General features: G+C 70.1%; 192 protein-coding genes, 5 tRNA genes and 3 pseudogenes (1 of these 200 cut by a window edge). 121 read left to right on the forward strand and 79 right to left on the reverse strand.

Annotated elements, in window-relative coordinates:
• From ACIBK4_RS32415 to ACIBK4_RS32445, 7 genes are all read right to left on the reverse strand, one after another.
• Nucleotides 1–358, reverse strand: partial view of a glycosyltransferase gene (locus ACIBK4_RS32415; RefSeq protein ID WP_399000456.1) — the beginning only. It extends 797 nt beyond the left edge of the window; only the first 358 of its 1,155 coding nucleotides appear in the window; its start codon is at nucleotides 356–358; its stop codon lies off the left edge, out of view.
• Nucleotides 355–1,113 (reverse strand): polysaccharide deacetylase family protein, encoded by a 759-nt coding sequence (locus ACIBK4_RS32420; RefSeq protein ID WP_399000457.1) that lies wholly within the window; start codon nucleotides 1,111–1,113, stop codon nucleotides 355–357. Before ACIBK4_RS32420 ends, ACIBK4_RS32415 begins: the two co-directional genes overlap by 4 nt.
• Complete coding sequence (gene murJ / locus ACIBK4_RS32425) at nucleotides 1,097–2,887, reverse strand: murein biosynthesis integral membrane protein MurJ (protein ID WP_399000459.1); 1,791 nt, start codon at nucleotides 2,885–2,887, stop codon at nucleotides 1,097–1,099. The genes ACIBK4_RS32420 and murJ overlap by 17 nt, the downstream gene beginning before the upstream one ends.
• Nucleotides 2,884–4,218: an O-antigen ligase family protein gene (locus ACIBK4_RS32430; RefSeq protein WP_399000461.1), complete on the reverse strand. Its 1,335-nt coding sequence runs from the start codon at nucleotides 4,216–4,218 to the stop codon at nucleotides 2,884–2,886. The genes murJ and ACIBK4_RS32430 overlap by 4 nt, the downstream gene beginning before the upstream one ends.
• A gap of 65 nt (nucleotides 4,219–4,283) precedes the next feature.
• The gene (locus ACIBK4_RS32435) at nucleotides 4,284–5,705 is read right to left on the reverse strand and encodes a sugar transferase (RefSeq protein ID WP_399000463.1); all 1,422 of its coding nucleotides are present in this window, start codon (nucleotides 5,703–5,705) and stop codon (nucleotides 4,284–4,286) included.
• Nucleotides 5,702–6,877 carry a glycosyltransferase gene (locus tag ACIBK4_RS32440; RefSeq protein ID WP_399000465.1) on the reverse strand — a complete coding sequence of 392 codons (1,176 nt, stop codon included), beginning with the start codon at nucleotides 6,875–6,877 and terminating at the stop codon, nucleotides 5,702–5,704. The genes ACIBK4_RS32435 and ACIBK4_RS32440 overlap by 4 nt, the downstream gene beginning before the upstream one ends.
• Nucleotides 6,878–6,931: 54 nt before the next feature.
• Entirely contained in the window at nucleotides 6,932–8,011 is a 1,080-nt protein-coding gene (locus ACIBK4_RS32445) for a DUF3344 domain-containing protein (protein WP_399000467.1), read from the reverse strand.
• A 254-nt stretch (nucleotides 8,012–8,265) separates the two neighbouring features.
• Between ACIBK4_RS32445 and chpG the strand changes: the two genes are divergently transcribed.
• The 7 genes from chpG (at nucleotide 8,266) to ACIBK4_RS32480 (ending at nucleotide 12,759) form a co-directional block, all read left to right on the forward strand.
• Nucleotides 8,266–8,505 carry a chaplin ChpG gene (gene chpG / locus ACIBK4_RS32450; protein WP_019065678.1) on the forward strand — a complete coding sequence of 80 codons (240 nt, stop codon included), beginning with the start codon at nucleotides 8,266–8,268 and terminating at the stop codon, nucleotides 8,503–8,505.
• 260 nt (nucleotides 8,506–8,765) lie between these two features.
• Nucleotides 8,766–9,464 (forward strand): hypothetical protein, encoded by a 699-nt coding sequence (locus ACIBK4_RS32455; protein ID WP_399000469.1) that lies wholly within the window; start codon nucleotides 8,766–8,768, stop codon nucleotides 9,462–9,464.
• Between the two features lie 257 nt (nucleotides 9,465–9,721).
• Entirely contained in the window at nucleotides 9,722–10,012 is a 291-nt protein-coding gene (locus ACIBK4_RS32460) for a hypothetical protein (RefSeq protein WP_360078174.1), read from the forward strand.
• 127 nt (nucleotides 10,013–10,139) lie between these two features.
• Nucleotides 10,140–10,637 carry a DUF5949 family protein gene (locus ACIBK4_RS32465; RefSeq protein WP_033284545.1) on the forward strand — a complete coding sequence of 166 codons (498 nt, stop codon included), beginning with the start codon at nucleotides 10,140–10,142 and terminating at the stop codon, nucleotides 10,635–10,637.
• Nucleotides 10,638–10,823: 186 nt separating this feature from the next.
• Nucleotides 10,824–11,333, forward strand: a complete 510-nt coding sequence (locus tag ACIBK4_RS32470) for a hypothetical protein (RefSeq protein ID WP_399000472.1) — start codon at nucleotides 10,824–10,826, stop codon at nucleotides 11,331–11,333.
• Nucleotides 11,334–11,474: 141 nt separating this feature from the next.
• Entirely contained in the window at nucleotides 11,475–11,909 is a 435-nt protein-coding gene (locus ACIBK4_RS32475; RefSeq protein WP_399000474.1) for a tyrosinase family oxidase copper chaperone, read from the forward strand.
• Nucleotides 11,893–12,759, forward strand: coding sequence for a tyrosinase family protein (locus tag ACIBK4_RS32480; protein ID WP_399000476.1), 867 nt, complete (start codon nucleotides 11,893–11,895; stop codon nucleotides 12,757–12,759). The genes ACIBK4_RS32475 and ACIBK4_RS32480 overlap by 17 nt, the downstream gene beginning before the upstream one ends.
• Nucleotides 12,760–12,861: 102 nt before the next feature.
• Here ACIBK4_RS32480 and ACIBK4_RS32485 read toward each other — a convergent pair whose 3' ends face one another.
• Nucleotides 12,862–13,161 carry a chaplin gene (locus ACIBK4_RS32485; protein ID WP_327403990.1) on the reverse strand — a complete coding sequence of 100 codons (300 nt, stop codon included), beginning with the start codon at nucleotides 13,159–13,161 and terminating at the stop codon, nucleotides 12,862–12,864.
• A gap of 196 nt (nucleotides 13,162–13,357) precedes the next feature.
• Here ACIBK4_RS32485 and ACIBK4_RS32490 point away from each other — a divergent pair, with 196 nt between their 5' ends.
• The gene (locus tag ACIBK4_RS32490; protein ID WP_399000478.1) at nucleotides 13,358–13,903 is read left to right on the forward strand and encodes a DUF2087 domain-containing protein; all 546 of its coding nucleotides are present in this window, start codon (nucleotides 13,358–13,360) and stop codon (nucleotides 13,901–13,903) included.
• Between the two features lie 40 nt (nucleotides 13,904–13,943).
• Here the strand turns inward: ACIBK4_RS32490 and ACIBK4_RS32495 are convergent, their stop codons facing one another.
• From ACIBK4_RS32495 to ACIBK4_RS32510, 4 genes are all read right to left on the reverse strand, one after another.
• The gene (locus ACIBK4_RS32495) at nucleotides 13,944–14,903 is read right to left on the reverse strand and encodes a D-2-hydroxyacid dehydrogenase family protein (protein WP_399000480.1); all 960 of its coding nucleotides are present in this window, start codon (nucleotides 14,901–14,903) and stop codon (nucleotides 13,944–13,946) included.
• A 40-nt stretch (nucleotides 14,904–14,943) separates the two neighbouring features.
• Nucleotides 14,944–16,482 (reverse strand): APC family permease, encoded by a 1,539-nt coding sequence (locus tag ACIBK4_RS32500; protein WP_399000482.1) that lies wholly within the window; start codon nucleotides 16,480–16,482, stop codon nucleotides 14,944–14,946.
• Nucleotides 16,483–16,665: 183 nt separating this feature from the next.
• Nucleotides 16,666–17,637, reverse strand: coding sequence for an MBL fold metallo-hydrolase (locus ACIBK4_RS32505; protein WP_399000484.1), 972 nt, complete (start codon nucleotides 17,635–17,637; stop codon nucleotides 16,666–16,668).
• A 146-nt stretch (nucleotides 17,638–17,783) separates the two neighbouring features.
• Nucleotides 17,784–18,680 carry a helix-turn-helix domain-containing protein gene (locus tag ACIBK4_RS32510; RefSeq protein ID WP_399000486.1) on the reverse strand — a complete coding sequence of 299 codons (897 nt, stop codon included), beginning with the start codon at nucleotides 18,678–18,680 and terminating at the stop codon, nucleotides 17,784–17,786.
• Nucleotides 18,681–19,111: 431 nt separating this feature from the next.
• Here ACIBK4_RS32510 and ACIBK4_RS32515 point away from each other — a divergent pair, with 431 nt between their 5' ends.
• From ACIBK4_RS32515 to ACIBK4_RS32540, 6 genes are all read left to right on the forward strand, one after another.
• Complete coding sequence (locus ACIBK4_RS32515; protein ID WP_399000488.1) at nucleotides 19,112–19,816, forward strand: beta-ketoacyl-ACP reductase; 705 nt, start codon at nucleotides 19,112–19,114, stop codon at nucleotides 19,814–19,816.
• Between the two features lie 68 nt (nucleotides 19,817–19,884).
• Complete coding sequence (locus tag ACIBK4_RS32520) at nucleotides 19,885–20,265, forward strand: hypothetical protein (RefSeq protein ID WP_399000490.1); 381 nt, start codon at nucleotides 19,885–19,887, stop codon at nucleotides 20,263–20,265.
• 266 nt (nucleotides 20,266–20,531) lie between these two features.
• Nucleotides 20,532–21,290, forward strand: a complete 759-nt coding sequence (locus ACIBK4_RS32525; RefSeq protein WP_399000492.1) for a hypothetical protein — start codon at nucleotides 20,532–20,534, stop codon at nucleotides 21,288–21,290.
• Nucleotides 21,287–21,937: a hypothetical protein gene (locus ACIBK4_RS32530; protein WP_399000494.1), complete on the forward strand. Its 651-nt coding sequence runs from the start codon at nucleotides 21,287–21,289 to the stop codon at nucleotides 21,935–21,937. Before ACIBK4_RS32525 ends, ACIBK4_RS32530 begins: the two co-directional genes overlap by 4 nt.
• Complete coding sequence (locus ACIBK4_RS32535; RefSeq protein ID WP_399000496.1) at nucleotides 21,937–26,640, forward strand: putative T7SS-secreted protein; 4,704 nt, start codon at nucleotides 21,937–21,939, stop codon at nucleotides 26,638–26,640. The genes ACIBK4_RS32530 and ACIBK4_RS32535 overlap by 1 nt, the downstream gene beginning before the upstream one ends.
• Nucleotides 26,637–26,921, forward strand: a complete 285-nt coding sequence (locus tag ACIBK4_RS32540; protein ID WP_399000497.1) for a hypothetical protein — start codon at nucleotides 26,637–26,639, stop codon at nucleotides 26,919–26,921. The genes ACIBK4_RS32535 and ACIBK4_RS32540 overlap by 4 nt, the downstream gene beginning before the upstream one ends.
• Nucleotides 26,922–27,136: 215 nt before the next feature.
• Here the strand turns inward: ACIBK4_RS32540 and ACIBK4_RS32545 are convergent.
• Nucleotides 27,137–27,209: transfer RNA gene (locus tag ACIBK4_RS32545), tRNA-Arg, on the reverse strand.
• A 322-nt stretch (nucleotides 27,210–27,531) separates the two neighbouring features.
• Between ACIBK4_RS32545 and ACIBK4_RS32550 the strand changes: the two genes are divergently transcribed.
• The 7 genes from ACIBK4_RS32550 (at nucleotide 27,532) to ACIBK4_RS32580 (ending at nucleotide 36,698) form a co-directional block, all read left to right on the forward strand.
• Nucleotides 27,532–29,139, forward strand: coding sequence for a dynamin family protein (locus ACIBK4_RS32550; RefSeq protein ID WP_366436650.1), 1,608 nt, complete (start codon nucleotides 27,532–27,534; stop codon nucleotides 29,137–29,139).
• A gap of 3 nt (nucleotides 29,140–29,142) precedes the next feature.
• Complete coding sequence (locus ACIBK4_RS32555; RefSeq protein WP_399000500.1) at nucleotides 29,143–31,209, forward strand: GTPase; 2,067 nt, start codon at nucleotides 29,143–29,145, stop codon at nucleotides 31,207–31,209.
• 177 nt (nucleotides 31,210–31,386) lie between these two features.
• Nucleotides 31,387–31,899: a single-stranded DNA-binding protein gene (locus tag ACIBK4_RS32560; protein ID WP_399000502.1), complete on the forward strand. Its 513-nt coding sequence runs from the start codon at nucleotides 31,387–31,389 to the stop codon at nucleotides 31,897–31,899.
• A gap of 270 nt (nucleotides 31,900–32,169) precedes the next feature.
• Nucleotides 32,170–33,585, forward strand: coding sequence for a Cys-Gln thioester bond-forming surface protein (locus ACIBK4_RS32565; protein ID WP_399000504.1), 1,416 nt, complete (start codon nucleotides 32,170–32,172; stop codon nucleotides 33,583–33,585).
• Nucleotides 33,586–33,949: 364 nt separating this feature from the next.
• On the forward strand, nucleotides 33,950–35,614 hold the full coding sequence (ettA, locus tag ACIBK4_RS32570; RefSeq protein ID WP_362970055.1) for an energy-dependent translational throttle protein EttA: 1,665 nt from the start codon (nucleotides 33,950–33,952) through the stop codon (nucleotides 35,612–35,614).
• Nucleotides 35,615–35,619: 5 nt separating this feature from the next.
• Nucleotides 35,620–36,033 (forward strand): acyl-CoA thioesterase, encoded by a 414-nt coding sequence (locus ACIBK4_RS32575; protein ID WP_399000506.1) that lies wholly within the window; start codon nucleotides 35,620–35,622, stop codon nucleotides 36,031–36,033.
• Entirely contained in the window at nucleotides 36,030–36,698 is a 669-nt protein-coding gene (locus tag ACIBK4_RS32580) for a hypothetical protein (RefSeq protein WP_399000508.1), read from the forward strand. Before ACIBK4_RS32575 ends, ACIBK4_RS32580 begins: the two co-directional genes overlap by 4 nt.
• Before the next feature lie 33 nt (nucleotides 36,699–36,731).
• Here ACIBK4_RS32580 and ACIBK4_RS32585 read toward each other — a convergent pair whose 3' ends face one another.
• Complete coding sequence (locus tag ACIBK4_RS32585) at nucleotides 36,732–37,145, reverse strand: globin (protein ID WP_399000510.1); 414 nt, start codon at nucleotides 37,143–37,145, stop codon at nucleotides 36,732–36,734.
• Between the two features lie 77 nt (nucleotides 37,146–37,222).
• On the opposite strand from ACIBK4_RS32585, the gene ACIBK4_RS32590 reads away from it, so the two are divergent.
• The gene (locus ACIBK4_RS32590; RefSeq protein ID WP_399000512.1) at nucleotides 37,223–38,188 is read left to right on the forward strand and encodes a methyltransferase domain-containing protein; all 966 of its coding nucleotides are present in this window, start codon (nucleotides 37,223–37,225) and stop codon (nucleotides 38,186–38,188) included.
• A 100-nt stretch (nucleotides 38,189–38,288) separates the two neighbouring features.
• Here the strand turns inward: ACIBK4_RS32590 and ACIBK4_RS32595 are convergent, their stop codons facing one another.
• The 14 genes from ACIBK4_RS32595 to ACIBK4_RS32660 all read right to left on the reverse strand — a co-directional run bounded on the left by ACIBK4_RS32595 (nucleotide 38,289) and on the right by ACIBK4_RS32660 (nucleotide 57,676).
• Nucleotides 38,289–40,325, reverse strand: coding sequence for an FHA domain-containing protein (locus tag ACIBK4_RS32595; RefSeq protein WP_399000514.1), 2,037 nt, complete (start codon nucleotides 40,323–40,325; stop codon nucleotides 38,289–38,291).
• Between the two features lie 61 nt (nucleotides 40,326–40,386).
• Nucleotides 40,387–41,733, reverse strand: a complete 1,347-nt coding sequence (locus ACIBK4_RS32600) for a VWA domain-containing protein (protein WP_399000516.1) — start codon at nucleotides 41,731–41,733, stop codon at nucleotides 40,387–40,389.
• Nucleotides 41,734–41,831: 98 nt separating this feature from the next.
• Complete coding sequence (locus ACIBK4_RS32605; protein ID WP_399000518.1) at nucleotides 41,832–43,175, reverse strand: protein phosphatase 2C domain-containing protein; 1,344 nt, start codon at nucleotides 43,173–43,175, stop codon at nucleotides 41,832–41,834.
• Nucleotides 43,176–45,710 carry a tetratricopeptide repeat protein gene (locus ACIBK4_RS32610; protein WP_399000520.1) on the reverse strand — a complete coding sequence of 845 codons (2,535 nt, stop codon included), beginning with the start codon at nucleotides 45,708–45,710 and terminating at the stop codon, nucleotides 43,176–43,178.
• A 26-nt stretch (nucleotides 45,711–45,736) separates the two neighbouring features.
• Nucleotides 45,737–47,038 carry a hypothetical protein gene (locus ACIBK4_RS32615; RefSeq protein WP_399000522.1) on the reverse strand — a complete coding sequence of 434 codons (1,302 nt, stop codon included), beginning with the start codon at nucleotides 47,036–47,038 and terminating at the stop codon, nucleotides 45,737–45,739.
• A gap of 98 nt (nucleotides 47,039–47,136) precedes the next feature.
• Entirely contained in the window at nucleotides 47,137–48,201 is a 1,065-nt protein-coding gene (locus tag ACIBK4_RS32620; RefSeq protein ID WP_399000524.1) for a glutamate ABC transporter substrate-binding protein, read from the reverse strand.
• A gap of 14 nt (nucleotides 48,202–48,215) precedes the next feature.
• Nucleotides 48,216–49,673 carry a hypothetical protein gene (locus tag ACIBK4_RS32625; protein ID WP_399000526.1) on the reverse strand — a complete coding sequence of 486 codons (1,458 nt, stop codon included), beginning with the start codon at nucleotides 49,671–49,673 and terminating at the stop codon, nucleotides 48,216–48,218.
• A 185-nt stretch (nucleotides 49,674–49,858) separates the two neighbouring features.
• Entirely contained in the window at nucleotides 49,859–50,830 is a 972-nt protein-coding gene (locus tag ACIBK4_RS32630) for an N-acetylglucosamine kinase (RefSeq protein WP_399000528.1), read from the reverse strand.
• The gene (locus ACIBK4_RS32635; protein WP_399000530.1) at nucleotides 50,821–52,086 is read right to left on the reverse strand and encodes a 6-phospho-beta-glucosidase; all 1,266 of its coding nucleotides are present in this window, start codon (nucleotides 52,084–52,086) and stop codon (nucleotides 50,821–50,823) included. The genes ACIBK4_RS32630 and ACIBK4_RS32635 overlap by 10 nt, the downstream gene beginning before the upstream one ends.
• A gap of 6 nt (nucleotides 52,087–52,092) precedes the next feature.
• A complete protein-coding gene (locus tag ACIBK4_RS32640) occupies nucleotides 52,093–52,986 on the reverse strand; it encodes a carbohydrate ABC transporter permease (RefSeq protein ID WP_200689161.1) in 894 nt (297 codons plus the stop codon).
• Nucleotides 52,987–52,988: 2 nt separating this feature from the next.
• The gene (locus ACIBK4_RS32645; protein WP_033284578.1) at nucleotides 52,989–53,930 is read right to left on the reverse strand and encodes a carbohydrate ABC transporter permease; all 942 of its coding nucleotides are present in this window, start codon (nucleotides 53,928–53,930) and stop codon (nucleotides 52,989–52,991) included.
• A gap of 7 nt (nucleotides 53,931–53,937) precedes the next feature.
• Complete coding sequence (locus ACIBK4_RS32650) at nucleotides 53,938–55,275, reverse strand: ABC transporter substrate-binding protein (RefSeq protein ID WP_399000534.1); 1,338 nt, start codon at nucleotides 55,273–55,275, stop codon at nucleotides 53,938–53,940.
• A gap of 132 nt (nucleotides 55,276–55,407) precedes the next feature.
• Nucleotides 55,408–56,634, reverse strand: coding sequence for an ROK family protein (locus ACIBK4_RS32655; RefSeq protein ID WP_399000536.1), 1,227 nt, complete (start codon nucleotides 56,632–56,634; stop codon nucleotides 55,408–55,410).
• A 208-nt stretch (nucleotides 56,635–56,842) separates the two neighbouring features.
• Nucleotides 56,843–57,676 carry a hypothetical protein gene (locus ACIBK4_RS32660; protein WP_399000538.1) on the reverse strand — a complete coding sequence of 278 codons (834 nt, stop codon included), beginning with the start codon at nucleotides 57,674–57,676 and terminating at the stop codon, nucleotides 56,843–56,845.
• 353 nt (nucleotides 57,677–58,029) lie between these two features.
• Here ACIBK4_RS32660 and ACIBK4_RS32665 point away from each other — a divergent pair, with 353 nt between their 5' ends.
• Together ACIBK4_RS32665 and ACIBK4_RS32670 are read left to right on the forward strand one after the other, a co-directional pair.
• Entirely contained in the window at nucleotides 58,030–58,605 is a 576-nt protein-coding gene (locus ACIBK4_RS32665) for a hypothetical protein (protein ID WP_399000539.1), read from the forward strand.
• The gene (locus ACIBK4_RS32670; RefSeq protein ID WP_399000541.1) at nucleotides 58,602–58,886 is read left to right on the forward strand and encodes a hypothetical protein; all 285 of its coding nucleotides are present in this window, start codon (nucleotides 58,602–58,604) and stop codon (nucleotides 58,884–58,886) included. The genes ACIBK4_RS32665 and ACIBK4_RS32670 overlap by 4 nt, the downstream gene beginning before the upstream one ends.
• 18 nt (nucleotides 58,887–58,904) lie before the next feature.
• Here the strand turns inward: ACIBK4_RS32670 and ACIBK4_RS32675 are convergent, their stop codons facing one another.
• Together ACIBK4_RS32675 and ACIBK4_RS32680 are read right to left on the reverse strand one after the other, a co-directional pair.
• Nucleotides 58,905–59,081, reverse strand: a complete 177-nt coding sequence (locus ACIBK4_RS32675) for a DUF397 domain-containing protein (protein WP_399000543.1) — start codon at nucleotides 59,079–59,081, stop codon at nucleotides 58,905–58,907.
• On the reverse strand, nucleotides 59,078–59,959 hold the full coding sequence (locus ACIBK4_RS32680; RefSeq protein WP_399000545.1) for a helix-turn-helix domain-containing protein: 882 nt from the start codon (nucleotides 59,957–59,959) through the stop codon (nucleotides 59,078–59,080). The genes ACIBK4_RS32675 and ACIBK4_RS32680 overlap by 4 nt, the downstream gene beginning before the upstream one ends.
• A 165-nt stretch (nucleotides 59,960–60,124) precedes the next feature.
• Here ACIBK4_RS32680 and ACIBK4_RS32685 point away from each other — a divergent pair, with 165 nt between their 5' ends.
• A complete protein-coding gene (locus ACIBK4_RS32685) occupies nucleotides 60,125–60,589 on the forward strand; it encodes an ATP-binding protein (RefSeq protein WP_399000547.1) in 465 nt (154 codons plus the stop codon).
• A gap of 121 nt (nucleotides 60,590–60,710) precedes the next feature.
• On the opposite strand, the gene ACIBK4_RS32690 is transcribed toward ACIBK4_RS32685, so the two are convergent.
• Nucleotides 60,711–61,505, reverse strand: a complete 795-nt coding sequence (locus ACIBK4_RS32690; RefSeq protein ID WP_399000549.1) for an SDR family oxidoreductase — start codon at nucleotides 61,503–61,505, stop codon at nucleotides 60,711–60,713.
• 275 nt (nucleotides 61,506–61,780) lie between these two features.
• Here ACIBK4_RS32690 and ACIBK4_RS32695 point away from each other — a divergent pair, with 275 nt between their 5' ends.
• Both ACIBK4_RS32695 and ACIBK4_RS32700 read left to right on the forward strand, forming a co-directional pair.
• Nucleotides 61,781–62,653, forward strand: coding sequence for an alpha/beta fold hydrolase (locus ACIBK4_RS32695; protein WP_399000792.1), 873 nt, complete (start codon nucleotides 61,781–61,783; stop codon nucleotides 62,651–62,653).
• A gap of 393 nt (nucleotides 62,654–63,046) precedes the next feature.
• Nucleotides 63,047–63,541: pseudogene (locus ACIBK4_RS32700) on the forward strand (GNAT family N-acetyltransferase); the annotation flags it as partial.
• A 345-nt stretch (nucleotides 63,542–63,886) separates the two neighbouring features.
• Here ACIBK4_RS32700 and ACIBK4_RS32705 read toward each other — a convergent pair.
• Together ACIBK4_RS32705 and ACIBK4_RS32710 are read right to left on the reverse strand one after the other, a co-directional pair.
• Nucleotides 63,887–64,507 (reverse strand): Uma2 family endonuclease, encoded by a 621-nt coding sequence (locus ACIBK4_RS32705; protein ID WP_399000551.1) that lies wholly within the window; start codon nucleotides 64,505–64,507, stop codon nucleotides 63,887–63,889.
• 193 nt (nucleotides 64,508–64,700) lie between these two features.
• Nucleotides 64,701–65,798, reverse strand: coding sequence for a mechanosensitive ion channel family protein (locus ACIBK4_RS32710; RefSeq protein WP_399000553.1), 1,098 nt, complete (start codon nucleotides 65,796–65,798; stop codon nucleotides 64,701–64,703).
• A gap of 324 nt (nucleotides 65,799–66,122) precedes the next feature.
• Here ACIBK4_RS32710 and ACIBK4_RS32715 point away from each other — a divergent pair, with 324 nt between their 5' ends.
• The gene (locus ACIBK4_RS32715) at nucleotides 66,123–66,659 is read left to right on the forward strand and encodes an HNH endonuclease (protein WP_020116449.1); all 537 of its coding nucleotides are present in this window, start codon (nucleotides 66,123–66,125) and stop codon (nucleotides 66,657–66,659) included.
• Nucleotides 66,660–66,742: 83 nt separating this feature from the next.
• Here the strand turns inward: ACIBK4_RS32715 and ACIBK4_RS32720 are convergent, their stop codons facing one another.
• Genes ACIBK4_RS32720 through ACIBK4_RS32730 form a run of 3 tightly spaced genes read right to left on the reverse strand, consistent with a single transcriptional unit; the run spans nucleotide 66,743 to nucleotide 69,317 of the window.
• The gene (locus ACIBK4_RS32720) at nucleotides 66,743–68,092 is read right to left on the reverse strand and encodes an ABC transporter permease (RefSeq protein WP_399000555.1); all 1,350 of its coding nucleotides are present in this window, start codon (nucleotides 68,090–68,092) and stop codon (nucleotides 66,743–66,745) included.
• Nucleotides 68,089–68,787, reverse strand: coding sequence for an ABC transporter ATP-binding protein (locus ACIBK4_RS32725; protein ID WP_399000557.1), 699 nt, complete (start codon nucleotides 68,785–68,787; stop codon nucleotides 68,089–68,091). Before ACIBK4_RS32725 ends, ACIBK4_RS32720 begins: the two co-directional genes overlap by 4 nt.
• Nucleotides 68,784–69,317: a PadR family transcriptional regulator gene (locus tag ACIBK4_RS32730; protein WP_329350855.1), complete on the reverse strand. Its 534-nt coding sequence runs from the start codon at nucleotides 69,315–69,317 to the stop codon at nucleotides 68,784–68,786. Before ACIBK4_RS32730 ends, ACIBK4_RS32725 begins: the two co-directional genes overlap by 4 nt.
• Nucleotides 69,318–69,504: 187 nt before the next feature.
• On the opposite strand from ACIBK4_RS32730, the gene ACIBK4_RS32735 reads away from it, so the two are divergent.
• The 3 genes from ACIBK4_RS32735 (at nucleotide 69,505) to ACIBK4_RS32745 (ending at nucleotide 72,339) form a co-directional block, all read left to right on the forward strand.
• Nucleotides 69,505–69,828, forward strand: coding sequence for a hypothetical protein (locus ACIBK4_RS32735; protein WP_399000559.1), 324 nt, complete (start codon nucleotides 69,505–69,507; stop codon nucleotides 69,826–69,828).
• Entirely contained in the window at nucleotides 69,829–71,991 is a 2,163-nt protein-coding gene (malQ, locus tag ACIBK4_RS32740; protein WP_399000561.1) for a 4-alpha-glucanotransferase, read from the forward strand. It begins immediately after the preceding gene.
• 66 nt (nucleotides 71,992–72,057) lie between these two features.
• Nucleotides 72,058–72,339 (forward strand): hypothetical protein, encoded by a 282-nt coding sequence (locus ACIBK4_RS32745; protein ID WP_399000563.1) that lies wholly within the window; start codon nucleotides 72,058–72,060, stop codon nucleotides 72,337–72,339.
• Nucleotides 72,340–72,436: 97 nt separating this feature from the next.
• Here ACIBK4_RS32745 and ACIBK4_RS32750 read toward each other — a convergent pair whose 3' ends face one another.
• Nucleotides 72,437–72,931 carry a MarR family winged helix-turn-helix transcriptional regulator gene (locus ACIBK4_RS32750; RefSeq protein ID WP_399000565.1) on the reverse strand — a complete coding sequence of 165 codons (495 nt, stop codon included), beginning with the start codon at nucleotides 72,929–72,931 and terminating at the stop codon, nucleotides 72,437–72,439.
• 151 nt (nucleotides 72,932–73,082) lie between these two features.
• Here ACIBK4_RS32750 and ACIBK4_RS32755 point away from each other — a divergent pair, with 151 nt between their 5' ends.
• The 3 genes from ACIBK4_RS32755 to ACIBK4_RS32765 all read left to right on the forward strand — a co-directional run bounded on the left by ACIBK4_RS32755 (nucleotide 73,083) and on the right by ACIBK4_RS32765 (nucleotide 76,189).
• The gene (locus tag ACIBK4_RS32755) at nucleotides 73,083–74,165 is read left to right on the forward strand and encodes an EamA family transporter (protein ID WP_399000567.1); all 1,083 of its coding nucleotides are present in this window, start codon (nucleotides 73,083–73,085) and stop codon (nucleotides 74,163–74,165) included.
• The gene (locus tag ACIBK4_RS32760; protein WP_399000794.1) at nucleotides 74,084–75,358 is read left to right on the forward strand and encodes a sigma-70 family RNA polymerase sigma factor; all 1,275 of its coding nucleotides are present in this window, start codon (nucleotides 74,084–74,086) and stop codon (nucleotides 75,356–75,358) included. The genes ACIBK4_RS32755 and ACIBK4_RS32760 overlap by 82 nt, the downstream gene beginning before the upstream one ends.
• A gap of 72 nt (nucleotides 75,359–75,430) precedes the next feature.
• Complete coding sequence (locus ACIBK4_RS32765; protein WP_399000569.1) at nucleotides 75,431–76,189, forward strand: SDR family NAD(P)-dependent oxidoreductase; 759 nt, start codon at nucleotides 75,431–75,433, stop codon at nucleotides 76,187–76,189.
• A 59-nt stretch (nucleotides 76,190–76,248) separates the two neighbouring features.
• Here the strand turns inward: ACIBK4_RS32765 and pepN (ACIBK4_RS32770) are convergent, their stop codons facing one another.
• A complete protein-coding gene (pepN, locus tag ACIBK4_RS32770) occupies nucleotides 76,249–78,822 on the reverse strand; it encodes an aminopeptidase N (RefSeq protein WP_399000571.1) in 2,574 nt (857 codons plus the stop codon).
• A gap of 112 nt (nucleotides 78,823–78,934) precedes the next feature.
• Here pepN (ACIBK4_RS32770) and ACIBK4_RS32775 point away from each other — a divergent pair, with 112 nt between their 5' ends.
• From ACIBK4_RS32775 to ACIBK4_RS32785, 3 genes are all read left to right on the forward strand, one after another.
• Nucleotides 78,935–79,408: a DUF1203 domain-containing protein gene (locus tag ACIBK4_RS32775; protein ID WP_399000573.1), complete on the forward strand. Its 474-nt coding sequence runs from the start codon at nucleotides 78,935–78,937 to the stop codon at nucleotides 79,406–79,408.
• Nucleotides 79,409–79,706: 298 nt separating this feature from the next.
• Complete coding sequence (locus tag ACIBK4_RS32780) at nucleotides 79,707–79,937, forward strand: ribbon-helix-helix domain-containing protein (protein ID WP_399000576.1); 231 nt, start codon at nucleotides 79,707–79,709, stop codon at nucleotides 79,935–79,937.
• Nucleotides 79,924–80,271: a type II toxin-antitoxin system PemK/MazF family toxin gene (locus ACIBK4_RS32785; protein ID WP_399000578.1), complete on the forward strand. Its 348-nt coding sequence runs from the start codon at nucleotides 79,924–79,926 to the stop codon at nucleotides 80,269–80,271. The genes ACIBK4_RS32780 and ACIBK4_RS32785 overlap by 14 nt, the downstream gene beginning before the upstream one ends.
• Nucleotides 80,272–80,339: 68 nt before the next feature.
• Here ACIBK4_RS32785 and ACIBK4_RS32790 read toward each other — a convergent pair whose 3' ends face one another.
• On the reverse strand, nucleotides 80,340–81,359 hold the full coding sequence (locus tag ACIBK4_RS32790; protein ID WP_399000581.1) for an aspartate-semialdehyde dehydrogenase: 1,020 nt from the start codon (nucleotides 81,357–81,359) through the stop codon (nucleotides 80,340–80,342).
• A 314-nt stretch (nucleotides 81,360–81,673) separates the two neighbouring features.
• Here ACIBK4_RS32790 and ACIBK4_RS32795 point away from each other — a divergent pair, with 314 nt between their 5' ends.
• Nucleotides 81,674–82,195 (forward strand): sigma-70 family RNA polymerase sigma factor, encoded by a 522-nt coding sequence (locus ACIBK4_RS32795; protein ID WP_033284596.1) that lies wholly within the window; start codon nucleotides 81,674–81,676, stop codon nucleotides 82,193–82,195.
• A gap of 1 nt (nucleotide 82,196) precedes the next feature.
• Complete coding sequence (locus ACIBK4_RS32800; RefSeq protein ID WP_399000583.1) at nucleotides 82,197–82,943, forward strand: hypothetical protein; 747 nt, start codon at nucleotides 82,197–82,199, stop codon at nucleotides 82,941–82,943.
• Between the two features lie 56 nt (nucleotides 82,944–82,999).
• On the opposite strand, the gene ACIBK4_RS32805 is transcribed toward ACIBK4_RS32800, so the two are convergent.
• Together ACIBK4_RS32805 and ACIBK4_RS32810 are read right to left on the reverse strand one after the other, a co-directional pair.
• Nucleotides 83,000–86,293 carry a S8 family serine peptidase gene (locus ACIBK4_RS32805; protein ID WP_399000585.1) on the reverse strand — a complete coding sequence of 1,098 codons (3,294 nt, stop codon included), beginning with the start codon at nucleotides 86,291–86,293 and terminating at the stop codon, nucleotides 83,000–83,002.
• Between the two features lie 113 nt (nucleotides 86,294–86,406).
• Nucleotides 86,407–86,976: a CGNR zinc finger domain-containing protein gene (locus ACIBK4_RS32810; protein ID WP_399000587.1), complete on the reverse strand. Its 570-nt coding sequence runs from the start codon at nucleotides 86,974–86,976 to the stop codon at nucleotides 86,407–86,409.
• 111 nt (nucleotides 86,977–87,087) lie between these two features.
• On the opposite strand from ACIBK4_RS32810, the gene ACIBK4_RS32815 reads away from it, so the two are divergent.
• The 4 genes from ACIBK4_RS32815 to ACIBK4_RS32830 all read left to right on the forward strand — a co-directional run bounded on the left by ACIBK4_RS32815 (nucleotide 87,088) and on the right by ACIBK4_RS32830 (nucleotide 91,044).
• Nucleotides 87,088–87,540, forward strand: a complete 453-nt coding sequence (locus tag ACIBK4_RS32815; RefSeq protein WP_399000589.1) for a VOC family protein — start codon at nucleotides 87,088–87,090, stop codon at nucleotides 87,538–87,540.
• Nucleotides 87,541–87,563: 23 nt separating this feature from the next.
• The gene (locus tag ACIBK4_RS32820; RefSeq protein WP_399000591.1) at nucleotides 87,564–88,454 is read left to right on the forward strand and encodes a pyridoxamine 5'-phosphate oxidase family protein; all 891 of its coding nucleotides are present in this window, start codon (nucleotides 87,564–87,566) and stop codon (nucleotides 88,452–88,454) included.
• A gap of 104 nt (nucleotides 88,455–88,558) precedes the next feature.
• Entirely contained in the window at nucleotides 88,559–89,017 is a 459-nt protein-coding gene (locus ACIBK4_RS32825; RefSeq protein WP_399000593.1) for an NUDIX hydrolase, read from the forward strand.
• Between the two features lie 263 nt (nucleotides 89,018–89,280).
• Nucleotides 89,281–91,044, forward strand: a complete 1,764-nt coding sequence (locus ACIBK4_RS32830) for a TIGR03767 family metallophosphoesterase (protein ID WP_399000595.1) — start codon at nucleotides 89,281–89,283, stop codon at nucleotides 91,042–91,044.
• 28 nt (nucleotides 91,045–91,072) lie between these two features.
• On the opposite strand, the gene ACIBK4_RS32835 is transcribed toward ACIBK4_RS32830, so the two are convergent.
• Nucleotides 91,073–91,498, reverse strand: a complete 426-nt coding sequence (locus ACIBK4_RS32835; protein WP_399000597.1) for a hypothetical protein — start codon at nucleotides 91,496–91,498, stop codon at nucleotides 91,073–91,075.
• Between the two features lie 260 nt (nucleotides 91,499–91,758).
• Here ACIBK4_RS32835 and ACIBK4_RS32840 point away from each other — a divergent pair, with 260 nt between their 5' ends.
• Nucleotides 91,759–92,127, forward strand: coding sequence for a helix-turn-helix domain-containing protein (locus tag ACIBK4_RS32840; RefSeq protein WP_399000599.1), 369 nt, complete (start codon nucleotides 91,759–91,761; stop codon nucleotides 92,125–92,127).
• A 346-nt stretch (nucleotides 92,128–92,473) separates the two neighbouring features.
• Nucleotides 92,474–93,682, forward strand: coding sequence for a glycosyltransferase (locus tag ACIBK4_RS32845; protein WP_399000796.1), 1,209 nt, complete (start codon nucleotides 92,474–92,476; stop codon nucleotides 93,680–93,682).
• 81 nt (nucleotides 93,683–93,763) lie between these two features.
• Here ACIBK4_RS32845 and ACIBK4_RS32850 read toward each other — a convergent pair whose 3' ends face one another.
• Nucleotides 93,764–94,801, reverse strand: coding sequence for a hypothetical protein (locus ACIBK4_RS32850; RefSeq protein WP_399000601.1), 1,038 nt, complete (start codon nucleotides 94,799–94,801; stop codon nucleotides 93,764–93,766).
• Between the two features lie 206 nt (nucleotides 94,802–95,007).
• Nucleotides 95,008–97,614, reverse strand: coding sequence for an aminopeptidase N (gene pepN / locus ACIBK4_RS32855; RefSeq protein WP_399000603.1), 2,607 nt, complete (start codon nucleotides 97,612–97,614; stop codon nucleotides 95,008–95,010).
• A 149-nt stretch (nucleotides 97,615–97,763) separates the two neighbouring features.
• On the opposite strand from pepN (ACIBK4_RS32855), the gene ACIBK4_RS32860 reads away from it, so the two are divergent.
• Nucleotides 97,764–98,417: a DsbA family protein gene (locus ACIBK4_RS32860; RefSeq protein WP_399000605.1), complete on the forward strand. Its 654-nt coding sequence runs from the start codon at nucleotides 97,764–97,766 to the stop codon at nucleotides 98,415–98,417.
• Here ACIBK4_RS32860 and ACIBK4_RS32865 read toward each other — a convergent pair.
• The 4 genes from ACIBK4_RS32865 to ACIBK4_RS32880 form a co-directional block, all read right to left on the reverse strand.
• Nucleotides 98,410–98,634 carry a hypothetical protein gene (locus ACIBK4_RS32865; RefSeq protein ID WP_399000607.1) on the reverse strand — a complete coding sequence of 75 codons (225 nt, stop codon included), beginning with the start codon at nucleotides 98,632–98,634 and terminating at the stop codon, nucleotides 98,410–98,412. The two genes, ACIBK4_RS32860 and ACIBK4_RS32865, sit on opposite strands and share 8 nt — an antisense overlap.
• Nucleotides 98,635–98,716: 82 nt before the next feature.
• On the reverse strand, nucleotides 98,717–98,944 hold the full coding sequence (locus ACIBK4_RS32870; RefSeq protein ID WP_399000609.1) for a hypothetical protein: 228 nt from the start codon (nucleotides 98,942–98,944) through the stop codon (nucleotides 98,717–98,719).
• Nucleotides 98,945–98,989: 45 nt separating this feature from the next.
• Nucleotides 98,990–100,408 carry an FGGY family carbohydrate kinase gene (locus ACIBK4_RS32875; RefSeq protein WP_399000611.1) on the reverse strand — a complete coding sequence of 473 codons (1,419 nt, stop codon included), beginning with the start codon at nucleotides 100,406–100,408 and terminating at the stop codon, nucleotides 98,990–98,992.
• A 298-nt stretch (nucleotides 100,409–100,706) separates the two neighbouring features.
• On the reverse strand, nucleotides 100,707–101,747 hold the full coding sequence (locus ACIBK4_RS32880; RefSeq protein WP_399000613.1) for a 2-hydroxyacid dehydrogenase: 1,041 nt from the start codon (nucleotides 101,745–101,747) through the stop codon (nucleotides 100,707–100,709).
• 71 nt (nucleotides 101,748–101,818) lie between these two features.
• On the opposite strand from ACIBK4_RS32880, the gene ACIBK4_RS32885 reads away from it, so the two are divergent.
• Genes ACIBK4_RS32885 through ACIBK4_RS32895 form a run of 3 tightly spaced genes read left to right on the forward strand, consistent with a single transcriptional unit; the run spans nucleotide 101,819 to nucleotide 104,365 of the window.
• Nucleotides 101,819–103,294 (forward strand): FGGY-family carbohydrate kinase, encoded by a 1,476-nt coding sequence (locus ACIBK4_RS32885; RefSeq protein ID WP_399000615.1) that lies wholly within the window; start codon nucleotides 101,819–101,821, stop codon nucleotides 103,292–103,294.
• Complete coding sequence (locus ACIBK4_RS32890; RefSeq protein WP_399000617.1) at nucleotides 103,291–103,896, forward strand: histidine phosphatase family protein; 606 nt, start codon at nucleotides 103,291–103,293, stop codon at nucleotides 103,894–103,896. The genes ACIBK4_RS32885 and ACIBK4_RS32890 overlap by 4 nt, the downstream gene beginning before the upstream one ends.
• 25 nt (nucleotides 103,897–103,921) lie before the next feature.
• On the forward strand, nucleotides 103,922–104,365 hold the full coding sequence (locus ACIBK4_RS32895; protein ID WP_399000619.1) for a hypothetical protein: 444 nt from the start codon (nucleotides 103,922–103,924) through the stop codon (nucleotides 104,363–104,365).
• A 147-nt stretch (nucleotides 104,366–104,512) separates the two neighbouring features.
• Here ACIBK4_RS32895 and ACIBK4_RS32900 read toward each other — a convergent pair whose 3' ends face one another.
• The 7 genes from ACIBK4_RS32900 to ACIBK4_RS32930 all read right to left on the reverse strand — a co-directional run bounded on the left by ACIBK4_RS32900 (nucleotide 104,513) and on the right by ACIBK4_RS32930 (nucleotide 112,031).
• On the reverse strand, nucleotides 104,513–105,148 hold the full coding sequence (locus ACIBK4_RS32900; protein ID WP_399000621.1) for a superoxide dismutase: 636 nt from the start codon (nucleotides 105,146–105,148) through the stop codon (nucleotides 104,513–104,515).
• Between the two features lie 77 nt (nucleotides 105,149–105,225).
• Entirely contained in the window at nucleotides 105,226–106,116 is an 891-nt protein-coding gene (locus tag ACIBK4_RS32905; protein ID WP_399000623.1) for a TauD/TfdA dioxygenase family protein, read from the reverse strand.
• Nucleotides 106,117–106,129: 13 nt separating this feature from the next.
• The gene (locus tag ACIBK4_RS32910) at nucleotides 106,130–107,485 is read right to left on the reverse strand and encodes an LLM class flavin-dependent oxidoreductase (RefSeq protein ID WP_399000625.1); all 1,356 of its coding nucleotides are present in this window, start codon (nucleotides 107,483–107,485) and stop codon (nucleotides 106,130–106,132) included.
• Nucleotides 107,486–107,936: 451 nt separating this feature from the next.
• Nucleotides 107,937–108,680, reverse strand: coding sequence for an ABC transporter ATP-binding protein (locus ACIBK4_RS32915; RefSeq protein ID WP_399000627.1), 744 nt, complete (start codon nucleotides 108,678–108,680; stop codon nucleotides 107,937–107,939).
• A complete protein-coding gene (locus tag ACIBK4_RS32920; RefSeq protein ID WP_399000629.1) occupies nucleotides 108,656–109,501 on the reverse strand; it encodes an ABC transporter permease in 846 nt (281 codons plus the stop codon). The genes ACIBK4_RS32915 and ACIBK4_RS32920 overlap by 25 nt, the downstream gene beginning before the upstream one ends.
• A gap of 5 nt (nucleotides 109,502–109,506) precedes the next feature.
• The gene (locus tag ACIBK4_RS32925) at nucleotides 109,507–110,577 is read right to left on the reverse strand and encodes an ABC transporter substrate-binding protein (RefSeq protein ID WP_399000631.1); all 1,071 of its coding nucleotides are present in this window, start codon (nucleotides 110,575–110,577) and stop codon (nucleotides 109,507–109,509) included.
• A gap of 242 nt (nucleotides 110,578–110,819) precedes the next feature.
• Complete coding sequence (locus ACIBK4_RS32930) at nucleotides 110,820–112,031, reverse strand: ROK family protein (RefSeq protein WP_399000634.1); 1,212 nt, start codon at nucleotides 112,029–112,031, stop codon at nucleotides 110,820–110,822.
• 416 nt (nucleotides 112,032–112,447) lie between these two features.
• Here ACIBK4_RS32930 and ACIBK4_RS32935 point away from each other — a divergent pair, with 416 nt between their 5' ends.
• Nucleotides 112,448–113,029 (forward strand): biotin transporter BioY, encoded by a 582-nt coding sequence (locus tag ACIBK4_RS32935; RefSeq protein ID WP_366437202.1) that lies wholly within the window; start codon nucleotides 112,448–112,450, stop codon nucleotides 113,027–113,029.
• Here ACIBK4_RS32935 and ACIBK4_RS32940 read toward each other — a convergent pair.
• Entirely contained in the window at nucleotides 113,013–114,341 is a 1,329-nt protein-coding gene (locus ACIBK4_RS32940; RefSeq protein ID WP_399000636.1) for an FAD-binding oxidoreductase, read from the reverse strand. The genes ACIBK4_RS32935 and ACIBK4_RS32940 overlap by 17 nt on opposite strands.
• Before the next feature lie 145 nt (nucleotides 114,342–114,486).
• Nucleotides 114,487–115,221 (reverse strand): LPXTG cell wall anchor domain-containing protein, encoded by a 735-nt coding sequence (locus ACIBK4_RS32945; protein ID WP_399000638.1) that lies wholly within the window; start codon nucleotides 115,219–115,221, stop codon nucleotides 114,487–114,489.
• A 239-nt stretch (nucleotides 115,222–115,460) separates the two neighbouring features.
• Between ACIBK4_RS32945 and ACIBK4_RS32950 the strand changes: the two genes are divergently transcribed.
• Nucleotides 115,461–118,286 (forward strand): protein kinase, encoded by a 2,826-nt coding sequence (locus ACIBK4_RS32950; protein WP_399000798.1) that lies wholly within the window; start codon nucleotides 115,461–115,463, stop codon nucleotides 118,284–118,286.
• Between the two features lie 27 nt (nucleotides 118,287–118,313).
• Here the strand turns inward: ACIBK4_RS32950 and ACIBK4_RS32955 are convergent, their stop codons facing one another.
• A complete protein-coding gene (locus ACIBK4_RS32955; protein WP_399000640.1) occupies nucleotides 118,314–119,750 on the reverse strand; it encodes an amino acid permease in 1,437 nt (478 codons plus the stop codon).
• A 215-nt stretch (nucleotides 119,751–119,965) separates the two neighbouring features.
• On the opposite strand from ACIBK4_RS32955, the gene ACIBK4_RS32960 reads away from it, so the two are divergent.
• Entirely contained in the window at nucleotides 119,966–120,451 is a 486-nt protein-coding gene (locus tag ACIBK4_RS32960) for a ribose-5-phosphate isomerase (protein WP_366437200.1), read from the forward strand.
• A 131-nt stretch (nucleotides 120,452–120,582) separates the two neighbouring features.
• Nucleotides 120,583–121,398 carry an Fpg/Nei family DNA glycosylase gene (locus tag ACIBK4_RS32965; RefSeq protein WP_399000642.1) on the forward strand — a complete coding sequence of 272 codons (816 nt, stop codon included), beginning with the start codon at nucleotides 120,583–120,585 and terminating at the stop codon, nucleotides 121,396–121,398.
• A 16-nt stretch (nucleotides 121,399–121,414) separates the two neighbouring features.
• Here the strand turns inward: ACIBK4_RS32965 and ACIBK4_RS32970 are convergent, their stop codons facing one another.
• Complete coding sequence (locus ACIBK4_RS32970; protein WP_399000644.1) at nucleotides 121,415–122,677, reverse strand: GNAT family N-acetyltransferase; 1,263 nt, start codon at nucleotides 122,675–122,677, stop codon at nucleotides 121,415–121,417.
• A 162-nt stretch (nucleotides 122,678–122,839) separates the two neighbouring features.
• Here ACIBK4_RS32970 and ACIBK4_RS32975 point away from each other — a divergent pair, with 162 nt between their 5' ends.
• Nucleotides 122,840–124,027, forward strand: a complete 1,188-nt coding sequence (locus tag ACIBK4_RS32975; protein WP_399000646.1) for a PP2C family protein-serine/threonine phosphatase — start codon at nucleotides 122,840–122,842, stop codon at nucleotides 124,025–124,027.
• Complete coding sequence (locus ACIBK4_RS32980) at nucleotides 124,024–124,485, forward strand: HD domain-containing protein (protein ID WP_399000648.1); 462 nt, start codon at nucleotides 124,024–124,026, stop codon at nucleotides 124,483–124,485. The genes ACIBK4_RS32975 and ACIBK4_RS32980 overlap by 4 nt, the downstream gene beginning before the upstream one ends.
• A 10-nt stretch (nucleotides 124,486–124,495) precedes the next feature.
• Here the strand turns inward: ACIBK4_RS32980 and ACIBK4_RS32985 are convergent, their stop codons facing one another.
• The gene (locus tag ACIBK4_RS32985; protein WP_399000650.1) at nucleotides 124,496–125,626 is read right to left on the reverse strand and encodes an acyltransferase family protein; all 1,131 of its coding nucleotides are present in this window, start codon (nucleotides 125,624–125,626) and stop codon (nucleotides 124,496–124,498) included.
• A 304-nt stretch (nucleotides 125,627–125,930) separates the two neighbouring features.
• On the opposite strand from ACIBK4_RS32985, the gene ACIBK4_RS32990 reads away from it, so the two are divergent.
• Both ACIBK4_RS32990 and ACIBK4_RS32995 read left to right on the forward strand, forming a co-directional pair.
• The gene (locus tag ACIBK4_RS32990) at nucleotides 125,931–126,125 is read left to right on the forward strand and encodes a hypothetical protein (protein ID WP_026151384.1); all 195 of its coding nucleotides are present in this window, start codon (nucleotides 125,931–125,933) and stop codon (nucleotides 126,123–126,125) included.
• Between the two features lie 46 nt (nucleotides 126,126–126,171).
• Nucleotides 126,172–126,405: a hypothetical protein gene (locus tag ACIBK4_RS32995; protein ID WP_399000653.1), complete on the forward strand. Its 234-nt coding sequence runs from the start codon at nucleotides 126,172–126,174 to the stop codon at nucleotides 126,403–126,405.
• Between the two features lie 114 nt (nucleotides 126,406–126,519).
• Here ACIBK4_RS32995 and ACIBK4_RS33000 read toward each other — a convergent pair.
• A tRNA-Gly gene (locus ACIBK4_RS33000) sits at nucleotides 126,520–126,593 on the reverse strand.
• A gap of 164 nt (nucleotides 126,594–126,757) precedes the next feature.
• Between ACIBK4_RS33000 and ACIBK4_RS33005 the strand changes: the two genes are divergently transcribed.
• The 5 genes from ACIBK4_RS33005 to clpX all read left to right on the forward strand — a co-directional run bounded on the left by ACIBK4_RS33005 (nucleotide 126,758) and on the right by clpX (nucleotide 131,531).
• Nucleotides 126,758–126,834: transfer RNA gene (locus ACIBK4_RS33005), tRNA-Pro, on the forward strand.
• Nucleotides 126,835–127,028: 194 nt separating this feature from the next.
• Nucleotides 127,029–128,405, forward strand: coding sequence for a trigger factor (gene tig / locus ACIBK4_RS33010; RefSeq protein ID WP_399000655.1), 1,377 nt, complete (start codon nucleotides 127,029–127,031; stop codon nucleotides 128,403–128,405).
• A 345-nt stretch (nucleotides 128,406–128,750) separates the two neighbouring features.
• Nucleotides 128,751–129,353 carry an ATP-dependent Clp protease proteolytic subunit gene (locus tag ACIBK4_RS33015; protein WP_362971111.1) on the forward strand — a complete coding sequence of 201 codons (603 nt, stop codon included), beginning with the start codon at nucleotides 128,751–128,753 and terminating at the stop codon, nucleotides 129,351–129,353.
• 50 nt (nucleotides 129,354–129,403) lie between these two features.
• On the forward strand, nucleotides 129,404–130,084 hold the full coding sequence (locus ACIBK4_RS33020; RefSeq protein ID WP_399000657.1) for an ATP-dependent Clp protease proteolytic subunit: 681 nt from the start codon (nucleotides 129,404–129,406) through the stop codon (nucleotides 130,082–130,084).
• 160 nt (nucleotides 130,085–130,244) lie between these two features.
• Nucleotides 130,245–131,531 carry an ATP-dependent Clp protease ATP-binding subunit ClpX gene (gene clpX, locus ACIBK4_RS33025; RefSeq protein ID WP_266768669.1) on the forward strand — a complete coding sequence of 429 codons (1,287 nt, stop codon included), beginning with the start codon at nucleotides 130,245–130,247 and terminating at the stop codon, nucleotides 131,529–131,531.
• Nucleotides 131,532–131,618: 87 nt separating this feature from the next.
• Here clpX and ACIBK4_RS33030 read toward each other — a convergent pair whose 3' ends face one another.
• Nucleotides 131,619–132,623: a hypothetical protein gene (locus ACIBK4_RS33030; protein ID WP_399000660.1), complete on the reverse strand. Its 1,005-nt coding sequence runs from the start codon at nucleotides 132,621–132,623 to the stop codon at nucleotides 131,619–131,621.
• Nucleotides 132,624–132,759: 136 nt separating this feature from the next.
• Between ACIBK4_RS33030 and ACIBK4_RS33035 the strand changes: the two genes are divergently transcribed.
• The 11 genes from ACIBK4_RS33035 (at nucleotide 132,760) to ACIBK4_RS33085 (ending at nucleotide 148,306) form a co-directional block, all read left to right on the forward strand.
• Nucleotides 132,760–135,384, forward strand: a complete 2,625-nt coding sequence (locus tag ACIBK4_RS33035; RefSeq protein WP_399000662.1) for a valine--tRNA ligase — start codon at nucleotides 132,760–132,762, stop codon at nucleotides 135,382–135,384.
• 185 nt (nucleotides 135,385–135,569) lie between these two features.
• The gene (locus ACIBK4_RS33040) at nucleotides 135,570–137,057 is read left to right on the forward strand and encodes a bifunctional folylpolyglutamate synthase/dihydrofolate synthase (protein WP_399000664.1); all 1,488 of its coding nucleotides are present in this window, start codon (nucleotides 135,570–135,572) and stop codon (nucleotides 137,055–137,057) included.
• A gap of 6 nt (nucleotides 137,058–137,063) precedes the next feature.
• Nucleotides 137,064–137,429, forward strand: a complete 366-nt coding sequence (locus ACIBK4_RS33045; protein WP_399000666.1) for a DUF4233 domain-containing protein — start codon at nucleotides 137,064–137,066, stop codon at nucleotides 137,427–137,429.
• Nucleotides 137,430–137,529: 100 nt separating this feature from the next.
• On the forward strand, nucleotides 137,530–137,943 hold the full coding sequence (gene ndk / locus ACIBK4_RS33050) for a nucleoside-diphosphate kinase (protein WP_033285892.1): 414 nt from the start codon (nucleotides 137,530–137,532) through the stop codon (nucleotides 137,941–137,943).
• A 276-nt stretch (nucleotides 137,944–138,219) separates the two neighbouring features.
• Nucleotides 138,220–139,239: a rod shape-determining protein gene (locus ACIBK4_RS33055; RefSeq protein ID WP_019065566.1), complete on the forward strand. Its 1,020-nt coding sequence runs from the start codon at nucleotides 138,220–138,222 to the stop codon at nucleotides 139,237–139,239.
• A gap of 178 nt (nucleotides 139,240–139,417) precedes the next feature.
• Nucleotides 139,418–140,359, forward strand: a complete 942-nt coding sequence (gene mreC / locus ACIBK4_RS33060; RefSeq protein ID WP_033285893.1) for a rod shape-determining protein MreC — start codon at nucleotides 139,418–139,420, stop codon at nucleotides 140,357–140,359.
• 12 nt (nucleotides 140,360–140,371) lie between these two features.
• On the forward strand, nucleotides 140,372–141,040 hold the full coding sequence (gene mreD, locus ACIBK4_RS33065) for a rod shape-determining protein MreD (protein ID WP_033285894.1): 669 nt from the start codon (nucleotides 140,372–140,374) through the stop codon (nucleotides 141,038–141,040).
• A gap of 93 nt (nucleotides 141,041–141,133) precedes the next feature.
• Nucleotides 141,134–143,395, forward strand: a complete 2,262-nt coding sequence (mrdA, locus tag ACIBK4_RS33070) for a penicillin-binding protein 2 (protein WP_399000669.1) — start codon at nucleotides 141,134–141,136, stop codon at nucleotides 143,393–143,395.
• Nucleotides 143,392–144,588 carry a rod shape-determining protein RodA gene (gene rodA, locus ACIBK4_RS33075; protein WP_390159559.1) on the forward strand — a complete coding sequence of 399 codons (1,197 nt, stop codon included), beginning with the start codon at nucleotides 143,392–143,394 and terminating at the stop codon, nucleotides 144,586–144,588. The genes mrdA and rodA overlap by 4 nt, the downstream gene beginning before the upstream one ends.
• Before the next feature lie 105 nt (nucleotides 144,589–144,693).
• The gene (locus ACIBK4_RS33080) at nucleotides 144,694–146,217 is read left to right on the forward strand and encodes a CHAD domain-containing protein (RefSeq protein ID WP_399000671.1); all 1,524 of its coding nucleotides are present in this window, start codon (nucleotides 144,694–144,696) and stop codon (nucleotides 146,215–146,217) included.
• Nucleotides 146,218–146,335: 118 nt separating this feature from the next.
• Entirely contained in the window at nucleotides 146,336–148,306 is a 1,971-nt protein-coding gene (locus tag ACIBK4_RS33085) for a TIGR03960 family B12-binding radical SAM protein (protein WP_399000673.1), read from the forward strand.
• A 12-nt stretch (nucleotides 148,307–148,318) separates the two neighbouring features.
• Here ACIBK4_RS33085 and ACIBK4_RS33090 read toward each other — a convergent pair whose 3' ends face one another.
• Together ACIBK4_RS33090 and ACIBK4_RS33095 are read right to left on the reverse strand one after the other, a co-directional pair.
• Nucleotides 148,319–149,014, reverse strand: a complete 696-nt coding sequence (locus ACIBK4_RS33090; RefSeq protein WP_399000675.1) for a DUF899 domain-containing protein — start codon at nucleotides 149,012–149,014, stop codon at nucleotides 148,319–148,321.
• 162 nt (nucleotides 149,015–149,176) lie between these two features.
• Nucleotides 149,177–150,136, reverse strand: a complete 960-nt coding sequence (locus ACIBK4_RS33095; protein ID WP_399000677.1) for a hypothetical protein — start codon at nucleotides 150,134–150,136, stop codon at nucleotides 149,177–149,179.
• Nucleotides 150,137–150,400: 264 nt separating this feature from the next.
• Between ACIBK4_RS33095 and ACIBK4_RS33100 the strand changes: the two genes are divergently transcribed.
• Nucleotides 150,401–151,594: a glycosyltransferase gene (locus ACIBK4_RS33100; protein WP_399000679.1), complete on the forward strand. Its 1,194-nt coding sequence runs from the start codon at nucleotides 150,401–150,403 to the stop codon at nucleotides 151,592–151,594.
• A 76-nt stretch (nucleotides 151,595–151,670) separates the two neighbouring features.
• Here the strand turns inward: ACIBK4_RS33100 and ACIBK4_RS33105 are convergent.
• Both ACIBK4_RS33105 and ACIBK4_RS33110 read right to left on the reverse strand, forming a co-directional pair.
• Nucleotides 151,671–152,111, reverse strand: a pseudogene (locus ACIBK4_RS33105) (methyltransferase domain-containing protein); the annotation flags it as partial.
• Between the two features lie 248 nt (nucleotides 152,112–152,359).
• Nucleotides 152,360–152,845 (reverse strand): RrF2 family transcriptional regulator, encoded by a 486-nt coding sequence (locus ACIBK4_RS33110; RefSeq protein ID WP_399000800.1) that lies wholly within the window; start codon nucleotides 152,843–152,845, stop codon nucleotides 152,360–152,362.
• A 156-nt stretch (nucleotides 152,846–153,001) separates the two neighbouring features.
• Between ACIBK4_RS33110 and ACIBK4_RS33115 the strand changes: the two genes are divergently transcribed.
• Nucleotides 153,002–153,739: an SDR family oxidoreductase gene (locus ACIBK4_RS33115; RefSeq protein ID WP_399000680.1), complete on the forward strand. Its 738-nt coding sequence runs from the start codon at nucleotides 153,002–153,004 to the stop codon at nucleotides 153,737–153,739.
• 5 nt (nucleotides 153,740–153,744) lie between these two features.
• On the opposite strand, the gene ACIBK4_RS33120 is transcribed toward ACIBK4_RS33115, so the two are convergent.
• Nucleotides 153,745–154,593 (reverse strand): helix-turn-helix domain-containing protein, encoded by an 849-nt coding sequence (locus ACIBK4_RS33120; protein ID WP_399000802.1) that lies wholly within the window; start codon nucleotides 154,591–154,593, stop codon nucleotides 153,745–153,747.
• Nucleotides 154,594–154,767: 174 nt separating this feature from the next.
• Between ACIBK4_RS33120 and ACIBK4_RS33125 the strand changes: the two genes are divergently transcribed.
• Nucleotides 154,768–155,502, forward strand: a complete 735-nt coding sequence (locus ACIBK4_RS33125; RefSeq protein WP_399000682.1) for an SDR family oxidoreductase — start codon at nucleotides 154,768–154,770, stop codon at nucleotides 155,500–155,502.
• Between the two features lie 26 nt (nucleotides 155,503–155,528).
• On the opposite strand, the gene ACIBK4_RS33130 is transcribed toward ACIBK4_RS33125, so the two are convergent.
• The gene (locus tag ACIBK4_RS33130; protein ID WP_399000684.1) at nucleotides 155,529–156,389 is read right to left on the reverse strand and encodes a hypothetical protein; all 861 of its coding nucleotides are present in this window, start codon (nucleotides 156,387–156,389) and stop codon (nucleotides 155,529–155,531) included.
• A 98-nt stretch (nucleotides 156,390–156,487) separates the two neighbouring features.
• On the reverse strand, nucleotides 156,488–157,036 hold the full coding sequence (locus tag ACIBK4_RS33135) for a cysteine hydrolase family protein (protein ID WP_399000686.1): 549 nt from the start codon (nucleotides 157,034–157,036) through the stop codon (nucleotides 156,488–156,490).
• Between the two features lie 124 nt (nucleotides 157,037–157,160).
• Here ACIBK4_RS33135 and ACIBK4_RS33140 point away from each other — a divergent pair, with 124 nt between their 5' ends.
• The 19 genes from ACIBK4_RS33140 (at nucleotide 157,161) to ACIBK4_RS33230 (ending at nucleotide 180,964) form a co-directional block, all read left to right on the forward strand.
• Nucleotides 157,161–157,781 (forward strand): TetR/AcrR family transcriptional regulator, encoded by a 621-nt coding sequence (locus ACIBK4_RS33140; RefSeq protein WP_399000688.1) that lies wholly within the window; start codon nucleotides 157,161–157,163, stop codon nucleotides 157,779–157,781.
• Between the two features lie 19 nt (nucleotides 157,782–157,800).
• Nucleotides 157,801–158,286, forward strand: a complete 486-nt coding sequence (locus ACIBK4_RS33145) for a GNAT family N-acetyltransferase (RefSeq protein ID WP_399000690.1) — start codon at nucleotides 157,801–157,803, stop codon at nucleotides 158,284–158,286.
• A gap of 3 nt (nucleotides 158,287–158,289) precedes the next feature.
• Nucleotides 158,290–158,823 carry a GNAT family N-acetyltransferase gene (locus tag ACIBK4_RS33150; RefSeq protein WP_366437176.1) on the forward strand — a complete coding sequence of 178 codons (534 nt, stop codon included), beginning with the start codon at nucleotides 158,290–158,292 and terminating at the stop codon, nucleotides 158,821–158,823.
• Nucleotides 158,824–158,838: 15 nt separating this feature from the next.
• Entirely contained in the window at nucleotides 158,839–159,948 is a 1,110-nt protein-coding gene (locus ACIBK4_RS33155; RefSeq protein ID WP_399000804.1) for a hypothetical protein, read from the forward strand.
• Nucleotides 159,949–159,994: 46 nt separating this feature from the next.
• Nucleotides 159,995–160,762, forward strand: coding sequence for a TIGR03936 family radical SAM-associated protein (locus ACIBK4_RS33160; RefSeq protein ID WP_399000693.1), 768 nt, complete (start codon nucleotides 159,995–159,997; stop codon nucleotides 160,760–160,762).
• Nucleotides 160,763–161,024: 262 nt separating this feature from the next.
• Nucleotides 161,025–165,047 carry an Rne/Rng family ribonuclease gene (locus tag ACIBK4_RS33165; protein ID WP_399000695.1) on the forward strand — a complete coding sequence of 1,341 codons (4,023 nt, stop codon included), beginning with the start codon at nucleotides 161,025–161,027 and terminating at the stop codon, nucleotides 165,045–165,047.
• 230 nt (nucleotides 165,048–165,277) lie between these two features.
• Nucleotides 165,278–165,598 (forward strand): 50S ribosomal protein L21, encoded by a 321-nt coding sequence (gene rplU, locus ACIBK4_RS33170; protein WP_006374708.1) that lies wholly within the window; start codon nucleotides 165,278–165,280, stop codon nucleotides 165,596–165,598.
• Nucleotides 165,599–165,612: 14 nt separating this feature from the next.
• Nucleotides 165,613–165,867 (forward strand): 50S ribosomal protein L27, encoded by a 255-nt coding sequence (gene rpmA / locus ACIBK4_RS33175; RefSeq protein WP_019063244.1) that lies wholly within the window; start codon nucleotides 165,613–165,615, stop codon nucleotides 165,865–165,867.
• 145 nt (nucleotides 165,868–166,012) lie between these two features.
• Complete coding sequence (gene obgE, locus ACIBK4_RS33180) at nucleotides 166,013–167,449, forward strand: GTPase ObgE (RefSeq protein WP_399000697.1); 1,437 nt, start codon at nucleotides 166,013–166,015, stop codon at nucleotides 167,447–167,449.
• A gap of 225 nt (nucleotides 167,450–167,674) precedes the next feature.
• Complete coding sequence (locus ACIBK4_RS33185) at nucleotides 167,675–169,225, forward strand: alkaline phosphatase D family protein (protein ID WP_399000699.1); 1,551 nt, start codon at nucleotides 167,675–167,677, stop codon at nucleotides 169,223–169,225.
• Between the two features lie 111 nt (nucleotides 169,226–169,336).
• Nucleotides 169,337–170,512 carry a hypothetical protein gene (locus ACIBK4_RS33190; protein WP_399000701.1) on the forward strand — a complete coding sequence of 392 codons (1,176 nt, stop codon included), beginning with the start codon at nucleotides 169,337–169,339 and terminating at the stop codon, nucleotides 170,510–170,512.
• 148 nt (nucleotides 170,513–170,660) lie between these two features.
• Nucleotides 170,661–172,154, forward strand: coding sequence for an SDR family NAD(P)-dependent oxidoreductase (locus tag ACIBK4_RS33195; protein WP_399000703.1), 1,494 nt, complete (start codon nucleotides 170,661–170,663; stop codon nucleotides 172,152–172,154).
• A gap of 59 nt (nucleotides 172,155–172,213) precedes the next feature.
• A complete protein-coding gene (locus tag ACIBK4_RS33200) occupies nucleotides 172,214–174,298 on the forward strand; it encodes a hypothetical protein (protein WP_399000705.1) in 2,085 nt (694 codons plus the stop codon).
• A 187-nt stretch (nucleotides 174,299–174,485) separates the two neighbouring features.
• On the forward strand, nucleotides 174,486–175,670 hold the full coding sequence (locus tag ACIBK4_RS33205) for a glycosyltransferase family 2 protein (protein WP_399000707.1): 1,185 nt from the start codon (nucleotides 174,486–174,488) through the stop codon (nucleotides 175,668–175,670).
• Nucleotides 175,671–175,988: 318 nt separating this feature from the next.
• Nucleotides 175,989–177,095, forward strand: a complete 1,107-nt coding sequence (proB, locus tag ACIBK4_RS33210; protein ID WP_399000806.1) for a glutamate 5-kinase — start codon at nucleotides 175,989–175,991, stop codon at nucleotides 177,093–177,095.
• A gap of 146 nt (nucleotides 177,096–177,241) precedes the next feature.
• Nucleotides 177,242–177,700, forward strand: a complete 459-nt coding sequence (locus ACIBK4_RS33215) for a hypothetical protein (RefSeq protein ID WP_019063252.1) — start codon at nucleotides 177,242–177,244, stop codon at nucleotides 177,698–177,700.
• 94 nt (nucleotides 177,701–177,794) lie between these two features.
• Nucleotides 177,795–179,081 (forward strand): glutamate-5-semialdehyde dehydrogenase, encoded by a 1,287-nt coding sequence (locus tag ACIBK4_RS33220; protein ID WP_399000709.1) that lies wholly within the window; start codon nucleotides 177,795–177,797, stop codon nucleotides 179,079–179,081.
• Between the two features lie 93 nt (nucleotides 179,082–179,174).
• Nucleotides 179,175–179,783 carry a hypothetical protein gene (locus ACIBK4_RS33225; protein ID WP_393755495.1) on the forward strand — a complete coding sequence of 203 codons (609 nt, stop codon included), beginning with the start codon at nucleotides 179,175–179,177 and terminating at the stop codon, nucleotides 179,781–179,783.
• 89 nt (nucleotides 179,784–179,872) lie between these two features.
• Nucleotides 179,873–180,964 (forward strand): hypothetical protein, encoded by a 1,092-nt coding sequence (locus tag ACIBK4_RS33230; RefSeq protein WP_399000712.1) that lies wholly within the window; start codon nucleotides 179,873–179,875, stop codon nucleotides 180,962–180,964.
• 171 nt (nucleotides 180,965–181,135) lie between these two features.
• On the opposite strand, the gene ACIBK4_RS33235 is transcribed toward ACIBK4_RS33230, so the two are convergent.
• Complete coding sequence (locus ACIBK4_RS33235) at nucleotides 181,136–182,266, reverse strand: M48 family metallopeptidase (RefSeq protein ID WP_399000714.1); 1,131 nt, start codon at nucleotides 182,264–182,266, stop codon at nucleotides 181,136–181,138.
• A gap of 101 nt (nucleotides 182,267–182,367) precedes the next feature.
• Between ACIBK4_RS33235 and ACIBK4_RS33240 the strand changes: the two genes are divergently transcribed.
• The 7 genes from ACIBK4_RS33240 to ACIBK4_RS33270 all read left to right on the forward strand — a co-directional run bounded on the left by ACIBK4_RS33240 (nucleotide 182,368) and on the right by ACIBK4_RS33270 (nucleotide 186,773).
• Nucleotides 182,368–182,529, forward strand: coding sequence for a hypothetical protein (locus tag ACIBK4_RS33240; RefSeq protein ID WP_033285921.1), 162 nt, complete (start codon nucleotides 182,368–182,370; stop codon nucleotides 182,527–182,529).
• A 164-nt stretch (nucleotides 182,530–182,693) separates the two neighbouring features.
• Nucleotides 182,694–182,855: a hypothetical protein gene (locus ACIBK4_RS33245; protein WP_033285922.1), complete on the forward strand. Its 162-nt coding sequence runs from the start codon at nucleotides 182,694–182,696 to the stop codon at nucleotides 182,853–182,855.
• A gap of 68 nt (nucleotides 182,856–182,923) precedes the next feature.
• Entirely contained in the window at nucleotides 182,924–183,613 is a 690-nt protein-coding gene (gene nadD / locus ACIBK4_RS33250) for a nicotinate-nucleotide adenylyltransferase (RefSeq protein WP_078652786.1), read from the forward strand.
• A 16-nt stretch (nucleotides 183,614–183,629) separates the two neighbouring features.
• Nucleotides 183,630–185,336, forward strand: coding sequence for an LCP family protein (locus tag ACIBK4_RS33255; RefSeq protein WP_399000716.1), 1,707 nt, complete (start codon nucleotides 183,630–183,632; stop codon nucleotides 185,334–185,336).
• Nucleotides 185,337–185,500: 164 nt separating this feature from the next.
• Nucleotides 185,501–185,944 (forward strand): ribosome silencing factor, encoded by a 444-nt coding sequence (rsfS, locus tag ACIBK4_RS33260; protein WP_266768610.1) that lies wholly within the window; start codon nucleotides 185,501–185,503, stop codon nucleotides 185,942–185,944.
• Nucleotides 185,941–186,606 (forward strand): histidine phosphatase family protein, encoded by a 666-nt coding sequence (locus tag ACIBK4_RS33265; RefSeq protein ID WP_033285926.1) that lies wholly within the window; start codon nucleotides 185,941–185,943, stop codon nucleotides 186,604–186,606. The genes rsfS and ACIBK4_RS33265 overlap by 4 nt, the downstream gene beginning before the upstream one ends.
• Nucleotides 186,607–186,700: 94 nt before the next feature.
• Nucleotides 186,701–186,773: transfer RNA gene (locus ACIBK4_RS33270), tRNA-Ala, on the forward strand.
• Between the two features lie 70 nt (nucleotides 186,774–186,843).
• On the opposite strand, the gene ACIBK4_RS33275 is transcribed toward ACIBK4_RS33270, so the two are convergent.
• Nucleotides 186,844–187,689, reverse strand: coding sequence for a helix-turn-helix transcriptional regulator (locus ACIBK4_RS33275; RefSeq protein ID WP_399000719.1), 846 nt, complete (start codon nucleotides 187,687–187,689; stop codon nucleotides 186,844–186,846).
• Nucleotides 187,690–187,903: 214 nt separating this feature from the next.
• On the opposite strand from ACIBK4_RS33275, the gene ACIBK4_RS33280 reads away from it, so the two are divergent.
• The 4 genes from ACIBK4_RS33280 to ACIBK4_RS33295 all read left to right on the forward strand — a co-directional run bounded on the left by ACIBK4_RS33280 (nucleotide 187,904) and on the right by ACIBK4_RS33295 (nucleotide 189,966).
• The gene (locus ACIBK4_RS33280; RefSeq protein ID WP_399000721.1) at nucleotides 187,904–189,280 is read left to right on the forward strand and encodes an MFS transporter; all 1,377 of its coding nucleotides are present in this window, start codon (nucleotides 187,904–187,906) and stop codon (nucleotides 189,278–189,280) included.
• A 69-nt stretch (nucleotides 189,281–189,349) separates the two neighbouring features.
• The gene (locus ACIBK4_RS33285) at nucleotides 189,350–189,523 is read left to right on the forward strand and encodes a hypothetical protein (RefSeq protein WP_019063265.1); all 174 of its coding nucleotides are present in this window, start codon (nucleotides 189,350–189,352) and stop codon (nucleotides 189,521–189,523) included.
• 3 nt (nucleotides 189,524–189,526) lie between these two features.
• Nucleotides 189,527–189,760 (forward strand): hypothetical protein, encoded by a 234-nt coding sequence (locus ACIBK4_RS33290; protein WP_003976229.1) that lies wholly within the window; start codon nucleotides 189,527–189,529, stop codon nucleotides 189,758–189,760.
• Between the two features lie 133 nt (nucleotides 189,761–189,893).
• A tRNA-Ala gene (locus tag ACIBK4_RS33295) sits at nucleotides 189,894–189,966 on the forward strand.
• 126 nt (nucleotides 189,967–190,092) lie between these two features.
• Here the strand turns inward: ACIBK4_RS33295 and ACIBK4_RS33300 are convergent.
• On the reverse strand, nucleotides 190,093–191,706 hold the full coding sequence (locus ACIBK4_RS33300; protein ID WP_043676445.1) for an NADH-quinone oxidoreductase subunit NuoF family protein: 1,614 nt from the start codon (nucleotides 191,704–191,706) through the stop codon (nucleotides 190,093–190,095).
• Complete coding sequence (locus ACIBK4_RS33305) at nucleotides 191,703–193,037, reverse strand: cytochrome b/b6 domain-containing protein (RefSeq protein WP_399000724.1); 1,335 nt, start codon at nucleotides 193,035–193,037, stop codon at nucleotides 191,703–191,705. The genes ACIBK4_RS33300 and ACIBK4_RS33305 overlap by 4 nt, the downstream gene beginning before the upstream one ends.
• Before the next feature lie 447 nt (nucleotides 193,038–193,484).
• Here ACIBK4_RS33305 and leuS point away from each other — a divergent pair, with 447 nt between their 5' ends.
• From leuS to ACIBK4_RS33330, 5 genes are all read left to right on the forward strand, one after another.
• The gene (gene leuS / locus ACIBK4_RS33310) at nucleotides 193,485–196,364 is read left to right on the forward strand and encodes a leucine--tRNA ligase (RefSeq protein WP_399000726.1); all 2,880 of its coding nucleotides are present in this window, start codon (nucleotides 193,485–193,487) and stop codon (nucleotides 196,362–196,364) included.
• A 176-nt stretch (nucleotides 196,365–196,540) separates the two neighbouring features.
• Nucleotides 196,541–197,272, forward strand: a complete 732-nt coding sequence (locus ACIBK4_RS33315; protein ID WP_399000728.1) for a hypothetical protein — start codon at nucleotides 196,541–196,543, stop codon at nucleotides 197,270–197,272.
• A 108-nt stretch (nucleotides 197,273–197,380) separates the two neighbouring features.
• A complete protein-coding gene (locus ACIBK4_RS33320) occupies nucleotides 197,381–198,226 on the forward strand; it encodes a DegV family protein (protein WP_399000730.1) in 846 nt (281 codons plus the stop codon).
• A 698-nt stretch (nucleotides 198,227–198,924) separates the two neighbouring features.
• The gene (locus ACIBK4_RS33325) at nucleotides 198,925–199,773 is read left to right on the forward strand and encodes a helix-hairpin-helix domain-containing protein (protein ID WP_399000732.1); all 849 of its coding nucleotides are present in this window, start codon (nucleotides 198,925–198,927) and stop codon (nucleotides 199,771–199,773) included.
• On the forward strand, nucleotides 199,770–202,436 hold the full coding sequence (locus ACIBK4_RS33330; RefSeq protein WP_399000734.1) for a ComEC/Rec2 family competence protein: 2,667 nt from the start codon (nucleotides 199,770–199,772) through the stop codon (nucleotides 202,434–202,436). The genes ACIBK4_RS33325 and ACIBK4_RS33330 overlap by 4 nt, the downstream gene beginning before the upstream one ends.
• 131 nt (nucleotides 202,437–202,567) lie before the next feature.
• Here the strand turns inward: ACIBK4_RS33330 and ACIBK4_RS33335 are convergent.
• A pseudogene (locus ACIBK4_RS33335) lies at nucleotides 202,568–202,810 on the reverse strand (TetR family transcriptional regulator C-terminal domain-containing protein); the annotation flags it as partial.
• 186 nt (nucleotides 202,811–202,996) lie between these two features.
• On the opposite strand from ACIBK4_RS33335, the gene ACIBK4_RS33340 reads away from it, so the two are divergent.
• From ACIBK4_RS33340 to holA, 3 genes are all read left to right on the forward strand, one after another.
• Nucleotides 202,997–203,782: an arylamine N-acetyltransferase gene (locus ACIBK4_RS33340; protein ID WP_399000736.1), complete on the forward strand. Its 786-nt coding sequence runs from the start codon at nucleotides 202,997–202,999 to the stop codon at nucleotides 203,780–203,782.
• A gap of 12 nt (nucleotides 203,783–203,794) precedes the next feature.
• Nucleotides 203,795–204,040, forward strand: coding sequence for a hypothetical protein (locus ACIBK4_RS33345; RefSeq protein ID WP_355924880.1), 246 nt, complete (start codon nucleotides 203,795–203,797; stop codon nucleotides 204,038–204,040).
• A gap of 270 nt (nucleotides 204,041–204,310) precedes the next feature.
• Nucleotides 204,311–205,300, forward strand: coding sequence for a DNA polymerase III subunit delta (gene holA / locus ACIBK4_RS33350; RefSeq protein ID WP_399000739.1), 990 nt, complete (start codon nucleotides 204,311–204,313; stop codon nucleotides 205,298–205,300).
• A gap of 408 nt (nucleotides 205,301–205,708) precedes the next feature.
• Here the strand turns inward: holA and rpsT are convergent, their stop codons facing one another.
• Nucleotides 205,709–205,975 carry a 30S ribosomal protein S20 gene (gene rpsT, locus ACIBK4_RS33355; protein ID WP_019064182.1) on the reverse strand — a complete coding sequence of 89 codons (267 nt, stop codon included), beginning with the start codon at nucleotides 205,973–205,975 and terminating at the stop codon, nucleotides 205,709–205,711.
• A gap of 333 nt (nucleotides 205,976–206,308) precedes the next feature.
• On the opposite strand from rpsT, the gene lepA reads away from it, so the two are divergent.
• Nucleotides 206,309–208,183: a translation elongation factor 4 gene (gene lepA / locus ACIBK4_RS33360; protein ID WP_399000741.1), complete on the forward strand. Its 1,875-nt coding sequence runs from the start codon at nucleotides 206,309–206,311 to the stop codon at nucleotides 208,181–208,183.
• A gap of 307 nt (nucleotides 208,184–208,490) precedes the next feature.
• Nucleotides 208,491–210,377 carry an AMP-dependent synthetase/ligase gene (locus ACIBK4_RS33365; protein WP_399000744.1) on the forward strand — a complete coding sequence of 629 codons (1,887 nt, stop codon included), beginning with the start codon at nucleotides 208,491–208,493 and terminating at the stop codon, nucleotides 210,375–210,377.
• 134 nt (nucleotides 210,378–210,511) lie between these two features.
• On the opposite strand, the gene ACIBK4_RS33370 is transcribed toward ACIBK4_RS33365, so the two are convergent.
• On the reverse strand, nucleotides 210,512–211,087 hold the full coding sequence (locus ACIBK4_RS33370) for a two-component system response regulator (RefSeq protein ID WP_399000746.1): 576 nt from the start codon (nucleotides 211,085–211,087) through the stop codon (nucleotides 210,512–210,514).
• 12 nt (nucleotides 211,088–211,099) lie between these two features.
• Nucleotides 211,100–215,251, reverse strand: coding sequence for a HAMP domain-containing protein (locus ACIBK4_RS33375; RefSeq protein WP_399000749.1), 4,152 nt, complete (start codon nucleotides 215,249–215,251; stop codon nucleotides 211,100–211,102).
• Nucleotides 215,252–215,353: 102 nt separating this feature from the next.
• On the opposite strand from ACIBK4_RS33375, the gene ACIBK4_RS33380 reads away from it, so the two are divergent.
• From ACIBK4_RS33380 to ACIBK4_RS33390, 3 genes are read left to right on the forward strand one after another with little or no spacing between them, the layout of a single operon-like run.
• Nucleotides 215,354–217,246, forward strand: a complete 1,893-nt coding sequence (locus ACIBK4_RS33380; RefSeq protein WP_399000751.1) for a SpoIIE family protein phosphatase — start codon at nucleotides 215,354–215,356, stop codon at nucleotides 217,244–217,246.
• A 28-nt stretch (nucleotides 217,247–217,274) separates the two neighbouring features.
• Nucleotides 217,275–218,507, forward strand: a complete 1,233-nt coding sequence (gene hemW / locus ACIBK4_RS33385; protein WP_399000753.1) for a radical SAM family heme chaperone HemW — start codon at nucleotides 217,275–217,277, stop codon at nucleotides 218,505–218,507.
• A gap of 27 nt (nucleotides 218,508–218,534) precedes the next feature.
• Nucleotides 218,535–219,107 (forward strand): hypothetical protein, encoded by a 573-nt coding sequence (locus tag ACIBK4_RS33390; RefSeq protein WP_399000755.1) that lies wholly within the window; start codon nucleotides 218,535–218,537, stop codon nucleotides 219,105–219,107.
• A 60-nt stretch (nucleotides 219,108–219,167) separates the two neighbouring features.
• Here ACIBK4_RS33390 and ACIBK4_RS33395 read toward each other — a convergent pair whose 3' ends face one another.
• Together ACIBK4_RS33395 and ACIBK4_RS33400 are read right to left on the reverse strand one after the other, a co-directional pair.
• Nucleotides 219,168–219,977: a DUF3097 domain-containing protein gene (locus ACIBK4_RS33395; RefSeq protein WP_399000757.1), complete on the reverse strand. Its 810-nt coding sequence runs from the start codon at nucleotides 219,975–219,977 to the stop codon at nucleotides 219,168–219,170.
• 34 nt (nucleotides 219,978–220,011) lie between these two features.
• Nucleotides 220,012–220,734: an MBL fold metallo-hydrolase gene (locus tag ACIBK4_RS33400; protein WP_399000759.1), complete on the reverse strand. Its 723-nt coding sequence runs from the start codon at nucleotides 220,732–220,734 to the stop codon at nucleotides 220,012–220,014.
• Nucleotides 220,735–220,914: 180 nt separating this feature from the next.
• Here ACIBK4_RS33400 and hrcA point away from each other — a divergent pair, with 180 nt between their 5' ends.
• The gene (gene hrcA, locus ACIBK4_RS33405) at nucleotides 220,915–221,931 is read left to right on the forward strand and encodes a heat-inducible transcriptional repressor HrcA (RefSeq protein WP_327404159.1); all 1,017 of its coding nucleotides are present in this window, start codon (nucleotides 220,915–220,917) and stop codon (nucleotides 221,929–221,931) included.
• Nucleotides 221,932–223,065: a molecular chaperone DnaJ gene (gene dnaJ, locus ACIBK4_RS33410; RefSeq protein ID WP_019064192.1), complete on the forward strand. Its 1,134-nt coding sequence runs from the start codon at nucleotides 221,932–221,934 to the stop codon at nucleotides 223,063–223,065. It begins immediately after the preceding gene.
• Nucleotides 223,066–223,199 lie beyond the last annotated feature (134 nt).

A 223,199-nucleotide genomic window follows, 5' to 3' on the forward strand; every position in this document is an offset into this window, starting at 1 on the left:
CGCGGCCCTCCATCTGCGAGTCGCCCAGGGAGTGTTCGGTGGCGACGACCGCCTTCACGCCCGCGATCCTGGCGGCGAGCCGGCCGTAGACGCAGGCGCGGTAGAGGTGGGTGTGGACGAGGTCGTAGCGGCCGGTGCGGATGAGGCGGACCAGGCGGGGGAGGGCGGCGAGGTCGCGGTTGCCGGTCATGCCGAGGTGGAAGACGCGCACCCCGTCGGCGGTCAGACCGTCGGCGACCGCGCCCGGGTTGGTGAGCGTCACGACGTCGCAGTCGACCGGCAAGTGGCGGATGAGCAGGCGCAGTTGCTGCTCCGCGCCGCCGACGCCGAGGCCGGTGATGATGTGCAGGGCCTTCATGCGAGCCCCTCCACCGGGCGGCGGCGCAGGCGGTGCAGCCGGTACTTGAGGAAGAGGCGTACGGCGGTGTCGTTCTGGCCGATGTGGACGCGGGGGAGCGCGTGCGGGCCGTTGAGGTCGCCGGGATCGATGGCGCAGGCGTAGGCGTAACCGGCCTCGCGCACGGCGTCCATCGTGCGCGCGTCGATCGTGCCGTAGGGGTAACAGAAGCCGTCGACGGGGGAGTTGAGCAACTCCTGGAGCCGGGAACGGCTTTCGGTGACCTCGGCGTGCAGGGTGTCGTAGTCGGCCTTGGTGAGGTCGACGTGGGTGAGGCCGTGCGAGCCGATCTCCACGCCCTCGGCGGCCGCTTGGCGGATGCCGTCGGCGGTGAGGAGGGGCTTGCGGGGGCCCTGCGGGTCCCAGGCGTTGTCGCCGCCGAGGCGGCCGGGGAGGACGAAGAGGGTGGCGCCGCAGTCCCAACGGGCCAGCAGGGGAAGGGCGTTGGTGACGAAGTCGGCGTAGCCGTCGTCGAAGGTGAGACCGACCAGCCCCTGGCCCTCGCCCCGGGCGCGGGCGGCGAGCAGGTCGGCCATGGACACGCCCCGCAGACCGCGCCTGCGCAGCCAACTCAGCTGCTGGTCAAGGCGGTCGGGGGTGACCGTGATGCGGTAGGGGTCGTCGGAGCAGTCGCCCACGGAGTGGTACATCGCCACCCACGGGACCGGGCCCGTGGCGCGTCTGCCGGTGGTCGGGGAATCAACGGGAGCGGCCATGGATGAGCCTTCGTGTGACGGAGCGTACGGTTTCCAGTGCGGGTGCGAAGCCCTGGGCGCCCAGGGCCCAGCCGAGCAGGACGAAGACGACGGTGACGGTCGTGCAGCCGACGGCCAGACCGAGCAGCGGCGACGGCAGCGCGCGGGCCACGAACGCGCCCGCGATCGTCGCGACCACGGCCGCACGCACCGGCCGGCTCAGCTCGATCAGGACCTGCCGGGTGCGGAGCGGGACACTGCGCGGGCCCGATCCGTAGAGCAGGAGTACGGCGGTGACGGTGATGCCGGTGGCGTTGGCGACGGCGATGCCGATGACGCCCCAGGGGCCGACCGTCCAGGCGCCGATCCAGGTGGTCACGACGATGCCGGCGGCCATCGCGCCGACCGGGTACCAGGTGGGGCGGCCGGCCGAGAAGTAGGAGCGGACCAGGACGCCGACCAGGGTCTGGCCGAGCAGTCCGAGGGCGTACACGCGCATCACGCCGGCCGTGGCGGCGGTGTCGTGGGCGGTGAACGCGCCGCGCTGGAACAGGAGTTGGATGATCTGCGGGGCGCAGGCGATCACCGTGGCGGCGCCGAGCAGGACGAGGCAGGCGGCGAGGGCGAGGTCCCGCTCGACGCGGTTGCGGGCCTTCTCGGTGTCGCCCTCGGCCAGTGCCCGCGCGACCACCGGGAAGGTGACCGTGCAGAGCATCAGCGAGAGCACCATCGGCATCTGGGCGACCTTCTGCGCGTAGTTCAGGTGCGAGATGGCGCCGGCGGGGAGGTGCGAGGCGAGGAAACGCTCGATGAGGACCTGGGACTGGCGGCAGAGCGCGAAGAGCAGCACCGTGGCCATCAGGGCGAGGTTCATCGGGCGGGGTTCGGCGGGGCCGGTGTCCGCGTCCGGGGCGGTGGGCTTGTGGCTCCTCAACTGGCGCCACAGTGCGGGGAGTTGGGTCAGGACCATCAGGACACCGCCCGCTGCGACGCCGAGGGCCGCCGAGCGGACGCCCCAGTGGGCGCCGAAGGCGTACATCCCGGCGATGATGCCGATGTTGTACGCCACGTAGATCGCGGCCGGGGCGACGAAGCGGCGGTGCGCGCGGAGCGCCGCGCTGCAGTAGCCGGCCAGGCCGAAGCTGAGGACGCAGGTGGCGGTGAGGCGGGTGCAGCTGATGGCCAGGGCGGGGTTCGGTAGGCCGGGGGCCAGGGCTTCGACCAGGTAGGGGGCTGTGCCGATGAGGAGGGCCGAGACCGCGATGAACGCCAGCGTCAGGCGGGGGAGGGTGCTTGCCACCAGGGTGCGGACCGGGTCGCCTCGGGTGCCTTGGGCTCTGCGGGCGAGGGCCATGCTGAACGCGGGGATCAGGGCGAAGGCGAGGCCGTCTTCGATCAGGAGGGTGGCGGCGAATTCTGGGATGGTCCAGGCGACGAGGAAGGCGTCTGTTTCGCTGCCTGCGCCGAAGAGGCGGGCGAGGGATTGGTCTCTGGCCAGGCCTAGGAGGGAGCCGGTGATGGAGAGGACGGCGGTGATCAGTGCGGCTTTGGCCAGGAAGCCGCGGGAGTCTGGGGTGGGGGTGTGTTCGGGGGTGCGGGCCGGTGGCAGTAGGGGGGTGGTGTCGGTTGTTGTTCGGGTGCTGCGCCGTGGGGGCTGGTCGCGCAGTTCCCCGCGCCCCTTAAGGGGGTTGGTGTTGGGCTGTGTGTCGCGCTCCGCGGCGGAGCCGCTGATCGGTACAGCCCCGCGCCCCTTGAGGGGGTTGGTGTTGGCCTGTGTTGGAGGCTTCACCGTCATTGGGTCAGGGCCCCTTCGGCAGGTGCGCGTACCGGAGTCGCCACGCGCGGCTGCTCCTCCGCGTTTGCGCCTACCAGTGACCACCACGCCACTACCCCGAAGATCACCGCCGTCAGGACCGTTGACGGGCCGCCGATGTCTGCGTAGGCGAAGTCGATCAGTTGCCAGATCAGGAGGCCTGTGGAGATCAAGGCGCAGTCCAGGGACGGGAGTTGGGCGCGGTGCACCCGGAACAGGCCTCGCAGCGCGCACACCAGCAAGGCCAGCCAGCTGCCTGCCAGGGTGAGGAGGCCGAGCAGGCCCTGTTCGCTGAGGACCAGGAGGTACATGTTGTGGGGGGAGAGGAGGGGTTGCTTGAGGAAGGCCGCGCCTGCTCCCTCCGTGTCGCTGCCTGAGGACAAGGCCAACGAGGCGTTGCCGTCCCGGTGTTCGGGGAAGCCCTTCAAACCGACGCCGGTCAGCGGGTGTTCGCGCCACATCGCTGTTGCCGCCGCCCACATCGTGTAGCGATCGATCACCGACTGGTCGGGGGTGTCGGTGACTTGGGTGATGCTGTCGATGCGCTCCTGGAGCATCGCCGTACCTACTCCGAAGCCGCCTACCAGCACCACGGCCGCCGCCGTCACCGCCGCCGCCACCTTCAGGGCTCGGCGCAGGCCCGCCAGGGCCAGTTGCAGTGCGCAGGTCGCCGCCGTCGCGATCCACGCGCCCCGGCTGAAGGAGAGGGCCAGGGGGAGGAGGAGGGCGAGGGCGCAACACGCCGCAACTGCCCGCTGTCGTGCGTCATTTCGGCCCAAGGCCAGAGCCAGCGCGCAGATCAGGCCGAAGGACACCACCGTCGCCATGCCCATCACGTCGGTCGGGCCGAAGGTGCCCACCGCGCGGATGTCCTCGCCCTGGTACGAGGCGCCGGTCGCGGTGACGTACTGCTTGACGCCGATCGCCCCCTGCCACAGCGCGAGGGACACGAACGACCAGGCCAGGAGGCGGAAGTCGCGGCGGTCGCGGATCAGCAGTACCACCGCCGCCGGTACCAGTACGAAGATCTGCAGGTAGCGGCCCAGGCCGCTGAGGCCCGCGCCCGGTGAGGACGCGCCCATCGCGGCGATCGACAGGCCCAGGACCGGAAGTCCCATGACCGCTGCGGCAGTTGGGGTCAGGGGGCGGCTGCGGTCGCGGAGGAGCCGGATCGCGCAGTACAGCACCACGAGGCCGGAGACCGCGTCGGCCGGACCCGCGCCGCCCGCGCCCGGGGTGAGCGGCAGGCCGAGGAGGGCGATCACGGCGATGACCGGGAGGACGGGGGCGAACGTGTGGACTCGGCGCAGCACGGTCAGCTCCCCGTCGGACGTACGGGCAGGACAGGGGCGTTCAGGCGGGCTCGGTGGTTCACGGCTCAGCTCCCCGTCGGACGTACGAGCGCGGTCACCGTGCGGGCCAGGATGCAGATGTCCTGCCACAGCGACCAGTTGTCGATGTACGCGTTGTCGAACCGGCAGCGGTCCTCGATCGAGGTGTCGCCGCGCAGCCCGTGGATCTGGGCGAGGCCGGTGATGCCGGTCTGCATCCGGTGGCGGGCCGCGTAGCCGGGGTAGGTCTGGCTGAACTGGGCTACGAAGTAAGGGCGTTCGGGGCGTGGGCCGACCAGGCTCATGTCGCCGCGGAACACGTTCCAGAGCTGGAGCAGTTCGTCCAGCGAGGTCTGGCGCAGAAAGCGGCAGAAGCGGCTCATCTGCGGCTCGCGCGCGATGTTCCAGCGGGTCGCCGCCTCGTGCTCGTCGACCGGGCGGTGCGTGCGGAACTTCAGCAGAGTGAAGGGGCGGCCGTCCTTGCCGATGCGCTCCTGGCGGAAGACGACACCGCGTCCGTCGGTGAGACGCAGCACCACCGCGCACACCAGCAGCAGCGGGCTGACCAGGAGGAGCAGGGTGCCGGACGCCAGTACGTCCAGTGCCCGTTTGCCGAAGCTGCCCCGTCGGCGCGATCCCAACTCCAGCCGCCTGCAAGCGAATCCGGCGAGCTGGTCGCGCATCTCGTACGACGGGGAGTCCGCGTCGACCTCCCAGACCACGCAGCCCGATTCCGCCAACGCCCTCAGCAGCGGCCCGCGTTCGGACCGTACGGAGGGATGCACGGTGAGGACGGCCCGGACGCCGTTCTGGATGAGGGCGCGCTCGACCTCCTCGCCGGTGGTCAGGACGGGCAACCCCTCGGCGCCGTCCGGGTGTTCGGCCACGATGCCGATGGGTTCCACTCCGCACTTCGGGTGCCGTAGCACCGCCGCCGCCACGCGTTGCGCGGTCGTCGCCGGGCCGATCACCAGGGCGGTGCGGGGGCGGTTGAGGAGGGCCTTGCGGCGGCGTCGGTGCACCGCGCCTCGGGTCACGCAACTCGCCGCCGATTGAAGGGCGAAGCCCAGGAGCAGGGTGCGCGGGGAGAGGGCGCGGTCCGGGGCGTAGGCCGCCGTGAGGGTGCCGAGCGCGAGCCAGGCGACGGCGATCCGGCCGCAGACGGCGGGGAGTTCGTCGAGGACGCGGGGTACGGCCCGGGGCAGGTGCGGGCGCAGCAGTATCGAACCGGCGATCAACAGGGCGACCAGCAGGGGTCTGCGTTGGGTGCCGGTGAGGGCGAGGGCGCCCGCCACGGCGGCGGCGAGGTCCGCGGCGAGCAGTGGCAGCGGTGAGACCGGTCGCGCGGGCGGGCGGCGGACCGGGAACCGGAAACCGCCGCCGGTGCGGCGGGGGATGACCGAGACGTTCGAGAATCCGTGGTCCCGTGGCTGTCCGCCGGGGGAGGGGACGGTGCTTTCCGCAGTCACGAGTGGATGGACTCCCTGCACTCGGTGGGCACGACGGGTTTGCCGCCGAGGAGTTCGCGATACAGGCCCGCGATCGCCTCGGCGGTGTGCCGCACGTCGTGCGTGGACTGGACGTACCGGCGTCCCTGGTGGCCGAGGGACTCGCGCAGCAGCGGGTCGAGCAGCAGCTCGGCGATCGCCCCGGACAGCACCGCCGGGTTCTCGGCCGGGACCAGGCAGTGGGGTGCGAGAGCGGGCGGCAGGCTCTCGCGGGCGCCCGCGACATCGGTGACCACGACCGGTCGGGCGCAGGCCATCGCCTCCAGCGGGGCCAGCGCCATGCCCTCCCAGCGCGAGGGCAGGACCACCAGGTCGGCGGCCTGGTACCAGGGCACGGCATCGGCGACCGACCCCGCGAACAGGACGGAATCCGGGGCGAGTTGGCGCAGTGCGGCACGGTCGGGGCCGTCGCCGACGAGCACCAGACGGGCCTTCGGTACGCGCCGGACCACCTCGTCCCACGCCGTCAGCAGGACGTCCTGGCCCTTCTGCCGGCACAGCCGTCCGACGCAGACGACCAGGGGAGCCGCCGGGTCGACCCCGGCGAGCTGCTCGATGCCGGCCCGTACGGTGTCCACGGCCGCCGGGTGGAAGCGCTCGGTGTCGATGCCGTTGGGGATCACGCTCCAGCGGCCCCGGACCCCGGCCCGCACCCCGGTCGTACGCTCCGCCTCGCTCACGCACACCGTCCGGGTGGCCCAGCGCGTACCCCACCGCTCCCAGCCGGTCGCGAGCGTGGCAGTGACCCCGCCGACCGCCTCGAACGACCAGGCGTGCGGCTGGAACACGGTCGGGATCCGCCCCCGCACCGCGAGCCGCCCGGCGAGTCCGGCCTTCGCGCTGTGCGCGTGCACCAGATCGGGCCGCACCTCCGCGACCACCCGGGCGAGCCGCCGTACCTCGGAGACGAGCGTCGGACCCGGGGAGCGGGTCGCCTCCCACCGGCGTACGTCGGCGCCGAGCGCCCCGACCCCGTCCGCGAGGCTGCCGCCGGCGGGGCAGGCGACCGTGACGTGCAGGCCGGACGCGAGCTGGGCCCGCGTCAGATCCGTGACGACACGGGCGACCCCGGCGTCCACGGGCTGCGCGAGGTGCAGGACCCGTGGTCGAGCGTCGGTTGCTGGCTGGTGCATTGCGCGGTTTCCTCGCTCACGGGTGGCGCTCGGGACTGCGGGCGGGAACGCGCCTCACTGCTGGGCGTCGACGGCGACGAAGAGCGCCCCGAACCACGCCGCGTCCCGCTGGGAAACGAGCCGGAAGGCCAGCTGGTCACCGCCGGGACGCAGCGCCTTGCCGAGATCGAACACATCGGAGTCGTAGCCGAGGGTGTTCGCATACGCGGGCGCACGCTCCGAAGGCGCCGCCGCCGGGTCGCTGATCGTGGAATTCAGCACGTCGTCACGGGGGTTGGCGCCGTCACCGAGCGCGGTGGCGTTCGTACGACCGGTCGAGAGCGTGAGCGAATCCCCGGTGCGGCCGCGATCCCCGTTGTACGCCACCACGCCCGCGCGTCCCCCGGCGTGCGCGGGCACACGCACCCCGCGCACGCGGATCTCCGCGCCGGTACGGGAGTCCAGTGCGCCGAAGCCGTCCCACAACTCCAGCCGGCGCAGCGGCTCCTGTGGCTTCTCGTACGCGACGACGAGGGTCCAGCCGCCCCACGCGCCGGCCGCGGACTTGCCCATCGCGGTGTTGACCTGGGCCACGGTGTAGAGGCCCGAACCGCTCTCCCGGACCAGCTTGGTGACGTCCGCCGAGGCCTGGAACGCGTCCGCGCCGCCCGCCACCCGGTGCCCTACGACGCTGTCCGCGAGCACCGCCTTGTACTCGCCGCCGGGCTCCGCGATCAGCACCCGGCCGTTGTCCTTGGGCGGCTTCTGCTCGCCGACGCGGAGGTTGCCGCCCCAGTACAGGCGGGCGTACGTGGCCCGGGCGCCCTCGGGCAACCGGACCTCCGCGCGGGAGGAGTTGTAGGTGTTGGGGTCGCGGTCGACGTCCACGTAGAACATGTCGAAGTCGCCGTTGACCGCCGCCTGTCCCTCGCGTACGGCCGGGCAGGCGGCCGAGTCCTGGCGGCAGCTGATCGAGGTGTTGGCCGCGCGGACGATGCCGCCGTGCTGGAGCGCGTGGTAGCGCTGGGCGAAGGGGACGCGCTCCGCCTCGGCGGGCGGGGCGGATGCTCCGGAGGCGGCCGGGGCCCAGATCGTGACGAGGGCCAGAGCGCCCGTCGACGCCCGGCGCAGCAGCGGACCCAGGGAATTGCGCATGACCGGAGGTGCCCTTTCGGGAAGTACGGCCCCTATATGCGATTTGCTGGCTATAGGGGTACTTCGGGAGGTGCGCAACTCTAGTGGCTATCCGTATTAATCCGGCGAAACATGGCAAGTGTGTCGGAATGGTGAAGTTAGGCCCTCTGGGAGATCACCCCATTGGCGGCACAACCCCTGTGGGCGCCGCGCGTTGACACAGCGCCGGGCATCCCCGCCCGTCTGTTTGTTTCAACCCCAAGGAGCACCTCTCCATGTCGCGTATCGCGAAGGGCCTGGTCCTGACCTCCGTTGCCGCCGCCGCCATGGCGGGCACCGCCGGCATCGCCGCCGCCGACAGCGACGCGCACGGCGCGGCCGCCCACTCCCCGGGCGTGCTGTCCGGCAACGTCGTCCAGGTTCCGGTCCACATCCCGGTCAACGTCTGCGGCAACACCGTCAACGTCATCGGCCTGCTGAACCCGGCCTTCGGCAACACCTGCGTCAACGACTGACGTCCGCGCGCATCACTTCGTCCGGCCGTTCTCCCGTGGGGTCTCCACGGGGGGACGGCCGGTCGGCGTTCGGGGGTGTTGCCCCGAATGGGCGGTAGCGGTCCCGGCCCGGCGCTTCGGTCTTGACATGGCCCTCACCAGGCACGACGTCGACCGTACGGCTGACGGACGGTCACCCGGCGCGTCCGCCCGGTTGCAGGTGGTGGTGAGCGCTTTCACGGTGGGCTCAAGATCCGAAGCACCACCGAAAGGAATCACCCATGCGTGGTCTGCCCGCACGGCGCGTCGCGTCCTCCGTGCTCTGTGCCACTGTCCTGATCGGAATCGCCGGCCCCGCGGCCGTCGCGGCCGACAACGACTCGGCGCGGAAGCACGTCCACGCCGCGTCGAGCGCGCCGGTCCCCAACGCTGACGCACTGCTCGCCCCGGTCAAGAGCCTCGGCGACCTCGGCAGCGTGCTCACCCCCGTCACCGACCTGCTGACCCAGGCGCTCAAGGCCGACAACGGCCAGCTCTCCGCCGACCAGGCGAAGACGCTGGGCGACGCGGTCACCGCGGCCGTCGCCAAGATCACCGCGGCGGCACCGGCCGCTCCGGCGGTCCCCGCGGTTCCGGCAGCCCCTGCCGTGCCCGCGGTTCCGGCCGTGCCCGCGCTGCCCTCGCTCAAGAGCGCCGACGACTCCAAGGCCAAGGCGCCCGCCGACCTCGCCGGTGACGCGCTCGCCTCTCTGCAGAAGGCGGTCGCCACGCTGCTCGCGGCGGTCACCTCCGGCAATGTCGCCGGCGTCGTCCCGGCGGTCACCGGTGTGGTGACGGGCCTCGTCAACGTGGTCGCGGCCACGCTGCTCGGCGGCGGTCTGCCCGCACCGAGCCTGCCCGGTCTGCCCGCGCTGCCGGCGCTGCCGTCGACGTCCTCGCTCCCGGCGGTGCCCGCGGTTCCGGCGGTTCCGGGCGTCTGACGCGAGCAGCCGCAGAGGAGTCGTAGAGCAGTCGTAGAACGGTCGTCGGGTCGGTCCCTTTTCCGGGGGTCGGCCCGGCGGCCTTTTCGGTTGCACGGCCTTTTCATATGAGGATGGGAAACGCGGATGAGACACACGCTGCATTCGGGTGGGCAGCAGAAACTTTCTGCGCACGGGGTTTCCGCCCCGGCCGGAACTCGTTACACACGGCGACAGAATTCGCTCTGGTGACATGAGTTGCCGAAGAAAGGAACACGATGAAGTCCCTGAAGGCTGCCGCTGTCGTTGCCGGGTCCCTCGCCATCGCCGGTGCCGCCGCGCCCGCGTTCGCCTACAGCCCCGCCGACGTGACGCCCACCAGCCTCACCGGCGCCGTCAACACCCTCACCAGTGGTCAGCTCCAGCCCGCCGACGTGATGCCGCTGCAGCACCAGTCGGACGCGCTCGACACCGAGAACAAGGGCTCCGCGCTCAACACCGTCAAGGGTGCGACCGCCGCGCTGAACCAGCACAACCCGCTGCTCGGCGGTCTGCCGCTGCAGGGCTGAGTTTCTCCGGTGGTGTTCGAGGGGCGTCGCGAGGCGTCCCTCGTTCGTGTGGCGGGGCGCCCGCGCCATCGGCCGGACGGGTGAGAACGCGGCCGGTGGTCTTCCGGCCCGTCGATAAGGTCGCGCGGTGACCTCAACCTCAAGCGAAACGCGCCCCTTCCGCGTCGCCGACCTCGGCACCCTCGTCGTCCTGGCGTGGAGCGGCGAGGCCCCCGACGGGGACATGCCCTACCTCCTCGCCTACACCCTGGGCGACGCCGCGGACGGCCCCGAGGCCGCCACCGCCGCCGTGGAACGGCTGCTGACCGACAACGGGCTCCCGGTCGGCGGCAATGTCGTCGACGGCGCCTCCAAGCCCAGCCTGCCGATCACCATGCTCGTCGAGTCAGGGCAGGCCGTCCTCAACATGCCGCAGCTCAACGCCCAGTGCGTGCCGCCGCCCGAGTGGCTCGCGGCGGTCGGCGAACGCGGCTTCGCCTACCTGGTGTTCACCACCCGCCCCTGGCCCGAGGCCGAGCCGGGCAAGCCCGTCACCCCCGAGGCGCTGGCCGAGTTCGCCGGCTCCGAGGACACCCTGAACGCCGCCGCGCACATCATCCTGCCCGCCCGCAGCCTGCGCGGCTGACGACCCGACAGCGGGCGGGAATTGCCGGTTCCGGCCCGCTGACGGGGAGCAACTTCCGGCCCGCCGACGGGAATTCCGGAAAGCTGACTACTACGGCACTCGGGGGAATCTTGAACTGATGCCCTGCCCGGCCTCGTTACCCGGTCAGCACGCAGAGCCTCCGAATTCCGAAAGGGACCGCACTCCATGAAGTCGACCACCCGAGGAACCATCGCCGCCGTCCTCACGGCCGTGGCGGCCGCGGCCGGTGCCGCCGCCGCGACCCCCGCCGCCGCGGTTCCCGTGCCCGTGCCGCTGGAGGGTGCGGAGAGCGCCCTCGGCATGGAACTCCCCAAGCTGGGCGGGGAGATCCCGGTGCCCATGCCGGGCTCGCCCGAGGGCCCGCGGTACGTCGAGGGTCGGCTCATCCCGGAGCGGGCCGTGCCCCAACTCCCCGTCCACGGCGGCCTGCCCGGCCTCGGCCTGCGCGCACCGCTGCCGCACGTCCTCGGCGACGGCTTCGACCACGTCGGCGTCAGCGCCCCCGCCTCCGACCTGCGCACGATGGCCCCGGGCCTGGCCCTGGACGTCCCGCTGACCCCGCCCAACCCCGACAACTTCGGCCTCCCGGACCTGAAGGCGCCCCAACTGGGCGTCCTCGCCCCGGTGTTGCAGACCGTGCCCGGCGCCGACCTGGTCACGGGAGCGGGCCTGTAAGGCTGTAGCGCAGGAGCGGACACGGGCCCGGGTGGTGCGACCCGGGCCCTTCCGTGTGCCCGAGCCTTTCGGACGGTGACCGCAGGGGGCGCCGGACGGTTAGCCCCTCGAACGAGCCGTACCGGACGAGGGAGTTGGGCCATGAGCGTGAGCGTCGGTGGAGTACCCGTGGGCCGGGAGTCGGTCAGACCCGGGCCGGTGCGCAGGACGCGACGGGAGGCGCTGCGCGGGGTGTTCGGCGCCGCCCTCGCCGTCGCCCTGGTGCCCGTCGTCGCGGCCTCGCGGCCCACGCGCTCCGGCGAGGACCCCGGGGACACCGCCTTCGACGAGACGTACCGGGGCCGTCGTATCCACGGTGTGCTGAAGGACGGCTGGCAGGTCACGGTGGACGGCCGACCGCTGCATCTGATGCGGCGGGCCGACGGCACCTGGCTGAGCATGGTCGACCACTACCGCTCGTACCCGACGGCTCTGGAGGCGACCCGCGCTGCGGTCGACGAGCTGAGCCCCGGGCGGGAGTTGAGCGAGGCGAACGGTCCGATGCACATGGGGGGAGACCATGGCGTACACGCGTAAGGACGTCAGCACACTCACCGCCGCCGAGAAGCGGCGGTTCGTGGCGGCGCTGCTGGAGATCAAACGGCGGGGCGAGTACGACGAGTTCGTGCGCACCCACATCGAGTTCTTCGTGCCCGACGGGGAGTACGGACTGCGCTCGGCGCACATGGCGCCCTCCTTCCTGCCCTGGCACCGGCAGTTCCTGCTGGACCTGGAGCGGGCCCTGCGCCGGGTCGACTCCTCGGTGACGGTGCCCTACTGGGACTGGACGCGCGAACGCTCGGCGACCTCCACGCCCTGGACCAAGGACCTGCTCGGCGGTACCGGGCGGCGCTCCGACCACCAGGTGACGACCGGGCCGTTCGCCTACGCGGCGGGCAAGTGGAAGATCACCGAGAACATCACCGACGAGCCGTACCTCACAAGGGACTTGGGCCGGGCCGGCGCCCCGATCGCGCTGCCGACGAAGAGCGACCTGGACGGGGCGCTCGCCGACCCCGTCTACGACATCTCGCCCTGGGACTCGACCTGCCGCACGGGGTTCCGCAACCGGCTCGAAGGGTGGGGCACCGGGTCCGGCAGCGCGTCCTGGCGCAATCACAACCGCGTCCACAAGTGGGTCGGGGGCGTGATGCTCGGCGGCGCCTCCGTCAACGACCCGGTCTTCTGGCTGCACCACGCCTTCATCGACCTGCAGTGGACGCGCTGGCAGAACAAGCACCGCGGCGCCCGCTATCTGCCCGCGAAGCCGCCGGGGGCGGGTGACGACCAGGAGGGCCGGGTCGTGGCACGGCAGGAGAGGCTGCCGCCGTGGGACGTGACGCCGGAGCAGCTGGAGGACGTCAGCGCGATCTACCGGTACGCCTGACCGGTCGTGGATGTGCGGACATGGGGAGAGCCCCGGCGCCTGAGGTGCCGGGGCTCTTCGCGTACGTCCGTCCGCGGGTGCGGTCGAAAGCGCGCGGTCGGATCAGTGGCCGTAGCCGTTGCCGCCGTAGCCCGGGCCGGGGTGGCCGGGGTGGCCGTGGCCGCTCACGTTGGCGCAGGTGTTGCCGAAGGCCGGGTTCAGCAGGCCGATCACGCTGATGGTGTTGCCGCAGACGTTGACCGGGATGTGGACCGGCACCTGCACGACGTTGCCCGACAGGACGCCGGGCGAACCGACGGCCGCACCCTGCGCGCCCGCGTCCGCCATGGCCAGGCCGGCGCCGCCGAGCGCCACAGCACCCGTGCCGAGGGCGACAACGGCCGCCTTCGCGATGCGAGACATCACGTTCTCCTTTGGTTCGATGAGTACGACGGCACGACTCGCCACCGCACTTGGAGTTCAACGCGGCGGCGCATGGCTGGTAACGGCGACAGCGCGGGGATCACCTTTTTGAACAGGACTTCGAGCGCCGGGAGCGGGTGTTCGGCGCCCGGAAATTCGGTGCCCGTGAGGGGTGGCCGCCCATTAGCCTCCGGTCATGGCAACCGACCAACTGTTCCGTCTGTTCGCCGAGCAGAACCGTGTGCGCGCCTTCGCGGCCGTGGCCCTGGGGGCCGAGACCTCCGAGCAGGTCGCCGAGGTGGCCGGCCTGACCCCGAAGGGCACGGCCGTCGCCCTGCTGCGGCTGCGCGAACAGGGCGTGGTGAAGACCATGGACGACGGCGAACTCCGCGTCGACTACGACCTGTTCAAGAAGCTGGCCCGCGAGAGCGCCGAGCCGGTCGAGGACGGCCCGGTCACCGGCGACGAGCACACCGACATGATCCTGCGGACCTTCGTCCGGGACGGCCGGCTGGTCCGGCTCCCCGCCCAGTGGACCCGCAAGCAGGTGGTGCTCCAGCACATCGCCGAGCAGACCTTCACGCCCGGCGTCGAGTACCCCGAGCGCACCGTCAACGAGAAGCTGCGCGCCTGGTGCGACGAGGGCGAGGTCGACCATGTGACGCTCCGGCGCTACCTGGTGGACCTCCACCACTTGCGCCGGAGCGAGGGAATCTACCGGCTGTCCACGACAGCGGCCTGACACGCGCCTTCGGCGTCAACTGCCGTACGGTGCGCGGTTTCTACGGCAGCTGTCGTACGGGCGAGCCCGCCAGGTAGGCCCGGATGTTCTCGACGGCCTGGCCGTAGTACGTCGTGTAGTTGGCCCGCGAGACGTAGCCGAGGTGTGGTGTCGCGAGCAGGCGGGGGGCCGTGCGGAGCGGGTGGCCGGCGGGGAGGGGCTCGGTGTCGAAGACGTCGAGGCCGGCGCCGGCGATGCGGCCCTCGTGCAGCGCGGTGAGCAGGGCGTCCTGGTCGACGATCGCCGCGCGCGAGGTGTTGATCAGATACGCCGTCGGCTTGAGGAGGGCGAGTTCGGCGGGGCCGAGGAGGCCGCGGGTGCGGTCGCCGAGGGCCAGGTGGACCGAGACGAAGTCGCTGTCCGTGAGCAACTCCTCCTTGGACGCGGCGAGTTGGACGCCCACCTCGTCCGCGCGCTCCTTGGTGAGATTCTGGCTCCACGCCGTGACGCGCATGCCGAAGGCCAGGCCCACCTGTGCGACCCGGCCGCCGATCTTGCCGAGGCCGAGCAGTCCGAGGGTACGGCCGTGCAGGTCGGCGCCGACCGTCCGCTGCCAAGGGCCGCCGTCGCGCAGGGAGTTGGCCTCCTCGACGATGCCGCGGGCGAGGCCGAGCAGCAGGGCCCAGGTGAGTTCGACGGGCGGGGTCGAGGAGCTGGCCGTGCCGCACACGGTGACGCCGTGCGCCTGCGCGGCGGCGTAGTCGATGACCGAGTTGCGCATCCCGGACGCGATCAGCAGCTTCAGGCGGGGGAGTTGAGCGAACAGCGAGGCGGGGAAGGGGACGCGTTCGCGCAGGGTGACGATGATGTCGGCGGTGGCGAGGGCGGCGGCCAACTCGCCCTCGTCGTCCAGGTGTTCACGCAGGCTCACGACCTCCACCGTGTCCTCGACCGGCGACCAGTCGGCGAGTTCGGTCGCCACGTTCTGATAGTCGTCGAGGACAACACAGCGCAGGGGCACGGCAGTTCCTTGGGTAGGTTCCCGGTGATCGTCCGGAACGCTACTCCTTGGCGAGCGAGAGCGAGTTGGCCGTCCGGGTCGGCTTCCCCAGGGCCCAGAAGAGGACGCCGAGGAGCATGAAGCCGATGAGCGGGACGAGTTCCGTCAGCAGGTACTGCCCGCGTTCGCCCTTGGTCCAGCCGTCTGGGGCGTAGTCGGCGCCGAACCAGTGGTCGCCCGCACCGGGTGCGACCAGCTGCACACTCGCGAACACGATGAGCGCGGTGAGCACCACGCTGAGCAGGATGGGGACGGGCGCCTTGTAGGGGCGGGGGACGTCCGGGGCCTTGTAGCGCAGGACCGCGAGGGCCGGGAAGATGCCCAAGTAGCTGACCAGCGTGGTCGATACGGCGAGACCGAGGACGGCGCCGAAGAGCTTGGCCGCGCTGCCGTTGGTGAGTTGGTGGGCCAGGACCAGGACCAGGGTGGAGACCAGGCCGCTGAGGATGTTGACCCGGACCGGCGTGCCGAAGCGGCTGGAGATGACGCCGAGGAAGCGGGGCGCGGCGCCGTCGTAGCCGGAGACGGCGAGGGCGCGGTCGGAGCCCATGACCCAGGTGACGCCGGAGGACAGCACCGTGAGGATGAACAGGACCGCGGCGATGTCCCCGAGCACCGTGCCGGCGCCGCTGCTGGTGACGCTGCCGTCGGCGGCCACGTCACCGCCGTAGACGGTGAAGACCTGGCGGATCGCGTCGAGGAAGCCGCCGAGGCCGGTGATGGCCTTGACCGGGAGGACGAGGAGGATGCCGAGGATGGGGAGGGCGTAGAGGAGTACGGCCAGGCCGGCGCTGCGGAAGATCGCGAAGGGGACGTCCTTCTGGGCGTCGGTCATCTCGTCGCCCGCGGTGTTGGGCAGTTCGAAGCCGACGTAGTTGAACATCAGGACGGGCACCAGGCCGACGAAGCCCGCGTACGTCGGGGAGAAGTCGCCGAGGCCGAAACCGTGCAGGCCGTGCTGGATGCCGTAGATGACGACCGTGATCGTGAACAGGCCGAGGAGGGCGAAGCGGCTCCAGGCGCCGATGGTGGGGATCCACTTGCCGACGTCGAAGGAGAGGATCGCGGCGAGGACGCCCACCCAGATGAAGACGAGGGCGAAGACGTAGAAGGCGGGGGTGCTCAGGTCCTTGCCGTCGTTGAAGAAGGTCGTGAACGCCGTGACGGCCGAGACGGCGAGGGTGCCGCCGAGCCAGACCGGGTTGGTGATCCAGTACAGGAAGTTGTTGACGGCGCCCGCGAGGCGGCCGAAGGCGCGGCTGGTCCAGATGTAGGGGCCGCCCTCCTCGGGGAACGCGGCGCCGAGTTCGGCGATCAGCAGCGCCGAGGGGATGAAGAACACCGCGGCCAGCACGATGAGCCAGGTGAACGCCTCGGCGCCGGAGGAGGCCACCGTGCCGATCGTGTCCACGCCGACGATCGTGCACAGGAGGAAGAACAGGATGTCGAAACGGCCGAAGTGCTTGCGCAGCTTCTCCCGTTCCGTCTGAGCGGCGGTCGGCGGGCCGGCCGGCCCGGAGTCGATCTGACCAGCGGCCACCGGGGCTCCTGCGGGGTAGTGGGGAGGGGACGGGGGTGGGGAAGGGGTGGGGAACGGCGGGATTCGGCCAATGATGGGTCGGGCTTGCCGAATCCCACAAGCGTTCGGGGCTAATTCTTGACCATTGCGTATCCATTCGGACGTAACGGAAACCGGGCCGAAACACGTCGGTCTACGCCTGTGTCACGCGGACGTCGCCGTCTCCGATGTGCGCTGCCAGGCGATGCGGGCGGAGAGTTCGAAGAGCTCGACGAGTTTTGGACGGGAACCGTCCTGGTTGAGGTGGCGGAACTCCGCGGAGAGGGTGATGGCGAGGCGTTCCGGCAGGCCGAGGCCCGGGTAGCGGTTCTCCGCTATGAGGAGCTGGGCCGCGTCGAGCGCGGTCCTGCCCTGGCCGTGGAGGAGGAGGGCCTGGTCGGCCAGGTCGTCGAGGTAGGCGATGTACGTGCGCAGGTCGTCGGGTGTCATCAGCGGGCCGTGGCCCGGGACGATCCACTCGGGGTCGAGCGCCAGGATGCGTTCGGCCGCCGCCGAGACGTGGTCGAGCGGGCCGGCCCAGTGGCAGGGATGGTCGCCGGAGAAGACGATGTCGCCCGCGAACACGACCCGTTGGTCGGGGAGATGGACGATCAGGTCGCCCTCGGTGTGGGCGGGGCCGACCTCGTGCAGTTCGACGGGGATCCGGCCGAGCGTCAGGTCGTGGCGGCCGCTGAAGGTTCTGGTGGGCGGTAAGACCTGTATCCCGGAGAAGTCGAACTTCCCGAAGTGGTGGCGGAAGTACCAGCCCAGCGGCCGGCCCGGATCACTGTCCCGCAGCAGGGTGTTCAGTTCCTGAGGTGTCGGTTCGACGCACTGGTGCCTGAGGGCCGCGTCGGTGGCGATGATCTCGGTCCCGGTGAGGCACTGGTTGCCCCAGGTGTGGTCACCGTTGGCGTGCGTCGCTACGACGATGCTCGGCGCGGTGTCTCCCGTCACGCGGTGGGCCGCGGCGAGGAAGGTCTCCGTGAGGGCGGGTGTGTACGGGGTGTCCACGAGGAGGGCCTCGCCGTCCGAGTGGACCAGGCCGCAGTTGGCCAGACCCCAGGTGTCCACGCCGTCGGGGGCCCACATGTGTACGCCGGGCGCTATCTGGCGGAGTTGGGCTGTGTCAGTCACGAGGCGGGATTCTCCCTGGAGGGATGTCTGGGCGGCAACGGGCTCTGCGCGGCGACGGGGCTCTGGGCGGCGACGGGGCTCTGCGCGGGCGCAGGAGTCTGCGTGGGCTCGGAGATCCTGGGCAGGCTCAGAAATTCTGCGCAGGCTCAGAGATTCCGCACGGGCTCGGCGACTTGTGTGGGCTCGAAGACGAGGAACAGGAATCGGGCACCCGGTGAGCCGAAGGGTTGTGCCGCGCACATCGTCACCGTCCCGAGCTGCGACGGTGTGTGCTGCTCGCAGCAGCGGTCCCTGCGGTCCTCTTCTCCCGCCGCGGGGACGTAGCCCGCGTGGCGCATCAGGCGCGTGTCGCCGTCGGGGTGGACGTAGGCGAGGTTGTGGTCGCGGTAGATGGGGCCCGCGACCGGGTCGTCGTTGACCTCCTGGTCCAGTTGCCGGAGGTCCTTGTTGTCGGGGTGCGAGGCCACGGCCGTGCGCAGTTGGGCCGCGACCGGCTCCGCCCACCGCTTCTCCCAGTGCACCAGGTGGTGCTCGCGGGCGTCTTCGCGCAGCAGCATCCAGCGGATCAGGTTCTGTTCCGGAAGGCGGGCGGGTTGGCCCGGGGCCTGCGGGAACATCCGTATGAAGTCGTCGTTGGCCGCCAGGACGTTCCAGGCCACGTCATTGGCGTAGCAGGGCTGGCCGGAGACCCGCTCGATCGCCTTCTGCCAGGCCGGGGCGACGCTGCTGCCCGCCAACGGGTCCATGGGGAAAGGGGGTTCGTAGCCCAGGGCGTAGACGTACAGGGCGGTGCGCTCGCGCTCCTCCATCTTCAGGGCCTGGGCGACGTTGTCCAGGAACTCCGCGGTGGGCGACGGCATTTCACCGCGCTCAAGGTCGGCGTAGGTGCGCTCGGAGACATATAAGAGCTGTGCCACCTGGGCCTGGGACAGACCTGTGGAACGGCGCCCCCGTCCGCTGCGCTGCGGCCACCCGAGTTCGGTCGGGTCGATCTGGCCCCGCTTCCAGCGCAGCAGTCTCTGCAGGGCTTCCTTGTTGTCCAACTCAGAACCTCTCTGGTGCTGACGGATGGGTGGCCAACTCAATTACCGGAGAAGCTCGTTCCTGAAAATCCCGAACCGGAAAAAACAGGTCCTGGTGCCCCGGGACGTCGACCCACGACAATCGCTCACCGGACCAGCCGCGTTGTGGGAGACGCGAGGTCCCCGACCGCGAGGGAGTTCGCGTGTTTCACCGGGCGACGGCCGAACTGCCGTACCGGCAGGGCGCCTTGGTGGTGCGCGTCCGTGTGCATGTCGCGTGCCGCACTGGTCCCTCTCGGCCTCGATGCCCACGAATTTTGTCATGTTCCATCATTCATCACCCACAGTGACGGCTCAACCGATCACGTCACAGTGGCGTATTGGCCAGTTTTCCCTCACCTACCGGCCCCTCACCTACCGGCCCCTCGGCATGGGCACCAGAAAGGCATCCTGTGTCCCGTTCAGTCCTGATCACCGGTGGCAGTCGCGGCATCGGCCTCGCCATCGCGCGTCGCCTCGCGGCCAACGGCGACCGTGTCGCCGTAACGCACCGGACGGGCGATCCGCCCGAGGGGCTGTTCGCGGTTCGGTGCGACATCACCGACACCGATCAGGTCGACGCGGCCTTCAAGGAGGTCGAGGCGGAGCACGGTCCGGTCGAGGTCCTGATCGCCAACGCGGGGATCGTCAAGGACCAACTCCTGCTGCGCATGTCCGAAGAGGACTTCACCTCGGTGATCGACACCAACCTGACCGGCGCCTTCCGCGTCGTCAAACGAGCCAGCCGGGGCATGCTGCGGGCCAAGAAGGGCCGCGTCGTGTTCATCTCCTCCGCCGTCGCCCTCCGGGGTGAGAGCGGACAGGCCAACTACGCGGCTTCCAAAGCGGGGTTGATCGGCCTGGCCCGCTCCATGGCCAGGGAACTCGGCGTCCGCGGGATCACGTTCAACGTGGTCGCGCCGGGGCTCACCGAGACCGCGATGAGCGAGAACCTCACGGAGGAGCAGCGCACGCACCTGGCGGGCCAGATACCCCTGGGGCGGCTCGCGAGCCCCGACGAGGTCGCCGCGGCCGTCGCCTTCCTGGCCTCCGAGGACGCCAGTTACATCACCGGTGCCGTGCTGCCCGTAGACGGGGGTGCCGGGATGGGGCATTAGCAGGTGGCGGTGCACCCAGCGCGTTCAGCCGTCCGTTGCCCTTCACTCACCGCCAAGGAGATTTGCGTATGCGCGCGCCAACTGAGCCGAACGTGCATCAGTTGACCGTCGAGGACTTCACCGATGAGGACGTGGCCGAATTCCACCGTCTGATGGGCGAGTTGCTGACCAAGTGCACGGCGGTGGGCCGGCAGCACGCGCCTGAAGGAACGTGGGTTCCGTCCGCCTCCGGCCTCTTCGACCAGATGGCCGAGTCCATGCAGCTGTTCGCCGACATCTCCCGCACCCTCAACCACACACGCGCCGGAATCCGCCGCATCGGGGGCAGGGCCCGCCTTCGGCTCTACGACCGGACGAGCGCCGGCGGCAGCGGCAGCGGCAGCGGCAGCGGCAGCGCCGGTACGGGGACGGGCGCCGGTACGCACAAGGGCTCCACCGGACCGGCCTGACAGAGGGCCCCAGTTGTTCTCGGATGCGCTTCGGCCTGCCGTCTCGGTGGCCGGGGCGTCGCCGGGAGCCCCGGCGGGGTCGGCCGATACGAGGGAGGTCGGCCGGCCCCGCGGTAATCCCCGAGCTTCCTCGGGGGACTCCTTCTTGGGGATTCCTTTGTTCACGCTTGGCCCGCGTCTGGTTGCTGATGGCAATCGCAACGTGTGACTCTTCCAAAGTTTGATCACTGAACTAGGGTGAACAGTCGCTCTGCGACGGGGACTTGATGGTGGATGAGCCAGGCGGAGCAGCGGGTACGCGCGACGGCACGGAGACGGCGGTAGGCGGGGACGCGCCTGCGTTGCCGCGGTCGCGGTTGGCGGACATCGCCGATCAGACGGTGATCCGTACGGGGGAGACGGAGACGGCGGAGCGGGCGGAGCCGGTGAGGACGGTGGGGGCGGGCATCGTCGTCCCGGGTTCGCCGGACGGCGGCGCGACTGCAAATCCCCCGGCTGATGGCGCCGTTGATGGCGATGGCGCCGTACACACCGATGGCGCCGTGGACACCGATGGCGCCGTGGACAACGATGACGCCGATGCCGAGGAAGCCGCGCGCGTGCAGGGCCGCCGGCGTCAATTCCTCGCCCAGCTGGGCGAGTTCCGGCGGTCCCAAGTCCTCGTGCCGATGGGCGTGTTGCCCGGTGCGGACCCCGTGGCCGAAGCGCCGTTGACGGTCGACATGGGCGGAGTGCGGTGGATCCTCGCGTTCACCGGGGAGGCCGCGCTGGCGCGGTACGCGCAGGCCCGCGGAGAAGGCGACCGGGAGTGGCGCTACCGGGGCGTCTGGGGTGCCGCTCTCCTGGATGCCGCCGTGCCGACGGTGGCCCAATCGGGCGTGCCCTGCGGGGTGTTGGTGGACGCGGCGGACGGCGAGCGGGGGCTCGTACTGCCGCCGGTCGTGGGCGTCGTACCGGAGGACGTGGCGGTGGACGAACCCGTGGACGGACCGGTGGACGGACCGGACGGGGAGACGAGGCGATGACGGACGCGATGTCGGACGGCGGCGGTACGAGTGCGGGCGGGGCGCCCGATCTGCAGGTCGTCGGGCTGGCGCTGATCGCCGACGGGATCAACAAGGCCCTTGGCGAGCTGGGGAAGTTGGGGTTCGCGGACAAGGTGGGCTGGTCGGGTGCGGGGCGTGGGTTCGACGACCTGGAGATGGACGGGCTGACGATCGGCGACGACGCCGTAGGAGCCGTCTTCCACTCGTTCTGCGAGCGCTGGCAGTGGGGTGTGCGATCGCTCGTCGCCGAGGGGAACCTCTTCGCGGAGTCGGTCGGTCTCGCCGCGGGGACGGAGTACCAGGCGGACCAGACCGTGAAGAACTCGCTCAAGGTCGGCCTGAACTCCCTGGAGGGCAACCCGTACGCCACCGAGGATCAGATCGAGAAGCAGAGCTGGGGTCAACTGGCCACGCCCGCCTGGCTGGACCCGGACTACAGCGCGAAGTCGTTCGAGGACGGTGCCACCGCCTCGGAGCAGACCCTCAAGGGCATGGTCCGTGACGTGGCGACGACGGACGTGGTCCCGGGTGTGGAGGCGGTGCCGACCGCGCTCGGCGTGGACCGGGACGACTACGACGCGGCGGTGAGCAAGGGGCTCGGCCTCAAGCCGGAGGGGCAGGGCTGATGTCGATCTGGAGCAAGTACGGCGGCAAGGCGCTGAGCGAGGGCAAGGGGCTCTTCGACGAGGCCAAGCGCGATGTGGGACAGGTCGTCGACAAGGGCGCCGACCTCACCGGCGACGTGCTCGACACGGTCGGTGCGCACGGGGCGGCGCAGACGGTGCGGGAGGGCGGGGACCAAATCGCCTCGTATCTCGGGGCGCCTGTCGCCGAGCGGCAACTGGGGCCGGACGCCCGGCCGGGCGACCTGATCCACGGCAAGCCGGCGACGATCCGGGAGAAGGCCAAGCACCTCCAGACGTTCGCCGTGGCCTTCGACGAGGTCGGCGTCGGCATGAAGACCGTGGACTCGGCGGGCTGGAAGGGCGAGGCGGCCGACACCTTCCGCGAGAAGTTCGCCCTGCACCCGACCAAGTGGCTGCAGGCGGGAGCGGCCTGCCAGGAGGCGGCCACGGCGCTCGACAGCCTTGCCGACACGGTCGAATGGGCGCAGAAGCAGGCGGAGGAGGCCATCCGCCTGTACAAGAAGGGCAAGTCCGCCTCGGACGCGTACAAGAAGCAGGTCGACGACTACAACCGCAAGGCGGAGGGCGGCACCGAGGACCCCGGCCCGCTGCCGCCCGACCAGGATCCCGGCGGGGCCGCGCTGCGGGAGGCGCAGGACGTCCTCGACGCGGCGCGCCGCCAGCGGAACTCGGTCGCCACCGCGACGGAGACCGCGCTGCGGGCCGCGCTCGCGCACGCCCCCAACGAGCCTTCCGTCGTAGACCAGTTGAAGCTGGACGGCGCGGATTTCCTGGAGGCCGGCTACGTCGACTCGACCCATGTCGTCGCCGGCGCGGTCAAGGGCACGGCCGGGATCCTGGACTTCGCCCGCAGCCTCAACCCGATGGACCCGTACAACCTCACGCATCCGGCCGCCTTCCTGCAGAACAAGGTGCAGTTGCTCGGCGGAGTGGTCAGCATGGCCACGCATCCCGAACGCGCCCTGAAATCGGGCTGGAACTCCTTCACCTCGGACCCGTTCAACTTCGCCGGGGAGCTGATTCCGCAGGCCGTCCTGGCCGTGGCCTCGGACGGCGCGGGCACCGCCGCGGAGGAGGGCATGCTCGCCGCCGACAGCACGCTCGCCGAGGAGGGCGCGCTCGCCGAGACCCCGGGCGCGGCCGAGAGCCAGTCCGCGGCGGAGGTGGAGTCGGGAGGCACGGACCCGGTCAACCTGGCCACCGGCCGGATGTACCTGTCCCAGACGGACGTGACGTTCCCCGGTTCGCTCCCGTTCGCGTTCAAGCGCCGGGTCGAGTCGGGCCGGCCGTACGGCCGTTGGTTCGGCCCCGCGTGGACGAGCACCGTGGACCAGCGGCTGGACGTCACCCCGGCCGGCGTCACGTTCGTCCACGAGGACGGGATGCGCCTGTTCTACCCGCATCCGGCACCCGGCCTGCCCGTCCTGCCCGAGCACGGCGCCCGCTGGCCGCTGAACCGGGAGGCGGACGGCTACACCGTCACCGATCCGGGGACCCGGCAGGTCTGGCACTTCGCGGACCGCGACGAAACGCTGGCCGAACTCGTCCAACTCGACGACGGCAACGGCAACTTCATCACCTTCGAGTACGACGGCGAGGGCGTCCCCTCGGCGATCGTCCACAGCGGCGGCTACCACCTGCGGATCGAGAGCGCCGACGGCCTGGTCACCGGCCTGCACCTGCTCGGCGCAGCCGAGGACGGCTCCGAACTCCCCCTGATCCGCTACGGATACACGGAAGGCAACCTCAGCGAGGTCGTCAACTCCTCGGGCCTGCCGCTGAGTTTCGCCTACGACATGTCCCACCGCGTCACGTCCTGGACTGACACGAACGGCCACGCGTACGCCTACGCGTACGACGACGCCCACCGCTGCACGGCGCAGGGCGGCTCCGAAGGCCATATGAGCCTCCGGCTGTCCTACGGCGCACGGGACCCGGAAACCGGCCTGCGCACCACGACGGCGACGAACGGGGACGGCGGCGTACGCCGGTACTTCGTCGACGACCTGCACCACATCGTCGCCGTCACGGACCCCGCCGGACACACCACGCGCTACACCCGGGACCGGTTCAACCGCCTGCTGTCCCGCACCGACGCCGTGGGACGCACGACGTCGTTCCGTTACGACGACGCCGGCAACCCGACCGAGATCAGCCGCCCGGACGGCCGCCGCACCGTCCTCTCCTATGACGACCGCGGACTCCTCACCCGCATCGTGGGCCCCGACGGAAGCATCGTCCGCCAGGAGTTCGACGAGCGCGGGAACCGCACGCTGGTCGCCGACTCGGCGGGCGGATCAACGCAGTTCACGTACGACGACTCCGGCCACCTGACGGCGCTGCGCGACCATCGCGGCCGCGAGACCCGCATCCGCTCCGACGCGGCCGGCCTGCCCGTCGAGGTGCGCGACCACGCGGGCAACGTCATGCGGTACGAGCGGGACGCGTTCGGCCGTATCAGCTCCGCCACCGACCCGTTGGGCCAGACCGGCGCCCTCGCCTGGTCCGTCGAGGGCAAGGTCACCCACCGCCGGCACCCGGACGGCACCGAGGAGAGCTGGACGTACGACGGCGAGGGAAACTGCCTCACCCACACCAACACCCTTGGCGCGACAACCCACTTCGAGTACTCCGCCTTCGACCTGCTGACCGCGCGCACCGAACCCGACGGCTCCCGCTACGAGTTCGCGTACGACAAGGACCTGCGGCTGACGAAAGTCACCAACCCCGATGGCCTGCGGTGGACTTACGCCTACGACGAGGTCGGACGACTGACCACCGAGACGGACTTCGGCGGCCGCGTCAGCCACTACTCCTACAACGCCGTCGGCGAGTTGACGTCCCGGACGAACGCACTCGGCCAGACCGTCTCCTTCGAGCACAACGCACTCGGGCAGGTCGTCCGCAAGAACGTCGACGGCGAAGTGATGACGTACGCCTACGACTTCACCGACGGGATGGCCCGGGCCGTCACCGCGCACACGGACCTGAGCCTTCTGCGCGACCGCCACGGACGCCTGCTCTCCGAGCGGCTCGACGGCCGCGAAGTCGCCTACCGCTACGACGAGTTCGGACAACTGACGGGCCGTACGACACCGTCGGGCGTCGAGAGTTCCTGGGAGTACGACGCCCTGGGCCAACTCCACCGGTTCACGGCGGACGGACGGGTCGTCGCCCTGGAGTACGACCGGGTCGGCCGCGAGGTCGGCCGCAGGTTCGACGGCTCCCTGAGCATCTCCCGGTCCTTCGACGCGATGAACCGGCTGACCTCGCAGGCGGTGGACCACCCGCTGGGCCGGCTCCAGTCGAGGTCCTACGAATACCGCGCGGACGGCAGCGTCACCAAGGTCCTCGACCAGCTGAACGGCGTCCGGGAGTACGAACTGGACCCGGTGGGCCGGGCGACCCGGGTCGGCGGGGACGGCTGGGCCGAGTCCTACGCGTACGACAGGACCGGCAACCAGATCGAAGCGCACTGGCCGACACGGCAGTTCGGCGACGACGGCTGCGGCGATCGCACGTACCAGGGCGCCGACCTCACCCACGCCGGCCGCATCCGCTACGAGCACGACGCGGCCGGCCGGGTCGTCCTCCGCCAGAAGACCCGGCTCTCCCGCAAGCCGGACACCTGGCGCTACACCTGGGACGCGGAGGACTGCCTCACCCAGGTCGTCACTCCCGACGGCACGACCTGGCGCTACCGCTACGACGCCCTGGGCAGACGCACCGCCAAACAGCGCCTCGCGGACAACGGCGTCGACGTCCTGGAACAGGTCGACTTCACCTGGGACGGCACCTGGCTGTGCGAACAGACGACCAGCTGGGGGAGTTCGAGCGACGCGGTCACCCTGACGTGGCATCTGCACGGCCCGGAGGCGGTCGCCCAGAGCGAACGCAGGATCACGGCCTCGACCTCCCAGGAGGAGATCGACGCCCGGTTCTTCGCCATCGTCTCCGATGTCTCGGGAGCACCCAGCGAACTGGTCGGGGAATCGGGCGACATCGCCTGGAGATCCCGGTCCACGCACTGGGGAAAACTGTCCTGGGCCGCGGAAAGCCGTGCGTATACGCCGCTGCGTTTTCCGGGACAGTACTTCGACACCGAGACCGGCCTGAACTACAACTACCTCCGGTACTACGACCCCGAGGTCGGCCGCTACGTCAGCCAGGACCCCCTCGGCCTGGCCCCGGCGGCGAATCCGGTCACTTATGTGGACCGGCCCCAGGTGTCCTGCGACCCGCTCGGCCTGGCCCCGCAGAAGTCACCGATTCCGCCCAAGCCGTATGAGACGCCGAATCTTTCGGAATTGGCGAAGCAGATCAATCCTGAGGGCGGGATGATGAACTGCACCTACGTCGGTGAATCGATGGATCGATATCTCGCGGGTGAGGGAATCAAGGCCGTGCCCGGGGATGTGGGAGGCTTGCAGTCCCTCGACCGGCTGCAGAGTGTGTACGGACGGAGTTTCGAGGACACCAAGTTCTGGGACATGGTGGATCATATTCGCAATTCAGGTGACGGTGCTCGCGGAATTGTGGCAGGAGACTCTCCCGTGCCAGGCCAGGGGGGTCACGTGTTCAATGTGGTGAACAGCCAGGGCAGGGTTCTTTTCGTCGACGGTCAGACGGGGTTCGTCGACCCGACCTACTTCAAGTCATTCAAGCTGATGAGGACGAATTGACGTATTCGATGGAAGAGGCGGAGCGGTTCGCCGCGGAATTCCTCCGGCGGTCGACCGCGAACTGGGACAACGAGGTCGCCTTGTTCGACGAGGACGAACTCAAGGCCCAGAAGGGCGATTTCTTCTACTTCGCTTTTCAGGGCGTGAAATATCTTGCCACCAGGGACGACAAGTACCGTCTCTACGGCCCGACGTATATTTCCGTCCACGGGGTGACCGGTGAATGCCGGTTCCTCAGCATCCAGGAATGCCTGTCGGTCGATCCGTTCAGCGGGCGGTAGTGCCCCGGCGGCGCCCCGAGCGTGCGGCGGGTGGCGAGGGGGTTTCGGGGCGGCGTCGCGGCTGGCGGGGCCGCCCGGGGTGTTCCGTGGTGACCCGTGAACGGCGGATTTGGTGCATCCGGATGAATCTCGCCCGGGGTGCGGGGGGCCCTGGAGGGTGAGGTGGGGCCGGGGCGGAGGCCGAGGGCCTCGTTGCCGAGCAGTGAAACGCTGAGCGCCCCCGGCAGGACTCGAACCTGCGGCCAAGCGCTTAGAAGGCGCCTGCTCTATCCACTGAGCTACGGGGGCCGGGTGTGTGGCCTCGGTCGTGGTGTGCCCGGGTGTGGGCCGGTCCGTGACGTTGCCGGGGACAAGGATAGGGCTCCCGGGTCCTTGTCCCTGTTGCTTCACCTGCGTGGCTCGATGTGGAGGTTCAGTGAAGCGGTCCTGATAATCGCAGGCAGGTACGAATCGTGCATCGCTTTTGGTGTCCGGCGCCACGGGTGTTGTGCACTCGTTATGCCTGGACTGTGCCCATGCCCCAGTCATCCCTTCCGTCCGTTGTGTTCTGTCGGCGCGCAGACATGCTCATATGCTTCAGAATTCCCCCAAAATTGGGCATTCTTCACATGTGGTGACCTTGGACGTACGGCCTCAGCTGCTCGACGCACTCTCCGCCCTGCGCGACCGTGTCGCCGCCGCACGCTTCCCGCTGCCCCTGGCGGGGGCTCCACGCGCGCGTGCCAATCGCGACGAACTGCTCGCCCAGCTCGACGACTATCTGGTGCCCCGCCTGAAAGAACCTGAAGCGCCCCTGCTGGCCGTGGTCGGCGGCTCCACGGGCGCGGGGAAGTCGACGCTCGTCAACTCCCTTGTCGGGCGCCGGGTCAGCGAGGCCGGCGTGCTGCGGCCGACGACCCGCACACCGGTGCTCGTCTGCCACCCGGAGGACCATCACTGGTTCAGCGGCATGCGGGTGCTGCCCGACCTCACGCGCGTGTGGGTGCCCCATCAGGACCCGGGGGACGAGTTGCTCCTCCCCGGTGAGGACGGCATGCGTGTGCTGCGGATCGAGACCGCCGACACGCTCCCGCGCGGGGTCGCCCTCCTGGACGCGCCCGACATCGACTCCCTCGTGGCCGACAACCGGGTGCTGGCCGCCGAACTCATCTGCGCCGCCGACATCTGGGTCATGGTCACCACCGCCGCCCGCTACGCCGACGCCGTGCCCTGGCATCTGCTGCGCACGGCCAAGGAGCACAACGCGACCCTGGTGACCGTCCTCGACCGGGTGCCCCACCAGGTGGTCTCCGAGGTCTCGCGACAGTACGGCGCCCTCCTGGCCAAGGCCGGCCTCGGCGACGTACCGCGCTTCACGGTGCCCGAACTGCCCGAATCCGCCTGGGGTGGGGGACTACTTCCGGCCAGTGCCGTGGCGACACTGCGGAGTTGGCTCGTCCAGCAGGCCCAGGACCCGGCCGCCCGGCACCAGTCCATGGCGCGCACGGCCTACGGCGTCCTCGACTCCCTCAAGTCACGGATGCCCGAACTGGCCAGCGCCGCCGCCGCCCAGTACGCCGCCGCGCTCCGGCTCACGGCCGCCGTCGACGGGGCGTACGACAGCGAGCACGCGCGTGTGCGGGGGCGGTTGCAGGCCGGGGCCGTGCTCGCCGGGGACGCGTTGAAGCGCTGGCGCGCCTTCCCGCTCGACTGCTCCGCCGGCGAACTGCTCGACGCCCTCGCGGAGAGCCTCGCCGCCCTCCTGCTGTGCGCCGTCACGGCCGCCGACGAGCGCGTCGACGACGCCTGGCGCCGCGAACCGGCCGCGGGCGCCCCCGAACTCACCGACCGCGACCCCTCGTTGGAGAGCGCCGAGCACCGCATCGGGATGGCCGTACGGCGGTGGCGGCGCGAGCTGGAGGAGTACGCGGAGGAGGAGGTGAGCGACCTCGACCGGAGCATCGCGCCCGATCCCGAGGTGGTCGCCGCCCTGGTCGCCACCGCGCTGCTCGGCGGCCGCAGGGCACGGTCCGCGGGCGAGGGGCTCGCCGAGCGGATCGGTGCCCACGGCGCGCTGCGGCTGCGCGACCGCGCCGGGCGGCTGCTCAACGAACATCTGGACCGGGTCGTGCACACCGAGCGCGAACGGCGGCTGGCCCCGCTCGACGCCCTCGACGTGCACCCCGAACCCCAGGCCGAACTCATCGCCGCGCTGTCCGTACTGCAGAAGGAGAGGTGACCGGTGACTGCCGTCACTGACCAGGACCACACGGACGAACACACGGACGAGACGGATCACGCCGATCACGCCGGGGACGCGGTCGCCGCCGACGACGAGCACCGCGAAATCGCCTCCTCCGTAGAGGGCGATTCAGGGGCAACTGCCGGTAACCGTCCCCCCGTAGACGACGCGGAGGAGGCGAGCACCCTGAGCGCCCTGAAGGACAACGACGACCACACGCGTGTGCCGGCCGACGCCGGCACCTCCAGGCGTACGGACAGCCGCATGGACAGCCGTACGGACTCACCGGCGTCCACGGACCCGACCGGCCCGGCGGATCCGGCCGACCCTGAGGACGGGGCGGGCTCCTGGGACGACGGGCTGATCGCGCGGCGGGTCAACGAGACCACCGCCGCGCAGCAGGCCGCCGCCATGGAGATCAGGGCCTCCCGCGCGCAGGCGCACAGCTCCCATGTCGCGCACGTCCCGGCCCCGTTGGCGTACGACGGGCCGCTACGGTCCCGTCTCGACGCGCTGCGGGAACTCGTGGGGCTCTCCCGCACCCGGCTCGACAGCGGGACCCTCGCGGAGGCGGGCCGGGTGCTCGACGAGGCGGCCGCGCGGCGCAGGCTCTCCGGGCAGCACACCGTGGTCGCCATCGCGGGCGCCACCGGCAGCGGCAAGTCGCAGCTCTTCAACGCCCTTGCCGGAGTGGCCATTTCGGAGACGGGCGTACGCCGGCCCACCACCGCCGCGCCCATCGCGTGCAGCTGGAGCGACGGCGCGGCCACCCTCATCGACCGGCTCGGCATCCCGGGACGGCTGCGCCGACGCCCGCTGCAGAGCGCCGAGATGGAGGCCCAGTTGCGCGGGCTCGTCCTGGTGGACCTGCCCGACCACGACTCGGCGGCCGTCGCGCACCGCGAGCAGGTGGACCGGGTGCTGGCACTCGTCGACGCGGTCATCTGGGTCGTCGACCCGGAGAAGTACGCCGACGCGATCCTCCATGAGCGCTATCTGCGGCCGATGGCGGGCCACGCCGAGGTCATGTTCGTCGTCCTCAACCAGATCGACCGCCTCCCCGGAGAGGCCGCCGACCAGGTCCTCGACGACCTGCGGCGACTGCTCGACGAGGACGGGATCGCCCTGGGGGAGTACGGCGAACCCGGCGCGACCGTGCTCTCCCTGTCCGCGCTCACCGGGGACGGCATCCCGGAACTGCGCGAGGTTCTGGGCCAGTTCGTGGGGGATCGTGGAGCCGCCGCACGGCGAATTTCGGCCGATGTCGACGCCGCCGCGTGGCGACTGCGGCCCGTCTACGCCACGGGGCGGCGCACCGGGCTCAGCGAGGAGGCGCGGGACGAGTTCGCCGCGCGGCTCGCGGACTCGGTCGGTGCCACCGCTGCGGGCGAGGCCGCCGAACGCGCCTGGCTGCGCAACGCCAACCGCGCCTGCGGCACACCCTGGCTGCGGCTGTGGCGCTGGTACAACGACCGCCGCGAACCCGTCACCGGCCGACTGCCGGTCCGCGCACAGGCGGACGAGGAGGCCACGGCACGCCAGCGCGTCGAGCAGGCGGTCCGCACGGTCGCCGACCGGGCCTCCGGCGGGCTCCCGGCGCCGTGGGCGTTGGCGGTGCGCGAGGCGGCCGTACGCGGGGCGCAGGGGTTGCCCGAGGCGCTGGACGAGTTGGCGGCGCGGGCCGGGCTGCCCGTGGGGCGGCCGCCGCGGCCGGGCTGGTGGCCCGCCGCCGTGCTGGCGCAGGCGTCCATGACGATCCTCCAAGTCGTCGGCGGGCTCTGGCTGGTGGGCCAGATCATCGGTTTCATGGCCCCGAACCTGGGCGTGCCGGTGCTGCTGATGGTGGCGGGCATCATCGGCGGCCCGCTCGTCGAGTGGAGCTGCCGGCTGGCGGCCCGAGGCCCCGCTCGGCGCTACGGCCTCGACGCCGAGCGGCGATTGCGGGAAGCCGCGGCCGGGTGTGGACGGGCGCGGGTACTCGATCCGTTGGCCGCGGAGCTGCTGCGGTACCGGGAGGTGCGGGAGCAGTACGGGCGGGTCACGGGGGCGGGCATCGGCGCCGGGTGAACCGAGGTCCGGACGTCGTTCGCTCGTCCGGGTGACGAGATTTTCCACAGGTGGGCGGGTGGTCCACAGGGCTCAGCGGGCCCGGCTCGGCGGAGGCAGTCTGACTGCAGCCGTACGGGACGGGCCCGTACGCGTTTCCGCTCGGCCCCGCGGGGCCGGGTCAGGGAGGGACACGCGATGAACGAGACGATGGTGTGCGCGGTCGGCAATGTGGCGACCCAGCCGATGTACCGGGACCTGGCGGCGGGACCGTCGGCGCGGTTCCGACTGGCGGTGACCGCGCGGTACTTCGACCGCGAGAAGAACGTGTGGACGGACGGCCACACCAACTTCTTCACGGTGTGGGCCAACCGCCAACTGGCCACGAACGTGGCGGCGTCGCTGTCGGTCGGCGACCCCGTCGTCGTCCAGGGCCGGCTGAAGGTGCGCACGGAAGTACGCGAGGGACAGCCGAGCTGGTCCTCGGCGGACATCGACGCGGTGGCGATCGGCCACGACCTGGCGCGCGGCACCTCGGCCTTCCGCCGGGCCAACAGGCAGGAGACGGCGGCCTCTCCGCCCCGGCCCGAGCCCAACTGGGAGACACCGGCCGGGGATTCGGCCGCCGACTCCGCGACCGACGCCGTCGCCGTTGCCGCGGACCAAGAGGTCTCCGACCAACAGCACGCGGAGCCCCTCGTGCTGACGTGATGTCAGTGAATGCCCCCGGCTGATCGAACTGCGGCTTATCGATGAATGCGCTCCGAATGACCCGGTGGATTTGTCGATAAGCCCTGCTCGCAGGCGATCTTGGGGATAACGATTCCGAGTCGGATCGGTTATCGGATCACCCGACTGGAGAAGGCGGTGCGCCCGCGTCCCTAGGATGCCGGGCATAGCTCGGGCACAGTTCCCGGCGCTTTGATTCTGCTGGTAGGACCGCACCCCCACGTCGACGGGTCCTGCTCGAAGGGGAATTCCGTGTCATCTGCGTTGTCTGTGTTTTCCGCGCTGTCCCTGCGCGGCCGAGGCGCCGTGCGCCTCGTCGCCGCGACCTGGGCGTGCGGACTCGTCGCCGCCGGAGTGCTGGCCGGTGCCGGCCCGGCCGTCGCCGACGAGACACCGCAGACCCAGGGCGGGGCGACGGCGACGATAGGCGGCCTCAAGACGTACGGCGCCGCCGTGCTCCACGAGGACGGTGCCGCCGATGTGCAGGTCTCCGCAGGCCTGTTCGAGATGTCCGTGGACGGCGGCGGCACCCTGCAGACGTACTGCGTCGACCTCCGCAACCCCACCCAGCGCGACGCCAAGTACCACGAGACCGCGTGGAGCGGCACCTCGCTGGGCGCCAACAAGAGTGCGGGCAAGATCAGTTGGATCCTGCAGCACTCCTACCCGCAGGTGAACGACCTCGCGGCGCTCTCCGCGAAGGCCGGCACCAAGGGCCTGACCGAGAGCGACGCGGCGGCCGGTACGCAGGTGGCCATCTGGCGTTACTCGGACGGCGCCGACGTCGACGCGGTCGACCCGCAGGCGGAGAAGCTCGCGGACTACCTGGAGAAGAGCGCGCGGAACGTGGCGGAGCCGGAGGCCTCGCTCACCCTCACCCCGCCCGCCGTCTCCGGTCACCCCGGTGAGCGGCTCGGCCCGGTGACCGTGCACACGAACGCGAGCGGGGTGACGGTGACGCCGCCCGCCGACGCCGCCACGAGCGGGGTGCGGATCGTCGACAAGGACGGCAAGGTCGTCACCTCCGCGGTGGACGGCAGCCAGGTGTTCTTCGACGTGCCCAAGGACGCGGCGGCCGGGTCGGGCGAGCTGACCGTGCAGGCCTCCACCACCGTGCCCGTCGGCCGGGCCTTCACCTCCGAGAGCAGAAGCCAGACACAGATCCTCGCCGGTTCCAGCGAGTCGACGGTCGCCGCGGTCGCGAGCGCGGACTGGGCCAAGACCGGTGCCATACCGGCACTGTCGGCACAGAAGAACTGCGCCGAGGGCGGCGTGGACGTCACCGCGGCCAACCAGGGCGACGCGACGTTCACCTTCGAGCTGCTGGGCGTCGAGCACGCCATCGACGCCGGGAAGTCCTCGACGGTGACGATCCCGCTCCAGGAGGACCAGGCGTACGACTTCACGATCACGGCGCCGAACGGCTACGAGAAGCGGTTCACCGGGGTCCTCGACTGCCGGACGCAGAGCGACGCGGGCGGTGACGTGACGCAAACGCTCAGCGAGCCCAGCCCGGCGACGGTGGGCGGCACCACCGTCGACACCAACCTCGCCGAGACGGGCGGCTCCGGCATCACCCCGATGATCACGGTCGTCGCCCTCGGCCTGGTAGGCATCGGCGCCACGACCCTGGTCCTACTGCGCGACCGCAAGCCCGGGCAGGGCTGAGAACACGGGCAGGGCTGAGAACACGGGCAGGGCTGAGAACACGGGCAGGGCTGAGAACACGGGCTCGGGTCGGCTGCGGCGCCGGTAACCGGCTGCGCCTCTCGGACTCGCCGCGGCTGTCGAAGCGCGGCGACCTCTCGCCCCCCTCGGCCACGCACGCCGAGCAGCCGCACCGCCCCCACTCGCCCTCCCGCGCACCCACCACCCGACCCACCCCGTCGGCTCACCGCACCCCCGCCCGGAACCCGTCCCCGAACCCCCAGCTCACAGCCCCCCGACCAAACGAGTTACCACCCAAGCCTGGTCCTCAGGCAAGATGGATACGTCTGCCCACTCCAGATTTCAAGCTGCCGGACGGTTTCTCTTGGCTGAGTACATCTACACCATGCGCAAGACGCGCAAGGCGCACGGCGACAAGGTCATCCTTGACGACGTGACGCTGAGCTTCCTGCCCGGCGCGAAGATCGGTGTGGTCGGGCCGAACGGTGCCGGTAAGTCCACCGTTCTCAAGATCATGGCGGGGCTTGAGCAGCCCTCGAACGGCGACGCCTTCCTGTCGCCCGGCTACAGCGTCGGCATGCTGCTCCAGGAGCCCCCGCTCGACGAGTCGAAGACGGTCCTGGAGAACGTGCAGGACGGCGCCGCCGAGATCATGGGCAAGCTCAAGCGCTTCAACGAGGTCGCCGAGCTGATGGCGACCGACTACTCGGACGCCCTGCTCGACGAGATGGGCAAGCTCCAGGAGGACCTGGACCACGCCAACGCGTGGGACCTCGACACCCAGCTGGAGCAGGCCATGGACGCCCTGGGCTGCCCGCCCGGCGACTGGCCCGTCACCAACCTCTCCGGTGGTGAGCGTCGCCGCGTAGCGCTCTGCAAGCTGCTGCTCGAAGCCCCCGACCTGCTGCTTCTCGACGAGCCCACCAACCACCTGGACGCCGAGTCCGTCCAGTGGCTGGAGCAGCACCTCGCGAAGTACCCCGGCACCGTCGTCGCCGTCACCCACGACCGGTACTTCCTGGACAACGTCGCCGAGTGGATCCTCGAACTCGACCGCGGCCGCGCCCACCCCTACGAGGGCAACTACTCCACCTACCTCGACAAGAAGGCCTCCCGCCTCAAGGTCGAGGGCCAGAAGGACGCCAAGCGCGCCAAGCGGCTGAAGGAGGAGCTGGACTGGGTCCGCTCCAACGCCAAGGGGCGCCAGGCCAAGTCCAAGGCGCGTCTGTCGCGCTACGAGGAGATGGCCGCCGAGGCGGACAAGATGCGGAAGCTGGACTTCGAGGAGATCCAGATCCCGCCGGGCCCGCGCCTGGGCTCCATCGTCGTCGAGGTCAGCAACCTCTCCAAGGCCTTCGGCGACAAGGTCCTCATCGACGACCTCTCCTTCACGCTCCCGCGCAACGGCATCGTCGGCGTCATCGGCCCGAACGGCGCCGGCAAGACGACCCTCTTCAAGATGATCCAGGGCCTGGAGACGCCGGACTCCGGTTCGATCAAGGTCGGCGACACCGTCAAGATCTCCTACGTCGACCAGAGCCGCGAGAACATCGACCCCAAGAAGTCGCTGTGGGCCGTCGTCTCGGACGAGCTGGACTACATCAACGTCGGCCAGGTCGAGATGCCGTCCCGCGCCTACGTCTCCGCGTTCGGCTTCAAGGGCCCCGACCAGCAGAAGCCGGCCGGCGTCCTCTCCGGCGGTGAGCGCAACCGCCTCAACCTCGCGCTCACCCTCAAGCAGGGCGGCAACCTGCTCCTCCTCGACGAACCGACGAACGACCTCGACGTCGAGACCCTCGGCTCGCTGGAGAACGCGCTGCTGGAGTTCCCCGGTGCGGCCGTGGTCGTCTCCCACGACCGGTGGTTCCTGGACCGGGTCGCGACGCACATCCTCGCCTACGAGGGTGACTCCAAGTGGTTCTGGTTCGAGGGCAACTTCGAGTCCTACGAGAAGAACAAGGTCGAGCGGCTCGGCCCGGACGCGGCCCGTCCGCACCGCGCCACCTACAAGAAGCTGACCCGGGGCTGATCTTCTTGCGCCACATCTACCGCTGCCCGCTGCGCTGGGCGGACATGGACGCGTACGGCCACGTGAACAACGTGGTCTTCCTCCGCTACCTGGAGGAAGCCCGTATCGACTTCCTGTTCCGCCCGGAGAAGGACTTCCAGCAGGGGTCGGTGGTGTCGCGCCACGAGATCGACTACAAACGCCAGCTCGTCCACCGCCACACCCCCGTGGACATCGAGCTGTGGATCACGGAGATCAGGGCGGCGTCCTTCACCATCGCCTACGAGGTGAAGGACGGCGACCTGGTCTACGTCCGCGCGTCGACGGTCGTCGTACCGTTCGACTTCGCGGCCCAGCGCCCGCGCCGGATCACCGACGCGGAACGGGAGTTCCTGGAGGAATACCGGGACGACGCCGAGGACGAGGCCGTCGCCGCATGACGGTCCTCCACCTCGCCGACGAAGGGGAGGCGGCGGACTTCGCGGCCTTCCTCTCCCGGCTGATCCACTACGACCGCGCCGCCGCCGTCCGCCTCCAGGCCGCCGGCACGGCACTCGCCGTCTTCGGCCGCCCCCCGTCCTTCGAGGTCCTCGCCATCCGCGCGGTACGCCTCGCCAAGCCCTACGAGAACGGTCTCGACGTCACGCTCGACGTGACCGTCTCCGCCGGTGAACTCCTGGAATCCCTCGACGAGTTGGCGGCTACGGCCACAGTCCCGGCCGCGGTGACCGGCCCCCCGTGGGCCGGGGTGTTGCCGCCCCGCGGCGGCTGGACCCCCGAGTCCGGCCTCCCGGGACCGCAGGCGCTGAGCGGGATGATCGCGGCCGGAGTCGCCGAATTCCGGTCCCGTGCACAGGAGTTGACCCCCGAGGGCCGTACGCGCACCGAACTCGACCGCATAGGGCGGGAGATCTGGTCCCGCACGGTCGGCGAGACCTCGCTTCCGGTGCGCGCCGTCCACGCGGCGCAATCACTCGGATTCCTGCGCCCCGGCGGGGAGTCGGGCCTCTTCTCGTCGGGCGCGTGGCTGCGCTTCCGCACCCCCTACGGCTCGATCGCCGTACGCAGGGCGGGACTTGGGGCGCTGGGCGTCAGCGTGCGCTGAGCGGCACGCCAACTCCCGTACCCCGTAAGGCGATCAGCCCGCCGTGTTCACCATCGAGGCGGCCGCGTACGTCAGGTAGTTCCACAGCGTGTGCTCGTGCTCCTCGGACAGCCCGAGTTCGTCGACGGCGACCCGCATGTGCTTCAGCCAGGCGTCGTGCGCGGCCTGGTCCACCTGGAACGGCGCGTGGCGCATGCGCAGGCGCGGGTGGCCGCGGTTGTCGCTGTACGTCGTCGGGCCGCCCCAGTACTGCATCAGGAAGAGGGCGAAGCGCTCCTCGGCCGGCCCCAGGTCCTCCTCCGGGTACATCGCCCTCAGCAGCGGGTCCTCGGCCACACCCTCGTAGAAACGGTGGACGAGCCGGCGGAAGGTCTCCTCCCCGCCGACCTGCTCGTAGAAGGTCTGCTCCTGAAGCGTGCCGCGCCGAATCTCTTTCACGCTCCCCATGGTCTCAGACCGGGCGACGGAGGACTTCGGACTTAGGACCGCTCGCCTCCCGGCCGCCACGGCAGGACAGTGGACGTATGGGCGCACACGCTCTCGACAAGGACCTGGACGCCGTCGCCGTCTCCGCGCGGGCGGAACTGGTGCGGGAGATCGGACTGAGCGGCGCCTGGGACACGGACCCCGGCTGGCGGGCGGTATTCGAGGCGGTGCCGCGGCACCTGTTCGTGCCCTACTACTACGCGGCCGCCGGCGACGGGAACGAGCGCCTCTGGAGGGACAGCCCCGACCCGCACACCCGGGAGCGCTGGCTGCGCGGGGTCTACGCCGACGTACCGCTCGCCACCCGGCTGCGCGACGGCGAACTGGTGTCGTCCAGCAGCCAGCCCTCCCTCATGGCACGGATGCTGACCGAGCTACGGGTGACGGACGGCGACCGGGTCCTGGAGATCGGCGCGGGCACGGGCTACAACGCGGCGTTGCTCGCGGAGCGGCTCGGCGACGACCAGGTAACGACCGTAGACCTGGAACCGGAGATCACCGACTCCGCCCGCACCCACCTGGCCGCCGCCGGTCACCACCCGACCGTCATCACCGCCGACGGCACCCGCGGAGCCCCCGAACACGCCCCCTACGACCGCATCATCGCCACCTGCGCCCTGACGACGATCCCACCGGCCTGGCTCGCCCAGTGCAACCCCGGCGCCCGCATTCTGGCCCCCCTGGCCACGGGCCTGATCACCCTCACCGTCCGGGACACGACCCACGCCGAGGGCACCTTCTTGAACACGGCCGCGTACTTCGTCCCCCTGCGCGGCACCGAGCCGTCCGTACAGGACGAGATCCCACACCGCCCCGGCGACCACGAACTACTCCGCTTCCTGCTCACCCTCACCCACGGCACGCTGGCTCCGCAGGACGCCCGTGATTTGTGGGAGCAAGAGGGCAGACCAGCCAGAGAGCGCTACGGAGTAACGGTCACGGGTGAGGAAGCGCGGGCATGGCTGGACGATCCGGAGAGCCCGTACACGTGGCCCCTCCGGTAACGACAACGCCCCTTTCAGGGGCGCGGGGCTGTGACATTAGCGGCTCCGCCGCGGGGCGCGACCAGCCACGACGGCGCAGCAGACGACGAACGACACATCTTTAGCCGCGTCGAACCGTGATCGTCGTCCACGCCCCCACATGCACCCGATCCCCATCCTGCAACGGCACCGGCACAAACGGCTGAATAGGCTCCTCGCCCCCATTGACCGTCGTACCGTTCGTCGAATTCTGATCGACAACGGCCCAACTGCCGTCCGGCTGCTGCACCAGCACCGCATGCTGATGCGAAACACCGGGATCCTCGGGCGGCACCGACAGATCGATGTCGGGAGACTCACCGGTGGAGTGCCGACGCCGGCCGATCGTGATCTGGTTACCGGTGAGCTGCCGCTGCTGCTCGGGCGAGTACGCGGGCAGGTTGAGCCCCGCCGCCTCCGGCCCCGACCGCTGCATCATCGCCATGAAGTACTCACGGTCCGGCCCGATCGTCGCCATCCACGTCGTCGGCTGCTGCTGATACGCCTGACGCGGCGGAGGCGGCGCCTGCGTCGAACCTGGCTGCGGATAGCCGTAGCCACCGCCACCCTGACCGGGACCACCAGGTCCACCGGGACCACCCGGAGAGCCGGGGGTCGGCGGGGAGATCACCCAGTCGTCGTCACCGCCGCCGAAGGGCGAGCCGCCCTGCTGCGGACGGGTCTCCTGCGGGAACCCGGGCGGGGCCGGCGGAGCGGACTGCTGGAAGGCCTGCGGGGCGCCGCTCGTCCCACCGGGACCACCGGGACCACCGGGACCCGCGGGCGGGGTCGGTCCGGGCGGCGGCGGAACCGGCCGCGACGGGTCGGGACCGAAGCCCGAGGGACCCTGCGGGTTCGACGGCTCGTTGCCGAACGGCCCGGGCGGGGCCTGCCGCTCGCCGCCGAAGGTGCCGGGGCGGCCGCCGCCGAACTCGTTCTGGCCGGGGCGCTCGTTGCCGAACTGGCCGCCGGGACCCGGGGGTTGCTCGTTGCCGAACGGACCGGGCTGGCCGGACGCCTCGTTGCCGAAGGGCGGGGGTGGGGGCGGACCGGAGGGATCGTTGCCGAACGGCCGCGGTGGGCCGGACGGGTCGTTGTTCCCGAAGGGCGCGGGACCGCCGCCCTGGCGCTCCCCACCGAAGCCCTGAGAGCCGCCGGGACCGCCGGGTCCACCTTGCCGCTCGTTCCCGAAACCTTGCGAGCCGGGGCCACCAGGGCCACCCTGCCGCTCGTTGCCGAAGCCCTGCGCGCCCTGTCCACCGGGTCCACCGGGACGCTCACTGCCAAAGCCCTGCGAACCCTGACCGCCGGGACCACCGGGACCGCCCGGACGCTCACCGCCGAAGCCCTGCGCACCGGGACCACCAGAACCGCCGGGCCCACCCTGCCGGTCATTGCCGAAGCCCTGCGACCCCGGACCCCCGGGTCCACCCGGACCACCCTGACCGCCGGGCCCACCTTGGCGTTCGCCACCGAAGCCCTGCTGACCGGGGCCGCCAGGACCCCCGGGTCCACCTTGCCGCTCGTTGCCGAAGCCCTGCGCGCCGGGACCACCTGGTCCACCGGGCCCGCCCTGCCGCTCGCCACCGAACGCACCGGGACCGTTCTGAGCCCCAGGTCCTCCAGGCCCACCGGGACCCCCAGGCGCACCGGACCGCCCCGTCGGTTCACTCCCGAACGGGGGTATGGGCTCCGCGGGCCGGTTCATCTGCGAGGGCCGCGAGCCCTGGTACTCGTAGGGGTCACCGCCGTACGACTGACCGGGACCGGGACCGGGCGGCGGGGGCTGCTGCTGGAAGCGGGCCGCCGGGCTCGGGCCGGGGCCGGGGCCCGAGGGGCGCGGCGCGGCCGGGGTGTACGAGGTCGCCGTATTCGTGAGGAAGTTCCACCGGCACTCCTCGCAGAACGGCGCACCGCCCTCGCGGGGCGTGCGGCACTGCGGGCAGAGCTCCGCCTCGGCGGACGCGTTCGGCCGGCCGCCGGGCGCGGGCGGCGGGAAGCCGTAGCCGCCGCCGGGGGGCGGGGGAGGGGGCGGGGGTACGGCACCGGCCATGCGGTGACCGCAGACCTCGCACCAGTCGTCGGAACCCGACTGGTGTCCGTTCGGGCAGGTCGGCATGTCGGCGCGTCCCCCTTTCGCACAGGGTCGTTCTGGGTCTCACGGAGTCGTGCTGGCTAGGTCACTTCTTTACACGAACAGTCTTTGTGGACCGTGTTTCGAGAGTCATCTCGTCGGCCTCCGCGACCTTCGCCTTCAGTCGCACAGTACCCGCCGCGGCATCGACCACGTCCACCACCTTCGCAAGCAGTTTCGCAGTATCCGCGTTTCCGGAGACGCTGGCGAGCTGAACGGCCCGTCCCAGTTTGGCCGTTGCTCCGTCGACATCTCCCGATTTGCGGAGATCGAGCCCTTGTTGGATGACTTGTGCCAGTTCCGCCTGGCCGGTGTAGTGCGCGACCTGGGGGTTGATCGACGTGGATGCGACCATGTCGTCGGTCCATACGGCCTTCACCAGGCCCTGGGCGCCCAGGTTTTGGGTGCTGCCGTCGGCCTGCGGGACGACCAGTGAGACCCGGGCCGCGAGCATCTCCTGGCCGATGCCTGCCTCGGGGACCTCGACGCACACGTGGTAGTCACGGGACTCGTCTCCCCAGGACCCCGTGGGGTAGTCCCCTGCGCGGGGCCCCGCCTCGGTGCGGCGGTCGGTCAACTCCTCGACCCGGGGCGCGACTTGCTTGACGAACTTGATGGCCGTGCCCACCGGCGTCCACAGCCGCAGCGCGACGTCCGCGACCTCCTTGCCCATCGCCGTCTCCATCATCTTCGTGAAGTCGGCGGCGAGATGGGCCGGGTCCGCGACGATGTCGGCGGTGCCGAGCAGCGCGGAGGCGATCCCTGTGACTTCTTTCACTTCCCAGTCGGTGCCGACGCCCCGCGCGTCACAGGTGAACCGTCCGGCGCAGGAGTCGAGCGCGGCCTTCAGGTCCTCCGGCGCCTCGTGCTCGTTGCGGCCGTCGGTCAGCACGATGCCGTGGCGTATGGAGACGTCCGCCGACGACAGCAGCCGGTCGGCCAGCCGCAGCCAGGTGCCGATCGCCGTACCGCCGCCCGCGCTCAGCTTGCGCAGCGCCTGCTTGGCCTGGTCGCGGGTGCGCGAGTCGGCGACCGCGAGCTTGCCGCCGCCCGGATAGACCTCCTTGGCGACATGCGTGCCGCCGATCACCGCGAAGTGCACGCCGTCGCGCAGGGTGTCGATCGCGGCGGCCGTGGCGTCGCGGGCGTTGCGCATCTTGGTCGGCGGGTAGTCCATCGACCCCGAACAGTCGACCATGATCGCCACGGCCGCGTCCGGGCCCTGACCGGCCGAGTAGAGATGGGGCGCCGCGACCGGGCTCCCGATGGTGCCGCCGCCGGTCGAGGTCACCGTGACGATCGCGTTGACCTCACGCCCGCCCTCCGGCAGGTACTCGTTCTGGTACACGTCGACCGAGAACTGTGGCACGTTCGACTTCGAGAAATTGGCCATGCCTGCTCTGATCCCCCTCAAGTACCCCACCTGGATGGGGCGATGACTATATGCGGACCGGTCCCCACCGGTCCGAGGCCGTCCCCGTTTGCGCGGCCTCAGCCGATTACTGCCCCCTGCGGCGGGGCCGGGAACGGCACGACGGCCACTGTTACGTTGTCGTGGCCCCCGCCGTCGAGCGCGTGGCCCACCAACACCTGGGCGCTGTGCAGCGGACGGAGAGCCGCGTCGACGGGAACGACCTCGGCCATCTCCTCGGCGGACTCCGCGTAGTTCCACAGTCCGTCGGTGCACACGATCACCACACCCGGCCGGTCCGGCTTGAACGAGGCGGTGTGCGGCTCCAGTTCGTACGCGTCCGCGCCGAGCCAGCCGGTGATCGCGTGGGCGCGCTCGTCGGCGTAGGCCTCCGCCTCGCTCATCAGGCCCGCGGCGACCATCTGCGCCGCCCACGAGTCGTCCTCGGTGAGCCGGGCCGGCGGTGAACTGCGGTCCACCGGGATCCAGTAGGCGCGGCTGTCGCCGACCCAGCCGACGACGAGGAGGGTCGGGGTGACGATCGAGCCGACCAGCGTGCAGGCCGGCGCGTTCTGGTGCGGGGCGTGCTCGCGGGCCGTGGCGGGTTCCTCCGCAAGGGAGTTGACCGCGTGCGAGGCCGCGATGATCGCCTCGTGCATCGCCGCCTGCGGATGCGTCCCCTGCGGCAGCGCGGCCAGCAACGCCTCGCCCGCCTGCCGCGAGGCCGCGAGCGAGGCCGCGTCGGGCCGCGTCGCCGACGACACCCCGTCACACACGACCGCGACCAGCGCGGGCGCCCCGTCGGGCAGCAGGCACTGTCCTACGGCGAAGGCGTCCTCGTTGCGATGGTGCCGCAGCCCGCGGTCGCTGACCGCCGCGAGCGGGCCCAACTCCTGTTCCATGTGGTCGCGTTCGCGGGGCTGGGCGTGCCCGCAGTTCTCGCAGTAGCCGTCCGGGTCCACCCGGCCCGAGCGGCAGGCCACGCACACCTTGACGCCCTCGCCCGCGGTCGGCGGATCGGCGGCGACCCGCGGGTCCGGCGCCTGCAAGGGGTACTCGTCGGGCTCCGGCGGCCGGTCGAACCGTACGCCCGTGGCCGGGGAGACCGGTGAACCGGTCGGCGGCAGCGGGGCGTTGGACGGCAGGGGGGTGCCGCCCGAGTCCGTGCCGGCCAGATCGGTGGGGAGGTGGACCGTCGGCGGGGTCTCGGCGCTCTCCGGCTGGGGCACCACGGGCCAGTCCACGTCCGCGGCCTCCTCGGGGGGGAGCGGCACCGCGCCGTTCATGGTCAGCGTCGGGTGGTCGTCCGGCGGCGCGGGCACGGCCGACAGGTCGTATCCGCACGCACCGCAGAAGCGGTCACCCGATTCGAGCGGCTCTTCGCAGCTCGGGCAGGCGGCGAGCTGGGGCATCTGCGACATCAACTACACCCACGTCCGGGGGCGGTAACGGTTGGCTCGTTCCACCAGGTCGATCCTCTCCTCGCCGTCCCGTGCCAGCCGGGCCAGCGTGCGGTACGAACGCTCCAGGCCGAAGCGGAGTCCCCGCTCGTCCAGCTCGCTGCCGAGCAGCTCCCGCCGCGTGAGCGGTACGGAACCCTGGCCTCCGGAGAGTATCCAGTCGAGGGCGCGGCCGAGGACCTCGGCCGACAACCGCTCGCGCCGGACGGCATCCAGACCGTATCCCTCCAGCGCTTCCACCTGTCCCGCGGCCGCGGTCAGCTCGTCCAGGAACGGCGTGTCGTCCGCCGTCGCGGCCCGCTCCCGAAGCCGCGCCCGTACGGCGGCCACGCGCGCGGCCGTGTAGTGGATCGACGCCTCGGGCACCGACTCCAACGTCCGTACGGCGCCCTGCCGGTCGCCGGTCGCGAACTGGACGCGGGCCAGGCCGAAGGCCGCGCTCACATAGCTCGGGTCGGTCGACCACACCAGCCGGTAGTACTCGGCCGCGTTGTCCAGCTGCCCCAGCACCTCGGCGCACAGGCCCAGCGCCAGCTTCGGCGCGGGCTCGCCCGGGAAGGCGTCGTAGATCGCGTCGAAGGACAGCGCTGCGGCTTCGTAGTCCCGGGTCGCCAGCGCGGCCACGCCCGTGTACCAGACCACCCGCCAGTCGTCGGGCCGCTCGTCCTCCAGCTTCGCCAGGGCGTCCAGCGCGGTGTACGAGTCGCCGTTCTCCAGCCAGGCCCTGATCTGCCGCAGCCGGGTCTCCACGGACGGCGACGGCGCCGAGGCGAGCGCCCCGAGCAGTTCGGTCGCCGCGGTCGCCATCAGGCCCGCCAGGAAGCCCGCGTTGGGGTCGCTCGCGTCCACGTGCGGGACGGGCAGCGCGAGGGCCACAGCGGGGGAGTCGACCTGCTTGACGGTGCTCGGCGCGCTGCCGTTGAGCGCGGTCAACACCGGGGTGCCGTTGGGGCGTTCGGCAAGTGCCGTGCCGGAGCGGGCACTTGGGATCCGCTTCGACGGCTGCACCGCTCTCGCGCCCAGCAGGGACACGTCCCCGTCCAGCTTCGGGAACAACTCCGTGTCCGTGACCTTCAGTTCGGGCCCGAACAGGGTGGACAGGGAGGGGCGGGCCCGCCCGGTCTGGAGCGAGACGACCTCGCGCAGGACGCCCGTCAGCTGCTCGGCCATCTCCTGCGCGGAGGCGAACCGGCGGGCCGGGTCGGGGTCGGTGGCACGGACCAGGAGCCGGTAGAACGACTCGTAGCGGCGGAAGACCTCGATGTTGTCCGGGTCGGGCAGGGAGTCCACGAAGATGTTCGTGTAGCCCTGGAAGTCGAAGGTCATCACCGCGAGCGTGCGGGCCACCGTGTACAGGTCGCTCGCCACCGACGGGCCGACCTCCGCGACCTCCGGCGCCTGGTAGCCGACCGTGCCGTAGATGGCCGACTCGTCGTCGTCCATCCTGCGCACCGCGCCCATGTCGATCAGCTTGAGCTGGTCCTCGGTCTGGATCGCGTTGTCGACCTTGAAGTCGCAGTACAGGAGGTTGCGGCTGTGCAGGTGGCCGAGCGCCTCCAGGGCCTCGATGCCGTACGCGCAGGCCTGCTCCACCGGCAGCGGATCGCGCTTTCCGTCCGGTGTGCGGCGGTCGTTGGCGATCTCCTTGAGGGACTTGCCGCCGACGTACTCCATGACGATGTACCCGTCCAGCGAACCCGTCCGCTGGTCCAGGTGCTCGACGAAGTTGTAGATCCGCACGATGTTGGCGTGCTCGATCTCGGCGAGGAAGCGCCGCTCGGAGATCGCGGCCTCCATCGCGTCCTGGTCGCCGGTGTCGAGGAGGCCCTTGAGGACCACCCAGCGGTCGGAGACCGCGCGGTCCACGGCGAGGTAGACCCAGCCGAGGCCGCCGTGCGCGAGACAGCCCACGACCTCGTACTGGCCGTGCACGATGTCGCCGGCCTCCAGCTTGGGCGTGAACGAGTACGGGTTGCCGCACTTGGTGCAGAAACCCTCCGTACGCCCCGGGCTGTCGCCGCGCGCCCGGCCCACCGGAGCGCCGCAGTCCGAGCGCGAGCAGAACCGCTTGCGCTCGGGGACCTCCGGGTTCTCCAGGACCATCTCGCGCGGGTCCGGCCGCGGCACCCCCGGCACCTGCACCAGACCGACGCCGAGCCGGCCGCGGCTGGAGGTCCCCGACGACGAACCGGAGCTGCGCACCGACACCGAACGGCTGGAGGCGCGGCCCGACTCCGAGCGGGAGAGCCGCCCCGACACCGAGCGGCGCGACTTCGACGACTGCGACGACGTACGCGAACTGCGGCTGCTGGTACGGGAACTGGCACTGCCCCGCGAGCCCTTGCCGCTGGCCATCCCGGTGGGCGGTGAACTGATCGCGCCCTTCGCCGACACCACCGGCGCCAGACCACAGGTGTCGCAGTACAGCTCACCGCCGCCGACGTCCTCGTACGACCCCTCGCAGCCCGGCCGTTGACACTTCCGCTGTGTCTCGCTCATGACCGACCCCGCTTCTTTCTCGTCACTCACGCGCCCGGCCCCCTCTGGTCCTCGGGACCGCCCTGCGGCTGGGGCCGCGGAGCGTTGAACTGCTCGGCGGCGGCGTGCTGGTAGCGCAGCACCGCCTGTTCGGCGACGCGCAGGTCGCAGGGCGCGCTCCACAGCATGCGGCGGGCCGCGTCGTACCGCTCGATCAGCAGCGGGTCCTCCGCGAGGCCGTGCCGGGCGACCTTCGCCTTGTACGCGTCGAGGCGGCCGCGCAGCTCCGCGCGGACCGCCAGCGGCTGGGTGACCGCGGTCAACGACTCGCGGGCGCGCAGCAGTTCGTCCTCCGCCTTCTGCTCCAGGGACTCCAGGAGCGGGGACAGACGGTGCCACTGGGCGTGTCTGCGGTACTCGGCGGCCGTCGACAGCTGCTCCTGGAGCACGGTCGGCGGGCCGCTGACGACCGGCACCTCCGTGGCCGCGATCTTCGCGAGGACCTCACCGCGCGCGGTGCGTGCCTCGGCGAGGGTGCGGTCCGCGCGGGAGAGCACGTCCCGCAGCTTCACCAGCCGCGCCTCCGCGTCCTGCCGGACGGTGAGCACGGCGTCGATCTCGCGGCGTACGTCCTCCAGGGCGCGCGCCTCCCGGTCGTAGACCGTGGTGTCCGGGCGGCCGCCGCCGGGGGCCGAACTCCCCTGCGCCCGTACCCAGAAGGCCAGCGGGTCGGAGACCACGCGCTCGCGCAGATCGGTCAGGACGCGCGTGATGCGCTCCAGGTCGTCGCCCGCCGGGTGTTCGCCCGGGCGGACCCCCACGGAGTGGGCGAGCTGGCGGGTGCGCTGCAACTCCGCGGCCAGTAAATCGATCCGGGCGGGCAGCGCCGACCACACCGCGTCGGACGTGACAACCATGTCGAGGGAGTTCGCGTACAGGTCGTTCATCTCGTCGACGAGCGCGCTCAGCGAGAACTGGTGGCTCAGCTTGCTCGAACTGCCGGTCAGCGTCGGCATGTTGGCCGTCGCCGTGGTCGAACCGGCGACCGTGACGGACTCGCCGCGCAGCAGCTCGGTCAGCTCGACCAGGTCCTCACGGCTGGACCAGCGGCGCCGGGAGCGGATGCTCTGGGCGGCGTGGAACGCGTCCGTGTACGCGTCGAAGTACGCCCACAGCAGCGTGATCGCCGCGTCCGTGGACGCCCAGCGCTCCTTGGTCGTGCCGGTCAGCTCGGCGCCTTCGAGGAGTCTGCGGCCCGCGTGGTCCTGGAGGGCGAGGAGCGAGGTCTCGATGGCCTCGTGCTCCGCGCCGAGCCGCGCCAGCGCACGGTCCACCTCGTCCCGGTCCATTACCGGCCCGGGGGGTCCCGTGACGCCGCCCATCGATCACCTCTCGTTGCGTTGTCGTTCCGTCAGTGGTCCGTGTGGTTCCGGTAGTTGATGATCCGTCACTTGTAGTGCGGTGTGGGCGGGTTGGCCGACGTCGAATCCTTACCCAGGGTCGGCAGCAGCCATTTCGTGTAGGACGCGTGCCAGCCGTCGGGGCCGGTGCTGGTGCGGTAGGTCTCCAGTATTCGGTTGACCCGCTGGACCAGGTCGGTGGCGCCCTTGTTCATGGCCACGCCGTAGTACTCGGTGGTGAAGGGGGAGCCCTTCAGCTCCACCGTCGGATCCTGCGCCGCCTGGCTCGCCGCGAGTGCGCCGTCGGTCACCACCGCGTCCGCCTCGCCGAGTTGGAGCTTCACCAGGCAGTCCAGCTGGTTGGGGACGGCGGGCAGGACGTCGACGCTGGCCGGGATCTTCTTGCCCTTGTCCAAGGCCAGACGGGTGTTCGCCGTGGAGGTCGCCGCCGAGCAGACCCTCTGGTGGGCGAGCGAGTCGTTGTAGCCCGAGATCTTCGACGACTTCGGGGCGAGGACCTGCTGGCCGGTGACGAAGTACGGGGCGGAGAAGGCGACGTCATCGGCACGCAGGCAGGTGATCGTCATCGTGCGGACCACCATGTCGACGCGCTTGCCCTGGATCGCCGGGATGCGCTGGTCGGTCGGGATGGCCAGCATCTGGACCTTGTCGGGGGTGTAGGAGCTGCCGAAGATGTTCTTGGCGATGGCGGTGACCAGGTCGATGTCGAAGCCCTCCAGGTCACTGGAGGAGCTGTTGGGGTTGCGGTAGCCCCAGCGGTAGCTGTTCTGGTCGACGCCCACCTTCAGAACGCCATGCTCCTTGATGGCCTTGATCGCGGCGCCCTCGTCGTCCGACGGGGGCGGGCTCTGGTCCTGGATGGTGTCGTCGTTGCACTTGGGCGCCTTGGCCTGGACGCCCTGGACCGTCCGCTGTCCGCCGAGCTCCGCACCGCCCTCGCCGCGCGACTGGGTGAGCGGCAGCAGCAGGACGAAGGCGATCGCGAGGGCGCAGACGATCGCCATCGCGCCCACCCCGCCCCAGCCCCGCAGGCCGGACCGCAGCCGCCGCACCGCGCTCAGGCGGCGAGAGAAGTCACTCCGTACCCGCATCGTCACGCCCCCTTTCACCGGTACTCCGACAGCCTGCGCCCGATGCCCAGTACGGCGCCGGCCGCGCCGAGCACCGCGAGCACCGCGGCCCCGACGGTGAGGCCGGTCATCGCGTCCAGGCCGTCACCCGCGGACCGCTTGAACTCGTCCGTCTCGTGCGTCAGCGCCTTGTCCAGCGAGGCGTCCACGGCTGCGAAGCACTCGGCCGTCGACTCCTTCGTCGAATCGGCCGTGCCGATGACACCGGCACGGGCATCGTCGTACTTGCCCAACTCGTTGTCCCGCTGGACCTGTGTGTGGCGGGATATCCACGTGTTCATCGACTTGTTGGCGACCGCGACGGGCTCGCGGCCCGCGGAGTCGTCGGCGAGCGAGTCGGCCACTTTCAGGCCCTTGCCCAGCGCGGCGATCTCGTTTTTGTACCCCCAGGCGTAGGTGTCCACGACCTGTTTGTTCGCGAGTTTCTTCGTCTCCGAGCCGCGGCTGACGAGGGTGAGGTTCTCGTCGCTGCGCGCCTTGAGGGAGGCGATACGGGCGTCGTGCAGCACGTTGATCGACTCGACCCCGTGGTCGTACGAGTCGTTGAGGCCCGCGCGGGCGACGGTGTGGCCGACGACCACCCACAGCAGGACGACCGCGGTGGCGGCCGAGGCGGCGACCAGGCCGCTGTTCAACACCCGGTTCGTGCGCTGGTAGTTGCGCCGCTGGGCCCAGGCCAGGCCGCCGAGGGCGAGGAGACCGAGGGCGATCGCGAACCACGGATACGGCGTCGCGTTCCCGTAGTCGGCGCTCAGCCGCTCGTTCTCGTTCTTGTAGAGGTCCTGGGCCTTCGGAAGCATCTGGTTCTGCATCATGTCGTTCGCGGCACGCAGATAGGCGCCGCCCACCGGGAAGCCCTGCCGGTTGTTGGCGCGGGCCGATTCGACCAGGCCCTTGTACTCCGGCAGCCGTTCGTTCAGCTGCTTGATGTAGGTCGCGGACGACGAGCCGGGGTCGGTGTTGGCGGCGGCGGTGACGAGCTTCGCGGCGGCGTCGCGCACGTCCTTCTCGTACTGGTCGCGGGTGGTTCGGGTCTCGTCCGGGCCCGCCAGATAACCGGTGGCCGCCATCGTGTTGGCGTCCGCGAGCGAGCGGAAGATGTCCGCCGCGTCGGAGCTGAGCGGCTGGCTGTGGTGGAGCACGTCGTCGGCCGCCGTGGCCCGGCTGTCGGTCTGCCAGGCGGCGACCGCGCCGAACGCGATCACCAGCACGGCCAGCAGCGCGCCGAGGGCCCGCAGCCGGCCCGGCTCGGTGGTGGCCGCCGCGCGCAGCCGGTCGACGCCCTCGGCGAACGCCGTACGGCGCGCGGGTGCGGCATCCGGCGTGCGCCGGGGCGCGGGCGCCCCCGAGCGGCCCGGCTGCGGCGGCAGCGCCGGCATCGTGGGCACGGCGGTGCCCGGTGGCGCCGTGCTGTTCTTCGGCGGTTGTGTCACTGCTGACCTCCCCCAGGGTCATCCCGTCGCCGCAAGTATCGCCGCCAGGACTGACATTCCGCACGGGCCTTCACTGGATCTTGATCGGATCGCAGCGCGGTCACCGGATTTCCGGCACCACACAACGCCCCGCACCGCCCCCCTGTCCATGAATACGCCGTGGGAATCTGTTCGGTTCCCGGGTGTCAGTGCTCGTAGTACGCCCTGGCCCGAACATGCGCCTCGGCAACGGCGCCCACATGGTCCAGGCCGAGCAGGACGGCACCGAGGACCGGCCGCGCGGTGACGACAGTGGCCACCGCCTTGGGCGCCTTGGCCGCCAGCAACTCCCTTATGCGGTCGTCCAGTTGAGGGTGCCGGGCGGCGAGGACGCTGCCGCCGAGCAGCACCGGCGCCTCCTCGTCGAGCAGGTCGAGGCGGGTCAGCGCGACCGTCGCCATCGCCACGACCTCCTCCGCCATCCGGTCCACGATCGAGCGGGCCACCGGGTCGCCGTCCACCGCCGTCGCGAATAGCACCGGCGTCAACTCGTGCCGACGGCGGTGTTCGACGTGTTCGAAATGCAGGGCCTCGATCAGGTCATACATCGAGTCCAGGCCGAAGTAGGCGGGAAGCGTGCGCGCCAGGGCCGTAGGACCGCCCCGTCCGTCCTCCGCGCGGGCCGCGTGCCACAGGGCCTCCTCCGCCAGGCCCCAACCGCCGCCCCAGTCACCGGAGATACGGCCGATCGCCGGGAAGCGGGCGGTGCGGCCGTCGGGCCGCATGCCGACGCAGTTGATGCCGGCCCCGCACACCACGGCGACCCCGCGCGGTTCGGGGATGCCCGCGCGCAGCACCGCGAACGTGTCGTTGCGGACCTCCGCACTCGCGCCCCACCCGCGCGCGTGCAGCGCGGCGGCCAACTGCTCCTCCTCCACGGGGAAGTCGGCGTTGGCGAGGCAGGCCGACACATGGTCGACCGCGCTCACCCCCGCCTCCGCGAAGGCGCGGGCGACGGCCTCGGCGACGTTGTCGACGGCCGTCTCGATGCCCACGACCGGCGGCCGGAACCCGCCGCCGCGGGCCGTGGCGAGGATCTCCCCGTCGGCCGCCACGACCGCGACGTCGGTCTTGCTGTTGCCCGCGTCGACGGCGAGGACACTTGCGGTCAGGCCCACGCGAGGTGCTCCCGGTTGTGCGCGATCAGTTGGTCGGTCAGGGCTTCGGCGTACTCGTACTGGCCGATCAGGGGATGCGAGAGCAGCGCCCGGAACACCCGCTCCCGGCCCCCGCGCAACGCGGCCTCCAGAGCGAGGTCCTCGTACGCGGTCACGTTGGCCATCAGCCCCGCGTACAGCGGATCAACATCCGCTACGCCAAGGGGAGTTGCCCCCTTCGCCCCGACGGCGGCCTGCACCTCGATCACCGCGTCGTCCGGCAGGAACGGCAGCGTGCCCTTGTTGTACGTGTTGACGACCTGGTACGGACTCCCGCCCCCGCCGAGCAGCGAGGCGGCGAGGTCGACGGCGGCCTCGGAGTAGTAGGCCCCGCCGCGCTTGGCGAGCAGCGCGGGCTTCTCGTCCAGGGCCGGATCGGCGTACATCTTCAGCAACTCGCGTTCCATCTCCGCCACTTGGGAGGCCCGGGACGGCTTCGTCCGCAGTTCCCGTACGACCTCGTCGTGCGCGTAGAAGTACCGCAGGTAGTACGACGGGACGACGCCGAGCCGGTCGAGGAGGACCCGGGGCAGGCTCAGGTCGGCGGCGATGGCGTCGCCGTGTTCGCCGAGCAGCTTGGGCAGCACGTTCTCGCCCTCGGGACCGCCGAGCCGTACGCCGGTCTCCCAGGTGAGGTGGTTGAGGCCCACGTGGTCGAGGTGCACATCGGTCGGAGTGACGCCGAGCAGCCCGGCGAACTTCCGCTGGAACCCGATCGCCACGTTGCACAGGCCAACTGCCTTGTGTCCGGCCTGGAGCAGCGCGCGGGTGACGATCCCGACCGGGTTGGTGAAGTCGATGATCCAGGCGTCCGGGTTCGTACGGCGGACCCGTTCCGCGATGTCGAGAACGACCGGTACGGTCCGCAGCGCCTTGGCGAGGCCGCCGGCGCCGGTCGTCTCCTGGCCGACGCAGCCGCACTCCAGCGGCCAGGTCTCGTCCTGCTCGCGGGCCGCCTGCCCGCCGACGCGGAGCTGCAACAGCACCGCGTCGGCGCCCTCGACACCGGCGTCCAGGTCGTCCGTCGTGACGATCCGCCCGGGGTGCCCCTGCTTGGCGAAGATCCGGCGGGCCAACCCGCCCACCAGTTCCAGGCGTTCGGGCGCCGGGTCGACAAGGACGAGTTCCTCGACGGGCAGGGTGTCCCTCAACCGGGCGAAGCCGTCGATGAGTTCGGGTGTGTAGGTCGAGCCTCCGCCGACCACGGCCAGTTTCATAGGTGGTTAACCCTTCACTCCGGTGAGCGTGACGCCCTCGACGAACGCCTTCTGTGCGAAGAAGAACACGAGGATCACGGGGGCCATGACCAGCACGGTCGCGGCCATGGTGAGATTCCAGTCGGTGTGGTGCGCGCCCTTGAACGACTCCAGGCCGTAACTCAGCGTCCAGGCACCGGGGTTCTCGGACGCGTAGATCTGCGGTCCGAAGTAGTCGTTCCAGGCGTAGAAGAACTGGAAGAGCGCCACGGCGGCGATACCGGGCTTGGCCATCGGCAGGACGACCCGCAGCAGCGTCTTGAACTCGCCGCAGCCGTCGACCTTCGCCGCGTCCAGGTACTCGTTCGGGATGGTCATCAGGAACTGACGCAGCAGGAAGATCGAGAAGGCGTCTCCGAACGCCATCGGGATGATCAGCGGCCACAGCGTGCCCGAGAGGTCCAACTGCTTGGCCCAGAACAGGTACATGGGGATGATCACGACCTGCGGCGGCAGCATCATCATCGAGATGACGAGCATCAGCGACAGATTCCGGCCCCGGAAGCGGAACTTGGCGAGCGCGTACGCCACCGGGATCGACGACACGACGGTCAGGACGGTGCCGAGACCGGCGTAGATCAGCGTGTTCTTCCACCAGGTGAGGAAGCCCGGAGTGTCGAAGACCTTGCGGTAGTTGCCCCACTCCCAGGTGTGCGGGATGAGGTCGCGGCTCAGGGCCTGGCTGTCGCTCATCAGCGAGGTCAGGAACACGAACACGAAGGGCAGCGTGAAGAAGAGCGCGGCGGCGACGCCGAGCGAGTGGACCGCGATCCACTCCATGAGCGCCTTGCGGCGGGCGGTGCGCTCGGCGGGGGTCACCGGCGCCCTCAACTCCACGGGCTTGTCGAGTACTTGGGCCATGGTCAGTCACCTGCCAGGTTGAGGCCGCCCCGGCGCCGCATCAGGAACGCGGTGAACACCATCGACAGGGCGAACAGGACGAGTGCCACCACGCAGGCCGAGCCGTAGTCGAAGCGCTGGAAGCCGAGGTTGTAGACGAGCTGGGGAAGGGTGAGCGTGGACTTCTCCGGGTAGCCGGGCTCGAACTGCGTGCCGGCGCCCTGGATGACGCCGGACGCGACCTTCCCGGCGATGAGGGGCTGTGTGTAGTACTGCATGGTCTGGATCACGCCGGTGACGACGGCGAACATCACGATCGGCGAGATGTTCGGCAGCGTGACGAACCGGAACCGCTGCCAGGCCGAGGCGCCGTCCAACTCGGCTGCCTCGTACTGCTCTTGGGGTACGTCGAGCAGCGCGGCCATGAAGATGACCATGAGGTCGCCGATGCCCCAGAGGGCGAGCAGGGTGAGCGCCGGCTTGGACCAGGTGGGGTCGTTGAACCAGCCCGGGGCCGGGATGCCGACCTTCTCCAGGATCGAATTGACGGGCCCGGTACCGGGGTTGAGGAGGAACGCGAACGCCATCGTCGCGGCGACTGGAGGGGCGAGGTACGGCAGGTAGAAGAGGGTCCGGAAGACACCGGTAGCCGTCTTGATCTTGGTGATCAACAGCCCGACGCCCAGGCCGAATACAACCCGGAGGCTGACCATCACCACGACCAGCCACAGGGTGTTGCGCATCGCGGGCCAGAAGTACGGATAGTTCTTGAAGACGTACGTCCAGTTCTTCGTTCCCACCCACGTCGGCGGCTTGAAGCCGTCGTAGTGCATGAACGAGAAATAGACCGTCGAGATCAGCGGATACGCGAAGAAGACCGCGAAGCCGATCAGCCAGGGCGACATGAAGGCGAGTGTCCGAAGCGCCGACTTGCGGCGCTTCGACGCCAGAGTGACTGTGCTCATTCTGCGGCTACTTCGCCTGCGCGATGTCGGTGTCGATCTGCTTGGCCGTGCTCTTCAGGGCGGAGTCGAGGTTGGTGACCTTGCCGCTCTCGTAGTCGTAGCCGAGGTTCTGAATCGTCGTCAGGTACACACCGCCGTTGATGGAGGCGGGACTTGTGGTCGAGTACTGGTTCGACGCGATGTCCAGGAAGGTCTTGAAGCGCGGGTCGTACTTCAGCTTCGGGGACTTGAGGGCGGCGAGGGTGGAGGGCACGTTGTGGATGGCGTTGGAGAAGCCGACCACCGCGTCCGTGTCCGTGGTGATGTACTTGACGAACTCCCAGGCGGCGTTCTGCTTCTTGCTGTTGGCGGCGATTCCGGTGATCGTGCCGGTGATGTAGCCCTTGCCGTACTGGGCGACCTGGTCGTCCGGCACGGGCAGCGGGGCAACTCCGATGTCCAGCTTGGGATTTGCGGCCGTGGCCATCCCGAGCCGCCACTCGCCGTCGAGCTGCATCGCGACCTGGCCGGTGTGGAAGGGGTGCTTGTCGCCCCACTCGTCACCGAGCGTCGAGCGGTAGCTCTCCAGCTTCTTGAATCCGCCGAGTTCGTCGACGAGCTTCTTCTGGAGCGTGAAACCGGCCTTGAACGCGGGGTCGGTGGCGAGCGCCGACTTGCCGCTCTTGTCGAAGTACGTCGGCGAGAACTGGGCGAAGATGTGCTCGGTGGTGGTCTCCCAGCCGTGGTAGTCCGGCATGAACCCGAGCTGCGAGTACGTGTCGCCCTTGCTGATCGTCAACTTCTTGGCGTCGGCCTCGAATTCGGACCAGGTCTTGGGCGGGCTGGTGATGCCGGCCTTCTTGAACTCCGTCTTGTTGTAGTAGAGCCCGTACGCGTCGCCCAACAGGGGTGCGGTGCAACGGTTTCCGTCGAACTGGGTGTACTCGTTCATCGCCTTCGGGAACGTCGTCTCCGGGTCGATGCCGTCCTTCTTGAAGAAGGGGTTGAGATCGACGAGGGCGCCCGACGAGCAGAACTTGCCGACGTTGTTCGTGGTGAAGGACGAGATCACGTCGGGCGACTTGCCGCCGCCGGTGCGCAGCGCCTGGTTGATCTTGTCGTCGGTCATGTTGCCGACCACGTTCACATGGATGTTGGGGTGCGCCTTCTCGAACCCGGCGACCAGCGACTTCACGGCGCTCAGCTCGGAGGCCGCGCTCCAGGCGTGCCAGAAGTTGATGGTCACGTCCTTCGAGGCGTCGTCGGAGGCACCGGACGAGGACTGGCCGGTACAGGCGGTGGCGAGGAGGGCGAAGGAGGCGGTGGCGGCGAGCGCGACAGCCGCTTTCCGGGATGTTATGGACATCTTCCGGGACGTTCCGGGCATGGCAAGGTCTCCCAAGGGCGGGGCGGGGCAAGGTGGTTGGGGAAGCCGGGTGGTGCGAGGTGAGCCGAAGTCGGTCTGGGGGAACCGGAGTCGGCCGTGCGGGAAGTGGGATCAGCGCGAGGTGTCGAAGACCTCGTCGCGAGTCGTTGCCAGCGCGCTTTCCAACGCGCCGCGCAGCACGGGGTGTTCATGGACGTCGCCGACGACGAGCCGGGGCCGCGATGCCGCCAGCTCCTCCAACTCGGCCTGGACGAGGGCGCGTAGAGGTTCGCCGCCGGCGGCCAGTGACGCACCGCTGAGGACGACGAGTTCGGGGTCGAGTACGGAGACGAGGGAGGCGAGACCGGTCGCGAGGTGGGTCGCGTAGATCTCCAGGAGTCGCCGCTGGGGGCCGGTGGTGTGGTCGGCGGCGGTCGCGACGAGGGCGGCGGCGACCTCGGCGTAGGGACCCGTCGGGATCTCGGTGATGCCGAGTTCGCGGGCGAGTTGGGGCAGGGCCTGGGAGCCCGCCAGTGCCTGGTAACCACCGCTGTTGGCCTTGGTCACCTGGCGGACCAGGGGTGCGCCCGGCACCGGCAGGAAGCCGACCTCGCCCGCACCGCCGGTCCAGCCGCGGTGCAGCCGGCCGCCGAGGACCAGGGCGGCGCCGAGCCCGCCCTCGTTCCACAGCAGCACGAAGTCGCCGTGCCCGCGGGCCGCGCCGAGCCGCTGCTCCGCTATGGCGACGAGGTTCACGTCGTTCTCGTACTCCACCGGCATCGGCAGCGCGGCGGCGAGTTCGTCGAGCAGCGCGGGGGAGTGCCAGCCCGGCAGGTGCGAGGCGTACCGCAGCCGGCCGGTGTTCGGGTCGAAGGCGCCCGGGGTGCCGATGACGAGGCGGTGGACGTCGTCCCGGGCGAGCCCGGCGGCCTTCACCGCACCGTCGAGCGCGTCCGTCACCTGCCGTACGACGGGCTGGGCGGGCCGCCGCCCGGGGGTGGCGAGTTCGAACTCCCCCACCGTGCGGCCGGTGACGTCGGCGACGGCGGCGCGGATGCGCTCCGGCGTGACGTCGAGCCCCGCGGCGTGTGCGGCGCTCGGATTGACCACGTACAGCTGGGCGTTGGGGCCCGGCCGCCCCTCGCTCGTCCCCGTGGCGAGGACGAGCCCGGCCGCTTCGAGCCGGGCCAGCAGCTGCGAGGCGGTCGGCTTGGAGAGCCCGGTGAGCTTGCCGATCCGGGTACGGGACAGCGGGCCGTGCTCCAGGAGAAGGTCCAGGGCGGCACGGTCGTTCATGGCGCGCAGGACGCGGGGGGTGCCCGGGGTGCCGGTGCCCGGGGTACCGGAGGTTCCTGCCATGTCTACGCCACCTGCCTTTCGAACTCCCGAACCACACAGCGTGTCACGTGATCACTGTTAGGAAAGTTTCCTATTGGGTGGGAGGAACGTAAGCCCGGGGCGAAGGGGGCGTCAATAGAGACCGCCCCCGAGGCAACAGACTCGTTACCTGCGGGGGCGGTGGGGAGGGCTGGTGCCCGGTGTCCTGGTCGGTGCCTTGCCCGGCGTCCTACTTGACGTCGATGAAGTCACCGGCGGCGGTGGCCGCGCCGGTGGTGGCGGTGCCGGCGAAGACGTAGCGGAAGTAACCGTCCTGCGCGGCCTTCACGGTCGTCGTCAGGGCGCCGCCCTTGCCGGTGGTGACCGTCTTGACGGTGGTGTAGGTGCTCGAACTCTTCGCCCGGAACTGCAACTTGGCGGGCTGGGACACATAACCGGTGTACGTACCGCGCTCCCAGTCGGCCCGGGTCAGCTTGCCGGTGACCGTGATGGTCCTGCCCTTCTTCACCGGCTCCGGGGAGGCGTTGGCGGTGAGCCTGGCGGCGCGCTGGATCTTGACCTTGCCCTTGTTGCCCCAGGCGGCGAAGTCGGAGGACGCGCTGATCTTGTCGTCCGAGTCGTCGAGGTCGTAGGTGGAATGGGCGTAGAAACCGGCGACGTTCCAGGTGGTCGCGTCGGCGGTCTCGTACAGGTTGTCCTCCGGGTCGACCGTGATCGTGTCGGAGCAGGACTCGGTGACGGTGGTGTCCGTCGTCGCCGTCGTCCTGCAGGTCGGCGCGAGGGTGCCGTCGATGTCGTTCTCCATGTCGGCGAGCTTGCCGCGGTAGAGCATGATCCCCGCGAACGTCGTCTTGCCGTCGACGACCAGGTCCGCGGGCCGCGTCAGCGTGTACGTCACGGGCACCTTCACGGCGGCGGTCGTACCGACCACGATCGCCTTCCCCTTGTTGACCGTCACGCCGGAGAAGACCAGTTCCGGCGTGGCGGCCTGCGCGAGCGGCGCGGCCAGACCGGTCAGGGCCAGGGCACCGGTCAGGGCGGCGCCGATGGCGAGTTTCCTCATTCTTGTCCCCACATTTCAAAACGGACCCCTGGGCATTGCGCTCCAGAACAAGGGCCCGTCGTGGGCCGACCTTAGGCATGGGGGCTCTGCGATGGAAATGAGTTGAGGCTGTGAAGGCGATCGCATCACGGGTTCGTCACGATGAACAAAGTCGCAGGTGGGAGCGGGTGGCGGAGATTCCCCCGATCTGCCGGAATTGCGAGGCCTGTTGGACACTTTTCGGCCGCTACGGCTCCGCGCCCGAGGCCGATTCGTGATGTGGACGAACCTGTCCTGCCAGCCGCCTCACAGGCTTTTGACTTTTGATCAGCGGCGTTTGCGGGGCAGGGGGATCCAGAGAACGGGTGTGGGGCGTGAAGGTGTTGGCGGGGTGCTGGTGGGACGCGGCGTGCGCGCTCGCCGTACCCGTGGTGATCCAGGCCGGTTTCGAACTCTGGGACCGGGGCGGCCTCGCCTGGAGTGCGGCGGGCGAACTGGCGGCGACCTGGGCCGCCGCCGGCGTCGTAGTGGGCGCCGTGGCATGGCTGTTGCTACGACACCGGGCGCGCAGGTCGGGCATCACCCTCACCCCGGACGCCCTCGCCGGCCACCAGACCCGCCAACTCCGCGTGCTACGGCCCTCGGTGGGCTGGTCGGACCGGATGTGCACGGAGCTGAAGGCGTCGTACCGCGCGTCCGTCACCGCGGAGAAGGGGCGCGAGGAGATCTGGTTCCACTGGCGGCCGGGTCGCGGCAAGCGCACTGTCTGGGGCTCGATCGCCTTCGATGAACCCTCGGGGACGGTCGTCCTTGATCTTCGGGCGAGTGGGGCGTACACGGGGTCTTCGGGGTTGGGGCGGGGGGCGTCTTTTGTAGCGTTGTGTCAGGTGGCTGGGGAGTTGGGGCTGGTGGAGGCCGAGAGCTGGCGGACGGTTGGCGACCAGGTATGACATTCGTCGAGGACGTTCTGAGCGGGCGGGCGTCGCTCGATGACGTCGACGCGTATCGGGGCAGGTGGGACGAGGTCGATGCCGACGGTGTGGAGTACCACGTCTTCCTCGGACTCCGCTGGCCCGAGTACGCGATGTACGTGGAGGACGACGACGTTCTGGGGTACGTCATCGAAGCGCGCCGACAGGCCGGCCAAGACCTGCGTACCTACCTCGCGGCGCGCAGCGAGCGGTATGCGGAGGAATGGGCTTGCTGTGGGGGCGACTTGGGCGGGGAGTAGGGGAAGGGTGCGTGTTGGTCAGCGCAGTGTTTCGGTGAACTTCGTCCAGGTGGTGGGGGTCAGGCGGAGGAGCGGACCGTCGGGGGTCTTGGAGTCGCGGACGGCTATGGTGCCGGGGATGTTGCGGGCGACTTCGAGGCACTCGCCGCTTCCACTGCTGTAGCTGGACTTCACGAAGTCGAAGCCGTTCGTCACTGCATGTCCTCGCTGATGCTCTCGATCAGGCTGAGCGAGTCCTTGGGAGCCAGACTCAGCCGTGCCGTGCGTTCGAAGAACGAACTGTACGTCGAGCTTTCGGCGTCGTTCTCGACCCACACGGTAGCTGCGATGCTGTCGACGTGAACCACGTCCACGGCCTCGGTCTCGGCGAAGGAGATGATGTTGAACGAGCCTGCCATGCAGGCGTGGCCGCCGGCTCGGAAGGGCAGCACCTGGAGGCGGACATTGGGCAGTTGAGCCGTCTTTAGCAGGTTCTGCAACTGCGCGCGCATCACCTCGGGGCCGCCGACCTGCTGCCGTAGGGCGCCTTCTCCGATTACCGCGTAGACCTGGAGGGGTTCGGGTGCCGACAGGCGAGCCTGACGCCTCACGCGGACGTCGACGAAACCCTCGATCTCGTCGGGGTCCTGCCACAACCCCTCACTGACGACCACCGCTCGTGCGTACTCGGGTGTCTGCAACAGGCCGGGGACGAAGGCCTGTTGCCAGGTCCGTACGCGGGTCGCCACATCCTCCATCGCGATGTACTCGGCCATGGCCTCCGCCTGCGGCGAGTGCTGCCACCACCCCTTGGCCTTCCGGCGCTCGCGGTCGAGTTTCGCCAACTCCAGTAGTCGGGCTACGGATTTCGACTCGTCCAGCCCGTAGAACTCGCACAGCACCCGGATGTCGGGGTCCCGCATGGGCACCCAACCCCGTTCCATCTTCACGATCTTCGAGTTGGTCGCGCTGATGGTCCCGGCTGCCTGTTGCTGGGTCTTTCCAGCGGCGTCACGTAGGCGCAGCAGCTCGCTACCGAGCTTGCGTCCCAGCACAGTTGACGCCCTGTTTCCCAGTTCAGCTGATCGGTTCACGGCCCAAGTGTCGCTCCGTCGCCGTCGTGCGTCGACGACTTTCGAACGGTGGAGACAATTGTCTCCGAACGACTTGTGCCCGAGTCAAGTGGATCGCTACGGTCGGTACTCGTCAGCTAACTCTGCGGCGCTCATTTCTGAGCCAACCGCACACGGAGGTGTGCCATGACCGAACCCCCCACCGCCCGCGACGCCACCCCCGTCCCTCACGAGGACCGCCTCGACTACACCCCCCTCGCCCGCAGCGTCACCCTCGCCCGCCGCCGCACCGCAAGGCTCGTCACCGAGTGGGGACACCCCGCCCTCGCCGGTGATGTCGCCCTCGTCGTATCCGAGTTGATGACCAACGCCCTGCTGCACGGGAGCCTGAGGGACCGCTTGATCCGGGTCCGGATCACCGTCACCGGGGTCACCCTTCGCGTCGAGGTCAGTGATCCGCGTGGCGAACGGTTGCCGAGCCCGTGCTCAGTGGAGGCCACGGATCAGTTCGGCCGGGGATTACTTCTGGTCGGAGCCCTGGCTCACCGCTGGGGATGGGAGCCCCGTTCCGTCGGCAAGACCGTGTACGCGGAGTGGGTGCTCGGGGTCGACCCGGCTTTGGTGAGTCCGCTCGTGGGCGCGAGTGAGTGAGTGTTTTCCGGCTCTTCGCGGTTGAGGGGGTAGCCGTGGTCCACCTCGACAAGAGCGGCTGGGACGCCCTTGCCGTGGACGCCGTGGACGCCGTGGACTTCTGGAACAGCCCGCGCGCGGCCTACGCGGTGGTGGCGATGCCGCCGTCGACGGGGATCACGGTGCCCGTCAGGTACGCGCCTGCCCGGCCGGCGAGGAACACGGCGACGCCCGCCATGTCGTCGTCGCGGCCGATCCGGCCCAGTGGGGCCGATGCCGCGATCGCCTCGCCGAACTCGTCGAGGATCGCAGTCATCATCGTCGACGGGAACGGTCCCGGCGCCACGGCGTTCACGGTGATGTGCTGCGGTCCCAGTTCCTTGGCGAGCACTCTGGTGAGTTGATGCAGCGCGGCCTTGCTGCTGGAGTACGAGTAGTTGGGCCGCTGGGGGATGTGGATGGCGGCGATGCTGCCGATGTTGATGATCCGCGCGGGATCGTCGGCGGTGCCCGCCTTGCGGAGTGCGGGCAGCAGCGCTTGGACCAGCCAGAACGGCGACTTCAGGTTGAGGTCGACGACCGTGTCCCAGGCCGCGTCCGGGAACGTCGCCAGCGGCTCGTCCCAGATGGCGCCCGCGTTGTTGACGAGGATGTCGAGACGCTCCGAGTCGGCGGTGACGAGGTCGGACAGTCGCCGGCACTCGTCGTGGCTGGACAGGTCGGCGGGGATGGCCCGCACCTCACCGAATGCGGACAACTGCTCCTGCGCCTGAGCGCACGCTTCCGCGTTGCGTGAGCTGATGACCACGCGGGCGCCCGCCTGGAGAAGGCCACGCGCGATCATCATCCCGATGCCTCTGGTGCCACCGGTGACGAGTGCGCGCTTTCCCCGCAGATCGAAGAGTTCCGCATGCGTGGTGAATTGATGGTCTACCACTTGCTGCCTTTCTCGTTGGTCGTGCGGACTGATGCGCCGATGCCTCGACGCGTTGATGCGTCGATGCGTCGATGCGTCGGGTGTTCGGTTCCGCTGTCTCGACGCTAGGGCTCTGAAGTGCACTCCAAGCAAGCGGATCGGCCCCTGCTTTTGAGGGCGGGGCGATGGCGAGTCAGCGGTCCTTGGCCCTCGGCGGGGCGCGCCCCCGCACCCAGCTCGCTCTTCGACCTTTGGGGAGCCTCGGTGACACCGGTAAGTTCTCCGCGGTGACCTTGATGGAGACGCAGGGCCTCACGTCGATGACCGACGAGGCGCGGTTACGTTGGACGGCGCTGGGGGACACGACTCGGCGGCCGGCCGTGGTCATGCTCCATGGCGGTCCGGGGCTGCCGGATTACTTGGGCGATGTCGCCCCCATGGTCGCGGACCTCGCGCCTGTGTACCGGTACGACCAGCGGGGCACGGGTCGATCCCCGTGGCGGGGGCGCCATTCCTTCGCCCGGCATGTCGACGATCTGGTCGAGTTGCTCGACGCATGGGACGTGCCCAGAGCTGTGCTGATCGGGCACTCCTACGGTACGGACCTGGCGAGCCGGTTCTGCCTGACGCATCCTGACCGGGTTGCCGCGATGCTGCTGATGTGCGGGCCGTTCGTCGGTGATTGGCGTACCGGCTACCGAGCGGAGCGAGGCCGCCGCATGTCCGCGGCGCAGCTGGAGCGGCTGCACGCATTGGAGGAGTTGCCGCACCGCACGGAGGAGCAGGAAGTCGAGCTGCTCACACTGGCCTGGTTCACCGACCACGCCGATCCCGAACGGGGGTTGCACTGGGCCGCGCAGGGTGCCCGGCGGCGTCGCCCCGTCAACTGGGCCATGAACAGCGAGCTTGGCAAGGCAGGGCGCGCCGACCCGCTCGATGAGCATCTTGCCGAGCTGCGCGCATGCCTGCCCCCGCGGGCGGAGCTTCTCGGCGGGGCCGACGATCCCCGCCCGGTGTCGGCTCTTGCGTCACTCGCGATCAGGCTCGATCTTCCGCTGACGCGCGTCGAAGACGCCGGGCACGAGCCCTGGTTGGAGCAGCCCGACACCGTACGTGCGCACCTTCGGCGATTCGTGCAAGGCGCGGTGGGCTCAACGGTGGGCTCATAGGACTTCGGCCGGATCGCCGGCCGGCCTCCTCCCACGCTGCCTGCACCGTGGCGGGTCCGGGTCCGGGTCCGGGTCCGGATCCGGTGCCGAAATGGTCCTCGAACCAGACCGCTCACCTGGGTGTTCGCCGGACGCTGAGGCGGCGGCCGTCTGGCCCTCGCGGTCGACGTGAGCAACTGGCTCCACTCTGACGCGCCAACCAGCGCGGATCGTCCGTTCTGTCACGTCTACGGCCGCAGCGGACGGTCCTGGGACCAGTTCGTGCCCGGCGGCCGACTCGCCCAACTCCACGACCTGACACCCCACTTGGAGAACACCGTGCGCCTTGATCGGTGCGGCGTCGCGGACAATCCCCATGCGATCCGACCGCCCCGCGTGATACTCCTCCCTCCCATGACTGATCTTGTGACAGCACGGCTCGTGCTGCACCCGATGACCGTCGGCGAAGCCGAGCGAGTGGTCGCGGGTGAGCCGGGCGGCGGTGACCGATGGGCACCCGGATACCCCACCGACGGGGACACGTTCGCCGCCCGGCGCTTCCTGGGCACGTGTGCGAACACCGGTGATCCCCAGCCGTTCGGCAACTACGAGATCCGGCGCCGAGAGGACGGTCGGGCGATCGGCGGCGTCGGTTTCCATGGCCCGGTGGACGCGAACGGCAGCGTCACCATCGGCTACGGCATCGTCCCGTCGGCCCAGGGCCAGGGCTACGCCTCCGAAGCCCTCCGCGAACTGCTGCGGTTCGCGCGGGCACAAGGAGCCGTATGCGTGAAGGGTGACGCCGACCACGACAACACCGCATCCCACCACGTCATGCTGGCGGCGGGCATGCGGCCGGCCGGACAGGACGAACGCGTCCGGTACTTCGAGATCACCTGGACCGGCACGACCCCCGACCCGGTGAGTGAACTCTCCTGGTACGGCGTCCGATGCGTCTTCCGGCATCGCGAACTCGGCGTCTACGAAGAGCGGTTGACCCTGTGGCGGGCCACCTCGCTCGACGAGGCCATCAGCCGTGGGGAGTTGGAGGCACACGAGTACTGCGCCGACCTCGACGGCGTCGAGTACACCGACTTCGCCGAGGCGTACCGGATGTCCGGCGAGCCGGGGGAGGGCGCCGAGGTCTTTTCGCTCATGCGGGAGAGCGGGTTGCCTGCCGGCGAGTATGTGGGGCGGTTCTTCGATACGGGGGCTGAGCGCGCCGGGGCCTGAGGCGTGCCCGTGGCCTCGGCCTCAGTTCTCCAGGAAGGGTGCCGTGTCCAGGGTGGGGTACGGGGCCGGGAGGACGAGGGGATTTCCCAGGCTGACCTTGGACTCGGCGTCGTAGTACGCCTCTTTGGGGTCGTCGCCGGGGAGAACGGGGGCGGTGTAACAGTGGGCCGTCTTCGTGTTGCGGTTGATCAGGACGTAGATCGGCACTCCGGCAGCGGCGTAAGTACGGAGCTTCGGGCCGGTGTCCGTCTCGTGGTTGGTGGACGTGACCTCGCCGACCAGGGCGATCATGTCGATGGGGTACCAGCCCCTGTAGGCCTTCAGATATGAGTCGTCGAGCTCGCTCGGCCTACGGCGACGGACGTAGAAGTCCGGGATGAGCAGGGCCATCGTGCTGCCGTCCTTGTGGGCTGCTCGATAGCCGTTGCCCATGCCCACGAGACGGTGCCCGGCGACACGGAACTGGAAGAACAGTTCCCCCGCGCCGTCATTGTGATTGTCGTTCGGTGCCGGTGGCACGATGGCCATCCCCTCGACGTACTCGGGTCGAATCGGCGTCGTCGACGCCTCCTCGATCGCGATCAGCAGATCGATGGGGTCCTGCTGCGTCATGACCGGCTCCATGATGGGTTCGGCGCTCATCGATGCTTCTCCCTCGTCACGCTGCTGCCAGGCTACGCCCGTGCTGGGTGCCCCGGCAGAACCATGAGCCGCCGGAAGGGCCTGCGACCTGGGTTTCCACATGCGTTCACTCGAACGGGTGTGCTGAACCGTTCCGCCCGACCTTGGCCCCGCCCCGGACCCCGTAGACCCCCGGAACGCCCGCCCCCTGCGACTACCGAGTCCCCGAACCCCGTTGCGAAGAGAGCGGCGAAGTATTGGCCACCTGAGGCGATTCCGAGTTCGAGTACACCGAAGGCGCAGCCACCGCCTCCGTAGGATCCGCCGTGTCCTCCACCGGATCAGCCGTAGCCCCGCCCACGATGCGAATGTTCGCCTCGTCGAAGGCCCGCTTCACCCGCCACCGCAGTTCCCGCTCCACGCTCACCGACTTGCCGGGCATCGTCCTCGCGGACAGCCGGACGACCATCGAGTCGATCAACACGCTGTCCAGGCCGAGGACTTCGATCGGGCCCCACAACAACTCGTTCCAGGGCTCCTCCTTGCTCATCCGCTCCGTGACCGAGTCGAGCGTGGCCTTCACCCGGTCCAGGTTTTCGGACGCCCTGACCGTCACGTCGACCCCCGCCGTCGCCCACCCCTGCGACAGGTTCCCGATGCGCTTGACCTCGCCGTTGCGGACGTACCAGATCTCGCCGTTGTCGCCGCGGAGTTTCGTCACGCGGAGGCCGACCTCGATGACCTCGCCGGAGGCGACCCCCGCGTCGATCTGGTCGCCGACGCCGTACTGGTCCTCAAGGATCATGAAGACGCCGGAGAGGAAGTCCGTGACCAGGTTGCGGGCGCCGAAACCGATCGCCACGCCCGCGACGCCGGCGGAGGCGAGCAGCGGGGCGAGGTTGATCTCGAAGGTGCCCAGGATCATCAGCGCGGCCGTGCCCAGGATCACGAACGAGGCCACCGAGCGGAGGACCGAGCCGATCGCCTGCGAGCGTTGGCGGCGGCGTTCCGCGTTCACCAGGAGACCGCCGAGCGCCGTGCCGTCCACCGATTCGACCGTGCGGTTCATCCGGTCTATCAGCTTGGTGATCGCCCGCCGTACCGTCATTCTCAGGACCGCCGCGATCACCACGATCAGCAGCACCCGCAGACCTATCGCCAGCCAGGTGGACCAGTTCTGCTCGACCCAGCTCGCGGCGTTGGTCGCGCTCTCCTGGGCGTCCTGGAGCGAGGGCACGGTCACCGCGGTCTCCGATGGCGACGGAGACGGCGACGGCGTAGCGGCGGCCAGTAGGACGGCGGACAAGGACACGGCAGGTACCTCCAGGTGCTGCGTCCGCCCTCCGGCACGGTCCGACAGGGGCAAGGTCACGAATAGGTCACCAAGAGGGCGGGTCCACCACACTATCGGGGCATCGTGTGTGGATCGTTGCCGTGTTCAGGGGAGAGGCTGTGCTCAGCCGGGAATGAACAGGTGGGACCGACCCACACCCGTCCCGGCCCCGCATCACATGTGGTCGAAAACACTCCCAGCCCGTTACCGGGACATGGTGGCGCTTCCACCAGGCATGAGGGGAGACTGACTACAGATCGTCCCGGCGCGAGCCACGCGCCGCCGACGCACAAGGAGGCATCCGTGCCGCATGTCCTGGTCCTCAACGCGTCGTACGAGCCACTCGGCGTCGTACCGCTCCGCCGCGCGCTCGTCCTCGTCCTGGAGAACAAGGCAGTCTCCCTTGAGGAATCCGGCGCCTTTATGCACAGCGCAACCGTCACAGTCCCCGCACCCAGCGTGGTCCGGCTCAAGCGATTCGTACGGGTTCCCTATCGGGGGCCCGTTCCTCTGACCCGCCGGGCGCTCTTCGCGCGCGACGGGGGCCGGTGCATGTACTGCGGTGGCGTCGCAACCAGCGTCGACCATGTCATTCCGCGCAGCCGCGGGGGCAAGCACGTCTGGGACAACGTGGTGGCGTCCTGCCGCCGCTGCAACCACGTGAAGGCCGACCGACACCTCTTCGAGATCGGCTGGCGGCTGCGCCACAAACCCGCCCCACCCACCGGCCTGGCCTGGCGCATCATCGGGACAGGTCATAGGGACCCGCGCTGGCTGCCGTACTTGCAGCCGTACGGCGCGGAGGACGCGATGGCCCGGATCGACGGCATCTCCGCCTGACGATCCGGGCTTTTGTGTACGCCCACGCATGGCGGTACGGAGTCGTCCGCCCCGGCAGTCCCCAGTGCTGCCGGGGCGGACGGTCATGCGTACCGCAACTCGCCCGGCCGCACCGACCGCCGTAGCAACGGCAGTGACGTGGCCGCCGCCAGCACGCAGGCCGCGTACACGCCGACCGGTACCAGCAGCGCCGCGTACGGCACCGGCACGTCCGTGTGCCGGGAGACCGCGGCGCCGTACCAGAAGCTGATCGCCGTGCCGCCGAGGCCCGCGACCGCGATCGCCGGGAACAGCGGGAGCGCGGTCTCCAGGAGGAGCGCGCGGGCCAGTACGGCGTGCGGTACCCCGGCCGCCGCCTGTGCGGCCAGGCCCCGGCGCCGGACGGCGAGGGACTCGGCGGTGCTCACGGCCAGGGCGGTCAGCACGAGCGTGAAGGCGACGAGGATCGCGGCGGCGGTGAGGTCGATGCCCGTCGTGTAGTAAGACATGCGCGTGCCGAGGTGGCCCCTGCGGCGCATGTCCTCCAGGCCCGCGAGCAGGATCTGCCGTACGCCCGCGAAGCCCGACCCGACGACCGTCACCAGCAGCAGCGCCGCATGGGTCCGGGCGGTCGACCAGGGGTCCTCGCGCAGCCGTTCCGCCGCGATCAGCAGGGCGGGGCGCGAGGTGCCGGCCGCGAAGCCCTCACCCAGTTGGCGGGACGAGGCCCCGGAGAGCCAGATCGCGATCAGGCTGATCAGGACCGCCAGGACCAGCACCGTCACGGGACCGAGGTCGAAGGACACAGGGCTGCCGAAGACCGGGGTCAGCGCGAGGGCCGCCAGTGTCACCGCCAGCAGCCGGGTCGCCGTACCGAACAGCCTGCCCGGGCCGCGCAGGGGTCGTACCCGCCGCACCCGGCCCAGCGGGTCCGCCACCACCCGGCGCAACGCCACCGCGCTCACGACCGCCCCCAGTACCGGCACGCCCACGGCGACCAGGACGACCCCGGCCCAGTCCGTCGCGTACGGCAGCAGCGGTACCACGACCGCCGTCGCCACCAGCGCCCCGGACAGGCACGCGAGCCCCGACTCCAGCGCCGCGATCCGCCGCACCTGCCACGGCCCGGCCCCCGCCAGCCGCAGCGCGGCCAGCCGCCGGTCCCGATGCACCGCCCCGATCCGCGCACACTGCCCGAGAAACCCGAGCACCGGAATCAGCAGCAGCCCGAGCGCCAGGCTCACGTTCTGCCGGTCACTGGGGGAGTCGAACAGCCCCGACCCGAAGGACACGGCGTAGAACCCGTCCAACGACCGCAGCGCTACGACCCCCAGGCCGATCCCCGTCGCCAGCGCGGCCCCGACCGCCGTGAGCCCGACCCGCCACCACTCCCGCCGGTCCGAACCCCGCGTCAGCAGCCAGGCCAGCCGCAGGTCCGCGGGCAGCGCGCTCATACCGTCACCCCCGCCGTCGCCACGGTCCCGTCCGCGAGCCGGATCTCGCGGTCCGCGTAGGCCGCGACCTGCGCGTCATGGGTGATCAGCAGCACCGCCGTACCGGACTCGCGGGCCGTCGTGACCAGGGCCGTCATCACCTGCTCGCTCGCCAGGGAGTCCAGCGCGCCGGTCGGTTCGTCCGCGAAGACGACCTTCGGGGAGGTGACCAACGCCCTTGCCAGCGCGACCCGTTGGGCCTGGCCGCCGCTCATCTCGCCCGGCCGCAGCTCGCCCTGCCCGCGCACCCCGAACCGCTCCAGCCACTCACCGGCCGCCGCCCGGGCGTCCGTACGCGAGGTGCCCGCGAGCAGCAGCGGCAGCGCGACGTTGTCGAGCGCCGTCAGCTCGGGTATCAGCTGGCCGAACTGGAAGACCACCCCGAACTCGGTGCGCCGCAGCTCACTGAGCCGCTTCTCCGGCAGCTCGTCCAGCCGTTCCCCCGCGTACGTCACGCTTCCCTCGTCGGGGCGGACGATCCCCGCCAGGCAGTGCAGCAGCGTGGATTTTCCGCTGCCGCTGGTTCCCGTCACGGCGAGGATCTCGCCGGCGCCCAGCTCGGCCGAGGCGCCGGTCAGTGCCCTCGTCCTGCCGTGCGTCTTGGCGAGGTCACGGGCCGCGAGGAGCGGCGCCGACGTGTCCCCCTGGTTGTTCATGCTGTGTCGACCTCCGCGGTCAGAGTGGTCAGCCGGGCCGCCGTCGTCGCCATCCAACGGAGGTCCGCGTCAAGGTGGTTGAGGGCGTAGTCCGCCGAGAGCACGGTCGCCAGGTCGGAGCCCTTGGCGGTCTTGACCGCCGTGAGTTCCCGCATCCGCTCCATGTGGGCGGCGCGTTGGGCCCGCAGATACGCCTCCGGGTCGCCGTCGGCCAGGATCGAGACGACGACCTTGGCGAAGATCTCGTTCGTCACGAAGGGCGCGGGCGGCGCGATCTCCCCCGCCCAGCGGGCGAGTTCACGCGAACCCTCCGCCGTCGAGCGGTACGCCGTGCGCTCCGGGCCGCCGTCCGAACCGGTGCCGTCGACCTCCGCGAGACCGTCCCGGACCAGGCGTTGCAGGGTCGTGTAGACCTGCCCGTACGCCAGCGGGCGGGCCTGCGGAAAACGTTCGTCGTGGCGTCGCTTGAGGTCGTAGCCGTGGCTCGGTCCTCCCGCGAGCAGGCCCAGCAGGATGTGGCGGGTGCTCATGGCGCTCAGTATGCACCGGATACATGTACTGAGTGAATAGTGATCAGCGGGAAAAGTACGGGGAGTGGGGGACGGGAGTGGCCGCAGTGCCACCCGTACCCCAACCTGGAGGTCTGCCGTCGCGTCCACTGGGTAGGGCTTGCGGTGACCACATCCCACGCTCGCCCGACACGACAAGGAGGCCCCCGTGGCCGCAGCATCGGCATCACTTCCGCGCCCGGCCCGCTCCAAACGCACCGCGGAGCCGGCCGCCGACCCCGACCTGTTCTTCGTCGACTCCGAGGGCGCCTGGGCCGAGACCCCGCTCACCAGCGAACCGCCGCTCGCCGACGCCGAACCCCTCACCAGCGAGCCCCCGCTCGCCGACACCGCCCCGCTCACCAGCGAGTCCGCCACGATGGACGCACCGCTGACCAGCGAGGCCGGCCTGATCGACGACCCGATGACGACGAGCGGTGAACTCGCCGCCCTGGCCGACCCGTTCGCCGACCCGGACTCGACGAGGCCCTAGATGACCGCACCCCGGCCGGCCGACACCCTCGGCGAGGAGCTGGCGCACCTCGCCGAACTGCACGGCGTCGCCACCGCCTACAGCCCCTCACCGGACCGCGCGGTCCCCGCCTCGCCCGTCGCGGTCGTCGCCGCGCTGGCCGCCCTCGGCGTCGACGCGAGCACCCCGCAGGCCACGGCCGCCGCGCTCGCCGTCCGCCAGCAGGAGCTGGCCGCACGGCTGTTGCCGCCCACCGTCGTCGGCCGCCACGGCTCCACGCCCGCCGCGCTCGACGCGCTGCCCGAGGGCACCGTGCTGCACATCGAGACCGAGCAGGGGGAGTTGAGGGCGAGCGCCGAGGAACTCCCGCCCGGCGTCCACCACTTGACCGCCACCGCACCGGACGGCCGTAGCGCCGAGGCCCATCTCGTCATCGCCCCGGACCGGTTGCCCACGCCCACCGCGCGGTCGTACGGACTGATGGTGCAGGTCTACTCGCTCCTCTCGCGGCACTCCTGGGGTATGGGCGACCTCGGCGATCTGGGGGAGCTGACCGCCTGGGCCGGGCGCTCGCTCGGGGCCGGATTCGTGCAGGTCAACCCGCTGCACGCGGCCGTACCCGGCGCCCCCACCGACCCCTCCCCGTACCGGCCGTCCTCGCGCCGCTTCCCCGACCCGGTGTATCTGCGGGTCGAGGACGTCCCCGAGTTCGCCTACGTCGAGGAGGGCGAGCGCGAGCAGCTGCGCGGGCTCCTCGAACGGGCCGCGCGACTGCGCGAATCCGTCCTGGACAAGGGCGCGTTGATCGACCGCGACGCCGTCTGGGAGCTGAAGCGCGAGGCGCTGGAACGCGTCCGCGAGGTCCCCCTCGGCCCCGGACGACGGGCCGCCTACGTCGACTTCCTCGCCCGCGAGGGCGAGGCGCTGGAGGACCACGCCACCTGGTACGCGCTCGCCGAGGTGCACGGCTCGAACTGGCGCGCGTGGCCGGCCGGCCTGCGCGACCCGCGCTCACCCGAAACCGCCCGCGCCCGGGGCGAGTTGATGGACCGCGTCGACTTCCACTGCCGTCTCGCCTGGCTCACCGACGACCAACTCACCGCCGCCCAAAGGGCAGCGCGGGACGCGGGCATGCCGATCGGCGTCGTGCACGACCTCGCGGTCGGGGTGCATCCCGATGGCGCCGACGCCTGGGCGCAACAGGAGTATTTCGCCGCCGGCATGTCCGTCGGCGCACCCCCGGACGCCTTCAACTCCCTCGGCCAGGACTGGGGTCTGCCCCCCTGGCGCCCCGACCGCCTCGCCGCCTCCGGCTACGCCCCGTACCGCCGCCTGCTCCGCGCGCTCTTCCGTTACGCGGGCGCCCTGCGCATCGACCACGTCATGGGCCTGTTCCGCCTCTGGTGGGTTCCCCAGGGTCACCCGCCCACCGAGGGCACCTACGTCCGCTACGACGCCGAGGCCATGCTCGCCGTCCTCGCGCTGGAGGCCTCGCGCGCCGGGTCCGTGGTGATCGGCGAGGACCTGGGGACCGTAGAGCCGGGTGTGCGTGAGACCTTGCAGGAGCGCGGGGTGCTCGGGACGTCGGTGCTGTGGTTCGAGCGGGACTGGGAGGGCGACGGGCGGCCGCTCGCGCCGGAGAAGTGGCGGGCCGACTGCCTCGCCACCGCCACCACCCACGACCTCCCGCCCACCGCGGCCCGCCTCACCGGCGAACACGTCGAACTCCGCGACCGGCTCGGCCTGTTGACCCGGCCCGTGGAGGAGGAGCGGATCGAGTCCGCGACCGATGTGGGGGAGTGGCTGGCGCTGCTGGCCCGGCTCGGCCTCTACGAACACCCCGGGGGCGGCGGGCGCCCCGCGTCCGAGGAGGAGGCGGAGATCCACGCCGTCCACCGTTTCCTGCTGCGCACCCCGGCCCGCATGATCGGCGTCTGGCTCCCGGACACCATCGGCGACCGGCGCCCGCAGAACCTGCCCGGCACGTGGGACCAGTATGCGAACTGGCGCCTGCCGATCGCCGACGCGGAGGGCCGTCCGGTGACGCTGGAGGAGCTGGCCGCGTCGCCGCGGCTGCACGCGCTGGTGGATGTGTTGCGGGTGGGGCTGGGGGAGGGGGCGGGTTCGGGCCCGGAAACCGGCTCGGAGACGGGGGCGGAGGTCGGTGGGGACGGGGGTCTGTGAGGCCCGTACGCCCCATACGGCACCCCCGGGCGCGCGGCTCGTTCGGGCGTTCGCTACTTTTGCACCGTGGACAAGAAGAACGCCCTGCGCGCCGGCGCCCTGGCTGCCGGTACGACGCTGATGATGCTGCTCATGACGTCCCCCGCGCTCGCGCTCACCCGCGACGACGGTGACGACCCGGGCAAGGGCCTGAGCGTCGCCGAGACGCTGGGGCTCTTCGTCCTGTGCCCGCTCGCCCTGTTCGCGATCATCGCGGGCCTCGTGCTCGTGCTGGACAAGTCCAAGGACCGCGAGCCGAAGGCCAAGCCCGGCACGAAGGCCGGCACGGCCGTCGACGCGAAGGTCTGACCTCACGCTTCTGTAGGGCGTCCGGATCACCCGTCGTGGTGAGACGGGCGCCCTTGGCATGTCTTCCGCCGGGTCGTCCGGTTCCGCCGCCGGGCCCTCAGCGCTCGGTGGTCGTCAGCAACTTCCGCAACAGGTCGGCCAGTTGGCCGGCCTGTTCCGCGTCCAGGCCGGACAGGGCCGCCGTCTGGGTGGCGAGGCCCGAGCCGACCGCCTCGTCGATCAACGCCAACCCCTTCTCCGTCAGCGTGACTTGGAGACCCCGGCGGTCGTGCGGGTCGGGGGAGCGGCGGAGCAGACCCGCCCGTTCCAGTTTGTCGAGGCGGCCCGTCATGCCGCCCGTGGTGAGCATCAGCGTCGCCGACAGCTCGCGCGGCGACAGCGTGTACGGCTCGCCGGCCCGGCGCAGGGTCGCGAGGACGTCGAACTCGCCGCGCGAGATGCCGTGCGGGACGTACGCCTTCTCCATGCGGTCGCCCATGGCCCGGGCGAGCCGGAAGATCCGCCCGAAGACCTCCATCGCCGCGGTGTCGAGGTCGGGCCGCACCGTCGCCCACTGCTCGACGATCGCGTCGACCGGGTCCTTGTCGCTCATGGGGTGAGTATCCGCCGGTCAGTGGGTCGGTCGCAAGAAAGTGGATCACTGGTCAGTGGATCGGCGGTCAGTCGGTCACGGGTTAGTGGCTTGACGCTAACTAGCTTACGGCTAAGCTAGTTAGCAGCGACCTACTTGAAGGGTGCGTCCCATGCCCACCACGAGCCGCCGCTCGACCCTCATAGCCCTCACCGCGCTCGCCCCCGTCTCCTGGGGCACCACCTACGCCGTCACCACCCAGTTCCTCCCGCCCGACCGCCCGCTCTTCACCGGCCTGATGCGCGCCCTCCCCGCCGGTCTCGTGCTGCTCGCGATCGCCCGGGTGCTGCCGCGCGGCGCCTGGTGGTGGAAGGCGACGGTGCTCGGGGCGCTGAACATCGGCGCGTTCTTCCCGCTGCTGTTCCTGTCCGCGTACCGGCTCCCGGGCGGCATGGCGGCGGTCGTCGGCTCGATCGGGCCGCTCTTCGTGGTCGGCCTCTCGGCGGTCCTGCTGGGGCAGCGGCCCACGGCCCGAAGCGTGCTCACCGGCGCGGTCGCGGCCTTCGGCGTCAGTCTCGTCGTCCTGAAGGCGGCCGGAGCGCTCGACCCGGTCGGGGTGCTCGCGGCCCTGGCCTCCACCGCGTCGATGTCCACCGGCACCGTGCTGACCAAGCGCTGGGGCCGCCCCGCCGGTGTCGGCCCGCTCGCCCTCACCGGCTGGCAGCTCACCGTCGGCGGGCTGCTGATCGCGCCGGTCGCCTTCCTGGTCGAGGGGGCGCCGCCCGCGCTGGACGGGCGGGCGATCGGCGGTTACCTGTACCTCGCACTGGCGAACACGGCGATCGCGTACTGGCTCTGGTTCCGGGGTATCGGCCGGCTCTCCGCCACCCAGGTCACCTTCCTCGGCCCGCTCTCCCCGCTGACCGCCGCCGTCGTCGGCTGGGCGGCGCTCGGGCAGGCGCTCACGGCGGTGCAGGTGGCGGGGATGGCGCTGGCGTTCGGCGCGACGGTGTTCGGGCAGATCGGTTCGCGCACCCCTCGCGTTCCCGTCCGCGGGGTAGCGTCACGCGGGAACACCGTGACGCAACGCCGGAGGCGCTCGTGGCCGCAGACTCCTGCCCCAGTTGTGGCAAGCCGCTCACCGCACGGGCGGGCCGTACCGGCCGGCGTTCCGTGTACTGCTCCGCCGCCTGCCGGCAGAAGGCCTACCGGGAGCGGCAGGGCGGTGGCGGCGGGGTCGGAGTCGACGGGCTGATCAAGGAGATCGGGCGGCAGGTGGAGGAGTTGGTGCCGCAGCCGCCTTCCGTCTTCTACTCCGGTGTGACGGAACTGTCGTCGTCCGTCGCGCGGCTGCGGCGGGTGGCGCGCACGGCACGGGACACCGCCCAGGAGCCGGCCCGGGAATCCGTCACGCACGTACCCGTTACGGAAGTCACCGCCGCTTCCGAATCCCCTGTCCTTCCCCAAGTCCCCGTCGACGAAGGGGACTTCGCTGCCCTCGTCGAGTCCCACCGGCGGGAGATCCAGGTCCACTGCTACCGCATGACCGGCTCGTACGACGACGCCGAGGACCTGGTGCAGGAGACGTTCCTGCGGGCCTGGCGGGCCCGGGACACCTTCCAGGGGCGGGCCGGTGCCCGTACCTGGCTGTACCGCATCGCCACCAACGCCTGCCTGGACTTCCAGCGCCGTACGGCCCGTCGCCCCCGGCGCTACGAACCGTTGCCCGGCATGAACCACGGCGGCGGGGAGCCGCCCGCCCGTATCACCTGGCTACAGCCTTACCCCGACGACGAGTTGCCCTCCGCCGAGGAGCAGCCGGAGGCCGCCGCGGTCTCCCGCGAGACCCTCGAACTGGTCTTCCTGGCCGCCGTGCAGCATCTCCCGCCTCGCCAGCGCGCGGTGTTGGTGCTGCGGGACGTGCTCGGGCTGACCGCCGTGGAGACCGGCGAGGCGCTCGACATGACCGTGGCCTCGGTCAACAGCGCGCTGCAACGGGCCCGCCCCACCCTGCGCGACCGCTTGCCCGGCCGCCGTGCGGACTGGACGACCGCCGAACCCACCGAGCGTCAACGCACCCTGCTCAAGCGGTACATGGCCGCCGCCGAACGCCTCGACCTGTCCGAGGTCGCCGCCCTGCTCAGCGAGGACGTCACCCTCACCATGCCGCCGAACCCGTTCTGGTTCACCGGCCGCGACGCGCTCGTGGAGTTCCTGAGCGTGAGCCTCGACGCCAACTCGCCCATGTTCCTCGGCCATTGGCGCCATCTGCCCGCTCGCGCCAACGGGCAGTTGGCGGCCGGGGGTTACGTCCGCCGCCCCGGTACGACCGTCTACCGCGCCCAAGTTCTCGACGTGCTGCGCTTCGACGCCGACGACCGGATCGCCGAGATCACGTCCTTCGAACCGCACCTGTTCCCGGCCTTCGGGCTGCCGCTGCGCCTGTGAGCGATGAGTGGTGGGCTCCCTGTGCGTCTGTACTGCCGACTCGAACGACCCACGACCCACAAGGAGTTCACCATGCTGCTCACCGACAAGACCGCGGTCATTTACGGCGCCGGCGGCTCGATCGGCGGTGCGGTCGCCCGCGCCTTCGCCGCCGAGGGGGCCCGCGTCCACCTCGTGGGGCGCACCCGGGAGACGCTGGAGGCCGTGGCCAGTGACATCAAGGACGCCGAGGTGGCCGTCGTGGACGCCCTCGACGAGTCGGCCGTCACGGAGCACCTCGCCCGCGTCGGCGACATCGACATCTCCTTCAACCTCGTCTCGCGCGGCGACGTCCAGGGACTGCCGATCACCGAGATGCCCGTCGACGCCTTCCTCGCGCCGGTGATCAACGGCACCCGCGCCAACTTCATCACCGCCCGCGCCGCCGCCCGCCGCATGGCCGAACGCGGTTCCGGTGTCGTCCTGACCCTCAACAGCGGTTCCGCGCACGGCAGTCCGATGATGGGAGGCACCGGTCCCGCCGACGCGGCGACCGACAGCCTGGTGCGCAACCTGGCGATGGAGTTGGGCTCGCGCGGGGTGCGTGCCGTAGGACTGTGGGCCGCCGGGATCCCCGAGACCCTGACCGTCGAGAAGCTCGGCAAGGTCAACCCCGACCTCAACGAGGCGGCGATCCAGGGCATCCTGGACCATCTGTCGAGCCTGCGGATGACCCGCCGCAACCCGACCCTCGCGGAGATCACCGCCACCGCCGTGTTCCTCGCCTCGGACCACGCGGCGAGCATCACCGGCACGTTCGTCAATGTCACCGGCGGGATGTTCCCGGGCTGAGGAGACGACGAAGGGCGCCCGGTGCATGCACCGGGCGCCCTTCGTCGTCGTAGAACCGGCTAGGAAGCGGCCGCGTCCGCGGCCTGGGCCTTGAGTGCGCGCTCGACGCCCGAGCGGGACTCCGAGACCAGGCGGCGGAGGGCCGCGTTGGGCTCGGCGCTGGTCAGCCAGGTGTCCGTGCGGTCCAGGGTGTCCTGGGAGACCTGGATCGACGGGTAGAGGCCGATCGCGATCTGCTGGGCGATCTCGTGCGAGCGGGTGTCCCAGACCTCCTTGACGGCGGCGAAGTACTTCTCCGTGTACGGCGCCAGGAGTTCGCGCTGGTCGGTCTGGACGAAGCCCGAAATCACCGCTTCCTGAAGGGCGTTGGGAAGCTTGTCGGACTCGACGACCTGTGCCCAGGCCTCCGCCTTCGCCTCCGCGGTCGGGCGGGCGGCACGGGCGGTCGCCGCGTGGCGCTCACCGGCGGCTGTCTTGTCCCGCTCGTGCTCGGAGGCGATGTCCTCCTCGTCGAAGTGCCCGACCGCCACGAGCCGTTCGACGAACGCCCAGCGCAGCTCGGTGTCGACGGCCAGACCCTCGATCGTCGTCGCGCCGTCCAGCAGGGAGTCCAGCAGGTCCACCTGCTCCGGGGTGCGCGCGGTCGCCGCGAACGCCCGTGCCCAGGCCAGCTGGTGGTCGCTGCCGGGCTCGGCCGAGCGCAGGTGCGCCAGGGTGGCGTCCGTCCAGCGGGTGAGCAGGGCGTCGCGGGCGGCCGGGTCGGCGTACAGCTCGATCGCGAGCTTCACCTGGCGGTGCAGCGACTGCACGACGCCGATGTCGGACTCCTTGCCGATGCCCGAGAGGACGAGGGAGAGGTAGTCACGGGTGGCGAGTTCGGCGTCCCGCGTCATGTCCCAGGCCGAGGCCCAGCACAGGGCGCGGGGGAGCGAGGACTCGAAGTCGCCGAGGTGCTCGGTGACGAACGCGAGGGACTGCTCGTCGAGGCGGACCTTCGCGTACGACAGGTCGTCGTCGTTGAGCAGGACGACGTCCGGGCGGCGCTTGCCCACCAGCTGCGGTACGGCGGTGAGTTCGCCGTCCACGTCCAGCTCGACGCGCTCGTCGCGGACCAACTTGCCGGTGTCCTCGTCGAGTTCGTAGAGGCCGACCGCGATGCGGTGCGGGCGGAGGGTCGGCTCGCCCTTCGCGCCCTCAGGGAGTGCCGGGGCCTGCTGCCTGATCGCGAAGGCGGTGATGACGCCGTCGGCGTCGGTCTCGATCTCCGGGCTCAGGATGTTGATGCCGGCCGTCTCCAGCCACAGCTTCGACCAGCTCTTCAGGTCACGCCCGGAGGTCTCCTCCAGGGCGCCGAGCAGGTCGGACAGGCGGGTGTTGCCGTACGCGTGACGCTTGAAGTACGCCTGCACGCCCGCGAAGAACTCGTCCATGCCGACGTACGCGACGAGCTGCTTGAGCACGCTCGCGCCCTTGGCGTACGTGATGCCGTCGAAGTTGACGAGGACGTCGTCGAGGTCGTTGATCTCGGCCATGATCGGGTGGGTGGAGGGCAGTTGGTCCTGCCGGTAGGCCCACGTCTTCATGGAGTTGGCGAACGTCGTCCAGGAGTGCGGCCAGCGCGACTGCGGGGCGTAGGCCTGGCAGGCGGCCTCGGCGTAGGTGGCGAACGACTCGTTCAGCCACAGGTCGTTCCACCACTCCATGGTGACCAGGTCGCCGAACCACATGTGGGCCAGCTCGTGCAGGATCGTGGCGGCCCGCACCTCGTACGCGGCGTCCGTGACCTTCGAGCGGAACACGTACTGGTCCCGGATGGTGACGGCACCGGCGTTCTCCATCGCGCCCGCGTTGAACTCCGGGACGAACAGCTGGTCGTACTTCTTGAAGGGGTACGCGTAGTCGAACTTCTCCTGGAACCAGTCGAATCCCTGCCGCGTGACCTCGAAGATGGCGTCCGAGTCGAGGAATTCGGCGAGCGAGGGCCGGCAGTAGATGCCGAGCGGGACGCTCTGCCCGTCCTTCTCGTACACGCTGTGGACGGAGTGATAAGGCCCGACGATCAGCGCGGTGATGTACGTCGAGATGCGCGGCGTCGGCTCGAACACCCAGGTGTCGTCCCGGGGTTCGGGCGTCGGGGAGTTGGAGATGACGGTCCAGCCGGAGGGCGCCTTCACGGTGAACTGGAAGGTGGCCTTGAGGTCGGGCTGCTCGAAGGAGGCGAAGACGCGCCGCGCGTCCGGGACCTCGAACTGGGTGTAGAGGTAGGCCTGTTGGTCGACGGGGTCGACGAACCGGTGCAGCCCCTCACCGGTGTTGGTGTAAGCGCAGTCGGCGACAACGCGCAGAACGTTCGGCCCCTCCAACAACCCGGCCAGGGCGATCCGCGAGTCCTTGAAGACCTCGTCCGGGTCGAGCGGGTCGCCGTTCAGCGTCACCTCGTGGACGGCCGGGGCGATCAGGTCGATGAAGGACTCGGCGCCGCCCTCCGTCACATCGAAGCGCACCGTCGTCGCGGACCTGTAGGTCCCGCCCTCCTGCGCGCCGGAGAGGTCGAGATCGATCTCGTACGAGTCAACGGTGAGCAGCGTTGCCCGCTGCCGCGCCTCTTCGCGAGTCAGGTTTGTGCCAGGCACGCGGTCATCTCCTCGTTATGTGTGGGTTGCGCCATCCTTCCATGGGAGCTGCGGGAAGCGCGATGTCCGTATCCCGCCGGTGAGCGGGGCGGACGAGCGCGAGTCTGGGTTCATGACGACGTACACGGCACGACCCGTAGACCCCACGGTCCTGAAGGGGCTGCGCACTGCTGACGATGCGGGACGCCGAATGGTTCCCGTCCTCGATGAGGAGGGCGGTGCTCCGCTCCGCTGCTGCCTGCGCCGCAGTGAGCCCGGCGAGCGGATCGCCCTGGTCTCGTACGCCCCGCTGCGGCGCTGGGCTGCGGAAACGGGCGCGGAGCTGGGGGCTTACGACGAACAGGGCCCGGTGTTCGTCCACGCGGAGGAGTGCGGGGGGCCTGCGGCCGGCTCCGGGTATCCCTTCGCGGGGGCCCACCGGGTGCTGCGGCGGTACTCGGCCGAGGGGCACATCCTGGGCGGCGAGCTGGTCGACGCCCTCGACGACGACGCCTTCGCCCGGGCCTTCGCGGATCCGGCCGTGGTTCTCGTCCACGTCCGGGCGGTGGAGTACGGGTGCTTCTTCTTCGAGGTACGCCGGGCGTGACCCCCTGGGGGCTCCGCCCCCAGACCCCCATCGGCCCTGAAGGGGCCTCGTCCTCAAACGCCGGACGGGCTGACATTGCGGGCCTGTGCCGAAGAGGTGCCGGACGGGCTGAAGTTGCGGGTCTGTGCTGAACAGGTGCCGCCACTCCGAGCACCGCCCCCAGCGGGTGGGTGGGGGCTCGGGATGGCGCAGCCTCGTCCTCAAACGCCGGACGGGCTGGGTGTAGTCGGCCGGCGTTGCGAGAAGGTGGTAGGGCTGGCGGTAGGCAAGGTAGTCATACCTCGGGTATCCTCAGGGTATGAAGATCAGTGTGAGCCTGCCGGAGGACGATGTCGCGTTCGTCGACGAGTACGCGGCCAAGAAGGCGGCCGACTCGCGGTCCGCCGTGATACACGCCGCCATCGAGCTGCTGCGGCAGTCGCAGCTGGAGCAGGAGTACACGGAGGCGTTCGCGGAGTGGGACGGCAGTGAGGACGCCGCGTTCTGGGACCAGTTCTCGGCGGACGGGTTGACCGATGAAGCGCGGTGACATCTACCTGGTCGACTACGAGCCCGCGCGCGGGAGCGAGGCCAACAAGGCGCGTCCCGCCGTGATCGTGTCCAACGACGGCGCCAACGCATCGGTGGAGCGGACGGGACGGGGTGTCGTGACGCTGGTGCCGCTCACCTCGAACACGGCTCGGGTGTATCCGTTCCAGGTGCTGCTGCCCGCGGAGGAGTCCGGTCTGCCGAAGGACTCCAAGGTCCAGTGCGAGCAGATCCGGGCGCTCGCGGCGGACCGGCTGCTGCGCTCGATCGGCTCGGTTCCGCGGCAGCGCATGGCCGAGATCGACATCGCGCTGCGGCGGCACCTCGCGCTCTGACACACATCAAGGGGCGCCCACCGGCCATCGGTGGGCGCCCCTTCGTCGTACCGCTTACTCGGTACCGCCTACTTGGTGTTCAGCTCCGCCGCCACCAGCTCCGCGATCTGCACCGCGTTCAGCGCGGCGCCCTTGCGGAGGTTGTCGTTGGAGATGAACATCGCCAGCCCGTGCTCGACCGTCTCGTCCGCGCGGATGCGGCCGACGTAGGACGGGTCCTGGCCGGCCGCCTGGAGGGGGGTCGGGATGTCGCTCAGGGCCACACCCGGGGCGCCGCCGAGCAGCTCGGTGGCGCGCTCGACCGAGAGGGGCCGGGCGAAACGGGCGTTGACCTGGAGGGAGTGCCCCGAGAAGACCGGCACGCGGACGCAGGTGCCGGAGACCTTCAGCTCCGGGATCTCCAGGATCTTGCGAGACTCGCTGCGGAGCTTCTGCTCCTCGTCGGTCTCGTGGCGGCCGTCGTCGACGATCGAGCCCGCGAGGGGGAGGACGTTGAAGGCGATGGGCCGCTTGTAGACCTGCGGCTCGGGGAAGTCGACCGCCGAACCGTCGTGCGTGAGCTTGTCCGCGTCGGCCACGACCTTCAGCGCCTGCCCGTGCAGCTCCGCCACACCGGACAGACCCGAACCGGACACCGCCTGGTACGTGGCGACGACCAGCGCCTCGAGCCCCGCCTCCGCGTGCAACGGCTTCAGCACCGGCATCGCGGCCATCGTCGTGCAGTTCGGGTTGGCGATGATGCCCTTGGGGCGGTCGATGATCGCGTGCGGGTTCACTTCCGAGACGACCAGCGGGACCTGCGGGTCCTTGCGCCACGCGGAGGAGTTGTCGATGACGACGGCGCCCTGCGCGGCGACCTTTTCGGCCAGCGCCTTCGACGTCGCGCCGCCCGCCGAGAACAGCACGATGTCGAGCCCGGAGTAGTCCGCGGTCGACGCGTCCTCCACCGTCACGCCGTCCAGGATCGTCCCCGCCGAACGGGCCGAGGCGAACAGGCGCAGCTCGGTGACCGGGAAGTCCCGCTCCACGAGGATCCTGCGCATGACCGTGCCGACCTGACCGGTGGCTCCGACGATTCCGACCTTCACGGCGACTCCCTTTGCGTGCGTTCTACGTGGTCCAGCGCTTCCATGATGCGTCTCACCCGTGCCCGCGTGTCCAATCCTTTCGCGGTCCGGCCCGAGGAGTGGGACGCGCCACCCGACCGCCCCCGGACCGATCCTGCGGCGGCGGCTCCGCGCGCTGCGAGAAATCCGTCCCGCACCGGCCCCGCACCGCAAGCCGTCCCGCCCGCCGGTGTGATCCACGCCTCCGCCCGCCGCCGCGGAAAACTCGTCCCCCCTCGGCCGAACGTTTCCGCCCCCTCCCGCGTCGTAGAGGAAACGCGGTGAGGGGGTGGCTTGTGCTGCGCAGAAAGGCCCGCCGGGTCCAGGAGGACGCCGATCCTCTGGACGCGGCCCAGGAACGCCGGGTACGGGCGGTGCTCGCGCTCGGCGGGGTGCCGCAGGCGGATCTGCCGGACGGCGTCCAGCAGGTACGGCTGCGGTTGCTGGAGCGCGCGGCGAAGGGCGACGAGGCGCCGCGCGACGTCTCGGCGTGGGCGGCGGTCGTCGCCTCCAACCTCGCCATGGACTGGCACCGCGCCAAACGCCGCCAGGAACGGGTGGGGGAGCGCCTCGCCTCCCTGCGCCAGCTGGAGCACCCCTCCGGCGAGGACACGAGCGTCCTGTCCCTGGCGGTGGCCCAGGGCCTGGACGAACTGCCCGACCAGCACCGCCAGGTCCTCGTCCTGCGCTTCTTCGCCGACCTCCCCGTGCGCGGGATCGCCGAGGAACTCGGCATCCCGGAAGGCACGGTCAAGAGCCGGCTGCACTCCGCGGTCCGCGCCCTGCGCGACCGCCTGCACGAGGACGAGGTGGTGTGACGTGGCTCCCGAGTACGACGGCGTGGACGCGCTGATGGCCGCGATCACGGACGAGCCGCTGCCGGAAGCGGCCCGCGCGGACGCCGGGTTCATGGCCGAACACGCGGTCGCTACGGCCGAAGTGGCGCTGTTGCGCGAGCAGTTGGGCCTCATCGGACACGCCCTCTCCGAACCCGAACCCGAACCTGAACCCGCGCCGAAGCCGTCCCGTCCGACCCGCCGCCGCCGTCCCGCCCTGCGCGTCCTCGCCTACGGCACCCTCGCGACGGCCGTGGTCGCCACGATGATCACCGGGCTCGCCTGGCTGACCGCGCACAACGGGATCTCGGGCGGCGCGGCGAGCAACAGCGCGGACCAGGGGGCGAAGACCGCCTCCGGCCCGGCGCAGGACAAGGCGCCGGAGGCCTCGGGCGCCCTGTCCGACCCGGAGCTGTACGTGGCCTGCTCCCGCCTCATCGTCGAGGGGACGGTGACCGAGGTGCGGCCGGGCTCCGACCCCCGGAAACGGATCACGCTCGCCGTCACCCGCTCCTACCGGCCAGCCCACGGCCCGGCCGACGTCACGGTCGTCCTGGACGCGGGGGCCCAACCGGCGCCGCGCCAGGGGCAGCACGTGCTGGTCGGGGTCCCGAAGGGCTCGGACACGGCGACCCTCTGGGCCGTGGGCGACGACGCGGTCGCCACGGACAGTGCCGCGATCGTCGAGGCGCTGACCGGGCCCGGCACCACTACCTGCCCGACCGGCTGACAACGAGAAGGGCGGGCGCCCCCATGGACGCCCGCCCCCTCACGCCGTGCCGATGGCTACGACGTGACCTTCTCGATCTTCACGCTGCCCACGCCCGCGGCCGTGCCGTGCGCGTCGACCAGCTGCACCTGGCCGAAGAACTCCCGTCCCGCCGGGGCCGGGGCCAGGGCGGTGACGCTGCCGGAGACGGTCGCCGAGGCGCCCGTGGCGAGCTTCACCGGGGTCGAACCGTCCACGGTGACCGTGCCGAGCGCCGGGGAGAAGAACACGTCCCGGTAGTCGTACGCGGTCGAGCCGGACGGCACCGAGTAGCCAACGACCTCGACCGTGTAGGTACCGGCGGCCGGGTTGGCGACGGAGACCGCCTCCTCCGAGTCGCCGTCGGCGGAGGTGCCGACGACGGTCCCGGCGGCGTTCTTCACCGTCAGGTCCAGGTCCGCCGCCGTGTCCGAGACGTTGCCGATGGCGACGTCCAGGGACGTGGCGCCGGCGGGCACGTCGACCGTGGTGGTCTGGGTGACGCCCTCGGTGATGGTGGGTCGCGCGGTCAGCGAGGAGCCGAGCGGGCCGCCCTTCAACGTGCCGTCCAGCGCCGCGTAGTTGTTCGTCACCTTCCAGGAGGCGGTGGCCGGGACGCCGACCTTCGCCTCGGGCACGGTCACGGTCTCCGGGTCGAAGGCCACGCCGAGGACGGTGGCGTCCAGCTTGTACGGGTTGTCGAGCAGCGGCGAGGTGCGGCGCGCCTCGACCTCGATCTCCCAGACACCGGCCTGCGGGTCGGCGTACGAACGCACGTCGGGCTTGCAGCCGTTGCCGTCCAGGTAGTTGTTGTAGCAGTACGGGGTGCCCGTGTCCTCGACCGGAACGCCGTACGGGTGGATCGAGATGAACCGCGTCTGGCTCTTGTCCTTCAGCCCGCTGATCGCGACCTCAAGGGCCTTGGCGCCCGCCGGGACGCTCACGAAGTACGACTGCGTGCTGTTGCGCTGCACCGAACTCGCGGTGGAGTAGGTGTAGTTGACGGGCGACGCGACCACGACCGTGGTGAGGATCTGCTTGTCGAGGCCCTCGGTCTTCGGGTCGTCGACCTCCAGGATCGCGCTCTTGATGCCCGAACTCTTCGGCGCCGCCTGCACCTTGACCGTCACCGGCTGGTTCAGCGGGAGCTTGACCTCGTCCGAGCCGACGACCTTGAAGGTGTCACCGGCGTTGTTCTCGAAGTGCAGCTCGTGCCGAACGGCCTTGTCCGCACCGGTGGTTCGCGTGATGGTGATGTCGTACGTCTTCTTCGCGCCGGCCTTGAGACCGCCCTCGCGGTCGTAGAGACCGGTGCCGAAGCCGGGCGTCTTCAGCGCGTAGTCGATCGCGGTGTCGACCGGGGCCTTCACCGTGTACTCGTGCGCGTCGGCGCCGTCCTTGATGGACTTCCACGCGTCCACGATGTTGATGAGGCCCGCGCCCTCCTCGTACGCCTGAACACCCTTGATGTGATCGGCCGTTGAGGTCAGCGCCGTGCGCAGGGTGGCCGGGGTGAGCGCGATGTTCTTCTGCTTCGCCGCGCTCAGCAGCAGCGCCGAGGCGCCCGCCGCCTGCGGGGAGGCCATCGAGGTGCCCTGGAGCATCGAGTAGCCGGCCGGCAGCGTGTAACCCGCCTCGGCGACCGGGGAACCGGGCAGCCAGGTCTGGGTCGAGTTGATCGCGGCGCCGGGCGCGACGAGCGTCGGCGTGAAGCCGCCGTCCTCACGCGGACCGCGCGAGGAGAACGGCAGCAGCTGGTACGAAGTCGCCACCTGCGAGCCGTAGTTGGCCGCCCAGGTCTGCTTCGAGATGGAGGCGCCGACCGAGATCACCTTGTCGGCCAGGCCGGGGTCGCCGATCGTGTTGGCGCCCGGACCGGAGTTGCCGGCCGAGATCACGAGCTGCACGCCGTACGTGTCGATGAGCCGCGTGTACAGCGCGGCGCGCGCGTTGTTGCCGTCGTTCAGCGCGGGCAGGCCGCCGATCGACATGTTGACGATGTCGACACCGCGGTTGGCGACGAGGTCGATCATGCCCTCGGTGAGCGCCACGTTGGTGCAGCCGCCGGTCCAGGTGCAGGCCCGGGACGACACGAGCTTCGCGCCGGGCGCCTCGCCGTTCATCTTGCCGCCGAACAGGCCGTTCGCCGCGGTGATGCCGGCGACGTGCGTGCCGTGCTCGGACTCGATGACACCGATGTTGACGAAGTCGGCCGTCTTGCCGACCCAGGACCCGCCGTACGGGTCCATCGGGACGTCCTTGCTGATCTGCACGACGAACGGCTGCCGCTCGACGACGTCGGTCGCCGGATTGTCCGTCCCGAAGTAGCCGATCTGGTAGCCGTCCTTGTACGGCTTCATCGGGGTGTCGTCGCTGAAGTTCTGGTTGTTGTTCAGGTCGACCGTCACCGTGCCGGCCGCCGGGTCGTACAGGACACCCCACGCGTCGGTGGTGTCACCGTCACGGTTCGCGTCGCCCTTCGCGTCACCGCCGGTGGTGTACGACTCCTTGAACGTGCTGATCTCGTACGACCCCGCGGGCGCCGTCCAACTCGTGCCGCCGTAGGTGAAGTTGGGGCCGGAGACGGCCGTCACCATCGGGCGCCAGGTCTGGTCGCCGTCGACGATCGGGTCGGTCGAGGTGACCCAGTCGACGATCTTGCGCTCGCCGGTGGTGGTCTTCTGCAGCGCCGGGTGGCCGAGGTCGACGCCGGAGTCGAGGATGCCGATGGTGATGCCGCGGCCGTCCGCCTTCGGGTTCTTCTTCACGAAGTCGACGGCGCCCGTCTCGAAGGACGGGTTGTACGGGTTCTCGGCGGGGGTGCTCTTGCTCGGCCCGGAGTAAGTGGCCGCGCTGGACGCGTTCTTGGCGCCCTTCGCGGTGTCCGCGCTCGGCGTCGGGTCGTCGAGGGCGATCTCCTGCCGCAGGTCGATGGCCTGCACCGAGGACAGCTTCGAGGCGGCGGCGATCGCCGAGTCGGCCTTGCCGGTCGGGACGGTGGCGCGGACGTAGCCGAGCTTGTCGTAGGTGCGGCCCACGGAGCCGCCCTTGACCGCGTCCAGCTGCTGGGCGACCTGCTCGGTCGCGCCCGGCGCGGTGGCGATCATCATCGTGACGTTCTTGGCGCCGTCGGCCTTGGCCGTGGCGAGCAGATCGGCGTCGTCCGAACCGAGCTTGGCGGCGGCGGACTTGACGCTCGGGTCCGCGGATGTGGTGGCGGACGGCGAGTCGGCGGAGAAGGCCATGGGTATCGGCCCGGCCGCGGAGAGCGCGGCGACGAGACCGGCGGCCACGGATATCCGGGCCACGCGTCTCTGGTGGGAGAGGGTCATCGGCATCCCTTGTAGGTGAAGAATCCAGTGCCGGACGAGGGCACAGCTTTACCCAAGGGACAGTTGTTTGGGAAGTGTTGACCGAAACGCTATGAACGTATGGGGAAAACCCCCTATTCGTTCCCGGGGTTCGAACGGGCGTAGTGACGGGACGCCTTCGCGCGGTTGCCGCAGGCCGCCATCGAGCACCAGCGCCGGGTCCCGTTCCGCGACGTGTCGAAGAAGCGCAGCACGCACGCCTCGTGGGCGCAGCGGCGGATGCGGTCCGGGGCGGTGGAGAGCAGCTCCAGATAACTGCGGGCGGCGAGCCAGCCCGGCCCCCACCTGGGGTCCTCGAACTCCGGCACCTCGCCGGGCCCGTCGGCGGTGAGCGTGGCCCGGATGCGTCCCATGCCGAGCACGGCGTCGAGGTCGTCCGTGCGGCCGTCGTCGAGGGCCGTCTTCAGCGCGCCGCGAGCGACGTTGACGTGCGTCAGGGTGACCGTGTCGGCCGCGAACCGCCCGTCGAGCCCATTCGACGCGAGCCACACGGCAAGCCCGCCCGGGACCGTGAGCAGATCCTGTACGGCCCCGTCCCGCATCCACCAGGTGTTGAGCAGGTCGAGCGCGAGCGGCTCGCCGATGAGCGGCCGGGGGTCCTCGGTGAGGGGCGTCGGCTTCGACTTCGACGTGGGCTTCGGCATATCGGGAGCCTCTCTTCTGATCTAACCGCTCAAGACTACGTGACCGGTTGACCCTCACCGATTCTAACCACTAAAGTGACCGACAACGGTTATGTCAGCGAAGGGCTTCCCATGACGACCCCGCACCTCGGCCACATCGGCCTGAACGTCACCGACCTCGACCGCTCCCTCGCCTTCTACCGCGACGTCCTCGGCCTCGCGGTCCTCACCGAGGGCAAGGAGGACGACCGCCGGTACGCGTTCCTGGGCGACGGCACCGGCAACCACCCGGTCCTCACCCTCTGGCAGCAGGCGCAGGGCCCGTACGCCAACGACCGCGCCGGCCTGCACCACCTCGCGTTCGCGGCCGACTCGATCGAGCACGTCCGTCAGTACGAGGAGGCACTCAAGGCCTACGGCGCCGAGTTCGCGTACGAGGGCGTGGTCGCCCACCGCGAAGGCGCGGCCTCCGGCGGCATCTTCTTCCACGACCCGGACGGCACCCGCCTGGAGATCTCGGTGCCGACGGGCGCGGAGGACGCCCCGGCCCCGAACGCGGAGGCCCCGACCTGCGGCTTCTTCTAACCATGGAGGCCAGGGAGGTACTCATGGAGACCTATCACGCGGGCTCCCGCGCCGTGCAGGACCTGGCGGGGGTACGTGAACTCGCCGACCACGTCGGCCAGATCATCGGCCAGGGCATCAAACCGGTGGCCGCCGCCTTCCTCGAACTCCAGCCCCTCCTGATCCTGGGCGCGGCCGACCCGGCAACGGGCCGGGTATGGGCCTCCCCGCTCACCGGCACCCCGGGCTTCGTCCGCGCGACGGGCCCACACCAGATCTCGATCACCGGCGCCCCCCGCCCCACGGACCCCCTCACCCCGGCCCTGTCCGAGGCACGGGACCTCCCGGTAGGCACGATCGCCCTGGACCCCCGCACCCGCCGCCGCATGAGAGTGGACGGCCAACTCCGGCGCACAGCAGGGGGATTGGCGATCGAGGCGGAGCGAGTGTTCTCCAACTGCCCCAAATACATCCAGCGGAGAGAGTCCTACGAGACGATCGCGACGCGTGAGCCCGAGCGCCCCCGGCACACCACCGAACTGACCTCCATGCAGACCGAGTTCATCAAGACGGCAGACACCTTCTTCCTGGCCACCGTCCACAAGCACGGCGCCGACGCCAGCCACCGCGGCGGCAACCCCGGCTTCGTACAAGCGACTTCACCCCACGACCTGACCTGGCCGGACTACACAGGCAACGCCATGTTCCTGAGCCTCGGCAACCTCGTCACCGACCCCCGCGCAGGACTCCTCTTCCTGGACTGGACGACGGGCACCACACTCCAACTAACCGGCAAGGCAAGCCCGGAGTTCGACGAGAACGGCGAACGCAGGGTCCGCTTCACCCTCACCGAGGCGATCGAGACCCCAGCAGCGATCCCACTCCGCTGGTCGCCTCCTGAATACTCCCCTGCGAATCCAACTCCGGCACGTTGAGCGCCCCTTCAGGGGCGCGGGGAACTGCGCGACCAGCCACGACGGCGCGAAAGCCGAACGAATTCACATTGCGGCACTTCCTACAGCGCACTTAACGTCTCCGGATGCGCCAAAAGCTCAGGGTCGCCGCCTACGCCATCTGCGTCCGCGACAACCACCTCCTGCTGGCCCGATCACCCGCACCGGCCGGCGGCTACGAGTGGGTCCTCCCCGGCGGCGGCATGGACCACGGCGAACACCCCAACGACACGGTCGTACGGGAACTGGAGGAGGAAACCGGCTACCACGTCGAGGTCACCGGTTTCCTCGGCATGGACTCGATCCACCACGTCATCCCGTGGCGCCACCGCCGCAAGGTGGACCAGCACGGCCTCCGACTCGTCTACGAGGCGAAGATCGTCGGCGGCGAACTGCGCAACGAGATCGGCGGTTCGACCGACATGGCGGCCTGGCATCCACTGGACGACGTACCCGCGCTGACCCGGGTCGGGTTGATCGACACCGCGCTGCGACTGTGGCGCGAGCGGCCGCCCGTCGGACGGGTCGAGCCCTCCCCGAAATAGCTCCGGGATAGCTTCAGTACCCCGGCAGATGAACACGGAGTAGCCGCTTCCCGGCGGCTCGACGAGCGTTCACGAACGCACAGGGGGCGCCAAGATCCACGTACGGTGATCGGCGCTACGCGTTGCCGTCTCGTTTACGCGCAGGTCATCCCCGATGCCAAGCATCCAGTACGAGCGGGAAGTTCGCGACCGCGATCGAAAACCGATCGCCGCGCACCCCCGCGACCACTGCCGACGCAGTTCGTACTCGGGGAGATCGCGCCATGTCGCGCACACGCTCTGTCGCCAGCTCCGCGCTGGGGGTCAACCGCCGTACCGTCCTCGCCGCCACCGCGGCCGTGTCCGTCTCCGCGGGCGTGGGTTACGCCCTACGGCCCACCGACAGCCAGGCCGCCACGAACGCCACCGACGCCGCCGCCCAGGCACCCGTGGCGGAGTCCCGCAAGGCACCGGCCGCACCCCTGGCCCCGTACACCAAGGGCACCACCCTCGCGACGGTCGCCGCGCCGCGTACCAGCTCCGGCTACCGCCGGCTCGGCGACGGCGCCGGGTGGAAGCGCGTCGTGCGCGGCGACCTCGCCAACGCCAAGTCCGGGCGCGCGGGCCGCCGTACGGCACTCGCGTCGTTCGTACAGTTCACCGACCTGCACCTGATGGACGTCCAGCACCCGCTGCGTCTGGAGTACCTGCGCTCGACCGACAAGCACGCGTGGCGCCCGCACGAGGCGCTGACCGTGCAGGGCGGGATCTCGCTGGTCGAGCGGGTCAACGCGCTGCGCGGCGCCCCGGTGACCGGCTCCCCGCTGCACTTCGTCATGACCACCGGCGACAACACGGACAACAACGCGAAGTCCGAGCTGGAATGGTTCATGAAGATCATGAGCGGCGGCCGGTTCACCCCCAACACCGGTGACCCGCGCCACTACGAGGGCGTCCAGAACAGCGGCCTCAAGCTGTACTGGCAGGCCGACTCCACCGTGCGCGACGGCGACAAGCAGGTCGGCTTCCCGCACCTCAAGGGCTTCCTGGCCGCCGCGATCCGCGAGGTCCGCAGCCCCGGCCTCAACCTGCCCTGGTACTCGACGGTCGGCAACCACGACGCGCTGCCGCTCGGCTGCTTCGGCTCGCACGCCGACCCGTACCTCACCGAACTCGCCATCGGCGGCAAGAAGTTGATGACCGCGACGGCGGCCGAGGCGAAGAAGCTGCAGAACTCGATCCGCGACGCCAAGGACCCCAAGGGCTCCGGTTACCGCGACTTCCTCAAGGCGCACGCCCGCTCCGCGCGCTCGGTCACGCCGGACGAGAACCGCGCGCCGTACACCTCCGCCGAGTACCTCAAGGCGCACCTCGACCCGGCCTACCAGGGGTACGGTCCGGTCGGGCACGGCTACTCCTCCGCGAACGTCGACGCGGGCACGCAGTACTACGCGTTCCGCATCGCCGACGACGTGATCGGCATCAGCCTCGACACCACGGACGCGGGCGGTCACTACGAAGGGTCCATCGGGGCAACGCAGTTGAGGTGGCTGGACAAGACACTGCGCGACAACAAGGACTCGTACGCGGTGATCTTCAGCCACCACACCAGCAAGACGATGGACAACACCCGCCCCGACCCGGCGCACCCCACCGAGCGCCGTTACGAGGGTTCGGCGGTCGTCGCCCTCCTCGGCAGCCACCCGAACGTGCTGGCCTGGGTCAACGGCCACATCCACCGCAACGTCATCACCCCGCACTCGGCGCCCGACGGCCGCAGCTTCTGGGAGATCTCGACCGCCTCGCACGTCGACTATCCCCAACTCGCCCGTGTCATCGAGCTGGTGGACAACAAGGACGGCACGATCTCCCTCTTCACCACGCTCATCGAGTCCGCGGCCCCGCACCGCACCGACTTCTCCGACCTCACCCAGACCGGTCTCGCGGCCCTGTACCGCGAACTGTCGTACAACGCACCGGGTTCCAGCACGGTGCTGGGCGGCGACCCGAAGGACCGCAACACGGAGCTGCTCCTGAAGAAGGGCTGAAACCCGCTCGACCGCGGGACGTGACGGCTCAGCGCCGGTGCCGCCGGACGAGCAGCAGGACGGAACAACCGACGGCGCAGGCCAGCCCCGCGTACAGCACGGGCGAGGCCCAGGGCCACACCATCTCGGTGCTGTACCCGCTGCTCCAACGGCACTTGACGGACAGCGGGAAGCTGCCCACGCGCGTCGATATCAGGGTGGCGTGCCCCGGGGTCTGCCAGCGCACGCCGTCCGCAGTCTTCCCCGCACACAGGTCCAGCGGGTTCGTGAAGGCGAGCCCGTAGTCGACTCCGGCCCCGTAGGCGGCGATCGCGGCCCCACCCCCGAGCACCGCCCAACGAGCCGGCCGCGAGGGCTTCTTCCCGGTCACCCACAACCCGTACGGAACCGCCCCGAAGGCAACGAGAAAGACCGTGACCACGGGCGGCCCGAAGATCGCGAACAGAGACACCATGAGCCTGACGACATGCCGGGCGGGGGAACGGTTCCCGGTTTCGCGGGACTTGCGAAGTGGGGACTTGTGAAGTGGGCCCTGGATTCACGGGAGTTGGGGCCGGTCGGCTCCGTCCCGAACGGGTTGCCGACATGTTCGCGGCTCGGCCGACCACTCTGGGGGAGCCGTACTCGCGGCACTTCGGTGGCAAGCGGAAGGTGTGCGAGGCGGGAGCATGGATCCGCCGAGCACAGCTACGAGCGGATCGAGGAGGAGCGGCCGTGAATCACTCCCAGTGGAAGACCCGGCGTACCAGGAAGCTCTTGGGTGAGTCCGTCGAGGAGTCGCCGGCCTATGTGGAGGCCGGGTACGCGTTCGCCCTCGGGCAGGCCGTCCACGACCGACGGATCGAGCTGGGCCTGTCGCAGACCGAGCTGGCTCGCGGGGCCGGGATGACGCAGCCGCAGATCTCCAACATCGAGGGCGGCGACTCCGTACCCACCCTGCCCCTGCTCACCCGGCTGGCCAAGGCGCTGGACGCCTCGCTGACCATCGACCTGGACGGCGACACGTCGGCGTTCGTCTTCACCGCGCATGACGGAGGCCACGCCGGGAACGCGCGGCGAGGCGGGCGTCCGTCAGTCGCGTGAGCCCCAAGGACGAGAGGTCCGGCCGCGAGTCGTCGTAGACGAAGAGAACACCGCGCCGACGATCGACGTATCGGACCTGCCACCGGTGTTTGCCGTGGTCAGAAAAGCCCTCGAATCCCCGGCCGGTTTCCGCGCGGAGACATCGGAAAGTCGGTTCGTGTCCAGCTCGCCGTAGGGCCTCGTACCAATTGACCCCCGGATAACCAATCGGACCCAGACACGAGACGCCCAGTTCATTCGCACGAAATGTCCGTGCCGCCTCATAACGGCTAACCCGCTGTTCACGGGGATGGCTCGATTCATACGCAAGGCGGGTGGTCGTGTGCGCGCTAGACACGAGCTGCACGTGCTGTCGGTCTACGAGGGGTTCTTCTCCGGAGGAGCCCGTATCGTCCACAGCGACGTCGTACTGGGACTGGTGGAGGGCGGCCAGCACCATACGGTGCTCAGCATTCACGGAGAAGTACACCGAGAAGCAACCCGGCAGGCCATGGAGAACGACGCCTGCTATCAGCAACTGACCGCGGCCGGTGTCGGGGTCTCCACCCTCGGCCGCAGCTTCCGCGGCGACGGTGATCCGGTCACCGAAGGTTTCACCGGGCCCGAGCTCGCCGACGCCGCCCGTGCCCTCGCGGACGCCGACGTCGTTCTGTCGCTCAAGGAGCAGCCGCTCTCTCTGCTCAACCAGGCGGGCCTGCCCCGCCGCCCCGTCGTCGTGTGCCTGCACCGTTCGGACCCCGAACACTCCGGCACCGCTCTCGACGAACTGAAGGCCGCCATCGCCGACGGCAAGGTCGTCGCCGCCGTCTGCTGCGCGGACTCCACCCGCGACGCCTACCAGGCCGCCGGCATCCCGCCCGAGGTCCTCCACGTCATCCCCAATGGCGTGGATCTGCTGCGGTTCCGTCCCGACCCGGCCCGGCGGCTCGCCCTCCGCGCCTCCCTCGGGATCCCGGACACCGCCCCCGTCGTCGTCTTCGCCGCCCGCTACGCCACGATGAAGAACATCCCGCTCTTCCTCCGCGCGGCCAAGGAATGGCTACGGCGCGAACCCGCCGGGCATGTCCTGATGTGCGGCGCGGGCATGACCGACCACGACCAGCCCGCCCTCTCCGCCGACATCGACGACGCCTTCGGGGAGGAGCGGGAACGACTTACCGACCGGCTCCATCTCCTCGGCGTACGGCGGGACATGGAGACCGTCTACGCCGGGTCCGACGTCGTCGCGCTCACCTCGTCCTTCGGCGAGGCCGCGCCCCTGTGCCTCATCGAGGGCATGATGTGCGGGGCCGTCCCCGTCGCCACCGACGTCGGCGACAGCGCCTCCATCGTCGCGGGACACGGCATCGTCACACCCCCCGACCCGGACGCCATCGCGTCGGCCTGGACCGAGGCGGTCATCGGCCGCGCGGAGTTCGCCAAGGCCCACGCCCGCAGCCGCGAACGCTTCAGCCGTACGCGCATGATCGCCTCCTACGCCGCCCTCATCGACGGCCTCCACGCGGGCCACACGACGACGAGCACCGCCCCGCCGCCGTTGCCCGAGCCCCTGTAAACACGCGGCGCACACATGAGGAGGGGCCACCGACCCCCGGTGGCCCCTCCTCTCCCCTCCTGATCCCGCCCCGGTCCGTCACTACCGGGGCAGCACCACGACATACGCGGCCGGATCGCGGTCCGCCGACGCCATCAGCGCCGTACGGACCACCGCCGCCTGTTGTTCCATCGCGTCCCGGAGCTTCTTCGGGGTGATGTGGACGACCGTGATGCCCAGCCGCTCCAGGTGCTCGCGCTTGCGGGCGTACTCCGACCACAGGGCGTCCTCGTCCTGGCGCGGAGCGCGGGTGTCCAGTTCTACGGCGACCGCCTGCTCGGGCCAGTACGCGTCCAGGCCGCCCAGGTGCGGGCCGCCCGGCAACCTGAGATCCACATTCCACACCGGGTCCGGGAGGCCGTACTCGCTCACCATCCGGTAGAGGCGGTCCTCCGCGATCGCGCGGCCCTCGGCCAGCAGCGAGTCCACCGCGTCCACCACGTGCGGGCGGCTCAGCAGCTTGGCGTTGTTCAACTCCCGTACCACCGCGGCCGGTTCGCAGTGGCCGCCGCGTACCGCCTCGGTGAGCAGCCCGCGGACCGCGTTCGCGTCCGACAGTTCCGCCACCGCGTCCGCGAGGGCCCGCGGCACCGGGGCGACCGGGACGCCCTTCACCTGCTGCGGGGTGGGGAGCGCCGCCGTACGGACGATCCGCGCGCAGCCCGTCGAGCGGAGCCGGCGCATGCGCGGGACCAGGACGTCGATCTGCTTGAGCGAGGCCAACTCCGGGGCGGAGGTGAAGCCGTGCAGGGTCAGTGCCGCCAGGCCCGTCACCATCGTCTCCGCGTACGTGGGGCGGTGCGGCTCCTCCGCGCCGGGCTGGACCGGCACCCCCGCCGTCCGCTCCCGCGCCGCGTACAGCAGCGTCGCGTGCAGCCGCTCCTCGCCGGTGGGCGGCCCGGAGTGCAACAGGACGACGCCGGGGAGCAGTTGCTGCCACGGGCCGTCGGGACGGCACTGCTCGTTCACCTCGGCGGCCGGAACGCCGTGCGCCCGGAGCTGAGCCGTCGTCAGCACGCGGCGGTGCGCCTCGGAGAGGTGGCTGAGGGGGCGGGGGGAGAGCGGGGTGTTGTGGTTCATGCAACGGGGTTTTCCGCGCCGGATCCGGTCCCTAACCGCTGTTACACGCCCGTCGACAAATCCGGACAACATGGCACTAAAGGACAGGCGTTCGGATGCCGAGTAGGCACCGAAAACCCCTGGTCCGGATGGGGTGGACCAGGGGTTACGGCTGCGATTACCTGTATTCAGTAACGGTCACACAGAGGCCAATCACAGGCCAACGATCAGCCGAGCGAACCGTCCGCACCCCGGCCCTCGTTGTCCGCCGCCTGCGCCCGCAGCGCCCGCGCCAGATCGTCCCGCGCCTCCAGCACCAGCCTCCGCAGCGCCGGCGCGGCCTCCTCGTGGGACGTCAGCCACGCGTCCGTCGCGTCCAGCGTCGCCTGCGCGTACTCGGCCGCCGGGTACGCCGGGAACAGCCCCCGCACCACGTCCACGCCGATCTGGATCGACCGCTCCGCCCACACCCGCTCGATCGCCGCGAAGTACTTCTCCGTGTACGGCGCGAGCAACTCCCGCTGCGACGGCTGCGCGAACCCCGCGATGGTCGCCTCGACGAGCGCGTTCGACAGCGCGTCCGACTCCACGACCTGCGCCCACGCCTGCGCCTTGACGGCCGCCGAGGGACGCGCGGCGAGACAGCGGACCTGGTGCCGCTTGCCGGACGCGGTGTCGTCGCGGGCCAGTTCGGCGGCCACGGCACTCTCGTCGGCGGCGCCGTGCGCGGCCAGCGGCTCCAGGAACGCCCAGCGCAGCTCCTGGTCGACGGCAAGGCCCTCGATCTTCTCCGTGCCGTCCAACAGGGCCTTCAGCAGGGCGAGTTCCTCCGGCGCCGATGCCACCGACGCGTAGAAACGCGCCCACGCCAGCTGCTGCTCGCTGCCCGGCTCGGCGTCCCGCAGATCCCGCAGCGCGATGTGCGCCAGCAGCTTCGCGCCGGTCTCGCGCCACCACGGCGGCGAGTAGTTGACCAGCGCCGAGTTGGCCCACGCGTGCAGCATCTGCAGCACGCCGATGTCGGTCTCCCGCCGCCCGAACCGCATCACCAGGTCGATGAAGTCGGGCGCGAGCAGCAGCGCGTCCCGCGTCATGTTCCACAGCGCCGACCAGCACAGCGCCCGCGCCATCGGGTCGGTCAGCGCGCCGAGGTGCTCGCGCAGGGTGTCCAACGAGGTCGCGTCGAAGCGGGTCTTGCAGTACGTGAGGTCGTCGTCGTTGACGAGCACCAGCTCCGGCGCGTCCGCACCGGCCAGCTCCACCACGACCGTGCGCGGACCGTCGACGTCCACCTCGGCCCGCTCGTACCGCACGAGCCGGTTGTCCTCCCTGCGGTAGAGGCCCACCGCCACCCGGTGCGGGCGCAGTTCGGGGTGCGACTCGGCCGCCTCCTGGAGCACGGCCAGCTCGGCGATACGGCCGCCCTCCACGTCCAACACCACTTGCGGGGTGAGGGAGTTGACCCCGGCCGTCTGCAGCCAGGACCGCGCCCAGGACGCCATGTCCCGCCCGCTCGTCTCCTCCAGCACCGACAGCAGATCACCGAGGCGCGTGTTGCCGTACGCATTCCGCTTGAAGTAGCGGCGCGCGCCCTCCAGGAACGCGTCCTGGCCGACGTACGCCACCAACTGCTTCAGTACGGACGCCCCCTTGGCGTACGTGATGCCGTCGAAGTTGAGCTTCGCGTCCTGGAGGTCGCGGATGTCGGCGGTGATCGGGTGTGTGGAGGGGAGCTGGTCCGCGCGGTAGGCCCACGCCTTGCGGCGGTTGGCGAAGGTGATCCAGCCGTCGGTGAAGCGGGTCGCGCCGACCAGCGCGAACGCGCCCATGAAGTCGGCGAAGGACTCCTTCAGCCACAGGTCGTCCCACCACTCCATGGTGACGAGGTCGCCGAACCACATGTGCGCCATCTCGTGCAGGATCGTGTTCGCCCGCCCCGAGTAGGACGCCTGCGTCACCTTCCCCCGGAAGATGTACTCCTCGCGGAAGGTGACAAGACCCGGGTTCTCCATCGCGCCGAGGTTGTACTCCGGCACGAACGCCTGGTCGTACTTCCCGAACGGGTACGGGTAGTCGAAGTGGTCGTGGAAGAAGTCCAGGCCCTGCTTGGTGATCAGGAAGACGTCGTCGGCGTCGAAGTGCGGCGCGAGCCCCTTGCGGCACATCGCGCCGAGCGGGATCTCCAGCGTCGTACCGTCCTCGAAGGTGCGGGAGTAGGAGTCCGTGACGTAGTGGTACGGGCCCGCCGCGAACGCCGTGATGTATGTCGAGATCGGCTTCGTCTCCGCGAACTTCCATACGCCGTCGGCCAGTTCGCCGACGCCGTTGCTCCACACCGTCCAGCCCTCGGGGGCCCGCACCTCGGCACGGAACGGCGCCTTCAGATCCGGCTGCTCGAAGTTGGCGAAGACGCGGCGCGCGTCGGCCGGCTCGTACTGCGTGTAGAGGTAGACCTCGCCGTCCTCGGGGTCGACGAAGCGGTGCATGCCCTCGCCGGTGCGGGAGTACGCGCACTGCGCGTCGACGATCAGCTCGTTCTCGGCGGCCAGGTCCTCCAGCTGGATGCGCGTGCCGTCGAAGACCGCGCCCGGGTCGAGGTCCTTGCCGTTCAGCGACACGGCGGTGACGGCCGGTGCGATCAGGTCCGCGAAGCTCGCCGCGCCCGGCTCGGCGCAGCGGAACCGGATCGTCGTCACCGACCGGAAGGTCCGCGGTCCCGCACCGGCGTCGTCGCCGACCGCCGAGCGCAGGTCGAGGGACACGTCGTACCCGTCGACGGACAGCAGGGCGGCCCGCTCGCGGGCCTCGTCGCGGGACAGATTCTCACCGGGCACGGAGCGCTCCCTCGGATGGTGTTCGATCAACGGTGTTCGCTATGCGGTCAGGGCCGATCCTGCCATGCGCCCCTGACGGCCGGTACCCGGGAATGAGGTGGCGAGGGGCGGTGTTGCCGTGGGGAAACGGCCGTATTCCGAGGAGCGTCATGTCTGAGACCGCCAAGACCCCCGTGGACTTCTGGTTCGACCCGCTGTGCCCCTGGGCGTGGATGACCTCCCGGTGGGTGCTGGAAGTGGAGAAGGTCCGGGACATCCAGGTCAGCTGGCACGTGATGAGCCTCGCCGTCCTCAACGAGAACCGCCTCGACGAGCTCCCGGAGCAGTACGCGGAGAACATGCGCCCCGGCGGCAAGTCCTGGGGCCCGGTCCGCGTCGTCATCGCCGCCCAGCAACTGCACGGCGACGAGGTCGTCGGCAAGCTCTACACCGCGCTCGGCACCCGCATCCACAACGAGGGCCTGGGCGTGACCCCCGAGTCCATCGCCCTCGCCCTGTCCGACGTGGGCCTGCCGGCCGACCTGATCGAGTACGCCGACAAGGACACCTACGACACCGAGCTGCGCGCCTCCCACAAGGAGGGCATCGAGAAGGTCGGCCAGGACGTCGGCACCCCCGTCATCGCCGTCCCCGGCCCCGACGGCGAGCAGATCGCCTTCTTCGGCCCGGTCGTCACCCCCGCCCCCAAGGGCGAGGAAGCGGCCCGCCTCTGGGACGGCACGGTCGCGGTCGCCTCGGTCCCCGGTTTCTACGAGCTGAAGCGCACCCGCACGAACGGCCCGGACTTCAGCAACCTCAGCTGAATTCCGGCGGGAGGCTGAAGCCCTCCGACTGGACGGTGTAGGGCTGCACCCAGAGGCACTGGCCCAGTGTCGTCTTGCCCTCGCACCGCCAGAACCCGTGGGCGCCCTTCTTCCCGTTCAGCACCTTCTCGATGTGCTTCTCCTCCTTCGCGTTGACCCTGCGGAACGGGTGCAGCTTCCCTTTGGGGCACCTGGGGCAGTGAATCCTGTCGGACACGCGGACCTCCCGATCCCATGAAAAAACGGGTGGAACCGGGAGCGTAGGCGGGGCGTTCCCGGCGACGTGAGCCCGGAATCGGTCATGCCGTCGGCGTGGCCTCCTCCCGGAACTCCTCCGGGAGGAGGCCACCGTCACCCCTGCTGTACCAGCGCTGGTACCACAGGCAGCCGGCGGCGGTGCAGCGCCAGTAGTCGTGCACGTAGTGCCGCGCACCCTTCTCCGCCCGGATCGCGGCCTTCTCGGCCCCGCGCACCGGCCGGAAGTCCTGCCAGCCGTCGCAGGTGGGACACGCCTTGCGTCTCGTCAATTCCCCGGCTCCCTCTGTTCTCCGGCTCCCTCTGTCCCTCGCCGATCACACGCGCCCCCGCGCCACCGCCAGCCGCGCCAGATGCTCCTCGAACCCCTTGGCGTAGTACGCGGCCCGCCCCGCGTCCGGCTCGACGATCTCCGTGGGCCGCGTCCACACCCCCGCGTCCAGCGGAACCCCGTACCGCTCCGCCGCCGCGAGCACCGCACCCCGCGCCCCCACCTCACCCTCGACGACCCGCAACGGCCGCCCCAGCACATCCGCGAGCAACCGCATCCAGGCCGGGCTGCGCGTACCGCCCCCGCACACCGCCAGCGACCCCGTCAGCCCCGCCGCCTCCAGACAGTGCCGGGCCGCGTACCCGATGCCCTCGCAGGTCGCCCGGATCAGATCGGCGGGCGTCGACTCCAGGGAAACACCGGTGAGTTCGGCGCGGAGCCGGGGCTCGACGAAGGGCGCGCGCTCGCCGGACGGCGCGAAGTACGGCAGCACCCGCACCCCGTTCGCCCCGGCCGGGGTCGCCGCGAGCAGCGCGTCCACCTCTTCGTGCCGGACGCCCGTCGTCGACAGCACCCAGTCCAGCGCCGCCGTACCGACCATCGCCGGCATGGCCCGCAACCAGTGCCCCGGCCGGTCGAGGGAGATGTACAGCCCGGCCGGTTCACCGCTCAGATCCAGCTCCGTGGTCGCGACGAGACTGGCGAGACACGTCCCCACGATGAGCAGCCCGTCCCCGGGCTCGGTGACACCCGCGCCGAGCGCGCACGCGGGCAGGTCGTACGGCCCGTTCGCGATCCGGGTCCCGGCCGGCAGCCCCTCGCCGCGCGTCTCGGCCGTGGCGACGGGATCGGCGACCGGCGCCAGCAGCCTCCGCCTCCGGGTCAGCCCGAGCAGCTCGACGACACCGTTGTCGTACGACCGCGTCCGGGGGTCGAGGAACGGCATCGACGCGTCCGAGACATCGGTCGTCGCCCGCGCCCCCGTCAGCCGCTGGAACACCATGTCCTTGCAGTACAGGGCGGTGGCGGCCGCGTCGAGAGCGGCGGGCTCGTGCGCGGCGAGCCACGCCAGCAACGGCCCCGGACACCCGGGGAACATCGCGCTGCCGGTCCGCCGGAACACCGTCTCGAAGGTCCCGTCCGCCAGCCACTGATCCAGCAGTTCGTGCGCCCGCCCGTCCATCCAGGACGCCGCCGCCCGCACCGGCCGCCCGTCCCCGTCCACCAGCCACACGCCGTCACCCTGGCCGGTGAGCCCCGCGAGCTCGAACGGTCCGTCGACGCCGGCGGTCAGTTCGTCCAGTACGGCGACGACCGCGCCGTAGACCTCGTCCATGTCCTGCTCGACGAAACCGGCGCGCATGGAGAGGCCCACCGGGCGTGCGGCTACGGCGAGTTCACGGCCGGAGTCGTCGAAGGCGGCGGCCTTGACGGTGGATGTGCCTACATCGATTCCGACGTACATGTGGGGGCCTCCTGGGGGTGGGTGATGGGGGGTGGGGGTGGGGTGGAGGTGGGCCGGTGTTGGGATGGTGCCGTGCGGGTGGGTCGGTGTTGGTTAGGCACCGTGCGCGCACCTCTTTTGGTTCGGTCGCCTTCGGGGCGCTGCCGTGCTCGATATGCGCCTACCGGCGCGTGGCGGTGTCGAGAGCCCCACCGTGCTCGACCCTTCGGGCCTCCGCGCGCTGGGGCTCTCGACACCGGCGCGCCCCTACGGCTCCCTCTCGGCCGTCCACGTTGGCACAGTGGAACTTGGTGGGCTCTCAACCGAGTTGGTGGGACAGACGCTCACCTCGGGCCCACCGTCCTACCTCCGCCGCCGCGATCCGTGCCGCCTTCTCGGCCACGGACCGGGACGCACCCCCGAGATGCGGAGTCAGTACGACCCGGTCGGCGAAGCCGAACAGGCGTGACCCGGCGGGCAAGGGCTCGCGCGTGTAGGTGTCCAGAGCCGCCGCCGACACCTGTCCGCTCTCCAACGCGTCGCACAACGCCTCCTCGTCCAGCAACGGGCCCCGCGCCACATTCACCACCACCGCGCCCGGCCGGAGCAGCGCCAGTTCGCGGGCGCCGATCAGCCCCCGCGTCTCGGCGGTCAACCGGGCGTGCAGGGTGATGACTTGGGACCGGTGGAGGAGTTCGTCCAGCGCGCCGACCCGGAGTCCGTGGATCTCGCCGTGCACATACGGGTCGTACACCATCACGCGCGCCCCGAAGGCACAGAGCACCCGCGCGACCCGGCTCCCGACCGCCCCGTACCCGACGAGCCCGACCGGCAGATCCTCCAGCTCCAACCCGCTGTGCTCGTAGGTGTAGTAGGCGGCCCCGGCCTCCCAACTCCCTTGCCCGGAGAGGAGTTCATGGGCCTGCGGGATACGGCGCAGGGTGGCCAGCATCATCCCGACCGTGAACTCGGCGGTCGCGGCGGCGTTGCGGCCGGGTGCGAAGCACACCCGTACGTCGTGGGTCTTGGCCGCGTCCAGGTTGACGTTGACGGGACCGCCCCGGCACACGACGACCAGCCGCAGATCGGGGCAGGCTTCCAGCACGCGCTCGGTGACGGGCCCCATCTGGGTGACCAGCACCTGCGCTCCGCCGTCCCGCAGGGCGTCGATCAGCTCGTCCTCGGCATCGCCGGCCTCCTCCACCTCCGCGACGGTCCCGAAGGGCTCCAGAGGCCAGCCGAGCTTCAACTCTCTTACCGTGAAGGGGTGTTCGCGCAGTTCCTCGGTGATGGCCGCGGTGATCAGCGAAGGCAGTACGAAATGGTCACCGGCGGCGACGACACGCAGGGTCTCGGTCATCGTGGGGCTCCCTCCCTCTCCGCCACGATGAACGGGGAATGCCGAATGCGTAACCCCTGAGGGAGGTCCGGATGATGTTCGAGGGCGAAGCGGAAGCGTGGCTGGGGATCGACCTGGGCACGCAGAGCGTCCGCGCCCTGCTGGTCACGGCCGACGGCACGGCCCTGGGCAGCGGCACCGCTCCGCTGACGGGCCGACGGGACGGGGTACGGCATGAACAGGACCCGGGGGAGTGGTGGAAGGCGGTGTGCACGGCGTCCCGGGCTGCCATGTCGCAGGGGCCCGCACGGGTACGGCTGGGCGGCCTCGCGGTGTGCGGCACCTCCGGGACGGTCCTGCTGACGGACGCCCAAGGCCGCCCGCTCACACCGGCGTTGATGTACGACGACGGGCGCGCGGTGGAGGAAGCGGCGCGGGTGGGCATGCAGACGAGCTGGGCCCTGCCGAAGGCGCTGTGGCTGCTGGACGCGTACGGCCCCGGCCGAGTGACCCATCAACCCGACGTGATCACAGGGCAGTTGGCGAGTGGCGGCGGCGGTCCGGTTCCGATGCCGACCGACTCCAGCCATGCCCTCAAGACGGGCTACGACGCGGAGCACGAGGTCTGGCCGCCCCAACTGGCTTACTTGGGCGCGGAGTTGCCGGAGGTGGTCCGTCCGGGCACTCGCCTGGGCGAGGTCTGCGGCGCCGCCGCCGAAGCGACCGGCATCCCGGCCGGCACCCCGGTCATCGCGGGGATGACGGACGGCTGCGCGGCCCAGATCGCGTCGGGGGCGTTGCGCTCCGGCGCGTGGAACTCGGTGCTGGGTACGACGCTGGTCCTGAAGGGAGCGTCCGCTCGGCCCGTCCGGGACGACGCCGGGGTGGTCTACAACCACCGTGCGCCGGACGGCAGTTGGCTGCCCGGCGGAGCGTCGAGCGTGGGCGCGGGCGCGCTGCCGACGGGGGTGGACCCGGCGCAGATGGACGACCGTGCGGCGGCGTACGAACCGTCGGGCGCGCTGACGTACCCCTTGGCCTCACCCGGCGAACGCTTCCCCTTCCTGGCCCCCGACGCCACCGCCTTCACACTCGGCACTCCGGTGTCGGAGGCGGACAGCTGGGCGGCGGTACTGCAGGGCGTGGCGTTCACGGAGCGCCTGTGCCTGGACTACCTGCACTACTTGGGCGCCCCGATAGACGGCCCCCTCACCTTCACGGGCGGCGCGGCCCGCAGCGCGTACTGGAACCAGCTCCGCGCCGACATCCTGGGCCGCCCGGCCCGAGTACCGGAGCAGATCGAACCGGCCCTGGGGATGGCGGTGTTGGCGGCATACGCGGCACAGGGAACGGGGGCCGAGGCGGGGACGGGCGCCAGGACCCTGCCGGAGGTCGCCGACCGGATGGTCCGCATCCGCACCCTCCTCGAACCCCGCGCGTCCCACACGGCCCGCTTCACCGAACCGTACGCTCGCCTGGTGGACGAACTGGAGACCCGAGGCTGGCTGCCGACCCCGCTCGCGACCCACACCCGCACCCGTCTGAACCAGGACACGATCGACTCATGACCACGACCCTCCTCCTCGCCCGCCACGGCCAGACCGTCTGGCACGCCGAGAACCGCTACGCCGGCATCAGCGACGTAGCCCTCACCGACGACGGCAGGGCCCAGGCGGACGCCCTCGGCCACTGGGCGGCGACCCACCCGGTGGACGCGATCTGGACGTCCCCCCTGTCCCGAGCCGTCCTCACGGCAGCCCCGGCCGCCCGCGCCCTGAACCTCACCCCCCACACCGAACCGGCCCTGCGCGAATGCGACTTCGGGGTGGTGGAGGGGCGAACGCTGGCGGAGTTCGAGGCAGAGAACCCGGAAGCGGCGGAGGCTTTCCGCACCGACCCGGTGGCGAACCCCTTCCCGGAGTCCGAGGACCCGACGGCAGCGGCAACACGGGGCACGGCCGCCCTGCACCGCATCGCGGCCGCCCACCCCGACCAACGCGTCCTGATCGTGGCCCACAACACCCTCCTCCGACTGGTGCTGTGCCGGTTGCTGGGGATTCCGCTGGGCGAATACCGGCGGGTGTTTCCGCAGTTGCGCAATGCGGCGGTGTCCGAGATTCGGATGGCGCCGGGTGGGGCCGCGTTCCTCTCGCTTAACGTGCCTGTGTAATCGACAGCCGAAAAGGGTGGGGACGATGGGGCAGGAGAAGCAGGCGGCACGGCGTTCCGCGGGGACGCTGACCGGGGTGGATGTGCTGCTGCGCTGGACGTGGATCCGACGGCGTACGCCCGCCCAGGACATCGAGGACTTCGAGAACGGGCAGGCGCTGCTTGTCGCGGGGTTCACGAAGACCATCGGCGGGGCAGCCGTGTCCTCGGTCGGCAAGGGCAAGCAGATCGCGCGCCTCAGATCGGGACAACTGCGCCTGGCCTTGGGGGAAGAGCCGGTCTGGAGCGACCGGCGGGGAGACCGGACCGCGAGCCTGAGACCGCCCTTCTCCCTCAAGCCCACCGATGTGAAGCTGCCGCTGGGCCCGAAGTTCGAGTGCTACGAACTCGTCACTGCCGACGGTACGTTCGACCTGGCGCTCCCCAAGAAGGACCGGGAACTCGTGAGGCACGCCTTCGAGGCGAAGTGAGGTGAGGAGGGCCCCCGCGAGTCACGTCCTCGCGGGGCCCTCCTCTTCAGCCGCCTGCCCGAGTGAAGGTTGAGAAGACGATCACGAGGCAGGACGTTTCCTGCGCGGTTTCCTACGCGGTTCCTACGCGGTTTCCTGCGCGGTTTCCTATGCGGTCAGGATCGTCTGGCGGGACTTCGCCGCCTCGTAACGCCGGGCCACGTCCTGCCAGTTGACGACCGCCCACATCGCGGCGATGAAGTCGACCTTCTGGTTCTTGTACTGGAGGTAGAAGGCGTGCTCCCAGGCGTCGAAGACGAGGAGCGGGGTCGAGCCCTGCCCGACGTTGCCCTGGTGGTCGTAGACCTGCTCGACGATCAGGTGGCCGCTCAACGGCTCGTGGGCGAGGACGCCCCAGCCCGAACCCTGTGTCGTCGCGGCGGCCTTGGTGAGCTGGGCCTTGAAGCCGGCGAAGGAGCCGAAGGACTCGGTGATGGCGTCGGCGAGGCCGCCGACGCCATCGGCCGCGAGGGGTTCACCGCCGCCGTCACCGGTCATGTTCTGCCAGTAGATGCTGTGCAGGATGTGCCCGGAGAGATGGAACGCCAGGCTCTTCTCCAGGCCGTTGACCGACCCCCACTGCTCCTTGTCCCGCGCCTCCGCCAGCTGCTCCAGCGTGTCGTTCGCGCCCTTCACATACGCCGCGTGGTGCTTGTCGTGGTGCAGCTCGATGATCTCGGGGCTGATCACGGGGGCGAGCGCGGAGTAGTCGTAGGGCAGGTCGGGCAGCGTGTAGACGGGCATGGCGGATCGATCCCCTCCGGACCTCTTATTGCACATAACTTGCAACTACAACCTAGCAGCGAAAAGGCTCGGTGTGGTCACTCCGCCACCGACGTGTAGTGCGACGCGTCCCCCTCGATCGAGTAGCTCTCCTTGCCCTCGATGCCGACCGGGATGTCGCCGGCGACGGTGACGCGGTTGAGGCGGCGGGGCTGGTCGTCGTAGTTGTCGATGGCGTAGTGCTGGGTGATGCGGTTGTCGAAGAGGACGAGCTGGTTGGGGGACCAGCGCCAGCGCAGGATGTTCTCCGGGCGGGTGACGTACGCCTGGAGGAGGTCCAGGATCTTGCGGGACTCGGTCGTGGAGAGTCCGACGATGCGCTGCGCGAACCCGCCGATGAACAGGCCGCGTTCGCCGGTCAGCGGGTGGACGCGGACGACCGGGTGGACCGTGCGGAACTTGATCGACGTGAACTGGGCGCGCTGGGCCGCCCGTTCGGCGTCGATGGACTCTTCCGGTACGGCGTAGTCGTAGTCGTTGGTGTGCTCTGCCCAGAGGGTGTCCGCCAGGACGCGCAGCGGTTCCGGCAGGTCGCGGTAGGCCGCCGCCGAACTGGCGATCAGGGTCTCGCCGCCGTACGGCGGGACCGTGATGCTGCGCAGGGTGCTGGCCTGGGGCGGGTTGAGGACGAACGTCACGTCCGTGTGCCAGTGGTTGGCGCGGCCGCGCTCGCTGTCGACGGGCAGCACGTTCGGGGCGCCGTCGACCGCGGGCACGGTGGGGTGCGCGGTGGTGAGGTCGCCGAAGTGACGGGCGAAGGCCTCCTGGCCCTCGTCGTCCAGGTGCACGTCGTCGAAGACCAGCGCCTTGTGGATGTTGAGGGCCTCGCGGAGTGCTGCTGTCTGCTCTCCGTCGAGAGGCTTGTTGATGTCCACGCCCGACACGCGGGCGCCGATGTTCGCGGTGACCTTCTGGATCTCGATGGACATGGGTGAAGTCCTTTCAGACGAGGGCGGGTTGGGTGGGCTGGGTGGTGGGTCGGGTGTACTGGTTGGCGGGGCGGGGGAGGCCGTAGCGCTCCCGGAGGGTGGTGCGGGGGCCGTACTCCGTGCGGAGCAGGCCGCGGGTGCGGAGCAGAGGGACGACGTGGTCGACGAAGGCGTCGAGGCCGGACGGCAGGACCGCGGGCATGATGTTGAAACCGTCGGCCGCGCCCTGCGTGAACCACGTCTCGATCGCGTCGGCGACCTGCTCCGGCGTACCGGCGAAGGTGAGATGCCCGCGTCCTCCGCCGAGCCGGCCGATGAGTTGTCGTACGGTCAGCCGGTCGCGGCGGGCGAGTTCGACGACGAGGGTGTAGCGGCTCTTCGCGCCTTCGATGGCGTCCTCGGGCGGGAGGCCGGCGGGGAGCGGGGCATCCAACTCCAGCGTTTTGGGAGGCAGTTGGAGGAGTTGCTCCAGGCGGTCCACGCCGTGTGTGTACACGATGTGGTCCTCCAGGAGCCGTTCGTTCGCGTGCGCCTCGGCCTCCGTCGAGCCGAGCACCGGGACGATGCCGGGCAGCACCTTGATGTGCTCCGGGTTCCGACCGGCCGCCTCCGTACGGGACTTGAGGTCCTTGTAGAAGGCCTGCGCGTCGGCGAGTGTCTGCTGCGCGGTGAACACCGCCTCCGCGTACCGCGCCGCGAACGCCTTGCCGTCCTCGCTCGACCCCGCCTGCACGAGGAGGGGGTAACCCTGAGGCGAGCGGGGGACGTTGAGGGCGCCCGCGACGCTGAAGTACGTCCCCTGATGGTGGGGCGGGTGGATCTTCGTGTCGTCGCCCCACACCCCGGCCGCCTTGTCGGCGACGATCGCGTCGTCCTCCCAGCTGTCCCAGAGCTTCAACGCCACATCGAGGAACTCGGCGGCCCGCGCGTACCGTTCGGCGTGCGCGGGCTCGTGCTCCAGCCCGAAGTTCCGTGCGGCCTCGGCACCAGCGGTCGTGACGATGTTCCAACCCGCCCTGCCGCCACTGATGATGTCGAGCGAGGCGAACTTCCGGGCCAGGTTGTAGGGGGAGTTGTAGGACGTGGACGCGGTCGCGATGAGGCCTATGTGCTCCGTGGCCGTCGCCAGTGCGGTGAGGAGGGTGAGCGGTTCCAGTGCTCCGGCGGGGCGTTGGGCGAGGTTGCTCCACAACTGCGGCCCGTCGGCCAGGAAGAGGGAGTCGAAGGTGCCGCGCTCCGCGATCCGGGCGAGGTGGGTGTAGTGCTCCAGCTCGACGTGGGCGTAGGGGTTGCTCTCCGGGAGGCGCCAGGAGGCTTCGTGGTGGCCGGTGTTCATCAGGAAGGCGTTCAGGTGGAGTTGGCGGGGCATGCCAGGTCCTTCAGGTGAGAGTTCAGGGTGGATGAATCAGCCCGCTCGGAGACTCGGGCGGCTTCTCGACGCGGGGTCGCACTGTCCGGACGGCTCGGGCGGCCTCTCGACGCGGGGCCGCACTATCCGCACGGCTCGGGTGGCTTCTCAACGCAGGGCCGCATACATCGGCCCCTCGGGCGAGCGCTTTACGCTGGGCCACATCAATCGGCCCCTCGGGTGGCCTCTTAACGCAGGGCCGCATGAGTCAGCCCGTTGGGCGACCTTCCAACGCAGGCCGGCATTTTTCAGCCCGTCCGGCGTTTGAGGACGAGGCCCCTTCAGGGCCGATGGGGGTCTGGGGGCGCAGCCCCCAGGAGACGGCACCAGCAGCGAAGGGTCACCAGGCAGCGAACGGTCACCAAACAGCGAACGGTCACCAAACAGCCGGCGCTCACCTCGCGGCCGGCACTCACCGGGAATCCGACGTCACACCGAGCGCCGCCAACAACCGCTCCCGATACTCCGCCCGCGACACCGCAGGATCGATCGCCAAGTCCAGCCCGATCCGCCCCCGTTCAAGGACCAACACCCGATCCGCGAGGACAATCGCCTCATCCACGTCATGGGTCACCAGCAACACCGACGGCCGATGCCGCTCCCACAACTCCCGCAACAACACGTGCATCCGGATCCGCGTCAGCGCATCCAGCGCCCCGAACGGCTCATCCGCCAGCAGAAGTTCAGGCTCACGAACAAGCGACCGAGCCAACGCGGCCCGCTGCGCCTCACCCCCGGACAACTCGTTCGGCCAGGCCCGCTCACGCCCGGCAAGCCCCACCTCCGCAAGGGCCTCACGCCCCTTCGCGACGGCTTCCTTGCCCTCGGTCCCGAGCAGCACGTTGTCGAGCACCCGCCGCCACGGCAGCAACCGGGAGTCCTGAAAAACCACCGACACCCGCTCAGGCGCGGTGAGTTGGCCACTCCCGACAACCTCGTGGTCTAGCCCCGCGATGGCCCGCAGCAACGTGCTCTTGCCGGAACCGCTGTGTCCGAGCAGCGCGGTGAACTGCCCGGCAGGCAGATCCAGATCGACGTGGTCGAGAACCGTACGCCCGTCGAACGACCGCGTAAGCCCCCGGAGTTGAACGGCAGGGACCGCAGGAACCGTAGGGACGACCCCGGTACCGGTCAGCTGCTGAGTGTGCGGCGCCATGACAGCACCCTCCGTTCGATCAGACGGACCGCGCTGTCGGAGACCAGGCCGAACACGCCGTAGATCAGCAGGCCGACGAGGATGACGTCCGACTGGCCGTAGTTCTGGGCCTGGAACATCATGTAACCGAGGCCGCTGGTGGCATTGATCTGCTCCAGGACGACCAGGCTCAGCCAGGAACCGGTCACCCCGAGACGGAGCCCCACGAAGAAGCCGGGCAGGGCGCCGGGGATGACGATCTGGCGGACGAACTGGAGCCTCGACAGGCCCTGGACCTCGGCGAGTTCGACGTAACGGTGGTCGATGCCGGACAGCGCGGCGTGCAGGTTGAGGTAGATCGGGATGTAGACGACGATCGCGATGATGGCGATCTTGAAGGTCTCGCCGATGCCCAGCCAGAGGATGAACAGCGGGATGAGGCCCAGGGTCGGGATCGCCCGGTTGAGCTGCACGGTCCCGTCGATCAGCGCCTCGCCGATCCGGCTCAACCCGGCGGCCAGCGCGAGGACCACACCGGCGGTGAGACCGAGCGCGAAGCCGTAGCCGGCGCGTTCCAGCGAGGTCAGCATGTCCGTGGGGAGCGTGCCGGACGTCCACAGCCGGCCGGCGGTCCGCAACACCGTCCAGGGCGCCGGGATCGCGGCCGGGTCCAACTGCCCGGCGGCGGAGGCGACGGCCCAGAGGACGAGGAAGAGAAGGGGGCCGACGACCCGGGAGGCGGGCAGCCGTTTGCCAGGAGAGAGACCGCGGCGCCGCTTCCGCCGTACGGGCGCCGGATCCTCAACCGCGGTCACCGGCACGGTGGTTGTGGTGGTCGTCATGGCCGTCACTTCCGGTACTCCGCGGCCACGGCCCTCGCCGCGATCCCCTCGAACCGCCGGTCGAAGAGCGAGTCCACCTTGAACTCCTTCACGAAGCCGCCCTCCGCGAGCAGATCGGCGGTCTCCTGCTCCCACTTCACGGCCTCGTCCCAACTCGGCGGGAACAACGGCTTGTTGGCGAGCGCGGTCACCGACTGGGCCTGCGCGAGCGTCAGGTTCTGCGTCTTGACGTAGAACTCCTCGTTCCAGGTGTCCGGGTGCTCGTACTGCCAGACCTGCCCCTGCGCCCACTGCGGGATGTACGCGGCGATCGCGGCCGCCTTCGCCGAGTCGGCCAGCACGGCCGACGGCGCCCACAACAGATTGAGCAGGTCTACGACATCGGTCGTGATCGCGCGGGCGCCCTTCGCCTCGTACTGCTTGAGGTACGCCGGTGCCTGGCTGTTGGCGAGCGGGGCGATGTCGACCTGGCCCGACTGGAGTGCGGTGAAGAACTGGTTGCTGGTCAGCGGGACCAGTTTCACCTCGTCGTACTTCAGCCCGGCTTCCTTCAACGCCCTTAGTAGTACGACTCCTTGGGCCTGGCCCTGCGAGAACGCCAGCTTCTTGCCCTTGAAGTCCGCGACCGTGCGGATGTCGCTGCCCGGCTTGGTGGCGAAGAGGTAGTTCGGCTTGCGGGTGACATTGATCGCGACGATCTTCGCGTCGTAGCCCTGGTAGTGCGCCTGGATCGGCGGGATGCCCGCGTTGTTGGCGAGGTCCAGGGACTTGGCGCGGAAGGCGTTGATGACATCAGGACCGGCGCCGATGTTCACCCAACTCGACACCGTGAAAGGCAACTTGGGCAACTTCGCCAGCTTGAACTGGAGTTGCTGGGTGTTCAGATACGAGGAGATCTTCAAGCTCGTGCCGGGCGGCACCTTCTCGGCGAGCGGGGCGGACAGTCCGGCCCCCGACTTGGCGGCCGCGGCGCTGCTCGTGGCGCAGCCGCTGAGGCCGGCGATGCCTGCCGCGGCACCGAGCACGGAGGTGAGGAAGAGCCGCCGGTCGAGGCCGGGCGCACGGGAATGAGGCATGGGAGGACTCCCTGATTCAACGGATGAAAAGTCTGGGGAATGCAGGCAGAATTCCGGGCAGCGGAAAGCTCGGCGAGGGAATTCAGGCAGGATGAGACCGGCGCCCGGGGCGCGTCAACGGGTCAGCAACAAGAAGTGCGACAACTCATCTGCAGGCTCATGACCAGGATGTTCCCGGTCAAGAGCGCCCCCTGTCAACATTCCGAGTTTCTGAATTAAATACGCCCCGGTGAAACGCTCGGTCACACACTGGGGCACACGCTCAACGGATCCCGATACAGCACATCCAGCATCACCGAACCGCCCGCCACCGCCAGCACGGAATCCGGAAAACTCGTCGGCACGACGGCCGACGCCCGTGCGTCCCCGACCTCCTCGCGCAGCGCGCGCAGGCAGTCCTCCCGCCGTATGACCCCCAGCTCGGTGACGACCACCGTCTCGGGGTTGAGGATGTCGAGCAGCAGCCCGGCCGCCCGCCCCACCATCCGGGCCCGCTGCGTCAACAGCCGTACGGCGACGTGGTTTCCGCGCTCGGCCGCCGCCACGACGTGGGTCGGGTTGACCCCGTCGACGATTCCCGCCTCCCGGGCCCGCCTGCACAACGTCCGTTCGCTCAGCTCGACTTGGAGGCAGCCGACGCGTCCGCAGTCGCACGGTTCCGTGCCGCCGCGCAACGGCAGATGGGCGATCGCCCCGGCCTGGGAGCGCGGCCCGTGGTGCACCTCGTCGTTGGTCGCGAACGCCGCGTCGACCACATTGCCGACGAAGAGATGCAGCACGCTACGGCTGCCGCGCGCCCGCCCGAAGAGGCGCTCCCCGTTCACCAACGCCCGTGCGTGGCCGTCCACATGGACCGGCAAACCGGTGCGGGCGCCGAGCAGTTCGCGCACCGGCACATCCCGCCAGCCCAGCAGCGGATGGTCGACGATCGTCCCGGAGTCGCGGTCCACCCAGCCACCGGCGGCGACCCCGACACCGAGCGGGGTGGTCCCGGCCGCCTCCGCGAGCAACGCGTGCAGCCCCTCGGCGGCCCGCGCGAGCACCAGAGAAGGGTCGATGCTGTCGTGGCCGATCCGCCGCTCGGCCACCACCCGCCCGCGCAGATCGAGCAGCGCGACCGTCGTATAGGGCACGGCCACATGGACCCCGCCCACTACGAACCGGGACGCGTCCAGGTCGACGGGCACATGGGGCCGGCCCACACCCTTCGAGCGTTGGGGTGCGGCGGACTCCCGTATGAGCCCGAGTTCGGTGAAACGGGCGCAGTAGTCGGTGACCGACGCCGGGGACAGCCCCGTCAGCCGCGCGATGGTGCTGCGGGCCACCGGGCCGTGCTCCAGCACCGAGCGCAGGACGACACTCGCGTTGGTGCGTCGCCGGTCGCTGTCGGCGGCGCGGGGCACGGGGGAGTGGGGGGAACGGGAGGCGAGAAGTGCTGCCGCGGTACGGGGCATGGGGATCTTCCTCGGGAACGGGTCCGACAGTGCGCCGTCTCGGATGGGAGGCGCACCGGATCCGCTCCGCCCGCCTCAGGGGCGGTAACAGGTCGCCGCGGCCTGGCGTCGCAGGTCGACATAGCGACGCGACGCGAAGTTCCGGGCCTGGGCAACCATGCGGTCGAAGCTAGCAAAACGGTCTACGGCTGCCCAGACCGTGACCGGTGTGCGAGACGGCACGGGTCCCGGTGTGCGAGACGGCACGACGTCCGCGTGACCGGCATCACGCCGGGGCGCGTGTAGCGGGCATCCTTTGTCCGGAGCCCACCAAGTCCGCGACGAACCCTTTGTCGAACGCTGACGGTGAACGGCCCGAGGGCCCTGGGATAGCGTCACAAAGTCCCCCTGTACCCCCGTCAACCTGCGGAGTCCCCTTGAGTACCGCCGTCGCCACCACCCGCCCGGGCCAGGTCCTCGCCGACCTGCTGCCCGCCTCCCGCGTCCGGGACATCGCCCTCGTGCTCGGCGGCGCCGCGCTCACCGGCCTCGCCGCCCAGCTCGCCGTGCCCGTGCCGGGCTCCTCGGTCCCGGTCACCGGCCAGACCTTCGCCGCGCTCCTCGTCGGCACGTCCCTCGGCGCCGGCCGCGGCTTCCTCTCCCTCGCCCTGTACGCCCTGCTCGGCCTCGCCGGCGTGCCGTGGTTCGCCGGCGGCACCTCGGGCGGCGGCGCCTCCTTCGGCTACATCGTCGGCATGCTGCTGGCCTCCGCCGCCGTCGGCGCCCTGGCTCGCCGCGGCGCCGACCGCTCGGTCCTGCGCATGGCCGGCACGATGCTGCTCGGCGAGGCGATCATCTACGCGATCGGCGTCCCGTACCTCGCGCTGAGCCTCGACCTCTCGACGAGCGCCGCGCTCGCCGCCGGCCTCACCCCGTTCCTCATCGGCGACGCCCTGAAGGCGGCCCTCGCGATGGGCGCGGCCCCGACGGCCTGGAAGTTCGTCAACAAGCAGCGCTAGGACCGTAGTTGCGACGGAAGAGGTTCGCCGTGTCGTACGAAGACTTGACCTCGGCGAGCCTCTTCCGCGTCTCCGCGTCGTACAGCCCCTCGGTCCGATCACCCGCCCCGAACGCGAAGTTGACCGCCCGCCCGAGCGTCCGCGGCGCGAGCAACGCGAAGGCCGGATCGAGTTGCGCCCGGGCGGCCTCCCGCTCCCCGACGGCCAACATCCGTACCAGGAACCGCCCTTCGCGATACGGCACCGAGTTCGGCGCGGGCCGCGCCAGCGCCCCGCCGAGATGATTGACCTGGACGACACACATCCCGGCCGCGTCCGGCCCGGCGAGCGCCAGCACCTCGCCCACCCGCGCCACATCCAGCTCACCCACCACCGCACTGTCCCCGTAGTACGCGTGCGGGGCGGGCGGGTCACTGTGGATCGTGTGGCTTTCGGCGTACGGCATATCGCGCAACGAGTCGGAGAGCACCGGCCCGAACTCCCTGAGCGGCGCGACGAGTTGGGCACCTTCGTCGCCGCTGCCCGTATAGGCGACCCGCACGGAGAGCACGTACCGCCCGCGCAGGTGCGGCGGCAAGGCCGGGATGTCCGGGTACGGTACGGAGGCGAAGGACGAGGTCAGCTCGTCCGGCACGGTCCGCGTCCACTCCTCGTACGCCCGCAGGAGCGCCGTGGGATCGACCTCCCGCCCGTCGAAGGCGAGCGAACCGCCGTAGAGCCTCCGCACGGGGACAAGGTCGATCTCCAACTCCGTGACGACACCGAAGGCGTGACCGGCGCCGAGCAGCGCCCAGTACAGCTCGGGCTCCGACTCCCTTGTCACCCGGCGGAGTCGGCCATCGGCGGTGACGACGTCGAGCGAGCGGACGTGGTCGGCCGCGTACCCGAACTCCCTTGCCAGGATGCCGAGTCCACCGCTCAGCGTGTACGACACGGCACCCACGCTCGGCGCGGACCCGTTGAGGGGCGCCAGTCCGTACGGTTCCGCCGCCGCGACGACCTGCCCCCAGCGCACGCCCGCCTGGACGCGAACGGTACGCGCCCCGGGATCGACCCGTACCCCGTCCATCCGCCTCGTCGTGATCAGCACCCCGCCCTCGGAGCTCCCCGGCAGCCCGTGCCCGGTCGCCTGCACGCCGACCGGCAGATCCGCGTCGGCCGCGTACCGTACGGCGGCGATCACGTCGTCGGCCGAGCGCGCGGCGTGGATCACGACGGGGCGCTGGGTGAACCCGGTCTGGAAACCGGCGAGTTCGTCCTCGTAACCGGGGTCGGTGGGGTGGAGGGTGAGTGGCTGGGTGTGGTGGTTCATGGGGGTCATGCTGGCCGCATAACGTGACACGTACCGTCAGGCTTTTCGGCGCGTTTCGCACGGGCGCGAGTCCGCACAGCCGCGAGTTCGCACAGGCGCAAGACGGAGGGCCGGGTGCTCCCGCTACCCGGCCCTCCCTCTTGCCCTAGCTGTCCAACGGCCGGTGCCCCGGCCGCCGTTGGGACCAGTACACGCCCGCCGCGCCCATCGCGATCAGGGCCGCGCCGGCCGCGCCCAGGGGCAGGAGGTCATCGCCGACCCCCGTCTTGGGCAGCGTGTCGCCGCCCGGTGCCACCGGTTTGTTGTCGGTGCCGAGCAGCAACGGGGTGGCCGGGGCGTTCGGCGACGGGTTCGTCGTACCGAACGGGACCGGGCCCTGCTGCCAGAAGGTCTTCTTGCCGTCGGCGGACATCACCGGCAGACAGATCTTCCCGGCCTTGCTCAGGTCGTACGTCGCGTCGACGGCGTACGACTTCGACTTGCCCGCGGCGAGCGTGCCGACGGCGCACTTGAATCCGCTGTTCGAACCGGGCGGCAGATCTTTTGCGCCGATCGCCGAACAACCCTGCACGCTATTGACCTTGAGGCCGTCGAAACCGACGACCAGGAGATTGATTTCGCCGCTCTCCTTGGTCCCCTCATTCCTCACGGTGGCGGTGATCGCCGTCTTTTTCGAACTGTTGTCGACCGAGATCTTCTCCGGCAGGAGCGTGGTCAGTTTCACTCCGGCCGGAGCCGCGTCCATCGCCTTTCCGCCTTTGCTGCTCCCCGGTCCCTGGTCGTCCGCCGAGGCGGTGAAGGAAAGGACCATCACCGCCGAGAAAGCTGCGGTGAGCAGCGATCCCGCGATGGTCCTGACCTCAGCGCGATGAGAACTCATGTTCGTCCCCCTTGTGTTCCCCTGTTTCCCCCTGCGACTGTGCCTGAATTCGCAGTACTTGAAGAGGTACCACAAGATTTCTCCGCACTATGCTGGTACGGCATGAAGTGTGACCATTGTGGGGGTGCAGCGGATTGCCGGGGAATACGGGAAATTCGGGGAACATGAGGGGCGGCGGTGTTCCGGGGCTCTTGGTGACCGGACGTTATCGACTGGTCGAGAGTATCGGCCAGGGGGGAATGGGGCGGGTGTGGCGAGCCGCCGACGAAATACTCGACCGGCAGGTCGCCGTCAAGGAAATGCGCATCGACGGCCTCGACCCGGAGGACACCCGCACCCGCCGCGAGCGCACCCTGCGCGAGGCCAGGGCGACGGCCCGCATCGACCACCCGAACGTCGTGCGGGTCTACGACGTCGTCGACGAGGGTGAACGCCTGTGGATCGTCATGGAGTTGGTCGCCGGCCGTTCCCTGGAACACATCCTCACGGACGACGGCGCGCTCGGCCCGCGCGAGACGGCCCGTATCGGCCTCGGTCTGGTGGCCGCGCTGCGTCAGGTGCACGCGGTGGGCGTCCTGCACCGCGACATCAAACCCGGCAACGTCCTCGTCGAGAACGGCGGCCACCGCGTCGTGCTCACCGACTTCGGCATCGCCGCGATCCAGGACGCGACGGCGCTGACGGTGGTCGGCATGCTGGTGGGCTCGCCCGACTACATGGCACCCGAGCGGATCTCCGGCCGCCCACAGGGACCGCCGTCGGACATCTGGTCCCTGGGCGCGACCCTCTGCGCTGCCCTCGGCGGCCGCTCACCGTTCACCCGCGACACAACACTGGCCACGTTGCACGCGGTTCTGTACGAGGAGCCCGAACTCCCTTCGGCGGCGGGCCCGTTGCGCGACATCCTCGCCGAACTGCTGGAGAAGGAGCCTGCGGTACGGCCGGGGTTGGGGGAGTTGGAGGGGGCGTTGGTGCCGGTGGGGTTTCCGCCGGAGGGGGCTGAAGGGGCTGAGGGATCCGAGGGGGCTGAGGCGCAGGGCGGTGAGAGGCGGGGGAGCGAGAGGCGGGCGAGTGAGGAACTGGCGGCTGAGGAAGCGGAGTTGGAGGAGTCACCGCCCGAGGCCTACCGGGAATCACCGACCCCGGCCTTCCTGCCACCGTCCCTCGTCCGCGCGGCCCGCGATCCCCGGATCTACGACCCCGCCCCCGCCCCCGACTCCCACCCCATCGAGGACGCGATACCGACGCAGCGTCCCGCCGTAGAAGCACCAGCATCCGCCGCCGAGGCCGCCTCCGAAGCGGCATCCGAACTGAGCTCCGAGGCCTCGGCCAACAACTCCCGACGCCCCACCCCACGCAGGACGGGCGTCTCGTTGGACCGCGCCGGTCGGGGCGAGCACGCCGAGCAGGCGGTTCGTGTCGAGCAGGCCGGCCGCGCCGCACAAGCCGGTGTCGCGGAACAAGCCCGTCGCGCCGATCAGGCCGGTGGCGCCGAGCAGGCCGGTCGCGCCGAACGACTTGGTCGTGCCGAGCGGGCCGGTCGGGCTGATCAGGGTGAGCGTGCCGAGCAAGCTGGTCGCGCCGAGCAAGTTGGTCGCGCCGAACAAGCCGGCCGTGCCGCGCGAGCTGAACCCGCCGCACAAGCCGAGCGCAGCGAAGAGGCTCAACTCGCGGAACGAGCCGCGGCATTGACCGTGCGAAAGCCCGTGCCCCGCCCGGCCCACCCGCCTGCCCCGCGCCCGGCATCACCGCATCCGGGCGTTGGTCGCGACCCTGTTCCCGGGTCCGGCTCCGGTTCGCCGCGCCCGGCACCACCGCACCCGGGTCTTGGCCCCGATCCTGTTCCCGGCTCCGGCGCGCCGCGCTCGGCACCACGACACCCCGGTCTTGGTTCCGACCCCGCTCTCGGCTCCCGCTCGGTACCACCGCACCCGGGCCTTGGTTCCGACCCCGTTCCCGGCTCTGGCTCGCCGCGCCCGGAATCACCGCGCCCTGGTCTTGGTTCCGACCCCGCTCTCGGCTCCAGCCCGGAATCACCGCACCCGGGCCTTGGCCCCGACCCCGTTCCCGGCTCCGGCTCCGGTTCGCCGCGCCCGGCACCACCGCACCCCGGTCTTGGTCCCGACCCCGTTCCCGGCTCCGGTTTGCCCCGCCCGGAAGCACCGCACCCCGGTCTTGGTCCCGACCCCGTTCCCGGCTCCGGTTTGCCCCGCCCGGAAGCACCGCACCCCGGCCTCAATCCCGACCCCGTCCCTGGCTCCCGCCCGGCCCGCTCACCCCGCCCCGCACCACCACGCCGTGCCCTCGGCCCGCACCCGGCCCGTGTGCCTCGCCCCGCCGCCGCACCGTCGCCCGGCGGTGAACTCCCGGGCCCCGCCCAGCCGTTCACCCCGGACCGGACGCACCGCACCCGTCGCCGTATCGGACTGATCGCCGTCGCGGCAGTGGTGGTCGCAGGCGCGGTCACCGGGACGATCCTCGCGAACTCCGGTGACTCGTCCGGTGGTTCGTCGACCACTTCAGCGGCGTCGACCGAACCGTCCGCCTCCTCGTCCCCGTCCTCCACAGCCAAATCCCCGTCCCCCACAGCCACGTCCCCCTCCCTGTCCCCCACAGTCGAGGGCACCTCCCGCCCCCAGACCCTGCCCCCGGGCACGCACCGAGAGGCGGGTGGGTTCGCGTGGGCTACGCCCAGCGGATGGCGGCGGGATCTGAAGACGGGGGCCGAGGTGCACTACACATCCCCCGACGGCACCCAGGAACTGGTCGGCAAGTCCTCGCTCGCGCGCGGTGACCTGATGGAGACCTGGGAGGCGTCCGAGCGGAACGCTCAGCAGGGAGCGGGTTACCGGAAGATCCGGCTCGACCGGACGACGTTCCGCGGTTATCCGGCGGTGAGTTGGGAGTACACGTTCACGCTCAAGGGCGTCCCGTGGCACGCCCGGCTGCTCGGTTTCGACGAGGACGGGAAGTCGTACCAGATCAACACCTGGTACCAGCCGGGCGTGGAGACGCAGGCACTGAAGACCTACGACAGGGTCAAGAACAGCTTCGTCGTGCTGTGAACGTCCTAACGTCCTAAGCGAACTCCCTTAGCCCACAGACACCTTGTCGGTGTCGGTGTCCGTGTCGGAGACCGCGGTCGTGACCGCCTGTCCACCCCGCACCCGCTCCTTGATCACCGACACCGCCACGACCGCCAACGCGACCAGCAGGGACAGCAGAACGGTCGTACGGCCGCTGCTCTCGCCCTCGGTGTCGGTGAGCATGTAACCGAGGACGAAGACGATCAGGGCGATCGTCGCCCAGGTGAGATACGGGTACAGCCACATCTTCACGACGAGCTTCTCCGGCGACTCGCGCTCGATGATCCGGCGCATCCGCAGCTGGGACGCGCAGATGACCAGCCACACGAACAGGGCCACCGCGCCGGAGGAGTTGACGAGGAAGAGGAAGACCGTGTCCGGGAAGGCGTAGTTGAAGAACACGGCGACGAAGCCGAAGACGACGGACGCGATGATCGCCGCCATCGGTACGCCACGGGACGTGGTCTTCGCGAACGACTTCGGGGCGTCACCGCGGCCGCCGAGCGAGAAGGCCATGCGGGAGGCCGTGTAGAGGCCGGAGTTGAGGCAGGACAGCACCGAGGTCAGCACGATGAAGTTCATGATCTGACCGGCGTGCGCGATACCGAGGGAGTCGAGGGCGGCGACGTACGAGCCCTGCGCCTTGATCGACGGGTCGTTCCACGGGAGCAGGCAGACCACGATGAAGATCGAGCCGAGGTAGAAGACGCCGATACGCCAGATGATGCTGTTGGTCGACTTGGTGACCGCCCGCTGCGGGTCCTCGGACTCACCGGCGGCCAGCGTGGCGATCTCGCTGCCCATGAAGGAGAAGACGACCAGGAGTACGCCGGTCAGGATCGCGCCGGGCCCGTTCGGCAGGAAACCGCCGTGCTCGGTGAGATTGCCGAAGCCCGCCTTGTCGGTGTGGGCGCCGGGCAGTACGCCGAAGATCGCCAGCGCGCCGACGACGATGAACGCGCCGATCGCCACGACCTTGATCCCGGCGAACCAGAACTCGAACTCGCCGTAGGAACCGACCGATACGAGGTTCGTGGCGGTCAGCACCACCATCACGATGAGCGCCCAGCCCCACTGCGGTACGGCCGGTATCCACCCTTCGAGGATCTTGGCGCCGGCGGTCGCCTCGACGGCGAGCACGACAACCCAGAAGAACCAGTACAGCCAGCCGATCGAGAACCCGGCCCAGCGGCCGAGCGCGCGGTCGGCGTGCGCGGAGAAGGATCCGGACGTGGGGTTCGCGGCCGACATCTCACCGAGCATGCGCATCACCAGCACCACGAGTGTGCCGACGAGCGCGTAGGAGAGCAGGATGCCGGGGCCCGCCGTCGCGATGCCCGAACTGGAGCCGACGAACAGGCCGGCGCCGATGACACCGCCGATCGCGATCATCGAGAGATGTCGGTTCTTGAGTCCTGCCTGAAGGCCGGAACCAGAAGTCATGGGGGGAGTTCCTTTACGCCGGTTGGGATGCCGGTGGGGGGTGCCCGTACGAGCGGCGTACGAGTCGGTCCAGTGAATCGGAGGTAAAGGAATTCCTGAACCTTTGAATCCAGATCGTTACTTGAGGTTTCCTTGAGGTTGCGAGGCGTTGCCTGTATTTAACGTGGTCGGGCCCCGGAGCTGCTTCCCGGAAACAGCCGTGTCACACTCGACGCATGCGCGTGTATCTCGGCTCCGACCATGCGGGCTTCGAACTCAAGAACCACCTCGTCGAGTGGCTGAAGTCGGCGGGCCATGAGCCCATCGACTGCGGCCCGCACATCTACGACGCCCAGGACGACTACCCGCCCTTCTGCCTCCGCGCCGCAGAGCGCACCGCCGCCGACCCCGAGGCCCTCGGCATCGTCATCGGCGGCTCCGGCAACGGCGAGCAGATCGCGGCGAACAAGGTCAAGGGCGTACGTGCGGCCCTCGCCTGGAGCGAGGAGACCGCGTCGCTCGGGCGGCAGCACAACAACGCGAACGTGGTGGCGGTCGGCGCGCGGATGCACACGGAGGAGGAGGCGACGAAGTTCGTCGAGGTCTTCGTGGGCACGCCGTTCTCCGAGGACCCGCGGCACATTCGCCGCATCGACATGCTGACGAAGTACGAGGCGACGGGGGAGCTGCCGGAGATTCCGGCGCACCACCCGCAGCAGTAAGCAGAATCAGCCCAGAATTAGCCCCTCCGGCGTTTGAGGAGCGGGGTCCGGGGCGGAGCCCCGAGGTCTTTGGAGCGCCCACCCGTCAACGAACCGAGACGGGTGGGCGGGTGGGAAAGGAAGTTCGTCAGGTGCCAGAGGGGCACACGATCCACCGACTCGCGCTGGACTACGGCAGTCACTTCAGCGGCGGCCCCGTACAAGTCACCAGCCCCCAGGGCAAGTTCAGCGACGCCGCCGCGCTGCTGAACGGCACGGAACTCACCCGCACAGAAGCCCACGGCAAGCACCTCTTCCTCGGTTTCCGGGACGCCGACTGGATCCACATCCACCTCGGCCTCTTCGGTAAGGTCGGCTTCGGCGGAACCCCCGCACCCCCGCCCACGGACACCGTCCGCCTACGCCTCGCGAACGACACGTCGTACGTCGATCTCCGCGGCCCCACCACCTGCGCCCTGATCACGGACACCGAGAAGCAGGCGATACACGACCGCCTCGGCCCCGACCCCCTGCGCCCGCCGGAGGACACCGACCCGAACGCGGCGTACAAGCGCATCTCCCGCAGCCGTACGACGATCGCGGCCCTGCTGATGGACCAGAAGGTCATCGCGGGCGTCGGCAACGTCTACCGCGCCGAGGTGCTCTTCCGGCACGGCATCGACCCGTACCGCGCGGGCAAGGACGTCACGCCGGCCGAGTGGGACGCGATCTGGGCCGACCTCGTCGAGCTGATGCACGAGGGCGTCCGCAACAACCGCATCGACACCGTCCGCCCCGAACACACCCCCGAGGCGATGGGCCGCCCGCCCCGCGTCGACGACCACGGCGGCGAGGTCTACGTCTACCGCAGGGCGAACCGCCCCTGCCACATCTGTGGCGGCGAGATCCGCACCGCCGACCTCGCCGCCCGCAACCTCTTCTGGTGCCCCAACTGCCAGAAGCCGTAGGGTCGTTGACCGGGTTTCAGAACCCGTGCGGCAGCCAGGGCGCGACCGCGGACCCGAACGCCAACGACGCCTCCGCCAGCGCCCCCGCCCGCAACTCCCGCACCCGCCCGGCGCCCGCGAGCGACGCGAGGGACACCCCGCCGAGATACGCGGCCCCCAACTCCCGTACGGACAGCGCGAGATCGGCCTCCTCCTCGGTGCGCTTGCAGGAAGCCGCGCCCTTCGCGTCACTGGTGAGCCGCCAACGCCCCTCGTTCCAGGGGCAGAAGACATCCTCGACCTCGAACACGACGTCCACCGGCGTCTGGTAGGTGCGCGCCTCCAACGCGGCCCCCAACTCCACCAGGCGTACGTGGAGCGAGTCCCGCTGCCGGACCGCGCACCGGCGGATGTCGGAGACCAGATGCTGCCAGGAGTCGTCGACGGGGCGGTTGTGCACCGCCACCTTCCCCGTCAGGTCGATGTCGAACAGGAACCGCCACAGCGCCGCGTACGACGCCGGATCCAGCGCCTCCAGATCCCGCAGCCGTACGGTCCCCTTGGGCCCCTGCATGTCCCACTCGGGCTTGACGAAGTACCGCGCGTAGCCGACGACTTCACCGTCCCGCTCGGCGAGCACGCACTGGAGCGGCGACGAACCCTGCCGCTCGCTCTCCGGGTCCAGCAGCGGCTCGTTCTCCCACCCGGGCCGCCGCGCGAGCATCCCCGGCCGCCCGGCCACCTGCCGCGCGTACACCGCCTCGCACTCGTCCCGTACGGCGGCCGGCTCGGCGTAGCGCAGGTGTACGTCGTCCGTGCCCGGCGGCACCGAGAGCCGGACGCGGTCGGTGTCGATCTCGGCGGCCAGGGCCATCGTCGCGATGCCGTACCCGAACCGGCCGTAGATCACCGGCTCGGAGGCCGTCAGCACGGCCAGCGGCTCGCCCCAGGACCGTACGTCGTCCAACTGCCGGCGCATCATCGACGTGAGGACGCCGCGGCGCCGGTGCGTGGCGGCGACACTGACCATGGTGATGCCCGCCGCGGGCACCGAGGCGCCACCGGGCACGGTGAGCCGGAAGCCGAACGCGCCCGCCGTCCCCACACACGCGTCCCCGTCCCAGACGCCGAGGCAGCGGTCGAACTCGGTGAGCCCGCGCGTCAGCTCACGCTCCTCGGCCGACTCCGGGACGGCGCCGAAGGCGGTGACAAGGTTGTCGTACCAGGTGTCCCACTCGTCCTGGCGCAGTACCCGCAGCTCGGTCCGCCCGGTCGGTGTGTTCTTCGCAACTGTGCCCATGAGCCATGCCTATCAGCGCATTGCGGGACGAGCCAGGGAATTTCCGCCGGGCGCCCGCACAGCGGCCTTCGGTGAAGTTCACTGTGAAGTTGAACCTCGCAGGGGGGACAAGTGGGACCTCCCGTGCCAAGCGGCTGGTCGGATGGATAGGGTCCCGAACTAATGGCAGCAGGACGAGAGCGGCGCGCGGAGGCCGACACGTTCACGGCCCGGTTGAGGAAGCTGGTTCACCGGGTCCGCACCGGCCTGCGCAGAAGTGCCGTCGACTACTTCCGCGGGGACGGTTCGGACTGGGTCGCGCTGGCCGGGCTGCTGATCACGATCCCGGTGATCGTGGCCGTGACGCTCGCCAACTCGGTGTGGTTCTCGGCGGCCGCGCTGGTCCTCCCGATCGTCGCGGGCGGCCTGCTGCTGCGCCCCGCGAGCCTGCTCGGTCTGTACGCGGCGGCGGCCACCGGTCTGATCGTGGAGTCGGTGAAGCTCGGCCCGTACACCGAGGGCCCGGCGCGGGTGACCCCGGGCGTGGTGCTCGTGGTGGCCGCGTGCGGTTTCTTCGGGCTGCTGATCGCGCAGTTCCGCAGCCGGGTGGGCGTGCCCTGGCGGCGCGGCGGCACCATGCTCTTCGACCTGCGCGAGCGGATCCGGGTGCAGAGCAAGCTGCCCCAACTCCCGCAGGGCTGGCACCGGGAGATGGCGCTGCGGCCGGCGGGCGGCCAGTCGTTCTCCGGCGACTTCGTGGTCGCGGCCCGGACGAACGGTGGTCGGACCATGGAGGTGGTCCTCACCGACGTCTCCGGCAAGGGCATGGACGCGGGCTCCCGCGCCCTGCTGCTGTCCGGCGCCTTCGGCGGCCTGCTCGGCTCGCTGCCCCCGCACGCGTTCCTGCCCGCCGCCAACGGCTACCTTCTCCGCCAGGACTGGGACGAGGGCTTCGCGACCTCGATCCACCTCGTCCTGGACCTCGACTCCGGCGACTACGAACTCTTCTCCGCGGGCCACCCGCCGGGCCTCCAGCTCAGCGCGGGCAGCGGCCGCTGGGAGGAGAAGGCGGCCGAAGGGCCCCTGCTGGGTGTGTACGACGGCGCGCAGTTCGACCCTGTGAAGGGATCGCTGCGGCCGGGGGACGTGTTGATGCTGTTCACAGACGGTTTGGTGGAGACCTCCGACCGGGACATCGTCGAGGGCATCGACCGCCTCACCGGCGAGGCCGACCGCTATGTCGCCGGCGGCTTCCACGGCGCCGCCTGGCACTTGATCGAGGCGGTCGCCAAGGACGTCAACGACGACCGGGCCCTGCTGCTGGTCTGCCGCGAGGGCCCGACGGCGGCTTCCCAGGCCCTGCCCCGATGACCGCGCTCCGGCCCCTCACCCCGGCCGAGGTCGAGACCCTGGCCCGCGCCGCCCACGAGGGCCAGACCGACAAGGCGGGACGGCCCTACGCCGAACACCTCCAGGCCGTAGCCGAGGGGGTACGGCTGCGGGGCGGGGACGCCGAGCAGATCGCGGCGGCCTGGCTGCACGACTCCGTGGAGGACGACGCACTCACCGAGCGGTGGCTGCACGAGGCCGCGCTGAGCCGTCGTACGAAGGACATCGTGCTCGCGGTCACCAAGCGGGCCGGGGAGCCCCCGGAGGCGTACGCGGAGCGGATTCTCGCGACCCCCGGCGCACTCCTCGTGAAGGAGGCGGACCTGGCGCACAACGCGGACCCGGCCCGCCTCGCGGTCCTCGACGAACCGACCCGGAGCCGGCTGACCGAGAAGTACGCACGGATGCGCGCACTTCTCGGCCTGGGCGTTCCCGACTAGGCGTCCCTGTCTAGGCGTTGACCTTTTCCCGTACCACCGGCTGCTCGAACTGCTCGCGGTCGCGGGCGAGTTGGGCCGCGTCGCGCTTGAACGCCCACTCCATGCGGGGCTCGATCACGAAGCGGAACACCCGGCGGACGGGCGGGGTGCACAGCAGCGTGACGGCGGTGGCCGCGAGGGCGGTCACCAGGGCGACGCCGTACGGCCGGTGCAGCCAGGCGTGGTCGTACAGGCCCGCGTAACCGGCGCCCTTGATCAGGAAGCCGTGCAGCAGATAGCCGTACAGCGTGCCCGCGCCGAGCGCCGTGAACCAGGTCTTCCGGCTCGGCACCCAGGAGTAGAAACCGGCGGTCAGCAGCAGCGAGCAGCCGAACATCGCGAGCGTCATCACCGGCCCGACCCACCAGGGCGCGGCGAACTCCTGCGCGGAGTCGTGGTGGTAGAGCCAGCTCGCGTTCATCCGCGGCACCGCCCAGTACCCGAACACCAACGCGCTCACGAACACCGGCACCGCCAGCATCCGCGCTTCGCGCCGGCGCACCAGCCGGAAGTGCTCGGGCTTCAGCACCAGACCGAGCACGAAGTACGGCAGGAACTGCGCCGTCCGCTGCAGATCGAAGTCGTCGGTCATGGCCGGGGTGCAGGAGGCGAGCATGGCGATGCCGAGGGCGATCGGCAGCGGGTGCCGGACCAGTTTCCAGATCGGGGTGGTCAGCCGCCAGATCAACAACGAGCAGAGGAACCAGGTGAGATACAGCGGGTCGAGCAGGGTGATCTGCTGGTGCGGGTCGTCGTTGGCGTAGCGGCTGAAGAGCGAGTACGCGATCTCGAAGACGATGTACGGCAGCGCGACACCGGTGAGCAGTCGCTTCAGCCGGGCGGGGCTCATGTCGAAACTGCGGGAGAAAAAGCCGGAGATGACGATGAACGCCGGCATGTGGAAGCTGTACACGACCATGTACAGGCCCTGGAGCACTCTGCTGTCGCCCTTCAGGGGCTCCCAGGAGTGTCCGATGGCGACCAACAGGATCGCCAGATACTTCGCGTTGTCGAAGAACGCGTCGCGCGGTTTGGTCAGTTCGTTCTTTTCGTTCCGTTTGCTCTGTTCGTTCTGGCCCGGGGGCGTGTCGGTGTGGAACATCTGAGGCACCTTAGCGTTGCCCGTGGGAATCGGTGAAAACATCGGACGCGCGTCCGGAATCTATTCACGATGTCACGATTCATCCCGATCAAAAGGCGCAAAAGGGCACACGGAGAAGGCCTGTTCATGTGCGCATGCCAATCATGCGAACGAACTGCGAACACGTCCCTGCCGAACCTTTGCGACCAACGATGCGTCACCCGCCGCATAGGTGGGCCGCGTTGGTGGCACGATGGTTCTGGCGGGGTGCGCGCGGTTGCGTCCCCGGGCCGGGAGAGCGGACCGACCGAGGGTGTGATCAGTTGTGGCCATTTCACTGTCTGTGGTGCTGCTGTTGGCGATCATCCTGGTGGTGTTGATCCGAGGGGGATCGATCAAGGCCGGCCCAGCCATAGTCGCGATCCTCTTCGGCTTCTTCCTCGCCTCGACCGGGATGGCTCCGTCCATCAACCGGTTCATAAACTCGCTGGCGGAGACGATCAACTCGATCAGCTTCTGAGGTCGATCGCTTTCCGACGCTTGACCGACTTCTGGCGGAGGCGCACGTGCGGCAGCGCGCGGCAAGGGTTTCGGCGCCGTCGAGTCGACGGTTCACCAAGGAGTCGGCGGGCGCCCTGTTCGCGGCGTTCGCCGCCTTCCTGCTCGCGCGCGACGTCACGTTCGACTACTTCCGGCACGCGCTGCCCGACTGGGCGTACAGGGCATCGGGCCTCGTCGGCTTCGCCGCGGCGCTCGCCGCCTACGGCCTCGCCACGCTCTGGCTCCGACGGCTCCCCTGAGGCCTCTCTTCTCCGCTCTCTGCCTCCTTCGCGGAAGCGGGCATCCGGCCAAGAGGCAGGGAACGCGTCAGGGCCAGACCGAGGAGTGATCCTCCGGCCTGGCCCTGAGATGCCTGGAGCGGGCGACGGGAATCGAACCCGCGTAGCTAGTTTGGAAGACTAGTGCTCTACCATTGAGCTACGCCCGCACACGACGCGCCGCAGGTCAGACGACCGCGGCACAGAAGGCATCGTAGCGGGTCGGGTGCCCTCCGCGCACACCGCATTCCCCATGCCCCTTCCGGCACCCCGGCGCTCGTGAAATGCGGCGGCCCGGCGGCCTGCGGGCATGTACCCTACGTCTCGCACCAGACGGGGTGTGGCGCAGCTTGGTAGCGCGTCCGCTTTGGGAGCGGAAGGCCGTGGGTTCAAATCCCGCCACCCCGACCACCTGCCGGGCCTCCGGGTCCGGTATCACACCAGTACCTCGCGAGATCGCCTTTTGGGGGGTCTCGTCGCTGCGGCTACTATGCAAGCTGCGCGCCCGTGTGTCTCTCACACTCTGAAGTCCTCCGGGCGACCAGAAACCGCCGGACCTGTCTGGGTCCGCAAACCAAGAAGTCAGCCCCCAAGGAGACCGAACCGTGAAGAGCGCCGTGGAGACCCTGAACCCGACCCGGGTTCGGCTCAGCATCGAGGTGCCCTTCGAGGAGCTCAAGGACAGCCTCGACGCGGCGTACAAGAAGATCAACCAGCAGGTCACGGTGAAGGGCTTCCGGAAGGGCAAGATCCCGGCGCGCGTCATCGACCAGCGGTTCGGCCGCGGTGCGGTCCTGGAGGAGGCGGTCAACGACGCGCTTCCGAAGTTCTACACCGAGGCGGTCAACGAGGCGGAGCTCAACCCGCTCGGCCAGCCCGAGGTCGACATCACGGAGCTGAAGGACGGCGAGACGCTGAACTTCACCGCCGAGGTCGACATCCGCCCGACCATCGAGATCCCGGACTACTCGGGCATCGAGGTCGAGGTCGACGCCGTAGAGGTCAGCGAGAAGGACATCGACGAGTCGGTCGAGCAGCTCCGCGAGCGCTTCGCGGCGACCTCCCCGGTCGAGCGCGCCGCCGCCGACGGTGACGTCGTCACCCTCGACCTGGAGGCCAAGGTCGACGGCGAGGTCCTCGAGGACGGCGTCGCCGAGGGCGTCTCCTACACCATCGGCTCCGGCGAGCTGCTCGAAGGCATCGACGAGGCCGTGACCGGCCTGGAGGCCGGTGGCGAGGCCACCTTCGCCTCCGAGCTCAAGGGCGGCTCCGCGGCCGGCCAGGAGGCCCAGGTCACCGTCAAGGTCACCCAGGTCGCCGCCCGCGAACTGCCCGCGCTGGACGACGAGTTCGCACAGCTCGCCTCCGAGTTCGACACGCTGGAGGAGCTGCGCGCGGACAGCCGCAAGCGCCTGGAGAACATGAAGCAGTACGACCAGGCCACGCAGGCCCAGGAGCGCGTCCTGGAGAAGCTGCTGGAGCTCGTCGAGGTGCCCGTCCCCGAGAAGCTGCTCGAGGACGAGATCAACACCCGCAAGCACAACCTGGAGCACCACCAGCTCGGTCAGATGGGCCTCGACCTCGAGAAGTACCTCGAGATCCAGGGCAAGACGGCCGAGGAGTTCGACACCGAGACCAAGGAAGCCGCGGTCAAGGGCATCAAGACGCAGTTCGTCCTCGACGAGCTCGTCAACAAGGAGAAGCTCAACGTCAACCAGGAGGAGCTCACCGAGCACCTCATGCGGCGCGCGGCCTCCTCCGGCATGTCCCCCGACCAGTTCGCCCAGGCGGTCGTCGAAGGCGGCCAGGTTCCTCTCCTGGTCGGCGAGGTGGCCCGCGGCAAGGCCCTCGCGGTCGTCGTGGAGGCCGCCACGGTCAAGGACACCAACGGCGAGATCGTCGACCTCGAGGACGAGGACGAGACGGCCACGGAGACGGTTGAGGCCGCCGAGGCCGCCGCCGAGGAGCCGACCGAGGCGTAAGGCAGTCGTACGAGGGGCCCTGGGGTTTGCATCAAGCCCCGGGGCCCTTTGCCATACCGCCCACTGGGGCGCCCCTGAAAGGGGCGCGAGGAACGGCGCGACAAGCCCCCACTCACCCGCAGCCCCGATAACAAGCGCACCCACCCCACCCCAGGGGATTCCGCTCAGGCCAGCGCAGCGCGATGTGCTGACAGCGAACAGTTCCCTTTGCGGGATTCCCCGGAGGGACCCGCGCGTTAGGGTCCATGAATACGAGGGCAGGGGAGTCCCCGTTGCCCCCGGCAGTACACGTGAGACGGCCCGGCGCCGTCGTAAAGACGAGCAGGTGGATACGTGACGAATCTGATGCCTACAGCCGCCGGCGAGCCCTCTTTCGGTGGCCTCGGCGACCAGGTCTACAACCGACTGCTCGGTGAGCGGATCATCTTCCTCGGCCAGGCGGTCGACGACGACATCGCGAACAAGATCACCGCACAGCTCCTCCTCCTTGCCTCCGATCCGGACAAGGACATCTTTCTCTACATCAACAGCCCCGGCGGCTCGATCACGGCCGGCATGGCGATCTACGACACCATGCAGTACATCAAGAACGACGTGGTGACCATCGCCATGGGCATGGCGGCCTCGATGGGCCAGTTCCTGCTCAGCGCCGGCACTCCCGGCAAGCGCTTCGCGCTGCCGAACGCCGAGATCCTGATCCACCAGCCCTCGGCCGGCCTCGCCGGTTCCGCCTCGGACATCAAGATCCACGCCGAGCGGCTGCTGCACACCAAGAAGCGGATGGCGGAGCTGACCGCCTTCCACACCGGTCAGACGGTGGAGCAGGTCACGCGCGACTCGGACCGCGACCGCTGGTTCGACCCGATCGAGGCCAAGGAGTACGGCCTCATCGACGACATCATGCCCACGGCCGCAGGTATGCCGGGCGGCGGCGGCACCGGGGCCTGAGGCCCCGCCACAGCCATCAGCCGACCGCCACAGCCCCCAGGAGAGAGACAGTGAACAACTTCCCCGGCAACGGCCTGTACGACCACGCACGCGCCGAATACACGGCCCCCGCCGCCGAGTCCCGTTACGTGATCCCGCGTTTCGTCGAGCGCACCTCGCAGGGCGTCCGTGAGTACGACCCGTACGCGAAGCTCTTCGAGGAGCGCGTGATCTTCCTCGGCGTCCAGATCGACGATGCGTCGGCCAACGACGTCATGGCGCAGCTGCTGTGCCTGGAGTCGATGGACCCGGACCGCGACATCTCGATCTACATCAACAGCCCCGGTGGCTCCTTCACCGCGCTGACTGCGATCTACGACACGATGCAGTTCGTGAAGCCCGATGTCCAGACCGTCTGCATGGGCCAGGCAGCCTCCGCCGCCGCCGTCCTGCTGGCGGCCGGTACGCCGGGCAAGCGCATGGCGCTGCCGAACGCGCGCGTGCTGATCCACCAGCCCTACAGCGAGACGGGCCGGGGCCAGGTCTCCGACCTGGAGATCGCGGCCAACGAGATCCTCCGCATGCGTGCCCAGCTGGAGGACATGCTGGCCAAGCACTCGACCACGCCGATCGACAAGATCCGCGAGGACATCGAGCGCGACAAGATCCTCACGGCCGAGGACGCCCTGTCGTACGGCCTGATCGACCAGATCATCTCCACCCGGAAGATGAACAACGCCGACGTCCGCTGACCCGGACCTGTATCGTCCACCACCCCTCGGCACGGTCCACGTGGAAGTGAACCGTGCCAAGGGGGGCCCGAACGGGGGGCCCGGCAAGGTACCGTCGGACATAAGGCAGCACCAGGAGTCGCTGGACCTAGGCGTCTCCCAGGCGAAGGGGAAGCACACCGTGGCACGCATCGGTGACGGCGGCGATCTGCTCAAGTGCTCGTTCTGCGGCAAGAGCCAGAAGCAGGTCAAGAAGCTCATCGCAGGGCCCGGTGTGTACATCTGCGACGAGTGCATCGACCTCTGCAACGAGATCATCGAGGAAGAACTGGCGGAGACGAGCGAGGTGCGCTGGGAGGAACTCCCCAAGCCCCGCGAGATCTACGAGTTCCTCGAGGGTTACGTCGTCGGCCAGGAGTCGGCGAAGAAGGCACTCTCGGTCGCGGTGTACAACCACTACAAGCGCGTCCAGGCCGGTGAGAACGGCGGCGGCCAGAGCCGCGAGGACGCCATCGAGTTGGCGAAGTCCAACATCCTCCTGCTCGGCCCCACGGGCTCGGGCAAGACCCTTCTCGCGCAGACCCTGGCCCGCATGTTGAACGTGCCGTTCGCGATCGCCGACGCGACCGCGCTCACGGAGGCGGGCTACGTCGGCGAGGACGTCGAGAACATCCTGCTCAAGCTGATCCAGGCGGCGGACTACGACGTCAAGAAGGCCGAGACCGGGATCATCTACATCGATGAGATCGACAAGGTGGCTCGCAAGAGCGAGAACCCCTCGATCACCCGTGACGTCTCCGGCGAGGGCGTCCAGCAGGCCCTGCTGAAGATCCTGGAGGGCACCACGGCCTCCGTTCCGCCGCAGGGCGGCCGGAAACACCCGCACCAGGAGTTCATCCAGATCGACACGACGAACGTCCTGTTCATCGTGGGCGGTGCCTTCGCGGGCCTGGAGAAGCTCATCGAGTCCAGGGCCGGCGCCAAGGGCATCGGCTTCGGGGCGACGATCCGCTCCAAGCGGGAGCTGCAGTCCAAGGACCAGTTCGAGGACGTCATGCCCGAGGACCTGGTCAAGTTCGGCATGATCCCCGAGTTCATCGGGCGTCTGCCCGTCATCACCTCGGTCCACAACCTGGACCGCGAGGCCCTGCTCCAGATCCTCATCGAGCCGCGCAACGCACTCGTCAAGCAGTACGAGCGCCTCTTCGAACTCGACGGCGTGGAGCTGGACTTCGAGCGCGAGGCCCTCGAAGCCATCGCCGACCAGGCCATCCTCCGCCAGACCGGCGCGCGCGGCCTGCGCGCCATCATGGAGGAAGTCCTCCAGGGCGTCATGTACGAGGTCCCGTCCCGCAAGGACGTGGCCCGGGTCGTCATCACGGCGGACGTCGTCCTGTCGAACGTCAACCCGACCCTGATCCCGCGCGACGCGCGGGGCCGCGGCCCGGGGGAGCAGAAGACGGCGTAACAGCCGCACCCAGTACGACACGAAGGGCGCCCGGTCGGTCAACCGACCGGGCGCCCTTCGTAGTTGAGACCTCCGGGGCCTCCGGGGTCAGGCCTTCACCCGAACTTCCTTGCGCAGCTTGGTCGTCATGGAGACGGCGGTGTCCTTCGACACGTCGGCCGTGTTGTCGCCGGGGGAGACCATCGCGATGGTGCTGTAGTCGGCCCAGACGCAGAACCAGTCGGTCTGCTGCTTCTTGGTGAACTGGTTGGTGCCCTTGGCCGCCTGGCACTTCATGACCGCGCCGTCGATCTCGACCGACTCGGGGTCCCCGACCAGCTCGCTGCCGCCCGTCGTACTGCTGCCGGCGGAGTTGCTCTCCTTGACGTCCTTCTTGATGTCCGCGAAAAACGTGTCCAGGGCCGCCTTCGGATCGGCGATCTTGCCGTAGGCGCCCACGACTTGGAGGCTCTTGGCCGTGAGGAGCTCCGCCTGGCTGGGCGCGGTGGAGGGGTCGTCCGGGTTGTAGCCGCTCAGGTCGGCCGTCGTGTAGGCGCCGAAGACGGCGGTGCCGTTCTTGACGCCGCTCTTCTCCAGGTCCTTCACGGTCGACGAGCCGTTGTCGCTGGTGTCGCCGTCCTTGGTCGCCCGGCTGTAGTTGCCGAGCACCTTCGCCGGCGTCGTCAGCTTGTGGGCACCGTCGTCCGAGAGACCGGACGACCCCATGTAGCCGAGGACGAAGTACACCCCCACGCCGACGGCGGCCACGACCGCCACCGCGCCGATGATGAGCCCGGTCTTCTTCTTCCCGCCCGGCGCCGGCGGCTGCGGCTGCGGAACACCGTACGGGGGCTGCCCGTAAGGGGGTTGCCCGTACGGCGCCTGCTGCCCGTACGGCGGCTGCGGCTGGCCGTAGGGGGCTTGCGGGGGCGGGGGCTGCTGCGGGAAGCCGTAGCCGGGCTGGGCGGGGGGAGCCTGCTGGGGATAGCCGTAGCCGGGCTGCGGGGCGCCCTGCGGCGCCTGCTGGGGAGGCTGGCCGTAGGGGCCCGGCTGACCGTACGGACCGGGCTGCTGGGGCTGCCCGCCGTACGGGCCCGGCTGGTTGTAGCTCATTTCTGGGTTCCCCTCCAGATGCTTATGTGATCCCGACATCTTGGCGGAGCCACAGGAACCGCACGGCATCGGGGGGCGCACCGTTACAGAACAAACGCGTTTCGGGACACCCCCATGACACCCCTAAACTGGGCCCGTGACCGAGAACGCTCAGCAGCAGCCACCAGCGCCCGACTCCGAACTGCCGACCCAGTACGCGCCGGCCGATGTAGAGGGGCCGCTGTACGAGCGCTGGGTGGAGCGGGGTTACTTCGAGGCGGACGCGAAGAGCGAGAAGCCGCCGTACACGATCGTCATCCCGCCGCCTAACGTCACCGGCAGCCTGCACCTGGGGCACGCCTTCGAGCACACGCTCATCGACGCCCTCACGCGTCGCAAGCGCATGCAGGGCTACGAGACGCTGTGGCAGCCCGGCATGGACCACGCCGGTATCGCCACGCAGAATGTCGTCGAGCGTGAGCTGGGCAAGGAGGGCAAGTCCCGGCACGACCTGGGCCGTGAGGCCTTCGTCGAGCGCGTCTGGCAGTGGAAGGGCGAGTCCGGCGGCCAGATCTCCGGCCAGATGCGCCGCCTCGGCGACGGTGTCGCGTGGTCGCGCGAGCGCTTCACGATGGACGAGGGTCTCTCCCAGTCCGTCCAGACCATCTTCAAGCGGCTCTACGACGACGAGCTGATCTACCGCGCCGAGCGCATCATCAACTGGTGCCCGCGTTGTCTCACCGCGATCTCCGACATCGAGGTCGAGTACCAGGACGACGACGGCGAGCTCGTCTCCATGAAGTACGGCGAGGGTGACGAGACGATCGTCGTCGCCACAACTCGCGCCGAGACCATGCTCGGTGACACGGCCGTCGCCGTTCACCCCGACGACGAGCGCTACAAGCACCTCGTCGGCAAGCTCATCAAGCTGCCGCTGACCGACCGTTCCATCCCGGTCGTCGCGGACGAGCACGTTGACCCCGAGTTCGGCACGGGGGCCGTCAAGGTCACCCCGGCCCACGACCCGAACGACTTCGAGATCGGCCAGCGGCACGACCTCCCGGCCATCACTGTGATGGACGAGCACGCCGTCATCACCGTCCCCGGCCCCTTCCAGGGCCAGGACCGCCTCGAAGCCCGCTCCGCGATCGTCGCCGCCCTGCGCGCCGAGGGCCGGATCGTCGCCGAGAAGCGGCCGTACGTCCACTCGGTCGGCCACTGCTCGCGCTGCAAGACGACCGTCGAGCCGCGGCTGTCCATGCAGTGGTGGGTCAAGGTCGCGCCGCTCGCGAAGGCGGCCGGCGACGCGGTCCGCGACGGCCGGGTCAAGATCCACCCGCAGGAGATGGAGAAGCGCTACTTCGACTGGGTCGACAACCTCCACGACTGGTGTATCTCACGGCAGTTGTGGTGGGGCCACCGCATCCCGGTCTGGTACGGCCCGAACGGCGAGATCGTCTGCGTCGGCCCCGACGACGAGGCTCCGACCGGCGAGGGCTGGCACCAGGACACCGACGTCCTCGACACCTGGTTCTCCTCCGGCCTGTGGCCCTTCTCCACCCTCGGCTGGCCCGAACAGACCGAGTCGCTCGCGAAGTTCTACCCGAACTCCGTCCTGGTCACCGGCTACGACATCCTCTTCTTCTGGGTCGCCCGGATGATGATGTTCGGCCTCTACGCGATGGACGGCACCCCGCCGTTCCACACCATCGCCCTGCACGGCATGGTCCGCGACCAGTTCGGCAAGAAGATGTCCAAGTCCTTCGGGAACGCTGTCAATCCGCTCGACTGGATGGACAAGTACGGCTCCGACGCGCTCCGTTTCACCCTCGCACGCGGCGCCAACCCGGGCGTCGACGTCCCGATCGGCGAGGACTGGGTCCAGGGCTCCCGCAACTTCGCCAACAAGCTCTGGAACGCGACCCGTTTCGCCCTCATGAACGGTGCGACGATCGAGGGCGACCTGCCCGACGCGTCGGAGATGTCGGCGACGGACCGCTGGATCCTGTCCCGCCTCAACTCCACGGTCGCCGAAGTCGACGCGCTCTACGAGGACTACCAGTTCGCGAAGCTCTCCGACACGCTGTTCCACTTCGCGTGGGACGAAGTCTTCGACTGGTACGTCGAGTTGTCGAAGACCACGTTCATGGCGGGCGGCGAGCCCGCGAAGGTCTCCGGCCGCGTCCTGGGCGAAGTCCTCGACGTCACCCTGAAGTTGCTGCACCCGATCGTCCCGTTCGTCACGGAGACACTCTGGACGACCCTCACGGGCGGCGAGTCGATCGTCATCGCGGACTGGCCGAAGGACTCGGGCTTCCGTGACACGGCAGCCGAGCGTGAGATCGAGACCCTTCAGCAGGTCATCACCGAGGTCCGCCGTTTCCGCGCCGACCAGGGCCTCCAGCCCGGCCAGCGCGTCCCGGCCCGCCTCACGCTGACCGGCACAGCCCTCGCTCCCCACGAGGCCGCCATCCGCCAGCTCCTCCGCCTCCAGCCGGAGGGCGACACCTTCGAGGCAACGGCGACCCTCCCGGTCGCGGGCGCCACGGTCGCCCTCGACCTCTCCGGCACGATCGACATCGCGGCAGAGCGGAAGCGCCTCGCGAAGGATCTAGCGGCCGCGGAAAAGGAGCGCCAGCAGGCCGAGGCCAAGCTCGGCAACGAGGCGTTCCTGGCGAAGGCCCCCGACAACGTGGTCGACAAGATCCGCGGCCGCCTGTCCAAGGCGGACGAGGACATCACCCGCATCAAGAACCAGCTGGACGCCTTGCCGCAGGCGTAAGGGTTTGTAGCGCAGGTGAAGGGCTCCGGTGCGCATTTGGCGCCGGGGCCCTTCATTGCCCCAGGGCCTCCGGGACCTTTCCAGCTCCGGGGGCCCTGTCCCACCTAGGGGCGCGGGGAACTGCGCGACCAGCCCCCACCGGGCCCGCAGACGAAACACAACCGAACCTCCGTAGACTGACCCATGTGACTGACAGCGACCCGTTCGAAGAGATCGTCGCCGCCGAGACCGACCGCGACCCGGATCTCGCGGTGATCGAGGCCGGCAGCCGCACCCTCCGAGCCCAAGGCACCGGCGCCCCCCAGGCAGACGTCCCCGGCCGCCCGGAAGACCCCGCCCTGGACAAGGCCCTCCGCGACGTAGAGGCCGACCTCGCCACCCGCTGGGGCGAGACCAAGCTGGAGCCCTCGGTCAGCCGCATCGCCGCCCTCATGGACGTCCTCGGCGACCCCCAGCGCTCGTACCCCTCGATCCACATCACGGGAACGAACGGCAAGACCTCCACGGCCCGCATGATCGAAGCCCTCCTCGGCGCCTTCGAACTCCGCACCGGCCGCTACACCTCCCCCCACGTCCAGTCGATCACCGAACGCATCAGCCTCGACGGCGCCCCGATCTCCGCCGAACGCTTCATCGAGACGTACGAGGACATCAAGCCGTACGTCGAGATGGTGGACGCGCAGCAGGAGTTCCGCCTGTCGTTCTTCGAGGTGCTGACGGGCATGGCGTACGCCGCGTTCGCGGACGCGCCGGTCGACGTGGCCGTCGTAGAGGTCGGCATGGGCGGCAGCTGGGACGCGACGAACGTCATCGACGCGGACGTGGCCGTGGTCACCCCCATCGATCTCGACCACACCGACCGTCTCGGCGAGACGACCGGTGAGATCGCCACCGAGAAGGCCGGGATCATCAAGCAGGACGCGACCGTGATCCTGGCGCAGCAGCCGGTGGACGCGGCGCAGGTGCTGCTGAAGAAGGCCGTGGAAGTGGACGCGACCGTGGCCCGGGAAGGGCTGGAGTTCGGGGTCGTGTCGCGGCACGTCGCGGTCGGCGGGCAGCTGATCAACCTGCGCGGGCTCGGCGGGGAGTACGAGGAGATCTACCTCCCCCTGCACGGCCCCTACCAGGCACACAACGCGGCCGTGGCGCTCGCCGCCGTAGAAGCGTTCTTCGGGGTGGGGGCGCAGCGGCCCGATCCGCTGGCCATCGACACCGTGCGGAAGGCCTTCGCGTCCGTCACCTCGCCCGGGCGGCTGGAGGTGGTGCGGCGGTCGCCGACCGTCGTGCTGGACGCGGCGCACAACCCGGCGGGCGCCCGTGCTACCGCCGAGGCGGTGGCGGAGGCGTTCGACTTCAGCAAGCTGATCGGGGTCGTGGGCGCCAGCGGCGACAAGAACGTCCGCGGGCTGCTCGAAGCGTTCGAGCCGATGTTCGCCGAGGTCGTCGTCACGCAGAACTCCAGTCACCGCGCGATGGACGTGGACGAACTGGCCGCGATCGCCGTCGAGGTGTTCGGCGACGAACGCGTGCAGGTCGAGCCGCGGCTGCCCGACGCCCTGGAGGTCGCGATCACGCTGGCCGAGGAGGACGGCGAGTTCGCGGGCGGCGGTGTGCTCGTCACCGGTTCCGTCATCACCGTCGGTGAAGCCCGACTGCTCCTGGGGAGGGGCTGACTTTCCGTGCGTACGCTCTGTTCTTCCACGCTGATCGGCGAGTTCTTCGTGATCGGTTTCGCCGGTCTCGTCGCCATGAAGGACCCGGACCTGACCGCCTCCACCGTGTGGACGGTGTGCGGGATCGCGATGTTCCTGTCCGTCGCGCTGTGCGGCGTGGTGACCCGGCCGGGCGGGATCGCGCTCGGCTGGGCGCTGCAGGTCGCGCTGATCGCCTCGGGGTTCGTCGTGCCGTCCATGTTCTTCCTCGGGGCGGTCTTCGCGGCCCTGTGGTGGGCCTCGGTCCACTACGGCCGGAAGATCGACGAGGCGAAGGCACGGTTCGCGGCACAGGCCGCGCAGGCCGGCTCCACTACACCTGACGTTGCGTAATGGGCGCATGGACACGCCCTGTAGCCTCGGCCTTGTCGTGAGACGACCGTGACACGACCCTGAGCCGACCCGCACCATCATGATCAGAAGGAGTCCCGTCGTGACCCAGCGCACCCTCGTCCTGCTCAAGCCCGACGCCGTACGTCGTGGCCTGACCGGCGAGATCATCAGCCGCATCGAGCGCAAGGCCGGCTGGCAGATCACCGCGCTGGAGCTGCGCACCCTGGACCAGGACACCCTGGAACAGCACTACGGCGAGCACAAGGGCAAGCCCTTCTACGAGCCGCTGATGGAGTTCATGGCCTCCGGCCCGGTGCTCGCCCTGATCGTCGAGGGCGACCGGGTCATCGAGGGTGTACGCCAGCTGGCCGGTCCGACCGACCCGATCGCCGCCGCGCCGGGATCGATCCGCGGCGACTTCGGAGTCATCGTCCGCGAGAACCTGATCCACGCCTCGGACTCGGAGGAGTCCGCCGAACGCGAGGTGAAGATCTTCTTCCCGGGGCGCGGCTGAATCTCCATCAGTAACCCACATGCCTGACCGGGGACGGCCGCGAATTTCCGGCCGTCCTCCGGCATATGCGTGCCGATCGGGGGAACGCGTGCCCCCGTTGGGCCGTCTCCACAAGCGAGGCGACGCCTCACATGCTGACAATGGCGAAGACCCTCGCGCAGTGTTCGTGATGGCGCGTCTACGATGGAAGCCTTCACGTCACAGCACCCACTTCGCCGACCTGAAAAGCCCTCAAAAGCTCCCGGGAAGGCCAGACGAATCCTGATGGGGAACTCAATGTCGTTCATCGGCCGTGACATGGCTGTCGACCTCGGGACCGCCAACACGCTGGTGTACGTCAGGGGTCGCGGGATCGTACTCAACGAGCCGTCCGTCGTCGCGATCAACACCAACACCGGTGGCATTCTCGCGGTCGGCTCCGAAGCCAAGAAGATGATCGGGCGCACGCCCGGCAACATCGTTGCCGTACGTCCGCTGAAGGACGGTGTCATCGCCGACTTCGAGATCACCGAGCGCATGCTCCGCTACTTCATCCTGAAGATCCACAAGCGGCGCTATCTGGCCCGCCCCCGCGTCGTCGTCTGTGTGCCCTCGGGCATCACGGGCGTCGAGCGCCGTGCCGTCATCGAGGCGTCGTCCCAGGCCGGCGCCCGCCAGGTGCACATCATCGAGGAGCCCATGGCCGCGGCCATCGGTTCCGGCCTGCCGGTCCACGAGGCCACGGGCAACATGGTGGTGGACATCGGCGGCGGCACCACGGAGGTCGCGGTCATCTCGCTCGGTGGCATCGTCACCGCCCAGTCCATCCGCGTCGCGGGCGACGAGTTGGACAACGCGATCATCCAGCACATCAAGAAGGAGTACTCGCTCCTTCTGGGTGAGCGGACGGCTGAGCAGATCAAGATCACGATCGGTTCCGCGTACGACCTCGACGACGACCAGCACACCGAAATCCGCGGCCGGGACCTGGTCTCCGGCCTGCCCAAGACCGTTGTCATCTCCGCCGGCGAAGTCCGCAAGGCGATCGAAGAGCCCGTCAACGCGATCGTCGACGCGGTGAAGACGACCCTCGACAAGTGCCCGCCGGAGCTGTCCGGCGACATCATGGACCGAGGAATCGTTCTGACCGGCGGCGGAGCCCTGCTGAAGGGTCTCGATGAGCGGCTGCGCCGGGAGACCGGAATGCCGATCCACATCGCCGAGGACCCGCTGGACAGCGTGGCGCTCGGCTCCGGCAAGTGTGTCGAGGAGTTCGAGGCGCTCCAGCAGGTTCTGGACGCCCAGCCGCGCAGATGACGTAACGCTTCGATTCCGCCGTACGGGATGATCTCCTCTCGTGCGGCGGATCGTTGATACGGAGGCATAGGCTCCGTCATAAGCCTTTGTTTCCGTCTGCACGTACAACTCCCGCTCGTACAACACCTCCATACCTGAACCTCTGCACATTTCTATGAGGAAGGCACGGCCGCCGCACGTGAGGGACACACGAGAGAGCCGGCTGCTCCTGGTGCTGCTGATCGCCGTAGCGTTCGCGTTGATCACGGTGGACATCCGGGGAGGGCAGGACTCGCCGGTCGACGGAGCCCGCCGGGCCGCGGCCACCGTGTTCGGCCCGATCGAGAACGGCGTGTCGTCCGCCGTCAACCCGGTCGGTGACGCGGTCTCCGCGGTCCGCGACTCCGGTGAGCGGCACGACCGGCTCGCCGTCCTGGAGAAGGAGAACGCGGCCCTCAAGGCGAAGCTCGGCAGCGACGACCGCAACCGCAGCCGCCTGACCCAGCTCGACAAGATGCTGAAGGTGGCCGGCGAGGGCCAGTACGGCATCAAGGGCGCCCAGGTCATCGCGATAGGAGCCGCGCAGAGCTTCTCCTGGACGATCACCATCGACGTCGGCGCCAACGACGGCATCAAGCGCGACATGACCGTCCTGAACGGGAACGGACTGGTCGGACGCGTGACGACCGTCGGCCCGGACGCCTCCACCGTCCTCCTCGCCAACGACCCCGACTTCACCGTCGGCACCCGCATGGAGGGCAACGACGAACTCGGCTTCGCCTCCGGCGAGGGCGACGGCCCGCTGCGCGTCGAACTCCTCAACGGCAAGGCCGAGGTGCAGAAGGGCGACCGTCTCGTCACCTTCGGCTCGCAGGCCGACAAGCCGTTCGTGCCCGGTGTCCCGGTCGGTGTCGTCTCCCGCGTCGACCCCTCCGGCGGCGGCCTGACCCGCACGCTGTACGTCACGCCGTACGTCAACTTCACCAAGCTCGACATCGTCGGCGTGGTCGTGGAGGCCCCGAAGAAGGACCCGCGCGACACGGTCCTGCCCGCGAAGCCCAAGCCGACCCCGACCCCGACGGTGACCGTCACGGTCACCCCGTCCGCGAACGCGCCGGTCGACGGCCAGCAACAGCAGTAGGAGCCCCTCCCCATGCGTGTCAACCGGATCCTGCTCTCCGTGCCGCTGGTCGTCGTCGCCCTCGTGATCCAGGTGAGCGTCCTCGCCCGCCTCCACCTCCCGGGCGCCGTCCCCGACCTCCTCCTCCTCACGGTCCTCGGCCTCGCCATGGTCTACGGCCATGTCTCGGGCGCCCTCATCGGCTTCGGCGCGGGCCTCCTCGCCGACCTGGCCCCGCCCGCCGACCACGCGGCCGGCCGGTACGCCCTCGTCCTGTGCGTCATCGGCTACCTCGCGGGTCTGGCCAAGCCGGAGAACGGCCGCCTCAAGTCGGCCACCGGCCCGATGGCCGTCGTGGTCGCCGCCGCGATCGGCGCCACCCTGCTCTACGCCGGTGTCGGCGCCCTCGTCGGTGACACCGCCGCCCGCCATGTCGGCCTCGGCAGCCTGCTGTTCACGGCCTCGCTGTACGACCTGCTGCTCGCCCCGTTCGTCGTCCCCGGGATCATGGCGCTGGCCCGGCGCGCCGACAACGACCCGCTCGCGGAGACCAACGCCGCCAAGTCGGCCGACATCTCCTCGGGTTGGCTCTCCTCGGGCACCGGCCTGAAGATCGGCGGCCAGCGCGGCGGCCTGAAGATGAAGACCGCTCGCGCCCGCGTGGCCCGTGCGGGACGTATCAAGGGGGTCAAGAGGCTTTGAACTCCGGGGAGTTGGGCCACAGATCCACAGGTCCGTCGTATATGACTCATACACGCATCGTGTACGCGCACTGAGAGGGGGAGGCAGCACCACATGACCAACATCCCGGAGACCGGTCGGACTCCACGGGTTCAGATCAGGCTCGTCGTCATCCAGATTCTCGTCCTCTCCCTCCTCGGCACCCTCGGCGGGCGCCTCTGGTACCTCCAGATCCGTGAGGGCGCCGCGTACCAGAAGGAAGCGTCCGGCAACCACGTCCAGCAGGTCGTCGAGCCCGCGGTGCGCGGTTCGATACTGGACGCGCGCGGTGTGCCGCTGGCGGACAACGAGACCCGGCTCGTGGTCTCGGCCTCCCGTACCGACCTGCTGAAGCAGGCGGACGACGGCAAGGCCGTCCTCACGAAGCTGGCCGGCGTGCTGGGCCTGAAGCCCGCGGACGTCATCCAGAAGGTCCGGCTGTGCGACGCGAAGACCCCGCAGCCCTGCTGGAACGGCTCGCCCTACCAGCCCATCCCGATCACCGACGAGGCCACCGCCAAGCAGGCCCTCCAGATCCGCGAGCGCGCCGAGGACTTCCCCGGCATCACCGCCGAGCCCGAGGCCGTACGGCGCTACGCGGCCCCCGGTGACGCCAACGCGGCCCAGGTCCTGGGCTACCTCTCGCCGGTCACCGACGACGAGATCACCCAGGCCAAGGACAGCGACTCGCCGTATCTCCGCTCCGACCAGGTCGGCCGCTCGGGACTTGAGCGCGAGTACGACAAGGAACTGCGCGGCAAGGCCGGCGTCACCCGCTACGAGGTCGACAACCTCGGCCGCGTCATCGGCAAGGCCAAGTCCGATGCCCCGCAGCCCGGTTCGAACCTCGTCACCAGCATCGACGCCCGCGTGCAGCGCGTTGCCGAGTACCAGCTCGACGAGGCGATGAAGGCGGCCCGTCAGCAGTACGACAAGATCACGGGCGAGAACTACAAGGCCGACTCGGGCGCCGTCGTCGTGATGGAGGCCAAGACCGGCCGCATCGTCGCCATGGCGTCCGCGCCGACGTACGACCCGAACGTCTGGGTCGGCGGCATCTCCGCCAAGGACTACAAGCAGCTCACCGGCAAGAACTCCGACTACCCGCTGCTCAACAGGGCCATACAGGGTCAGTCGGCGCCCGGTTCGACGTTCAAGGTGGTCTCCACGGCCGCCGCGGTCGAGGCCGGCTACACCTGGGACGGCGGCTACCCCTGCACCAGTTCGTACTCGGTGGGCGGCCAGGTCTTCAAGAACTTCGAGGGCGAGAACTTCGGCCCCATCTCGCTGGGCCGCGCACTCGAAGTCTCCTGCGACACCGTCTTCTACGGCCTCGCCGACGCCCAGTGGAAGAAGGACGGCGGCATCAACCCGAAGAAGGGTGAGCCCAAGGACTACTTCTACAAGGCGGCCCACCAGTTCGGCCTCGGCAAGACCACCGGCGTCGACCTCCCGAACGAGGTCACCGGCCGGATCCCGGACCGCAAGTGGAAGCAGGAGACCTGGGAGGCCAACAAGGCCTACTGGTGCAAGACCGGCAAGAAGGGCGGCACGTACGTCCAGCAGATCGCGTACGAGAACTGCCTCGAAGGCAACAAGATGCGCGAGGGCGACTCGATCAACTACTCCATCGGCCAGGGCGACACCCTCGTCACGCCGATCCAGGAGGCCATGATCTACGGCGCCCTCGCCAACGGCGGCACCGAGTACGTCCCGACCATCGGCAAGGCGATCGTCAGCGCCGACGGCAAGACGGTCCAGGAGATCAAGCCGAAGGTGAAGGCCAAGCTGCCGATCAGCGCGGCCACCCACAAGGGCATCGACAAGGCCCTCGCGGGCGTGGTCACCAGCGGTACCGCCGCCTGGAAGTTCCAGGGCTGGCCGCAGGACAAGATCACGCTGCACGCCAAGACGGGTACGGCGGAGGTCTACGGCAAGCAGACCACCTCGTGGTTCGCCACGTACACCAAGGACTACACGGTCGTCATGACGATCGCGCAGGCCGGTACGGGTTCCGGCGCCTCCGGTGAGGCCGTGCGCAACATCTACAACGCGATGTACGGCGTCCAGCCCGACGGCTCCATCGACAAGAAGAAGGCGATGCTGCCCACCCCGCAGACGAGCCTCCCGAAGGTCCGCGCCGACGGCACCATCGCCTCCCCGAAGATCACCGCCGACCCGGCCAAGGAGCTGGCGAAGCAGCAGGAGAAGGCGACCGAAGGGGGCGTCACCCCGGCGGACGACACCCAGCAGCCGGCCACCTCGCCCTCACCGTCCACGAACAGCAACACCCGCAGGCGACCGCGCAGAAGGGGTAGCCGGAGGATGCTCACATGACCGGCAACAGCTTCTCCGTCTCCGGATACGGGCCCGACCGGGCCGGCTGGACACGGGTCTTCGCCCGTGACTCGCTGGCCCGCCGGCTGGACTGGCCGATACTGCTGTCGGCGATCGGCCTTTCCCTGATCGGCTCGCTGCTGGTCTTCTCGGCGACCCGCAACCGCACCGAGATCAACCAGGGCGACCAGTACTACTTCCTGATCCGGCACCTGATGAACACCGGCATCGGCATCGCCCTGATGATCGGCGTCATCTGGGTCGGCCACCGCACCCTGCGTGTCGTCGTCCCGTTCCTCTACGGCGCCTCGGTGTTCGGCATCCTGCTGGTGCTGACCCCGCTGGGCTCCACGGTCAACGGCGCGCACTCCTGGATCGTGCTCGGCGGCGGCTTCTCGCTCCAGCCCTCGGAGTTCGTGAAGATCACGATCATCCTGGGCATGGCGATGATCCTCGCCGCCCGGGTCGACGCGGGCGACAAGCCCTACCCCGACCACCGCACGGTCCTCCAGGCCCTGGGCCTCGCCTCGGTCCCGATGATGATCGTCATGCTGATGCCCGACCTCGGCTCGGTCATGGTCATGGTCATCATCGTGCTCGGCGTGCTGCTCGCCTCCGGCGCGTCCAACCGCTGGATCTTCGGCCTGCTCGGCGCGGGCACCCTGGGCGCGATCGCCGTGTGGCAGCTGCACTTCCTGGACGAGTACCAGATCGCCCGCTTCGCCGCCTTCGCCAACCCGAGCCTCGACCCGGCCGGCGTCGGCTATAACACCAACCAGGCCCGCATCGCGATCGGCTCGGGCGGCCTCACTGGCGAGGGCCTGTTCCACGGCTCGCAGACAACAGGCCAGTTCGTCCCGGAGCAGCAAACAGACTTCGTCTTCACCGTCGCGGGCGAGGAGTTGGGCTTCGTCGGCGCGGGCCTGATCCTCGTCCTCCTGGGTGTGGTCCTGTGGCGCGCCTGCCGCATCGCCCGCGACTCGACCGAGCTCTACGGCACGATCGTCGCCGCCGGGATCGTCGCCTGGTTCGCCTTCCAGGCCTTCGAGAACGTCGGCATGACCCTCGGCATCATGCCGGTCACCGGTCTCCCCCTGCCCTTTGTGTCCTACGGCGGCACCTCGATGTTCGCGGTGTGGCTCGCGGTGGGGCTGCTGCAGTCGATCCGGGTGCAGCGCCCGATGTCCGCATAGACCTGGTTTTTGCCCGGCTGATACCTCCCTGTTCGCCGGAGTTACCCAGGGGTTCATTTGGGACGCCCTCTGTCATCTCGGCTGGTCGGCAACTAGATTCAGGTCATGGCGGACACACAGCGCGAAATCGAGCGTAAGTACGAGTCCGACGAGAGCGGTCTGCCCGACCTGACCGGTGTCGCCGGCGTCGAGGCCGTCATCGACAAGGGCGTCGCGAACCTGGACGCCGTGTACTACGACACGGCCGACGAACGCCTCGCCGCCGCCTCACTCACCCTGCGCCGCCGCACCGGCGGTTCCGACGCGGGCTGGCACCTGAAGGTGCCGGTCGCACCCGGGGTCCGCGACGAGATCCGCGAACCGCTCTCCGACACCGTGCCGGGCACCCTCGCAGGGCTGGTCCGCTCCCGCGTCCGTGAGGCCGAGCTGGCGCCCGTCGTCCGCCTGCGCTCCGACCGCGACGTACGCCATCTCGTGGACGCCCAGGGCAAGCTCCTCGCCGAGGTCAGCGTGGACGCCGTGCGAGCGGAGCGCCTCACCGAGGGCGGCGGAACCGCCCAGTGGACCGAGATCGAGGTCGAACTCGCCGAGGGCGGCGACCCGGTGTTCCTCGACAAGGTGGAGAAACGGTTGCGCAAGGCGGGGGTACGGCCGTCGGCGTCGTCCTCCAAGCTGGCGCGGGCGCTGGCGGAGACGCGTCCGTCGGGGTCGGGGTCGGGAAAGAAGAAGCGCAAGGAGCCGCCCGTCCCTGAGGAACCCACGACCGCCGGCGACCACGTCCTCGCCTACGCCCGCGCCCAGCGCGACGCGATCCTCGAACTCGACCCCGCCGTACGGCAGGACGCGTACGACTCCGTGCACCGCATGCGCGTCGCCACCCGGCGGCTGCGCAGCGCCTTCCGGTCGTACGGCAAGGTCCTCGACCGCACGGTCACCGACCCGATCGGCGAGGAACTCAAGTGGCTGGCGGGCGAGTTGGGCGTGGACCGCGACCGGGAAGTGGTCACCGAACGCCTGACGACGGTTCTCGGCGATCTGCCCGACACTCTGATCTCCGGCCCGATCCGCACCCGTCTGGACACCTGGGCGAACGCCCGGCACGGCGGGTCGCGCAGTCGGCTGATCGGCGTCCTGGACTCCCAGCGCTACCTCGCGCTCCTCGACACCCTGGACGCGGTGATCGCCGGCCCGCCCCTCCTGAAGCACGCGGCCGGAGATCCGTCCAAGGTGATCGCCAAGGCCGTACACAAGGACTTCGGGAAGGTCTCCGCGCTCGTGGCGGAGGCGATCGAGGCGCCGCCCGGCGCGGACCGCGACCTCGCGCTGCACGAGGCCCGCAAGAAGGCCAAGCGCACCCGGTACGCGGCGGAGGCGGCGACGCCGGCCCTCGGTACTCCGGCCCGTGCGCTCGCCAAGTCCATGAAGTCGCTGACCAGCCTGCTCGGCGAGCACCAGGACAGCGTGATGGTCCGGGTGACCCTGCGGGAGCTGTCCGCGGTGGCGCACGCGGCGGGGGAGAGTTCGTTCACGTACGGCGTGCTGTACGGGCGGGAGGAGCAGCGGGCGGCGGGGGTGGAGGCGGCGTTGCCGGAGGTGTGGGAGGGGATCGTGGCGGAGGAGTCCGTCTGAGGTCCGTCCGCGCGGGCCGGGAAGCTCCCGCATGGTTGAGGCGTACGGGTGAGGTCCGGGATCGCGTTAGTCTGGATGGTCACCCGTCCGTTCAGTCCCGCTCACGAAGGTTCGCGAGATGCCTGCCGAAGTCGCTGCGGCCGCAGAGTCCGTGTTTCCGCAGCTCGAAGCCCTGCTCCCACAGGTACAGAAGCCGATCCAGTACGTCGGCGGCGAGCTCAACTCCACGGTCAAGCCGTGGGAGTCGTGCGATGTCCGCTGGGCACTGATGTACCCGGACGCGTACGAGGTCGGCCTGCCCAACCAGGGCGTCATGATCCTCTACGAGGTCCTGAACGAGCAGGAGGGCGTCCTCGCCGAGCGCACGTACAGCGTGTGGCCGGACCTGGAGGCGCTGATGCGGGAGCACAAGGTCCCGCAGTTCACGGTCGACAGCCACCGCCCGGTGGGCGCGTTCGATGTCTTCGGCCTCTCCTTCTCCACCGAACTCGGCTACACGAACATGCTCACGGCCCTGGACCTGGCGGGCATCCCGCTGGAGTCGAAGGACCGGACGCTCGACGACCCGATCGTGCTGGCGGGCGGCCACGCGGCCTTCAACCCCGAGCCGATCGCGGACTTCATCGACGCGGTGATCATCGGCGACGGCGAACAGGCCGTCCTCGACATGACGAAGATCATCCGAGCCTGGAAGGCGGAGGGCCGCCCAGGCGGCCGCGAGGAGGTCCTCTTCCGCCTGGCGAAGACGGGTTCGGTCTACATCCCGGCCTTCTACGACGTCGAGTACCTGCCGGACCACCGCATCGCGCGGGTCGTACCGAACAAGAGCGGTGTCCCGTGGCGGGTGAGCAAGCACACCGTCATGGATCTCGACGAATGGCCGTACCCGAAGCAGCCGTTGGTGCCGCTCGCCGAGACGGTCCATGAGCGCATGTCGGTCGAGATCTTCCGGGGCTGCACGCGCGGCTGCCGCTTCTGCCAGGCGGGCATGATCACGCGCCCGGTCCGCGAACGCTCCATCACGGGCATCGGCGAGATGGTCGAGAAGGGCCTCAAGGCGACGGGCTTCGAGGAGGTGGGCCTGCTGTCGTTGTCGTCGGCCGACCACTCGGAGATCGGCGAGATCGCGAAGGGCCTGGCGGACCGCTACACGGACGACAAGGTCGGCCTGTCCCTCCCGTCGACCCGCGTGGACGCGTTCAACGTGGACCTGGCGAACGAGCTGACGAGGAACGGCCGGCGCTCCGGCCTGACCTTCGCCCCCGAGGGCGGCTCGGAACGCCTCCGCAAGGTCATCAACAAGATGGTGTCGGAAGAGGACCTCATCCGCACGGTCTCCACGGCGTACGGCAACGGCTGGCGCCAGGTGAAGCTGTACTTCATGTGCGGCCTCCCGACCGAGACCGACGAGGACGTCCTGCAGATCGCCGACATGGCGATGAACGTGATCGCCGAGGGCCGCAAGGTCTCCGGCCAGAACGACATCCGCTGCACGGTCTCGATCGGCGGCTTCGTCCCCAAGCCCCACACACCGTTCCAGTGGGCCCCGCAGCTGAGCGCGGAGGAGACGGACGCCCGCCTCGGCAAGCTCCGCGACAAGATCCGCGCCGACAAGAAGTACGGCCGCTCGATCGGCTTCCGCTACCACGACGGCAAGCCGGGCATCGTCGAGGGCCTGCTCTCACGCGGCGACCGCCGTATCGGCGCGGTCATCCGCGCGGTCTACGAGGACGGCGGCCGCTTCGACGGCTGGCGCGAGCACTTCTCCTACGACCGCTGGATGCGCTGCGCCGAGAAGACGCTGCCCGCTTTCGGCGTCGACGTCGACTGGTACACGACCCGCGAGAAGACGTACGAGGAGGTCCTGCCCTGGGACCACCTCGACTCCGGCCTCGACAAGGACTGGCTCTGGGAGGACTGGCAGGACGCCCTCGACGAGACCGAGGTCGAGGACTGCCGGTGGACGCCGTGCTTCGACTGCGGGGTGTGCCCGCAGATGGACACGTCCATCCAGATCGGGCCCACGGGCAAGAAGCTGCTCCCGCTGACGGTGAAGCAGCCGGCGGGGAGCGGCGGGCACACGCACTGAGCGGTGCGTCGGTCAGCTGACGGGGTTCGAGGGGCCGTAGGCCGCGGCGATGTCCTCGGACCCCGCCCACCCGCTGTAGGTGGGCGACTGGGGCCAGCCCTCGGGTGAGTCCTGCCATTCCTCCTGGCGGCCGTACGGCAGGAGGTCGATCAGGGCGAAGCTGTGGCTGAGCTGCTCGGTGCCGCGGCCGTTGGTGTGCCAGGTGCGGTAGACGGTGTCGCCGTCGCGCAGGAACACGTTGACCGCGAAGCCGCCGTCGGGCGGTGCGCCGACATCGGTGCCGAAGGAACTGTTCGCGGTCGAGTACCACGTCATCCGGTTGCCGACCCGCTCCTTGTAGGCGAGCGCCTCGTCGATCGGGCCCTGGGTGACGATGACGAACCGGGCGTCGTAGTTGTCGAGGAACTCCAGGCGCGTGTACTGCGAGGTGAACCCGGTGCAGCCCGGGCACTGCCATTCCTTCCCGGCGAACCACATGTGGTTGTAGACGATCAACTGCCGCTTGCCGTCGAAGACTTCGGCCAGCCGGACGGGGCCGTCCGCGCCGTCGAGCGTGTAGTCGGGCATCTCGACCATCGGCAGGCGGCGCCGCTCGGCGGCGATGGCGTCGAGCTCCCGGGTCGCGGCCTTTTCACGGGCGCGGAGGGTGGCGAGCTGGGTTTCCCACGTCGCGGTGTCAACGACGGGGGGTAGCGCGTCGGCGGTCATGGTCCCTCACAGAGCTTGGGGGCGTGGCTGTGCCTTGTGCGGGGTAGACCGCGCCGGGCTCCGGAACTCATCGGTCGGCGTGCCTCGGGGGTGCCCGGAGGTCGGTCGGCGGACCTCCGGGCACCCCGTTTCGAGTCTTGTTCTCGTGTGGTGCGGGGTCCGTCACGCCCCGCCGTTGACCGCCCCCGGGGACGGCTGCAGGGTCACCTTGGTCCAGGGGATGGGGGCGCCCGTGCTGTCGTTGCAGTTCAGGGTGGCGTTGGGTTGGGTGCTGTTGAGCGCCACGCAGGTGGTCTCCCAGACCTGGCCCGTGGTCGTCATGACGTCGAACTTGATGGGCTCCCCGGAGTTGGAGCTGTGCCCGTTGACGGCGACTCCGCAGACGAAGCCGACGTTGCGTCCTTGGGCGTCCACGCCGCCCGCCGGGTAGTTGGCGTGGGTGCTGAGGTCGGTCCAGAGGAAGGGATGCGTGCCGCTGCCCGTGAGGTCGTGGATGCCGGCGTAGGTGAGTCCGCCGGTGAGGGCGACCCGCAGCTCGAAGTTGTTCGAGTCCTGCTGGGCGTCGATGTCGGCGCAGGGCCCGATCGCACCGGTGGCTCCGGTCGCGCCCGTGGGCCCGGTGGGTCCGGTCGCGCCCGTGGGGCCGGTGGGGCCGGTGGGTCCGGTCTGGCCGTCCGTGCCTGCCGTGCCCGTCGCGCCGGTCGGTCCCGTGGCGCCGGTGGGTCCGGTCGGGCCCGTCGCTCCGGTCGCGCCCGTCACGCCGTGGGTGCCCGTCGCGCCCGTGGGGCCCGTGGGCCCGGTGGGACCCGTGGGTCCGGTCGCGCCGGTGGCTCCCTTGTCGCCCTTCGGGCCCTTCGGACCGGTGGGGCCCGTCGGCCCCTTGCAGTCGCCCTTGCCGCCGCCTTCGGTCACCCGGGACTTGTGGTGGGTCGGTTTGCAGTGATCGCCGCCGTGACCGGTGGCCGCCTTCGCCTGGGCGGTCACGCTCCGCGCCGCCGCGGTGGCCGGACCGCCCACACCGGCCGCCAGGACCAGGGCGAGCGAGGCCACCATGCCCGCCTTTTTGAACCTGTCCCGGGCCAGCGGCCCGAGGGGAGAGGACGTCGGGAACTCAGGGCTCATCTGTGTGCTCCTTGAGAGACCGGTCCGGGTGATGTCCCGAATCCGAGTGCGAGTGCGAGCTTGGACCGGAGGGCTCGGGTGATCGCCGTAGTGGCACGGAACGCGCCCATATGTCGTCATATCGGACTAGTCGGTGCGTTCTGATGGGGCATTTTTTACCTGTGATCACTCGTCTGGCCTCGGTCGCCGCTGTTCGGGGGCTCTCGGCGCGGGCTTCCGCGTGGATGGACGGTCACGGAGCGGGGGCGTGCCACTGTGGCGCGCGTGATTCCGACGGGACGTCAGCAGTCCGGGACGGGTGAGGGCGTGCGGCAGCAGACCCTCTGCCTGTGCATGATCGTCAAGAACGAGTCGCTCGTGATCGAGCGCTGTCTGGAGGCCGTCCGCCCGCTTGTCGACTACTGGGTGATCTCCGACACCGGCTCGACGGACGGTACGCAGGACCTGATCCGCAAGGTCCTGGACGGCGTTCCGGGCGAACTCCACGAGGACCCCTGGGTCGACTTCGGGCACAACCGGACCCGGAACGTCCAGCACGCCCGCGGCAAGGCCGACTACCTGCTCACTGTCGACGCCGACCACGTCATGCGGCAGGACGCTCCGCTGCCCCGGCTGACGGCCGGCTCGTACATGCTGCGCTACGACGGACCGGGCACCCAGCACCGGTTCAAGCACCTGATGCGGGGCGACTGGCTGTGGCGCTACGAGGGCGCTACGCACGAGTACCCGTGCACCGACGAGCCGGACACACAGGAGAACCTGGACGCGCTCGTCATCGAGGACCAGGCCGACGGCGGGTGCCGTAGCGACAAGTTCGAGCGCGACGCGCGTCTGCTGAGGCGCGAGCTGGAGCGCGACCCGGACAATCCGCGCACGGTCTTCTACCTGGCCAACACCGAACGCGACCTGGGGCACGCCGAGGAGGCGATCGCCCACTACGAGCGGCGCGCCGGGATGGGCGGTTGGGGCGAGGAGGTCTACTGCTCACTCCTGGAGGCCGGAATCCTCAGGGCGGAGAGGACCGACGACTGGCCGGGAGCGATGGACGCGTTCTCCCGCGCCTGGGACGGGCGCCCCGAACGGCTGGAAGCCTGCTACGAGTTGGCGTCCCGCCTGCGGCTCGCGGGTCGCCACCGCACCGCGTACGCCCTCCTCCGCGACGCCGTCGGCCGCCCTGAACCGGGTGATCTGCTCTTCACCAAGCCGTGGGTGTACCGATGGGGGCTCCTCTTCGAGTTCTCGATCACCGCCTACTGGGTGGGCGAGTTCGCGGCCTCCGTCGAAGCGTGCGACAGGCTGCTGGCCCTGCCGGACCTGCCCGCCGCCATCCGCCGGCAGACGGTGACCAACCGGGAGTTCTCCGCCCCGCACGTCGCCGCGGTCCCCCGGCCGTCGAACCCCGCCCGCAGGCCGAAGGTCTCCCGGGCGGGCAAGGCGGCCAGGGGCAGGAAGAAGTAGGCGGTACGGAGGCCGCCGCGCTGACTGCGAGCGACGGAACGTCGGTCAGCTTGGGCGGCCGGGCGAGGTTCTCGGCGGCCATCGGCTTGGACGCCCGTACGGCGGCGGAGTGCATGCCGTCCGCGACGGGGTGCGTGGGTGTGACCGTGATCCCGATGTCCGTGAATCCGGCCCCTTCGAGACCTTGCCGGTACTCCGCGAAGGACAGGGCGCCGGCGACGCAGCCGACGTAGCCTCCGCGCTCGGCGTGCCGCGTCGCGGTCCGGGTGTCGTCGGCGACGACGGCGGGCTTGTCGGTGGACAGGCTGACGACGCAGTCGGAGATCACGACGTCCATGGTGCCGCCGGGCAGCGGGATCGCCTCGACGGTGCCCTTGAGGAACTCCACGTTGGTCACCTCGGCCTTGTCGGCCTTCTCGGCGTCGGCCAGGGCGAGTTGGAGCATCTCGTCGGTCATGTCGAGGCCGTAGGCCCTGCCGGTGGGGCCGACCCGGCGGGCGGAGAGCGGGACGCCGATGCGCTTGTGTCGGCTCCGCTGGACGGGGACCGGGCGGTCGACCTGGCGCGGATCTTCAAAGCCCTGGGGGCCCGGTCCTACTGGGTGCCGCCAGGGGTTCGGGACCACTCGTGACGATGGTGGTCGGTTCCGGCATCCAGGCGGCCGAGCTGTCGCGGCGGATTCGCGGACCGGTGGGGGAGTCGACCGGATGACGGCGAGCGTCCGGACGGCGTACAGGCCGGGATCGTCGCCTTCGGCGGCGAGCGTCAGCCGCCCTGCCCCTCCGTCGAGGTCAGCCACACACCGACCCCCGCCAGCGTCCCCTCCCCGGAGTCCGATTCCACGTCGCGGGCCAGGTCGGCGATCGTGACGGAGCGGAGGGCTTCCCGGCGGGCCGACTCGGCCGCCGCCATCGTGCGGGAGATCGCGCACGGTGTCGTGCAGGCCTCGCGTGGAGTGGCCATCGGGCCGCGTTGGCGGATCTCCGTGCAGACGAAGGCCGGGTCGGGGCCGTCGATCGCCTCGACGACATCGAGGACCGTGATCGACGTGGGGGAGCAGGTCAGGACGTAGCCGCCCGACTTGCCCTGGACCGAGCGGACCAGGCCGGAGCGGGAGAGGGCCTGGAGCTGTTTGGCGAGGTAGGTCGGGGACACGTCGTGGAACTGGGCCAGGCGGGCGGCCGGGACCGGAGCCTCCGTCGAGGTCAGGACAACGCAGCAGTGCAGGGCCCACTCGACTCCGCCGGACATCTTCACTCAGCCATTTTACTCAGACCCCCGTTGACTCGGACATGCATTGTCCGAGTAGTATCTCGGATAGAAAGTGTCCGGGTTTGGTTTCGGGGTGCCGTCGCGATTGGGCGGCGGTACATATCGGACGTCAGTCATCTACGGAAGGCGTAGGCCATGAAGATCGCAGTCATCGGCGGTACCGGTCTGATCGGGTCCCAGGTCGTGCGGAACCTCAACGCGGCGGGGCATCAGGCCGTGCCGCACTCGCAGTCCACCGGCGTGGACATCATCAGCGGCGAGGGGCTGGAGGCGGCCGTCGCGGGCGCCGACGTAGTCGTCAATCTCACGAACTCACCGACCTTCGACGACGCCTCGATCGGCTTCTTCCAGACGTCGATGGACAACCTGCTCGCCGCGAGCGAGAAGGGCGGGGTCGGGCACTTCGTCATCCTGTCCATCGTCGGAGTGGACCAGGTGCCGGGACTCGACTACTACCGGGCGAAGGTCCTTCAGGAGGATCTCCTCAAGGGCGGGCCGGTCCCGTACTCGATCGTCCGCGCCACCCAGTTCATGGAGTTCATGGACGCGACCCTTGCCATGACCACCGACGGCGACACCGTCCGGCTGCCGCGTACGCCGATCCAGCCGATCGCCGCCGCCGAGGTCGCCGCCGTCGTCGCCGAAGTCGCCGCGGGCACCCCGCTGAACGGCGTCCTCAACATCGCGGGCCCGGACGTCTACCCTCTCGACGAACTCGGCCGGCTCACCCTCACCGCGAAGGGCAGCGCCGACTCTGTCGTCACCGACGACGCCGCCGGCATGTTCGCCGTCGCCCCCGGTGACGTCCTCACCGCTCCGGACGGCGCCCGCATCACCGCCACCCACTACACGGACTGGCTCGCCGGGCGGTAACTCGCTTACGGCAAGGGTGTGTTGGGGGTTCCGGCCGCGTGCAGGGACCCCAGCCGGGCCAGCGCCGCCGCGTCCTCCGTGTCCGGCTCGGCCGTGCCGACCAGGAGGCACTGGCCGGGGGCGCTCTGCACGTCGAACGTCTGGTACGTCAGCGTGACGCGGCCCACGTCCGGGTGGTTGAAGGTCTTGGACTGGCGGCCGGGGCGGCTGACGCTGTGGTTCTGCCAGAGCGTCGTGAACTCCTCGCTGCCGTCGAGGAGTTCGGCGATCAGGGAGCCGAGTTCGCGGTCGTCCCGGTCGTGGCCCGTGGCCAGGCGGAGCGCCTCGGCGGAGCAGCGGGCCACGTGCTCCCAGTCGGCGAACAGGTCCCGGGCCGCCGGGTCCAGGAAGAGGGAGCGGACCATACGGTGGCGGTCGCCCAGGGGTGCCAGGAGCGCGTCGGCGAGTGCGTTCGACGCGAGGACCTCCAGGCGCCGGTTGATGACGTACGCCGCCGCCGTCGGGAACGCGTGCATCAGTCGGCGCAGCGCCGGGTCCACCTCGTCGGACGGCTCGGCGGGGACGGGCCTCGGGACCAGGCCGGCCAGGCGGTACGCGTGCCAGCGGGCGTCCGTGTCGAGGCGCAGGGCGCGGGCGATGGCGTCGACCACCTGGCCCGACGGGCTGCGCTCGCGGCCCTGCTCCAGCCGGGCGTAGTAGTCGGCGCTGACCCCGGCCAGCACGGCGACCTCCTCGCGCCGCAGCCCGGCCACCCGGCGCGCCCCTGAACTGGGAAAACCCACCTCGGCGGGCGTCAGCCGGGACCGCCGCGCACGCAGGAAGTCACCGAGCGCGTAGCCGTCCGTACCGTCCATGCCGTCCATTCCAAAAGCCTACGGCGGTCTCGCCTCCCCGCTCCCGCTTCCTGGGAGTGGCACACCCCGGAAGCCTCGTCCTGCCTCATCGGGCCGATCCCGTCGATGCTCGGACAGCACGGAAGACGCGGTGGACCACCGCCGCGTGATCGGCTTTCCTCCAAGGGGTTGCACATGACCACCACCGTCCCGTCCAAGGCCGTCCTGATCACCGGCGCGAGCAGCGGTATCGGCGAGGCCACGGCCCGGTTGCTGGCCGCGGCGGGGCACCGGGTGTTCCTCGGTGCCCGGCGCGCCGACCGCCTCGCCGCCGTGGTCAAGGACATTCAGGCGGCCGGCGGCACGGCCGACCACCGCGAGCTGGACGTGACCAGCCTGGAGAGCGTGCGGGACTTCGTCGCGGCCGCGCGGGAGTCCTACGGCCGGGTCGACGTGCTCGTCAACAACGCGGGGGTGATGCCCCTGGCGATGCTGGAGGCGCTGAAGGTCGACGAGTGGAACCGCATGATCGACGTCAACATCCGCGGTGTGCTGCACGGCATCGCCGCGGTGCTGCCCGTCATGCGGGAGCAGGGCGCGGGGCACGTCGTGAACGTCGCCTCCGTCGCCGGGCACCGCGTCGATCCCACCGCGGCCGTCTACTGCGCCACCAAGTACGCGGTCCGCGCCATCTCCGAAGGCCTGCGGCAGGAGAGCCGCGACCTGCGCGTCACCGTCGTCAGCCCCGGCTTCACCCGCACGGAACTGACCGACAGTATCGGCGACTTGGGCATGCGTGCGGTCGCCGAGGACATGATGGGCATCGCCATCCCGGCCACCGCGATCGGCGAGGCGATCGTCTACGCCGTCAGCCGGCCCGCCGACGTCGACGTCAACGAGATCGTCGTCAGGCCTACGGCGCAGGGCTGAAGTCCCCCCGGGGGCACGGGAGTTGGTCAGCCCCGGGTCGGTGAGGCGGAGCTAGAAGCCGGTGGGTAACTCGGGTGCAGTGACGTGGAGAGCGGGGACAGCCCTGCGCACAGCGACGTGGGGAACGCGGGCTCCGCGCGCTGGATGGCCGCGCAACCGCCGGCCGCGCTCTCCGCGATCGGTGCCCAACCGGCGGGCTTCGCACGGAAGAACCAGCGGTCGCCCAGCCGGGACGCGCAGCCGGCCGGGGACGCGGTGGTGTCACCGCAGACCGGGCCCGTCCGCCAGGAGAAGTCCAGGACCAGCCACTTGCCGTCGCAGTGTTCCGCGTCGCGGTACGTGTGCATGGGGGCGTCGGCCGCGATCAGCGCCTGGTCGTAGGAGGCGCTGGTGCAGCCGGTGGCCGGCGGGTCGCAGCCGAGTTCCCCGCACAGCCGCAGGGCGGGCAACTTGGCGCCGTCGGCGGTGAATTGAGTGTCGTCGTCGACGACGAGTTTCTGGTTGTCCAGAGGTTCGGGCAGCCGGATCCGCGTCGAGACCGTACGTTCCCCGGTGCAGCCGGAGCGCTTGTCCCCCGAGGGCGAGGAGAAGGTGATCTGGACCCACACGGTGTTGTGCTCGGCGGCGGTGCGGGCGGCCTTGAGCGCCCGCACGCACGGGTTCTTGCCGTCGGGTACCTGTGCGGTCAGGGTCAACGTGCGCTGATCGTCGGCCAGTTGGGCCGCCGTGACCTTGAAGGGCTCGGTCGTGGTCCAGGGGATCGCCCCGGTCGCCGTCGCGTCGTCCGAGCCGCCCGCCGCCTCCGTACCGCAGCCGCCGAGAAACAGTACGGCTACGGCGCAGAGGGCGGCGACCAGTGCCGCCCCGCGTGATCTCTCTGGTCCCACGAGCGCTCAATTCCCCCGGTTCGTATGGGCGTTGACCCCGGCCCATCGAGTGATGGCGGCACGTACGGGTCTCAAGTACGCCCATCAATATAGGGAGTTCAGTGCGCGGCGACCCAGTCCGCCACCGTCGTCACGTCCGCCTGCATCGGGAACACCTTCTCCGTGAGGACGCGGTGGACCTCCGGGTCGTTGTCGAGGCAGCCGTCGGACAGGACGGTGAGGGTGAAGTCCAGGTCGGCCGCCTGGCGCAGGGTGGACAGGACGACGCCGCTGGTGGCGATGCCCGTCAGGACCAGGTGGTCGATGTCGTTCGCCCGCAGGACCATGTCGAGGTCGCTGCCGGCGAACGCGCTGACGCGGCGCTTGGTGACGAGGATGTCGCCGGGTTCGGGGGCCACGTCCGGGTGAATCTCGTTGGCCTGGGCGGCGGCCGCCGGCAGGGTGACACCCGCGAGCCTGCCGAACAGCTTGTTGCGGGGGCTGATCTCCGGGGCGCCGGGGCGGAATCCGACGGTCACGTAGATCACGCGGACGCCGTTCGCGCGGGCCGTCTCGATCGCCTTGCGCAGGCGCGGCAGGTAGTCCGGGTCGGGGTAACGGTCCACGATCATGCGCTGGACGTCCATGACGAGGAGGGCTTCGGACATGGCTGTCCTTCCGTGAGCTGGGTGCTCGGTCGCTAAGTCATCAGGTGATTACTTGCCTAACGTAACCATGCCCTGTAGTCATGTCAACGAGTGATTACTTGAGCTGGTCGAGGGAGGTTGCCTGGTGGCGGGTGACGTGAACGAGGTCGACGGACCCCGGCGGCGGGACGCGGCGGCGACCCGGCAGGCGCTGCTGGAGGCCGCGAGCAGTCGGTTCACCCGACTCGGGTACGACCGCACGACGTTGCGAGACGTCGCCGCCGACGTCGGGGTCAACTTGGCGCTCATCAAGCGGTACTTCGACTCGAAGGAGGGGCTGTTCAAGGCGGCCCTCGCCTCAACTCCCCGATTCCTGGGCCGCGATGAGGAGTTCCCGCACGACCGGGCCGGTCTCGCCGAGGCGCTCAGTCACCAACTGTCCGCCGGTGCCTGGCCGGAGTTCGGCGAACACCCCGTCCTGATGCTGCTGCGCGGCTCCGGCGACGAGCGCGTGGACGCCCTGCGCCGCAAGGCCCTGGACGAGTTCAGCCGCCAGATCCTCGAAGCGTCCGGCGAGGGCCCTGCGGGGGAGGACGACGAACGCCTGCTGCGCGCGGAACTCCTCGTCGCGCTCGGCGTGGGCGTCGCCGTCGTACGCTCCGCCGTGGGCCTGCGCCCCCTGCGGGACGCGACCGCCGACCAACTGGCCGCGCCCCTGCGGGAGATCGTCGACGCGCTGCTGGCTCCCCCTGCCGACGACCGCTGAACTGCCGCACAATGCACGGGTGGACGACATCGACATCACGATCCGCCCCGCCGAACCCGCCGAGCTGGACGTCGTCGCGGGGCTCCGGTGGCACTGGATCCTCGAAAACGGACATCAACCCGTCACCACCTACGAGGAGTTCGTCCGGCACTTCGTCGACTGGGCGGCGGAGAACACCGGTTCGCACCGGTGCATGGTCGTCGTACGGGACGACGTGGTCATCGGCATGGCGTGGCTGGCCGTGGTCCAGCGGGTGCCGAGTCCGCGTGCCCTGCGCCGGGCCAGCGGTGATCTGCAGTGCGTGTACGTGATCCCCGAGGAGCGCGACAGCGGTGTCGGCGGACGGCTCGTGGAGGCGCTGCTGTCCCGGGCCCGCGACCTCGGCCTCGAACGCGTCACCGTGCACTCGTCACCCCGGGCGATCCCGGCGTACGCCCGCCGAGGCTTCACCTCCTCGCCCCGGCTCCTGCACACCCGCGTCGGCCGCAGCGACCCCTACCCTTGACCGATGCCTCAACTGATCCTGCCCGACGCCCGGTTCCGGGTCTCGTTCCTGGACGCCGTGTACGAGCACCTCATCGAGGACGACTTCTTCGGCGGCACCCTCGCGCGCGAACTGCGGGAACACGGCAGCACCTGGCGCCGGCCGGCCGGCTTCGCGCGGTACGTCGAGTCGGTGCGCGAGGAGGAGGCGGAGGACGGACGCCGGCCGGAGGGGTTCGTGCCCAGCACCTGGTACTGGTACGTCGACGGCGACACCTACCTCGGCCGCATCCAGATACGCCACCGCCTCACCCAGTGGCTCCTCGACTACGGCGGCCACATCGGCTACGGCGTCCGGCCGGGCGCCCGGCGCCGCGGGCACGCGACCGCGATGCTCCGCGATGTCCTGCCGCACGCCGAGGCGCTCGGCCTGGATCCGGTCCTCGTGACCTGTGACACCACCAACATCGCGTCCCGCAAGGTGATCGAGGCCGCCGGCGGGAAGTTCGCGGACGAGCGGGACGGGAAATTGCGGTACTGGATCCGGACGGGGAGCTGAGGCGTCTTGCCCGGTATGGACGCCCCCGGAAAATTCGAGAAGCCGCCCGTACGGCCGTCGCCGCAGCCACCCGAGGGGTGTCTCGCGGTCGCGATCCGCGTCCCCGTGCGGATCGTCGTGCTCGTGCTGGTCGTGCCGGTGCGGCTGGTGTGGGACGGCCTGGTGGCCGGCGGACGGTTGCTGTGGCGGACCGTGCTGCGGCCGGTGGCACGCGCGGTGTTCGTGTGGCCGTGGGTCGCGCTGTGGCGGTACATCGTCGTGCCGCTCGTCAAAGCGCTCGGCCGGCTCACCAAGGTCCTTGTCGTCGTGCCGCTCGTCTGGCTGTACCGATACGTGCTCACCCCGGTCGGGCAGGCCCTCGCCTGGATCGCCCGGCAGCTCGGGAGCGGGCTGGCATGGGTCTACGCGCGCGTGCTCACTCCCGTCGGGCACGCGTGTGCGTGGGTGCTGAACGGGCTGGCCGCCGGTGTGGCGTGGGTCGTCGGCGGGGTGGCCGCCGGCCTGGCCTGGCTCGGGCGGTATCTGTTCGTCGTGCCCGCCGGGTGGCTGTACGCCTGGATCCTCACGCCGGTCGGGCACGCGATCGCCTGGTGCGGGCGGGGAGTCGTGTGGCTGCTGAGGGCGCTCGGTACCGGGGTCGGTGTCCTCCTGTACTGGACGGCCCGGATTCTGCTCGTGCTGCCCGCGATCGGCCTCTGGCGCTGGGTGCTGACGCCGGTCGGACGCGTGCTCGCCGTCGTCGGGCGCGAGGTCTGGGACGCCCTCGGGCACGCCTGGCGGATCGCCGGGCACATCTCGCGCGCCGTGGGGCGGGTGCTCGGGACCCTCTTCCGGTGGATCTTCGTGGAGCCGGTGAGCTGGGTGTACCGGACGATCCTCACGCCGGTCGGACACGTCGTACGGGACCTGGTGCTGCGGCCCGCCGCCGAGGCCGCGCGCGCTGTGGGACGGGTCACCCGGCAGGTGCTGACCGCCGCGCGTGAATCCGCCCGGCAGGCCCGCGCGGACTTCCGGCGGATGGTTTTCGGCGAGCCGAAGGTGCCCCGGCCGGTGGAGCGACGGGAACCGATGGACGACGACACACGTACTCTTGGTAGAAGTACGACCGTTCTCACGAAGGACTAGGACACTGGGCAAGCGACAGCCCGAAGGCCCGCCGCCCGCACCCGCGGTGCAGCGCATCCGACTGCGCTACACCAAGCGCGGCCGCCTCCGGTTCACCAGCCACCGAGACTTCCAGCGCGCCTTCGAGCGTGCGCTGCGCCGCGCCGAGGTGCCGATGGCGTACTCGGCGGGGTTCACACCGCACCCGAAGGTGTCGTACGCCAATGCCGCACCCACCGGCACGGGCAGTGAGGCGGAATACCTGGAGATCGCGCTCACCGCCGAGCGCGACCCCGACAAGCTGCGCGAGCTGCTCGACGAGTCGATGCCCGTGGGCCTCGACATCATCGACGCGGTCGTGGCCCGGACCTCCGGGCTCGCCGACCGGCTCACGGCTTCCGTGTGGGAGCTGCGGCTCGACGGGGTGGCGCCCGAGGACGCCGAGCGCGCGGTGGCCGCGTTCAACGCGGCCGAGAGCGTCGAGGTCCAGCGCATGGCCAAGAACGGCATGCGGACGTTCGACGCCCGCCCCGCCGTAGCGCATCTTGAGACGATCGGTCCACAGGCTGATAGGCCTACCGACCAGGCCTGTGCGATACTGCGGCTGGTTGTTCGGCACGTGACGCCTGCCGTTCGACCCGACGACGTCCTGTCCGGTCTTCGCGCCGTGGCCGACCTGGCGCCGCCGGTCGCCGCAGCGGTGACCAGGCTGGCGCAGGGGCTGTTCGATGAAGAGACCGGCACGGTGACCGACCCGCTCGCGCCCGACCGCGAGGCAGCAGTGACCGCGAACATCACGGTCGCGGAAGCTGCCGCCGCGAAGGCGCCGGCGTAGGGAAGGTTCCGCGTAGGACGGACGTCGTAGCGTCGCCCTCGGACTCGGGAGCCACCTGGGTCGGGCAGCGCACCGACCACAAGACTTTCGCCAGGCCGTCCGCATCTGGGCGTACGGAACCGGCGAGACAGGACACAGAGAGCTCCCGTGCGGCGCCCGCGCCCCGGACGGCGGCACCGCGCAACGCGCGAGCCGCGGACGTCACCGGCATCCCTGCCGGACCAGGCGCGGCGCCCGGGAGCCTGACGGGAGAAACGCCCGCATGCTCGAACCGACCGAACCCGCCGAGGGTTCCGAACTGAACACCCCGAGCGACACGCTGCCGCCGCGCCGCAGGCGCCGCGCCGCGTCTCGCCCGGCGGGACCGCCGACCGGCGCCGAGGGCGCGGTCGAAAGCGGCGCTCCGGCCATACCGGCCGAGGTGAGCGAAGCAGAAGAGAAGAGCGGGGCCGACGAGAGTGTCGAGGCGCCCGCTGCCGTAGAGACACCTGCTGTCGTGGCGGCACCTGCCGCCGTCGAGACGCCTGTGGCGGACGAGGCGGCGCCTGCCGGGCGTACGCGTCGGCGTGCCACCCGTCGGGTGTCCGCGCCCGCCGGTGCGCCCGAGGCTAGTGAGGTGCCCGAGGCGGCCGAGATCGTGGTGCCGGCCGTTGCCGCCGCCGCGCCTGCCGCAGCAGAGGAAGACGCGGCGCCTGTCGTGTCCGACGAGGATGCGGCTCCGCGCCGCGGCCGCCGTCGTGCCACGCGCCGGGTGACCGCGCCCGAGACCGTTGCCCCGGCTGCCGTGGTGGAGCCGGAGGAGAAGCCCGAGGCCGCGCCTGTCGTCGCCGAGGCGCCCACCGTCGTAACGGAAGAGGCTGCCGCGCCTGCCGGGCGTACGCGTCGGCGTGCCACCCGTCGGGTGTCCGCGCCTGCCGGTGCGCCCGAGGCCGTTGAGGCCGCCGAGAGCACCGAAGCGATCGTGGCGCCCGCCGCCGTCGTTGCCACCGAAGTGACCGAAGGTTCCGCCGCTGCCGCGTCCGACGAGGATGCCGGGCCGCGTCGGAGCCGTCGTCGCGCCACGCGCCGTGTGTCCGCGCCTGCCGGGACGCCCGTGGGCGAGGAGGCCCCTGTGAACGACGAGAACACCGCGGAGACGAACGAGGTTCCGGCCGAGGACTCCGGGCCGCGTCGTCGGCGCCGGGCCGTGCGGACCGCCGCCGGCGGGTTCTCCGCGCCCGCGCCCAAGAACGGGAACACCGCCGAGGAGGAGGACGGACCGCGCCGCCCGAGGCGGCCCGCCGTGGCCGTGTTCCAGGCGCCCGTCTTCACCGAGCCGATGTTCCAGACCCCGGAGCGGGCCGCCGCGGCCGCTGCCGCCGAGGCCGTGGAGGACGACGAGGAAGAGGTCGTCGTCGTAGCGGAGCCGGTCGCGGTCGAGGTCGTCGAGGAGGAGACCGGCGGTCGCCGTCGGCGTCGTCGCCGGGGTGCCGCCCCCGAGGCGGAGCCCGAGGCCCCGGTCGTCGTCGAGACCGCCGTGGAGGAGGAGCCCGACGAGGCCGAGGACTCCGCCGACGGTGACGAGGCTGAGGAGACCGGTTCGCGCCGCCGCCGTCGGCGTGGTGGCCGGCGTCGTCGTCGTGGCGAGTCCGCCACCGGTGAGGACGAGGGCGACGACAGCGACGAGTACGCCGCCGAGCAGGTCGCCCAGGATGCCGAGGACACCGCCGAGCAGGTCGAGGAGGACGCCGAGGAGGCGGACGACGACCAGGGCGGTTCCGGGTCGAGCAGCAGCCGTCGCCGGCGCCGTCGGCGCCGTCGCGCCGGTGACTCGGGCGGCGAGAGCGAGGCGCCCGCGTCGGCGGACGACCCCGAGCGCACCGTCGTCAAGGTCCGCGAGCCGCGCGCCAAGAAGGACGACCACCCCAGCGACGAGGTGCAGTCCATCAAGGGCTCCACGCGCCTTGAGGCCAAGAAGCAGCGCCGCCGCGAAGGCCGCGAGCAGGGACGCCGCCGCGTCCCGATCATCACCGAGGCGGAGTTCCTCGCCCGCCGCGAGGCCGTCGAGCGCGTGATGGTCGTCCGGCAGAGCGGCGAGCGCACGCAGATCGGCGTCCTGGAGGACGGCGTGCTCGTCGAGCACTACGTCAACAAGGAGCAGTCGACCTCGTACGTCGGCAACGTCTACCTGGGCAAGGTCCAGAACGTGCTGCCCTCCATGGAGGCCGCGTTCATCGACATCGGCAAGGGGCGCAACGCCGTCCTGTACGCCGGTGAGGTCAACTTCGAGGCGCTCGGCATGGCCAACGGGCCGCGCCGCATCGAGTCCGCCCTGAAGTCCGGCCAGTCGGTCCTCGTGCAGGTCACCAAGGACCCGATCGGGCACAAGGGCGCGCGTCTGACCAGCCAGGTCTCCCTCCCGGGGCGCTACCTCGTGTACGTCCCCGAGGGCTCGATGACCGGCATCAGCCGCAAGCTGCCCGACACCGAGCGGGCCCGGCTGAAGACCATCCTCAAGAAGATCGTCCCCGAGGACGCGGGCGTCATCGTGCGCACCGCCGCCGAGGGCGCGAGCGAGGACGAGCTGCGCCGTGACGTCGAGCGGCTGCAGGCGCAGTGGGAGGACATCCAGAAGAAGGCGAAGAGCGGCGGCGGCTCGAACGCGCCGTCCCTGCTCTACGGCGAGCCGGACATGACCGTCCGCGTCGTGCGCGACATCTTCAACGAGGACTTCACCAAGGTCATCGTCAGCGGCGACGAGGCGTGGGACACCATCCACGGCTACGTCGCGCACGTCGCCCCGGACCTCGCGGACCGGCTGTCCCGCTGGACCTCCGAGGTCGACGTCTTCGCGACGTACCGCATCGACGAGCAGCTGATGAAGGCGCTGGACCGCAAGGTCTGGCTGCCCAGCGGCGGTTCGCTGGTCATCGACAAGACCGAAGCGATGATCGTGATCGACGTCAACACCGGCAAGTTCACCGGTCAGGGCGGCAACCTCGAAGAGACCGTGACCAGGAACAACCTGGAGGCGGCCGAGGAGATCGTGCGCCAGCTGCGGCTGCGCGACCTGGGCGGCATCGTCGTCATCGACTTCATCGACATGGTCCTGGAGTCCAACCGGGACCTCGTCCTGCGGCGCCTGCTCGAATGCCTGGGCCGAGACCGTACGAAGCACCAGGTCGCCGAGGTCACCTCGCTCGGCCTGGTCCAGATGACCCGCAAGCGCGTCGGACAGGGCCTCCTTGAGTCCTTCTCCGAGACCTGCGTCCACTGCAACGGCCGCGGTGTCATCGTGCACATGGAGCAGCCGACCTCGGTCGGTGGCGGCGGCAAGCGCAAGCGGCGCGGGCGCGGCGGTGACGGCACCGGGCAGGACGTCCACGACACGCACGAGCACGACCACGAGCACGATGTGACCGACGACGAGGTCGAGACGGAGGCGGAGGTCGCCGCCGAGGTCGCCACACCGGTTCCGTTCGCCGAGCCCGAGTTCCGGCCCGACGAGGACCTGTACAGCAGCGCCGCCGAGGCGGAGGCCGCGGCCACCCGTGGCGGGCGTTCGCGGCGCCGGACGAGCCGGCGGGCGTCGGCTCCGGCCGGTGCGCCGAGGAACGAGCGGCAGTCGCGCGAGGTGCGTGAGGAGGCCGAGCCGGCCGCTGTCGCGCAGGCCGAGCCCGTTGCCGTGGAGGACCCGGTTGTCGAGGCTCCTGTGATGGAGGAGACCCCGGCGCCCGCGTCCGCGCCTGTCGTCGAGGCTCCGGTGGTCGACGATGCCGCGCCCAAGGGCCGTACGCGGCGCCGGGCGACCCGTAAGGCGACCGCGCCCGCCGGTTCGCCGGCCGGGTCCGAGGAGGCCGCCGTGGTGACGGTGACCGAGGCCGCTCCGGTGGTCGTCGAGACGCCGGCGCCCGTCGAGCAGCCCGAGGCGCCCGCGCCCGTCGAGAGCGCGGCTCCGGCCCGCCCCCGGCGTCGTGCCGTGCGCAAGGCGACCGCGCCGACCGCGTCCGAGGAGGCGGCCGTGACGGTCGTACCGTCGGCCGTGGTGGAGGCACCGGTCGTCGAGGCCGAAGCCGATGCAGAGGCTGCGGCTCCGGCCAAGAAGACGGCCGCTCGCAAGGCCGCCAAGAAGGCTCCGGCGAAGAAGGCGGCTGCCAAGAAGACGGCGGCCACCAAGACCGCGGCCAAGAAGACGGCCGCGAAGAAGACGACGGCCAAGAAGGCCGCCAAGACCACGTCGAAGAAGACCGCGGCGGCGGAGCAGACGAACCCGTCCTCCGTCACCGCCTCCACCGACGAGGGCTGAACCCCGGGCGGGTGCGGCTGGTCCGTGTGACCAGTCGCACTCCCCACCGGGCCCGGTTTGACCCGTTCGGCTGCGGCCCCGTAACCTTGACTGTCGGCGTGTCCACTGGTGACACGCCACATCCCCGTAAACCTCTTCCTCCCGGGCGTGTTCCGCCGGGAGAGGCCGTCTGCTCCGCAGGGCGGCTGGACTGCGGGGGTGCCGTCCCTGAGCTAGAGAGTGAGATCCGCGTGTACGCCATCGTGCGCAGCGGTGGTCGCCAGCACAAGGTTGCTGTCGGCGACATCGTTGAGGTTGACAAGATTTCCACTGCCAAGGTTGGCGACACGGTCGAGCTCTCGACCCTGCTCGTTGTCGACGGCGACGCTGTGACCAGCGACCCGTGGGTGCTGGCCGGCATCAAGGTCCAGGCCGAGATCGTGGACCACCACAAGGGCGTCAAGATCGACATCCTTCGGTACAAGAACAAGACCGGTTACCGCCGTCGTCAGGGCCACCGCCAGCAGTACACGGCGATCAAGGTCACTGAGATCCCCGCGGCTGCGAAGTAAGGGACTGAGGAGAGATGGCACACAAGAAGGGCGCATCGTCCACCCGGAACGGTCGCGACTCCAATGCCCAGCGGCTCGGCGTGAAGCGCTTCGGCGGTCAGGTCGTCAACGCTGGTGAGATCCTGGTCCGCCAGCGCGGCACCCACTTCCACCCCGGTTCGGGCGTCGGCCGTGGCGGCGACGACACGCTGTTCGCGCTGAACGCCGGTGCGGTGGAGTTCGGTACGCACCGTGGCCGCAAGGTCGTGAACATCGTTCCGGTCGCCTGACACATCAGGTAGCTGATCGGAAGCTTTCGCGAGGCGGACCTCACTTCCCTTCCGGGAAGCGGGTCCGCCTTTCGCGTGTTTCTACTGGTAGCAGCACGTGGCTGCACCCCCAAGACTTTCTTGTACGTAACTGGAGGCACATCCCATGACCACCTTCGTGGACCGCGTCGAGCTGCATGTCGCCGCGGGTAACGGAGGCCACGGCTGTGCCTCCGTCCACCGTGAGAAGTTCAAGCCGCTCGGCGGCCCGGACGGCGGCAACGGCGGAAGGGGCGGTGACGTCATCCTCATCGTCGACCAGTCCGTGACCACGCTCCTCGACTACCACCACTCCCCGCACCGCAAGGCCACCAACGGCAAGCCCGGCGAGGGCGGCAACCGCTCCGGCAAGGACGGCCAGGACCTGGTCCTGCCGGTGCCGGACGGCACAGTCGTGATGGACGGCGCGGGCAATGTCCTCGCCGACATGGTCGGCCACGGCACCTCGTACGTCGCCGCACAGGGCGGCCGGGGCGGTCTCGGCAACGCGGCGCTGGCCTCGGCCCGCCGCAAGGCACCGGGCTTCGCGCTCCTCGGCGTCCCCGGTGACCTCCAGGACATCGTCCTGGAGCTGAAGACGGTCGCCGACGTGGCCCTGGTCGGCTACCCGAGCGCCGGCAAGTCCTCGCTGATCTCCGTACTGAGCGCGGCCAAGCCGAAGATCGCCGACTACCCCTTCACGACCCTGGTCCCGAACCTCGGCGTGGTCACGGCCGGCGAGACGGTCTACACGATCGCCGACGTCCCCGGTCTCATCCCGGGCGCGAGCCAGGGCAAGGGCCTCGGCCTGGAGTTCCTGCGCCACGTGGAGCGGTGCAGCGTCCTCGTGCACGTCCTGGACACCGCGACGCTGGAGTCCGAGCGCGACCCGGTCTCCGACCTCGACACGATCGAGGAGGAGCTGAAGCAGTACGGCGGCCTCGACCGGCGCCCGCGCATGGTCGTCCTGAACAAGATCGACGTACCGGACGGCAAGGACCTGGCCGAGATGGTGCGCCCCGACCTGGAGGCGCGCGGCTACCGCGTCTTCGAGGTGTCGGCGGTCGCGCACACGGGACTCCGGGAGCTCTCCTTCGGGCTCGCGGAGGTGATCGCCGCGGCGCGTGCGGCGAAGCCGCAGGAGGAGGCGACCCGGATCGTCATCCGCCCGAAGGCGGTCGACGACAGCGGCTTCACCGTCGTACAGGAGGAGGACGGCCTCTTCCGCGTGCGCGGCGAGAAGCCCGAACGCTGGGTCCGCCAGACCGACTTCAGCAACGACGAGGCCGTCGGCTACCTCGCCGACCGCCTCAACCGCCTCGGTGTCGAGCAGTCCCTGATGAAGGCGGGCGCCCGCTCCGGCGACGGCGTCGCGATCGGCCCCGAGGACAACGCGGTCGTCTTCGACTGGGAGCCGACGGTGATGGCCGGCGCGGAGATGCTGGGCCGGCGTGGTGAGGACCACCGCTTCGAGGCCCCGCGCCCGGCGGCACAGCGCCGCCGCGACAACCAGGCCGAACGGGACGAGGCGACCCAGGAGTTCAACGACTTCAAGCCGTTCTGAACGACCCGCCCGGCGCCTCTCGCGCGCCGGTGATCGCCCGTCAGGCGTGAAGATCATTCGCCGCCGTGACCAAAGTGGCTGAGACCCGTTGCTCTCGAAGTAACGGGTCTCTTGCTGTGCGCTTGTTTGTCATGGACGCGATACTTACTGTTCAACGGGCGGGACTCCGCGCACTGTGAGGCTTCCAAGTGACCCAAGAGGCCAACGTCGCAAGGGAGTTCACCGATGACCGGAGCCGTATCACCCGATCGACGACGTTTTCTCGCGGCCGGGGCGGCTGTGCTGGGGGCCGCCGCCTCCGCCCAGCTCTGGTTGCCCACTTCCGCCCGAGCTGCCGAAACGCCTTTGCCCGACGGTGTGTTCAGCCTCGGCATCTCCTCCGGGGACCCGCTGCCCGACGGCATCGTGCTGTGGACGCGGCTCGCCCCGGACCCGCTGAACGGCGGTGGGATGCCGGACCAAGTGGTCCCCGTGGAATGGGAGATCGCCGAGGACGCCCGTTTCAGAAAGAGCGTGCGCCGCGGAATCGCCCCCGCGCGGCCCGAGTACGGGCACAGCGTTCACGTGGATGTACGGGGGCTGCGGCCCGGCCGTGACTACTGGTACCGGTTCCGCGTCAGCGGGCAGATCTCCGCCACCGGACGCACCCGTACCGCGCCCCACGCGAACAGCTCCGGCGGCCGGCTGCGCGTCGCGCTCGCCTCCTGCCAGAACTGGCAGAACGGCTACTTCACGCCGTACGCCGACATGCTGGCCCAGGACCCCGACTTCGTGCTCTTCGTCGGTGACTACATCTACGAGTCGGCGCCCTCGGGCGGGGGCCCGCGTCGGCACGAGGGGACCGGGGAGCCGTACAGCCTGGTGCAGTACCGCAATCGGTACGCGCAGTACCGCACCGACCCCGACCTGCTCGCCATGCACGCCAACACCCCCTGGGTCGTGACCTTCGACGACCACGAGGTGGACAACGACTGGGCGGGGGAGGTCCCGCAGGACCCCGACAAGCAGTCGCACGACGCGTTCGTCGCGCGGCTGACGGCGGCCTTCCAGGCGTACTACGAGCACATGCCGGTACGGGCGAGCGCCGTACCGAACGGGCCGCACATCCAGATGTACCGGCGCCTCGAATTCGGCCGGCTGATGCGCCTGAACGTCCTCGACACCCGGCAGTTCCGCAGCGACCAGGCCACCACGCAGGCCGGCGCCGAGGACCCGGCGATGACGATGATGGGCGCCGAGCAGAAGGCGTGGCTGCTCAGGGGGCTGAAGCACTCGCCCGCGCGCTGGAACGTCATCGCCTCGCAGATCATGATGGCCGAGACGGACACCCTGCTCGGCGCGGGCAAGCAGTGGTTCTACGACGCCTGGGACGGCTACCAGGTCGAACGCAACGCCCTGCTGGAGGACTTCAAGTCCGTCCGCAACCCCGTGGTCCTCAGCGGCGACCGGCACCTCACGATGATCAGCGATCTGAAGGAGGACTTCGCCGATCCGGACTCCGACGTCGTCGGCGCCGAGTTCGTCGGCACGTCCATCTCCAGCAACGGCGACCAGGACCAGGCCGCCTTCCACGCCCAGTGGGACCCGCTGATGGCGGACAACCCGCACTGGAAGGTGATCGACGCCCACCGCGGCTACCACCTGTTCGACATCCGGCGCGACGGTATCGACGCCCAGGTGCGGGTCGTGGACACCGTGGTCAAGCCCACGGCCACGCCCAGCACCTATGCCTCACTCCGGGTGGAGTCGGGCGACCCGGGCGTCACCGTCGTATAGACGTTGTCGTAGAGAAATTTGTGAACCCTGTGTGACCGGAGCCTGGGACTCATCTGTGTCCCAGGCTCCTCTCAGGTCAAACTCAGGAACAACTCTTACCGTCCGTTAACCATGGAGACGGATTGTATTAAGGAAGCGCTGCCCGTCGGGACCCGGCTGCTGCACATCGGCCCGCACAAGACCGGGACCACCGCCATCCAGGGCGCGCTCTTCGCCGCGAAGGACACGATGCCCGAGCACGGCGTCGACTTCCCCGCGCACAGCAGGCACCCGATGGAAGCGGCCCTCGCCGCCTGCGCACGGCCCGCGATGATGGGCGACACCGTGCCCACCGACAAGCACTGGACGCGCCTCCTCGACGCCGTGCGGGCCACCGGCGACCGCACCTCGGTGATCAGCAGCGAGTTCTTCGCCGACGCCCAGGACGACGAGACGCTGGCCAGGATCGTGGAACAGCTCGGCGGCGAGCGCGTGCACATCCTGATCACGCTGCGCCCGCTGGCGCGGATCATGCCCTCGCAGTGGCAGCAGTACGTGCAGAACGGCCTGCGCATGGGCTACGACAACTGGCTGGAGCACATGCTCCGCAAGGCGCCGTACGAGCAGCCCAACCCCAGTTTCTGGCGGCGGCACCGGCACGACCGGCTGGTCGAGCGCTGGGCCCGGGTCGTGGGTCCCGAGCGCGTCACCGTCGTAGTCGTCGACGACAGTGACCGGGACGGACTGCTGCGCACCTTCGAGACGCTGCTCGGACTGCCCGAGAATCTTCTGCAGCCGGTTCCGGACGCGGCGAACCGTTCTCTTACCCTCGCCGAGACCGAAATGCTGCGGAAGCTCAACGTGGAATTCCGCGGCAATGGACTCCCCGACGAGCTGTATTCCAAGCTCGTGCGCAACGGCGCGGTCATGCATATGAAGAATGCGTGCAGCCCGACCGCGCAGGACGTGAAGATCACCACGCCTCAGTGGGCGGTCGAGGCGGCGGGCGCGATCGGTGCCGAGATGGCGGGGACCATTGCCGCCACGGGCGTACGGGTCGTAGGGGACACGGCCCTGCTGTCGGCCGTACCCGAGGCCGCGTCGGGGGCCGTGGGGAAGGCGGCCGGGGTGCCGCGGATCGCTCCCGAAGTGGCCGCGCAGGCGCTCTACGGGGCGCTCGCGGCGGCCGCTTCGGCGCCCGTGCGGCACAGTGCGCCGGCGAAGGCGCGGACGGTTCACCAGACGTCGTCGAAGGAACTCGTGCGTGTTCTCGGACACCGTTGTCTGAAGAAGCTCCGTCGCCGCTGAAGCGTCATCGTTCGGTTACCAGCAGTGCAAGATGAATGACAGGTGTCGCGCACATATGCGGTGGAGGTCACTCGCCTTGCACTGCGGTAACCGCGAGTGGGACCATTTGCGAGTTCCCCCGTTGTCCCGAGGTAGGTCAAGGTCACCTGTGTCGCACATAGCCAAGCCCCGCACCACCGCAGTGATCCTGGCCGGCGGTACCGGCCAGCGGGTGGGTCTCTCGATCCCCAAGCAGCTGCTGAAGATCGCCGGCAAGGCAGTCATCGAGCACACCCTGACCACCTTCGAGAACGCCGACTCGATCGACGACATCATCGTGCTGATGGCGCCGGGCTACGTCCCGGACATCGAGAAGATCGTCGCCAAGGCCGGCTTCAAGAAGGTCACCCGGATCATCGAGGGCGGCTCGACGAGGAACGAGACCACCGAGCGCGCCATCGCCGCGCTGGGTGAGGGCCTGGCCGAGGGCGAGGACCGCAACGTCCTCTTCCACGACGCCGTGCGCCCCCTGCTCTCGCGGCGCGTGATCGACGACTGTGTGATCGCCCTGGAGCGCTTCCAGGCCGTGGACGTGGCCATCCCGTCCGCCGACACCATCATCGTGACCCGCACGCACGGCGACGACGGCGAGTTCATCACCGAGATCCCGGACCGCTCCCGGCTGCGCCGCGGCCAGACGCCCCAGGCGTTCAAGCTGTCGACGATCCGCCGCGCCTACGAGGTCGCGGCCGGTGACCCCAACTTCCAGGCCACGGACGACTGTTCGGTCGTCCTGAAGTACCTGCCGGACGTGCCGATCCACGTCGTCGCGGGCGACGAGTACAACATGAAGGTCACCCAGCCCGTCGACGTCTTCATCGCCGACAAGCTCTTCCAGCTCGCCTCCACGGCCGCGCCCGAGCAGGTCGACGAGGCCGCCTACCGCGAGCTGCTCACCGGCAAGACGCTGGTCGTCTTCGGCGGCTCGTACGGCATCGGCAAGGACATCGCCGAGGTCGCCGAGGGCTACGGCGCCACGGTGTACGCGCTGGGCCGCTCGACCACCGGCACGCACGTCGAGAACCCCGAGGAGGTCGACGACGCGCTGTCCAAGGCGTACGGCGAGACCGGGCGCATCGACTACGTCATCAACACCGCGGGCGTGCTGCGCATCGGCAAGCTGGCCGAGACGGACAACGCGACGATCGAGGAGGCGCTGAAGGTCAACTACCTGGCGCCCGTGCAGATCGCCCGTTCCGCGTACAAGTACCTGGCCGAGACCAAGGGCCAGCTGCTGCTCTACACCTCCAGCAGCTACACGCGCGGCCGCGCCGAGTACAGCCTGTACTCCTCGACCAAGGCCGCGATGGTCAACCTCACGCAGGCCCTGTCCGACGAGTGGGCCGGCGACGGCATCCGCGTGAACTGCATCAACCCGGAGCGCACCGCCACCCCGATGCGCACCAAGGCCTTCGGCCAGGAGCCCACCGGCACGCTGCTCTCCTCCGAGGCCGTGGCCCGCACCTCGCTCGACGTGCTGCTGTCCGAGCTGACCGGCCACGTCATCGACGTCCGCCAGCAGGACCCGACGGCCGGCGCGGCCAGGGCGTCCGGCTTCGAGGCCGCCCTCGCCTCGGTTCTGGACGTCCAGGACGGCGTTTAATTAAGCCTGCTTCTGAGATCCCGGTAAATTACTCGAAACCCCCAAGAGCAGGTTTATCAGTGATTTCCACCGCTATTCGCGTGGCCAGAGTGGGCAGCGCGGCTGAGCTGGCCGCCGCCGCCCTCATGATGCTGGGATACCCGGCCCTCATGCTGGCCGCCCTCATCCCGAGCGTGCCCGCCTTCGCCGCCGCGGCCGTCGTCACGTACGTCGCGGACCACTACCTCCACCGCCAGGCCAGCTACCTGATCAACCGTCTCAGCAAGGTCAGAGCGGGCCTCTCCATCCGCTTCCTGATCCGCCAGCTCCTGCTGATCCTGCTGCTGGCCCGCATGAACCTCTCCGACAACCTCATCTTCTACGGCGCGATCGCCTGCTTCATCGCCTTCTACGGCCTCCAGGCCCCGCACGGCGCGGTCGTCACCCTGATCCGCAACCGGCGCCGGATGCCGGTCGCCACCCGCAACGTCGACCTCGGCGCCCGCATCCGCATCCCGGACGCCCCGAAGTTCGGCCTGCTGGAGCGCTCCGCCGAGAAGATGCTCCACCTCGACCTGTTCGCCGTCGTGGGCCTGCTGATCTCGGCCCAGCTCGACTCGGCCGTCGCGGGCTTCATCGGCATCGGCGTCACCCTGGTCCTGGGCAGCCTCTACGTCCTCGCGCTCCTGCCGTACATAAGGGGCACGAAGATCCCGCCGACGCCGGAGGTCATCCTCGCGGCCGTCGACGACTGGCTGCACGAGTACAAGCCGCAGACGGTGCTCTACTTCTCCGGCTCCAAGGACTCGGCGTACCAGGTCAACATGTGGCTGGAGACCATGGAGGAGCTGGACACCCGTCCGCTCGTCCTGCTCCGCGAGCGGGTCATACTGCAGAACCTCGCGTCCACGAAGGTCCCGGTCATCTGCGTCCCCGGCGGCGTGCACCTGATGAACCTGGACCTGTCGACCGTGCGCGTCGCGCTCTACGCGGCGAACGTCGGCAAGAACATCCACCTGCTGCGCGTCCCCACCATGAAGCACGTCTTCATCGGCCACGGCGACAGCGACAAGCTGGCCAGCGTCAACCCGTTCAGCAAGGTCTACGACGAGGTGTGGACCGCCGGCCGCGCGGGCCGCGACCGCTACGCCATCGCCGACGTCGGTGTCCGTGACGACGACATCGTCGAGGTCGGCCGCCCCCAACTCGCCCCGATCCAGACCTGGCAGGGCGTCCCCGACGGCCGTATCCCCACGGTCCTCTACGCCCCCACGTGGGAGGGCTGGGACAACGACCCCGGCAACACCTCCCTCCTGAGGGCCGGCGAGAACATCGTGAAGAAGCTGCTCAAGGCCGACCCGCCGGTGCGCGTCCTGTACAAGCCGCACCCCTTCACCGGCACGGTCAGCCCCGCGGCCGGCTCCGCGCACCGCAAGGTCGTCGCCCTCGTCGAGAAGGCCGCCGTCCAGCGCGCGAGCGACCCCCGCTTCACCGCCGACGCGGCCGTCCAGACGAAGGCCAAGGCCGATCTGGCCCGCATCGAGGCCCGCATCGCGGAACTGACCGGCGGCGGCGCCGACAAGGCCGACGAGGCCGAGCAGACCCGTGACGGTGTGGTCGACCTCGCCAAGTACGAGGAGATCGCCCGGCTGCGCGCCGAGTGGAACACCGCGTACTGGAACTCCTTCGGCACTTTCGAGCACCGCGTCATCTCGGGCGCCGAACCGCGCCTGTACGATTGCTTCAACGTGTCCGACGCGATGGTCTCCGACATCTCCAGCGTGGTCTCCGACTTCATCGCGAGCGGCAAGCCGTACGCGGTGACGGACTCGGCGGCGCTGGGCGTGGAGGAGTTCAAGCGGCAGAACACGGCGGTGCGTGCCGCGGTGATCCTGTCCAACAAGGCGTCGGAACTGGGCGAGTTGCTCGCGGCGGTCCGCACCCCGGACGCCGACCCGATGGCCGAGGACCGCAAGGAACTCAAGGAGTACCTGCTCGGTCCGGACGAGCCCACGTCCATCCAGCAGTTCAACACCGCGGTGGGAAACCTGGCGGCCAAGTCCGAGACCCGCAACGTCGGCCAGGAGCGGGCGGCGGCGAGCGGTGACGGGGCGAGTCCGCAGTCGGCCGAGGCGCATCTGTCGGCGGACCCCACGGTCGGCTGACCCGCACGCGTCGGAACCCGCACGCGTCAGAACCTGGTCGAGTCAGAACTTGGTCAAGAAGAGCCCGGTTTTTGGGGAGTGATCCTCGAAAACCGGGCTCTTTTGCGTATCCCCTGCTGACGAAGGACAACCGATCCACTCGGTCGGCCGTCTTGTAGATGGCGATTCAATGGACAAAGGGGGGCGCGTGACCGTGCCGCAGCCTGATGTGACCGTGGTCATCGGGGCGTACGAGGCGATGCCGTACCTCGTCGAGTGCCTGCGCTCGGTCGAGGCGCAGACCCTGGACCCGGCCCGGATCGAGGTCGTCGCCGTGGACGACGGTTCGACGGACGGCACGGGGGAGTACCTGGAGGAGTTCGCGGCCCGCGCCGCGACCCACGTCACCGTGATCCGCCAGGAGAACTCCGGCGGCCCCAGCTCCCCGCGCAACGTCGGCCTCGGCAAGGCGAGCGGGCGCTACGTCTTCTTCCTCGACGCCGACGACCGGCTCGCCCCGGAGGCGCTGGAGCGCATGGTCGCGATGGCCGACCGCAACGGTACGGACGTGGTGCTCGGCAAGGTCGAGGGCATCAACAGGGTTCCGCCGAAGGCCGCGTGGGTCGAGACGCTGGAGCGTACCGACGTCTTCCACTCCAACATCAAGTTCACGTTGAGCGCGCAGAAGCTGTTCCGGCGGGCGTTGTTGGAGAAGCACAGCATGCGGTTCGACGAGTCGCTGTTCACCGGCGAGGACGCGCTGTTCACGATGGAGGCGTATCTCCGGGCCGACGGCGTTTCCGTGATCGCCGATCACATCTGCTACTACCTGGTGGGCCGGGACGACGGCAAACACGTGACGAAGAGCGGGAGTTACACCCTGCGCTTCGACTCCGCGCGGGCGTTGATGAACCTCATCGCGGAGATGGTCCCGCCGGGGGTGGAGCGGGACAAGCTGATGGTCCGGCCGTTTCTGGTGACCTTGCTGCCGCAGTTCGGGCCGAAGTACGCCAAGGACAGCGAGGAGGTGCGGCGCCACAAGTTCGAGTTGGCGAAGCCGTTGATGGCGGCGCACTGGACGGACGAGGTGGCGGTACGCCTCAAGGTCGACGAGCGGCTGCGGTTGCACTTGGTCGCGCAGGAACGCCCCGAACTCCTCCTGGATGTCGTCGAGTTCATCAAGTCGAAGAAGCGTCCTGACGCCGTCCTGGAGAGGGGTGGCCGACGTGTGTACCTGGCGTATCCCCACTTCCGCTCCGCGTCGGCCGGGCTGCCTGACTCCGTGTACCTGGCGGAACCCCGGGAGGCCCGAGAGGTTGAGGGGTACCGGGAGGGGGCGGTTTTGCTCCGCCGGGTCACGAGGAAAGCACGTCGGATGTTGAGGGTCGGTTGAGTTCATAGTGCAGCCCGGTGGGGGCTGGTCGCGCAGTTCCCCGCGCCCCTAAAAGACATCGGCTGGCCTGTGTTTTCAGGTCGCGCCCGCGCGGGGGAGCCGCAATTCGGCACAGTCCCGCGCCACTGAAAGACATCGGCCGACCTGCGTTTTTAAGGGGCGCGGGGAACTGCGCGACCAGCCCCCACCGGGCCGCACCCGGCACTCAACCCTCCTGTCCGCGACCTGGACCAACGTGCACAGCCCAACCCGGTTCGCGTAGATTGCCACCCCGACCTACCCGAGGGGACCGCGCACGTGGCAGGGGCAAGGCAGGCCGTGACCGAGGCCCGCAGGATCGTCGTCAAGGTGGGTTCCTCGTCGCTGACCACCGCCGCAGGCGGCCTGGACGCCGACCGCGTCGACGCACTCGTCGACGTCCTCGCGAAGAGCCGCAGCGGCGGAGAGAAAGAGGTCGTCCTCGTCTCCTCCGGCGCCATCGCCGCCGGCCTCGCCCCGCTGGGACTCCGTCGCCGCCCCAAGGACCTCGCCCGGCAGCAGGCCGCCGCCAGCGTGGGCCAGGGACTCCTCGTCGCCCGCTACACCGCGTCCTTCGCCCGGTACGGCATCCGCGTCGGACAGGTCCTGCTCACCTCCGACGACATGAGCCGCCGTTCCCACCACCGCAACGCCTCCCGCACCCTCGACAAACTCCTCGCCATGGGCGCCCTCCCGATCGTCAACGAGAACGACACCGTCGCCACGGACGAGATCCGCTTCGGCGACAACGACCGGCTCGCCGCCCTCGTCGCCCACCTCGTCCACGCCGACCTGCTGGTCCTCCTCTCCGACATCGACGGCGTCTACGACGGCGACCCCAGCAAGCCGGGCACCTCGCGGATAGCGGAAGTCCGGGGGCCGTCCGACCTCGCGCACGTCGAGATCGGCAGCGCGGGCAAGGCCGGCGTCGGCACCGGCGGCATGGTGACCAAGGTGGAGGCGGCCCGGATCGCCGCCGCCGCCGGCATCCCCGTCGTACTCACCAGCGCGGTCCACGCGGCCGACGCGATGGGCGGGGGCGACACGGGGACCTATTTCCACGCCACCGGAAAGCGGTCCGCCGACCGACTGCTCTGGCTGCAGCACGCGTCCACCCCCCAGGGCTCGTTGACGCTCGACGACGGTGCCGTGCGCGCGGTCGTACAGCGCCGGATGTCCCTGTTGCCGGCCGGAATCGCCGCCGTCGAGGGCGAGTTCAGCGCGGGCGACCCCGTCGAACTCCGGGACGGCGAAGGGCTCGCGGTCGCCCGGGGTCTCGTCAACTTCGACGCCAAGGAGATCCCCCAGCTGATCGGCCGCTCCACCAGGGAACTGGCACGGGAGCTGGGACCGTCGTACGAGAGGGAAGTCGTACACAGGGACGACCTGGTGATCCTGCACCCGTAAAACAACCGAAACGTCCGCCTCCCCGCGGTGGACCTTCCGTAAAAGCGCCACGCGGACGGCTTCGGCCTGCTCAACTTTGTCTCGGGGACACATTCCGCGCGAGCACCGCAGCTCGACCACTGCGTAAGGAGGCCGTCGTGAGACGAGTGCGCCCTGGGGCGGCGGCGTCCCGCGGTGGTGCGACCTCCCGCGCGCCCGGCGAGGAGCGCACGCTGACCAGCGTCGCGGCCGGCGCCCGGTACGAGGGCGAGGAACCCAAGGACCTCCCCCGGCTCTGGCATGTCACCCTCAGCGTCTCCGGTGGCGAGGCCCCGCTGAAGGAGGTGCGGCGCGGTCTGGAACAGCTCGCCCACGACCACCCCTTTCTGCTGACCAGCCGCTACGCCAACGACCACGCGGAGATCCGCTACTGGGAAGAGGCCCGCGACCTGCACGACGCGGCCGCCGTCGCGCTGCGCCTGTGGGGCGAGCACCGCCAGACCGCGAAGCTGCCGCCGTGGGAGATCGTCGGCCTGGAGGTCATCGACCGCGAGACCTACCACCAGCGCATCTCCGAGGGGTACGGCCCGCTGCCCGCGACCCCCGTCGGCGTACATCCGTTCTGACGTCTGGTTTGAGCCGTCTTCGGGGCCTTCCGCGCTTGTCTCGCGGTTTGGTACAGCCGCTGGACGTCCCCGCAGGGCGCACTACCCTTCCCTCATGACCACGCTCTCGCCGTACGACTCCCTGTCCCCGGTCACGCAGGCCGCGTACCGCGCCAAGTCCGCCGCCGCCGACCTCGCGCCGCTGCCGCGTGCCGAGAAGGACGACGCGCTGCTCGCCATCGCGGACGCGCTGGAAGTCCGGACGAGCGAGATCGTCGAGGCCAACGCCAAGGACATCGCCAAGGCCCGCGCGGCCGGCACCAGCGAGGCGATCATCGACCGGCTGACGCTGACCCCGGAGCGCGTGCGGGCCATCGCCTCGGACGTACGGGACGTCGTCGCGCTGCCCGACCCGGTCGGCGAGGTCGTCCGCGGCTCGACCCTCCCGAACGGCATCGACCTGCGCCAGGTCCGCGTCCCGCTCGGTGTCGTCGGCATCATCTACGAGGCCCGCCCGAACGTGACCGTGGACGCGGCCGCGCTGTGCCTCAAGTCCGGCAACGCGGTGCTGTTGCGCGGCTCGGCCTCCGCCTACGAGTCCAACACCGCCCTCGTGCGGGTGCTGCGCGACGCCGTCGGCGGGGCCGGACTGCCCGCCGACGCCGTGCAGTTGGTGCCCGGCGAGAGCCGCGAGAGCGTGCGCGAGCTGATGCGCGCCCGGGGTCTCGTCGACGTGCTGATCCCGCGCGGCGGCGCCTCCCTGATCCAGACCGTCGTCAGCGAGTCGACCGTCCCCGTGATCGAGACCGGCGTCGGCAACTGCCACGTCTACGTCGACGCCGACGCCGACCTCGACATGGCGATCGACATCCTGATCAACTCCAAGGCCCAGCGGCCCAGCGTCTGCAACGCCGCCGAGACCCTCCTCGTCCACCAGGACATCGCCCCGGAGTTCCTGCCGCGCGCCCTGGACGCCCTCGCCGAGGCCGGCGTCACCGTGCACGCCGACGAGCGTGTCCTCGCCTACGCCAAGGACTCCGAGGCCACCGTCGTCGAGGCCACCCCGGAGGACTGGGACACCGAGTACCTCTCCTACGACATCGCCGCCGCCGTCGTCGACTCGCTCGACAAGGCCGTCCAGCACATCCGGCTGTGGAGCTCCGGCCACACCGAGGCGATCGTCACCGGCTCCCAGCAGGCCGCCCGCCGCTTCACCCAGCTGGTCGACTCCACCACCGTCGCCGTGAACGCCTCCACGCGCTTCACGGACGGCAGCCAGTTCGGCTTCGGCGCCGAGATCGGGATCTCCACCCAGAAGCTGCACGCACGGGGCCCGATGGGCCTGCCGGAGCTGACGAGCACCAAGTACATCGTCACGGGCGACGGGCACATCCGCCGCTGAGGTCGTGCCGTTTGGCATATGCGATGGGCATAACGGCTCGTCGGGGGAGAGGCGTCTCACTCAACGGATGAATTTCCCTACCGCCTGCCCAAATTGACCCCCCAGGTCTACTCTGGAGAGGTGCCGGAGGACGTGGGGGGCAGGCCGTTTCCCGACGGCTGGGAGCCCGACGACGACCACGACCGCGGAATGTCGGACGAAGAGTTCGCATCCGTGGTCTTTGACGAGGCCTTCATACGGGCGGCCGTAGTACACGAGCCGACCGCGGTCGAACGCCTCCTGGCCGCCGCGCAGGCAAGAGCCGAGGCCTCCGAGGCCGAAGCCCGCCGCGCGCAGCACGGCAGACGCGCACGCGGCGACGACGATCCGTTCGAGGACGCCTACGGGCGCGAATTCGGCCATGATCCGGAACTCGACGACCTCGACGACGCCGATCTGGTCGAGGGCCGCTACGGCGCCCCGGGGACCTACGGCAAACAGGTCCGCTGGCACCGCCCCGTCGCCTGGCTGCTCGCCCTCGTGATGGGCATCGGCATGGTCGCCCTGGCTTTCTCGGCGGTCTACCGGGGCGCGTCCTCGGGCGGCCGCGACCGCGTCCCGCCCCCGGCCTCCACCGGCGTGGAACAGGGCACGGCGGCGGCACCCTCCGCTTCCGCCGACAACTCCCAGCCACCGCTGTCCGCGGTACCCCGCACGCCCTGAGCGAGCTGTGACGGGCTCGGTGAGAACCTGTCAGAACTTGTCGTGTAGCAGGGCGTTTACCTGAGGCTCCGGAGACCTACTCTGAAAGTATGGGCGGTCCAGGAGACCCACCCGAGGGGATGCCCGAGGGCGCTCCCGGTGGTGGTGAGGACGAGTACCGATCCGTCGTCTTCGACGAGTCGTTCGTCCGCGCTGCCCGCCTCCAGGAGTTCTCCGCGCGGGAGCGCATGGCCGACCACGCCCCCGCCGTCCGCCGCCGCCCGGCCCTGCGCCGCGGTCTCTCCCGCCAGGCCCTGATCCTGGTCATGCTGATCGCCGTCGCCTTCGGCACCGCGATCTACATGGGCGTACGGCACCCCTATACGACTCCTACGGCCCAGCAGCCCGCCGAGCCGCTGCGGATGACCGTCATCCCGCTGTCCCCCCAGGGCGAGGTCCCGGGGGCGGCCGACGCCGAGTACCTCTACGCGCACAGCCCCGCCGCGCAGTTCGGCGTCGGCGCCGAGGGCGTACCGCTGCCGGCCGCGCGGCGCACCGCGCACTTCTCGGACAGCCAGGTCATCGCCGCCCTGAGCACCGCCAAGGACTACATCGTGGAGTCCTCGCTCTACCCGGCGGTGCTCACCGGCGGACAGATCCGCCCCGCGCGCGTCCTCGTCGACCCGGACCAACTCGACCAGTTCGACCAGAGTTTCGAGCACCCGACCGCCGACGGCCGGCACGAGCCCACCGGATGGCTGGTTCGCTTCGACCCGGCACGCGTCCAGCTGGCCGACCCCAAGATCCGCGTCCAGGGCACCCTGGAAGCCACCGAGACCGACTCGTCCACCCTCGAAGTCACCGCCGACGGAACCTTCGTCTACGCCCTACGGCCCACCGGCTCGACGGTCGAGACCGGCTCCGGCGACAAGGCCGCCCAGGTGTCCCTGTTCACCGTCCGCCGCGAACTGCACTTCCGCTTCGACCGCGACGACCTGCGCATGCACCAGGCCCAACTCGTGCTCTCCTACGTCGAGGCCGGGCCCCTGTCCTGCGCCGAGGACTCCGTGACCCAGCTGCGCCCCCTGCTCGCCGGCCAGACCGCCAAGGCGGGCGGCCCGGCCGGTACGGACCCGTACGCGACGGGCAGCGCGACGTCGCTGTGCGGAACGCTGGCGACGAGCGCGCAGCCGAAGGTGTGAGTTTCCTGAATTTCCGCGCCGGGGGGGCGTGCCCGACAAGGGCTCTTCGCCGCCATGGCTGTTGGCCCCGGCTGTCGCCTTGCCTCTCGCCCTGCCTGTCGTACGCGAGCGGGGCCGACCCCTCCCCGTCGTGGGCGAGGTCGGCCCCGTAGGCGAGGGGTCAGGTGCGGGTCAGTTCTCGTCGCGCGGCGGTGTGTCGTCCGTCGGCGGCTGCTCCGTGCCGTTGGCCGAGCCCGTCGGCGGCTCGCCCTGCGGGGCCGAGCTCGCGAAGCCGCCGAAGCCGCGCCGCACCCGGCCGCCCAGGTCGCCCGCGCCGCCGGCGAAGTCGCTGACCAGCTTCATCAGCGGGTCCTTGGAGTTCTTGACGTTGCTGGCGTAGCTCGCCGCCGACTCGCGGAACGAGTCCGTCACCGAGGTGTCCTTGTCCTCGCTGCGCCGCGGGTAGTGGCCGTCCATGATCCGCTGGTAGTCGCGGGACTCGGCCCACTTCTTCAGCTCGGCCGCCCGCACGGTGGTGAACGGGTGGGAGCGGGGCAGCACGTTCAGGATCTTCAGCACCGAGTCGCGCAGGTCACCGCCCGACTCGAACTCCTCGGCCTGCTTGAGGAAGGCGTCCACGTTCATCTCGTGCAGGTGGTTGCCGCCGGCGATCTTCATCAGGCCGCGCATCGAGGCCCGCAGGTCCTGGCCGACCAGCAGACCCGCGCGGTCGGCGGACAGCTCCGACTTGCGGAACCACTCGCGCAGCGCCGTCACGATCGCCAGGATCGCGAGGTTGCCCAGCGGGATCCAGGCGACCTTCAGGGCCAGGCTGGTCAGGAACAGCAGGATCGTGCGGTACACGGAGTGGCCGGACAGCGCGTGGCCCACCTCGTGGCCGACGACTGCCCGCATCTCCTCCTCGTCGAGCAGCTCGACCAGGCCGGTGGTGACGACGATGATCGGCTCGTCCAGGCCGATGCACATCGCGTTGGGCTGCGGGTCCTGGGTGACGTACATCGGCGGGACCTTCTCCAGGTCCAGGATGTAACAGGCGTCCCGCAGCATGTCGTTGAGGTGCGCGAACTGCTGGTCCGACACGCGCACGGAGTCGGACAGGAACAGCAGCCGCAGACTGCGCTCGGGCAGCAGCCCGCTGAGCGCCTTGAACACCGTGTCGAACCCGGTCAGCTTGCGCAGCGCCACCAGGGCGGAGCGGTCGGCCGGGTGCTCGTAAGCACGCGAGGAGATCCCCGGGAAGCGCCTGCGCTGCCTGCTCGGTACGTTCTCGTGCCCGTTCTGCTCGTGGCCGTCTTCGGACATGTGGTCCCCCAAGTGCGTGTGTGTGCCCTGAGTGCCCCCGAAGCAGAGCCCAGCCTAGGCGGAGATACCGTTGACGGGCAGTACAGCGAAGGAGTCAACGCATGGAGCCCCATTCCGCAGCCGCCTGGCTCGCAGAGGCCGCGAGCGCCGCCCCCCGGCAAGGGTCGGGGGATCTGCTCAGGGTCGTACTGATCGTGATGTTCCTCGGCTGCATCCTGACCGCGTGGTTCCTGCTGCGCGGGTACAAACAGAAGGACGACTGAGGCGCCCGTCGAGTTCCCTGTCGCGTTCAGATCGGTCGCCCAACGGCCTCCGGCCGGCCGCCCGTCGGCTTCCAATGGCGGAGTCGGCGTGATCGTCGCCGGGGTGCCCGCTTACCATGGGCCGACATCTTTATCCCGCCCACACCGGATAGGTTCTGCTGAAGATGAGCATCCACGGCACCGCTGCCCAGTTGGTCACCCTTGCCGCCGAGGGGGAGGGTGGGGGCAACCACGAGAGCCTCCAGCCGATCATCACCGGTGGCGGCGCGTTCATCGTCCTGATGCTCCTGCTGTGGATCACCACCCGCTTCAACCGCGACCGCTAGGGTCTGTCCCTTTCTGTCCGCCGGACGGGTCTCGGGGCCTTCACACCGGGCCGGTAGGGTCTGCACGCATGGGAGAGCAGGACATGCCTACCGGTCCGGCGAACGACACGACGCGCGGCACGGAGATCCGAATGGCGAACGGCCCGCGCAACAACGGCCCGTCGAACCCCGGCAAGCGCCGTCTCGGCGTCATGGGCGGAACGTTCGACCCGATCCACCACGGACACCTCGTGGCGGCCAGTGAGGTCGCCGCGCAGTTCCACCTGGACGAGGTGATCTTCGTCCCGACCGGCCAGCCGTGGCAGAAGACCGACCGCAAGGTCGCCCTGGCCGAGGACCGCTACCTGATGACGGTCATCGCGACCGCCGAGAACCCCCAGTTCTCGGTGAGCCGTATCGACATCGACCGCGGCGGTCCCACGTACACCACGGACACCCTGCGCGACCTGCGCGCGATCAACCCCGACGCGGACCTCTTCTTCATCACCGGCGCCGACGCCCTCGGCGCGATCCTGACCTGGCGGGACGCTGAGGAGCTGTTCTCCCTCGCGCACTTCATCGGGGTCACCCGCCCCGGCCACACGCTGACCGACCCGGGTCTCCCGGAGGGCGGCGTCTCGCTGATCGAGGTTCCCGCACTGGCCATCTCCTCAACAGACTGCCGTGCGAGAGTCGCGAAGGGCGATCCCGTCTGGTACCTGGTGCCCGACGGAGTCGTGCGCTATATCGACAAGCGCGAGCTGTACCGCGGCGAGTGAGCCGAGAGGGGCACCGGTGAACGACCGATACGACGCCGGGTACGGCGGCGACCAGTACGAACTCGTCGGCTACGACGAGTACAACCAGCCTGTCTACCGCCAGGTCCCGGCCCAGCAGACCCAACAGCCCCCGCAGCAGCAGCCGTACGACCCGTACGGCCAGCAGCAACAACAGGGCTACGCCTACGACCCGTACGCGACCGGCACCCAGCAGCAGCCCCCGTCCTACGACACCGGTACGTACGACACGGGCCAGCAGCAGGCGCCCCAGTCCGGCTACGACCCGTACGCCACCGGGACGACGACGGCCTACGACCCCTACGGGCAGACCGCGACCAGCGGACAGCAGCCCCGGGTCGCCGAACAGACCGCCTACATCCCGCAGCAGGGCGGCCCGGCCGAGGACACGGAAGCCCCGAAGACCCCGGAGACGGGTGAACGGGACTACCGCACCGAGCAGTTCGCCTTCGTGGAGGAGCCGACCGACGACTCCGAGGACGTCATCGACTGGCTGAACTTCACCGAGAACCGCACCGAGCGCCGCGAGGAGGCCAAGCGCCGCGCCCGCGGCCGCATGGTCGCCCTCGTCGTGGTCCTCGCGCTGGTCGCGTCCGGCGGTGTCGGCTATCTCTGGTACGCCGGGAAGCTCCCCGGAGTCTCCTCGTCCGCCGCGAAGTCGGGCACCACGACGGCCGCCGGCGCCCAGAACCGCGACGTGATCGTCGTCCACCTGCACAACACCGCGAAGGGCGGCACCTCTTCGGTGCTGCTCGTCGACAACACCACCCTGAAGCAGGGCACTACCGTGCTGCTGCCCAACTCCCTCGCCCTCACGGACGACGACGGCAACACGACGACGCTGGCCAAGTCGGTCGGCGACGACGGCACCTCCGGGACCGTCGACCAGCTCAACACGGTCCTCGGCACCGACATCGAGGGCACCTGGCGCCTCGACACCCCCTACCTCCAGAACCTGGTCGACCTCGTCGGCAACATCGACCTCGACACCAACGCCGACGTGCCCGACCCGGCCGCGACGAAGAAGAACGCGGCGCCCCTCGTCCACAAGGGCAAGGACCAGACCCTCAGCGGCAAGATGGCCGTCGCCTACGCCACCTACCGCGCCTCCGGCGAGGCCCAGAACGCCCAGCTGGAGCGGTTCGGCCAGGTCATGCAGGGCGTGCTGCGGCAGCTGACCTCGGACCCGACGGCGGCGACCACCACCGTGCAGACGCTGGCCCAGATCCTGGACCCGCCGCTCACCGACAAGGACCTCGGCACCTTCCTCGCCAAGCTCGCCGACCTCGCCAAGAGCGGCGACTACAAGACGGCCCTGCTGCCCGTCCAAAACGACGGCACCCTGACCGCGCAGGCCTCGGCCAGCGTCGTCAAGGACATCCTGGGCGGCACCGCGAAGAGCCCCGACGAGGGCTCGGCGGTCCGGGTCGCCGTCCAGAACGCCACCGGCGTCAAGGACGACACCGAGAAGGCCCGCGTCGTCCTCCTCAACGGCGGCTTCACCTTCCTGGAGGCCGGCACGGCGTCCGGGACCTCGGCCACGTCCAAGATCACGTACTCCGACGCGGCCGACAAGGAGAACGCCACCGAGGTCGCCAAGACCCTGGGCCTGCCCACCAGCACCGTGACCAAGGGCACAGTCTCGGCGAACGCGGACGTCTCGGTGATCCTCGGCACCGACTACAAGCCGTCGTCGGCTTCATGACGCCGTAGCCGCCGTAGCCGCGCCGTCGTGATGGAGAGCATGCCCCGGAGGCCGGAGCCGGTGTCCCGACCGGCTTCCGGGGCGTGATCCGTTATTCACGTGGGGTGCCGTCCGCGGTCCGTGAGACCCTTGAGGTCTGTTGACCGCCGACCGAAAGCCGCGTAGTGACCGCCACTGACCGCTCCATCGAGCTCATCTCCGCCGCCGCCCAGGCGGCCGCCGACAAGCTCGCGCACGACATCATCGCCTACGACGTCAGCGATGTGCTGTCGATCACGGACGCCTTCCTGCTGGCCTCCGCTCCCAACGACCGTCAGGTCAAGTCGATCGTCGACGAGATCGAGGAGCGGCTCAACAAGGAGCTCGGCGCCAAGCCGGTCCGCCGCGAGGGCGACCGTGACGCCCGCTGGATCCTGCTCGACTACGTCGACATCGTCGTCCACGTCCAGCACAGCGAGGAGCGCGTCTTCTACGCCCTGGAGCGGCTGTGGAAGGACTGCCCCGAGCTGGACCTCCCCGCCGAGGCCAAGGCCACCCGCGGCAAGGCTGCCGAGCACGCCAAGCTGCAGGCCGAGGAGGACGCCTCCGAGTTCGGGGAGGTGCGGTGACCGCCGGGGCCGACGGCCGCAAGGCGGGCCGGGGTCGACGCGTCATCCTGTGGCGGCACGGCCAGACCGCGTGGAACGTGGAGCGCCGCTTCCAGGGCACCACGGACGTCGAACTCACCGAGACGGGCATCGGCCAGGCCCGTCGCGCCGCCCGGCTGCTGGCCTCCCTCAAGCCGGACGCGATCGTCGCCTCCGACCTGAAGCGGGCGGCGAACACGGCCGCCGAGCTGGCCGCCCTCACCGACCTCGACATCACCCACGACGAGGGCCTGCGGGAGACCTACGCGGGCGTCTGGCAGGGGCTGACGCACGAGGAGATCATCGCCCGCCACGGCGAGGAGTACGCCGCGTGGAAGCGCGGGGAGCCGGTGCGCCGCGGCGGCGGCGAGCTGGAGACCGAGGTGGCCGACCGGGCCGCTCCCGTCGTGCTGCGGCACGCCGAGAAGCTGCCCGAGGACGGCACCCTCGTGGTGGTCAGCCACGGCGGCACGATCCGCACCACCATCGGACGTCTCCTCGGTCTGGAGTCCCAGCACTGGGAGAGTCTCGGCGGCCTCTCCAACTGCTGCTGGTCCGTGCTCGGCGAGGGCGCCCGCGGCTGGCGCCTGCTGGAACACAACGCCGGCACGCTCCCGGAACCGGTGCTCGGCGACGACGACTGAGCGGCCCTCCAGGGCCCCGACCCCGGATTTCACTTTCCGGCAGGTCGCAGGCTAAAGTTCTTCTTGTTCGCCCCGCCGAGCGGGAAGAACGCAAGGGGCTATAGCTCAGTTGGTAGAGCGCCTGCATGGCATGCAGGAGGTCAGGAGTTCAATTCTCCTTAGCTCCACAGATCGACACTCTTGAGTTGTCAAAGATCGAGAGTCGTTCACGATCGAATCGATGAGATCCCATCCCTTTCAGGGGTGGGATCTTTTCGTCGCTGTCAGCGCCTCCGCGCGGAGCCGAGTCTCCTCGTCGGCCGGGGTGTAGACCACGATCCGGCATTCCGGCATGCCGTTGACCGACAACGACACCGACGTCATCCGCATCTCGCCCACCTCCGCATGCCGGAACGTCTTCACCCGCCGCCCCGGCTCCGCCACGTCCCCGCTCTTCCACAGCCGCGTGAAGAGCGGGCTCGCCGCCGACAGCCCGCGTATGAACTCCTCCCAGGCGGGCTCGCCGGTATGCAGTCCGTAGGCCGAGCGCAGCATCGCCACCATCACCGGCAGCTCGGTCTCCCGGAACATCAGCGGCGACTCCGCCTCCGGCACCGCGAACAGCCGCCACAACACGTTGGGCACCGGGCCGTCCGACAGCGGTTCTGTCCCGACCACGTCCTGGTAGACGGAGTTGGCGGCCAGGATGTCGAACCGCGAGTTGTAGACCACCGCCGGGCGTGGCTCGAGGGCGTCGAGGATGCCCTGGATCTCCGGCCCCACCGTCTGCGCGAGCACTTCCGGAGGATGCGCGTACGGCACCTCGGCCAGGTGGTACAGATGCTCCCGCTCCGGCGCGTCGAGCCGGAGCGTGCGCGCCACGGCGTCCAGGACCTGCGCCGACGCGTTGATCGGACGCCCCTGTTCGAGCCAGGTGTACCAGGTGACGCCCACCCCCGAGAGCTGCGCGACCTCCTCGCGGCGCAGCCCCGGCGTACGCCGACGGAAGCCCGGCGGCATGCCGACGTCGTGCGGTGTCACCCGGGCGCGCCTGCTGCGCAGAAACGCGGCCAGCTCAGGCCGGCGGCGCTGTGTCGTCCCCATCCCCATCCCCGTCGTCACATCCCCCATACTCGGCGCCCGACCCGGCCCCTGCCAGGTGCTGCCAGTACCAGCATCGGTGGGCTCTCGGCACCCGTATCCGAGCGCCCCCACGCTCGACGGCATGACGACAACACCCCGGACGGAACCGGATTCCGCACCCGTCCCAACTCCTGCCACCAGTAAAGACCCTGGCACTGACAATCGCCGTGGGCCGATGCTCGCGGTCCTGCTCGCGGCCATGTTCATGGCGCTGCTCGACGTGTTCATCGTGAACGTCGCCGCCCCCACCATCGGCACCGAACTCCACGCGTCCGGCGCCGACCTGCAGCTGGTGATCGCCGGCTACACCATCACGTACTCGGTGCTGCTGATCACCGGCGCCCGGCTCGGCGACCGGCTCGGCCACGCCCGGGTCCACCTCGCCGGACTCGCCCTCTTCACCACCGCCTCGCTCGCCTGCGGACTGGCTCAGGGCTCGACCGAGCTGATCGTGTTCCGACTGATCCAGGGATCCGGCTCGGCGCTGATGCTCCCTCAGGTGCTCAGTCTGATCCAGCGGAACTTCATCGGCGAGGCGCGGGTGCGGGCGCTCGGCCTGTACTCGGCGATCGTCGCCGTCGGCGCCGCGGCGGGGCAGATCGTCGGCGGCGTCCTCGTCAGCGCCGACCTGTTCGGCACGAGCTGGCGGCCGGTGTTCCTCGTCAACGTGCCCGTGGGCGTCGTACTCCTGTTCCTCGGCAGGCGCGTGCTGCCGAGGGACGGCGGGGCGGAGCCGGAGCGCGCGCGGGCCTTCGACGTGCCGGGTCTTGTGCTGCTCGCCTCGGCGGTCTCGCTGCTGACGGTGCCGCTGGTGCTGGGGCAGGAGGAGGGCTGGCCGCTGTGGTCGTGGCTGTCGCTGATCGCGGCGGCCGTCCTCTTCGCATCGTTCTGTGTGTACGAGTCCCGGCTTGCCCGGCGCGGTGGAGCCCCGCTGATCGCACCACGTGTCCTGCGTCACCCGGGCATGGGGCTCGCCGTCTTCCGGATCCTGGCCGTGATGGCCGTCAACGCCGGTTTCCTGTTCGCGCTCACCCTGCACGTCCAGGGCGGCCTCGGCTTCAGCGCGCTGCGCGCCGGTCTCACCTTCGCGCCGACCGCGGTCGTCTTCGGAGTGGTCGGCCTCACCTGGCGGAGGTGGCCGGCGTCCTGGCAGCGGGCGTTGACCCCGCTCGGATTCCTGCTCACGATTCCGTCCGTGCTGGGAGTCGGCCTGGCGTTCGAAGGCGGTGACCGCGGCGGGGCCGTACTGTACGTGGCGTACGTCGGCGTGGGGGCCGGGCTCGCGCTCGCCTTCAGTCCGACGCTGACGCGGGCCCTGGCGACGGTGCGGCCCGAGGACGCGGCGGACGCCAGTGGTCTGCTCTCCACGGTCGCGCAGCTGGGTCAGCTGCTCGGGGTCGCGGTTTTCGGCACACTGTTCTTGAACCGGCTTGAGTCACTTGGGGCCCCGGGGGCGTATACCTCTGCGGAGGCGCTTTCGGCGTGCATGTTCGCGCTGGCGGGGACGGCCGCGGTGGGGGCCGTGTCCGGACTGGTACTGAGGCGTCGCTGACCGTATTGGTCCGGCCGTGGCAGAATCAAACGGCCGGAAGGGGGCGCGGCCCGACGGGAGGGAGTAGCGATGCCTGCGAGCATCATCGAGGAGGTCGACCACCTCTTCGATGCGGCGTTGATACGGGATACCATCACCCGCCTGAGCTGCCCTTCCTGCGGTTCCGCCCACGTGGCCCAAGTCCTTGGTGACAACGGCGGAGTTTCCTACGTGTGCACGGCCTGCGGCCACAGCTGGAGCTGATCGATGGGTGCACACAGGCGAAAGTGCGACTGGTGCGGCAGTGGGACGCCGATCGTCCGTGACATGGAACCGGTGAATCCCGACTACCAGTACTGGTGCGAGGAGTGCGCGCGGGCGCTGATCATAAAAGGCGATCCGATCGAGACGTACCGCGAACTCGAGGGCGAGCCGATCTACGGTCGACTCCTCGAAGAGCACTGCACTTTGAAACGGTTCTATTCCTTCGTCACCGCTTGACTCCGGCCGGGACCCCGCGAGGAGGTCCCGGCGATCAGGGTCACGACCAGGGTGACGGAAACGATTTGGTGGTCCAGAGGGTCCACCGGTAATGTTGGCGTCGCCGCCGGGGAGACCCGGTAGGACACCGCACGGGGCTATAGCTCAGTTGGTAGAGCGCCTGCATGGCATGCAGGAGGTCAGGAGTTCAATTCTCCTTAGCTCCACAGAAGTCGAAGGCGGGTCATCCCACAGGGTGACCCGCCTTCGGTGTGTTCAGGGGCAGTTGGCGCCGTTCACGGAGCAGCGGGCCGCACCCTTCTTAAGAAGAGGGCGGCCCGCTGCTCGTGTGCTCAGCGGCCCAGAGCCCGTCGGCCGCGGCCCTGGGAGAGGACCGGCAGGTTGCGGGAGGGGCCCTTGTCGCGTGCGGTCTCCTCCTCCAGGCGGAGGGCGAGCGCCGGGCAACGGCGCACCGCGCGCAGGGCTTTCGCCTCCGCGTACCGGGGCACCTGGGCCTGCGCGACGGTGGGGAAGCCGTCGGCGCCGAGTTCGAAGACCTCCGGGAGGATGTCCGCGCACAGTCCGTGGCCCCGGCACAGCGTCCAGTCGACGTAGATCTTCTGACGGCTGGGACCGTTGTCCTCGGGCTCCGCGCCGCTGGTGATGCCCGCGGGGAGCTGGCCGCCCTCGAAGAGCGGCAGAACGCCCTCCACGGGCCTTCCGCAGCCGTTTCCGAGGACGTGGGCGGCGAGGTCGTCCGTGAACGCCTTGATGGTCGACTCCAGGAACATCGCGGAGCCGTCCGGGTGCGAGCACGCGCCGCGCCGCTTCACGGCCTTGGCGACCTGCTTGAGCGCCTCCAGGGCGGCCGGGCCGCCGCCGTTGAGGATGTCCTCCATGCCGCGCGCGGCGGCGGGCAGACCGAGGTAGCAGGGACCGCACTGTCCCGCGCTCTCGTCGGCCAGCCACTGGGCCACGCGCAGGGACTCGCCCAGCGGGCAGGTCTCCTGGGTGATCGGCATGATGGCGCCCGCGCCGAGCGCACCGCCCACCGCGTCAAGGGAGTTGCGGGAGACGATCGCCTCGTTGACCGTCGCCGCGTCGATCCACTTGCCGTGGTAACCGCCCGTCAGCACACCCTGGGGGACCGGCGGGGCGCCGGCCAACTGCAGGACGTAGCGCAGCGGTACGCCTGTGGGGACCTCGATCACCATGGGGCGCGCGACCGCTCCGGAGACCGTGAGCATGACGGTGCCGGGCTCGTCGTAGAGACCGGTGTTGCCGTAGCGCTCGGGGCCGATGCGGGCGGCGATGGCGAGTTGGGCGAACGTCTCGGCGTTCGACAGCAGCGTGGGGGCGCCGCCGACGCCGTTCTGGGAGGCGCTGACCTTGCGGCCGGGCGGGATCGCCGGGCCGCCGTCGATCGAGCGGATCAGCGACGCGGCGGCACCGGTGACCATCCGGACCGGGTTGCGCTGGACGAACGCCTTCAGTGCCGAGCGGCGGGTGTTGCTCAGGCCGCGTTCGGCGAGCGCGGCCTCCATGGAGCGCTGCGTCGACTCACGGGTGACCCCCACCACGAGCGTGCGGGCACCCAGGGCCTCGGCGACCAGGAGGGCGCCGTCCAGGATGAGGTGCGGGGCACGGTTGATGAGCACCGTGTCCTTGCGGCAGGCCGGCTCGTCCTCACTGCCGTTGACGACGACGACCGGTCGTACACCGCGCTTGATCGCCGCCTCGGCGACCGACCGCAGCTTCTTGTGGAAGGGGAAACCCGCGCCGCCGCGGCCCTTCAGGTTGATGGCCTCGGAGAGCTTCGCGAGCTGCTCCCCGCCCATCGGTTCGAGTGGCCCATGCACCTTTAGGTGCATGGGTAGATCAAGCCGCTCGACAAGGTCGAAGCCAGACGTGAGCTGAGGAAGGCCGACCACGCGGACTTCTGGGACGTCGGGCAGGGCCTCGTTCACCTATAGCCTCCGGAAGGCGTGTTCCAAGGTTCGCCCGAGCCGCCCTGCGCGTCGAAGTCGTACGAAGCGTTGGGCGTTTGATCAGTGGCGGGACCGCTGTTGTACGTGTCATTGGGGTTGTACGTACCGGAGGCACCGTTCGACTCACCGGTGGGGTACACGTATCCCTCGCCGTACCCGCCCGTGCCCGCATTGTTGTTGTACGTCGGGATGTTGTACCCGGTGTCCTGGAGCGGGTCGTAGGCCGACGGGGGCGCCTCGCCGACCGGCGGCGGCGACGGGACCGGCCAGGTCCCGGAGGTGCTGCCACCGCTGTCCGCGCGCGGGACCGCCTGGGTGTTCTGCATGTCCATGGGCACGTTCATGTGCGAGATCTGGTCGGTGACGTACGGCATCTGACCGGTGGACTCCGGTGTGGCGGTGCGGTAGGCGGCCGCGAAAGTGTTCGTGTCGGGCTCCGGGGTCATGGACCTCGTCTCGTACGCGCCGGCGGAGTCCACGCGCGGCATCGAACCGGTCTCGGTGAACGAGGGCTGCCGCTCGGACCGTCGGCCCTCGGCCGGACGCCGGCTCTCGAAGCCCGGCAGCGTGGACTCGCCCACGCGGCCCCGGCTCGCGTCGAGTTCGTCCAGGCCCGCTCGCTCCTCGTTGCCCAGGAGCATGGCGACCTTGTTGGCGAACTTCCGCTTGAACGGGCGGGGCGCCGAGCGCAGGGCGAGAGCCGCGGCGACCCCGACCAGGCACAGCTCGTACGAGATCATGAAGAACGGCTTCGCCGCGCGGCCCGCGAACAGGCCGTGGATCAGCGCCGCGCACCAGGCCGGGTAGGCCAGCATGTGCATCGCGCGCCAGCGGGCGGCGACCGGCGCGGGGGACGCGAACTGGTTGCGCAGGGCGCCGGTGATGCCCACGAAGATCATGAGCAGGCCGCCCAGGGAGCCCAGGCCGATGAGCCCGGCGCTGCCCTTCACACCGAGGCTGAAGGGGATCAGCGCGGCGATCAGGACGGTGTGGTCGAGCGCGAGCTTGACCGTGATGTGCACCACCAGGAAGGCGATCGAGCCGACGGCGGTCACCCGGTGGATGCCCTGCGCCACGATCCGCTGGCGGATGTTGAGGATGACCCGGTCCTGGGCGACGAGCCCCCAGATCACCGAGCAGGAGAGGGAGACGAGCGAGAGAACGCCCGCACCGAAGTTGAGGAAGTCCTGTACCTGGCTGCCTCCGGCCAGCACGAACACGGGTATGAAGATCAGGACGACGAGGCTCACCACGCCATAGGCCGAGCGGCCCGGCTTGGGGAGCGAACTGGTACTACGACGAGCGTTCATGGGGGCAACTCCGAGCAGTATCGGGAAAGCGGTCCCGCTGCCGAACTCTAAGTGGCTCCATACCGGTGGGTACGAGGTTTGAGTTATTGCGTTGTTATCAAACGACAATGCGCTTGCTGTGATGTCCTGTAGTGGGTGGTACGCGAAGGTAATCCTTGAGCCGGGGTCGGTCCACGCCGCTGTGGACAGGGTGCCAAGGGTGATACGGAAGCGCGTCGCGTTGTGCTCAAGGGCTGCGGTACTCTGACGCCATGCGTGCTGTACGCCTTCTGCTTAGCGAGCCGCGCTGATCAGTCCCGACCACCGACGAACGGTGAGGTCGGAATCGGCGCGGCGTCCCCTCCTGTGCGAGGGGATTTTTCATTTGCTGGATGTCCGTCCATGGCGGATGTCGCAGCCTGAATGTCGCAGCCGCTGGCAGAGACGATCGATGGAGCTTTGAGGATCATGAGCGAGACGAACCCCGCTGCCGCCGCCGAGGTGGTCGCCCCGCACCGCTACACGGCCGCGATGGCCGCGGACATCGAAGCACGCTGGCAGGACTTCTGGGATGCCGAGGGCACCTACGAGGCGCCGAACCCGACCGGCGACCTGGCCGGCGACCCCGAACTGGCCGCCCGCCCCAAGAAGTTCATCATGGACATGTTCCCGTACCCCTCCGGTACGGGCCTGCACGTCGGCCACCCCCTGGGCTACATCGCCACCGATGTCTTCGCCCGGTACCAGCGGATGACCGGCCACAACGTGCTGCACACCCTGGGCTTCGACGCCTTCGGCCTGCCGGCCGAGCAGCACGCCGTCCAGACGGGCGAGCACCCCAGGATCACCACCCTGGCCGCCATCACCAACATGAAGTCCCAGCTGCGCGCGCTGGGCCTGGGCCACGACAAGCGCCGGTCGTTCGCCACGATCGACCCCGAGTACTACAAGTGGACCCAGTGGATCTTCCTGCAGATCTTCAACTCCTGGTACGACGACGAGGCCGGCAAGGCCCGCCCGATCGCCGAGCTGATCGCCCAGTTCGAGACCGGTGAGCGTGCCGTACCGGGGCACACGCGCGCGTGGCCCGAGCTGAGTGCCGCCGAACGTGCCGACGTCCTGGGCGAGTTCCGCCTGGCGTACGCCTCCGACGCGCCCGTCAACTGGTGCCCCGGGCTGGGCACCGTGCTGGCCAACGAGGAGGTCACCGCCGACGGACGCTCCGAGCGCGGCAACTTCCCCGTCTTCAAGGCCAAGCTGCGCCAGTGGAACATGCGCATCACCGCCTACGCCGACCGGCTGCTGGCGGACCTGGAGGAGCTGGACTGGCCCGAGGCCATCAAGCTGCAGCAGCGCAACTGGATCGGCCGCTCCGAGGGCGCCCGCGTCGACTTCCCCGTGGACGGCGAGAACATCACCGTCTTCACCACCCGCCCCGACACCCTGTTCGGCGCGACCTACATGGTGCTGGCGCCCGAGCACCCGCTGGTCGACAAGTTCACGCCGGGCGCCTGGCCCGAGGGCACGCGCGACGCGTGGACCGGCGGTCACGCCACCCCGGCGGAGGCCGTCGCCGCGTACCGCGCGCAGGCCGGCACCAAGTCCGACGTGGAGCGGCAGGCCGAGGCCAAGGAGAAGACCGGCGTCTTCACCGGCGCGTTCGCGACCAACCCGGTCAACGGCGACCGCATCCCGGTCTTCATCGCCGACTACGTACTGATGGGCTACGGCACCGGCGCGATCATGGCCGTCCCGGCGGGCGACCAGCGCGACTTCGACTTCGCGCGCGCATTCGAGCTGCCGATCACCTGCATCGTCGAGCCGACCGACGGCCGCGGGACGGACACGTCCACGTGGGAGGACGCCTTCGGGTCGTACGACGCGAAGATCATCAACTCCTCGAACGACGACATCTCCCTGGACGGCCTGCCCGTCGCCGAGGCCAAGGCCCGCATCACGGAGTGGCTGGCCCGCAAGGGCATCGGCGAGGGCACCGTCAACTTCCGCCTGCGCGACTGGCTGTTCAGCCGCCAGCGCTACTGGGGCGAGCCCTTCCCGATCGTCTACGACGAGGACGGCATCGCGCACTCGCTGCCCGAGTCGATGCTGCCCCTGGAGCTGCCGGAGGTCGAGGACTACTCGCCGCGCACCTTCGACCCGGACGACGCTGATACGTCCCCGGAGACGCCCCTGTCCCGCAACGCGGACTGGGTCAACGTCACCCTGGACCTGGGCGACGGCCGCGGCCCCCAGAAGTACCGCCGCGAGACCAACACCATGCCGAACTGGGCCGGTTCCTGCTGGTACGAACTGCGCTACCTGGACCCGCACAACGACCAGAAGCTGGTCGACCCGGCCATCGAGCAGTACTGGATGGGCCCGCGCGAGGGCATGCCGCACGGCGGCGTCGACCTGTACGTCGGCGGCGCCGAACACGCCGTACTGCACCTGCTGTACGCCCGCTTCTGGTCCAAGGTGCTGTTCGACCTGGGGCACATCTCGTCCCCGGAGCCGTTCCACAAGCTGTTCAACCAGGGCATGATCCAGGCCTACGTCTACCGGGACAGCCGCGGCTTCCCGGTGCCGGCCGCCCAGGTGGAGGAGCGCGACGGCGCCTACTACTACGAGGGCGAGAAGGTCTCCCGGCTGCTGGGCAAGATGGGCAAGTCCCTGAAGAACGCGGTCACTCCGGACGAGATCTGCGACGAGTACGGCGCCGACACCCTGCGCCTGTACGAGATGGCCATGGGCCCGCTGGACGTGTCCCGGCCGTGGGACACGCGCGCGGTGGTGGGTCAGTACCGGCTGCTGCAGCGGCTGTGGCGCAACGTCGTCGACGAGACGACCGGCGAGGTCACCGTCGTCGACACCGAGCCCGACGAGGACACGCTGCGTGCCCTGCACAAGGCGATCGACGGAGTGCGCCAGGACCTGGCGGGCCTGCGGTTCAACACGGCGATCGCCAAGGTCACCGAGCTGAACAACTACCTGACCAAGGTGGGCGGTGCCCTGCCGCGAACGGTCGCCGAGTCGCTGGTGCTGCTGATCGCGCCGCTGGCCCCGCACATCGCCGAGGAGCTGTGGCGCAAGCTGGGCCGCACCGACACGGTGGTCCACCAGGACTTCCCGGTCGCCGACCCGGCGTACGTCGTCGACGAGAGCGTGACCTGCGTCGTGCAGATCAAGGGCAAGGTCAAGGCCCGCCTGGAGGTCTCGCCGACGATCTCCGACGCCGAACTGGAGAAGGTCGCGCTGGCCGACGAGAAGGTCGTCGCCGCACTGGAGGGCGCGGGCATCCGCAAGGTCATCGTGCGGGCGCCGAAGCTGGTCAACATCGTTCCGGCGTAGCTGTTCCGCCGGTCCGGCGCGGTCCTTCGACGGGCGGCCGGACCGGGTCGGGGCGAGCGCCTCGGGGTAGTCCCCTACGGGCAGGTCCAGGGTTCCGGTGGAACTCCGGACCTGCCCGTAGCGTTTACCGTTGAAGAGCGGCGCGGCGTGTGCCGCCCGGAGCCGGTGGAGGAGCGTTGGAAGCCGTGATCACAGTCTTCGCCCTTCTCTTCCTGCTGTTCGTGGTCGTGGGCGGCTATGCGGCGGTCAAGGCCGTCGGCGCGGCCAAGCGCGGCGTCGACCGTACGGTCGCGCAGGCCCGGCGCTCCGTCGAGGACCACACCCTGCGCGCCAAGTCCTTCGCCCAGCCCGGCCCGCAGGGACAGGTGGCCCAACTCCGCCTCGCACTGCGGACGTCGATGCGCGCGACCCAGGACGCGCTGCACGCGGGCGTGCCCGAGGACGAGTCCCTCAAGGAGTCCCTGGGCCTCTTCGAGCGGCTCAGCGCGCACGGCCGTGAACTCGACGGCGAGCTCAGGCGCCTGGAGTCGGAGCCGGACCGCAAGACACTCGCCGAGCGACTGCCCGCCCTGCGCGAGCGCACCGAGCGCATCACGAAGTCGGCGGACTCACTGCGCTGGGCCGCCCGCGACCGCGCCGGCCGCTTCGCGGAGGACGACCTGGACACGTTGAGTGCCCAGATAGACATGGAGGCCGGCGCCCTCCGCCACTGGACGAAGTCGGAGCACACCACTCCGCCGTGGCCCGATGCCCCGCCCGCCGACGCCGCTGCCGGACAGCAGACCTGGCCGGAGACTCCGCGTTCCCGTCCCGCCGCCGAGGAGCCCGCCCCGTCCGCCATCACCCCGCCGGGACGGCGCCCCAGCTACCCCTGGCAGAAGAAACCCCGCCCGGAGAGCACGACTTGATCGCGCGGCACGGTGTGCGTGTGCGATGTGTGATGATCCGGCCGGTTCCGGCCCAGGTGAAAGGGGTCGGGCTGCCGCCCGGCCGCTACGGCAGGTAACCTCCAGCTCATGTCCCGCCATGTCGCGATCGTCACCGATTCAACGGCCTACCTGCCGCCGCTGACGATGGAGCGCCACGGCATCACAGCGGTGCCGCTGACCGTGGTCCTCGGCGACCGGGCGCTCGAAGAGGGCACCGAGATCTCGACCCGCTCCCTGGCCCAGGCCCTGCAGAAGCGCCGCCCGGTCACCACCTCGCGCCCCAGCCCCCAACGCTTCGCGGAGACCTACCGCAAGGTCGCCGAGTCCGGCGCCACCGGCATCGTCTCCCTCCACCTCTCCGCCGAACTCTCCGGCACCTACGACGCGGCCGTCGTCGCCGCGCGTGAGGCACCGGTGCCGGTGCGGGTCGTGGACACCGGCATGGTCGCGATGGCCCTCGGTTTCTGCGCACTCGCCGCGGCCGAGACGGCGGAGGCGGGCGGCACGGTGGACGAGGCGGTCACGGCCGCGGAGAAACGGGCCGCCGGCACCTCCGCCTACTTCTACGTCGACACCCTCGACTATCTGCGCCGGGGCGGCCGTATCGGCGCGGCACAAGCCCTGTTGGGCTCCGCGCTCGCCGTGAAACCGCTGCTGCAACTGGAGGGCGGGCGCATCGAACTCCTGGAGAAGGTACGGACGGCGTCGAAGGCGATCGCCCGCCTTGAGGAGCTCGCGGCGGACCGTGCGGGCAGTGCGCAGGTCGACATCGCCGTCCACCATCTCTCCGCGCCGGAGCGGGCGTCGGCGCTCGCGGATCGGTTGCGGGTGCGGGTGCCGGGGCTGGCCGATCTGCATGTGAGCGAGGTCGGGGCGGTGATCGGGGCGCATACCGGGCCTGGGTTGTTGGGGGCTGTGGTTTCGCCTCGGTGACGGGGTTTGTCGGGGAGGGCGGCGCGCGTACGGGCGGCGTGCGTACGGGGAGCCCTTGTACGGCTAACGCTCGTACGGGTGACGGAGTTATCCACAACTGGGCTGTCGTCCCCGGGAATTGACCAAGATCATCGCGAAGTCGCGGAATGTCCGATCCTCGGCACATGGCACTTCGATCACGCTCACACACAGCGACTGCGACCAGCGGCCCGGGCCGCGCCCCGTCCTCCGACGGCCGAACTCGGCATCGCCGCGCGCCTGTACGGGGACGGGCACATCGTCAGGCCTCGGCGGAGGAGCTTCGGCGGCGGGCGGAACTGCTCTTTGGTGAACGGGGCCAGGGGTGGGGGGAGTTGGGGAATGGGCCGCCGGGCGGGGGTGGGGGTGAGGGCGCGGGTGCGGGTGAGGACGCGGGTGCGGGCTCTGGTTCGGCGGAGGCCGAGGTGGCGGGGGCTTCTGTCCCGCCTCTGACCGAGGTGGGGGTGCTGGGCGTTCCGCCTGTGGTCAGGGCGGCGGGGCTTCGTTTTCCGGCGCCTGTTGATGCCGGTCCGTGGGCTGTTCCGGAGCGGGAGTTGGAGCCGGAGTTGGGGGCAGGGGCAGGGCCGGAGTCGGGGTCGGGGCAGCGCGTGGTCCGGGTTGGTTCGCCGGTGGGTGTTGTTCTGGAGCCCGATGTCTTTTCGTACGCCGGAGGGGCCGAAGTGGCCCGAGACACTGAGGAGTTCACCGCCACCGGAGGGGTCGGCACCGGAGAGGTTGGCATCGGGCGGGAGCGGGTGGCCGGGGCCTGGCGGGAACGGGTCGGGTCGGCTCTGCGGGAGCGGATGCCGGTGTGGGTGCAGACGCGGTGTGGGATGGAGCGGCGGAACGTGGTCGCGCTCGGTGTCCTGCTCGTGGTGGCCGCCGTCTTCGCCGTGCAGCACTTCTGGGTGGGCCGGACCCAGCCGGTTCGCGCACCGGAGGTGGTCCGGGCGGCGGCTCCCTTTGGGGAGGGAGACGGCGGCGGAGGTGGGAGCGGGGCTGCGGGCAAAGGGGCCGAGTCGCACGCTTCGGCCGTCGGAGCGCGGGGCGCTGCGAGTGCGGCCGGTACCGAGATCGTCGTGGACGTCAGCGGCAAGGTGCGGGAGCCCGGGGTTCATCGGCTGCCGGCCGGTTCGCGGGTGACCGATGCGTTGCGGGCGGCGGGTGGGGTGCGTCCGGGTACCAGTACCGAGGGGCTCAACCGGGCGCGGTTCCTCGTGGACGGGGAGCAGATCGTCGTCGGCGGTCCGGCACCCGCAGCGGTGCCCGGTGCGGGCGGCGCGAACACCACCGGGGTGGCGGGTTCGGCGGGCTCCACAGCCGGAGCCGGTCCGACGGCCCCGGTCTCCCTCAACACCGCCACCGCGGACCAGCTCAACACCCTGCCGGGCGTAGGCCCGGTGCTGGCTCAGCACATCATCGAGTACCGCACCCAGCACGGCGGTTTCCGCTCGGTGGACGAGTTGCGCCAGGTCAACGGCATCGGCGACCGCCGCTTCGCCGATCTGCGGGACCTGGTGCAGCCATGACCCGCGTCCACGACGATCCACCCGAGCCCGCGATCCCCAACCGCACGGCACGGGACGACAGCGCCTCGTCGTCCCGACGGACCGTACATGCGACCTCGGGGAATCAGCGGGGCGCCGCGCACCCCCAACAGGAAGGGCCGACGGACCTACGGCTCGTTCCGCCCGCACTCGCGGCCTGGGCGACGGCGGCACTGGCGTTGAACGCATCACCGGCCTGGGTCACGGGAATTGGGCTCGCGGCCCTGGCGGTGGCGCTGGTGCTCCTGCTGATGCGGCGGCGGGACAAGGTCGGCGGCAGCCGTACCCCGCCGCAGCCGGTCGCCCACCCTGCCCTCCCACCGGAAGGAGGTCACCCCGCACCGTCATGGCGGCGGGCCACCTGGCCCCGGGTCTCGATCGCCGCCCTGCTCCTTGCCATCGCCGCGGCCGCCGCCTCCGCCGGACTGCACGGGGCGGATCTGCGCCGTGGGCCGGTACCCGAGCTGGCGCGGGAGTACGCGACCGTGACCGCGGAGGTGGAGGTCGGTTCCGATCCACGGCTGACCCGGCCCCGGATCAGCGGGGATCACGCGGCTCCGGTCTCCGTGCTGATCGACGCCGAGGTGCGGCGGGTCGAGGAGTTGGACGGGACGGTCGTGGAGACACGGGCGCCGGTGCTGCTGATCGTCGACCCGAGTTCGTCCTCCAAGGGAGGTGGCCGGGCACGGGGTTCCGGTGGTGGGCCGGAGCGTTCGCCCTGGCTCGGGCTGCTTCCGTCGACGCGGGTGAAGGTGACCGCGCGGGTGGCGCCCTCGCTGACGAGCGGGGACCGGGTGGCGGCCGTACTGCGGGTGCGGAACCAGCCGGTGCCGGAGGTGGTGGGGGAGCCGTCCGGGGCACAGCGGTTCGCGGGGCGGTTGCGGGCCGGGTTGCGCGAGGCCACCGACGGATTGCCCGGGGACGCGCGGGCGTTGCTGCCGGGGCTGGTCGTCGGGGACACCGCGCGGATCACACCCGAGCTGGACGAGGCCTTCAAGGAGACGGACCTGGCGCACACCCTCGCCGTCTCCGGAAGCAACCTCACCATCCTGCTCGCCCTCCTCATCGGACCACCCGGCCTCGCCCAGCACATCGAACGCCGAGGCCTGGCACCGCGGTTGGGCATCTCCCTCCGGGCGACCGCACTGCTCGGCGGGGTGCTCACGCTCGGGTTCGTCGTCGTGTGCCGGCCCGACCCGAGCGTGCTGCGGGCCGCGGCCTGCGGTGCCGTCGCGCTGCTCGCCCTGGCGACCGGACGCCGCAGATCACTGATTCCGGCGCTGGCGACGGCCGTACTGCTACTGGTGCTCTACGACCCGTGGCTGGCCCGGAGTTACGGGTTTCTGCTCTCCGTGCTGGCCACCGGCGCGCTGCTCACGCTCGCGCCGCGCTGGAGCGAGACGCTGCGGCGGCACCGGGTTCCGCCGCGGCTGGCCGAGGCGTTGGCCGCCGCCGCTGCCGCGCAGGCGTTGTGTGCGCCTGTCGTGGCCGTGCTGTCGGCGCGGGTCAGTCTGGTGGCGGTGCCGTGCAATCTGCTCGCGGAGATCGCCGTCGCACCGGCCACGGTGCTGGGCTTCGCGGCGCTGGCGGCGGCACCGGTGGCGATGCCGGTGGCCAAGGTCCTTGCCTGGGGCGCGAGTTGGCCCACCGGGTGGATCGCGGACGTCGCCCGGACCGGCGCGGCGCTGCCCGGTGGGGGAGTTGACTGGCCGGGCAGTTGGACCGGGGCGTTGCTGCTCGCGCTCGCCGTCGCGGCCCTGGTGCCGGTCGGGCGGCGGCTGTTGAAGTACCCCTGGTTGTGCGGTGTCTGCGGGTTGCTTCTGCTGCTGATCGTGGTGGCGCCGGCGCCGCTGACCCGGGTGATCACGGGGTGGCCGCCGCCGGGCTGGCGGTTCGCGATGTGTGACGTCGGGCAAGGGGACGCGACGGTGCTCGCGGCGGGCAAGGGCACCGGCGTGGTCGTGGACGCCGGACCCGATCCGAAGCTCGTCGACCAGTGTCTGCGCACGCTCGGCATCACCAGGATCCCGCTCGTCGTCCTCACCCACTTCCACGCCGATCACGTCGCGGGACTGCCCGGGGTGCTGCGGGGCCGCTCGGTGGGCGCGATCGAGACGACGTCCTTCGAAGAACCCGCGGACCAGGCCGAGTTCGTACGGAGGGCGGCGGCGGAACGGCACATCCCGGTCACCCGGGCCGTGGCCGGCGAGGAGCGACGCACCGGCCCGTTGGGGTGGCAGGTGCTGTGGCCCCCACCGCGCCCGGCGCCGGACCCGGACGGGCCGAACGACGCCAGTGTCGCCCTGCTGGTACGGACGGCCGGGCTGCGACTGCTACTGCTCGGGGACCTCGAACCCCCGGCCCAGCAGGAGCTGTTGAGGTCACCGGCGGCGTCGTTGCTGGGAAACGTCGACGTGTTGAAAGTCGCCCATCACGGCTCGTCGTACCAAGATCCGGACCTGATACGGAGGGTGGCGCCGAGGCTGGCGTTGATCTCCTGTGGTGAAAACAACAGCTACGGCCACCCGGCCCCGAGCACGGTCGCGGCGCTGCGGGCCATGGGGGCGGTGGTCCTCCGGACGGACGAGGACGGGGCGTTGGCGGTCGGCGGAAGTGGGGACGGGCTGCGGGTGATACGGGAGTGAGGGAACGGGCTTGGCGCAGGCCACGGGTATGAGGTCTTCAGGATCACCGGTACGACCGGCGCACCGTCGGCTCGGGTCTCGGCCAGCAGTACCCTGACCGACCTCCACGCCGTGTCCGCCACCGTCCGTAGCGCCTCTGTCGTCGCGCCGTCGCGGGCCCGGTGCGACATGCCCTGGACGATGACTCCGGTGAACTCGGCGACCGCGCGGGCGTCGGTGTCGGTGTCGGTGGGGAGGGTGCCGTCGGCCACGTCGGTTCTGATGCGGGACTCCAGGTGGTCGATGTTGGCGTTGCGGAGGCTCTGGAGGTGGTCGGCGACCTGCTGGGCGGCGTCGGAGACCCGGGTGGCGGAGCCGATGATCAGGCAGCCGCCGGGGCCCGCGCAGCGACACCACCGCCGACCCGCCCCTCACCCACGTCACGGACCTGGAACCCCGCCTCCGCCACCTCAACCGGATCATCGGCAACCGCGCCCCTACCGTCGCGGGCGAACCGGTCATGCGCCTGGTCATCGCCCTGGATGCCACCCCCGCCCATCCCCTGGAGCGAGACTGAGGACATGAACCCCGCACAGACCGACGCCTACCTCCACCGGCTGGGCCTCGCGCGTCCGCCCGCGCCCACCGCCGACGCCCTGCGTGAGCTGCAACTACGACATCTGCAGAGCGTGCCCTTCGAGAACCTGTCGGTTCATCTGGGGGAGGAGATCGTGCTGGAGGAGGACCGGCTGGTGGACAAGGTGGTGGGGGCGAAGAGAGGCGGGTTCTGTTACGAACTCAACGGTGCCTTCGGGGCGTTGCTCACCACCCTGGGTTTCGAGGTCGCGCCGCTTGCCGCGCGGGTGCACGGGGACGAGGGGCGGCTGGGTATTCCGTACGACCATCTCGCGCTGCGGGTACGGACGGCGGACGGGAGTGTGTGGCTGGCGGACGTCGGTTTCGGCAAGCACAGTCACCATCCGCTGGCGTTCGCGGAACGGGGCGAACAGCCGGACCCGGGTGGCACGTTCAGGCTTGTCGTGGCGGGGCCCGACCTGGATGTCGTCCAGGACGGCAAGCCGCAGTACCGCCTGGAACTACGGCCCCGGGTGCTCGCCGACTTCGTGGCCGGGGCGTGGTGGCACAGCACGTCACCGGCGTCGCATTTCACCCGGTCACTGGTCTGCTCACGGCTCCTGGACTACGGCGGAAGGATCACGCTGGCCGGCCGGACTCTCACGGTGACCGGTGGGGAGGGGACGCGGGACGTACGTGAACTGATCACGGACGACGAGGTGTTGGGGGTGTACCGGGAGCGGTTCGGGATCGAGCTGGGGTCGGTTCCGGAGGTGCGGGGGCGGGGGTAGAAAATGGCTCGCGTGAGTGATGTGAGACATGTGCTGGTACTGCCCGACCGTGACGCGGCCCAGGAGGCGGCGGAGGCGCTCGGGGAGCGGTTCGCCCTCGATGAGGAACCGCGGTTGGTGCGGGACGCGCTGGCCGGCGAGGACGACGCCGAGGACGCGCAGTGGCTGCTCGTTCTGCGGGACGAGGACGGGCGGCTCGATCCCGCGGAACTGGACGCGTTCGCGGGGGAGTGGGACGGCTGGCGCGAGGAGCCGTAGGGGCGGCGGGCGGCGGCGAGTTCTACGGTCGGACTCGCATCCGAACCCGAACCGGGACCTGAACCGGCACCCCTACCCGAATCCGGACCCGCACTCGGACACTCGGACCCGAACCGGCACCCGCTCCTGCTCCTGCTCCCGCACCCGCACCCGAACCGGCACTCAGACCCGCACCTGCCCTCGGACTCGCACCCGCACCCGCACCCCCGTCCGACCCCCGCACCCGGCACGCGGAACGCGTTGTCAGTGCCGCGTGCGATGCTTTACGCGATGGCTAGAAAGACTGCGAATGACGACCCTCTCGCCCCGGTGACGCTTGCCGTGGGCCAGGAGGACCTCCTGCTCGACCGTGCCGTGCGGGAGGTGGTGGCCGCTGCTCGGGCCGCCGACGCCGACACGGACGTACGTGACCTGACCTCGGACCAGCTGCAGCCCGGCACGCTCGCCGAGTTGACCAGCCCGTCGCTCTTCGCGGAGCGCAAGGTCGTGGTCGTACGCAATGCGCAGGATCTGTCCGCGGACACGGTCAAGGACGTGAAGGCGTATCTCGGTGCGCCCGCCGAGGAGATCACGCTGGTGCTGTTGCACGCCGGCGGGGTCAAGGGCAAAGGGCTGCTCGATGCCGCACGCAAGGCGGGGGCGCGGGAGGTGGCCTGCCCGAAGATGACGAAGCCGGCGGACCGGCTGGCGTTCGTGCGGGGCGAGTTCCGGGCGACCGGGAGATCGGCCACGCCCGAGGCCTGCCAGGCGCTGGTCGACTCCCTCGGCAGCGATCTGCGGGAACTGGCGTCCGCCGTCTCCCAGTTGGTCGCCGACATCGAGGGGACCATCGACGAGGCGGTCGTCGGGCGGTACTACACGGGGCGGGCCGAGGCATCGAGCTTCACGGTCGCGGACCGGGCCGTGGAAGGGCGGGCTGCGGAGGCACTGGAGGCATTGCGGTGGTCGCTGTCCACCGGGGTGGCGCCGGTGCTGATCACCAGCGCGTTGGCACAGGGGGTGCGGGCGATCGGCAAGCTGTCGTCCGCGCGCGGGGGGCGGCCGGCGGATCTGGCGCGTGAGCTGGGGATGCCGCCGTGGAAGATCGACCGGGTACGGCAGCAGATGCGGGGGTGGACACCGGACGCGGTCTCCGTCGCGCTGCGAGCGGTGGCCGAGGCGGACGCGGGAGTGAAGGGCGGTGGGGACGATCCGGAGTACGCGTTGGAGAAGGCGGTCGTCACGATCGCCCGGGCAGCCCGGTCACGGGGTCAGGCTTAGACGTCGTATTGCCCCGCAGGGGGTGTCGACCCGGCGGGGCATGCCGCGGAACGCGTGGCATGGAGTGGCGCGGCTATCCGCGGTGTCGCCGTCGGCCGCCGACGGCGAATCGGGCACCGCCGATCACCTGCGACCTGCTCCGCCGGACCCGCCTTGGCGACTCCGCCCCAGGCGCGAGAACTCGCGGGGAGAGGGGAGATACGGCGGGACGGGTCCGAGGACGGGGTGGAGGACGGTGCCGGGGACGGAGAAACAGCAATGCCCCCGAAGTGGGTCCGGGGGCACTGTACGTGGCGTGGCGACCACGATGTCTGTCCGTGAATCGAGGTAGAGGGCTCGACGTTGTCCTCACGGTGGATTGCTACTGGTCCGGTCCGCGCGAGCGCGGGCCGAGGCAAGTGCGGAGGATCAGCCCTGGAGCGCGGTGACCTTGGAAGCAAGCGCCGACTTCTTGTTGGCGGCCTGGTTCTTGTGGATGACGCCCTTCGCGACGGCCTTGTCGAGCTGACGCGCGGCAGCGCGCTGGTACTCGGTGGCCTTCTCGACGTCACCCGCGGCAGCGGCTTCGCGGGCCTTGCGGATCGCGGTCTTCAGGGAGGACTTGACGGCCTTGTTGCGCAGCCGAGCCTTCTCGTTGGTCTTGATCCGCTTGATCTGGGACTTGATGTTCGCCACGAATGAGCCTTTGCAGGTTCTGGCACGGGGCCGCACGGGTCCCGGGCCGATGATTTTCCTTGGGGTGTGTCTCGCACCGAGCGGGGATACCGGTCAGGGATGAGGCACAGCCACCCAGGCTACCAGCCGCCCACCGGCCCACCCAAACCGGTCCCCGAGAGGCATCCGGCCGGTCGTCGAGAGACATCCGGCCGGCTCCCGAGAGGCCCCCGGTGAACCTCTCGCACCGTCCCAAACCGGACCGCACCTCCCACCCGTGGGACGATGGAGCCTACGTATCGATCCGACCCGAGACCGCAGACACTGCGGACGCCTCAAGAATCAGGACCCTGCGTGCCCGCGATCCCCAGCCATGTGCCCGAGCCGAGCCGTACCGACCCGGCGCTGATCCGCAATTTCTGCATCATCGCGCACATCGACCATGGCAAGTCCACGCTCGCCGACCGGATGCTCCAGCTGACCGGAGTGGTCGACCAGCGGCAGATGCGTGCTCAGTACCTCGACCGCATGGACATCGAGCGCGAGCGTGGCATCACGATCAAGTCCCAGGCGGTGCGTCTGCCGTGGGCCCCCACCGAGGGGGCCGACCAGGGCAGTACGCACATCCTCAACATGATCGACACCCCGGGACACGTCGACTTCACGTACGAGGTCTCGCGGTCGCTCGCCGCCTGCGAGGGCACCGTGCTGCTCGTGGACGCCGCCCAGGGCATCGAGGCCCAGACCCTCGCCAACCTCTACCTGGCGATGGAGAACGACCTCACGATCATCCCCGTGCTGAACAAGATCGACCTGCCGGCCGCGCAGCCCGAGAAGTTCGCCGAGGAGCTGGCCAACCTGGTCGGCTGCGACCCCGAGGACGTCCTCAAGGTCTCCGCCAAGACCGGGCTCGGGGTCGACGCGCTGCTGAACAAGGTCGTCAAGGAGATCCCGGCGCCGGTCGGGGACGCGGACGCGCCCGCCCGCGCGATGATCTTCGACTCGGTCTACGACTCCTACCGCGGTGTCGTGACGTACATCAGGGTCATCGACGGACAGCTCACCAAGCGCGAGAAGATCCGGATGATGTCCACGAACGCCACGCACGAGCTGCTGGAGATCGGGACGAACTCGCCGGAGATGCTCGGCGCGGACGGGCTCGGGGTCGGCGAGGTCGGCTATCTGATCACCGGTGTGAAGGACGTCCGCCAGTCCAAGGTCGGTGACACGATCACCACCCTGCACAAGGGCGCGACCGAGGCGCTCGGTGGTTACAAGGACCCCAAGCCGATGGTCTTCTCGGGCCTGTATCCGCTGGACGGCTCCGACTACCCGGAGCTGCGCGAGGCCCTCGACAAGCTCCAGCTCAACGACGCCGCGCTCGTCTACGAGCCGGAGACCTCGGCGGCACTCGGCTTCGGCTTCCGCGTCGGCTTCCTCGGGCTGCTGCACCTGGACGTGATCCGGGAGCGGCTGGAGCGCGAGTTCGGGCTCGACCTCATCGCGACCGCGCCGAACGTGGTGTACCGGGTCGAGATGGAGGACGGCAGCGAGCACGTCGTCACCAACCCGAGCGAGTTCCCCGAGGGGAAGATCGACAAGGTCTACGAGCCCGTCGTGCGCGCGACGATCCTGGCGCCGTCGGAGTTCATCGGCGCGATCATGGAGCTGTGCCAGACCCGGCGCGGCACCCTGCTCGGCATGGACTACCTCTCCGAGGACCGCGTCGAGATCCGCTACACGCTCCCCCTCGCGGAGATCGTCTTCGACTTCTTCGACCAGCTGAAGTCCAAGACCCGCGGCTACGCCTCGCTCGACTACGAGCCCACCGGCGAGGTGACGTCCAGCCTGGTCAAGGTCGACATCCTGCTGCACGGCGACAAGGTGGACGCCTTCTCGGCGATCACGCACAAGGACGCGGCGTACGCGTACGGCGTGCGGCTGGTCGCCAAGCTGCGGGAACTCATCCCGCGGCAGGCCTTCGAGGTGCCCATCCAGGCCGCCATCGGCTCCCGGGTCATCGCCCGCGAGACCATCCGCGCCATCCGCAAGGACGTCCTCGCCAAGTGCTACGGCGGTGACATCTCCCGTAAGCGGAAGCTGCTGGAGAAGCAGAAGGAGGGCAAGAAGCGGATGAAGATGGTGGGTTCCGTGGAGGTTCCCCAGGAGGCCTTCATCGCGGTGCTGTCCAGCGACGACAGCGGTGGCGGAGCCAAGGGCAAGAAGTAGGCGGCGCCGAGGGCGGGAAGTAGCGACCCCGTACACCGAAATTTCGGACGACAGCCAGACGATTCACAGGGCCCGTTGCGCTTCGGCGCCGCGGGCCCTATGTCTTGGCTCTGTACGAAGTGGTCATGGCGCTGTTCGAAGTGACCGTCCACCGCCCCTTACGCACCGGCCGGTCGCGGCTTACTCTGATCACTGCTCGATAGTTACTCGCGAGTTAAACAACAGCCACAAGAGCCACCAGCCGCATTGAGTCAACCGCCGCAGCAATGAGCCAGTGACCGCACTGTCGCGGGCCCCGGAGGATGTCGTGAGCGACACACAGACCCTGATCGAGAACCGTCCGCCGTCCGTGGCGGGCCTCTTCCTGGAGCGCGTGGCGGCCACGCCGGATGCCGAGGCCTACCGCTACCCGGTACCGGCGGCCTCCGGTGCGGGCCCCGACGACTGGAAGTCGCTGACCTGGGCGCAGTCCGCCGAGCGGGTCTTCGCGATCGCGGCCGGTCTGATCGAACTGGGCATACAGCCCGAGGAGCGCGTCGCGCTCGCCTCCGCCACCCGCGTCGAGTGGATCCTCGCCGACCTGGGCATCCTTTGCGCCGGCGCCGCCACCACCACGGTGTACCCGCAGACCAACGCCGACGAGTCGACCTTCATCCTCGCCGACTCCGGCAGCAAGGTCCTCATCGCGGAGGACGCGGCACAGCTCGCCAAGGCACGCGAGAAGCGCGCCGACCTGCCCGAGCTGACCCACGTCGTGGTCATCGACCCGACCGGCGTCGAGACCGGAGCCGACGAGGGCGACTGGGTCCTGACCCTCGCCGAGCTGGAGCAGCGCGGCGCCGCGTACCTGGAGAAGAACCCGGACCTGATCAAGGAGCGGGTCGCGGCCATCACCAAGGACCAGCTCGCCACGATCATCTACACCTCGGGAACGACCGGACGCCCCAAGGGAGTTCGCCTCCCGCACGACAACTGGTCCTACCTCGCCAAGGCCATCGCCGCGACCGGCCTCCTCGGCCCCGAGGACGTCCAGTACCTCTGGCTGCCCCTCGCGCACGTCTTCGGCAAGGTGCTCACCTCGGGCCACATCGAGATCGGGCACGTCACCGCCGTGGACGGCCGGGTCGACAAGATCATCGAGAACCTGCCGGTCGTACAGCCGACGTACATGGCGGCCGTCCCGCGCATCTTCGAGAAGGTCTACAACGGGGTCGCGGCCAAGGCACGGGCCGGCGGCGCCTCCAAGTACAAGATCTTCCAGTGGGCCGCCGAGGTCGCCCGCGAGTACGCCAAGGTCACCCAGGACAACTTCCGCCGTACCGGCACCGCCACCGCGCCCTTCGGTCTCGCCGCCAAGCACAAGGTCGCCGACGCGCTGGTCTACGCGAAGATCCGCGAGGCCTTCGGCGGCAAGCTGCGCGCCTGCGTCTCCGGCTCGGCCGCCCTCGCGCCCGACATCGGCTACTTCTTCGCCGGCGCCGGCATCCACATCCTTGAGGGCTACGGCCTGACCGAGTCCTCCGCGGCCTCCTTCGTGAACCCCGGCGAGGCCTACCGCACCGGCACGGTCGGCAAGCCGCTGCCCGGCACGGAGGTGCGCATCGCGGACGACGGCGAGATCCTGCTGCGCGGCCCCGGCATCATGGAGGGCTACCACGGCCTGCCCGAGAAGACCGCCGAGGTCCTGGAGTCCGACGGCTGGTTCCACACCGGCGACATCGGCGAGCTGTCCCCCGACGGCTACCTCCGCATCACGGACCGCAAGAAGGACCTGATCAAGACCTCCGGCGGCAAGTACATCGCGCCCGCCGAGGTCGAGGGCCAGTTCAAGGCCGTCTGCCCCTACGTCTCCAACATCCTGGTCCACGGCGCCGACCGGAACTTCTGCACCGCCCTCATCTCCCTCGACGAACCCTCCATCCTGGAATGGGCCAAGGAGAACGGCCTGGAGGGCAAGTCCTACGCCGAGGTCGTCGCGGCCCCCGCGACGGTCGCCCTGATCGAGGCCTACGTCAAGGAACTCAACGAAGGCCTCCAACGCTGGCAGACCATCAAGAAGTTCCGCCTCCTGCCCCGCGACCTGGACGTGGAACACGGCGAAATCACCCCGAGCCTCAAGCTGAAGCGCCCGGTGGTGGAACGCGAGTACAAGCACCTGATCGACGAGATGTACGCGGGTTCGCGCGAAGCCTGATCATGTGACGGGCCCCGCGCCCCGAAGGGGCCGCGGGGCCCGTCAGGGGCGCGGGGCTGTATCGATATGCGGCTCCGCCGCGTGGGCGCGACAAGCCCCCACCGGCCCGCAGGCAACAACGCACCCATCCTGGCCTAACGCCGCCGCATATCCCTCACCAGCTGCCCCATCTCCCGCACCTGGCGCCGAAGTTCCTGCACCTCATCCACCGAACTCGCAGCCATCTGCGCCTCAACTTCCTTGAGCCGCAACGCCAGTTCATCGAACTGCCCCTGCTCCCGCGCCAGCATCCGCTCCAACAGCTGGTTCTTACGGTGCAGTTCGAGAAACACGCTCACCTTGGCCCGCAACACCCAGGGATCGAACGGCTTGGTCAAGTAGTCGGCGGCACCCGTGGCATACCCCCGGAACGCATACCCCGCATCCGCGTCCGTGCCGGTGAGAAAGATGATCGGCACGTCCTTGGTCTGATCGAGTCGCTTGATGTTGGCCGCGGTCTCGAACCCGTCCATGCCCGGCATCCGGATGTCCAGCAGAACCACCGCGAACCGCTGCCGCAGCAGCGCCTTCATCGCCTCCTCGCCCGAACGAGCCCGTACCAACGGCTCGTTGAGGGACCCCAGGACGGCCTCCAGCGCGACCAGGTTGTCCTCCATGTCGTCGACCAGGAGGATGCCGGCACTTTCGTCGGTCGTTGCCTCAGCGCTCATGATGACTGTGCCTCACTCGGTCGTCGGCGGTGCCGCCGTCTCCCCTGAAGTGCCCGGATCCGCCACCGTGATGTCCTCGGACGCGGCGCCGGCCTCGGCCTCGGGATCCAGCAGCGCGCAGACGACCGTCAGCAACTGGTCGACATCCACCGGCTTCGGTACGTAGTCGTTGGCGCCCCGCGCGATGGACTTCTCCCGGTCGCCCGGCATCGCCTTCGCGGTGAGCGCGACGATGGGCAGCCCGGTCCAGCGCGGAGCGCGGCGGATGGCGGCGATGGTCTCGTACCCGTCCATCTCCGGCATCATGATGTCCATCAGCACGAGTTCGACGTCGGGATTGCGCTCCAGCGTCTCGATGCCCTCACGCCCGTTCTCCGCGTAGAGCACCGGCATGCCGACCCGCCCCAGCACATGGGTGAGCGCGAAGACGTTGCGGATGTCGTCGTCCACGATCAACACCCGCCGCCCGGGCAGCACTTGACCCGCCCGCCCGGCCTTCCACGCCTCCAGCTTCGTCGGCGTCGGCCACGAGTCGTCCACCTCGGTCGAGGTGTACGGCTCCGTGGACAACTGCTCGGGCAGCAAGGGCAGTTCGCGGTCCTCGGTGAGCGGCGCGCCGCCCGCCGCGTGCCCGGGGCTGACGACGGGGACGTAGAGCGTGAAGGTGGACCCCCGTCCCGGCTCGCTCTCGGCGACGATACGGCCGCCCAACAGGCCTGAGATCTCACGGCTGATGGACAACCCGAGCCCCGTGCCACCGTACTTGCGGTTGGTCGTGCCGTCGGCCTGCTGGAACGCCTCGAAGATCACCGGGAGTTTCTCGGCGGCGATCCCGATCCCGGTGTCGGAGACGGCGAACGCGATGACCTCGTCGCTGTCGTCGGAGTAGCGGTGCTCGGGGTCCTTGACCCGGTTGACGCGGAGTTCGACCCGGCCCGTCGCGGTGAACTTGATGGCGTTGGACAGCAGGTTGCGCAGGATCTGCTGGAGCCGCTGCTCGTCCGACCACATCTCGCGCGGTACGTCCTCGCCGACCGACACCTCGAAGGAGAGCCCCCGGTCCAGGGTGAGCGGGCGGAACGTGGCGTGGACGTAGTCGAGGAGCTTGATGAGCGGGAGCCGTTTCGGGCGTACGTCCATCCTGCCGGCCTCGATCTTCGACAGGTCGAGGATGTCGTTGATGAGCTGGAGGAGATCCGAGCCGGAGCGGTGGATCGTGGTCGCGAACTGCACTTCCTGGTCGGAGAGTCGGCCGTCCGGGTTGTCGGAGAGCAGCCGGGCCAGGATCAGCAGCGAGTTCAGCGGGGTCCGCAGCTCATGGCTCATGTTCGCCAGGAACTCCGACTTGTACTGCGAGGAGGTCGCCAACAGGGCTGCCTTCTCCTCCAGTTCGGCATTGGACCGCTGCAACTCCGCCTGCTGCTTCTGGAGTTCGTCCGAACGTTCCTGCAACTGCATCGCCAGCCGCTGGGACTGGCCGAGCAGGGACTCCGTGCGGGAGTTGGCGATGATGGTGTTGATCGCGACGCCGATGGTGTTCACGAACTGGTCGAAGAACGCGAGGTGGACGTCGGAGAAGCGGGAGAACGAGGCCAGTTCGATCACGCCGAGGAGCTTGTCCTCGAAGATGATCGGGATGATGACGACGCTCGCCGGGGCGGCTTCCCCGAGCCCGCTGTTGATCTTGATGTAGTCCGGCGGAGCCTCCTCCACCAGGATCCGCTTCTTCTCCCGCGCCGCCTGCCGCACCAGCCCGTGCACCGGCATGGCGCCCGTGTCCACGGTCGCGGCTTGCGCCGACCCGTACCCGGCGATGAAGGCAAGTCCCTTGGCCGGAATGGCCGTTCGCAGGCTGTCCTCGTCGGGATCGGCCAGGAAGAACGCTCCGTACTGCGCGTTCACCAGCGGGGTCAGCTCGCGCAGGATCAGGTCGGCGACCTCCATCAGGTCCCGGTGTCCCTGCATCAGCGCGGCGAGGCGGGCCAGGTTGGACTCCAGCCAGTCCTTCGCGCGGGTCGTCTCGCGGAGGTTGGCCACCATCAGGTTGATGTTGTCCTTGAGCTCGGTGACCTCGCCCTGCGTCTCCACGGTGATCGAGCGGGACATGTCGCCCTGGGCCACCGCCGAGGCCACCTCGGCGATCGCGCGGACCTGCGTGGTCAGGTTCAGGGCGAGTTCGTTCACGTTGGTCGTCAGGCGCTTCCACGTGCCGTAGACGCCCTCCACCCGTGCCTGGCCGCCGAGTTGGCCCTCGGAACCGACCTCGCGGGCCACCCGGGTGACCTCGGACGAGAAGGACGAGAGCGTGTCGACCATCGTGTTGATGGTGGTCTTCAGCTCCAGGATCTCGCCGCGCGCGTCCACGTCGATCTTCTTCGACAGGTCGCCCTGCGCCACCGCAGTCGCGACCTGGGCGATGTTCCGCACCTGCGAAGTCAGGTTGTCCGCCATGTAGTTGACGTTGTCGGTCAGGTCACGCCAGACCCCGGAGACGCCCAACACCTGTGCACGACCGCCGAGTCGGCCGTCGGTGCCGACCTCGCGGGCCACCCGGGTCACCTCGTCGGCGAAGGCGCGCAGCTGCTCCACCATCGTGTTGACGGTGTCCTTCAGTTCGAGGATCTCGCCGCGTGCGTCGACGGTGATCTTCTTCGAGAGGTCGCCGTTGGCCACGGCGGTGGTCACCTGCGCGATGTTCCGCACCTGTGAAGTCAGGTTCAGGGCCATGAAGTTGACGTTGTCCGTCAAGTCCTTCCAGACCCCGCTCACGCCCCGCACCTGCGCCTGCCCGCCGAGGTTCCCTTCCGTGCCGACCTCGCGGGCGACGCGCGTGACTTCGTCGGCGAAGGCGGAGAGCTGGTCGACCATCGTGTTGATCGTGGACTTCAGCTCCAGGATCTCGCCCTTGGCCTCCACCGTGATCTTCTTGCCGAGGTCGCCCTGCGCGACGGCGGTGGACACGAGCGCGATGTTGCGGACCTGCGAAGTCAGGTTGTCCGCCATGAAGTTGACGTTGTCGGTGAGGTCCTTCCAGACGCCGCTCACGCCCCGCACCTGGGCCCGCCCACCCAAGTTGCCCTCGGTGCCGACCTCGCGGGCCACGCGCGTGACCTCGTCGGCGAAGGCGGAGAGCTGGTCGACCATCGTGTTGATGGTCGACTTCAACTCCAGGATCTCGCCCTGCGCGTCGACGGTGATCTTCTGTGACAGGTCGCCGTTCGCCACGGCGGTCGTCACCTGGGCGATGTTCCGGACCTGTGAAGTCAGGTTCGAGGCCATGAAGTTGACGTTGTCGGTGAGGTCCTTCCAGACCCCGGACACGCCTCGCACCTGCGCGCGTCCGCCCAACTGCCCCTCGGTGCCCACCTCGCGGGCGACGCGCGTCACCTCGTCCGCGAAGGCGGAGAGCTGGTCGACCATCGTGTTCACGGTGAGCTTGAGTTCGAGCAGTTCGCCGGTCGCCTCGACCGTGACCGTGCGCGTCAGGTCGCCGCGCGCCACCGCCGTCGTCACGAGGGCGATGTCCCGCACCTGTGCGGTCAGCCGGGACGCCATCGTGTTGACCGCCTCGGTCACATCACGCCAACTCCCGGACAGCCGCGTCACCTTGGCCCGGCCGCCGAGCCTGCCCTCGGTGCCGACCTCGCGCGCGACCCGGGTCACCTCGCCGGTGAACAGGGAGAGTTGGTCCACCATCTTGTTCACGGCCCGGCCCAGATGCCGTAGGTCACCGCGCAACTGCCTGCTGCCGTCGTGCAGATCGACCCGCTGGGTCAGGTCGCCGCCCGCCACCGCGTCCAGGACCCGGGTCGCGTTCGCGGCCGGGGCGACCAGGGCGTCGAGGAGCTGGTTGACGTCGTTGACGCGGGAGGTCCAGCCGCCCTGGCCGGGGCTGGCCGAGAGGCGTTCGTCGAGGCGGCCGTGGCGGATCAGTTCGCGTTTGACGCGCTGCGTCTCGGAGTTGAAGTGGGTGCTGCGGTCCATGATCTGGTTGAAGGCGGCGGTGAGTTCGGCCACCATGCCGTGGCCCGTCTCCGGTGCCTTCGTGAAGTCGCCGTCGCGGGCGGCCGTCATCACGGCGAGCAGTGGTCGGAGGTCGGATGCTCGAATCCAGTCGTCTTTGTGACTGTCTTCGAGCACACGCGTAGCACTGTTCTCACTCATGGCGGCCCACTTCGGTAACTCGGCGCTTATGCGCGCGGTCAGTCTGTCACTCTGTCCGCATCGATCGAGGCGTATTCGTCCGAACTGCTCGGGGAGCTGCGCATGGGGGCCATACCGACGCAACGGGAGACCACTTGGCGTGCTCCCGATGCGCCCGCGCACCACGGCGCGGACCGGCGTACGACGGTGCGCGCGACGCTCTCCGGCAGCCCCCTCGCGCCCGGTTCCGCCCGTGGTCTGGTGCGCGCCGCGCTCCGTGAGTGGGCCGAACTCGGCCTGCCCGGCACCGAGAAGCTCACCGACCGGCTGGCCGACGACGCGATGGTCGTCGTCAGCGAACTCGTCACCAACGCCGTCGTGCACGCGGGCACGGACGTCGAGTTGGTGTGCCGCCTTGAGGACACCGACTCGATCGTCGTCGAGGTCGCCGACCACCATCCCTCCCGTGCCCCGCGCGACAACAACGCCGAACCGGCTTACGAGACACCGGAGTTCGGGCGCGGCCTGCGCCTCGTCTCCACGCTCGCCGAGGCCTGGGGCGTCACGTACCGCACCGGCGTCAAGACCGTCTGGGCCCGGCTGCCCGCCGAAGGCACCCCGGCCGCCGAGGAGTTGGAGACCTACGGCGGTGAACGCGGCCTGCGCGTGGCCGAGATCCTCGCCCCCGAACCCCAGCGCGCCGAACGCGACCGGGACTGGCTCGGCCGCGGCGCCCTCTCCTTCCTCGCCGAGGCCTCCGACCTCCTCGCCGGACAGCTCGACGAGGACCTCGTCGCCGCGCTCGCCGGACAGCTGATCGTGCCGAGGCTGGCCGACTGGTGTGCCGTATGGCTGGAGGACGAGGCGCTGGGGCGCGGAGGCTGGAGCGAGGACGCCGGGGCCGGTGCCGGACCGCGCCTCGCCCGGGTCTGGCACGGCAGCGAGAACCGCATCGAGGAGCTCCGGAGCGCCCTGGAGAAGGACCCGCCCCGCCCGCCGGACACCCTGCGGCCCGTGTCCTACCCCTGGCCCGCCGACGCGCTCGGCCCGCACGGCACCCACGGCGCGGCCCTCGCGTACCGCCTGATCGCGGGCGGCCGACCGCTCGGCACGCTCGTCATCGGGCGGTCCGGGCTGCCGCGCTTCCCCGACGAGGTCACCGGCCTGGTCGAGGACCTCAGCCGCCGTGTCGCGCTCGCGATCGGCGCGGCCCGCCAGTACGCCCGCCAGGCCACCATCAGCCGCGTCCTCCAGCGCGGCCTGCTGCCCGGCGTGGTCGCCGAGATCCCTGGCGTGCACAGCGCCCTCGTCTACGAACCGTGCGACAAGGGCGGCCCCAGCGGCGACTTCTACGACCTGTTCCCGGCCGGCGACGGCCGCTGGTGCTTCGCCCTCGGCGACGTCCAGGGCAAGGGCCCCGAGGCCGCCGTAGTGATCGGCCTGGCCCGCCCCTGGCTCCGGCTCCTCGCCCGCGAGGGCTACGGCGTCGCCGACGTCCTCGACCGCCTCAACCAGCTCCTCCTCGACGACGCCACCGAGGCCGCCGACGCGGCGGCCCACGCGATGGTGGCCGCGGGCGGCATGCCCGGCCCGGTCGGCGACGGCCCCCGCTTCCTCTCCCTCCTCTACGGCGAGCTGGTCCCCTTCGACGGCGGCGTCCGCTGCACCCTCGCCTCCGCCGGACACCCCCTGCCGCTGCTCCTCGGCCCGGACGGCAGCGTCGGTACGGCGGCCCGCCCGCAGACCCTCCTCGGGGTCATCGAGGACGTCACGTACACCAGCGAGACCTTCGAACTCCGGCCCGGCGACAGCCTGTTGTGCGTCACGGACGGGGTGACCGAGCGGCGCTCCGGGTCCGTCCAGTTCGACGACGGCGACGGGCTCGCGACCGCGCTCACCGGGTGCGCGGGGCTCAGCGCCGAGCTGATCGCGGAGCGGATCAAACGGCTGGTGCACGAGTTCGGCGGTCGTCCCCCGGAGGACGACATGGCACTGCTGGTGCTCCAGGCGGAGTGATCCTCGCCGGTGCTGGACAATGGAAGACATGCCTTCCGCACTCCCCGACGGCGAACCCGTCCCCGAAGACGGCGCCCTGCCCGCAGCGGCGCTCGCCGGGTCGGCCGACCGCCCCCTCGGGTTCTACCTGCACGTCCCGTACTGCGCGACCCGCTGCGGCTACTGCGACTTCAACACCTACACGGCGACCGAGCTGCGCGGCACGGGCGGAGTGCTGGCCTCCCGCGACAACTACGCGGACACCCTGATCGACGAGATCCGCCTGGCCCGCAAGGTCCTCGGCGACGACCCCCGCCCGGTCCGCACGGTCTTCGTCGGCGGCGGCACGCCCACGCTGCTTGCGGCGGGCGATCTCGTACGGATGCTGGGCGCGATCCGCGACGAGTTCGGCCTGGCCCCGAACGCGGAGATCACGACGGAGGCGAACCCGGAGTCGGTGGACCCGGCGTATCTGGCTGCCCTCCGCGACGGCGGCTTCAACCGCGTCTCCTTCGGCATGCAGAGCGCGAAACAGCACGTACTGAAGGTGCTGGACCGCACCCACACCCCCGGCCGCCCCGAGGCCTGCGTCGCGGAGGCCCGCGCGGCCGGCTTCGATCACGTCAACCTCGACCTGATCTACGGCACCCCGGGCGAAACGGACGACGACTGGCGCGCCTCCCTCGACGCCGCCCTCGGCGCGGGCCCCGACCACATCAGCGCCTACGCCCTGATCGTCGAGGAGGGCACGCAGCTGGCCCGCCGTATCCGCCGGGGCGAGGTCCCGATGACGGACGACGACGTCCACGCCGACCGCTATCTGATCGCCGACGAGGTGATGTCGGCGGCGGGCTTCGACTGGTACGAGGTGTCCAACTGGGCAACGTCGAATTCCGGCCGTTGTCTCCACAACGAGCTCTACTGGCGCGGCGCCGACTGGTGGGGCGCGGGCCCCGGAGCGCACTCGCACGTGGGCGGGGTCCGGTGGTGGAACGTGAAGCACCCGGGGGCGTACGCGGGGGCGCTGGCGGCTGGCCGCTCACCGGGCGCCGGGCGGGAGATCCTCTCCGAGGAGGACCGCCGGGTGGAACGCATCCTCCTGGAGCTACGACTCCGCGAGGGGGCCCCGCTGGACCTCCTCCACGAGGACGGCCTCAAGGCCTCCCGCCGAGCCCTCACGGACGGCCTCCTGCAACAGCGGCCCTACGACGAGGGACGCGCCGTACTCACCCTGCGCGGGCGGCTGTTGGCGGACGCCGTGGTCAGGGACCTGGTCGACTGACCGGCGTACCGGATACAGTCCCCGGCCATGATCTCCGACAGATGGCCGGCCCCGGACGCGACCTTCATACGCTACGGACTGCGGCGGTTCCTGTGGGTCCTGTCGGCCGTCCTGATCATTGTTGTCGTGTCTGTGGGCGGGTTGGTCAACGTCCTCGTGACGGGGAAGGCCGGCGGCTGGTTCCTGGTGCCCCTCGGACTCTTCGCGTGGCTGCTGCGCAAACCGTGGCGGCAGCGCCACAAGGTCACCGCCCTCGACGCGAGCGGCTTCTGGCTGCTGTCGGGCAAGCAGGCCGCGCTGATCCCCTGGGACTCACTGGCCGGGGTGGGCATCTACTGGGGGCGCGCGAACAAGACCGTCTACTACAGCCTGGAGTTGTGCCCGCTGGGGGAGACGGACGGCGACGACCCGCTGCTCGGGCCGCTGGTGCGGGAGGCGGAACCACTGCGCCCCGGGCTGCCGAGGCACCGCTACCGCCTCGACATCAGCGACTCCTTCCCCGTGCACGAGAAGGCGCTGCTGCGCTGGGTCCCGGCCGAGCTGTGGTTCGGACGCGAGGAGCGGACCCGGGCCGAGATGGTGGCGTGGCTGACGCCCTGATCGCCGGATCTCGCCCCGGCGTCAAGACCTGTCGTCACGACCCGGCGTCAGGACGCGGTGTCAGGGCTCGCCGGGCGCCGTGACGAAGTCGATCAACTCCTCGACCCTGCCCAGCAGTTCCGGCTCAAGATCCTTGTACGACCCCACCTTGGCCAGAATCGCCTGCCACACCGCACCGGTGTTTTCCGGCCAACCCAGCGCCCGGCACACCCCCGTCTTCCAGTCCTGCCCGTGCGGGACGCGGGGCCACGCGGTGATGCCCACGGAGGACGGTTTCACGGCCTCCCAGATATCGATGTACGGGTGGCCCACGACGAGCGCGTGCTCACTGGTGACCGACTGCGCGATGCGCCACTCCTTGGTGCCCGGCACCAAGTGGTCCACCAGGATGCCCAGCCGCGCGTCCGGACCGGGACCGAACTCCGCGACGATCGACGGGAGATCGTCGACGCCCTCCAGGTACTCGACCACCACGCCCTCGATACGCAGGTCGTCGCCCCACACCCGCTCGACGAGTTCGGCGTCGTGCCGCCCCTCGACGTAGATCCGCCCGGCGCGAGCCACACGCGCGCGTGCACCGGGGACGGCCACCGAACCGGACGCCGTACGAGTGGGCCGTAGCGGACTCGACACGGGCTTCACCAGGGTCACCACCCTGCCCTCCAGCAGGAAGCCCCTCGGTTCCAGCGGGAACACCCGGTGTTTGCCGAAGCGGTCCTCCAGGGTGACCGTGCCGGCCTCGCAGCGGATCACCGCGCCGCAGAAACCGGTGCCCGGCTCCTCGACCACCAGGCCCGGATCCGCGGGGACCTCGGGGGCCGGCTTGGGCTTCTTCCACGGTGGGGTCAGGTCGGCGGAGTACTGGCGCATTCGGATGACGATAGGAGAACCGGGGCGACCGCCGTCACGACACGCCGAAACGCGTTGCCAACGCGTCCCGTTGGGCCCGCACGAACCCCGCGTCCACCACCGCTCCGTGACCGGGCACGTACAGCGCGTCCTCCCCGCCCAGGGAGAGGAGCCGGTCGAGCGCCGCAGGCCAGAGCGCCGGAACCGCGTCCGGGCCCGCCTGCGGTTCGCCTGACTCCTCGACCAGATCGCCGCAGAAGACGATCGGGCGGGAGCCGGGGACCAGGACAGCCAGGTCGTGGGCCGTGTGTCCGGGGCCGACGTTCGCGAGCGTGATCTGTCGGTCGTCGCCCAGGGGGAGCGTCAACTCGTCCGGCACCAGGTGACGCGGGTACGTCAGGGCGGCTACGGCCTCGTCGGCCACGCGTGCGTGGAGGCCGTTTTTGATCGCGTCCGCACGCAGGTCCGCCCGCTCCTCCGTCAACACCCGCTCCACGCCCACCGCACCGAACACCTCCGCGTCCGCGAACTCCGCCGCCCCGAAGACGTGGTCGAAATGGGCGTGGGTGAGCGCGAGATGGGTCACAGCGTGACCGGCGAGCGCCCGCGCCTCCGTACGCAACCGCGCGCCCTCCGCCAGGCTCGACCCCGCGTCGATCATCAGCGCCGCGTCCCCGCCGATCACCAGCCCGACCGTGCAGTCCCAGCCAGGCAGCCGGCAGCGGCCCACGCCGTCCGTCAGCCGTTCCCACCCGAGCCCTTCCCAAGTCACCGTCACACGGCGACGCTAACGGTGACGGCACCTACGGCGTGACATCGCAGGACCGGCCTTGCCCGAGGTGTGCCTCACGGCCGTACACTGGCCGGGGAAGGCTGGCACTCACGCGCACAGAGTGCCAGGAAAGGGCGGGCTCGCGACAAGCGGCGACAAAGGCGACCAGAACTGGAGGTGTGCGCGATGCTCAGCGAACGCAGGCTTCAGGTGCTGCGCGCCATCGTCCAGGACTATGTCGGCACCGAGGAGCCGGTGGGGTCCAAGGCGCTCACCGAGCGGCACAGCCTCGGCGTCTCCCCGGCGACCGTGCGCAACGACATGGCGGCCCTGGAGGACGAGGGCTACATCGCCCAGCCGCACACGAGTGCCGGGCGCATCCCGACCGACAAGGGCTACCGGCTCTTCGTCGACAAGCTCGCCGGCGTCAAGCCGATGACCGGCCCCGAGCGCAAGGCGATCCAGAACTTCCTCGACGGTGCCGTGGACCTCGACGACGTCGTGGGCCGTACGGTACGGCTGCTCGCGCAGCTCACCCGGCAGGTCGCCGTCGTGCAGTATCCGTCCCTGACCCGCTCGACCGTCCGGCACGTGGAGCTGCTGTCGCTGGCCCCCGCGCGCGTGATGCTCGTGCTGATCACCGACACCGGGCGGGTCGAGCAGCGCATGGTCGACTGCCCGGCACCCTTCGGGGAGAGCTCGCTCGCGGATCTGCGCGCGCGGCTCAACAGCCGGATCGCGGCCCGCCGCTTCGCGGACGTACCGCTGCTCGTGCAGGACCTGCCGGAGGCCTTCGAGGCCGAGGACCGCGGCACGGTCGCGACGGTGCTCTCCACCCTCCTGGAGACCCTCGTCGAGGAGACCGAGGAGCGACTGATGATCGGCGGCACCGCCAATCTCACCCGCTTCGGACATGACTTTCCCCTCACCATCCGCCCCATCCTGGAAGCCCTTGAGGAGCAGGTCGTCCTCCTCAAGTTGCTTGGTGAGGCGGGGGATTCGGGCATGACCGTACGGATCGGTCATGAGAACGCCTACGAGGGACTCAACTCCACGTCGGTGGTGTCGGTCGGCTACGGTTCGGGCGGCGAGGCAGTCGCCAAGCTAGGCGTGGTCGGACCGACCCGCATGGATTACCCGGGAACGATGGGAGCGGTACGCGCAGTGGCACGGTACGTCGGACAGATCCTGGCGGAGTCCTAAGTGGCCACGGACTACTACGCCGTTCTCGGCGTGCGTCGCGACGCGTCGCAGGATGAGATCAAGAAGGCCTTCCGTAGGCTCGCGCGCGAGCTGCACCCGGACGTGAATCCGGATCCGAAGACCCAGGAGCGGTTCAAGGAGATCAACGCCGCTTACGAGGTGCTCTCGGACCCGCAGAAGAAGCAGGTCTACGACCTCGGCGGCGACCCCCTCTCGCAGGCGGGCGGCGCCGCGGGCGGCTTCGGCCAGGGCGGCTTCGGGAACTTCTCGGACATCATGGACGCGTTCTTCGGCACGGCGTCGCAGCGCGGACCGCGCTCGCGCACCCGCCGCGGCCAGGACGCGATGATCCGGCTGGAGATCGAGCTCGACGAGGCGGCCTTCGGTACGACGAAGGACATCCAGGTCGACACGGCCGTCGTCTGCAACACCTGCAACGGCGAGGGCGCGGCCCCCGGCACCTCCGCGCAGACCTGTGACATGTGTCGCGGTCGCGGTGAGGTCTCGCAGGTGACCCGGTCCTTCCTGGGCCAGGTCATGACGTCCCGCCCGTGCCCCCAGTGCCAGGGCTTCGGCACGGTCGTGCCGACGCCGTGCCCGGAGTGCGCCGGTGACGGCCGCGTCCGCTCGCGGCGCACGCTCACGGTCAAGATCCCGGCCGGTGTGGACAACGGCACGCGGATCCAGCTCGCGGGCGAGGGCGAGGTCGGCCCCGGCGGCGGCCCCGCCGGCGACCTGTACGTCGAGATCCACGAGCTGCCGCACGCGATGTTCCAGCGCCGCGGCGACGACCTGCACTGCACGGTCACCCTCCCGATGACGGCGGCGGCCCTCGGCACGAAGGTGCCGCTGGAGACGCTCGACGGCATGGAGGAGGTCGACATCCGCCCGGGCACCCAGTCCGGCCAGTCGATCCCGCTGCACACCCGGGGCATCACGCACCTGCGCGGCGGCGGCCGGGGCGACCTCATCGTGCACGTCGAGGTCACCACCCCGACCAAGCTGGACGTCGAGCAGGAACGTCTGCTCCGCGAACTGGCCAAGCTGCGTGGCGAGGAGCGCCCCATGGGCACGTTCCAGCCGGGTCAGCAGGGGCTGTTCTCGCGCCTCAAGGACGCTTTCAACGGTCGCTGAGGGGGTGGGGGGGGGGGGCGCCCCCCCCCCCCCCCCCCCCCCCGGGGCCCGGGGGGGGGGGGGGGGGGGGGGGGGCGCCCCCCCCGGGGGGGGGGGGGGGGGGGCGCGGAGGACAAACACGAGCGGAGGCAGCC

Source organism: Streptomyces sp. NPDC050528 (assembly GCF_044457795.1).
GTDB lineage: Bacteria > Actinomycetota > Actinomycetes > Streptomycetales > Streptomycetaceae > Streptomyces.

Coding starts and splice junctions, on each gene's coding strand:
- ACIBK4_RS32725 (WP_399000557.1), bottom strand. CDS start 68,787: ATGAACAACCAGGGGGACACGTCGGCGCCGCTCCTCGCGGCCCGTGAC.
- ACIBK4_RS32670 (WP_399000541.1), top strand. CDS start 58,602: ATGACATTCGTCGAGGACGTTCTGAGCGGGCGGGCGTCGCTCGATGAC.
- ACIBK4_RS33135 (WP_399000686.1), bottom strand. CDS start 157,036: ATGTCCGAAGCCCTCCTCGTCATGGACGTCCAGCGCATGATCGTGGAC.
- ACIBK4_RS32940 (WP_399000636.1), bottom strand. CDS start 114,341: ATGAACCACCACACCCAGCCACTCACCCTCCACCCCACCGACCCCGGT.
- ACIBK4_RS32480 (WP_399000476.1), top strand. CDS start 11,893: ATGGCGTACACGCGTAAGGACGTCAGCACACTCACCGCCGCCGAGAAG.
- ACIBK4_RS33320 (WP_399000730.1), top strand. CDS start 197,381: ATGTCCCGCCATGTCGCGATCGTCACCGATTCAACGGCCTACCTGCCG.
- ACIBK4_RS33115 (WP_399000680.1), top strand. CDS start 153,002: ATGAAGATCGCAGTCATCGGCGGTACCGGTCTGATCGGGTCCCAGGTC.
- ACIBK4_RS32805 (WP_399000585.1), bottom strand. CDS start 86,293: ATGACCCTCTCCCACCAGAGACGCGTGGCCCGGATATCCGTGGCCGCC.
- ACIBK4_RS32610 (WP_399000520.1), bottom strand. CDS start 45,710: ATGAGCGAGACACAGCGGAAGTGTCAACGGCCGGGCTGCGAGGGGTCG.
- ACIBK4_RS32635 (WP_399000530.1), bottom strand. CDS start 52,086: ATGAAACTGGCCGTGGTCGGCGGAGGCTCGACCTACACACCCGAACTC.
- ACIBK4_RS32685 (WP_399000547.1), top strand. CDS start 60,125: ATGACCGAACCCCCCACCGCCCGCGACGCCACCCCCGTCCCTCACGAG.
- ACIBK4_RS33275 (WP_399000719.1), bottom strand. CDS start 187,689: ATGGGGACGACACAGCGCCGCCGGCCTGAGCTGGCCGCGTTTCTGCGC.
- murJ (WP_399000459.1), bottom strand. CDS start 2,887: ATGACGGTGAAGCCTCCAACACAGGCCAACACCAACCCCCTCAAGGGG.
- chpG (WP_019065678.1), top strand. CDS start 8,266: ATGTCGCGTATCGCGAAGGGCCTGGTCCTGACCTCCGTTGCCGCCGCC.
- ACIBK4_RS33015 (WP_362971111.1), top strand. CDS start 128,751: ATGCCTACAGCCGCCGGCGAGCCCTCTTTCGGTGGCCTCGGCGACCAG.
- ACIBK4_RS32595 (WP_399000514.1), bottom strand. CDS start 40,325: ATGCCGACCTGCCCGAACGGACACCAGTCGGGTTCCGACGACTGGTGC.
- ACIBK4_RS32890 (WP_399000617.1), top strand. CDS start 103,291: ATGACCACGACCCTCCTCCTCGCCCGCCACGGCCAGACCGTCTGGCAC.
- ACIBK4_RS32885 (WP_399000615.1), top strand. CDS start 101,819: ATGATGTTCGAGGGCGAAGCGGAAGCGTGGCTGGGGATCGACCTGGGC.
- ACIBK4_RS32910 (WP_399000625.1), bottom strand. CDS start 107,485: ATGCCCCGCCAACTCCACCTGAACGCCTTCCTGATGAACACCGGCCAC.
- ACIBK4_RS32750 (WP_399000565.1), bottom strand. CDS start 72,931: ATGAGCGACAAGGACCCGGTCGACGCGATCGTCGAGCAGTGGGCGACG.
- ACIBK4_RS32695 (WP_399000792.1), top strand. CDS start 61,781: ATGGAGACGCAGGGCCTCACGTCGATGACCGACGAGGCGCGGTTACGT.
- ACIBK4_RS32655 (WP_399000536.1), bottom strand. CDS start 56,634: ATGGCAGGAACCTCCGGTACCCCGGGCACCGGCACCCCGGGCACCCCC.
- ACIBK4_RS32830 (WP_399000595.1), top strand. CDS start 89,281: ATGTCGCGCACACGCTCTGTCGCCAGCTCCGCGCTGGGGGTCAACCGC.
- ACIBK4_RS32620 (WP_399000524.1), bottom strand. CDS start 48,201: ATGCGGGTACGGAGTGACTTCTCTCGCCGCCTGAGCGCGGTGCGGCGG.
- ACIBK4_RS32905 (WP_399000623.1), bottom strand. CDS start 106,116: ATGTCCATCGAGATCCAGAAGGTCACCGCGAACATCGGCGCCCGCGTG.
- ACIBK4_RS32970 (WP_399000644.1), bottom strand. CDS start 122,677: ATGGGCACAGTTGCGAAGAACACACCGACCGGGCGGACCGAGCTGCGG.
- ACIBK4_RS32485 (WP_327403990.1), bottom strand. CDS start 13,161: ATGTCTCGCATCGCGAAGGCGGCCGTTGTCGCCCTCGGCACGGGTGCT.
- ACIBK4_RS32660 (WP_399000538.1), bottom strand. CDS start 57,676: ATGAGGAAACTCGCCATCGGCGCCGCCCTGACCGGTGCCCTGGCCCTG.
- ACIBK4_RS32975 (WP_399000646.1), top strand. CDS start 122,840: ATGGCAGCAGGACGAGAGCGGCGCGCGGAGGCCGACACGTTCACGGCC.
- ACIBK4_RS33340 (WP_399000736.1), top strand. CDS start 202,997: ATGAACCCCGCACAGACCGACGCCTACCTCCACCGGCTGGGCCTCGCG.
- ACIBK4_RS32950 (WP_399000798.1), top strand. CDS start 115,461: ATGGGGCGGGTGTGGCGAGCCGCCGACGAAATACTCGACCGGCAGGTC.
- ACIBK4_RS33080 (WP_399000671.1), top strand. CDS start 144,694: ATGGCGGACACACAGCGCGAAATCGAGCGTAAGTACGAGTCCGACGAG.
- ACIBK4_RS32460 (WP_360078174.1), top strand. CDS start 9,722: ATGAAGTCCCTGAAGGCTGCCGCTGTCGTTGCCGGGTCCCTCGCCATC.
- ACIBK4_RS33395 (WP_399000757.1), bottom strand. CDS start 219,977: ATGCGCCAGTACTCCGCCGACCTGACCCCACCGTGGAAGAAGCCCAAG.
- leuS (WP_399000726.1), top strand. CDS start 193,485: ATGAGCGAGACGAACCCCGCTGCCGCCGCCGAGGTGGTCGCCCCGCAC.
- ACIBK4_RS33085 (WP_399000673.1), top strand. CDS start 146,336: ATGCCTGCCGAAGTCGCTGCGGCCGCAGAGTCCGTGTTTCCGCAGCTC.
- ACIBK4_RS33120 (WP_399000802.1), bottom strand. CDS start 154,593: ATGGACGGTACGGACGGCTACGCGCTCGGTGACTTCCTGCGTGCGCGG.
- obgE (WP_399000697.1), top strand. CDS start 166,013: ATGACCACCTTCGTGGACCGCGTCGAGCTGCATGTCGCCGCGGGTAAC.
- ACIBK4_RS32820 (WP_399000591.1), top strand. CDS start 87,564: ATGGAGACCTATCACGCGGGCTCCCGCGCCGTGCAGGACCTGGCGGGG.
- holA (WP_399000739.1), top strand. CDS start 204,311: ATGGCTAGAAAGACTGCGAATGACGACCCTCTCGCCCCGGTGACGCTT.
- ACIBK4_RS33165 (WP_399000695.1), top strand. CDS start 161,025: ATGCTCGAACCGACCGAACCCGCCGAGGGTTCCGAACTGAACACCCCG.
- ACIBK4_RS33375 (WP_399000749.1), bottom strand. CDS start 215,251: ATGAGTGAGAACAGTGCTACGCGTGTGCTCGAAGACAGTCACAAAGAC.
- ACIBK4_RS32640 (WP_200689161.1), bottom strand. CDS start 52,986: ATGGCCCAAGTACTCGACAAGCCCGTGGAGTTGAGGGCGCCGGTGACC.
- ACIBK4_RS33380 (WP_399000751.1), top strand. CDS start 215,354: ATGGGGGCCATACCGACGCAACGGGAGACCACTTGGCGTGCTCCCGAT.
- ACIBK4_RS32850 (WP_399000601.1), bottom strand. CDS start 94,801: ATGAACCACAACACCCCGCTCTCCCCCCGCCCCCTCAGCCACCTCTCC.
- mrdA (WP_399000669.1), top strand. CDS start 141,134: ATGACCAACATCCCGGAGACCGGTCGGACTCCACGGGTTCAGATCAGG.
- ACIBK4_RS32600 (WP_399000516.1), bottom strand. CDS start 41,733: ATGGCCAATTTCTCGAAGTCGAACGTGCCACAGTTCTCGGTCGACGTG.
- ACIBK4_RS32895 (WP_399000619.1), top strand. CDS start 103,922: ATGGGGCAGGAGAAGCAGGCGGCACGGCGTTCCGCGGGGACGCTGACC.
- ACIBK4_RS32530 (WP_399000494.1), top strand. CDS start 21,287: ATGACGGACGCGATGTCGGACGGCGGCGGTACGAGTGCGGGCGGGGCG.
- ACIBK4_RS32985 (WP_399000650.1), bottom strand. CDS start 125,626: ATGTTCCACACCGACACGCCCCCGGGCCAGAACGAACAGAGCAAACGG.
- ACIBK4_RS32645 (WP_033284578.1), bottom strand. CDS start 53,930: ATGAGCACAGTCACTCTGGCGTCGAAGCGCCGCAAGTCGGCGCTTCGG.
- ACIBK4_RS33370 (WP_399000746.1), bottom strand. CDS start 211,087: ATGAGCGCTGAGGCAACGACCGACGAAAGTGCCGGCATCCTCCTGGTC.
- ACIBK4_RS33155 (WP_399000804.1), top strand. CDS start 158,839: ATGGACGCCCCCGGAAAATTCGAGAAGCCGCCCGTACGGCCGTCGCCG.
- ACIBK4_RS32915 (WP_399000627.1), bottom strand. CDS start 108,680: ATGGCGCCGCACACTCAGCAGCTGACCGGTACCGGGGTCGTCCCTACG.
- ACIBK4_RS32945 (WP_399000638.1), bottom strand. CDS start 115,221: ATGAGTTCTCATCGCGCTGAGGTCAGGACCATCGCGGGATCGCTGCTC.
- mreD (WP_033285894.1), top strand. CDS start 140,372: ATGCGTGTCAACCGGATCCTGCTCTCCGTGCCGCTGGTCGTCGTCGCC.
- ACIBK4_RS32875 (WP_399000611.1), bottom strand. CDS start 100,408: ATGTACGTCGGAATCGATGTAGGCACATCCACCGTCAAGGCCGCCGCC.
- ACIBK4_RS32420 (WP_399000457.1), bottom strand. CDS start 1,113: ATGGCCGCTCCCGTTGATTCCCCGACCACCGGCAGACGCGCCACGGGC.
- ACIBK4_RS32860 (WP_399000605.1), top strand. CDS start 97,764: ATGTCTGAGACCGCCAAGACCCCCGTGGACTTCTGGTTCGACCCGCTG.
- ACIBK4_RS32560 (WP_399000502.1), top strand. CDS start 31,387: ATGAACGAGACGATGGTGTGCGCGGTCGGCAATGTGGCGACCCAGCCG.
- rodA (WP_390159559.1), top strand. CDS start 143,392: ATGACCGGCAACAGCTTCTCCGTCTCCGGATACGGGCCCGACCGGGCC.
- ACIBK4_RS32520 (WP_399000490.1), top strand. CDS start 19,885: ATGCGCGCGCCAACTGAGCCGAACGTGCATCAGTTGACCGTCGAGGAC.
- ACIBK4_RS32780 (WP_399000576.1), top strand. CDS start 79,707: ATGAAGATCAGTGTGAGCCTGCCGGAGGACGATGTCGCGTTCGTCGAC.
- hemW (WP_399000753.1), top strand. CDS start 217,275: ATGCCTTCCGCACTCCCCGACGGCGAACCCGTCCCCGAAGACGGCGCC.
- ACIBK4_RS33150 (WP_366437176.1), top strand. CDS start 158,290: ATGCCTCAACTGATCCTGCCCGACGCCCGGTTCCGGGTCTCGTTCCTG.
- ACIBK4_RS32525 (WP_399000492.1), top strand. CDS start 20,532: ATGGTGGATGAGCCAGGCGGAGCAGCGGGTACGCGCGACGGCACGGAG.
- ACIBK4_RS32960 (WP_366437200.1), top strand. CDS start 119,966: ATGCGCGTGTATCTCGGCTCCGACCATGCGGGCTTCGAACTCAAGAAC.
- ACIBK4_RS32475 (WP_399000474.1), top strand. CDS start 11,475: ATGAGCGTGAGCGTCGGTGGAGTACCCGTGGGCCGGGAGTCGGTCAGA.
- ACIBK4_RS33245 (WP_033285922.1), top strand. CDS start 182,694: ATGAGCATCCACGGCACCGCTGCCCAGTTGGTCACCCTTGCCGCCGAG.
- ACIBK4_RS33230 (WP_399000712.1), top strand. CDS start 179,873: ATGGGCGGTCCAGGAGACCCACCCGAGGGGATGCCCGAGGGCGCTCCC.
- ACIBK4_RS32755 (WP_399000567.1), top strand. CDS start 73,083: ATGCCCACCACGAGCCGCCGCTCGACCCTCATAGCCCTCACCGCGCTC.
- ACIBK4_RS33235 (WP_399000714.1), bottom strand. CDS start 182,266: ATGTCCGAAGACGGCCACGAGCAGAACGGGCACGAGAACGTACCGAGC.
- ACIBK4_RS32470 (WP_399000472.1), top strand. CDS start 10,824: ATGAAGTCGACCACCCGAGGAACCATCGCCGCCGTCCTCACGGCCGTG.
- ACIBK4_RS33220 (WP_399000709.1), top strand. CDS start 177,795: ATGACCACGCTCTCGCCGTACGACTCCCTGTCCCCGGTCACGCAGGCC.
- ACIBK4_RS33185 (WP_399000699.1), top strand. CDS start 167,675: ATGACCGGAGCCGTATCACCCGATCGACGACGTTTTCTCGCGGCCGGG.
- ACIBK4_RS32825 (WP_399000593.1), top strand. CDS start 88,559: ATGCGCCAAAAGCTCAGGGTCGCCGCCTACGCCATCTGCGTCCGCGAC.
- ACIBK4_RS33285 (WP_019063265.1), top strand. CDS start 189,350: ATGCCTGCGAGCATCATCGAGGAGGTCGACCACCTCTTCGATGCGGCG.
- malQ (WP_399000561.1), top strand. CDS start 69,829: ATGACCGCACCCCGGCCGGCCGACACCCTCGGCGAGGAGCTGGCGCAC.
- ACIBK4_RS32535 (WP_399000496.1), top strand. CDS start 21,937: ATGTCGATCTGGAGCAAGTACGGCGGCAAGGCGCTGAGCGAGGGCAAG.
- ACIBK4_RS33290 (WP_003976229.1), top strand. CDS start 189,527: ATGGGTGCACACAGGCGAAAGTGCGACTGGTGCGGCAGTGGGACGCCG.
- ACIBK4_RS33110 (WP_399000800.1), bottom strand. CDS start 152,845: ATGTCCGGCGGAGTCGAGTGGGCCCTGCACTGCTGCGTTGTCCTGACC.
- ACIBK4_RS32980 (WP_399000648.1), top strand. CDS start 124,024: ATGACCGCGCTCCGGCCCCTCACCCCGGCCGAGGTCGAGACCCTGGCC.
- ACIBK4_RS32955 (WP_399000640.1), bottom strand. CDS start 119,750: ATGACTTCTGGTTCCGGCCTTCAGGCAGGACTCAAGAACCGACATCTC.
- ACIBK4_RS32835 (WP_399000597.1), bottom strand. CDS start 91,498: ATGGTGTCTCTGTTCGCGATCTTCGGGCCGCCCGTGGTCACGGTCTTT.
- ACIBK4_RS32785 (WP_399000578.1), top strand. CDS start 79,924: ATGAAGCGCGGTGACATCTACCTGGTCGACTACGAGCCCGCGCGCGGG.
- ACIBK4_RS32445 (WP_399000467.1), bottom strand. CDS start 8,011: ATGCGCAATTCCCTGGGTCCGCTGCTGCGCCGGGCGTCGACGGGCGCT.
- ACIBK4_RS33280 (WP_399000721.1), top strand. CDS start 187,904: ATGCTCGCGGTCCTGCTCGCGGCCATGTTCATGGCGCTGCTCGACGTG.
- ACIBK4_RS32580 (WP_399000508.1), top strand. CDS start 36,030: ATGACGGTCCTCCACCTCGCCGACGAAGGGGAGGCGGCGGACTTCGCG.
- ACIBK4_RS33190 (WP_399000701.1), top strand. CDS start 169,337: ATGGAGACGGATTGTATTAAGGAAGCGCTGCCCGTCGGGACCCGGCTG.
- ACIBK4_RS33390 (WP_399000755.1), top strand. CDS start 218,535: ATGATCTCCGACAGATGGCCGGCCCCGGACGCGACCTTCATACGCTAC.
- ACIBK4_RS32920 (WP_399000629.1), bottom strand. CDS start 109,501: ATGACGACCACCACAACCACCGTGCCGGTGACCGCGGTTGAGGATCCG.
- nadD (WP_078652786.1), top strand. CDS start 182,924: ATGGGAGAGCAGGACATGCCTACCGGTCCGGCGAACGACACGACGCGC.
- ACIBK4_RS32925 (WP_399000631.1), bottom strand. CDS start 110,577: ATGCCTCATTCCCGTGCGCCCGGCCTCGACCGGCGGCTCTTCCTCACC.
- ACIBK4_RS32900 (WP_399000621.1), bottom strand. CDS start 105,148: ATGCCCGTCTACACGCTGCCCGACCTGCCCTACGACTACTCCGCGCTC.
- ACIBK4_RS32810 (WP_399000587.1), bottom strand. CDS start 86,976: ATGCCGAAGCCCACGTCGAAGTCGAAGCCGACGCCCCTCACCGAGGAC.
- ACIBK4_RS32585 (WP_399000510.1), bottom strand. CDS start 37,145: ATGGGGAGCGTGAAAGAGATTCGGCGCGGCACGCTTCAGGAGCAGACC.
- ACIBK4_RS32590 (WP_399000512.1), top strand. CDS start 37,223: ATGGGCGCACACGCTCTCGACAAGGACCTGGACGCCGTCGCCGTCTCC.
- ACIBK4_RS33055 (WP_019065566.1), top strand. CDS start 138,220: ATGTCGTTCATCGGCCGTGACATGGCTGTCGACCTCGGGACCGCCAAC.
- ACIBK4_RS32615 (WP_399000522.1), bottom strand. CDS start 47,038: ATGGACCGGGACGAGGTGGACCGTGCGCTGGCGCGGCTCGGCGCGGAG.
- rpmA (WP_019063244.1), top strand. CDS start 165,613: ATGGCACACAAGAAGGGCGCATCGTCCACCCGGAACGGTCGCGACTCC.
- ACIBK4_RS32930 (WP_399000634.1), bottom strand. CDS start 112,031: ATGCCCCGTACCGCGGCAGCACTTCTCGCCTCCCGTTCCCCCCACTCC.
- ACIBK4_RS32705 (WP_399000551.1), bottom strand. CDS start 64,507: ATGAGCGCCGAACCCATCATGGAGCCGGTCATGACGCAGCAGGACCCC.
- ACIBK4_RS32815 (WP_399000589.1), top strand. CDS start 87,088: ATGACGACCCCGCACCTCGGCCACATCGGCCTGAACGTCACCGACCTC.
- ACIBK4_RS32880 (WP_399000613.1), bottom strand. CDS start 101,747: ATGACCGAGACCCTGCGTGTCGTCGCCGCCGGTGACCATTTCGTACTG.
- ACIBK4_RS32775 (WP_399000573.1), top strand. CDS start 78,935: ATGACGACGTACACGGCACGACCCGTAGACCCCACGGTCCTGAAGGGG.
- ACIBK4_RS33090 (WP_399000675.1), bottom strand. CDS start 149,014: ATGACCGCCGACGCGCTACCCCCCGTCGTTGACACCGCGACGTGGGAA.
- ACIBK4_RS32455 (WP_399000469.1), top strand. CDS start 8,766: ATGCGTGGTCTGCCCGCACGGCGCGTCGCGTCCTCCGTGCTCTGTGCC.
- ACIBK4_RS33305 (WP_399000724.1), bottom strand. CDS start 193,037: ATGAACGCTCGTCGTAGTACCAGTTCGCTCCCCAAGCCGGGCCGCTCG.
- ACIBK4_RS33125 (WP_399000682.1), top strand. CDS start 154,768: ATGACCACCACCGTCCCGTCCAAGGCCGTCCTGATCACCGGCGCGAGC.
- ACIBK4_RS32765 (WP_399000569.1), top strand. CDS start 75,431: ATGCTGCTCACCGACAAGACCGCGGTCATTTACGGCGCCGGCGGCTCG.
- ACIBK4_RS32490 (WP_399000478.1), top strand. CDS start 13,358: ATGGCAACCGACCAACTGTTCCGTCTGTTCGCCGAGCAGAACCGTGTG.
- ACIBK4_RS32650 (WP_399000534.1), bottom strand. CDS start 55,275: ATGTCCATAACATCCCGGAAAGCGGCTGTCGCGCTCGCCGCCACCGCC.
- ACIBK4_RS32720 (WP_399000555.1), bottom strand. CDS start 68,092: ATGAGCGCGCTGCCCGCGGACCTGCGGCTGGCCTGGCTGCTGACGCGG.
- ACIBK4_RS33095 (WP_399000677.1), bottom strand. CDS start 150,136: ATGAGCCCTGAGTTCCCGACGTCCTCTCCCCTCGGGCCGCTGGCCCGG.
- hrcA (WP_327404159.1), top strand. CDS start 220,915: ATGCTCAGCGAACGCAGGCTTCAGGTGCTGCGCGCCATCGTCCAGGAC.
- ACIBK4_RS32730 (WP_329350855.1), bottom strand. CDS start 69,317: ATGAGCACCCGCCACATCCTGCTGGGCCTGCTCGCGGGAGGACCGAGC.
- ACIBK4_RS33030 (WP_399000660.1), bottom strand. CDS start 132,623: ATGAGCTACAACCAGCCGGGCCCGTACGGCGGGCAGCCCCAGCAGCCC.
- ACIBK4_RS33330 (WP_399000734.1), top strand. CDS start 199,770: ATGACCCGCGTCCACGACGATCCACCCGAGCCCGCGATCCCCAACCGC.
- ACIBK4_RS33240 (WP_033285921.1), top strand. CDS start 182,368: ATGGAGCCCCATTCCGCAGCCGCCTGGCTCGCAGAGGCCGCGAGCGCC.
- ACIBK4_RS32440 (WP_399000465.1), bottom strand. CDS start 6,877: ATGCACCAGCCAGCAACCGACGCTCGACCACGGGTCCTGCACCTCGCG.